Raw genomic sequence first — 225,830 nt, forward strand, 5'->3', positions numbered from 1 at the left:
GGCTTGGGGTGCACGGGCGGGCGGGGCATGGTCTGCCCGGCGGGGATGACCCTCGTCGGCGTGATCGGCTTCTTGGGGGTGCTCACAGCAACTCCAGGACGAGGTGTATGAGCGCAGCGCTGGCGGTGCCGAGGGCGAACGCGGCAGCGAGCAGCAGGTCACGCCTCATGGCGATCACAGCGCCGATCAGAGCGGCGACGAATACCACGGCGAGCAGGACGAGGATGGTCACGACGGCTCTCCGCACTCGTGGTCACGGCCGTTGCCCAGCACGTTGGCGAACGCGGTCGGCTCGTAGCCGGTGGCGAGGTGGCCGCATCCGGTGCAGCGCCAGGCGTAGCCGTGCACGGTGTACTCCCCGAGATGGTCCTCAACGGCGTAGTCGGCACGGTGCACGGTGACGGGTGAACCGCCGCGGCTGGTGACGGTGGTGAGGACGCCGGACATTGCGGGGCCCGGCGCCGGCCGTACGGGCGGCGCCGGTTCGGGGAATGTCTCCGCCAACGGCGGGTGCATGGTGTGCGGTTGCGCGGACCAGCCGGGCGGCAGGTGGTCGGGTACGGCGGGAAGTGCTGGCGCGGTGGCGGGCGGCATGTCGGGCTCCTGGGTCATGAGGCGTCAAGCTGGCGGCGGAGACGGGTCGCGGTTGTCTGGCCGACGGCGAGTCCGGTCTTCAGCGCGCGGATGGGTGCGGGGCGACCGTGGGTACGGTGGTGTTCGGCGTCGAGTACGCGGGCGCGGTCGAGGAGCGGGTCCGTACTCGGCTTGGACTCGGGCTCAGGTACGGGTTCGCCCTCGGGGGCCGGGACGGGTTCCGGCTCGGGTACGGCGCCGGGGCGGGTACGCCGCTTGGTGAGGTCGACGGAGTACACGGGCCCCGGGCGCGGCAGCCGGACGTCCACCCGGGTACGGGGCTGCGCGGCGGCGAGTACGGGCAGCGGCGCCGCGACGTCGGCGTGTACCTCGGGCATGGGCGCGAGGTCGAGTACGAGTCCGTCCGCAGGTCGGGGCGCGGGTACAGGCTGAGGTACGTCCTCGGGTACGGGGTCGGGTACGGCGGCGAGTACGGGCCGTGCGGGCGCCTCGGGTACAGCGGGTACGGGCGCCGCGTTGCCCGCGTGGAGGGCGATCCGCACCCGGGTCTCGGTGACGGGTACGCCGTACTCCGTGCACAGCGAGGCGAGTTCGGCGGGCGTACTCGCGGGGTGCGCGGCCTGTACCTGATGGATCGCGGCGATCGGGTCGAGGCGCCGGAGTACGTCCCCGGTCACGCCGAGCGGGGTACGCGGGTACGGGGCGGGTACAGGCTCCGGTGCCCACGGGATCGCGACGGGTACGGTCCGCAACTCGGCGGCGGAGCGGCGTGCGGCCAGCTCGCGCATCAGCTGGTGCCGCCGTTCGCCGTCGACCGCGGCGTGGGTGCGGGTGACGGCGTCGGCGAGCCGGTGCCGCCCCCACGGGCCGAGGTGCCTGCGGGAGGCGAGGCGTACAACGCGCACGGTGGCCCGGTCGCGGGCGATCTGCGCGGCGGACCGGTCCCGTTGGGCGAGCCCGAGGGAGGCGAGGAACCGTTCGCGCAGATCGCGGCCGATCACGGCGGGCAGCCCGTGGGACAGGGCGCCGGGTCGGACGAGTCGGATCTCCAGGCCCATGGCGAGGTGCCACAGCAGCCCGGCCATGACGGGCCCGATGACGGCGCGGACGGTGCCGCCCGCGATGCCGGACAGGGCGTAGGCGGGGATGATCTGCACGCTGGTGATGACCCAGACGAGGGCGCCGGGCACGCCGGCGGATCCGGCGCGGTCGGCGGTGGCGGTGGCGGTTTTGTTGGCGCGGCCGAGGAGTCCGCACGCGAGGAGGGCGATCTCCCCGGCGGCGAACATGATCACGCGTTCTTGCTCGTGCATGCCGAGGTACTTCGCGGCGAATCGCCACGAGGTGTCAGCGCCGTACGCGGTGCACGCGGCGGCGCCGACGGCGGCGATCACGACTGAGGAGGAGGGGCGGGCCGCGGAGCGTACGGCGCGCCAGGTGCACCAGGCCGCGAGCGCGAGCAGCCCCAGCACGGCCACGGCCGCGAGCGCGGCGGGCCAGGGATGCTGCTGCGCCCAGCGGGCGAGGTGCTCAGTCATCGTCGTGTGCTCCTGCGCGGGGTGGGGTGACGGTGGGTGTGCCAGCACAGCCCGGCTGCTGCGCCGACGATGAGTGCGTGGGTGCCGAGTCCGGCCGCGATCGCGAGGATGGTGAGGGCGGTGAGCACCCACCGGGCGAGGGGTGAGGCGATCTCGCGGCGGACGCGGGCGGGCAGGCGGGGCCTGTGCTGGCGGCGGGTCACGGAAGTTGCTCGGTGACCTGGCTGGTGCCGGTGACGACCAGTGGCGCCGAGGCGTCGTCACCGATGGGGTAGGGCCGGCCGTCCGTGTCGCTGCGGAGTCTGACGACGTACTCGGTGTGGGTGCTGCGGGGCGTGGGGGTGGTGTCCTCGACGGTGCCGGTGAGGATGCGTGTGACGCGGCCGTCCGCGTTCCGCTCGGTGACGCGGATGCGGTGGCCGGCGGCGGGGGTGTAGGGCATGGAGTCCTCCGGGTGTTGGGGCCGGGCCGCGTGCTGGGGGCATCGCGGCCCGGCCGGTCGGTGTCAGACGTCGGGGGTGCCGTCGGCGGGGACGGGGGTGATCGTCTGGGTGATGCCGTAGCGCGCGCGGGCGGCGTCGGCGGAGGGGTATGCCGTGTGGCCGAGGCGGAAGCGGGTGTCCTCGCTGAACGGCTCGTCGAAGGTGATGAGGCCCTGGCAGGTTGCGGACGTGCCGTCACGGGTGGTGCGGGTGACGTTGACGCGGTCGCCGGAGCGTGGCGTGTATGCGCCGGGCCCGGTCACTGGGTGGCTCCGCAGCCGTTGCCGCAGAGGAGCAGGTACCGGCCGTGGAGCCAGCTCTGTGTCCAGCAGTGGCCGTTTGGGCTGAGTGGGCATTCCGGCGCGGACGAGGCCGGAGGCGCAAGTGTGCTGGCGTGGACTATGCCGTCGGCGTTCTTGCGGCGGCCGAACATCACGCGCTCTTCTCGCCGAGGGCGACGCGGACGCGGGCGAGCAGCTGCGCCCCGGCGATCGGCTCGCGCGGGTTGCCGAGGAAGGCGAGCGTGTCCCGCACGTCCTCGTGGACGGCGGCGCAGTGCCCGCCGTGGGTCACGGACGCCTCGAAGAAGACCATCCGCTCGGCGTCGAAGGGAGCCTCGTCGTCCTGACCGTCGAGGGCCTCCTCGATGCGGCGCAGCAGCGTGACGATGCGGTCGCCGGCGGGGTGCTCGATGGCGTAGATGTCGACGCCGTACCAGGGGTGGGTGACCCGGACGACGGTGAGGGCCTGGCCGAGGGTGCGGTGGGCTGTGTGCCATTCCTCGACGGTGCTGCCGGAGGTGGTGGCCGTGTGGAGGGCCTGGGCGGTGTCGCCCTGGCTGGGTGTGGTGCGGGCGGATCCGTGGCGGTCGTAGACGGTGATCGCGGTGGCGGCAGCAATCGCGCGGGTGAGCGCGGTGATCTGCGCGGCGGGACCGTGCGCCGGGGGTCCCGCTGACGTGGACTGATCGGTACGCTCCATGGCGGACCTGCTCTCTTTCGTCACTGCTCGGGACAGGTCCACCCCCGACTCCGGAGTTCCAGCTCCGCATGGAGCCGGGGGTTTTCCCGTTAGCGAGTACGACCGTAGCGAACCTCCTAGCCATATGGCTAGGAGGTTGGAGAGAATGAGGTCTCGTGGCCGACGATGAAGGAGGGCCGGACATGGTGTCCTTCCGCGAGCTGGCGCGCAGACTGGGCCTCAGTCATCAGCGCGTTTCCCAACTGCACCGCGAGGACCCGGACTTCCCACCCGTCGTGAAGATCGGCAGGTCGAATGCGGTGGACTACCGCGTAGCGCGCCCGTACTTCGAGGCGCGCGAACCACAACAGGGACGACGGACCGACCTGGAGCAGAAGCGAGAGGAGGCCCCACCCGAGGAGGAATAGCCCGTAGGCGGCTGCCTCGCCTCGACGGCTCAACGGACCCGCAGACTTCACCAGAAGGCGGGACTTCAACTGATCTCGCGCCTCGGACCCATGGCTCGCCCTACCCTCAACCCACCAACCGAAGGGGGACGTATGCCCAAGACTCGCGAGTTCGATCTCTACACCGTGCTGGCGGTCACTCACCAGTTACCGATCGAGCTGGAGCCCTTCGTCGAGATCTACGCGTGGCTGACGGGGCAGCCGTCGAGCCCGCTCCAGGCGGCGCACGCCCGCGACGCGTGCGTGGCGTGGCTGTTGGAGCAGCATCCCCGACTCGGCGAAGTGCCGGAGCTGCCGCAGGCCGTCGCGGAGGGTACGGATGCCGCCATGGACACGTGGGCGGCCATGCAGAAGGCGCGGCTCGGGGTCACCACCTTGCCGGTCGCGCCGATGCCGCCCGGCCGATACGCCGCGCCGGGCATGACTGAGGTCGCCGCCGATCTCGCGGGGGCCGAGAAGGTGTGGGTCGTCCCCGACGCGTAATCGCGCAGCACGAACGCCTCGCCATGCCCGCCCGTAGCCCTGGAGGTTCCGATGGTGTACTACGACAACGATGGGAGCCGCGTTCGCTCGCCCCGCATACGGCGCAGGCCATCGGAGGCCACGGAGGTGGGCGAGGCTGACGCCGCGTACATTCGCGAGGTCGCGGAGGCGCTCCCGAACTTCACGCCCGTAGAGGTGTGGGCGGAGATCCACCACAGTCGCCGCCACGGCGGCATCTCCGTGGAGATGGTGCGCAAGGTCCTCGGCAGGTAGCTCGAACGCCCCGCCCAAGAACGGCGGGGCGCCGTCGTGGCCGGACTACGCGTTGTCGTCAGCGATTCCGTCGAGGCGCCGATCGAGCGCGGCGAGATCAGGCTGCCCAAGGATCTCGCCCAGCTCGGCGGTACGCATCTCCGGCTCGAACGCCGCGCGCACCTCAGCCGGGGCGACGCCGAGGCCATGCGCGAGCTGCTGCACCTGCTCGTCGGTGAGGCCCTCGGTGAGAGCGATGGCCGCCCAGACACGCAGCATGTCCCGTGGGCGCGGCGCCTCGTCGGTGGTGGCGTCGAGGTCCCAGCCCATCGTGCGGGCGTGATCGACCAGCCAGCCGTAGAAGTGGCTGTCCTCGATGCGCTTCATGGCCCCTCCGGTTCAGCGTGCTGCGATGGCTGCTGCGATGGCTACCCACCCCTTATGCCACGCCTGATCTGTCAGCGGCCCGGCTCCGGGGTCGCGTTGGAGCCATGCGGCGTGTCCGGCGCGGTGGGCGGCGCGTACGAGGAGTGGTGCGTCGGGCCCTGTCTCGTGCCAGCGGTTGGCGCACCGGTCAGCGGCGTAGTGGGTGGCCGCCGAAAGTGCGAGTCCTGCGGCGGCGCTCCGCCAGCCGATCCCCAGACCGAGGGTCCGGTTGGCGGCGGCGAGCGCGGCGGCCTGGGTTGCGGTGTAGGTGACGGTGTGGCGGACGCACGCGGCCCGCCCTTCGGGACCCGGCTTGCCCTTGGCGACAGCGTCTTTGTCCTGCTGAACCCAGTAGTCACCAACCTCGTGGGCTGCGGTGAGTGCGGCATAGGCGGCGGCGAATCGAGCGGCTGTGCTGGTCACGGTGCCTCCTTCAGCGAGAGGTCTTGAGCATGCCCCGCCTGGCAGCCGGACACTGTGCAGCCGTTGCACACAGGGGTGTGGGCCGCGTCACCTACCGCTTGGGGATCTTCCACTCGACAGGCTCACCACCGTCAGGCTCGTACACCGCCCGATCAGCCCGCTGCCCCTTCGGCACGGGGAACATGATCCCGCCCTTGGCGCAGTCCCCTGGCTTCACTGCGGCGTCCATGGGGAACTCCGGCCGCGGAAAGTCCCCACCAGAAGAGCCCGTCACCTCGACGCGGCTCCCGTCAGCGAAGGCGAGGAACCAGGGGAACTGACTGACGCGCACATCGTCGCCCGCCTTGATGCAGACCTTCACCTCCAGCCGCGCCCACTCCTCACCGCTGTCGGCCCCGTAGATCCCCGGCACAGGCTGGCGGTAGGTGAGCGCCGTGATAGCCCCGTCGGCGGCTGCGGGGTCGCTCCGGTCCGCGCTCCAGCGCAGGACCTTGCCGAGCGGGAGCGGCCCCTCGTCAGCTGGATTGGGCTTGGGCTTCTTCTTCGGCACGGACTTGCTCTTGGCGGGCTCGGACTCCGGCTTCCCGTCGTCAGCGCTGGCGCAGGCTGCGGTCATCAGCAGCGGAACGACGGCGAGCATGACTATGTGTCGGCGCATAGGTCCCCCTTGGGTGCTGTGGGGGGCGAGGGCAGTGTGACTCACGGGGCCCCGTCCACGCCACGGTTCGGAACGGCGAGCACGCGTTCCCGTGGCACACTGCGGCCGATCACTGCCGGGAGGGGAGGGCCGCGTGCCGGACGAGCCCACCCTCGGCGAAGTCGCCAGACGCCTCGAAGACGTGCGCACCGACCTTCGCGACGACATCCGCGAGGTCGGCTCCCGCATCGACGGCATGGTCTCCGTGGAAGCGATGGGCTACGAACTGCGGGCCCGTGACGAGACGATCCGGCGCCTCACGGAGCGGGTCACGGAGATCGAGCAGGCCCGCGCGGAGGAGGCACGGCGTCACGATGCGGACCTGCGTACGGCGGAGGATCGACGGCGGGCTGACAAGCGGCTGTTGGTCACCGCGCTCCTCGCTCCGGTTTTGCTGTTGCTGTTGCAGGTGTACGTGTTCTCGAAGGGAGCGGGCGCCTGATGAGCACGCACGCCAGCCCGAAGAAGCACCGCCGCCGAGCCGACATCGTCTTCGGGGTGGGAGCGGTGGTTGCGGTCGCGTTGCTGGCGTGGGTGGTCATCACCATGCAGCAACTCGCCGGAGACCTCCGGGACTCCAACCAGGCGCGGGACGCGCTCGCCACTCAGGTCGAGCAGCTGGGCGAGACGCCCGTCGCAGGTCCACCGGGGAGCCGCGGGGACGGTGGGGGCATCGGCCCGCGTGGTCCGCGCGGCAAGGACGGCAACGAGGGCAAGAGCGGCGACGAGGGCGAGAGCGGGCGTGAGGGTGGGCGCGGAGACGACGGGCCGCCCGGCTCAACTGGTCCGCCGGGCGGCCCCGGTTCGGACGGCAGCAACGGCTCCGACGGAGAGGCCGGAGCTGACGGCGCCGGCGGCGAGGCGGGACCAGCTGGCCCGCCTGGACCGGAGGGCCAACCGGGGCCCGCGGGTCCGGCGGGTGAGCGTGGGGAGAAGGGCGAGACGGGTGAGCGGGGGCCGACTGGTGGAGCGTGTCCGGAGGGGTATTCGTGGGGTGCGGTTGCGGGTGATCCGGATGCTGTGGTGTGTCGTCGTGATGGGGCCCCGTCGCCGGAGAAGCGGAGGTCGCGGTCGGAGGAGGCGGCGGTGATCGACCGCAAGCGGTGGTGACGCGGCTGCGCTCACGGCAGTGTCCAGGAGAGGCCGTCGGGGGTGTCGAGCCACAGGGTGTGGGTGCAGCCCTGCACGGTGAGACCGTAGCGCTCGACGCCCGGCTGTCCGGCTCGGGACCAGTCACGCAGGAGAGCGAGCCGCTCGTCCCACAGGGCGCGTGGGCCGCCCTGGTCGATACGTGCGTCCTCGCCCCGGTGGGAGAGGCGGGCCCGCGCCCCGGAGGCGGCGTCGGTGATGGCGTGGACGGTGGTGCCGTTCTCATCGGTCAGGGTGAGATCCGTGGCACTGGGGTGGAGCATCGCGCCGAGGAACCGCGGCATGGGCCCGGTTACGTCCCACGGGACGTGGGCGCTGGTGACGGTGCCGACCGCGCGCATCAGCGTGGTGACGTCGTGCTGTTCCGAGGGAACCGACTCGGACGTGGTGCGAGCGGTCATGAACGAGGCCATCTCCGGCAGGAAGTGTCCCTGTGCGGCGCCGTGTTCGTCGAGGCGCAGTACGGCCAGGCCGTAGCCGAGGTTGGCGACGATGGTTCCGCCTGGCGCGAGCTGGTCGAGCCACGCGGCCGGGATGCGAGGTAGACCGCAGGTGGCGATGAGGGCGCCGTAGGGGGCGAGTGGTGTGTGGGCACCGGTTCCGTCGCCCGTGATGAGGGTGGGGGTGTAGCCGGCGGAGTGCAGGCGCTGACGGGCGGCGGCGGTCAGGCCAGGATCGATGTCGAGGCTGACTACCTGCTCGTCGCCGTACCGCTCGCACAACAGCGCGGCGTTGTAGCCAGCCCCTGTGCCGATCTCCAGCACGCGGGTGCCGTCAGCGTCGGGGAGGGCTTCGAGCATGGCGGCCATGACGCGTGGCTGACTGGAGGAGCTGGTGGCCGTGCCGCTCGCGTCTCGCTGGGTGATGAGCGAGACGTCGCGGTAGACGGTCTCCAGGTATTCGGGCTCCCCGGTCTGGTAGGCGCGTACACCGTCGGCGGTGCGGAGGGAGAAGGCGGGGACGAACTCCTCGCGGGGTGCGGTGACGAAGGCGTGCTTCCAGGCCGGATTGTGCAGTACGCCTTCCGCGACCAGGTGGTCGGTGAGGCGGCGGCGGAGGTCCTCGGCGCTAGGTTCTGCGGTGATGGTCACGGGCTCTCCAGTACGTCGGCGATGGCGCGGGTGATCGGGGCGCGCAGCTCGTCGATCCACCCGTACTGTCCGTTGGGGTTGACGTCGCACAGGTGCCAGGCCCCGTCATAGCTAACGAGGAAGTCCATGGCGGCGTAGCGGAGTTCGAAGGAACCCATGAGGGCGCGGACTCCGTGCGCTACCGTCTCGGGTACTTCGCACACCTTGTAGGTGCAGGCGTCGTAGTCCCGGCGGAAGTCCTCGCGGGCGGCTGCGGAGTGGGTGTGGATCTCGGCGGCGAACATCTGGTCGGTGACGACCGTGAGACGTACCTCGTAAGCCTTGTCGATCCACTCGGAGAAGTGGTGCGCCGTCGCGGCCACCCCGTCGGTGATCTCCGCCGCGCGGACCTTCGAGGTCCAAGAGGCATACGAGGTGCCCTCGTGGGTGGTGGGCCCGCCGCCTCCAATGGCCTTGTAAGCGGCGACACCGCCGAGCAGCGAAGCGACGAATCCCCGCGCGGCGCAAGGATCGTTGGTAACCATGGTGCGCGGGACCCGTAGGCCGCAACGCGCCGCCTCGGCCAGCGCGCGAGGCCCGGACGTGGCGGCTGCGTTGGCGTGCGGGTGATTGACCCACGTGCAGGAGAGCGCGGAGAGCACGCCGCCGAACCCGGCCTTGGCCTCAGCCTGCGCCCACCGCTCAACGTCGGGCGGCATCCCGATGGGCATCTCGTGCGGAGAGGGGCGTCGCCAGTACACGGCGGTCACCTCCTCCAAGTTGAGGTCCCGGTGCTGACCGCGCCACTCGCCCGTCCACCCGGTAGCGCCGTCGAGGCGCGCGGTGAACAACGAGCTGGCGGGCAGGCTCCCAGGGTCGACGCGGACCAGGGACGTCCCCCGGGAGTTCAGCTCGTGCACCACCAGGTCGGCGACGGGGTCGAGTTGGCGGGTCAGCACCAGGACGGTCATCTCACGATCTCCTCACGACGGCGGGGGCGGTCAGTCCTTGTCGGTGCCGCCGTCGTCGTCCCACGTCTGGTTGTCCTCCTTGGTCTGGGTGACCGTCTGGACCGTGCTGCCCATGGATGGGCTGTCGACGAAGGTCTCGCCGGTCTCGATCACGATGGTGAGCTGCTGCTCGGGGCAGTAGGCCAGCTCGCCCGGCCAGATACGCGTGGCCGGGGGCTCGACGGGGAGGGCCCGGGTGAGACCGAACGGCATGAGGTGCTGTGTCGGGTGCTGTGTGGGGACTTCGAGCGTGGCGAACATGTGTTGCTCCTTCTCGTGGGAGTCGACACGACGGGGGCGAACCTCGAAGGCTCGCCGCCGTCGGTAAGGAGTAGTCAACTCGCCGTCACTGCCGAGCGGTACGGTGATGGAAGGTCCTTGCGGTTTCACGGGTTTCACCGGCAGGTGCTCATGACCGAACGCACGACCAACCACCAACTCCGCGCCCTCGTCGACGAGTCCGGACTCACCTACGCCGCGCTGGCCAAGGAGGTCCGTACGGTGGCCGCGGAGTGCGGCGTCGCGCTCCGGACGAACAAGTCCGGCGTCGCCCACTGGGTCGCGGGTATGCCGCCGGCCGCGACCACTCAGCGCTTCCTCACGGTCGCCCTGTCCAGACGTCTCGGCCGCCTCCTCACCGCCGTCGATCTCGGACTGGCAGCCGGAGAAGACGAGGAGAATGACACCATCGGACTGACCCTGGGCGCCGACCCGTTGGCGTCCCTGCTGCTCATGTGGAGGTGCGAGTTGGACAGGCGCCACTTCCTGAGCCGCTCCGCTTACTCGGTGGCCGCCGCTGCTCTGCCCCTGCACCACGTGAGCGAGATCGCTGACCGTACCCGGCACGCCGCCCGCACTGGTCGCACCGTCGGCATGGCCGAGGTCGAAGCGGTCCGCGACATGATCGGCGCGTTCAGCGAGATCGACGAACGGCACGGCGGCCGGCACGGGCGCAGCGCGCTGGTGCAATACCTGCGCGACGACGTCGCCCCGCTGTGCCGGGGGCGGCACGCCACCGACGAGGTGCGCCGGCAGATGCTCTCGGCCGCGTCTCGCGGGGTGCATCTGCTCGGCTGGAAGTCGTACGACGCGGGGCAGCAGGGGCTGGCTCAGCGCTACTACCTCCAGTCCTTCGGGCTCGCCGCCGAGTCGAACGTTCCCGGCCACGACGGTTTCGTGATGCGCACGATGGCCATGCAGGGCCTCAAGCTGCACCGCCCGGAGCACTGTCGCGACCTGGCGGAGGCCGGCCAGGACCGGGCGAAGGGCCGCGTGGACGTCCAGGTCGAGGCGCTGTTCCGGGTGGTGTACGCCCACACCCTCGCCAAGTCGGGGCAGCGGCAGGCTGCTCGGCGAGAAGCTGACCAGGCCCGTGCGCTTCTCGTCGGGTCGCCCGGGGACGAGTTGCCGTTCTGGGCGCTGACGTGGGGACCGTCGGCGCCTTCGGTGTACTCACGTATGGCGAAGGTCTTCGAGTCGCTCGGCGAGCACCATGCCGCGGCCGAGCAGTACCGGCTGGCGGCCGAGGCGCGGCCAGGGTCATACGCGCGGATTGTGGCGCTGGATCTCGTGGCCAGTGCTGAGGCGCAGCTTCGGCAGGGCGGGATCGAGGAGGCGTGCGCGACGTGGCACAGGGCTCTGGATCATATGGGTGGGGTGCGGTCGGCGCGGACGCGGAAGGCGGTCGGCCGGATGCGTCGAGACCTGGCCCGCTTCCGGGGGCGTGGGGTGCGGTGCGCGGTCGAGCTGGAGGAGCGGGCGCGTACGGCGTTGTCGGCGTAGTGCCTACGGGCTGTCGCCGTCCCAGTGCCACCGAGTGAGGTCGCCGTCCCACGCGGAGTACCAGGCGCGTCCTCCGGGTCCGTGGGCGCCGATCTCGGTGATGAGTGCCGCGCCCTCGCGGACCTCGGCGGGGCTGAGGCCGGTCACGTCGCACAGGAGCCCGTCGAGCGGGCCCCCGACCAGTTCGACGTACGTGTGGCCGTCGCGGGCGTAGGGGTGGGGATCGTCATGGTCCGCTCCGTAGACCCGGCGTCGCAGCTCCTCCATGGCATCAGCGTGCCAGCAGGGTCTGACAGCGGGATCGGTACGACGAATCTGCCTACCTGTGGACAACCGCCGCCGCACCCGCTCGGCTCGCGTCTACGGTCCCGGCATGGATGAGAGCGCGCAGGTACGCGGTGTGGACTGGTCCCGGTGGGCGGTGGTGATCGCCCTCGCGCAGATGCTGATGGACGCGGCGGGACTGCTGCGCGGGTGAGGGGTCAAGCGCCCTCGTCGTCCGGCCGGGGTGTCCAGTCGGCCGCGCCTCCGCCCCTCCAGTCGAACAGGTCGGGGTCGTCGAGGGCGGCGGTGGCAGGATCAAGGCCGACGGGTTCCAGCATCTCCAGCACGTCGTACACGTTGAACGCGCGCCCGAGGATGCGCCCGTCCACCCGGACGCGTCTGCCGCCCTCCGTGTCGGGCGGGTACACGGTCACCTTCGCCATGGTTCCACCGTGCGCCGGTCGAGCGCCGCCCGCATCCTGATCATGTGGCCCTGCACCCGCCCGTCACTGTCGCCCTGGCCCGTCGTGTGGACCAGCTCCCACCAGGGCAGATGTGGAGCGTCGAGCCGAAGCTCGATGGGTGGCGCTGCGTACTGTTCCGCACGGAGGACGGCGTACTCCTCCAGGCCCGCTCGGGCAGGCTGATCACGGACCGGCTGCCGGATCTGGCGGAACCAGCGCTCGCGCTGCCGCCCGGGGTGGTACTCGATGGGGAGGCCATCGCCTACCGCAACGGGCAGATCAGCCTCGGCGCGATGCAGTCGCGGGCGCTCGCGTCACCTCGCCGCGCCGCCGCCCTCGCGCTCGCCTCTCCTGCCACGTACGCGGCTTTCGATCTTCTCCAGGATGCGAGCGGGCGTGACCTTCGGCGGGAGCCGTACACCACGCGCAGGTCCGCCCTCCTGGAGGTGCTGGCCGATGTCGGGCCGCCGATCGAGCCTGTACCTGCGACGACTGATCCGGCGACGGCGCGAGACTGGTGGGAGGCCGGGCCGGCGGGGATCGAAGGGCTCATGCTCAAAAATCCGCGCGGCGGATACTTTGGTGCCCGAAGGTACTGGCTCAAGATCAAACACTAGGCGTCGTCGGCCCGCGCAGCCCGCATCAGGTCCTGCGACGCGGCGAAGTACCCGTGCTCCGAAACCAGCCCCGACTCGTACAGCGCAGCGTCCTTCTCAGCCGCAGCCTGCCGCGCAGCTTCCCGAAGTGCGGGCCGCTCGGAGTCGTCACCGTCGAAAGTGTCGAGCGCGGCGAAGCGGGCGAACGACTCGCGTTGGAGGCGGATCAGCTCAGCATGTTTTACAGGGTCGATCAGGGAGGCCATGCCGCGAGGATACGACTGAGCACTGACAATCCCAGGTCACAGCATCGCCACCGCTGCTACACGCCTGCTCGGTAGAAGACCTTCCCCTGATGCCGCTGCACCCCGAGCGCCTCGTAGAAGCGCAGCGCCGACGGGTTGTCATCGTCAGCAGTCCACTCGATACGTGAACACCCGGCGGCAGCGGCCTCTTCTTTCAGCCGCTCCATGAATGCCGCTGCCACACCCCGCCGCCGCGCGCCTTCGCGGACGTACAACTCCTTCAGGTACAGGCTCGTGTCCGCCCCGGCAGCGGGCCAGAGCCTCGTGTACGAGGCCATGCCGAGGACGGTCCCGTCGTCACCGCGGGCAAGGAGAACCGTCGCAGCAGGCCGATCGCTGAACAGCGCCGCCCGCACCTGCTCGGCATCGGCTGGCGCATAGTCGCCGCCGTAGTACGCCTCGATCTGCCCGAGCAGTTGGGAGATCACTTCGGTGTCGGCCTCGGTCGCCCGGTCAATCTTCATCCGCTATCCCTCTCCCGCAGGCAGTGCCAGCACGTCGCGCAGCACCCGCCCCTCCGGGAGCGACCGCGCCTCCGGGACCCTAGCCGCTACGTCCTGAGCCCGGTAGATGATCAGCGGACTCCGGTGCTCCTCGGGCAGGGCGAGGACGGTGTCCGCTGCCTGCTGCGCCGCAGCTGCTGCGTCTCCGTCGAGCGCCTCGCACATGGCCTGGTCGAGACCGATCAAAGCCCGGTCAGTGTGGTCGTCCACCGGGTACAGGGCGAGCGCCTGGGCGTGCTGCTCGCGGGCGGCGACCGTTCGTCCCAAGTGAGTCCAGGCGTTGCCGGAGTGGAAGCGCAGTTGCGATTCGGAATACCCGAACGCGGAGGGCGCCCTGTCCGTCTCATCGAGCCGGGACAACGCGGTCTGTCCGCGGCTGAGCGCGGAGGTGACATCATCCTCGCGGCCGAGCCGGGCGTGGGAGCGTGCTTCCAGGGGCGCGGCGAGCGCGGGCCCGACGCAGGGCAGCCCGCCCGCCAGGTGCTGCGCGCGGACGGCCAGTTCGATGGCGCCGTGCAGGTCATGGCTGTAGTAGAGCTGGTACGCCTCCTGCGCGTAGAGCCACGACATGATGGTGCGGTCCTCGGCGGCGGCGGCCACCGTGCGAGCAGTCCGCCACCAGGACCGGGCACCGTCGTCACCCAGTTTGAGCAGGGTCAACGCCATCAGCCCGGAGAGACCAGCAGCGGCGACGAGGAGACGCCGGCGGACGGGCGCAGGGTGGCGCCGAGCAAGGACGCGTTGCAGATCGCTGAACTCGCCTACCAGCTCGCCAAGTTGGTCGTGCTCGGCACGGTATCGGGTGGCTCTTCCCTGACGGGCGACGGTCCACTCCCAGTCCTCGACCGACGCGTCCGTCATGGGCCCGGCGGCGATGGCATCGAGCAGGCCCGACTGGAGCGCCGCAGCCTGAGCCGTGAGGGGAGCTGTGGGCGGTGCCTCTGCGAGCATCTTCAACTCCCCACCCCCGCCAAGGGCATCATCGAGCGCTGCGGCGATGGCCGCTGTGGGCTGGCGTCGCTCGTGTTCGAGGTCGGAGACATACGACTTGCCACACGAAGCGAGGTGGGCCACATCGCGAAGTGATCGTGTACCTCGCAGCCGCCGCAGGGCCTGACCGAAGGTCTCATCGCTCACCGTTCCCCCTGTCCGCGCTGTCCGCACCGCTGCGGACAGCGGCGGACACGCTGCGTCTGTGCCTGCACGAGCACAGTGGAAACGCTACTCCCACGGACCAGACACGCTCAGGTACAGGGAGAAACCCGTGAAATCGCAAGCCGCCTCCGCACCTGCGCTACGGCCGCCCCCCGGTCCTGACGCGCACGCACTGCCCGCCGGAGAGTGCTGGGATGCGGTCAGGGTGCCCAGCTATCTCGCGGCCCGCGCGATTGACTTGCTCGGGGTCCAGTGCGGCAGCGTGATCAGTGACCCCTATGGCAGCCGGTACTACTGGCTCATCCCTGCGAACAGCGGGGCCGAGTGGGCCAGTTTCCCCGCCGTCTCTCAGGTGCAACGCCTGTCCGTCGCGTGCTGGGTGACCGTCCCTCCGTGTGCGCACCGCGCGCCTCCGGGTCCGTACTGGGTGGTGCCGTTCCGGGAGGACGGGTATCTCACCGATCCGTATCGGCTGCACGCAGCCCTCGCCCGTACCACCGCCGACGAGTTGGGACCGCGTGAGGGGTCGTCGTCGTGACCCGTGACCTCGCCGACATTCTGACCACTGCCCTGGAGACACAGACACCGGCGCAAGCAGCCCGCTCCGAGACAGTGCGCCGAGCCTGGGCGGGCGCCTGCTGGGTGGACCGACTCGGCGCCCTCGGCGCCCTCGGTCTCGGAGACCCACCGCCCCCGCCCGATCAGCAGTTGGGTGCCGTCCTCCGAGCTACGGCTCGCTATCGGGCGGAGGCCGAGTCGTGGCCGACTACCTGAGAGCCATCCCCGACCCCATGCAGGGCCGTCCCGCCGACGGGCCGCCCGGACCGTGTGAGGACTGCGGGGCCGAGACCGGCGTCACGAGGGTGCCGGCCGTCGACGGCGCCGGGCCTGTGGACGCCTGCCCGCACCACATCACGAAGTACCTGTGGCGCTCCCACGATGTCGGGTGGCTCGCTCGCCGCCGCGCTGCTGTCGACGGCGAGCCCGTTGAGCACGCGCGCGCTGTCCTCCTCGGCACCGCCCACCAACACCCCGCCGCATCGGATGCCTGACGGCGCCGCCCTGTCCCTGCTCGACCGCGTTCGTGGTGGCCGTGACCGGCCCGGCCACACCGGACCGGAACCACAGGAAGGACGTGAGGGGCCATGAATCACTGCGGCGTACGGATGGTCTGCGTCGAGGGCGGAGGGTTCCGCAGCTACGCGTGCGTCAGATGCGACCACACAGAGATGGTCCCGCCCATCCCCGATCCCCCCCGCCGGCACCGAGGAGACCGACGACGAGGAGAGCTGACCCCGTACCGCCTCGGCCGTCTGCGCCCCCGATGTGGGCGGCCGGGGTCACGCGTCGGGCATCAGGTCTGCCGGTGGTATGCCGAGAGCACGTGCGATGTACAGGAGACGGTCCAACGGGGGCGAAGTGATGCCGAGTTCGATGCGGACCACCGTGCGCCGCTCGGCACCGATGGCCTCGGCCAAACCCTCCTGGGTGAGGTTCGCCCACAGGCGGGCGTCGCGTACACGGCGGCCGATGTCGAGGCGCTGCTGGCGGAGCCAGTCGGGCGGCTCGGGATCGGCGGGCTGGTGCACCCACCCACGCTCGGGTGATCATGATCGTATGTCTGTGCCGTCACGTGTGACAATTTTGGATCAAACAAGAGGCCCGTTCGATTTTCATTCGAACGAGTGATTCAGGTGGTAAGCGATTGCTGGCATATGCCCTCGCAGGGCACAGTGATCCAACTGGCGCGCCCCGGCGCGCGTGAGACGACACCTGGTGCGCCCAGCCCTCGCCACCGGACGAACTGTCTGCGCCCCACCCGCCTACGCGGGCTGGGGCAGACGGCAGAGCAGCCCGCCGTATAACCGCCTGGGGAGGCGTTTGCGGCGGGCGGGCGCCGCCCCGCACCCTTCGGCCCAAGGTGGGCCGGGGCGCGGGGCGGTCGCCGTGAGGGGGTTATGAGGGAGTGAGGGGGCGGTCAGGGAGTCTCGGACTGGAAGATGTGGAAAGGCTGGGGAAGGTGGGGGAAGAACAACGTGACAGGTCAGGACTGGATGTGAGGACCGGGCCCCCGCCACGTCTACAAGCGCCGCCAGTTCGAGAACATCTGGCTGCGGACGAAGCGGAAGGACGCCGACGGCAAGGTCAAGTCCGGTACGGGCGGTGTGTGTTACGTCTACTTCCCGGCTAAGCCGGCACGAGGTCAGCACCGCGTTCTGCGGAAGTACGGGCTGTGCTGACCCGGGGGACCACGTAGTCGGAGTAGGTGGTGTCCACGACCTGATGGCAGCGCTGGAGCCCGTCAAGCGTCAGATGGTCGTACTGCTCGACCGTGACCTTGATCGAGCGGTGTCCCAGCCGGCGGGAGACCTCGTGGAGGGCGACACCGTTCGTCAGGGCCGCGAAACTGCGGCGCTGGAGCATGACCGGCCTGGTCGAGGACGCCCGGCTTCTGACCAGCGAGCTCGTCACCAACGCGCTGGAACACGGCGACGGAAGCAGCGACATCGTCGTCCGCTTCGTCATCGCCGTCGTGGCCCGCGGAGGGGTCAGCGGGCGCCGACTGTCTTGAGGACCTTCATCGCGCCGCTCAGCAGGCTTGCCCAGACTTCGGGTGAGACGCGGGCAGGCGGATAGAACCCCTGGAGGCGCTGGTGGGCGACGGTCTGGGGCTCGGTGTACTTGAGGGGTCCGTCGGCCCCGTGGCGACGGCCGAGTCCGGAGTCGCCCAATGCCGCCCATCGGTGCGTCGGTGCTTCCCCACGCGGCGGCGAACGCTTCGTTGAAGTTGACGTTGACGGTGCCGGCGTGGATACGGCTGGCGACGGCCCGGCCGCCCAGCGCCCCGTCGCCGGACGTCTGGGGCGCTCACTGCCCTGCGTGCTCCCCTTGCGCGCTCGGGTCCGTCGCCGTCGGTGTCGCGCCGGTGCGGCGGGTGGTCAGCCAGGTGCGGTAGTGGCGCAGGGCGCGGCGCTGTCGGACCTGTTCGCACAGCAGGGCGCGTGCCGGGTGGGTGCCGGGCCTCGGTGCCTGGCTGTGGGCGATGCGGCGCATCTGGTGGCGGACCTGGGCCATGCTCGCGGCCGAGGCGAGCGCCTTGTCGGACCAGGTCACCGGCCGCATGCGCGCCTCGGCCTCGTGCCCGCGCCGCCAGCGTTCCGGCAGGTCCGGGGTGACGGTCAGCGCTGTGCCCATGCCGACGAGTGCGACGCCGCCGTCGAGCACCGCCTCGGCGGTCTCGCGGCGGGTGATGCCGCCGGTGAGCATCAGGGGGACGGGGCTGGTGCGGGCCAGGTCCTGGGCCAGGTCCAGGAAGTACGCCTCGCGGGCCTGTGTACGGTCGTCCTGGCGGGTCTCTGCGGGGCGGCCGGTCATCGCCGGGCTCTCGTAGCTGCCGCCGGACAGCTCGACCAGGTCAACGCCGAGCGGTTCGAGCATTCCGATCACCCGCCGCGCGTCGTCGGCGTCGAAACCGCCGCGCTGGAAGTCGGCGGAGTTGAGCTTCACGCCGACCCCGCAGGACGGTGAGACGGCGCCGCGTACGGCGCGGACGACATCCAGCAGCATCCGGGCCCGGTTCTCCAGGGATCCACCCCATGCGTCGGTGCGTGTGTTGACCAGCGGGGAGAGGAACTGCGACAGCAGGTAGCCGTGCGCGGCGTGGATCTCCACCCCGTCGAACCCCGCCTCCTCGGCGCGGCGGGCCGTGACCGCGAAGCGGGTGACGGTCGCGTCGATCTGATCGGGGGTCATGGCGGCGGGGCGGCCGAACCGCCCGCTGTGCCGGCCCAGGTCGACGCCCACCTCGGACGGGCCCCAAACGACGCCGGGCATCCCGGACTGCACCTGGCGGCCGGGATGGTTGATCTGCATCCATACGGACCCGCCGCCGGACTTGCCGGCCTCGGCCCACTCGGCGAACGGCTTCAGCAGCGCCGCCTCGTCGAGCACGACACCGGCGGGGCCGGTCAGCGCCTCGGCGTGCACCATGACGTTGCCGGTGATCAGCAGTCCGGTGCCGCCCTCGGCCCAGCGCTGGTACAGCTCCCGCAGGTGCCGACCTGGCACCTGGCCGTCCTCGGCCAGGTGCTCCTCCATGGCCGCCTTCGCGATCCGGTTGGCCAGCACGTGCCCGGAGCGCAAGGACAACGGCGAGAACAGCTCGCTGGTCATTCGTATCCCTCTCTGTCCCGCTCAGCCCGGCTTGGCTCAGCTCTGCGCGACCGCCCGGAGCGGCCGACTAGTATGTGTGCGCTGCTCACATTAACCGGAGAATGTAAGCAGTGCACACATGGAAGGATGTGACCTGTGCCTCAAGCGACCGCGTACCACCACGGCGACCTGCGCGCCGCCTGTCTGCGCGCCGCGCGCGAGCTGCTGGAGGAGGACGGCAGTGCCGCGCTGTCGATGCGGGCCGTCGCGCGGCGCGCGGGTGTATCGCCGACCGCCCCGTACCGGCACTTCCCGGAGCGCGAAGCGCTCGTCTCCGCCGTCGCCGCCGAGGGCTACCGCGAACTTGCCGAGCACCTGCTCGCCGCCCACCCCTCACCCGCGACCCCGAACGAGCTGGCGGCGGTCGCCGTCGCCTACGTCCGCTTCGCGCTCGACCACCCGGCTCTGTTCCGGGCGATGTTCGCCGAGCCCTGCGACCCCGGCAACGAGGAGCGGGCCGCCGCGACCGAGGCCATCGCCGCGTACGTCCGCGACCTCGTCCGCCGCGCCTTCCCCGGCGCCGACCCGGACGCGCTGTGGACCGCGGTCTGGGCCCTCGTCCATGGCCTGGCGTTCCTGCACCTCGACGGGAAACTCGATGCCTCCGCTCACGAGGCGGTTGCCGACCAGGTCCGCACTGCGGTCCTCGCCATGCTCGCTGCCGCCCCGGTGTCCTGACGGGCGACCCTCCGCCGAGGAGACGGACCGTTCGCTCCGCTCAATGTCGACACCGCACACTTCTATCTCTGGCGTGAGCAGTTCATGCATTCGCTTCTCGGGCTTCTGGGGCAAGAAGCATCTTGCGCGCCACGCCGATGGCGTGAAGAAGCGTCGGCAGCGCTGGATCTCTCTGCCCGCGTGTCTCGCACCACGCGCCCAGTGCCCCGTCCCGGCCGGCCGCGAAGCCAACACTTCCATCAACTGTGGCGGCGGGCTTTCCACCAACTGTGGCGGCGGGGCTTGAGGCTCCGAACGGGGCCTTTCACCTGCGTTCATGGGCGACCGGCTGTCAACGCGGCTATTGACTTCCGTCCCGTCTGAACGGCCGTGAACGGCCGTGAACGGCCGTGAATGAGACGGAGACTGAGACGGAAGCGTGCCCCGCCTTCAGGGCCCGAGCTGGTTCTGCTGAGGGGGAAGCAGGCCGGCCCCGTTGAGTCAGCGAGGGTCGCCGCGTAACTGGGGGCCTCCTCAGCCATGCTCCGGCGCCTCGGGAAGTAGACGAGCGGGCCGGCCGGGCTGCCGACGGTTGGTAGACGGTGTCCGGTGGCGCGTGCGGACCGGTGTTCCGTGGCGGGATCCGCCGGTTGAGTACGGGCCGTGGCAGTTCGGCGTACGGGCTGTTCGGAGGTGGCAGCGTCGGGGCGTGTGGGCCCGGCTGCTGGCCTTGTTGCAAGCGAGGGCGGATGCGTCCGGATTGATCTTCTGGGAAGTCAGTGTCGACTCGACGGTCTGCCGTGCGCATCAGCATGCGGCGGGTGCCCGTCGGAACGGTGCTCCGTAGAAGGAACCGCCGGGTGGTGTGCGCGAAGAACCCGAGGACCACGGGCTGGGCAGGTCGCGAGGCGGGTTCACGACGAAGATGAGGCGGGTTCACGACGAAGATCCATCTGGCGTGTGAGCAAGCACAGAAGCCGTTGTCCATGCTGATTCCGCAGGGCAGCGCGGTGACAGCCCTCCGTTCGCACCGGTCCTGGACGCGATCGGGGTGCCCCGGCACGGTGTGGGCAGTCAAGGCGCCGGCCACTGCGGGTGCGGGGAGACAGGGCGCACTCCTCGCGCGCATCGCGCTTACCCGCGCAGACGCGGCATCAGGTGCACGATTCCCGAGCGGGCCGATCAGGTCCGCAACCCCAGGCGCCGGGGCGGTGGCGGTGGCCGTCCACCCGCTTTCGACCGTCAGGACTGCAAAGCGCGGCACGCAGTCGAATGCGGGATCAGCCGTCTCAAGCAGCATCGGGCCGTGGCGACCGGGTTCGACACACTCGCAGTGCGGTTTCAGGCGACGGTCCAAGTCACAGCGGTACACCAGTGGCTGTGACCCCCGCCTGCTCTCCTGCGGTTGTCCTGACAGGCGGGCCGATCGGTACGGCGAAGGGCGCTTGTCCTGGCATGGATGCCGGACGGAGCATCTCGGGTTGCAGCTTCCGTAGCGGTATGTGGTCCGGTGTACTCACGTCCCGCCCCATTGAGGAAGGCCCCCACCCATGTCTTCGCCCTTCATCGCACCGCGTCAGGTCAAGATCGGTGACGCGGCGGCCTTCGTCGGCACCACACCGCGGGCGATCCGTCACTACCACGAGATCGGCCTGCTCCCCGAGCCCGTGCGGGGCGGCGACGACCGCCGCCGCTACGGCTACGAGGACATGATTCGGCTGCTGTGGGTCCGCAGGATGGCCGACGCCGGGATCGCGCTGGACGACGTCCGTGACGCCTTCGCCGACACGGCCTCGGCCGACAGCGACAGCGACGACGGCATCGCGGGCACCCTGGAACGGCTGGAGGAAACCCTTCTCGTCCGGGAGGCAGAACTGCGGCGGCAGCGGACTGCCGTGCAGCGCATGCGTACCGAGGGAAGCAGGACGGGTCTGCTCTCCGACTTCGTCACCAGCCGCCTCAAGGGCCTGCCCGAGGGCTCCCTGCGCCAGGCGGACCTGGACAGCCTGCTGGTCACCGAGCGGATCTTCGGCCCGCTCGGAGCGGCCGTCCAGGCCAGCCGCTTCATCGCCCTGGCCACCCACCCGGATCTGCGGAAAGAGTCTGACCGTGTTGATGCCGTCGAGGAGGCACTCGACGACACGATCGCTGTCGATGACCCCCGCGTGGCCCAAGTGGCTGCCGAACGGCACGCCTTCGAAAAGGCGCTGCACGCCGTCATCGAGGACTCCGGCCTGGCGGAGAGCGACGACGCACTCTTCGACTCCTGGGACACCTTGCACCCCGCTACCGCCGACGAGGGCGAGGGCGAGGCCGGCCAAAGCTCTGGCAGGGGACAGGAGACCATGAGCGCATTCGAAGCTTTCGGGAAGATGCCCTACGACTTCTCCCCGGCCCGCCTGCGCTGCATGGAACTGGCCGTAGAACTCGCCGCCCACGAGTCAACCGCTTCCTAGAACACGGCCTGGCCGGCAAGCACCACAGCGACAAGAGCGACAAGGGTGACAAGGTGACAAGAGCGACAAGAAGAAGCCGGTGGCGCTGTCCGCGGAGTCCGGCAGCGGCGAGCGGGTCGTCCACGCGCTCGACGACAGCGGGATGTGGCTGGTCTCGGCCGCGGGCAAGGTGACCCGCACCTTCGAGGTCACACCGAGCACGGTCAGCCCGGAACGCGGTTCCCACGCCGTCACCTCACGCTCCAGCTCGGTCGCGGGCTCCGGCGGGGTGCCGATCTAGCAGGTGGTGCGGTTCACGTCCGTGGAGGGCGTCACGACCGGCTTCAGCGCGGCGGTGCACGGCCCCACCCCGAAGCCCGACCCGCAGACGAAGACCGGCGGCATCCGCGAGTCCCGTGCGGACGGGACGGCCCTGTGGGAGATGGCCACCGTCAACGTGAAGGCCGTCGTCCCCTGACGGGCGCCGGGCGGATGCTGCCGGGCCTCTGTACGAAACACTCGGCCCGGGCCGCAGCGGGGGCGGGAGTGTCCGGAGTGGGTGGACCTCCGGCTACCGGCCGGTGGCCTTCGGCTTCGGAGCGTCGTGGCACGTTCCCAGATCGAGCCATCCGAGCTGCAGCCGGTGCCATCCCCCCGTCGTGTAGCCACCGCTCTCCTGGTCGAAAACCGCTGCCGATATGCCGTCCCCGTCCTGACGACCGACGTAGTGGCCCTCTGTACCGTCCCCGGTCGACTGGAAGATCTGGAGTTCCGCGCGGCCGTCGTGATCCACGTCCGTGGCCCGCACCCCTGACACGAACGACCCGTACGGCATGCGGATGGTGCCGGTCCTGGCACTGCTCAAGTCGGTCGCGAGCGGTCCGTAGTGCACCTCGTGTGTGATCATGTTGTCCGCCGGTGAGTCTCCGGTGTCGTGCTGGCTGTAGAACAGGGCCAGATCGATGTACCCGTCACCGTCGAAGTCCCCGAAGGTCCCGCGCGTCTCCATGTCGTCGGACCACACGCCGCGGAACTTCTGCCAGCGTCCGCGCGCCTTTTCGACCCGGACGGTGTCGCCGCCTCCGAAGGTCACCAAGGGGTCGCCCTCACGGGTCCTGTCGTAGATCTCGTCCTGATGTCCGTCGGCGTCCACGTCGGCGCGCAGGGTGGTGTTGTTCAGCGCGCATATCTCCATCGGCGCGTGACTGCCGGGCTTGGGCCCCACGACCCACAGCTGCCAACCGACCACGCCGATCACGGCGAGGGCAGCCCTCGCGATCGCGGTATACCGCCGTCGCCGTCCGCGCCGCCGCGACAGCGAGGACGGCACGTTCCGGGACCCGGACCCGGACCCGGACCCGGCCCCGGAAGGAGAGTCGTTCCCGGACTCGGACGGCCGTGGAGTCGCATCGGCGGAGGGAGTCATGGCGGCACACTAGGTCGGCGCGCGGCGGTACAGACCGAACCCGGGGGTCCGTAACGGAGTTGAGGCGGAAGGGCGATCCACCCGAAGCCTCAGAAGCTGACTCTGTCGGGGACCTTGGTGGTCTGGCCAGTCTCCGGCGGACCGCCAAGACCTCGGCCGGTGATTCCGTACTGGTCCAGGTAGTTCTGCAACTTAAAGCTCGCGCACTGGAGATCGCCCAGGCGCGAACCTTCGTCGAGGAACTGCCCGAAGGACTCGACGCGTCGATCGGCCAAGGTGGCCAGAACATCTCCGGTGGTCAGCGTCAACGGCTATGCGTCGCCCGAGCATTGGTCGCGCGACCGGACGTCTACCTCTTCGACGACTGCTTCTCCGCCTTGGACCACGGGACCGACAGAGCGTTGCGCGCGGCCCTGGCCGAGAGCCTGAGCGGTGCCACCGTCGTGATCGTCGCCCAGCGCGTCACCACCATCCGCGACGCCGACCGTGCGGCCGGGCGAGACCGTCGCCCTCGTGGGCCCCACCGGTGCGGGCAAGACGACTCTCGTCAACCTGCTCCTGCGGTTCTACGAGATCACAGGCGGACGTATCACCCTCGACCACGCCGACATCTCCCGACTGGCGCGGGCTGAACTGCGTGGCCACATCGGAATGGTGCTCCAGGATGTCTGGCTGTTCGAGGGGTCTCTGGCCGACAACATCGGCTACGGGAACAGGAACGCCGACCGGAACGGGATCGTCAGGGCGGCGCGCGAGGCCCACGCCGACCGGTTCATCCGCACTTTGCCCGAGGGCTACGGCACCGTCCCCGACGACGGTGGAGCCAACCCCAGTGCCGGCGAGAGGCAACTCGTCACCCTCGCGCGGGCCTTCCTCGCCAGGCCCGCGATCCTCGTACTCGACGAAGCCACCAGCTCGGTCGACACCCGTACGGAACTGCTCGTCCAGCGTGCCATGACCTCACTGCGCGCCGGCCGGACCAGCTGCGTCGTCGCCCACCGCCTTTCCATGATCCGGGAGGCCGACGCCATCCTGGTCATGGACTCAGGACGCATCGTCGAACAGGGCAGCCACGAGCGGCTGATCGCCGCGGGCGGTGCCTACGCCCGGTTGCACGGGGCCCGGTTCGCCGACGCGGGCGACGACTCCGTGGCGTCATGAACGCTCTCAGGCCGCACCGGCGAGACCGCCCCTGTGCCGCCGGTCGGACTCGGCGGGCCGCCGGTCGGACTCGGCGGGCGGAACGACGGAGGCCCGTATCAGGCGTCGGCTTCGAGCCGTTGCCGCAGGGTGGCGGCGAAGTCCTGGGCCATCTCCAAGCGTGCGCGCAGCGTCTCGCACCGGGCATCGGCGATCTTGCGGTAGGAGTCGAGCCGTTCACGCAGCCGCTCGCGCTCCTCACTCGTCGGCGAGAGGTCCGCGTCGGCGATCCTGTCTGTGATCTCCAGCAGATCGCGCATCTCGTCCAGGGAGAAGTCCAGTGGCTTCATCCGGCGGATCACCATCAGCCGCTCGACATCCGCCTCCGTGTACAGCCGGAAACCACCTTTGCTGCGGGCCGAGGGAATGACGAGGCCCACTTCTTCGTAGTGACGGATGGTGCGCAGCGACAAACCGGTCCGCTCAGCGACCTCGCCGATCTGCATCTGCCGCTCGCTCATCGCCCTGTCTTCTCCTTCTGGTGTCCAGCTGTTTTCACATCTACGAAGCAATCAAGGGTACGTGAGATCAATCACAGGCTTACGAGGGGTGTTCACCTGCATTTCGCAAGCCCCGACTCGTACTCTGCCCTCACGTCAGGGTAGAGTCTCTGTGTGTTCGCCACCGCTGTGCAGCACACGGTAGAGGCGATCAGGCTGTAGCCGCGCCCCGATCGGGCTCCTGCGGCACCCGATGACTTCCGGGCAATGATGCCCGACCGGCAACCGACGGTTGCCGCCCTGTCCGGCAAGGCCCCCGCCGAGGCGGCCGGGCTGCCGGGGGATTCCCCAGCACTGTGGAATCGGTACGACGCGTGTGCGTCCAGCGGTATGGACGCGTGCGCCTGAGCAGAAACGGTTGCATGTCCTCTCCGCTGTCCGCTGCGCCCAAGCTGCGTGCCCGCTTCTCCAAGAACGCGGTCAAGCCCGACTGGCTCGCGTCTCCGAAGATTTTCCGTACTGAGGTGCTGGCCGGCCTGGTCGTCGCGCTGGCGCTGATCCCCGAGGCGATCTCGTTCTCGATCATCGCCGGTGTCGATCCCAGCGTCGGTCTGTTCGCCTCGTTCACCATGGCCGTCGTCATCTCGATCGTCGGCGGGCGCAAGGCGATGATCTCCGCGGCGACGGGCGCGATAGCGCTGGTCATCGCGCCCCTCAACCATGAGTACGGCCTCGGCTACATGATCGCCGCTGTCGTCCTCGGTGGCCTCATCCAGGTCGCCCTCGGCGCCCTCGGCGTGGCGAAGCTGATGCGATTCGTGCCGCGGTCGGTGATGGTCGGCTTCGTCAACGCCCTTGCCATCCTGATCTTCATGGCCCAGGTGCCGGAGATGCGGGACGTGCCCTGGCCCGTCTACCCGCTGATCGTCGGCGGCCTGGTGCTGATGGTGCTTTTTCCGAAGATCACCAAGATCATCCCGGCGCCGCTCGTTTCCATCGTCATCCTCACCGTGATCACAGTCGCCGCGGGCATCGCGGTCCCGACCGTCGGCGACAAGGGCGAACTGCCGTCCTCACTGCCGCTGCCCGGGATCCCCGACGTTCCACTGACCCTGGACACGCTGACGACGATCGCGCCTTATGCCTTCGCGTTCGCGCTGGTCGGGCTGATGGAGTCGCTGATGACGGCCAAGCTGGTCGACGACATCACCGACACCCACTCGGGCAAGACCCGCGAGTCGATCGGCCAGGGCATCGCCAACATCGTCACCGGCTTCTTCGGCGGCATGGGCGGCTGCGCCATGATCGGCCAGACCATGATCAACGTGAAGACCTCCGGGGCCCGCACCCGGCTCTCCACTTTCCTCGCCGGATCCTTCCTGATGGTGCTGTGCATCGTCTTCGGCCCGATCGTCTCGGACATCCCGATGGCCGCTCTGGTCGCCGTGATGATCCTGGTCTCCGTCGGCACCTTCGACTGGCACTCCATCCAGCCCAGGACGCTCAAGCGGATGCCCTTGGGTGAGACCGTAGTGATGGTCGTCACCGTCGCCTGCGTCGTGACCACCCACAACCTCGCCATCGGTGTCGTCGCCGGCTCCCTCGTCGCGATGGTCATCTTCGCCAAGCGGGTCGCCCATCTCGCCAAGGTCTCCGGGGTCGTCGACCCCGACGGCAAGCAGGTCGTCTACGCGGTCACCGGCGAGCTGTTCTTCGCCTCCAGCAACGATCTGGTCTACCAGTTCAACTACAAGGACGACCCGGACGACGTCGTCATCGACCTGTCCGCCGCGCACATCTGGGACGCCTCGTCCGTGGCCGCGCTCGATGCGGTCGAGACCAAGTACAGCGACCGCGGCAAGAAGGTCACCATCATCGGCCTGAACGAGCCCAGTGCCGAGATGCACGACAAGCTCGCCGGACAGCTCACCGGCGGTCACTGAGGAGACCGGCCGCCCGACCGCGCCGGACCACGGAACGCGGACGGGCGGCCTCTGAGTCCTCATGTCCCTCAGGGCGACGGGGCGCTCCGGGACGGAGCGCCGTCGTCCACGGTCTCCCGCTCGGTCCCTCCAACGGCGGCCCCGGGCCGCGCCCGCGTCGGGCTTCGTCACAGTCGTTGGTGATGCGCGTGTGTGCAGGTCGTGCACCAGGCCAACGGCAGTGGGGACGTTGCCTCCTGCGCCGGGGGACGCGGGGGTGCGCTCATGGTCCTCACCCCTCCTCCGTGCCGTAGACATCGGCGAGTGCCTTGAGCACGAGAGCGCGCGCGGTGTCGGCGGGCGTGATGTCGGTCAGTACGTAGTACGCGAGGCCCTCAGCCAGCGCGACCAGGCGGACAGCAGTGGCGTGGGGATCCGGGGCCACGGCGCGTCCGGCCTCCTGGTCGCGTGCGATCAGCCGGGCGAGGGTGCTGTGCAGCTGGGCGTACTGCGCGCGCAGGCGCGTCGCTACGGCCTCGTCGGCGAGTGCGAGGGCGGCGAAGGACTGCCGGACGCGTAGATGCGTGCGTGTCGCGTGGTTGTAGGGGACGAGTTCGGTCAGCACGGTGCGCAGTACTGTGCGGGGCGGGGCCGTCTCCAGGTCCTGACCGACCTTGTCGCGAATGCGGGCGCTGCTGAGCGTGTTGGCCCGGTCGAAGGCGACGGCGACCAGCTCGTCCTTGCTGGGGAAGTAGTGCTGGACGCGGCCGACCGAAACACCCGCCTGGGCCGCGACCGTGGGTAGCGAGATCGCATGCAGCCCGCGCTCGGCGACGACCGCCAGCACGGCGTCGGCGATCCCCTGCCGCCGTTCCTCGTGGTGGGCCCCTACGCCCCGGGTGCGACGGCCCATCGTCCCGTCACCTCCTTGTTTTCTGCTTTTCGATAAGGCCTTACCGGTTTGATCCTATGCCGTGGTGCGGGTACTCTGCCGTCCGAGCAAAGCAATAAGGGCTTACCGATTTGCGCGGGGTGGTGCAGGCATGGCCCACGACGTCGCTGTCCGCCGTGCTGTTCCTTCACAGGGGACGCGGCTCGTGCTCGCCTGCACGGCGCAGCTCATGGTCGTGCTCGACGTCTCGGTGGTGAACGTCGCGCTGCCCTCGATGGAGGCGGCGCTCGGGCTGGGTGAGTCAGGCACACAGTGGGTGGTCAGCGGCTACCTGCTGGCTTTCGGCGGTCTGCTGCTGCTCGGTGGCCGGCTCGCCGACGTCTACGGGCACAAGCGGGCGTTCCTCGCGGGGCTCGCGCTGTTCTCCGCTGTCAGTCTCGCGGGAGGGCTGGCGACGAATCCGGGCACGCTGATCGCCGCCCGGGTGGGGCAGGGGCTGGGCGCCGCCGTGCTCGCCCCGGCCACCCTCACCCTGCTCACCACGGCCTTTCCCGAGGGGCAGCGGCGCACCCGCGCTCTGGCCACCTGGACCGCCGTCAGCGTCGGTGGTGCCGCGGCGGGCAACCTGATCAGCGGCCTGCTCACCGCCTATGCCTCCTGGCGCTGGACCCTGCTGATCAACGTGCCGATCGGCGCCGTGACCGCCATTCTGGCCGCACGGATCCCTGCATCGTCCGCCGCGGGACGAGGACGCGAACGCCCCCGCCTCGACATCCCGGGGGCCGTGGCGGCCACGCTGGGACTCCTCGCGTTCATTCACGGCCTGGGACTCGCGCAGAGCCACGGCTGGCTCGCCCCGGATACGCTCGTGGCGCTGGCCCTGGGCGGCGTCCTGCTCGCCGCCTTCGTCCTCATCGAGGCACGCCTGGCCCGCGTCCCCCTGGTGCCGCTGCGGCTGCTCCGCATGCGCACCATCGTGGTGGGCAACGTGGTCATGCTGCTGGCCGGCGCCTGCTTCCAGGCGCCCATGTGGTACTTCCTCACCTTCTACATGCAGCGCGTGCTGCACTACGACACGGTGCAGACGGGCTTGAGCTTCCTCCCCCACACGCTGGTCACCATCGCCGTCGGCTGGCGGCTGACCCCGTGGCTGATGCGGCACACCGACGCCCGCACACTGGTGATCGCGGGGGCGTTGCTCGGCGCGGCGGGGTTCTGGTGGCAGAGCCGCATCTCGGCGGACACCGGCTACCTCACCGGAATCCTCGGCCCGGCCCTCGTCTTCTCCACCGGCGGCGGCCTCCTGAACACCCCGCTGACCACTGTCGTCACCTCCGGAGTGGAAGCCGACGACGCCGGTGCCGCCTCCGGGCTCATGAACACCGCCAAGCAGGTCGGCGGCTCCCTGGGCCTGGCCGCCCTGGTCGCCCTTACCGCAACCTCCGACCACACGCCCCGAGCCCTCGCCGCCGCCTACGCCGACGCGTTCTGGATCAGCGCGCTGTTCCTCGCCGCCGTCGCCGTCACGGCCCTCGCCCTGCCCCCGCAGCGACACTCCGCCCCCTCCTCCTCGCCGGCCACGACAGCAGAGTGACGCCGGCCCCTCGCGCAGGCCAGTCCGGACGGCTTGGACGCGGGCCCTGATAGATGACCTGTCGCCCTGCCCGACACCAGGTCTCTTGGTCCGTTCGACAGGAACATCCCAGGGATTCTGCGCCGTCACACCGTAGAGCCGGAAGGCGTTCCGGTCACCACAGCACCGGAAGGCGTTCCGGCGTGCGTTTGATCCAGCCCGAGCGCCAGCTGATCTCTTCCGCGGGGATGGCCAAGCGCAGTTCCGGCATGCGTTCCAGGACTGCGGAGAGTGCGATGGACGCGTGCGTGCGGGCGAGAAAGGTGGCGGAGCAGTAGTGGCGCCCCGCGCCGAAAGTGAGGTGTGCTTTCGGGTGGCGTTTCAGGTCCAGCTTTTGAGGAGCCTGGAATGCGGCGGGGTCGTAGTTGGCGCCTTCGACGAGGACCAGAACGAGATCACCTTTCGCGATGCTCTGTCCACCCAGCTCGGTGTCCCTGGTGGCGATGCGCGGAAGCCCGTCACCGATGGCGAGGCTGTAGCGGAGCAGTTCCTCCACCGCCGGCTCCATGGCCTCCGGGTGAGCACGTAGCCATTCCATCTGGTCACGGTTGAGCATGAGCAACAGCAGGGCCAGCAGCAGAAATGCCGAAGCGCTCAGTCCTCCCGCGACGAAGAGATTGTTCAGGATCAACACCATCTCTTCGTCGAGCGCGGCCGTCGTCCCTTTCCCGGCACGCAGGCGGGCCAGCGCGCCCAGGAGCCCAGGCGCTTCGACGGCGTCGGGCGCCAGCAGCCGCGCACGCGTACGCTCCATGCTCTTCCGCCAGTTGACCTGCGCACCTTCGAACGAGCGCGGCACGGTCATGATGCTGATGTCGAACCCGCTCATCAGCAGGCTGCCGTGGTCTTCGGACAGACCCAGGATCGCGGACATCACGGAGCCGGTGTAGGGCTGGGTGAAGCGTGCCCTGACATCCACGGGTGGGCCCTCGGCCAGCAACGCGTCCAGCAGTTCATCGGCCCTTCGGCGGAAATCGCCGGTGACCTCTTTGACCGCGTGCGGTGAAAGCGCCTGCATCACCGTCTCGCGCAGACCTACGTCCACCATGTCCTTCACGCTGCTGCGGTTCGAAGCGGGGAAGAGCGGCGCGTACTGCAGGCGCGAGCCCGGATTCGCCAGGGCCGACATGCTGAAGGTGTCGTCCTGCAGCACACGCGTGGCCAGTTCGTGCGTGGAGACCAACCACGCCGGGTCACCGCTCAATGTGCGGACGCGGGCGACGGGCTTGTGCTCGCGCAGCCACGTACACACCTCGGGGACGACATCACCGCGCCGGTCGAGAGGCCATTCCACATCCACTTCCCATGGTGAATTTTCCTGTTCGGATGGTGAACTCTCCCGTTCCGATGGTGAATTGTTCTGGGAAACCGGGCGGGCGGACGACTGCCCGGCCACCGGACAGGCCACCCGTCGCGTGACATTCATGTCACCCGGGTTCACCGCACCGCCGCCGGACTGTGCTCGCGTATTCATGGCATACCTCTGTGCAGGGAAAAGAAGGGAGTGAGAGCGGCAGTGCGAACCGGCACTCGCCTTACGGCATCGGTGAACGGCCGTCCACGCCACCGGAGTCGGGGCTCGGTGTGCGGGGGAGGGGCGAGGGGGTTCTCGCCCACAGGAACAGGCTTCGCTCGGCCGCTGCCTGGCCGCGCGACGGGACTTCCGTACGGGCCTCCACACGCTCGACGTCCAGACCGGCCAGTTGGGCGTACCGGTGGACGTCCTCGCGCAGGCAGCGCATGGGACGGTACGTCCGGTCCAGGAACCGCACCTCCTCGCCGCCCTGGGACTCCGGAACCGCGAACAGAAGGGTGCCTCCCGGCACGGTGAGGGCCCCGAGCCGCCGCAGCCCCTCAACGAAGGGGAGTTCGGGCAGGTCGACGAAGCAGAACAGACACACAACGGCGTCGTACACACCGAGGCCGGCGGGGACATCGCCGAAGAGGTCGGCCAGGACGAAGCGCGCCCGGGGGACCTGCCGCCGGGCATGGGCCAGCATGACCTCGGAGACGTCGATGCCCGTGACCTCCAGGCCCATCGCGCACAGCTGCTCCGCAGTGGGGCGGCCCGTCGCACACCCCACATCCAGGACGCGTGAGCCGGGAGCGAGGCGACGGGACAGGTCTTCGACGGCGTCGGTCTGGGCCTGTTTCCGCTCGGCGAAAGCGCGCTCGAACTCCATGCCGAGAGCGTCGAAGACGCGCGCCACATGGGCGCCCTCCGGCGAGATCCCCGCCGCTCCGGAAGCCTCTTCGGCCCCCGCTCGATGGTGCCCGGGCGCCGATCCCGCCGGGCGACGGGCCGACGGCTCGCTGTGGGTCATCGTCACTCCTTGTCCCTGTCCATTTGTACGTATACACGTCGCCCTATGCCCGCTGCGGGGGCACGGATGCCGTCAACACCTCGAAAACGTGACGTTGAGTAGTCGGCGGCCACATCGCGCGCCGCCCGCCGCGCGTCCCATGCCCCGGCTCACCGCCCCTCTCGCCGCCCGGACCCGCCGCTGGACGAGGGCGAGCGCACCACCCCGGCGCGGAGGCGCCGCCGGGGAGCGTCAACCCCCGCCGGAGCGCGGGCATTTCGCCGCCGCTCGACGGGCGCGGATGCATACGGGGGCGTGGGGGGTGCACATATGGATCGGTGTGGCAATACAACTATTTTTAGGTCCGTTTGACTTGCTTTCACAAGGAAAACGATGCGGTGTGAGTATCCGGGTGATCAGGTCACCGTTCCCAACAGGCAGAGGGCAGCGCGCTGTTCTGCCCCTCCGTGGCGACGAAACGAAGGTGAAGCGCGTGTCCGTTTCTGCAAAGAAGTACGTCAACGACGGCCAGACCTGGGAGGATTACTGGCGCAAAGTGCAGGAGGGGCGAGTCGGTGCGCCTCCGTGGAACTGGGACCCGGAACAGGCCGCCCACTGCTACCTGTCCCAACGCGGTGAACACTGCGACCCCGCGCTGCCGTTGGTGGATGTCGGCTGCGGCGACGGGTTCTTGACCCACTACCTGGCCCGCACCCACGGACAGGTGGTGGGTACGGAGATCTCCGCCGCAGCTTTGCAGCAAGCACAGGCAACGCATGCAGCCGCCAACATCTCCTACGAGCCCTTGGACATCACGGACACCGAAGCGGCCCGCGCTCTGCATGACCGCCTCGGCGACGCCAACGTCCACCTGCGCGGGGTGCTGCACGCCATCGAGGCCCCCGACCGCCGGCGGGCCGTCTCGGCGCTCGCCGTGCTCGCCGGGGAGCGCGGCACCGTCTTCGACATCGAGATCTCGCCCGCGCTGGACGCAGCTCAGGCCAGTGCCGCCGCCTCCTTCGGGGCGCTCCCCGAACGGATGCAGCAGGTGGGAAGCAGCGGGCTGCGCGCGCAGCGCATCAGCCTGGAGGATCTGGTCGGCCTCTATCAGGAGGCGGGCTGCGCCGTGCGCGCCTGCGGGGAGACCTCCGGCAGGTCGTCGATGCGGCTGCCGGACGGTTCGTGCTTCGTCTACCCGATGGTCTATGTCCTGGTGACCGCGGGGGAAATGTGACCAGTGCCGTCGTCGTCGGTGCCGGGATCGCCGGCGCCTGTGCGACCTACCATCTGGCCCGCCTCGGTGTCCGGGTGCGCTGCCTGGACCTCGGTCCTGAGTGCGGCGCAGAGAACACCTCCGCCGGCAGCTTCGCCCGGCTCAGCGCCTACCAGCAGCCCACCGAGGCACGCTTCCGCCTGGTCGCCGCCGGCATCGCCGAGCACCGGAGACTGGCCGACACGCTCGGTCCCGCGCACTGGTGGCACCCCGGCGGCAGCCTGGCCTGGGGGCTGCCAGGTCTCGCCGAGCACATCGGACGACTGCGCGCGTGGGGCTACCCGGTGCGCTGGACCCACGCCGCGCACGTGGAAAGCCGGCTCGACCCCGGAGTCCGCTTCACCGGTCCCCGTACCCCGGTCGCGCTGCTGCCCGACGAGGGCTGGGTGGATGCCCAGGCCCTGATCGGCGCGTTGCTCAGCGAGGCTCGCGAGGTGGGTGGGGCCACCGTTGAGGTCGCCGAAGCCGTGGCGATCGTGCTGCGCGGCAGCCGGATCGCGGGTGTGCGGTGTGCGGACGGCCGGGAGTTGGCGGCGGACGCGGTCGTCAACGCGGCCGGGCACGGCGCCGCAGCCCTGGCCGAGAGCGCCGGCGCCCCGCTGGCACCGGCGCTGGCCGACCGCAGCAGCCTGGTGGCTGATCTGTTCACCCGCGCCGAGCCGCCCCGGCACGTGCTGCGCGGCCCCGCCCTCCATGTACGGGCGGCGGGGCAGGGGCTGTTGAGGGTGCGTTCCGAGCAGGTCGACGCGTGTCTGGCGGCCGGCGCCCCGGTGGACGCACTGGTCGAGGAGCTGCTCGCGCGTGCCCGCCGGATGCTTCCCCGTACGGCCGAAGCAGCGGTCGCCGAGGCGCGCGTGGCCACCGCTGTCTTCCCCCGCCGTGGTCACCCCTGCGCCGGTGCGGTGCCGGCCGTGCCCGGCTACCACGAACTCGTCACCAACAGCGGCATCACCCTGGGTCCGCTGCTCGGCCGCCTGGTCGCCGAGGAACTGGCCACCGGACAGGCCGACCCCCTGCTGCGCGACTGCCGCCCGCAGGACGCGCGTGCCCGGACGTACATGGGGCGCCGGGAAACGGAATCCCGCACCGCCCTTCCCACTCCGGCCGTCCCGGTGGCGGCCGTCCCGCAAGGAGAAGACGGATGAAGGCGTCGACGGACCTGGTGTCCAAGACCACCGGCGACGCGGACACTCCGCACGCCCCTGCGGACGGGAGCGAGCACCCCGAAGGACGATTGCGGGATCTGACCGCTCGCCTGCTCACCCGTGAACCGGAGGAGATCCGGCTGCTGCGTACCGGAGGACTGGCCCACCAAGCCGGTTCCTACGGCCAGTACTTCACCACCTGGGACCTGGCCAACGGCATCCTGCGTGACTACTCCATGAACCTCTACCAGTGGACCCGCGTCGCCGCCGATCCCCGTGTACCGGTGTGCACCGTGCAGGACATGCTGCGTACGGTCGATCCGATCTACAGCAGCTATCTCGGCTACAGCGGGTTCGAGACGCTGGCAAGGAGCGCGGAGCGGGTGCTGGGGACCCAGTTCGAGCAGCGCGGCCCGCTGGTGGCGGAGCTGGCTGAACTGTCCGGGTATGTGAACCGCCTCACCGCCTGGTCGCACCATGCCTTCCCCTGGCACGTCGGCGAACGCTACCGCTACCCGGAAGGAGGGCGGCGGGCCCAGCCGTGCGCCTACGTTCCGTCACAGGCGGCCGGGCCCGGCCCGGCCCGTGAGGGCGCCGGGGAACACCGGGTCCCGATCACGCTGGAGTGGCAACCGCTGGGGCTGACCGCCCGCGCCTACGTGGCGTCCGATCTGAACCCCCGGCTCGCGAGGGAGTTCCTGGACGCGCTTCCGTTCACCGTGCTCCAGGACCACGCGGTGGTCACCGGCGAGTCCATGTACGCCTGGACCCCGCTGGTCAGCCTCGCTCCGACGCCGGTCATCGAACGCATCTGTGACGCACCGCCGGGACGGCTGCGCTACTCCCAGGCGACGGGCAACAAACTCGTGGTCCAGTACGGCAGTACGAGCGAGACCCTGTCGGTTCCCGTACTGGGCAATGTCGAACCCGAGGACGCCGCCGTGCTGCGGAAGGTGGGTCCGGCAGTGTGGGAGAGCACCTTCCGCAGCAAGGAGCCGGTCTGGTTGACCGTACGCTCCCGCTGACGGCTCGCGGACAGAGCCTGGTCACGCCCCTTCCGTGCCGACCGCGGCCGATGCCCCGCCAGCCGAGGCGTCCCGGACGGCCGGCACGGAGGGGCGTACCAGCGCGCGCACAGCTCGCCGATCCGTCTTGCCCCGGGGCGTGAGCAGCGGCCTTTGTACGAGCCGCACACTCGCCGGTGTGTGGAAGGTACTCAGCCGTGTTCGTACCCACGACCGCAGGGCCTCGGCGTCCACCGGACTGCCGGGCGAGGCGACCACGGCCGCGTGCACCGCCTCACCTCCGGCTGCTTCGGGCACCCCGACCACTGCCGTCCACGTGACGTCCGGGTGTTCCGCCAGCGCCTCTTCGACCTCACGGGCGTGGACGTTGTAACCGCCCACGATGATCACGTCGTCCCCCCGCCCCATCAGGTGCAGCCGCCCGGTTCCGTCCACCCTGCCCAGGTCTCCTGTACGCAGCCACCCGTCCCGGAACACCGGCGAACTCCCGTCCGGGCCCCGGTCCGAACCCTCGTCCGCGCTCCCTTCCGAACTCCCCTCCGCCCTGCCGATGTACCCCGTCATCGCGGCGGGCGTGCGCACCCACACCTCGCCCGTACCGCCGGTCTCCACCGGCGCACCGTCCTCCGGCGTGCGGACCGCCACCCGGACCCCGGGGAGCGGAGTACCCACCGAGCCGAGCAGTTCCCCGGAGTGCTCGTCGCAGCCGAGCGAGGTCAGGAAGCCGGCCTCCCGGGAGCCGTACACGCCCAGGAGCCGGGGCCCGAACGCCGCCAGTGCCTCGCGCAGCAGGCGAGTCGTGGCGGGAGCGCTGCCGTACTGGATCTGCCGCAGCTCCGGGAAGAGGCCGCCACCGGCAGGACAGGCGGCCGTCAACCGCGCCAGCATCGTGGGGTAGGCCAACAGGTAGGTGATGCGCTCTTGTTCGACCGCCGCCAGCACCTCCTCGGGGCCGCCACCCTCCATAAGCACGGTGGTGCCGCCGGCGGCCAGGTTCCACAGGATGTTCTCAGCGGAAACGGAGTTCATCGAGCCGTGGTGCAGGAACCTGCGCGGGCCCGGATGCCGCAGGGACCGCTCCATGCGCAGCCACTCGGCGAGGTTGGAGAAGGTGTGGCAGGCGGCCTTGGCCTCTCCGCCCGTACCGCTGGTGTACATGACCATTGCCCTGTCACATTCCCCGGCCACCGGTTCCACGGGAGCTGCCGACTGTCCGGCGACGAGCGGCAGCAAGTCCTCGCCCAGACCGGCACGACCGAGGGTGAGCACGCGCGGCACCTCGACGTGCCGCAGCGTGTCCTCGGCGACCTCCTCGTAGCGCGGATCCACGACGAGGGCCGCCGGCCCGAGAGTACGTACGACGGCCGCGCGGACCTCGCCTCCGGCGTTGGGCTCCAGCACGGCCACGCAACAGCCGATCAGATGCGCGGCGACGCGGTACAGCACAGCCTCGGGGGTGTTCCCGACAAGAAGGACAACGGCGTCCCCGCCTCGCACACCGCGTTCCGCCAGTCCCCGGGCCGCACGGTGAACCTCCTCCAGCGCCTCACCATGGGTGAGTCGGCGTTTCCCCTGCACGAGTGCGACGGCCCGGGGATCGCCGCTCATCCCCGAGACGATCGCCTGAACAAAACGGTTCACAGCCCCTCCTCGCTCTCCGAGCCGAGGAACTGCCCATCGCGCAGGGCGACATGCGCGTGCGCTCCCGCTGTCCAACCATCGAGCCACCCCACCCACCCGAACGCCGCACACCCGCCGTCGTGCCGGACGCCTGGCCCGGGAAGGTGTTCTCTGTGCGGTCGGTGTGGTGCTGTGCGGGGGCTGTGGTTGCGGGAAGCGGCAGCCGACGTCAGGGTGGCCCGCCCTGTGACCGGGCAGACGTCGGAGAGTTCATCAGGAATCCGGTGCCGCCTCGCTGACCAGGGCCTGGTCAGCGAGGCGTGAGCGGTGCGGGCAGCGGGTCGGCGGGTGTTTCCGTCGGGTGCTTCGTCTTGCCCGCACCCCTCAGCCATGTGACCGAGAAGAGGCCGGCTGCGGCCATGACGACGGCGGCGCCGACGGCTGCGAAGCTCATCCCGTGCGTGAAGGCGTCACGCGCGGCAGCCAGTACGGCAGCCGCGGTCTCGTCCGGCAGTTGGGCAGCGGCGGCCGTCGCGCCGCCGAGTGTTTCGCGCACGGCTTCGGCCTGCGGAACGCCGGAGGGCAGCGCGTCGGTCATGTCCCGGCTGTAGACCGCGGCCCCGATGGATCCGAGGATCGCCATGCCCAATGCTCCGCCGAGCTCCTGGCCCGACTCCAGCACGGCAGCGGCCGATCCCGCGCGCTCCGGCGGGGCAGCGCCGAGGGCGAGTTCGTTGGCGAGGGTCATGGCGGCGACCAGGCCGCCCGCGTACAGGGAGGCGCCGGCGAGGGTGAACCAGAGTGCCGAGTCGGGGCGTACCTGGGTCAGCCAGAGAAACCCGCAGGCGGAGAGGAGGAAGCCACCGCCCATGACGTACGCGCGGTCCACGCGCTGTGCGAGCGCGGCTCCGGCCGGCGCCATGACGGCCACTCCTGCGGCCGGTACCAGGCTCCACAGCGCGGCGCTGAACGGGCTCAGGCCGAGGACGGACTGCAGATACTGGGTGAGGAAGACGGCCATCCCCACCGTGGCGAACATCGCGAGGAGATTGGCGAACACCGGGCCGCCGAAAGTGCGCCGGCCGAGCAGGCCGAGGTCGACCATCGGATGTGCGAGGCGCTTTTGCCGGCGTACGAAGACGAAGGCGAGCACGAGCCCTACGCCAATGGCGAGGGCGGGCAGCGGCTCGTACCCGTGCCGGGCCCATTCCTTGATGCCGTAGATGACCAGGAGCACAGCACCGAGTGACAGCATCGCGCTCGGCAGGTCGAAGCGCTCGCGCTTCGCCGACCTGAACTCGGGCACCAGGAACGGCACCAGCACGAGCAGCAGCACCATCGCGGGCAGGTTGATCAGGAAGACAGCGCCCCACCAGAAGTGCTCCAGCAGCAGACCGCTGACCACGGGCCCCAGCGAAATGCCCGTCGTCATGACGGTCGTCCACAGGGTCACCGCCTTGCCACGCTGTTTCCCGTCGTGGAAGAGGTTGCGTATCAGGGCGAGCGTCGAGGGCATCAAGGCGGCGCCGCCGAGTCCCAGCAACGCGCGTACGGCGATGAGCAGTTCGGCCGTGTGCGCATACGCGGCGGCGACCGAGGCCGTCCCGAAAAGCACCGCGCCCGCGAGCACCAGTGCCCGCCGACCGATCCGGTCGCCGAGCGCACCCATCGTGATGAGCAGCCCGGCGAGCACGAAGCCGTACATGTCGAGGATCCACAACTGCTGCGTCGCGCTGGGTTCCAGGTCCTGGCTGACGTAGGGGATCGCGAAGTACAGGACCGAGACGTCCATCGAGACCAGGAGCAGGGGCAGCATCAGGACGCCGAGGGCGGTCCATTCCTTGCGCCCCGCGCGGGGGGCGGGTGTGTTCTCCATGGACGGCAGCGAACAAGTAGCGTGGCGTACACGGCAAACAGCCAACTAGTGCAGCCCGTCGTTGCTCCGCTGTGAGCAGCCTGTATGCCGGGTCAGCGCACTAGTACGGTGCGGTCATGGCCATGGAACCGCCCTACCTCCGCATCGCCGGCGACATCCGCCGGCGCATCACCTCGGCCGAGCTTGCGCCCGGCGACCGCATCCCTTCCACCCGGCGCATCACGCAGGAGTGGGGCGTCGCCATGGCGACCGCGACGAAGGCGCTCGCCACTCTGAATCAGGAGGGTCTGGTGCGGCCTGTGCCAGGCGTCGGCACCGTCGTCGCCGAGTCACCACGAGAACGGCCTCCGGCTCCCAGCCATGGACTCACCCGGGAGCGCGTCGTCCGCGCCGCGATCGCTCTCGCCGACACCGAAGGGCTCGCCGCACTCTCCATGCGCCGCGTGGCAACCGACTTCGGTCTCCACCATGGCGCTCTACCGTCATGTCCCGAGCAAGGGCGAGCTGGTACGGCTGATGTCGGAGGCCGTGTTCGACGGAGAGCCGCCGGGGCCGCGGCCGTCCGGCTGGCGCGCGCGACTGGAGCGGGAGGCACGGTGGTTGTGGGGCCAGTACCAGCGCCATCCCTGGCTGGCACGAGCCATGGCTTCCCTGACCCGGCCGATGGCCTCGCCCCACGCGCTGCGCTACATCGAGCGGGTCCTCAGCGCCCTGAACGGCACGGGGCTGACACCGCCGCAGGTCATCCACGTCCACCTCGCTCTTCTCGGGTACGCCCAGGGCGTCGCGGCGGCCGTCGAGCTGGAGACGCAGGCGCGGCAGGACACCGGCATGACCCCCGAGGAATGGATGGCCTCCAACGAACAGCGGATGGAGACGATCCAGACCACCGGGTCCTATCCGAACCTGTCCACTCTCTTCGACCAGGAGGAGTTCGACCTCGAACTCGACACGCTCTTCGAATTCGGGCTCGCGCGGATGCTGGACGGAGTCGAAGCGCTCATCGAGCCGAAGCGCTCATCGAGCGGCCCGGAGGCCAAGCCTCGTCAGCGGTCGGCTCGTCAGTAGTCGACGCGGTCGGGCTTGGCCAGCCAGGTGTCGAACGGCGCCGTACGGTTCGGCAGGTCCAGCTGCTCGACGGACACCGGCCACATCGACTCGGGCTTCTTCTCGAACAGGTCGTAGAACTTACGGTCGTCGAAGCCGGCCACCGCGGCATCGTGCCGGTCGGCGGAGTAGACGACCCGGTCGACCCGCGCCCACAGGGCGGCGGACAGGCACATCGGGCACGGCTCGCACGAGGTGATCAGGACGTAGCCCTCCAGCGAGAAGGTGTCCAGTTTCTTGCAGGCGGCGCGCATCGCGCTCACCTCGGCGTGCGCCACCGGGTCCAGGGTCGCGGTGACCTGGTTGTTCCCGACCGCGACCACTTCGTCATCGCCGGCGACCAGCGCGCCGAACGGTCCGCCGCCGTTCTTCACGCTGTCGGTGGCCAATCCGATGGCCTCTTCCATCCAGGCGCGCTCGAATTCCCTGACGTTCGTTTCTTGGGCGTGCGAGGTCACGGTCGACTCCTCATTCGGGACGGTGGGGGTGGAGACGGTGGGGGTCTCCCGGATGCCTGGTGTGTGACGCCGTTCCAGGGCGCGACAAGTGGGCGCCGCGGGTGCCGCGTAGGGACCGGCGTCGCCGCGGCATCCCGCGGTCGGTCAGGGCGTCAGGCGCCGCAGATGTGCTCCGGGGCGACCGGGGTGTGGGTCAGGTTCAAACCCGTCGCCTTGCGGATGGCGTTCACGACCGCAGGGGTGGCGGAAATGGTGGGCGGTTCGCCGACACCGCGCACTCCGTACGGTGAGTTGGGGTCGCCCCTCTCGATCACGTCCACCGTCATCGGGGGCGTATCCAGAATGGTCGGGATCAGATAGTCGGTGAATGACGGATTGCGGATCCGGCCGTCCTTGACCTGGATTTCCTCCATCACGGCGAGGCCGAGTCCCTGTGCGGAGCCACCGTGGATCTGCCCGACGACGGCGTCCGGGTTGATCGCCTTGCCGACATCCTGTGCGCAGTCCAACTGCACGACCTTGACCAGGCCCAATTCGGTGTCCACGTCCACCACGGCACGGTGCGCCGAGAAAGCGTGCTGGACGTGTACGCGCTGGCTCTGCCCCGTCACCGGGTCCATCGCGTAGGTCCGGAGGTGGTGGTATTCCCTGGTTTCCTCGATCACGTCGTCGCCGAGCACTTCGACGAGGTCGGTGACGAAACCGGTGGCCGTGGAAACAACTTTGCCGCCGGAAAGCGAGAAGTCCTCGGGATTCTCGCCGTAACGCCGGCCGACCCTGGCGAAGACCGCCTCGCGGACGGCTTCACAGGCGTTCTTGACGGCGCCCCCGGTGATGTACGTCTGCCGGGAGGCGGAACTCGACCCCGCGTCACCGACGTTGGTGTCGTTCGGATGGATGTTCACCCGCTCCACACCGAGTTCGGTGCGGGCGATCTGCTGCTGCACGGTGACCAGGCCCTGCCCGACCTCGGCCGCCGCGGTGTGCACCATCGCCACTGGTTCGCCGCCGATGACCTGCAACCGCACGCGCGCCGTTGAGTAGTCGTCGGCGCCCTCGGCGTAGGAGACATTCTTGATGATCACGCTGTAGCCGACGCCCCGGACGACGCCTTCGCCGTGCGTGGTGTTGGACAAGCCACCCGGCAGCCCGCGGATGTCCACGGGCCCTGTCGGGTTCTCCGGCGGCAGCGGGAGCCTTTCGAGGCGTTCCAGCAGCTCGGCGACCGGCGCGGGGGAGTCGAGCACCTGCCCGGTGTGCATGGTCGAGCCCTCGCTGATGGCGTTCAGCTGACGCAGCCGCACCGGGTCCATGCCCAACGCCTCGGCGAGCTTGTCCATTTGGGACTCGTAGGCGTACGCGGGCTGCACGGCGCCCAGGCCACGCATCGCGCCGCACGGCGGGTTGTTGGTGTACAGGCCCCAGCCCTCGATCCGCACGTTGGGTACCTCGTAGGGGCCGGTGCCCAACGCCGTGGCATTGCTGACCACGACCGGGGTCTTGGAGGCGTACGCACCTCCGTCGAAGTACATCTTCGCCCTGACATAGACCAGCTCGCCGTCCCTGGTCGCGCCGTGCTCGTAGTACATCTTCGCCGGGTGCCGGTGCACATGGCCGTAGAACGACTCTTCCCTGCTGTAGACCATCTTCACCGGCTTGCCGGTATGCAGCGCCAGCATGCAGGAGTGGATCTGCATGGACAGGTCCTCGCGGCCACCGAAGGCGCCGCCGACACCGGACATGGTGAAGCGCACCTTCTCGACCGGGAGTCCGAGCGCCCGCGCCGTCTGCTTCTGGTCCACGTGCAGCCACTGGGTGGCGATGAACAGGTCGACCCCGCCGTCCTCGGCGGGAATGGCCACACCGGACTCCGGCCCGAGGAACGCCTGGTCCTGCATGCCCAGGGTGTACACGTCGGAGACGACGACATCGGCCTCGGCCTCCGGGTCGCCCCTGGTGATCGGCTGGTAGCGCACCACGTTGCCCTCCGGGTGCAGCTTGGGCAACGTGTCGTCGTGCGCGGCCCGTTCCGGGTCGGTGACCGGCTCCAGCACCTCGTAGTCGACGACGATCTTCTCCAGCGCGCGCCGGGCCGTCTCCGGGTGGTCGGCGGCCACGAGGGCAACGGGCTCGCCCTCGTAGCGCACGATGCCCTCGGCGAGTACCGGCGTATCGGCGACCTTGAGACCGTAGATGTTCTCGCCGGGAACGTCCTCGTGGGTCAGCACCGCGTACACGCCCGGATGCTTGAGCGCGGGGCCGATGTCGATCGAGTTGATCCGGGCATAGGGGTGCGGGCTGCGCAGCGTCGCGCCCCAGAGCATGTCCTCAGCCCACAGATCCGAGGAGTAGGCGTACTCCCCACGTACCTTGAGCGTTCCGTCGGGCCGCAGCGGGCTGTCGCCGATCCCACCGGTGATCGACTCGCTGAGGTCCTGCGGAGTGCGGGCGGGAAAAGTCCGGTTGGCCATGAGAGAGCCTCCACCTTGGTGACGAGACGGTTGCCGAGCGCGTGGTCACCGGTCCGATCGGTGAGCGTCCGCACCCCGGGGGTCATACGGCGCCTGGCCGGGCGACCTCCGCGTCGGGCTGGGCGACCTCGACGTTGTGCCGGGCGACCTCAACATGACGGCCGGAAGACGTCGGTCACGGCTGTCTCCTTCGCTCGGCTGGACGTCAGGGGGATCGAGCAGAGTGGTCGACTCCGTTGCCGCATGCCTTGGCCCGTCGCCACGTGTGAGAGGAGTACACAGCCAACCGAGCGGAGTCAGCCAGGAGTGGAAGGCATGAAAGAGTCAGCAGGTTGGGACCGGCTCTTCGTAGATTCCTACAAGGCTCGGTCAGGCCCGTGGCCATGGCCAACTCTTAGCCCGGGCTTTCCGCTTCTTCCCGTCCTTCCGCTCCTTTCGTTCTTTCCGCTCCTTCCGCCTACTCCCGCTTCTCCCGCCTCCTTCCTTTCCTTTCCGTCACGTTGGGCACAACGTTGTGTGCCGGATGGCCGACGGCGTGCCGGGTCAGCGGGAGGGCGTACCGCTGGGCAACCGGGACAGCGACTCAACTCCGCGGGTGAGAAGGCGGGTTGCGGCACGCGGTAGATGGCCGTTGGCCGATCGCCGATGCGGGCGCGTACGCCGTGGGACCCGAGTACCGCGCGGATCGCCTCGTCACACCAGTACGGTGCGGGGTCGGCGAGGTTGTGGGCGCCCGGTGGCCAGGCAGCGGTGGCCAGTCGGCGGTGGCCAGGGAGCCGTCCGTCAGGTTCTCGACAGCCGTCAGGCTCAACAGGACATCGCGCCCCGGCAACAGCGGCGCGACGGCGGGACGCGGACCAGTTCGCCGAGACCCGTCCCAGCACCTCCGGCGCCCCCTCGGCGTGGGCCGAACCGGACGTTCACGGCAACGGAATCCGGCCCGACTTCCGTGGGGTAGGGGAAGGGAGGTTACGGGTGGCGCCCTGTGAGGCCCACCAACTGGTCCAGGAGCGGGGCATCGGCGGGTACTTCGACGGTGGGTCCCCACAGGCCCTCGACGGGAGCTTTCGGGACGAACTCGACGACGTGGTCGAAGCAGGCTCGAAGCGTTTCGTGGGGGAGGGCGAAGGGCTGATCGGTGGCCCTGGCCATGTCCCAGCCGTGCACCACCATCTCGGTCAGCGCGATCTTGCCCCACAGTTCGTTCGCCAGTTCAACGCCGGGGCCGTCCGTCCTGCCGACCCATGCCCCCGGCTCACTCCAGGCGTCGCCGAGCACCCGCACGCTCGTGGCCACCCTCTCCCGCCACTGGTCGCCGGGGCCCATGGTGGCTGCGGATTCAGCGGCGGGAACGGATTCGGTGACGGGTGCGGGAACGGATTCAGCGGAGGCCGTGGACTCTGTGCCTCCGCCTCCGCCTTCCCCTTCGCCGGAATCCCCGCGGGCGATCGCGGCGAGTCCCCGAGCGGCCTCCTCGAAATGGGCTATGAGGTCACGAACGGTGTATTCGCTGCAGGGAGTGGGTTTGGTGAGCTGTTCGTCGCCCACGCTCGCCAGCAGGCCGATCATCTGGCGACAGGCAGGCTTCAGGTCGATCACGAGTTCTCCTCGTTCGCGCGGTTCGCTCATCCAGAACAGACGACCGGCGGACCCAAAACTCATCGGTCCACCCCCGCGCGAGCCCGGCCCTTCGGCCGGCAACCGCTGAAGCGGCACGGCCCCACGACTCGTGAGCCACACGCTTCGGGCGCGAGGAAGCGCTCGCTCAAAGCCCCGCAGCCGGGCGCCTTGAGGGCGAAGACAGTAACGAAGACAGCAGGGGCGCGCGGGGCCGCTACTTGCCCTGACCTGCCTTCTTCTTCAGCCGCCGCCGCTGCCGCGGCGTGACCTCGTTCCGGCCGGACTGCCGCAGGTAGGCGTCCTTGCGCTGATCGTTGTCCACGTTCGTCCCCTGAATCTCGTCGACGGTGAAAACGGCTCTTCCGCAGCCATCAGGTGTAGGGCAAGCAGGAGATGCCCCATCAGCTGGTCGTCCATCGCGCGATGGGCCATCGGGCGGGCGGGTATCAGGTGATGCTGCTGGTGCTGCCGACGAAGAGAACCTGGGCGAGTTGCGCGTCCAAGGACTGCCGGATCTTGTCGATCAGGCTGCCCTGGGTAGCCTCGCCGACGATTTCCACGACGCAGCGTGCCTCGTGCGCGGCCTTCCTCTTGTTGGCGCCCGCGCGCTGGGCGAGGCGGTCGAGGAACTCGTCGGGATCCATGCGGATGCCGGTGTCAGGCTGGTCCGGGGCGGTGGCGACCCGCCGCAGGTGCTCGCCGATCTCGGGTGGCAGCTGGGCCGCCAAGTTGTCGGCCAGAGAGGCGGGGATGCGCTCGGCCAGGGTCTCCAGAGTGGCGCGGGTGGCGCCCTCGGCGGCGCCGCGGCTGTCCAGGCGAGCTCGTGCCTGTACCTGTCCGATGAAGGTGTCGTGGTCCATGGTTCCTCGTCCGATCCTTCGGGGCTTCCTCGTCCCGTCCTCGGGACTTTGAACGTTCATGTGTCGGGGTCGGTGGCGCTGATGTCGCCCGGCGCGGAACCGAGGCGGCCCGCGGCCATCACTTCCCGCACCGTCTGCGCCATCGCGGAACCTCCTGATGATCGAGCGGGTGGCAGCTGTCGATCCGGTGCCAGCTTCGTTCCGGTGCCCGCTGCCGAGTGAGTCGGTGACAGCGGCGACGGGACTCAGCGCTGCCGTCGACTTGCCGCCGACCGCCGACCGCCGACCGCCGACCGCCGGTCGTCGCCGCACGCCGATGACGACCTGTTCAAGTCTTCTTCGCGGCGACCAGCGCCGCATCCTGAAGGGGCCTGGAGAGGGCTGAGGGACCTGGAGGGACCTGGAGGGAAACGGTCCGCTGGGCCCGGCAGTGCCGGCACAGACCCGTGGGCCGGCTCTCCTCCTCGCCGGTGCCGGGCGGCTCGGTGTGGGGCGGGGGGCCAGGGCCGTGGTGGGGCCGGGGCAGCGGAAGGCGCCATGGCGTACAGCCAGACGGGTGGGAGCCAGTGGCCCCAGCGTTACGGAGGTCGGCCGGGGGTGCGGGGGGTAATTCCGCGGAGCCCGCAGAGTGCATCGCGGCCATCGGGCCGGGTGACAGCGGCGCAGTGCTGGGGCCGTCCGGTCCGCCTGATCCGTACGGTCCGCCTGGGCCTACCCCTGCTCCCGGTCGAGGTCGTTCAGCTGGGCCAGGAACCAGTCGCCGGCCACCGTGGCAACCTCCTCCAACGCGCCCGGTTCCTCGAACAGGTGCGAGGCGCCCGGCACCACGTGCAGCCGGTGGGAGTCAGGCAGTTTCCGGGCGGCTTCCTGATTGAGACCGATCACCATCTCGTCGTTGCCGCCGACGATGAGCAGCACGGGAGCCTCAACCCGTTCCAGCGCTTCGTCCGCCAGATCCGGCCGTCCGCCACGGGAGACCACAGCGAACACCCGCTCGGGCCGCTCGGCTGCTGCCACCAGCGCAGCGGCGGCCCCCGTGCTGGCCCCGAACAGGCCCACCGGAAGGCCCCTCGTCTCGGGATGGTCCGCCAGCCAGTCGATGGCGCTCACCAGGCGTTGGGCCAGCAAGCCGATGTCGAAACGGTGCCGGCCCGTGGCGGCGTCCTCGCGCTCCTCGGGTTCGCTGAGCAGGTCCAGCAGCAGGGTGCCCAGTTCCTTCTCGTGCAGCGCTTCGGCTACCGCCCGGTTACGGGGGCTGTACCGGGAACTGCCGCTACCGTGCGCGAACAACACCACCGCCGGTACAGGACCGGGCACCACCAGATCGCCCGCCAGCGTCGCATGGTCTGTGTGCATCACCATCTCGGAGATCATCGGCCTCATCTCCCACGGATCCGTGGAGTGGGTTCGCCAACGGGTACCCGCCGCGATCGCGCGTACGCGCCGAAGATCCCACAGCGGAACGGGCCCGGCGACCCGAGCCAGCCCGTTCCGCTCGGCAGGCCCGACGAGGGGAGTCGGGGCTCACGACGACCCTTGTACCGACCACCCTTCCCTGCGGCTGGCGGCTGGCGGCTGGCGGCTGGCGGGCGGCTCCTGGCTCGCGGCCCGTACGCCCCCTCCCGAACGAACTCGCGGCTCACGGCGGCCCCACGCCGGATCGCTTCCGCCCCGGTGCCCGCACGTTGTGCACACCGTGCACAGCGCGTGGTTGCTGCGGCTGCGGTCCTGTGCTGGACGCGTGCCCATGTACGCGACGACGCGGGGCGGCGGGCCGGTGGCGGCAACCCGGGGCGGGTTCGGTGGCGACACCCGGCGGCACCCCGGCGGTAGGCCGGAACGCGGGACAGCGGTAGGCCGGAACGCGGGGCGGGGACGGCCAGCTCGGCGGGGGGGGGGTGTGTCAGGTCCGCGGGGCGTCAGTGGGGCGCGGCGGGGTGGACGACGGGGGCCGGGCGTCGGGTGTCTCTTGCCTCTCCAGCAGCGGTAGCCACACCTCGTCCACGATCTCGACGATCGCCTCGTCCGACACGGAGCGCCTCGTCACCAGCATGTCGTGGCGCAACAGGTCGAACGGCAGGTTCACCACGCGGGACGAGCGCGGTACGTCGGGCAGTTCACCGCGTTCGACCGCGCGCGCGACGACGATCTCGAAGGCGGTCGGCTGGCCCGGCGGCAGGAGGGATTCGCGCAGCTCGCTGAAGCTGGTACCGGTGGCCCGAAAGTAGTCGGCCAGTTGCACGCTCATCATCGTGATCATGTGCGTACGGCCTGCGTAGGCGTTGCGCAGGAAGCCGATCGCGTCGCCGCGCAGGCTGCCGGTCTCAGGCACCGTGATCGGCTGCCAGAACTTGGTGAGCGTGGCCATCAACAGGTCCTCGCGCCGTGGCCAACGCCGATAGAGCACCGGGCGACTCGTGCGGGCGCGGGCGGCGATCGCCTCGTAGGTGAAGCCGGGGTACCCGTGCTCGACCAGCACGTTCCACGCGGCATCGAGTATCGCGTTCTCCAGCGCGGGGCCACGCCGACGGGTCGCGCCGCCCCCGCCGTTCGCGCCGCCCCCGCCACCGCCACCGGCACGACGGCCCGCAGCCTGCGGCCCGTCCGTTCCGGTCTTCCCGTCCGGCCCGTCCCCCGTCCTGTCGGGCCCGTCCGGCCCGGTCTCACCGGCCGTTTCGCGCTCATCCGCTGGCCGTCCGTGCTTGCGATCCATTTGTGTATCTTATCGCGACGGCTTACGGTGTCCGCTATTAGATACGCCACCGTATCTAAGTGCTGGCGTCCGCTGCCCTCTCGCCGGCCGGGCCAAAGTGCGCGCGCACCGCCGTCGTTGAGATGCCGGCGGGCAACCTCCAGCCCGTCCTCGCCCCTCCCACCGCGCGCCAGCAGCCAAAGACCGGCACGAAACCCGAAGACCGCGAACCGCCAAGCGCGGACTGCTAACCGCCAACCGCGAACCGCGAACCGAAGAAACCGCAACTCGCCAACCGAAGAAACCGAAACCCGACAACCGAAGAGCCTCACAGGAGTAGTCACTGATGTTCGATGTCGTCATCGTCGGCGGTGGACCCACCGGCCTCTTTCTCGCCACCGAGCTGCGTCTCGCCGGGGCCCGGCCTCTGGTGCTGGAACAACGGTCGGAACCCGACCTGGCAGACAAGGCGCACGGCCTCGTCGGGCAGGTCGTACGGCTGCTGGACCACCGTGGTCTCTTCGAACGCTGCGGGGGCCGGGGAGCGCCCGAACCCGCGCCCGGGGTCTTCTACGGCGGGATGCCGATGCCGCTGCACGCGCTCGGCCAGGAGAACCCGATGTACCTTCTGCCGGTCAACCAGCGCGACCTGGAACGCGTACTCAGCGAGCGGGCTGCCGAACTCGGCGCGGAGGTCCGGCGCGGCTGGGACGTGCTGTCCTTCGCCCAGACCGCCGACGGGGACGGTGACGGCCGGGTCGAGGTCGTGGCACGCGACCCGGACGGCAACGAGACGGTGTTCACGACCCGGTATCTCGTCGGCTGCGACGGCGGTCGCAGCCTGGTACGCAAGCAGGCGGGAATCGCCTTCCCCGGCACCAGCGACGACCATGTCGTCGACCGGTCGGCACTGATCGGGCCGAGTGACCGCTTCCGCTTCAAGCCCGGCGGGCGCGTCGTGATCGACGGTGTCGGTGAGATACCGGCGATGTTCCACCGCACCGACGGTGGCGTTTTCACGCTCCTCGCACACGACCCGGAACGGCCGCTGATCAACACGGCTGAATGGGAAGAGAATCCGGCGGGCAGCCACCCCGGACCGGGTACGCCGATGACGCTGGCCGAGATGGAGGACAGCGTCGAACGGGTTCTCGGAGTGCGCCTTCCTCTGACCCCGCCGCCCGAGGGTGCGCCCACGCTGCTCCGCCGCCTGTCAGGCCGCAACTTCCGGGCCGCTGACCGCTATCGCGAGGGCCGGGTCTTCATCGCGGGCGACGCCGCACACGTGAGCCACGGGCCGACCCTGAACACGGCGCTGCAGGACGCGGCCAACCTCGCCTGGAAACTCGCCGCGGCCGTGCAGGGATGGGCCTCGGAAGAACTCCTGGAAAGCTACGGGACCGAACGCCGCGCTGCCGGCGAGCGCGTACTCATGCATACGCGGGCCGGGTCAGCGCTGCTGGCGCCGGGCGACGATGTCACGGCCCTGCGCCGGCTCTTCGCGGAGTTCCTGGGCCACACGGAGAACGTGCGCATGGTCGCCGCCACGATGGCGGGCGCCGATGTGCGCTACGACATGGGCGAGGAGCACCCTGCCGCGCCCACCGGTTGGTTCGTGCCGCCCCTGAACGTCACCACCGACGACGGACAGCCCCGGCGCCTCGCCGAACTCCTGCACGACGCACGCCCGTTGCTCCTCGACCTCACCGGCGGCAACGACGTCGCCGCCACAGCGGAGCCCTGGACCGACCGGGTGCACCACGTACGCGCCAACGCCGACGCAGCCCCGGCACCCGCGCTCCTCATCCGGCCCGACGGCTACGTCGCCTGGGCGGGCGCCGACCCCGACAGCCTGAAAGCAGCCCTCACCCGCTGGTTCACCCCCAGCTGAGCCCTCCGCCCCGACGGAAGACACCGACGGAAGACACCGACGGAAGGCAACCGCCACCGGCTTGCCCACCTCGCCCGCCTCGCCCTTGACCCATGAGCAAGGGGCTCGCGGGCGAGGTGGGCACGGGCTTTCTCCGGAGTCTCGCGGGCAGGCAGCGGGCCGCTACAGGTTGGGCTGGTCGGCTGCCGTGACGGTGCCGGTTCGCTGGGGGGCGGGGGTGGTTCGGGAGGTGCGGGACGTCCATAGGGCTGCCGCGCACAGAACGGCCGCCAGGACGGGGACCGCTGTCGCGATCAGGAGGCCGCGGCCGGACACGGCGAAGGCAAGGAGGATGCCCGCGGCGCTCGGGCCGACGATCGACCCGAGCCGGCCGAATGCCGCGGCCCAGCCGATGCCCGTCGTGCGGGTCGCGGCGGGATAGAGCGAGACGGCGAGGGCGAGTTGGCCGATCATGCCGGCGGTGATGCCGGCTCCCGCCACACCGAGCACGAGCAGCAGTGCGCTCTTGCCCAGGTCCGCCGTGGCGGCGGTGAGGCATGCGGCTGCGCCGATCGTCGGCAGGATCACCAAGGCGGGTGCGATGCCGATACGGCCTGCCAGCGTCATCAGCACCACGCCTCCGACGACGCCACCGATGCTGGACCAGGCCGTACCCAACGGTGCCTCTGTGGGGGAGAAACCGAAGTCGCCGAGGGCCGTCGGCAGCCACGCCTGCAGCGTGTAGGTGGCGAGGAAGACCAGGAAGGAGAACAGCCAGATCAACACCGTACTGACGCGCGTCCCCGCGGCGAGCAACTGGCTGACGCGGGAGTCCGCCGGCTCGGCAGTGCCCTGTCCGGACGGTGCGGCGGTGGGGACGACCCGCACCATCAGGAGGGCGACGACCAGTGGCAGGCCCCCTGCCAGCCAGAACATACCGTCCACGCCGAGCCGTTGGATCAGTTCGCCGCCGACGAACCCGCCGACCGTCGCACCCGATGCGAGGCCCAACGTGACCAGGACCGACACCAGTTCGCGGCGGCGCTCGGCGCTGTGCGCCGCGGCCAGCGACACCGCGGCGGGCAGTACGGCGCCGAGGCCGAGCCCGCTGATGAACCGGGCCGCTGTGAGGGCGGAAGGCGATTCCCATGGCACGACCACCGCCGTCAGCAGCGTACTCGCGGCGAACAGCAGCACTCCGCTGAGCAGCACCCGCCGCTGTCCGAAGCGTGCGCACAGGCTGCCCGAGGCGAGATAGCCCACCACTACGCCCGCGTTGGTCAGCGCCAGCGGGACGGTGAAGGCCGCGGGATCCATTCCCCATTCCTTGGCCACACTGGGCACAGCGATTCCCAGGGCCGAGGTGTCGAACCCGTCGAGCAGGACGGCCGCGAACGACAACGCGACCACACCCCAGCGCACCCCGTGGGACGGAGCGGCGGTGTCTTTGCCTTCTGCCGCGTATTCGGTCACGAGGCCGCGCACCTGTTCACGAGCGTGATGCCTTTCACGAGCACAGCCCTTTCCCTCGCACGGCGCCCTTCATGGGAATTACGCCTTTCACGCGAATCATGGGAATTGCGCCTTTCACGCGAAAACCGTGGACTCGGCTGCGGCGAAAAGGGAGGACCCGGGTTCGGCGAAGGCGGTGGCCGAGGCGACATGGTCGGTGTCCTGCATCTCCACGACCACGGGGGAGGATCCGGCATCCTCGACCGCCTTGGCGAGCGAGCGCCCCTGGTCGGCGAAGAAGTTTCCGTCCTGACCCTTCTTGTTGGGCTCCGGTACGCCGTAGGAGATGACGACCCGCTGGGGACACCGGGTCACCCGGCGCGCGGGGCTCATCCCGGCGGCGTCAGGGCCGAGATCGGCCGGGGTGCTCATGCACACCACCCCGGCCACGGGCACCTTTGGCGCTGTCGGCCAGTCCGTCATGGTCACCATGGCGGCGAGATGGCCCCCGGCCGAATGCCCCGCGACCACGACCCGTTCCGGATCGCCGCCGTAGCGTGCCGCCACGTCCTGGGACCATGTGACGGCCAGCGCCGCGTCATGGACGGCGTCGGCGATGGTGTGCCGCGGTTCCAGCCGGTATCCGCAGGAGATGAACACCGCACCGGCGCGCACCCACGGCAACGCGAGATGGTCGTAGAAGGCCGGGTGCCCCTCTCGCCACCGTCCGCCGTGGAAATACACGATGACCGGACTTCCCTGCGCCTTCTCGGGAAAGTAGACGTTGGCGAGATGGCTGGGATCGGGGCCGTATTTCTCGTCCGCGTGAGGAATGAGCGCACGCACCTCGTCCCGGCGCGCCAGGGCCGCCTCGTAGAACCCCTTCCAGTCCGGGTGGTAGTCCTCCGGGTGCCGACAGGTGAAGAACTCGTCGGAGGCGATCGGACGCGCGGCGTGATGCGGCACTGTTCAGGGGTTCCTTCCGAGAAATGTCCTATGGGGAGCGGCAGCGGGTTGGCGAGTTGGGTGGGGCAATCCTGATCCCGGGAGCCATGCGTGACCAATACTGATTGCCCCGCCCGCTATACCCGTTCCGGTATAAGGGCTGGCAGTGCGCCTCTCTTGGCGGGCTACGCGATCGGGTGCGCAGCGGAAGAAGCCCCGCTTCCTTGCCTGCCGGGCCGTCAACCACCGGCCGGGTGCGCCAGATCGGAGCGCCGTCGTTGTCAGACCCGTGCGGCAGGCTTGGTCCATGCGAACGCTCTTCAACGGTGAAGTGAACGTGGATTACGGGCAGCTCTACGTGTGCGGTGACGAGGCCGGCCACACCCTCGACGACTCGTTCGCCGGGCAGCGGGCCGGGCTGTGCGGCGGCGCGGCGCCGGGCCAGCTGTTTCTGCTGACCGGAATGCACACCGGCTCCGTACCGTTCACCGTCGAACTGCACGAGACCGAGCCGCCCTTGGAGGCGGACGCCTGGGAGGACATCGTCGAGGTGTCGTTCCGGCCCGTTTCGGACGAGGCGGCGCTCGTGGAGTGGGGCGGTGGCCTGTACCCGCTTCCGCTCCCCGGGACCTCGTATCGGGTCCGGTACCACTGCCGGGGCATGGACGAGGCGCACAACGCGATACGGGAGGCGGGCGAACCCGTGCTGGACGCGTATCTGCTGCGCCTCTGGCCGGGCCCGCACGCGCCGGACCGCGTGGTCAAGGAGACGAGCCGGTCCGCCGCCTACTGGCACGGGTTCGCGCGCGAGCAGCCCCCGGGCCCCACCCCGGACGAGCGGGCTGCGGCCGAGCGTCAGGCCGCTGAGGAGGCGGAGCGCGCCGCGCTGCGACGGGAGCAGGACGCATGGGGCGGACGCCTGCCCAGCGACCGGCTGCGGGGCGCCGGGAAGAAGTTGAGGGGGTTCAAGGTCCATCCGAAGGGTCTCGTGGGCCTTGATGCGGCACTCGTGCACGCGATCGACGCCGCGGGCCCCGAAGAGCAGCGCGCGCTCGCCCGCTGGGCGGCGCACCGCGCCTGCGCGAGAGCGGGGCTCAGCGGGATCGAGTGGGTGGCGCGGGGTCTCGCGGAGCTGGACGGCGGCGAGCCGTACTCGCCGCCGCTGGATGACCCGCGAGGCTTGCGGGACGCCGCGTTCTGCGACGACCGCGTGCGAAGGTCCGACGACGGAACCCCCGACCTGCCCCAGGTCGCCGCCTTCGCCGCACTCTTCGACGCCGCCGCCCCCGACCCCCTCCAGGCAGCACTGGACGCGCTCCTCGCCGCCGCGGTCACCCACGACAGCGACTGGCCCCGCCTCTTCGCTGAGGCCCGCCACGCCTTCCCCGCGGTGGCCGTCACCCCGGAGACGGCCACCGGTCCAGGGGCGAGGGGAGAGGAGGACGGCAACTAGCGCCGGCGCGCCTTCACCAGCCGTAGCTGCTCCCACGGCCACCGGACCCCTTGCCCTTCCCCTGTCCGAAGACGCGTCTGCCGCCTCCCCTCACAGGGGAAGCAGTAGTCGGTCCGCAGCTGATCGGGGAATGTCCGGCAATACACTCTGTGCGTACCAAATGCGCGCAATTCCGGCCATGGAGTCGAGATGACTGAACAGACACCGTCGCAGGCAGAAGGCGAACGGGAAGAGGACGCCGCCGCCGTCCCGGAGGGGGAGGGGAGCGAGTCCGGGCAGCGCGGAACCGTTGCCGAATCCCCTCGTACGACGCCCTCGCAGGCGGAGGGCGAGCGCGACGACGCCGACACCGATACGTGAGGGTCGGTGCTGTCGGTGCTGTCGGCGGGCCTGGTCCGGGGGCTATTCGTTGGGGCTGGACGCGCTGACCTGGCCGAGCGCGGAGTCCGGGTCGCGTTCGATGGCGAGGTCGCCCAGGGAGAGGATGCCGATGGGCTCGTCGTTCTCGACCACCGGCAGTCGGCGTACGGCCTTGCGCCGCACCAGCGTAAGAGCGCGGTCGACGTCGTCGTCGGGGCCGACGGCCAGCAGCTCTTCGCTGCAGGCATCGCCGACGGGGCGGTCGGTGACGGCTCCGCCGTCGGCGAGGATCCGCACGACCAGGTCCCTGTCGGTCACCAGCCCCTTCAACTGCCCGTCCTCGACCACGAGTACGGCACCGACGTCGTCGCTGCGCATCCGCTGCGCGACATCGACCACAGGAGTCTCGGGAGCGACCGTCACCGGTGCCGGGGTCATCAGGTCACGTACCTGCTGGGGCATCGTCCGTACTCCTTGGTCTCAGAGCGTCTGAAGCCGCGTAGGGGCAGCGGCAGCACCCCGTACACGCCGGTCCCTCCAACCTGAGCGCTCCCGCCCACCCCGGCCACTCAGGAGAGCCAACCGGTGAGCCGGCGGCCCTGCGGCACGGTGGTCACGTGATCCCCGCGGCCCTTGGTTGCGGCGCGCCCGCCGGGCCCGGTACATCGACGGCGAACAGGACGAGCGAGGCGTCCCCACGCGCGGCTGGCGCTCCCCTGTCACCGACCCGGTGCTTGTCCGGACGGTGAAGGCGGCGCGGGCGCGGGCGACGGTGCGGGGGATGGTCAGGTGGCGGTCGTTCGGGGCGTGTCGAGGGGGGAGTGGGGGCGGTTCAGGATGCCGTCGACGATCCTCATCAGCCGGTCCCCCGTCTGATCGATGCTTCCGTTGTGCGTGCTGACCTGCGCGCCTTCGAGTACGAAGGTGATCTCGGCCGCGGCCTGTTCGGGGTCGGGCAGCCCGGCGTCGGTGCACATGCCGACGAGCCTGCGGGTCTGGTGTGCCTTGTGCTTCTCGATCACCTGCCGGGCGGGATGGGAGCGGTCGGGCAGCTCGGCGAGGGAGTTGATGAACGGGCAGCCCCGGTGTGAGATCGCCGGCAATCCCTCGGCGATGAAGCGGGCCAGCCCCATGATCTGTTCCCTGGGCCGGTCGGGGTGTTCGGTCTCGACCCGGTCGAAGGCCGCCTGGTAGTCGGCGGCGACGATCCGGAGCCACTCCGCGACCAGCGCGTCCTTGGTTTCGAAGTGCCGGTAGATCGCCATTTTGGTGGTCTCGGCCCTCTCGGCGATCGCCTGGACGCTCACCCGCCGGATCCCCTCGCTCTGGAAGAGCTGTTCCGCGGCGTCGAGGACGCGCTCACGGGGCGGCAGTTTCGCCACCCTGCTCGGCCTTCTGGCGGTCGATGTCATGACTGCTCCGTGACGTCCGGTCGGTTGCGGGGTCCTGGTTCCCTGGTACGGTACCAGTCCGTTCCGCTCGATACCGATGGGTATCGTTTGGGACGCAACGGTATCGTTTTCGGATCAGGAGTGAACAGTGCGCATTTCCGAGTACGTGAGCTACGACGCTGTCGGGCTCGCGGAACTGGTGGCCAAGGGCGAGGTGACGCCCGCTGAACTGGAAGCGGCGGCACGCGAGGCGGTGCGGGCGGTCGATCCGCAGATCAACGCCGTCGTGGAGACATGGGAGAGCGACGACGAGCCCCGCCCGGGCAGCTCGCCGCTGGCCGGGGTCCCTTTCCTGATCAAGGACATCGCGGTCTCCATGGCAGGGAGGCGGATGGAGCTGGGCAGCCGGCTCGCGGCCGGCAATGTCGCCGCCGCCGACTCCTTCCTGATGCGGCGCTTCCGCCGCGCGGGTCTCGTGACGTTCGGGCGTACCGCGACACCGGAGATGGCCTACAGCACCACGACGGAACCGTTGCTGTACGGGGCGACCCGCAACCCGTGGGACCTGGAGCGCAGCGCCGGCGGATCCAGCGGGGGTGCGGGCGCCGCTGTCGCTGCCGGAGTGGTCCCGATCGCGCACGGCACCGACGCCGCCGGCTCGCTGCGCATTCCCGCCGCCGCCAACGGCCTCTTCGGACTGAAGCCCACCCGTGGCCGGATCTCCATGGGGCCCGACTTCGGTGAGATCTTCAGCGGCCTCGCCGTGCAGGGCAGCGTCAGCCGCACCGTGCGCGACAGCGCGGTACTGCTCGATCAGATCAGCGGTCCCGAACCGGGTGACCCCTACTTCGCACCGGAGCCGTCCCGGCCGTACGCGGAGGAGGTCGGGCGCCACCCGGGCTCGCTGCGGATCGGTGTCCTCGCTCAGGGGTGGGGCGGACGCCGTACCACCGCACCCGTGGCGGACGCTCTCTCCCGTACGGTGCGGCTGCTCGAATCCCTCGGCCACCAGGTGGAGGAGGTGGAGGTCGGCCTCGGGGCCGACTGGGAGGAGTTCGTGCTGGCCAACGCCCGTCTGTTGGCGGCGAATCTCACGGCCTTGGTCGACGGGCTCGCTGCGGCCTCAGGCCGGCCCGTGGACTCCTCGACCCTTGAGCCGGTGACCTTGACCGGCTACCACTACGGACAGCGGGTCAGCGGCGCTCAGTTCGCCACCGCTATGGACCTCCGGAACCGGGTCGCTCGAAGCCTGGCACGGTACTTCGACGCCCACGACCTGCTGCTCACCCCGACCCTGCCGGAGCTGCCCGTTCCGTTGGGCACCTACGAGGAGGGCGCGGCGGAGCTGGACGGCCTTGGCTGGGTGGGCCGCCTCACCGACCGTTCGCCGTTCACCCTGGCGTTCAACGTGGCGGGCACACCCGCCATGTCGGTGCCCCTGACCGCCGACGCCGGGACGGGGCTCCCGATCGGCATGCAGTTCGCCGCCGGATACGGGCTCGAAGACCGCCTCTTCCGCCTCGCGGGCCAACTCGAACAGGCAAGCCCGTGGTCCGGCCGCACCCCCGCGGTGTGGGCGGGGGACAACGCGGGGCACTGAGGAGCGCGCTCCCTCGGCCGCCTGGTATCCCGTGACGTCGCGAGGGGGCGGGCGGCTTTACGAGAGGGACCGGAACCGGCCGAGCGCGTCGGCTTCGGTCTGCTGGGCCCGCTCGGCATGCGGTGACCCGGTGTCACGTACTGCCGTCCGGTGTACGGGCTCGGCGGGATCGCGCAGTTCCGGCGGCGGCAGCCGGTGTGTGTGGAAAGGTGCCGAGAGGCCGGCGGGATCGGGAGGGCCGGAAGGGCCGAGTGCCGGTGTCGTGGAGCGGGCCGTGGGACGGGCGGGCGCCGGGGCGGGGGCGACAGGTGTTGCCGTACGGGCGCGGGCCCGTGGCCGAACGGCAGGGAATGGCCCCGCGGTTCGTGTGGCGCGATGTCCCTGGAGCATCCAACTCTGGACGCGCGTGGCGGAGGGTGGCCGCTGTCCGCCTCCACCGCGTGCGGCGGCGGTGAGGCGCAGGGTCGCCAGCAGAGCGACGGCTCCGAGGGCGGCGCCGGCCCAGCTCAGCCGGGTCACCGCGCTGGTCAGCGGCATCCAGGTGGTCATCAGCCCGACGGCGACGGCCGGGACTCCGGACCCCAGGTAGAAGAGGAGGTAGAGCGCTGAGCCGATGCCGGCGCGCTGGCCGGGCGGTGTCCGCGCGTCCACCGCGCGGGCGGCGCCGCTGAAGGCGAGACCGTGGCCGGTGCCGGCGAGCAGCGCCGAACCGAGCGTGGCCGGGAGGGAGGTGGCGCCGGTGGCGGCGAGCAGCAGCAGGCTCGCGATGAGCGCGGCGACCCCGAGGCACTGGGCCGTGCGCGCGGTGCGGCGCGCGCTGACGAGTTGCGCCAGCATCGACCAGACCAGGACCGCTCCCAGCACGCCTCCGGACACGGCCGGGTTGTCGCCGTGCGGCGCCCGCCCGAGGAGAGCGGGTACGAGGGCGAGATAGATGCCCACGACGGCCCAGGCGAGGAACCCGTTGAGCCCCGCGACGAGGAAGAGCGTCCGGACAGCGGAGGGGATGTGCGGCCGGGCGGGGCGCCACCGTTGCCGCGCCGCCTCCGCGCCTGTGCCTGCGCCTGTACGCGAGGCCGACCCCGTACGCGTGGGCGAACCCGTGGCTGACCCCGTACCCGTGGCCGTCGGCGCAGGTGCGGGCACGGTCCTGTGCAGCCGTATCCACACCCATGCCAGCAGGACCAGGTGCAGCAGATAGGGGGTGACGAGCGGCCCGGGGGCGTATCGGGCGAGCAGGCCGGAGACGGCAGGCCCGGCTGCTGTGCCCGCGGCGAAGGCCAGGCTGGCGAGAAGCGGTCCGCCGACGCGGGCCGACGCGCCGCGGTGCCGGGTGATGAGGGCTTGGGCGGCCCCCGTCGCGGCTCCCAGCGCCAGTGCTTGGCCGACGCGTCCGGCGAAGAGCCAGGCGGGGCTGGTCGCGAGAGCGAAGCAGCAGGAGCCGACGGCGGCGAGCAGCACGCTCAGCCGCAGCACGGGCCGGTGGCCCACGACATCGGCCGCCGGGCCGCACAGCAGCAGCGCCGGGCCGCTGACCAGCGCGAACGTCGCGAAGAGCAGCGTCATGACCAGATCGTCGTAGCCGAAGAGACGCTGGTAGTCGGGGTAGAGCGGGCTGGGCAGATAGGCGCCCGCTGTCAGTACCACCACGAGGAGTCCGGCGGTCCGCACCGCACGGCGGCCGGCGCGGCCCTCCGCGGGGGTGCGCCGACGGGACCGTACGGCCGGAGGGAACGAGACGGTGGGGGTCGAGTACGCGCTTCGTACCGAGTGAGCCCTTCGCCCCAAGTACGCGCTTCGCCCCGAAGAAACACGTTGATCTGTCACGTGTGTCAGTGTGCGCGCAAAAAAACGCGAGGGGAATCAAACAATTCTGGAGCTGACCGTTCAAACTATTTGCATGATTGACTCCCGGCTTCGCATACTCCAGATGGTCGCCGAGCACGGCACGGTGACCGCCGCCGCGCAGGCGCTGCACTACACGCCGTCCGCCGTCTCCTACCAGTTGCGCCAGCTCGCCGCCGAGGCAGGCGTGGAACTGGTGGCGCACCAGGGGCGGGGGATCCGGCTGACGAACGCGGCCCACATCCTGTTGCGCCACGCGGAACGGGTCCAGGAGCAGTGGGAGCTCACCCGCGCCGAACTGGCCGCTCTCGGGAGCGAGCCCACGGGGCAGGTCACGTTGTGCGGCTTCTCGACCGCCGCCAGCCGTCTGCTGCCGCCCGCCGCCGCGGGGCTGCGCGACGCACACCCCCACCTGACGGTGCGGATCATCGAAGCCGAGCCCGACCGCTGCTTCGACCTGCTGCTCTCGGAGGAGGCCGACCTCGCGCTGCTGGTCGTCACGGCGGACTCGCCGCCCATGACGGACCGCCGCTTCGACCAACAGCCGCTGCTGGACGACCCGTTGGACCTGGTCGTGCCGCAGGGGCACCCCCTGTCCTGGCGGCGCAGGGTCACGCTCGCCGATGCCGCGGGGGAGCCGTGGATCGTGGGCCACCCGGGCACGACGTATCACCAGCTGGTCCTCGCGGCCTGCATGAGCGCGGGCTTCACGCCCCATATCGCCCACCACGCGGACGAGTGGGCCACCGGCACGGCGCTGGTGGCCCACGGCTTCGGGGTGATCCTCGTCCCGCGCCTGGCGCAACTGGGCCAGGAGTCACCCGTGACCCGCATCCCCCTGCGGGGTGAGCCGGCGCCGGCCCGCCGCATCATGTCCGTCACCCGCCTCGGCGCCCGGGAGATCCCCACCCTCACCCAGGCCGTCGACACCATCACCGCGACCGCCGCCCGCCTGCTTCCGAAGCCTGACGGCGGCTGACCGGGGCGCGGTCGCCCGGCACCTCGATGTCGCCGGGGACGGTCGTCGGACGCTGCGATGCCGCCGGAGGCGGACGCCGGGCCTCCTCCGCGTTCGGCCCTATCCCAGGCGCAGGGCGAACAGCATGCCCGGCCAGTCGGGCCTGCCCTCTCGTCGGACGGTGAACGGTCCGACCTCCTCGAAGCCCTGGCCCGCGTACCAGTCCTTCAGGCGGCCGTCGTCGCCTGCGAAGCAGTCGACGCGGAGCAGGCCGAGACCGCGTCGACGCGCCTCGGCGCGCGCCTCGCCGAGGAGCGCACCGCCGATGTTCCGGCCCTGGTAACGGCGGGAGGTGGCCAGGTAGTTGATGAACAGTTCGGGCTCGTCCGCCGGCTGGATGTACGGGCCGGGGGAGCGCGAGAGTGAGATGCCCCCGGCGATGTCGCCGCCGTTCCCGACCGCGACGCGGAGTTCGCCACGGGCGATGCGTCCGTCGATGGAATCGACGAGGGCCGGGGTCGCCGACCAGTGCGCCGTACCCCACTGGGCCGTGCGGCCCTGGGAGACCAGCCAGTCCATGATGCCGTCCATCATGGCGAGGACGGGTCCCGCGTCCGAGGCCACGGCCGGCCGGATGTACGGGGTCTCATCGGAATCGTTCGCCATCTGAGCACTTTAGATCAGTGCAGGGGCCATGTGGCCTCCATGGCGCCGCCGTTGTCCGCATCCCGGAAGTCTTGTTCCGTGATCGGTGCTCCTCTAGGGTCAGGGCCTTCTTGGCGGAAGATCGAAGAGCGGCCGGAGGGTGTGCGGTGACGGACGACGAGGCGGTACGGCGATCACACGCGGCGGCGGACGGGCGGCCGTTGGTCACGGCAGACCGGACGGGTTCCGCGCCGGAGGGCCAGGATCCGCCCTCATCGGAGGGCCAGGACCCGCCCTCGTCGGCAGCTCAAGGGTCGGCATCCTCAGCGGGTCGGGAGGGGACGGGTTCGGCGGGCCGGGAGGACTTCGGTCGTCGCAGGTTTCTCGCCGGGGCCGGGGCCACGGGTGCCGCCGGCCTGTTCGGGGGCGCTGCCATGGCCACACCCGCGCAGGCCGTGACCCGGGACCGGGAGGACTCGGACAAGGGGCCGGGCAGGGAGTCCGGCCAGGAGTCCGACAGGGAGTCCGGTCGGGAGTCCGGCAAGGGGTCGGGCAAGAAGCCCGGGCCCGAAGCGTTCGACGGCGAGGCGCTGTTGCTCGTACCGGACAGGGTGCTGCTCCCCAAAGGTGTCGTGAAGGGCCACGCCGTCCTCGTCAAGAAGGGCGTCTTCCGTGACATCGGCCCAGCCGCCAAGCTCACAGCGGCCCACCCGCACCTCAAGCCCGTCCGCCTTGAGCACCACCTGCTGATGCCGGGTTTCGTGGACGCGCACCACCATCTGACGCAGAGCTTCGGCAAGGCGCAGGCGTTCGGGCAGCCCTCGGAGATCTTCAAGTCGGTCTGGGAGCCGCTTGAACACGCGCTCGACGAGGACAGCGCCTACCTCGCGGCGAAGCTGGCGGCGCTGGAGTCGCTGCGCGGCGGCTTCACCACCGTCGCCGACGCCGGTACCCGCGCGCCCGTCGACGTCGAGGTCGTGGCCAAGGGCGCCGAGGACGCGGGTGTCAGATGCGTACTGAGCAAGGTCGTTTCCGACGGCAAAGGCGGCAGGGAACACCTCGAACGCTGGAACGGGCACCCGCTCATCCACCCCTCCCTGGCCGTCCCCGTCCCCGAGGACGCCACGGCCGGCGTCCTCCGACGCACCGCGCGGATGTGCGAAGAGGCGGGCGCCGTCTTCCAGACCCACGTCAATGAGCACCTCGCCGCCGTGGAGCGCTCCCTCAAGTCCGTCGGCAGGCGCCCCCTCGCCTACCTGCACCATGTCGGCGCCCTCGGCCCGCACACCCTCGGGGCCCACGCCACCTTGCTCGCCCCGCACGAACTGAAGCTGCTCGCCGACACGGGCGCTGCCGTCAGCTACAACCCGGTCGCCAGCGCGTGGAAGGGCAACGCCGTCGCACAGGCCACCATGATGGCGGCCCTCGGTGTCCGCTTCGGCACCGGCACCGACGGCACTCGCGGCGACGGCTTCCGCATGATCGACGCGGCCGAGTCGGCGCAGCGCCTCACCTCGGGCATCGACACCGGCGACTCCGTCTGCGGCGCCGGACGGCTGTGGCTCGACCACGCCACGGCCGGCAGCGCCGACGCCGTGGGACTGGGCCGTACCACCGGCAAGATCGCCGTCGGCAAGGCGGCGGACTTCCTCCTCGTCGACCTCGACGTCCCCGAACTCACCCCCTCCTGGGACCTGGAGTGGGAACTGGTCCGCCTCGCCAACCGCGACCAGATCACCGCCGTCGTGGTCGCAGGCCGCCTGCGCCTGTGGCACGGCTGGCCCCCGCACTGGGACGGCAAGGCGCTGGTGCGGCGGGCCGGCGAGGTGGGGCGAGAGGTCGTACGCCGCGCCGACATCGACCGCGTCGACCCGACGCCGGGGAGGTAGCGGGGCTGCGTGCCCAACTACCGGGAAACGCGAGGGATTTGGGCCCACGGGGTTACAGGGCTACGGGGTCACAGGGATACGGGGTCACAGGACTGCGGGCTGCGGGCTGCGGGCTATGGGGCTACGGGGCTACGGGGCCACCGAGGGGACGCGAGCCCCCTGGCGGCTACGGCATCGGCTCGACGTGGAAGATCTGGCCGCCCTTGCCTACGCAACGGCCCATCACCGCCTCGGTGCCGGCGCCCTTCGCCGAGTCCTTGATGCCCGCGCAGCCCTGCCCCTGGACGCGGAGCACGTACAGGCCCTTCTCGCGCGGGCCGGAGGGTTCCAGCAGGAACCGGCTCCCGGCCGTGCAGTCGTCCCACGGCTCCAGCAGCCCGGCGCCCGGCCCGTCGGAGAGCGCCTTCAAGCAGCCCTTGCCGTAGTCGGGGTGGTGCCACTGGATGCGGTAGGCGCCGTCGTCCAGCGGCTCCAACATGGTTCCCTGCGGCGCCACTTCGTCGCACGGGCGCTGTACGGCCACCAGCGGGGTGTGGCGCCGGTCCGCGACGCGCCCGTCGGTCAGGCACATCGTGGGCGCGGTGACGGGTCTGATGCGTATCCAGCCGGCGGGTAGGCCGTTGTCGCCGTCACGGGTACCGGGTGCGGAGGAGGTGACGCCGGAGGCCACTTTGATCTTCTGCGACGGTGGGTCGTCCGAACCGAAGCCCCAGAGCGCCCCGGCTGCCACACCGGCGGCGAGAACCAGCGCCACCGACACGGCCACAGCGCGCGGCGGCCAGAAGCCACGGGGCCCGGCGCCGCGAGCCCCGGCGCCGCGAGCCCGTAGGCCGCGCGGTCCAACGGCGCGGGCCCGTGCACCGCGGGCCCACGCACTGTGAGGCTCGGTTTCGCGGGTGCGGCGGGTGCGGCGGGTGCGGCGGGTGCGGCGGGTGGTCGGGGACGCTGCCGTGTCCGGCGGCTCGGCATCGCTGTCCGCCTCGCTCTCCGCCTCACCGTTCCCACCCGTGTCCCCGTCCGCACCCGCGTCCGCAACGGCGACGCCCTCGCTACTGGACGAGGCGGCCCGTTCCCTGGCCCGCAGCCACACGGCGAGCCGGGCGTCGTCGTCGCAGGCGCGAACGAAGGCCGTCAGCAGTTCGGGCCCCGGCGCCGTCTTACCGCCGAGTACGTCGGCGAGGGTGCTGCGTGCCAGTACGTCGCCGCGTTCGGCGGCCCGTTCCTCCAGCTTCCGGTAGGTGAGGCCCGACCGAGCCTTGAGGAGGCGCATGGACCGGATGAACTCGTCCGCGTTCCGGGCGCGTTGGGGTGCCGCATCGTCCTGTCTCCGCATGCCGGTCATCCTTGGCAGGGCCCGGCCCACCGGCAATACGCATTTACGCCGCAGCCCGGACACGGAGCCCGGACGAGGCCCTGACCAGGCCGGACAGCATCGGTCTGTCCGGGACAACCATCCCCTGTTGACCGGAACAGGCCGTACTCCCAAGGCTCATGGCGATCCGGTCCGATTCGTCCGGCCCTTCCGACCCGTCCGGTCCTTCCGACCGTCCGGACCTTCCGGCCATCCGGTCAGAGCCACCCGATCCGCTGATCCGATCCGATCCACTGAGCCGATCCGGTCCGATCCGGTTCATCCGGTCCGGTTCGCGCCGCCGGTCCGACACGGGGCCGACCGACGGTGTCGGACTTAGCCACCCAACGAGCACCCAACGGACGCCCAACGAACAGGAGTTGTCATCAGTAATCGTGTGACTTACGTGACGGGGTCCGCAGTACTGGCGCCTCCGGCTGGGTCTACAGCGAGAACCTCACCGACGGCGGCAGCGAGTACGGGTGCTGAGTCCCCGCTGAGACGTGTGCCCCGGCCGGGGGACTGGGGCACACCTGTCCGAGTCCGTCCTGTCGGAGTCCGCGCCCAGCGGAACGGGCGCCGCCGGAAGCCCATGGCGCGGGCAGAGCCAGGCCGGGGCTGACCGGGCAGCAGGGTCCGTAGGCACTACACCTTGCCGGGCGGCCCCGCAGGTTCCGTCTCCTGCCCGGCCGTTGGCGCAGGGCCCTGGCCCGGTCGGCGGGGCAGGAGGCAGGTCGCCGCCCCTGCGAGCGCTGTCACCGCGGTGGCGACCGTCGAGGTCATCGCCATCGCGTACGGGAACGGCGGGCCGCTGCCGTGGTCCCGGCCGCGGAGGAGGGCGAAGAAGACGACGCCCATCACGGCGATGCCGGCGCCGGCGCCGATCTGCTGCACCGAGGTGAGGACACCGGAGGCCGAGCCGGCGTCACTCACCGGTACCCGCGCCGGCGCGAACTGGAGCAGCGGCGCGACGACCAGCCCCATGCCGGCGCCCGCCGGCAGGAAGACGAGGGCCGTGTGCCAGGCCGCAGCCCGTACTCGGAGCCCTGCACCATCAGGGCGAGTCCCGCGAAGCCCGCCGCCATCATGGCGGCGCCCGCGGTCAGCGTGCGCCGCCCGAAGCGCGGCACGAGCAGTGCCGAGGCCACGGTCGCCCCGACCGGGACGCCGACCGTCCATGGCAGTACGGCAGCAGCAGCTCCATGAAGACCGCAAGCAGCATCACCAGGATGGCCGGCCAGCGGTGCGGATGCCCGTGCCCCTGCTCCTGCCCTTGCCCGTCCTCGTGCGTGACGTCTTCCTCGATCGTCCGCCGATTGTTGTCCCGCATGGTCGGTGCGGCGTCCCTTCCTTGAGTGCGTTCAGGAAGGGAGGCGGGCCGGCACGGGTGCCGAGGCGACCGGCTGTTCAACGAGAAGTCCTCTCACCGCGTTCCGGACGGCGAACGCCTGTGTGTTCCGAGTCCTGCCCGGTCGCACTCGTAGGAGGTAATCCGGGCTGATCCCGGCCCTTCGCGGGCGGGCCGTGGCCAGGATGCGGGCCATGTCGCGAAGTTTTCTTTCCGTAGTGCTCCGCCGCGCGCTGTTCGTGTTCCTGGCCGCGCCGGTGCTGTTCTCCACAGTCGGAACCGCGCATGCGCAGCAGCTGGGTTCCTCCTGCGCGCCCGCTGAGTGCGGGCGTTCGGTCGTCGTGGCCCCGCTGTCGCAGGCGCCACCCAGCCAGGGCACGTGCACCAGTCCGGAGAAGGTCGTCTGCACGATCCGGAGTGAGACGCCCGAGGAGCGCGAGGAGTCCCGCGCGATCCGGATGCGTTACCACGAGCTGATCGGCGACATGGACCGGACCCAGTGCGCCATGCGCCGGGAGGGACATTCGGACAAGGCGATCGCCCGGCGGCTGGTGCAGATGCGCAACGACGCCAAGGACGTCACCCGGGCCGGGATGTCCCCTGAGCAGGTCAGGCGGTTGGAGGAGCGCAACGTCGCCAAGTACGGCAACCCGCTGGGTCCGACGGCGGACCAGCTCCACGCCAAGTACGGCTCCTGGGAGGCGGTCAGCGCCGCTGCTCTCCGTACCAGCGACGCCGTGGACAGCGAACTCGGCCTGGAATACCGTCCGTGCCCCTGCGACGTGGCGCCGTAGTCGTAGCCATGGGCCGCAGAGGCGAGCCGCAGACGTGATCCGCCCGGGTGCGGCCGGGCTTTCCGCCGGTCCCGGTCAGGTGCGCAGGGCCCGTAGATGGGCCGTGCGCACCTCGGCCGTCTGGCCCTGGACGACGAGGAACAGGCCCTCGCGAGCGAGGCGTTGGGCCGGGTGGGAGAGGCCGAAGGCACGGCCGCCGCCCGCGACGACGGCGGCGGTGGTGGCGGCGCGCATCAGGTCGTAGGCGCGGGTCTTTACGGCCAGCCTGTCGTCGAGGCGTTCGGCCGGCGGGACCTCGTCGACCAGTGCGTAGGCGTCGCGGCGCGCGGCGTCGAGGCGGGCGCGCAGGTCGTCGGCCGTCCCCTTCGCCTCGCCGTCGTCCGACGTGTCGAGAAGGGCGAGGGCCGCGCGGGCGACGCCGAAGACGGCGGGGTTGGTGTTGGTGTTCTTGGGGCGGTCGTCCGTCGCCCAGCGCTCGTGCGGCAGGTGGAGGGCCACCGCGTCGTCGGGCAGTACCAGGCCGTCGAGCAGGAGGCCGACCGTACGTGCCCCTGTGAGCGCGGCGAGTTGGAGCGGGGGCGTGGGAGTGAGACCCGGCTGCTCGACGGCGTCGGCGACGGCGAAGACCACCTCGCCGTCCTCCGTCGCGCCGCCCAGTACGAACAGGTCGTTGAGGCCCCAGCCGGTGTACCAGGGCACCCGTCCGTCGAAGCGCCAGCCGCCCGGCACCCGGGTCGCCCGCACGGGCAGCCTCGGGTAGGCACGCAGGTGCGAGAAGGCGACCCCGGCGAGCACCGTGCCGTCGCTCAGCTGCCTGAGCCAGCGTTCGCGTGCGGCTTCCCTGCCCGCGACCAGCGTGCGTACCGGGGTGTGGTGCTGGGCCTGCACGAAGAACGTCGAGCAGCAGGCGCCCGCCAGTACCTCGGCGATCTCCCGCCCGACCGGTGCCGGAGCCTCCGAACCCCCGTATGCGGCAGGGGCGTTGGCTCCGAGCACGCCCGACGCCTTGACGGCGGCGATCGCCTCGGGCGTGACGCCCTCGCGGTCGTGCGCCTCGGCGGCGGGGGAGAGTACGTCGTCGGCCAGCCGGTGGGCCGCTTCGACGAGGGGGTGGTCGAGCGTGGCGGTCATGCTGCGGGGCTCCTTGGAGAGGGAACGGGGCTCGCCCGGAGCGAGCATCAGGCGGCCGGCCCGGGCGAAGACGGCGACGGCATGGAAGGTCCAGGATCTCCGTATCGTCCAGGCCCGCGTCCGTCCGCAACGCCGCCACGTCATGTCATAGCGCCCCCACGGCATAGCGCCCCCGCCTCATATCCGCCCACGTCATGACGCTGCTATGCCGCCGCGCCCCTACGTCCCTACGCCCAACGTCGTCATGCCGCCGTGCGGCGGCCCCCGGCGCCGCGCCGCCGCGCCGCAACGCCGAGACGGTGGGCGGCCGTTGACGCGCGGGGGCCGCACGCTGCGGTGATTTCTGGCCGTCGCGGCGTGCGTTCGGCAGCGCCGGGCGTCTCGTTCTCGCCGGACAGGTAGGTCCTCGCTCCGGCCGAACTCGCGGGTGGCGCCCGGGTGTTGGGCGAGTCGTTCCAGCCCCGCACGTACCGGGGCGTGCGGGGCTGGAGCGACGCGGGGACTGGGCGACGCGGGGTTACTCGGTGATGAAGACCGCCGACTGCACGTCGTTGGGCCCGTCGAACCGGTCCATGTCCGCATGCGCGAGCTTGTCGACCAGGCCGTCGTTCGCGCCGTTGTTTCTGGCCAGTGCCACCAGGTCGTCCCGGCTGGCGGGGTAGTCGGCGCCCTCCAACGCCTTCTGCAGGTCAATCGGGCTGATGCTTGCCATGACGCCTCCTGTGGGCACACGCGGATTCTGGGTCGGACGCCTGCCCGGTACCCCCTCCGGGAGCGCCGATGCGCGCGCCGGCTGTCCGGCCTGCGGCGGTACGTGGCGGTACGTGGCGGTGCGTGTCCGTGGGCCTCGGGCGTGGCTCTGTGTGCCAGGGGGGTCAGCGGGGTACCCGGGCGGCCGAACCCCCGATGACTGACATGTCGGGGCGCCGGGGGAGAGGCGGCGGGCGCTCGTCGGCCCGTCCTGTCCCGTCCCGGCGGGACAACGGTGCCTCTGCGGGCCCACGGCCACGGCCACGGCCGCGGGTCGGCGCCGGGCGACCCGTCGCCCGTGACGTGCCACCACACGGTGCGCGGGCGCCAACCCCGGCGCGAGGGGCCGCCCTGTGCGGTGCCGGGCACTCAGGAGAGGAGCAGCGCCTTGCGATTCGACAACCGCCGGCAAGCCGGCCAGGAACTCGCCGTCCGGCTTCTTGAGTGGGCGGGCAGCGGCGATCTCACCGGCGCGCTCGTGCTCGCGCTGCCCCGAGGGGGCGTTCCCGTCGGTGCGGAGGTCGCCCGGGCACTCCACGTGCCGCTGGATGTACTCACGGTCCGTAAGATCGGCGTTCCGGGTTCCCCGGAGGTCGGTATCGGCGCGCTCGTCGATGAGGACCCGCCCCTGTTCGACACCGGGCACATGGCAGCCCTCCACCTGGACGAGCACACATTCGGGCCGACGGTGGAGCGTGAGCGTACGGAGCTGCGCAGGCGGGAGGACGCCTACCGCGAGGGGCGGCCGGCACCCCATGCCCACGGGCGTTCCGTTCTGCTGGTCGACGACGGACTGGCCACGGGCATGACCGCTCGCGCAGCCGTCCGCCACGTGCTCCGCCAGGACCCCGTACGGCTCGTGCTCGCCGTTCCCGTCGGCGATCCCGACGTGGTCGAAGGGCTGCGGGAGGAGGGCGCCGACGTCGTCTGCCTGCACCAGCCGCAGGCCCTGATGTCGGTGGGCCAGTGGTACGACGACTTCGCGCAGGTCTCCGACCAGGAGGTACTGGAGGCACTGCGGGAACTCCATCCGGCGACCTGACACGGGAGCCGCCGGGAGTCGGCGGGAGTCGGCGCCGGACACCCTGCCTGCCGGACACCCTGTCTGGCGGCTTGGCCTGCCTGCCCGGCCGTCCCCTCGCCCGCCCGCTCGGCCTCCCCTCCCCTCCCCTGCCCTCCTCTCTCGCTCCCCGGGCCCGCCCGGCCCGACCGCTATCCGGTCGGAGACCAGGCGGGCCGGGGGGCCACGGCGGTCCGGACGTGGGCCTCGTCCGCGCGTGACCGGCCCACCAGTTCACCGGCTCACCAGTTCACTGGCCCACCGGCCCTACTGGCGCCACTGGCCCCACCGGCCCACCGGCCCAGCCGCGCACGGCGCGCCGTCAGCCTGTGGCGACGTGCCGTTCGTCGGGGACGCAGTGGGTCATGGTGAGGCCCGAGACGTCACGTGGCGGGTTGTTCCCGAGGTTCGCGAGACGCTTGCGGTCCTCGTCCGTGAGGACCTGGTTGGGCAGCGGCTCCAGATGGGCGACGTCGCGCGGGCCGATGCCGAGGCCCTCACCGACCCGCAGGCCGAGGTCGTTCTCGACCAGCAGGAAGTGCCACACCATCCGCTCCCGCACCGCCCGGTCGGTCTGGGAGATGAGGTCGACGAAATTCTTCACCAGGTCGTCGCGTTCCCAGTCCTCCATGAGGCAGTAGCGCTGGCCCGCCTGGAGGTAGTCGTTGGTACGGGGGATGCGTTTGCGGGTGAGCCGGCCCAGGAGTTCGGGGCCCTGCTCGTCGTGGGTCGGGTACTCGCCCTCGCGCACACCTCCGGTGACCGAGGGTTCGTAGTTGACCTCGGGACTCTCCGCGCGCTGGTCCTGCTCATACGCCATCAGACCGTCGCGCTGGTTGGTGTGCACGGTGGCGTTCTTGGCGCGGTTGACGGGCAGTTGGAGGTAGTTGGGGCCGACGCGGTAGCGCTGGGTGTCGCTGTAGGAGAAGGTCCGTCCGACCAGCATTTTGTCGTCGGAGAAGTCCAGGCCGTCGACGAGGACGCCGGTGCCGAAGGAGATCTGCTCGTTCTCGGCGAAGTAGTTGTCGACCGTACGGTCCAGGACCATGCGGCCCACCGGCCTGGGCGGGAACTCCTGTTCCGGCCAGGTCTTCGTGTCGTCCAGCGGGTCGAAGTCCAGCTCGGGGTGCTCGTGGTCGTCCATCATCTGGACGAGCAGCTCCCACTCGGGGTGGTCGCCGCGCCGGATCGCCTCGTAGAGGTCCTTGGTCGCGTGGCCCAGCTCCCCGGCCTGGACGGCGGCGGCGTCCTCCTCGGTCATGCTGCGCACGCCCTGCTTGGGCACCCAGTGGTACTTGACCAGGACGGTCCTGCCCTCCTCGTTCACCCATTTGTAGGTGTTGACGCCGAAGCCCTGCATGTGGCGGTAGTCGGCGGGGATTCCGCGCGGGCTGAAGAGGTTGACGAGCATGTGCATCGACTCGGGGGTCTGCGACATGAAGTCGAAGATCCGGGCCGGCTTCTGCTCGTGCGACACCGGATCGGGCTTGAGTGCGTGGATGACGTCGGGGAACTTGATGGCGTCCCGGATGAAGAACACCGCCAGGTTGTTGCCGACCAGGTCCCAGTTGCCGTCCTCGGTGTAGAACTTCACCGCGAAACCGCGCGGGTCACGTGCCGCCTCCGAGGAGTCCCGGCCGCCGATGACGGTGGAGAAGCGTACGGCCACCTCCGTACGCTTGCCGCGTTCCTGGAACAGCTTGGCGCGCGTATGGCGGGCGATGGGCTCGTCGCCCCACGTGCCGTAGCTCTCGAAGAAGCCGTACGAGGTCACACCGCGGGCGTGGACCACGCGCTCGGGGATGCGCTCCCGGTCGAAGTGACTGATCTTCTCCAGGAATTGGTAGTTCTCCAGCGTGGCCGGCCCGCGTGCGCCGACCGTCCGCTGGTTCTGGTTGTCGTAGACCTGATGGCCCTGCCGGTTGGTGAGCACCGGGCGGTCGTCGCCGGGCTCGGGTCCCTGTTTCGCCACGTCTGTCACTGGTCTCGGTTTCCTTCAGCCTCGATGCCGCTCGTTCCGGCCCACAGAGGGCTCGGAACGGACAGGGGTACCCATTTCGGCGCCGGTAGTGCAGCCACTCACCGGTTCGGTTCAGTCACCTCAGCCGGGCCCCACTGCGCCGAACGGGAAACGGGACGGGCCCGGCGGGCCTCGCGCACGGGGTCGCGGGGACGGGGGCTGCGGGGTCGCGGGGCCGCCGGGTCAGGGGCCGCGGCGCCACCGGGGTGACCGTGTGACGCGAGGCGAGTGGAGACCACTTTGTGCAGCTCGGTGCCGGTGTGCTCGACGCTACCGCGTGCGACAAGTGTGGCGCTGCCGCAGGTCATTGGGCGCTTGCGGCGGGGCGGACGACGATTTCGTTGACGTCGACCTGCGAAGGCTGGGAGATGGCGTAGGCAATGGCCTCCGCGATGGCGGAGGCGGGCAGTGCCACGGCGCGGTAGGTCTTCATGGCCTCCCTGGCAGCAGGGTCGGAGATGCTGTCGGCGAGTTCCGACTCGGTCACGCCGGGAGAGACGAGGGTGACCCGGATGTTCCCTGTGGACTCCTGGCGCAGTCCTTCGGAGATCGCGCGTACGGCGAATTTGGTCGCGCAGTAGACGGCGGCTGTGGGAGAGACCTCGTATGCGCCGACGGAGGCGATGTTCACGAAGTGCCCGCCGCCCTGAGCGCGCATCGCGGGCAGGGCAGCGGCGATACCGTGCAGGACCCCCCGCACGTTGACGTCAATCATCCGGTCCCACTCGTCGGTCTTGAGCGCTTCCAGCGGCGAGAGCGGCATCACTCCGGCGTTGTTGACCACCACATCGACTCGGCCGTAGCGCTCGCGGGTGGCGGACATGAAGGCCCGGACATCGGCGGCATCCGTGACGTCCAGCCGCTGGAACGCCGCAGTGCCGCCTGCGCCGGTGATCTCCTTGGTCAGCACTTCGAGATGATCGGTGCGCCGCGCTCCCAGGAGCAGGCGGTGGCCATCGGTGGCAAGCCGGCGGGCGGTCGCCTCTCCGATCCCGCTGCTCGCTCCGGTGACCGCCACGACCTTGGCTGCGTCTGTCATGCCTGCTTTTCCTCTCGGTGGAGCACGAGGTGCTCGTGGTAGAGCACACCGCAGCGGATGTCGCCCGTCGCGGTGAACCCGGAGTCGTCGACGTAATCGATGTGGCTGCCAGTCACCGTGTAGCGACCCGTGTACGCGCTGCGCCGGTTGCCGCGGGCCTCGTCGTACCGTCCGTCCGCCCGCAACTCCTGGCGGATGTGACCGTCCGCGGTGACCCACATGCCGACCACGCCGGCATGGCCCTTCTCCGTATCCCCTGTCATGCGGACTCCCCTCGTCCATAGGTGCGGTTCTGTCCTGCCCGACCGAGTCTGGACAGGTTGCCGACAGCCGACCAGGATGTGTGCTGCCTGGGTGCACCGCACCCAGGCAGCACACCGGCCCCGCGGCCGAGCCCTGCGCCCGAGCCCTGCGCCTGGACCCTGTCGGCCGGCGCGTATGGCCGCGAGGTAGCGCTCGCGGACCGGACCGGACCGGACCGGGACCGGACCGCGTCCTCGGCCGGGCCGGTCCAGCTGCGCACCTCCTCGGCCGGGTCGCTGAGGATCGTCACGACCAGCCGGGACGTTCGGGCGCAGCCCTCGTCGCCGGCCGGCATCTCGTCGAACAGCGGCCCCGCGAATGCCTCCACCAGTGCGCTGACCGGTGGGTCGGAGGCCCCACGTATGCTTCAGCAACCATGAGAAGAGGTCGGCCATGAAGCTGCTCGTGTACGGCGCCGGAGTACTCGGCAGCCTGTTCGCCGCCCGCATGCATGAGGCCGGTCACGACGTCTCGCTCCTCGCCAGAGGTGGGCGCCTGACCGCTCTGCGCCGGCACGGGGTGCAGCTCGCCGAGGGAGACAGTCCAGATGTCAGGCGGGTACCTGTACCGGTGGTCGAGCATCCGGACGGCGGGTACGACCTGATCACCGTCTTCGTCCGCACCCACCAGGTGGACGCGGTGCTGGAGTCACTCGCCGGCCTCGAAGGCGACGTGCTCTTCCTCCACAACTGGGCGGCCGGCGCGCAGCCGTTGGGCGCGGTGATCGGCCACGGGCGGGTGCTGCTCGGCTTCCCCACGGCCGCCGGCACGATGGACGGCGATGTGGTCCGCTATCGCAGGACCAACTTCATGACACGCCGGGTCGCGATGCCGATCGGCGAGCCCGACGGCCGTACGACTCCGCGGCTGGAACGGATCGTGGAGACGTTTCGTGCCGCCGGGATCAATGCCAAGGCCGAACCGCGCATGGATGCCTGGCTCAAGACGCACGCCGCGTTCGAGGTCCCGCTCGGGCAGGCGGTGCATGCGGCGGGCGGCCCGGTGGAGCTGGCCGCCGACCCCGGCGCGGTCCGCGGCATGCTCCACCTCGTGCGGCAGAACCTCGCGGCCATGGCGACGCCACCGGTACCTCGCGCGTTCGCCGCGTTGCGGACCCTGCCGCAAGGTCTGCTGGTGACCGTGCTCCGGCGCTTCCTGAAGAGCCCGACGGCCGCGCACAGCGGACTCAACCACCCCTCGCCTGCCACGGCGGCCGAACTCGGGCGGCTGGCCGAACAGCTCCGTGCCCCTGCGGGAGCCTGCTGAGCCGCCACCGTCCCGGTGGCGATGGAACGTCCGGCCTTCGGAGTTGGCGTGGTTGTCTCCCCTCTTGCGGCTACGTCTCTTGCGGCCACGTCCTTCAGCGCGGCGCTACAGGGCGAACGCTGGTTGATGCGGCCCTAGTAACGTCGTGTCGTATGACCGACTCCGAGATCGAGATCACCGCTGACCTGGTCCATTACCTGCTGCGGGAGCAGCATCCGGACCTGGCACGGCTGGCCTTGAGCGAGGTGGCGGGTGGGTGGGGCAACCACATGTGGCGCCTTGGGGACGAGTTGGCCGTGCGCATGCCGCGTACAGAAGGTGCCCCGGACCTTCTGCGCAAGGAGTGCCGGTGGCTGCCCGTCCTGGCCCCGCGCCTGCCGCTTCCGGTTCCCAGCCCCGTACGGATCGGCGAACCGTCCGCGCGCTTCCCGAGGCCCTGGACCATCATGACGTGGGTGCACGGGGAGCCACTGGACCACACCTCGATCAGCCGGGGCGACCACGCGGCCGACACTCTGGCGGGCTTCCTCAGAGCGCTCCACGTGGAGGCGCCCGCCGATGCGCCTACCAGTTCGGACCGCGGCGGTCATCCCAAGCAGTACACGGACGGCTTCGACCACTTCTTCCACGCCGTCGTCCCCGGCGGCATCGCCGCCGAGGTCCGGGCCGTCTGGGACGACGCCGTCGCGGCCCCCGGGTGGGAGGGCCCGCCGGTATGGGTGCACGGTGACCTTCAACCCGCGAATGTCCTTGTCTCGGGCGGGACGCTCTCAGGCGTGATCGACTTCGGTGACATGTGCGCCGGTGACCCGGCGTGGGACCTCGCGGGCGCATGGGTGATCCTTCCCGCGGGCGCCGCCGCACGCTTCTTCGACGTATACGCGCAGGTGGACGGGGCGACGATCCGGCGTGCCCGCGGGCTGGCCGTCCTGAAGAGCCTGTTCCTCATGCTGATGGGCCAGAACGGCGACCGGGGCCTTCCCGGCGGCAAGCCGGCATGGGGCCCGGCGGGCCGGGCAGCGCTCGATCGTGTCCAGAGAGGTGGTTCGACGTAGGCACGGAGCGGCGCATCTCGTCCGGCCGCGGGGCTCCCGGCACCCCCCGCCGACCCGCGAAGTCCCGGCACGCGCACCGCCGTTGGGCCTCCGCCGCGTACTCGTACCTCGCCGCGTGCTCGTACTCTGCCGTGTGCTCGTACTCCGTCGAGCGCCGCTCCGCGTGCCGCTTCACGCACGAGGCGTCCCCGACTCCGGACCGGGCGGTGCCCCGGCCGTCCTGGTCATGGTGTGCGGCGCGAGGGACGGCATGCGGACCGGGCACATGGCGGAGCCGGGCACACGCGCGGTCAGTCGGGCGGCACATGGCTGAAGCGGCTCACGGTGTGCAGGTCCGTCTCGATCGCGGCGGCGGTGGCGCGGAGCCGCGGGAGCAGCTCGGTGCGGCAGGCCGCGGGGGAGCGGCGGCTGGTGTGCATCGCCACGTTCAGCGCGGCGACGGTACGGCCTGAACGGTCGTGTACGGGTACGGCCAGCGAGCGCAGCCCCTCCTCCAACTCCTCGTCGACCAGAGCATGTTGCTCCTCCGCGACGCGCACGAGAAGCGCGTCGAGGCGAGCGGGGTCCGTGAGCGTGTGCGGGGTCAGGGGGCGCGGGGCGACGCGGGCCAGCATGCCGCTGCGCTCCTCGGCCGGACGGTCGGCGAGCAGGACGCGTCCCATCGAGGTGGCGTAGGCGGGGAAACGGGTGCCGAGGGTGATGTTGACGCTCATGACGCGTTCGGTGGCGATACGGGCTGTGTAGCGGATGTCGTCCCCGTCCAGGACGGCGAGAGAGGCCGAGTCGTGTACGTGGCCCACCAGTTGGGCCATGTGTGGAACGGCGATCTCGGGCAGCGAGGTGCGGGAGAGCGGCGGGTGGCCGAGCCCCAGCACGCGCGGGGTGAGCCGGAAGAGCCGTCCGTGCGCGGTGACATGGCCGAGGTGCTCCAGCGTCAGCAGGGCCCGACGGGCTGTGGCACGCGGGAGACCGGTTGCCTCGGCGACGGCGCTGAGGGTGCGCTCGGCGTGCCCCTCGCCGAAGGCGCCCAGGACGGCCAGTCCACGTGCCAGCGACTCCACGAAGCCGGCGCCGAGCGCGTGCTTCGAGGCCGTGGTCCAGCGGGCCAGTCCGTCCGGCGGGTGGCCTCGCCGCTCCGTCGCCCCCGCTGTTGCCGTTGCCCCCGCCGTTGCCCTCGGCATCCCCGCCCAACCCGTCGCCGTTTCCGCCGCGCTGTGCTGCCGGACCGCGTCCTCCATTGCGGCCACCGTCTTCCGCAGCGGGCGCATGACGGCCCTGCGCAGTCCTTCGGCGCTGTGCCGGCTGGTGTGGCTGACGACGCTCACCGCGCAGACCGTGTGTCCGTCGGGGCCGTGTACCGGTGCGGCGAGCGCGACCAGGCCGGGTTCGATCCGCTGGTCGTCCAGCGCCCACCCCCGCTCGGCGGCGTGCGCCGTACGCTCCTCGAAGTCGCTCGCGCCCAGGTCACCGCCGGTGTCGATGCCGCCTGGCGGTGGCGGCGGAGGCACGGCAGGGAAGCCGCGGTCGTCGGGGTCGGCGGCCCTGCGTGCGCGCCATCGGGCCCAGTCGGATTCCGTCCAGGTGGTGGCGAACAGCGGCCCCGGCGCTGTCCGTTCGGCGGGCAGCAGGTCGCCTATGCGGAAGGTGAGGGACATCGCGCGCCTGCGGGTGGTCTGGTGCACGAAGCGGATGCCGTCACCGTCGGGGACGGCCAGGGACACCGACTCGTCCAGCTCCTCCGCCAGCCGTTGCGCCAACGGGCGCAGCACGTCCGGGAGTTCGAGCGCGGCGAGGTAGGCGTTGCCCAGCTCAGCCAGCCGGGGGGCGAGCCGCGCCTCGTTGCCGTGCAGGCGTACGTACTCCATGCACGCGAGCGTCCCGGCGATCCGGTCGACGGTGGAGCGTGCGAGCCCGGTGGTGCGGGCGAGTTCGCTGAGGCTCATCCGGCCGCCCGCGTCACTGAGCGCCCGCAGCACGGCGATCCCCCGCACCAGAGGCCCGACGATCCCGGTGGACGTGGACGTGGACGTGGACGTGGACGTGGACGTGGACGTGGACGTGGACGTGGACGTGGACGTGGACGTGCACTTGGACGTGCACTTGGGCTCGGATGCGGACATGGGCCCGTCCTCGGAAGTGGGCCCGTCCTCGGCCTCGGGCCCGGCCTCGGCCTCGGGCGAAGTGGCCCCGGTAGGTGGGCCGGTGGTCGGCAACGGGCCCTCCCGAGGCGTTGACAGGTGTGCCGGGCCGGCACAGAATCTGCGCGGATCGGGAGCGAACTCTAGTTCACCTGGCGAACACCGAGGAAGGGGAGCCGGCTTCCATGGACAAGGTCGAGGAGTCAGCGGTCCGCGCGGTCGGTGACATTCCGGACGGCGCCACGCTCGCGGTGGGCGGCTTCGGGCTGAGCGGAGTGCCGAACGTGCTGATCGACGCCGTGCACGCGAGCGGAGCACGGGGCCTCGGCGTGGTCTCCAACAACTGCGGCGTCGACGGCGGCGGCCTCGGCGTCCTGCTGGCGGCAGGGCGTATCGCCCGGGTCACCTGTTCGTACATCGGAGAGAACAAGGAGTTCGCGCGGCAGTACCTCGGTGGGGAACTGGAGGTCGAACTCGTGCCGCAGGGCACGCTCGCCGAGCGGCTGCGCTCCGGTGGCTGCGGCATCCCCGCCTTCTTCACCCCGGCCGGTGTCGGCAGCCAGGTCGCCGACGGCGGGCTGCCCTGGCGCTACGCCCCCGACGGCACGGTCGCGGTGGCCTCGCCGGCCAAGGAGGTCCGTACGTTCGCCGGCCGTGACCACGTACTGGAACACGGCATCGGCACGGACTTCGCGCTCGTCCGCGCCGCACGCGGTGACCGGCACGGCAACCTCGTCCTGAACAAGGCGGCACGTAACTTCAACCCGCTCGCGGCGATGGCGGGCCGGGTGACCATCGCCGAGGTCGAGGAACTGGTGCCGCCCGGCGCAATCGACCCTGACGCGGTGCACGTGCCGGGCGCTTTCGTGCAGCGTGTCGTGCCGCTCACCCCCGCGCAGGCGGCGGCCAAGCGCGTCGAGAAGCTGACGGTCCGAGAGGCGGGGCCGCGCTGATGGCCTGGACACGCGACGAGATGGCGGCCCGGGTGGCGGCCGAGCTGACCGACGGCAGTTACGTCAACCTCGGCATCGGACTGCCCACCAGGGTCCCCGGATTCCTGCCGCCCGGCGTGGACGTGGTGCTGCACTCGGAGAACGGCGTCCTCGGCGTCGGACCGTATCCGTACGAGGGCGAGGGCGACCCGGACCTGATCAACGCGGGCAAGGAGACGGTCACGGTGCTGCCGGGTGCCGCGTACTTCGATTCAGCGCTCTCCTTCGGCATGATCCGCGGCGGGCACATCGACGTCGCGGTGCTGGGCGCCATGCAGGTCTCCGCGCGGGGCGACCTGGCCAACTGGGCCGTGCCCGGAAAGATGGTCAAGGGTATGGGAGGTGCGATGGACCTCGTGCACGGCGCCCGCCGGGTCATCGCACTGACCGGCCACACCACGGGGGACGGCGCCCCGAAGCTCGTCGAGGCGTGCACGCTTCCGCTCACCGGCACCCGTTGCGTGCACCGCGTCATCACCGACCTGGGTGTGCTCGACGTGACGGCCGACGGGTTCAGGCTCGTCGAGACGGCCCCCGGCGTGACCCGCGACGACGTACGGGAGAAGACAGGAGCCGCCCTCTCGTGAACACAGCCGCCTCCTGAACGTCCACCGCGTGGACGCCGTACGCACCCCGGTCTTGGAGAGGTGAGGGATTCGATGACACTCGCACACGACGCGGATCCGGCACACGACGCGGATCCGGCACACGACGCGGATCCGGCACACGACGCGGATCCGGCACACGACGCGGATCCGGCACAGGACGCGGCTCCGCCGCAGGACGCGGCTCCGCCGCAGGGCGGGACTCCCAAACAGGACGCGACGCCCACACAGGAACGGATCTCCGAGGAGATCGCCGCCGGACACGCGGCGGCCGAAGCGGCGGCCCCGGACGGCGTACAACGGCACCATCCGCCGCGCGACTTCGCCCCGTACCGCAGCAGCGCACTGCGCCATCCCCGCCATCAGCTCGTACCGGTGAGCGGGGACCCGGAGGCCATGGAGCTGAGCGGTCCGGTCTTCGGGGCCACCGATGTGACCGCGCTGGACGCGGACTTGACCCGGCAGCACGCGGGCGAGCCGCTGGGCGAGCGGATCACCGTCACGGGCCGGGTCCTGGAGCGCACCGGGCGGCCCGTACGCGGCCAGCTCGTCGAGATCTGGCAGGCCAACGCCTCCGGCAGGTACGCACACCAGCGTGACCAGCACCCGGCGCCGCTCGACCCGCACTTCACCGGCGTGGGCCGCTGCCTCACCGACGACGAGGGGCGCTACACCTTCACCACCGTCAGGCCCGGCGCCTATCCGTGGCGCAACCACGTCAACGCCTGGCGGCCGGCGCACATCCACTTCTCGCTGTTCGGCACCGCGTTCGCGCAGCGCCTGGTGACCCAGATGTACTTCCCCGGCGACCCGCTGTTCCCTTACGACCCGATCCTTCAGTCCGTCACCGACCAGCGGGCACGCGACCGGCTCGTCGCCGCGTACGACCACGCGCTGTCCACACCGGAGTGGGCCCTCGGCTACCGCTGGGACATCGTGCTCGACGGCCCGTCAGCGACGCCGACCGACCCGGAGGAGGAACGGTGAAGCCGCCGCCAGATGACCAGCCCACAGACCGTGCGCCGAACCGTATGCCGGGCCATGCGCCGGGCCATACGCGGCACCGTGCGAATCAGCCGCGGATCCCGGCGCAGGGGCGGGAGTTGCCGCCCACGCCCTCGCAGACCGTCGGCCCCTTCTACGGGTACGCCCTCCCGTTCCCCGGCGGCGGGCAGGTCGCGCCCGTGGGACACCCCGGCGCCATCACCCTGCACGGAACGGTGCGCGACGGTGCGGGGGAACCCGTCCCCGACGCGCTGCTGGAGTTCTGGCAGGGCCCGGGACGCCCAGGGTCGCTCCGCAGGGACCCGGTGACCGGGGGCTTCGCCGGGCGCAACGGCGTCGACTTCACCGGCTTCGGGCGCGTGCCCACCGACGCGGACGGAGGCTGGGTGCTGCGTACGCTGCCGCCGCCGCCCGAGCGGGGATACGTGTCGGTGTGCGTCTTCGCGCGCGGGCTGACGCACCACCTGTTCACGCGCGTGTACGTTGGCGCGCCGCCGCCGGACGACCCGTTGCTCGCCGCGCTTCCCGAGGAGCGGCGACGCACGCTGCTCGCCGTGCCCGTGGAACCGGGCCTGTATCACTTCGACATCCATTTCCAGGGTGGGAAGGAGACGGTCTTCCTTGTCTTCGATGGAACCGATGAGTCCGATGAGTCCGAATCACCCGATGGGTCCGATGGGCCCGAGCAATCCGACGGGCTCGACGGACTCGACGGCCTCCACGGGTCCGACGGCTGAGACGAATTCGATGGATTCGATGAACTCGATGGATCCGACGAGTCACACGCCTTCCACGACCACCGCCCATGATGCCGGGGCCCACCGGCCGACGGACGTGGGACTGCTCGCGCCGGTACGCGCGGGCAGCGAAGCGGAGGCGCACACGGACGACCGGGCGGTACTCCAGGCGCTCCTGGACGCTGAGGCCGCGCTCGCCCGCGCGCTGGACCCGGCGGCGGGCGAGACCGTCACCGAGGTCGCCGGCGCCGGCCACTTCGACGCGCGGGACCTCGCGCTGCGCGCCCGTACAGGCGGCAATCCGGTGATCCCGCTGGTGGCCGACCTCACCGCCCTGGTAGCCGAACGGGCCCCGCAGCACGCCGAGTTCGTCCACCGGGGCGCCACCAGCCAGGACATCCTGGACAGTGCGCTGATGCTCGTCTCGGCGCGGGTGCTCGACACGGTCGCAGCCGACCTGGAGCGCACCGCGGACACCCTCGGCGCGCTCGCCGCGGCGCACCGGGACACGCCCATGCCCGGCCGCACCCTCACCCAGCACGCCGTACCCACCACCTTCGGCCTCAAGGCGGCCGGCTGGCGTGCCCTCGTCCTGGACGCACACGCCGCGCTCGCCCGGGTGCGGTCCGGGCTGCCGGCCCAACTCGGCGGCGCGGCGGGCACCTTGGCCGCCTATGGGGACGGCGGGCCCGCGCTGGTCGCCGCCTTCGCGCGGCAGCTCGGCCTCGCCGAACCCGAGCTGCCCTGGCACGTACTGCGCACCCCGGTCGCCGACCTGGGAACGGCGCTGGCACACGCGACGGGGGCGCTGGGAAAGCTCGCGGCGGACGTGCTGGTGCTCTCCCGTACCGAGATCGGCGAGGTGGCGGAGGGCGCAGTCGGCGGCTCCTCCGCCATGCCGCACAAGCGCAACCCCGCGCAGGCGGCCCTCATCGCCTCCGCCGCCCGTCAACTGCCCGCGCTCGCCTCGATGTTGCTGGGTTCCCTGGCGGCGGAGGACGAACGCCCCGCCGGTGCCTGGCACGCCGAATGGCAGCCGCTGCGTGAGGCGCTGCGCCTGACGGGTGGCGCCGCTTCGGCGGCTGCCCGGCTCTGCGGCGGGCTGGTGGTACACCCCGGGCGGATGCGCGCGAACCTCGATCTGACGGGCGGGCTGGTGCTGAGCGACCGCCTTCTCGCGGCCCTGGAGCCCGAGTTGGGGCGCGCTGCGGCCCGTGACCTGGTCACCGGGGCTTCGCTGCGTGCCGCGCGGAACGGCACCGACCTGTTCGGCGACCCGGAGGTGAGGTCGCGGCTGCCCCCTGACGTGCTCGCCGCACTCGCCGACCCGGCGCACCACCTCGGCGCCGCACCCGCCCTCGTGGACCGCGCCCTGCGCCGCACCTACGGAGCGTGGCCGACCCGGCGTGACCAGGACACCCGCCGCCCGCACGGGCCCCACGCGAACACCGGGGACGCCCCATGACCGCCGCGCACCACCCCCGCCGGGTGACCTCGCTGGCGCTGCTGTGCACCTCGGCCCGCTTCGGCGAACCCCAACCGTGGTGGGAGCGGGCCGTGCTCGAAGCGCCGCGTACACATCTGGAACCCGGCGGCGCGGCGGGCGCCGTACCGGGAGCGCCCACGGGCGCGGAAGGGGAGAGCTGATGCGTACCACCGTGGGCATCATCGGCGGCGGACCCGCCGGTCTGCTGCTGGCCAGACTGCTGCACCGGGAGGGTGTCGACAGCGTGGTGCTGGAGCGCCGCACGCGGTCCTACGCCGAGCAGCGGCAGCGCGCCGGAATCCTGGAACAGGCCACCGTGGACGCGCTGCGTGCGGCCGGTGCGGGGGAGCGGATGGACCGCGAGGGCATCCCGCACGACGGCATCGAACTGCGCTTCGACCGCCGCGCGCACCGCCTCGACTTCCCGGCCCTCACCGGTGGGCGCAGGGTGCGGGTCTATGCGCAGACGGAGGTGGTCACCGACCTCATCGCGCTCCAGCTCGCGGAGGGCGGCCCGCTGCTGTTCGAGGCCGAGGCGACCGGGATCGCCGGTGCGGCCGGCGGCAGCCCGGTGGTCCACTTCCGGCACGAGGGCCGCGAACAGGAGTTGACCTGCGATTACGTCGTGGGCTGCGACGGCTTCCACGGGGTGTCCCGTGACGTGATGCCCGCAGCTGAGCGCACCACCTACGCGCGTACGTATCCGTACTCCTGGCTCGGCATCCTCGCCGAAGCCCCGCCGGTGTACGACGAGTTGATCTACGCGCACTCCTCGCGAGGCTTCGCGCTCGCCAGCATGCGCTCCCCGACGGTCAGCCGGCTCTACCTCCAGGTGCCGAACGGCACGGACCCGGACGACTGGCCCGACGAGCGGATCTGGGACGAGCTGGACACCCGGTTCGCACTCGACGCCGACCCCGGCTGGAAGCTGGCGCGCGGCCCCGTGACATCCAAGTCGGTGCTGCCGATGCGCAGCCACGTCATCGAACCGATGCGGTACGGGAACGTGTTCCTGGCGGGGGACGCCGCGCACATCGTGCCCCCGACAGGCGCCAAGGGGCTCAACCTGGCAGCGGCCGACGTGATCGTCCTCGCCCGCGCCCTGGCCCACCGGCAGCGGACGGGTTCCGACACGCTGCTGAACGGCTACTCGGACACGTGTCTGCGGCGCGTCTGGCGTGCCGAGCACTTCTCGTACTTCATGACGACGACACTGCACAGCGCACCCGGCCAGGACCCGTTCGAGACCCGCCTCCAGCTCTCGCAGCTGGACCGCGTGGCCAGTTCACCGCACGCGGCGGCCGAACTCGCCGAGAACTACACGGGGTTGCCGCTCCCCGCACGGTGACGTGGGCGTCGCGGTGGGACTGGTGAGCGGGCGGGCCGGCGAGCGGGCACGCGTCGAAGTGTCCGTGCAGAACTTCCAGTTGCTGCCCTACCTGGTGGAGGGCACCCGCCGCGTGGCGATGATCCAGGAACGCCTGGCCCACCGGATCGCGGGACTGGCCGCCGTACGCGTACTCGACTGCCCCTTCGCCGCTGTGCCGGTGCAGGAGGCGATGTGGTGGCACCCCGTGTACACCCAGGACGCGGCCCACATCTGGCTCAGAGAAACGGTCGCACGCGTAGGAGCCCGGGTCGGCGCCCCCGCTGGCGCGGCGGCACCAGACCGGTGACGCACCACGCGCACCCGCCCCGCATCGCGCGCACGGCGGGCGCCGTACGCGCCTCGCGCTCCACGGAACAGGCACGGCACGGGCACGGAACAGGCAGGGCACAGGCACGGCACAGGCACGGGCGGTCCCGGCCGGATCGCCCGCTCCATGCCCGCGCTGCCGTGCCTGAAGGACAAGGCGCTGCGCGCCTCGGCAGCGGAGCGCCGACCGCGGGAGTGCCGCCCTGCCCCTGCCTCCGCCGCCCTGCCGCCGCCCCCTAGATTGGCTCGATGGGCTTCTTCGACAGACTGACCGGCACCAGGCGCCCCGGCGGCGAGGTCGCACCGCGGCCCGCCGAGGACATACGGGAGCTGCTGCTCGGCCTCAACGGTCCTGACGTCCCCTACGTCGTGCGCGACGGCGCCCCGGAAGGCGTCGACCTCGTCGCCGAGTGGCGGCTGTTGGAGCCCGCCTGGCAGACCTTCTTCGCCCGCGCCCAGCTGAGCCGCCGTATCCGGATCCGGATGAACTTCGCCCTGCCGGGCCACGAGGTCCGCGCTCTGGACGAGCACTGGAAGGTCAAGTGGGCCGGAGGCGTACCGATATCGACAGAATACGGGCGCGGCCCTGTGAAAACGACGTCCCGGCAGTGGACGATCGGGCGGGGCAACGGGGGTGGTCCTGAGGTGGTGGAGACGTTCCGCTTCGACAGCTCCGAGCTGAAGGAGCCCCTGCGGGACACGGTTCTCGGGGCGGGCTGGACCTGGCGCGGCCTGGTACTCCGCAACCCCTGAGCCGCCCCGGGCCCCGGCCGGACCGCCCGCCCCCTTCCGCACCGGCTTGCACGCATCCGGGCCCGCCTCGCATCCGGGCTCGCCCTGCCGCAACGCGGACCGCGTCAGTGCGGTCGCCGCAGTCCCGCGACGAGGAGTGCGACCAGTCGCCGTGCGTCGTAGCGCGAGTTGTTGCCGCCGGCGCAGAGACCGCCGACGCCACGCATCAGTTCGTAGGCGTCCTGACCCGGGCTGATCTCGCCCGAGGCGACCGCGGCGTCGAGCAGTTGGGCGCACACGGGCTCAAGCCGCTCAAGGAAGTAGGAGTGCAGCGGGTCGAAGCACGGGTCGTCGGACTGGAGCACGACGGCGAGCCCCTGCTTGGTGACCACGAAATCCACGAAGAGGTCGATCCACTCGGCCAGGGCCGCGTGTGGGGTCTTCCCGGTGTCCAGCAGTGCGGGACCGGCTTCCGCGAGGGCTTCGACCTGGTGCCGGTACACGGCGACGATGAGATCTGCCCGGGTCGGGAAGTGGCGGTAGATCGTGGCCGTCCCGACACCGGCCTCGGCCGCGATCTGACGGATCGGCGCTTCCACGCCTGACGCGACGAAGACGGTGGCAGCCGCGCCGAGCAGGTTCTCCTCGTTGCGCCGCGCATCCGCCCGCTTCGTCCGGGCCGCGCCTCCTGCGGCCCCCTCGCTGTCGCTCACCGCGCCCTTCCCTTCCTTTCCATTGGCCCCCGCCTCCGTTCGGTAAACGGGACACTGTCCCGTATAGTCCTAACGGGACAGTGTCCCGCTTGTTGATGATGGCAGAGCCGGGACCTCGCGGACAAACCGCGCACGTCCCGTCGTCCGGATCTGTGACGCCCATGCGGCGCCGCGGGTCCCCAGGAAGGAAGGTCTTTCCCATGGCCGCAGCAGACATGGCTCGCACGGAGATACCCCTCACCGAGGCCACCCCCGTCGTCTCCGTGAAGCCGGTGGCGCTGGAAGCCCCGGGACGCGGCGAGGACCTGCGGGTACGGATCTCCGCGCCGACGACAGGGAGCGAGCTGCCGGTTGTCCTCTTCTCGCACGGCTTCGGCTCCTCACTGGACGGCTACGGCCCGCTGGCCGACTTCTGGGCCGCTCATGGCTTCGTGGTCATCCAGCCCACCCACCTGGACTCCAGGACCGTGGCACTTCCCCAGGGCGACCCCCGCGCTCAGCGGCTCTGGCGGTTCCGCGTCGAGGACATGAAGCGCGTTCTCGACCGGCTCGACCTGCTGGAAGCCGCCGTACCCGGTCTCGCCGGCCGCCTCGACCGCACGCGCATCGCCGCGGCCGGACACTCCTTCGGCGGTCAGACGGCGGGCAACCTGCTGGGCCTGCGCGTTCTCGACCCGGTGAGCGGGGTCGCCGACGACCTGTCCGACCCGCGGGTCACGGCGGGCGTGCTGCTTGCCACGGCCGGCAGGGGCGGAGCCGACCTGACCCCCTTCGCGGCCGAGAACCTCCCGTGGCTGAAGGGCACCGACTTCGCGCACCTGACCACGCCGGCCCTCGTGGTCGCGGGAGACAAGGACGAACTGCCGATGTCCGTCAGGGGCCCTGAGTGGCTCACCGACCCGTACCACCTGAGCCCGGGGCGCAAGAGCCTGCTCACGCTGTTCGGGGGCGAGCACTCCCTCGGCGGAATCCCCGGCTACGAAGCCCGGGAGACCACGGACGAGAACCCCGAGCGCGTCGCCCTGATCCAGCGGGTCACCTGGGCCTACCTCCGCCAGGCACTCGGCATGGAGGACGCCGGCTGGACGGCCGCCCGGAAGTGGCTGTCGGAGGGCACCAACCCGCTCGGGCGGCTCGAATCCAAGTGACGCCCCGGTGACGCTCCGAGGAGCGCGCCGACTCCCCGGGACCGGCGGGGCGCCCGCCGCTCCCGCCGTTCCCGGCCGACCTGCCCCGTGCCCGGCCTGCCCCTCCCGTGGCCGGCGTGCCTTGTCCGGCGGGCGCGGGGTGAGTCGCCGCAGCATCATGGACGTGGGTCTCGTAAGGGCCGGTGTCACGAACCCGCCGCGTGGGGGCCCGGGGACCCACGAGCCGGGAGGCGACGATGCAACGCTTCGGCGAACCGAGTGGGGGACCCGGCCGGAGCGGCGACGCCGAGAACGCGGTTCCCGCACGTGTCGCTCTGGCCGTCAACGGCATGGGCAGCTTCATCTGGGACGTCAAGGGCGGGGTGATGCACTACGACGACGCCGGCCTGTCGGTCATGGGGTTCCGCCCGGGGGAGTTCGACGGCCGTCTCCGTACGCTCGGCGAGCGGATGGTGGAGGAGGAGCTGCCCGCGATCCGGGCCCGGGTCGACCGCGCGCTGCGGGAGCGGTCGGGGTTCAGCCTCTACTTCCGCGTACGGCACGGCGACGGCTCGCTGCGCTGGACCCACACGCAGGGCAACGTCGTCTGCGACGACGAAGGGAGCCCCGACCGGGTCATCGGGATCATCAGGGAGGCCGGCGACGAGCTGCGCGCCGCCAACCAGACCCGGGAGCTGTACCAGGCCAGGAGCGATGTCCGCCGGCAGGCCGACCTTGTGGGCTGCCTCAACGACGCGCTGGCTCCCACCGTCACCGTGAACGACGTCGCCGAGGCGCTCACCAGTACCTCGCTGCTGCTCCAGCTCGGCGCAGCCAGCATCGTCCTGGGGATGGTGGAGAGCGGCCGGGTCGTGGTGGTGGGCTCCAACGGGCTGCCGCGGGAGTGGGTCGAAAGCGCCCATCTGGCCAGGCTCGGTGCGCCGCTGCCGCTCAGCGAGGCGGTACGCACCCGGGAGCCGGTCTTCCTCACGGACCGCGACGACTTCGCCGAGCGGTACCCGGTGCTGGAGCCGTATCTGGACGAGGTGCCGGACGCCACCGCCGCCGCGTACCTGCCACTGATCGCCCACGACGCCCCCATCGGCGCCCTCGGGCTCTCCTACAACGGCAAGACCCGGTTCAGCCGCGAGGAACGCACCGTGCTGACCGCCCTGAGCGGCACCGTCGCGCAGTCGCTCCAGCGTGCGCTGCTCTACGACGAGGAGCACGAACTGGCCGCCGGGCTGCAGACGGCGATGCTCCCCGGACATATGCCGTACGTCCCGGACCTGGACCTCGCCACCCGCTACCGGCCGGCGCGCTCCCGCGGAGAGATCGGCGGCGACTGGTACGACGCCGTGACGCTGCCCGACGGCCGGATCGCCGCGGTCGTCGGCGATGTGCAGGGCCACGACGTGACGGCCGCCGCCGTCATGGGCCAACTGCGCATCGCGCTACGCGCTTACGCGGCCGAGGGGCACCCGCCGGCGAGCATCATGACCCGCACCTCGGCGTTCCTCGCCGACCTGGACACCGACCGCTTCGCCACCTGTCTGCTGGTGCTGCTCGACGCGCGTACAGGACACGCCGTGACCGTGCGCGCCGGTCATCTGGAACCCGTACTGCGCCGGCCCGACGGAAGCGGTACCTGGCTCGACACCCCCGGCGGGCTGCCGCTGGGCCTCGCCGCACCTTCGGCGCACCCCGCCTACCCCGAGTCCGAGACGACGCTGGAGCCGGGAGCGACGCTGCTGCTGTGCACGGACGGCCTCATCGAGACACGTGCGGCCGACATCGACGAGGGCCGCGCCCGGCTCCTGGACGCGCTCAGCACAGGCCCCGGACACCCGGACCCTCTGGCCGACCACCTGCTGAACGCGATGGGCGACTACACGGGCCAGGAGGACGACGTCGCCCTCCTGCTCCTGTGCCGGGTACCCGGCAGGACCACGGCGCCGTCCCATGTCTCCGCCACCATCGACCGCGCCGACCCCCGGGCCCTCCATGCCGCGCGCCGCACCCTGCGCAGGGCCCTGGAGGACTGGTCGATGGAGACCGTCGCCGAAACCGCTGAACTGCTCGCCAGCGAACTGGCCACCAACGCCCTGCTGCACACCGAGGGCAGCGTCACCTTCACCGCCGGGCTCGTGGGCCACCACGACGGGCGCGTCCTGCGCCTCTCGGTGACCGACGCCTCCTCCTCCGCCCCCCGAAGGCGTGCCGCGACGGAGCAGTCGGCGTCGGGGCGCGGGCTCATGCTCATCGAGGAACTCGCCAGCAACTGGGGAGTCGAGCCCCGAGGCAACGGCAAACGCGTCTGGTGCGAAATCCCCGCCGAAGCCTGAGCGCCCGGGCGGACGGCACTTTGGCCGGTTGTCGCGCACGCCTCTTTCCGCCTATGCATCGTTTTGTAGCCAAAGTCCGTCGAAATCATTCGTTCCGCCTCTACGGCCCGGCTACGTTCAGTGCCCCACCGGGCACAGTCGGTGGATCCCCCGGAACCCTCGGCAACAGGAGGTCAGTATGTCCGCACCTGTCGTGAACTTATTGGGCGGTCTCGACCCGCGCGCCCGTTTCGCGTACCCGGAAGCACCGGAGCCCGAGGAGACGTGGAACCTCCGGGGCGGCGGCACCGCCTGGGTCTACCGGGTGCCGGGCCGGCCGGCGATCGAGCGTCCGGTGATCCTCTCCGACGGCTTCTCCAGCCTGCCCAGCACGAAGAACGAGCTGTACTACGGCCTGGAGGGGGAGGGCTCGCCGAAGTACAAGTTCATCTCGGCTCTCCACGGGCGCGGCCACGACCTGGTGCTGCTGGGCTACGAGGACCGCACGAAGTCGATCCTCGACAACGCCGAGGTGGCCATCGAGTGCATCAAGACCGCCCTGTACAAGCAGGTCGGCGAGGCGCCGCTGACGGTGGGCGGGTTCAGCATGGGCGGGCTGATCACCCGGTACGCGCTGGCCAAGCTGGAGCGGCAGAAGATGATGCACAGGACGGAGCTGTACGTCTCCTACGACACCCCGCACCGGGGCGCCTGGCTGCCCATCGGCATCCAGAAGCTGATCCCGTATCTGCTGGGCGACTCGCGGATGCTGGGCCTGGTGAGCAGTCCGGCGGCGAAGCAGATGATGCGCTGGCACACGAGCACGCTGGAAGGCGAGCCCGACATGCACAAGGACCGCAAGGACTTCCTGGAGGAGCTGGCCAGGCTCGGTGACTGGCCGATGATCCCCAAGCTGATCGGCGTCGCCAACGGCGACGGCCAGGGCATCGGCAACGCCATCAAGCCCGGCGAACTCGCCCTGTCGGCCGAGGGCGACCTCTCCGGTACGAGGCTCTACACGCAGCCCCCGGGCAAGGGCGCGCTGGTGGCGGAGCTGGCCAAGACCGGCGCCGACCCGGTCAGCATCCGCACCGACACCGTTCCCGAGATCGACGGCGCTCCCGGCGGCACCCTCAACAACTTCGACATGGTGGCGCAGCTGCTCAACGCGCTCGGCGCACCGGCGACCGCGCACCACCTGTCGACGTGCTTCGTCCCGTCGGGAAGCGCGGTCGACCTGGTCGACTTCGACCTGTCGACGCCCGAGGCCGACCCGTTCGCCGACCTCAGCACGCTGCCGGTGGAGCAGAGCGGCCTGCACGAGTACCTGTGCGCACCCACGAGCGCGGCGCACACGTCGATGACGCCCGAACTGGGTTCGTGGATCGTAGGTCAACTCCCCGGCTGAGCAGGGCCGTTGACCTATCGGTGGTGAGCACCGGCCCCGGCGGCCGGTGCTCACTCCTGGTGGGCTCTGGTGCGGAGCCCCCAGGTGCTGCCGGGGCAGCCGCTGGGGAGCGGCGGGAAGACGTGTCCCTTGACGTCGGTGCTCCAGTGGTGGCCCTGTCCGCAGTCGCACTCGTAGATCCCGCTGGTCGGGACGGTCTCTCCAGGCTTATAGCGCTCGTTTTCATCCATAAGCCACATATAACGCCCCGAGCCCTGAGGCGCGACCGCCGGAGCACACAGGGCAGGCGGAGCGGGTGGCGGGCAATGGCGTAATGCCCGTTTAGCGTGTCGATCTTTCCGGAACCTCTCCACCGCGCAGCCCCCGCGGGGCGTGCGCAGGTGTGTGCGCAGAGCGCCGTTCCGGCTTGAGGAGACACGTTATGCAGGGCTTTTCCCGGGAGCCGGGCACCCACGGCCCTCTGGAGGAAGAGATCCCCACGGCGGGCAAGCGCAAGGTCGGCCGCTGGGGGGCGGTGATCGCCGTCGGCGGCTTCCTCTTCGGTTACGACACCGGGGTCGTCTCCGGTGCGCTGCTCTACATCAGGCGGGACTTCGACCTCAACTCCTTCCAGCAGGGCGCCGTGGTGAGCGTCATGCTCATCGGGGCGATGTTCGGCGCACTGGGAGCCGGCCGCGTCGCCGACCGTATCGGCCGCAAGAAGACCCTCGCCCTGGAGGGGGTCGTCTTCATCTTCGGTACGGCCATCGCCGTGGCCGCCACGGGATTCGGCATGTTGGTCGCCGGACGGGTCGTGCTCGGGCTCGCGGTCGGCGCGGCCTCGGCGACCGTGCCCATCTACCTCTCGGAGATCTCGCCGTCCCAGATCAGGGGCCGGGTCCTCAGCGCGAACCAGCTGATGATCACGGTCGGCATCCTCGCCTCGTACCTGGTCGACCTCGCCTTCGCCGGGAGCGGGAACTGGCGTGCCATGATCGGCGCCGGCTTCGTCCCCTCGGTCTTCCTCTGCCTCGGCACGCTGTTCCTGGTGCCCGAATCCCCGCTGTGGCTCATGCGGAACGGCGAGAAGGAGAAGGCGCGGAAGGTGATCGCCATGGTCAGCGACGAGGAGCACGCCGACCGGCTGCTGGAGAGATTCCGGCAGTACCAGGAGCAGCAGAAGCGGTCGGGCGGCGGGGAGGGCGGATCGCAGCAGTCGCAGCGGCAGGGCTGGCGTGTGCTGCTCACCGCCAGGGCCCGTCCTGCGCTGGCCGTCGGCCTTGTGCTGGCGGCCGTTCAGCAGTTCGGCGGCATCAACACGATCATCTACTACTCTCCGACGATCATCGAGCAGACCGGTCTGAACGCCTCGAACTCGATCTTCTACTCGGTCTTCATCGGCGCCATCAACCTGCTCATGACACTGGTGGCCCTCCGCCTCATCGACAGGGTGGGCCGCAGACGGCTGCTGATCATCTCGCTGGCCGGAATGCTGGTCACGCTCGCCCTGCTCGGGCTCAGCTTCGTGGCGGACTGGAACTCGGAGCTGTCGCTCGTGTTCATGGTGCTCTACATCGCCGTGTACGCCGGTGGCCTGGGCTCCGTCTTCTGGGTGCTGGTCGGCGAGATCTTCCCGCCGTCGGCGCGCGCACCCGGTTCGAGCGCCTCGACGACCGTCAACTGGCTGTCGAACTTCGTGGTCGGCCAGGCGTTCCTGCCCGTGGCCGATGCGCTCGGCCAGGGGGAGACCTTCTGGATCTTCGCGGTCATCTGCGCGGTCGGGCTGGTCTTCGTCGGCCGCTTCGTGCCCGAGACCCAGGGCAGGGACTTCGCGGAGGTCGACGCATCGCTCCAGGCCCGCTTCGGACACAAGCCGTCCTTCGGGAAGGGGAACGGAAACGGGAACACCGGGAGCGGCGGCGGCACCGGGAACGGCAGCGGGAGCGGTACCGGTGGCGGCGGCAAGGCGGAGGGGAGCGGTAACGGTCGGAGCGGCGGCAGCGGCAGGGGCGGCGAGGGCGGCGACGGCGAGGGCGGCGACGGCGGACACGGGCCCGTGACGCGGGACTGAGCGTGGACGTCCGCCCCCCGTCGCGCCCGCCCCCCGTCGCAGCGCTCCTGCGCGAGGGGCTGCGCAGGGCACGGCACGCGTGGGCGGACGTCCGGCGGCGCGTGGCGAGCAGCATGTGGCCCGTCCTGCAGCAGACCATCGCCGCCGCCCTGTCCTGGTGGCTCGCGGGACACGTCATCGAGCACCACCAGCCGATCTTCGCGCCGATCACCACGATCGTCGCCCTGAACACCACTCGTGGCGGACGCGGCACCAACGCCGTACGGTTCGTCCTCGGCGTCGTCGCGGGAGTCCTCGCCGCCCAGCTGACGGTCCTCGTTCTCGGACCTGGCTACGCCACCCTGGCGGTCGCCGTCTTCCTCGCCATCCTCGCGGCGCTCGTCGTCGGGGGCGAACGCATCACCATGGCGCAGGCCGGCGTGAGCGCCGTCATCGCCGTGGCCACCGGCAGCAAGGCGGGGATCGACCGGGTGTATGACGCCGTGCTCGGCGGGGCCGTCGCGCTCGTCTTCAGCCAGCTCCTCTTCCCCGCACACCCGCTGTCCGTGCTGCGCCGCGCCGAGACCGCCATTCTCGGCGCCCTGGCCCACGCGCTGACCCTGACGGCCGAGGTCATGGAGCGTGAGAGCGAGCGGGGCGCCGACTGGACGTGGGAGCACCTGCGCGCCGCCTACCTGCGGCTGGCCGATCTCGGCGAGGCGCGCGACAACGCGGACACCGCCGCACGCCGCTCACCCCTGTGGTGGGGCCAGCGGCAGCCCATCGAACGCGAGAGCGCGTACGCGGCCCGGCTGGACCTGCTCGGAAACAGCTGCCTCACCCTCACCCGTACGGCCACGGGGCTGCCCGCCGGACAGCGCGCCGTGCTGTCGCCCGAGGTACGGGAGCTGGCCGAGACGCTGCGTTCCCTCACCGTGTCCTCCGACGACCGCACCGCCCGGCAACGTGCGGCCGAACGGGCCCTCGCCGTCGGCCGACGCGTGACCGGCCCGGACACCGGCCACGGCTCAGGTTCCCGGTCCGACTCCGGCTCCGGCCCCCGCTCCGACTCCGACTCCGACTCCGACTCCGGTCACGCTCCGGAGCAGGAAGCGGGACTTCTTGTGGCCCGCGCGGGTGTACGGATGGTGGTCCTGGACCTCCTCGTCTTCGTCGGCGCCGACCTCGGGGAGCACGGTGGCGCCGGCAGTGGTGCCGTCACCGGCTTCGGCGGGGCCACGGGCGGGCCGCTCGGCGGGGTGACGCACGTACGCGTCAGCGCCCCGCCCGAGCTGCGCCGGCCTTTCGGCCTTCCCTTCCGCCTCTCGTTCCGCCATCCGTTCCACCGGCGCAGGGACTGAAGTGGCGGACGGCCTGGGCTCACCGCGCGCCCCGTTCCCGTACCAACTGCTCGATGGCGGCGAGGCGTTGCTCCAGCCGGTCGATGTCGCCCCGTGTCGCCTGCTGAGCCGAGGGCAGCGGGACGATGAGGAGCCGTCCGTCGGGCTCCAGGCTGCCGCGCTCCACGGTGCGAACGGTGCCGCCCGTCTGGACCCGTACCGCCTGGGAGACCTCGCCCGAACGCAGCCCGAGCCGCCGCAGTGCGCTCCGTACGAGCTTTCCGTCCCGTACGACGGTGGTCGATGAGCCCTCCAGCAGCCGGGCGGCGTGCTCGTCGGAGGCCAGCCACCTGTTCAGCAGCGCGTTGACGGCGACGAGGGTGGTGGCGCCGATGATGCCGCCCAGAAGGCTGTAGTCGGCGCCGATGACGGCGTTCTGGACGACGTTGGACAGCAGGAAGATCACGACGAAGTCGAACGTGTTCATGTTCGCGAGCCCTCGCTTCCCGGTGAAGCGGAAGAGCGCGACGATGACCACGTAGACCAGTACGGTCCGCAGGATCTTGTCCGCGACCGGGATCTCCAGCGTCACCATGTCCTGCCACATGCCGGGCCACCTCTCCGTGACGGTCGTCGGGGTCGGCCTCCAGTGTTGGCGCGACCCGCTGCCCTCCCTCCGCCCCGCGCCCGAATTGCGGCGCGGTTCGCTGGAGGGGACGCTCGAACGGACCCCCACGGAGCTGTCACGGGTCCGGCGGGACCGGTCGAGAGGTGGCGTGCATGAAGGCGATCACGGTGGTGCCCGGTGATCCGGGCCAGGTGCGGGTCGGCGAGGTGCCCGACCCGGCGGAGGACGAGGGTGCGCTGCTGGTCGAGGGGCGGCTGCTCGGGATCTGCGGTACGGACGTCGACATCGTCCAGCAGGGCTACGGCAGCCTGCCGCCGGGGCGTGACCGGCTGGTGGTCGGGCACGAGTCGCTGGGCGTGGTGGTCGACGCACCCGTGGCCGGTGGATTCGCCGTCGGCGACCTCGTCGCGGGCATCGTGCGGCGGCCTGACCCGGTGCCGTGCGAACCCTGCTCGCACGGCGAGTGGGACTTCTGCCGCAACGGGCGGTACACCGAACGCGGCATCAAGGAGCGGGACGGCTACGGCTCACAGTACTGGCGTATCGAGCCCGACTACGCGATCCGCCTCGACCCCGGTGTGGGGGACCACGGTGTGCTGCTGGAGCCCACGTCCGTGCTGGCCAAGGCGTGGGAGCAGACCGACCGCATCTTCGCCCGCGCCTCATGGCGGCCCCGGACGGCCCTGGTGACCGGGGCGGGCCCGATCGGACTGCTGGCAGCGCTGCTGGGCGTACAGCGCGGCCTGGACGTCCACGTCCTGGACATCAACGACAAGGGGCCCAAGTCGCAGCTGGTCGGCGACCTCGGCGCCACCTTCCACACCGGTGACGTCAAGGACACGGGGATCAGCCCTGACGTCGTCATCGAGTGCACGGGACACGGCCCCCTGGTCTTCGAGCTGGTGGACATCGTCACTCCCAACTCCGTCATCTGCCTGACGGGCATGTCGGCGGGCTCCTCGCCCGTGCCCCTCGGCACGGATGAACTGAACGAGAAGATGGTCCTGGACAACACGGTCATGTTCGGCACGGTCAACGCCGCACGCCGCCACTACGAACAGGCCGCCACGGCCCTGTCCAGCGCCGACGGCGGCTGGCTCGACGGCCTCATCACGCGGCGCGTTCCGATGGACGAGTACCCCGACGCGCTCCACAAGACCGAGGACGACATCAAGGTCGTCGTCGACCTCCGCGGGTGAGCGCGGCCCCGGGAGCGGAACGGCCCGCGCGGGGGAGGTCAGCCGGGTCGGCTGCGGACTCCCGGCTCCTGGCTCCCGGCGACGGGCTATGGCTCCTGGCTACGGCCCCTGGCCATGGCTACGGGCTACGGCTCCGGCAGGGGAACGGTGAGGCCGGTCTTGACCGGTTCGAGCACCGGCAGGGTCTCGTAGCGGCGCACGTTCTCGTCGTTCATGAACAGCCCGTCCGACAGCGCGCGGCATGCCGCGAGGCTCTCGGTGACCAGCACGACGACGTAGTCCCACGGTCCGGCCAGGTCGTAGCACTGCTGCACATGCGGCTCGGCCAGCATGCGGGTGCGGAACGCGGCGTGGTGCTCGGAGGATTCGCGTTCGAGGGTCACCAGGACCACGGCCAGCGTGGCGGCGCCGAGCGCCGTCGGGTCGAGCACGGCGACCTCGCGCGCGATCACACCGGCGGCGCGGTAGCCCCGGATGCGGCGCTGGACCGCGCTGGGTGACAGGCCCACGTGGTCACCCAGTTCCCGCAGCGTGCGCCCGGCGTCCTCCTGGAGGAGCCGCAGCAGTTGGTGGTCGAGGGAGTCGGGGACGAAGGGCGACGGCTTGGGCACGCAACAATTTTGCGTGGCGGCGGCAAAACTTTCAATCGCGATCACCGCCCTCCGCTCTACGGTGAGCTGACCTGCGCATCCGCCCCTGTCGGAAGGCTCACACATGCACGGCACGAACCTCGGCCACGGTAGGAACCCCGATCACGGCATGGACCCGGACCACGGCACGGATCCGGACCACGGCACGGATCCGGGCCACGGCATGGACCTCGATCTCGACCGGATCGCGGAAGCTTCGCGGCTGATCGACCCGGTGTTCCTCAACTCGCCGCAGTACGCCGACGAACAGCTCTGCGCCGCGCTCGGCAAACGGGTCCTGGTCAAGATCGAAACGCTGAATCCGCTGCGTAGCTTCAAGGGCCGGGGCATGGACCTGCTGGCCCGCGAGTTCGACCGTGGCACCCGCCTGGTGTGCGAGTCGACCGGGAACTTCGGCCAGGCCGTCGGCTACGCGGCTGCCCGGCACGGCCTGAGCGCCGAGGTGTTCGTACCCGAGGGAATCAGCCCCGTGAAGCTGACCAGGATGGCCTCCCTCGGCGCACACGTGCACGAGATCGGCGGCGGCCGTGCCGAGGAGGCCGCCCGCGAGTACGCCGCCGCGCACAAGGACAGCGTCTTCATCGAGGACGGCAGGCACCCGCGTATCGCGGAGGGCGCGGGAACCATCGGCGTCGAACTGCTCACCGCGGGCCCGATCGACACGGTGGTGCTGCCGGTCGGTGACGGCGCGCTGATCACCGGCGTAGCCCGCTGGTTCAAGGAGCACGCTCCGCACACCCGCGTCGTCGGCGTCTGCGCCAAGGGTGCGCCGAGCATGGTGGACAGCTGGCGGTCCGACCGGGTGCTCCCGACCGAAGGCGCCGACACCTTCGCCGAGGGCATCGCGATCAGCTCACCGATCCCCGAATCCGTCGACCGTATGCGCCTGTTGGTGGACGACATGGTGGTCGTGGACGACGCGGACATGCTGGCGGCGATGCGGACCGCGCTGACGACCCTCGGGGTGCTGCCTGAACCCGCGGGCGCCGCCGGACTGGCCGCCATCGCCACCCACGACCTGCCGGGCGAGGTGCTGGCGACCGTCGTCACCGGGGCCAACGTGTCACCCGGCCTCTTCGGCGACGTACTGGTTTCCGGCTAGGGCTCCAGCGGGGGAACGGGGCATGATGCCTGGTCAGCCCCGGTCTCGGCACATGAGTGGTCACCGGCGACGAGCGGTCGGCGTCCAGGGGCCGGGCCCGGGGCGGGGCGAGTCAGCATGACAAACTGATCAACATGACTGGCGAGTACAAAAGCGATCCCGCACCGGCTTCCGGGGCGGACGCGCACGGTTTCGCTCCAGGTGCCCACGAGGTGCCCGGACCGGATCTGACCTCGCTGCGCCCCGGCGCGCAGCGCATGAGCGACTATCGGAAGCTGGGTCTGTGGCGGGACGGAACCGTCCTGGACGACCTGCGGCGGTGGCGTGACGAGACGCCCGACCGTACGGCGATATCGGCCCGGGCCACCGGCCATGACGCGGGGGACCACCATGTGACCTACCGCGAATACGCCCGGCACGTCGAGCGGTTCGCGGCAGCCCTGCACGCGCTGGGTGTCCGCCCCGGCCAGGTGGTGGCGGTGCAGCTGCCGAACTGGTGGCAGGTCAACGTGCTCGCGCTGGCCTGCGCCAGAGTGGGAGCGGTCTTCGCGCCCGTCATGATGACCATCCGTTCCCGCGAACTGGAACGGATACTGGACCGGCTCCGCGTCGGCGTCCTGGTGACGACGGACGTCTGGGAAGGCTACGAACACGCGGCGGCTGTCGCCGCCATGGCGCCCCGGCTGCCCGCTCTGCGGCACCGGGCCGTGCTCGGCGCCCGCGTCGCCGGCGACGAGACAGACTTCGCCCGGTACTTCCAGGACACGCCCTGGGAGACGACGCACCCGATGCCGCTGGACGAGGCCGAGGAAGACCCCGACCGCGTCGCCTACGTGATGTTCACGTCCGGCACGTCGGGCGAGCCCAAGGGCATCCTGCACAGCTTCAATACGATCCACTCCTCGCTCGTCTTCAACACGGCGGAGGCCGGCTTCCCCGGCCAGGACCTGTGCGACTCCGAGGACACGTTCTTCACGCCGCACTCCCTGAACCACATCGTGGGGCTGGGCGCGAACATCCTCCTGCCGCTCCTTGTGGGCGGCACGTCCGCGATGCTGGACACCTGGGAACCGGGCAACGCGCTGGCGTGGATGGAGGAGACGAGGACCACGCTGATGGGCGGCGCTCCCGTATTCATCTCCGAACTCCTCGCCGCCTCAGCGGAAAGCGGCCGGAGCCTGCCCACCCTGCGCTTCGTACGCTGCGGCGCCGCTCCCGTCCCGCACCGGCTTTCCGCCGAGGTCCGCGCGGGCTTCGGGGTGCCGCTGCACACGGGCTGGGGCATGACCGAGATCATGATGGGCACCCTCACCGGCCCCGAAGACCCCGAGGGATGGGCGGCGCACAGCGACGGAAGGCCCGTACCCGGCATCGAGATCGACCTGCGCGCCGAGGGGGAGATCGACAGCGAGAACCCTGGCCGGCTCCACGTACGCGGCGCCGGTCTCTGCCTGGCCACCCTGGGCAGGGACAGCGGTGAACTCGTCGTCATGGAGGGGCAGAACGGGGGCTGGTACGACACCGGGGACTACGCGGTTCCGGACGGGCGCGGCGGCATTCACCTGGCAGGGCGGGTGTCCGACCGGATCGGCGGCGTGTTCATGATCCCCGCGCTCGATGTCGAGGACACCCTGCGCACGCACCCCGCCGTGCGGGACATCGCCCTCGTCGGCTATCCGGACGGTACGCCGGGCGGCGAACTGGCCTGCGCCGTGGTCGTGCGGGCGGACGGGACGCCGCCGCCCACCCTCGAAGACCTCCGGGCACACCTCATCGCGGAGGGCATGACGGAGTGGTACCAGCCCAGCCGCATCGAAACCGTGCCGGACCTGCCCCGCACGGCGACAGGCAAGGTGCGCAAGGAACTGCTCCGGCGCTGGCTGCGCGGTGAGGCGCAGCTCGAAAACTAGGACCTGCCGCCGAAGTCGACCGTCCGTCGCACGGCTCCCGCGAAACCGTTCCCGTCCGCGCGGGCCCGGTGTCACACCCGTGGGTGCTCGGTGTTCCGGAGCCTGCGGCGGAGGGTCGCGGCGAAGTCCTCGGCGGCGAGGAGCTGTGCGCGCAGCGTCTCGCAGCGTGCGTCGGCGACCTTGCGGTAGGAGTCGAGGCGCCCGCGCAGGTGCTCGCGCCCGGCTCCCGTCGCGCTGCCCTCGCCGACCTGCATCTGCCGCTCAGCCATCTTCGCGCCTGCTCCTTCTGTGTTCCGCCGCTGTGTTCCGCCGCTGTGTTCGCCGCGTCCGGACGTCTGGACGCCTCCTCCGTCGCGGCGCTGGACGCCGTCGGGACCAAGTATGCCGAGCGCGGCAAGAAGGTCACCCTCGTCGGCCTGAACGGGCCCAGCGCGCAGATGCACGACAAACTCGCCGGTCAGCTCACCGGCGGCCACTGAAACCGCTGCGCGGCCCCGCGTCTCCGGGTGCCACCCGCCGACCCCCGTGCCCTCCTCGGGTTCGAACGGAGGGCCGGTTAAGGTGACGTCAGTTCTCCGGCAGGGCGGCGTAAGGGAAGTGGCGAGGAATGGCTGGCGGCCCGATGCGCTTCCCGTGGCTGCGCTCCCACCCCGCGAGGGTGACCGTGCTGGCCTTCGCGGCGGCGGCGCTGCTGGGCGCCGCGCTGCTGGCGCTGCCCTGGGCCACACCGGGCGGGTCCGCGACCGGTCTGGTCACCGCGCTGTTCACGGCGGTCTCCGCCGTGTGTGTGACCGGGCTCGTGACCGTCGACACGGGTACCTACTGGTCGGCCTTCGGTGAGGGCGTCATCCTCGGTCTGATCCAGATCGGCGGCTTCGGCATCATGACGCTGGCGTCGCTGCTGGCCCTGCTGATGTCCGGAAGGCTGCGGCTGCGCATGCAGTTGACCGCGCAGGTCGAGACGAAGACGCTCGGCATCGGCGAGGTCCGGCGCGTTCTGCTGGGGGTCGCGGGTACCACGCTGATCGTGGAGCTGACCGTGGCGGCCCTGTTGGCCCTGCGCTTCCGCTTCGGGCACGGCATGCCCATCGGGGAGGCCGTGCACCAGGCGGTCTTCCACGCCGTCTCCGCGTTCAACAACGCGGGATTCGGGCTCCGCGCCGACAGCTTGACGCGCTACGTGCACGACCCGTGGGTGCAACTGCCCATCGCAGCCGCCGTGATCCTCGGCGGGCTGGGCTTCCCGGTCCTGCTGGAACTGCTCCGCCACCGCACCCGCTCCCGCGGACCGCGGCGCTGGTCGCTGCACACCAAGCTCACGCTGCTCACCACCGTCGGACTCCTGCTGACCGGCACGGTGCTGACCTGCCTGCTGGAGTGGCGGAACGGCGCGACCCTGGGCCCGCTGGACACGGGCCACAAGCTGCTGAACGGGTTCTTCCACTCCGCCATGAGCCGTACGGCGGGCTTCAACGCGCTCGACATCGGACAGATGGAGCCAGCCACGCTGCTCAGCACCTGCGCCCTGATGTTCGTCGGCGGCGGAAGCGCCGGCACGGCGGGCGGCATCAAGGTCACGACCTTCGCCGTGCTCGCCGCCGCGATCGTCGCCGAGGTGCGCGGCGAGCCGTCCTCACGGGCGCTGGGCAGGACGCTCGCACCGCATGTACTGCGACAGGCGCTGACCGTGGTCCTGCTGGGCGTCGGCCTGGTGACAGCGGCGACGCTCGCACTGCTGACGCTGGTCAAGGCACCGATGGAGTACGTGCTGTTCGAGGCGGTCTCCGCCTTCGGCACCGTCGGGTTGTCGGCCGGCATCACCCCCGACCTGGGCACCCCCGGCGAACTCATCGTCATCGTGCTCATGTTCGTCGGCAGGCTCGGGCCCGTGACCCTGGTGTCGGCCCTCGCCCTGCGCCAGCGGACCCGCCGCTACGAACTGCCCGAGGAACGACCGATCATCGGCTGACGAGACACACGGTGACCCCCATGAGCAACTACCTGCACTCCCTCAACCGGCGACGCCTCCGCAAACGGTCCGGCGACCAGGCCGGCCAGGCCGACCAGCGCGGGTCCCGCAGCCCCCACGACCAGCGGATCGCGGTCATCGGCCTGGGCCGGTTCGGCGGCTCCCTGGCGACCGAACTGATGCGCCGCGACTGGGACGTGCTCGGCCTGGACGAGAGCGCCCGCCTCGTCCAGCGGTACGCCGACGCCCTCACCCACGCCGCCGTGGCCGACTGCACCGACCCGGAGGCGCTCCGCCAACTCGGGGTGCACGAACTGTCCAGCGCGGTCGTCGGCATCGGCACCGACATGGAGGCGAGCATCCTGGTCACCTCCAACCTGCTGGAGGCCGGGGTTCCCAACATCTGGGCCAAGGCCGTCAGCAGGCAGCACGGCAAGATCCTGGAGCGCCTGGGCGCACACCATGTCGTGCTGCCCGAACATGAGATGGGTGAGCGCGTCGCTCACCTCGTGACCGGCAGGATGCTGGACTTCATCGAGTTCGACGACGACTACGCGCTGGTCAAGACCGTCGTACCGGAGAGCGCCACCGGCGTGCCGCTGGGCGAGAGCCGTGTCCGCACCCGGCACGGCGTCACGGTCGTCGGCATCAAACGGCCGGGCCACGCCTTCACCTACGCGACGGCCGAGACCGTGGTCGAAAAGGGCGATGTCGTCGTGGTCACAGGCCGCACCCGAGCGGTCGAGGCGTTCGCCAACCTCGCCTGACCCCGCCTCCCGCACGCCACTCCCGCGGGGGCGGCTCAGCGGAGGTGTACCGGCAGCGACTCGATGCCGTAGACGATCGACAGCTTGCGGAAGGCCAGGTCCTGGGGCGGCGTCGCCAGGCGCATCGCGGGGAAGCGGCGGGTCAGGGCGGGATAGGCGGTGCGCAGTTCCATGCGGGCCAGTTCGGCGCCGATGCAGCGGTGGATCCCGTAGCCGAAGGCCAGGTGCCCCGGTGCGCCGCGGTGCGGGTCGAAGTGCCCGCCGTCCGCGGTGTAAGCGGGGTCGCGGTTGGCGCTGCTGAGGGAGCACAGGACCATGTCGCCCCGGGGGATGACCTGTCCGGCTATTTCGAAGTCCTCGCGGGCGAAGCGGGGGAAGGCCAGCTGTACGGCGGTGAGATAGCGCAGCACCTCGTCGACGAAGGGCGCCGCCATCGCGTCGTCGGTCCGCACGCTCTCGAAGACGTCCGGGTTCCGCAGCAGCACGAGGGAGCCGAGCGCGAGGGTGCTGGCGGTCGTCTCGAACCCGCCGGTCAGGACGCCGTCGGCGAGCCCCGCGAGTTCCTCGTCGTCGACGTCGTCGCCGTGCTCGCGCACGATCATGCCCAGCAGGCCGTCGCCCGGCTCCGCACGCTGCTTCCTGACGATGTCCCGGAAGTAGGTGAGCGATTCCGACATGGCGCCGAAAGGGGCGTTCGTCCCGGCGAAGAGGTCGAAGCGGTCCATGGCCAGCTGCTGGAAACCGTGGCGGTCCTCGTAGGGCACGCCGAGGAGTTCGCAGATCGTCAGGGAGGGGATGGGCAGCGCGAACTCCCGCACCAGATCGACCGGTCCCTCCTGGCCCTCCATCGCGTCGAGGCGCTCCTCGACGATGTCCTCGATACGGGGAACGAGCCGCCGCAGCCGGCGCATGGTGAACTCGGGGGTGAGGATGCGGCGCAGCCTGGTGTGCGCCGGGGGATCGCTGAACCCGAGCCCGCCGGGACTCTGTTCGGCCGTGATCCCGGCCTTCGCCGCGAGATGGGCGAAGTCGGTACTGAAGGCTTCGGCAGCGCCCAGCACCGCCTTCGCCTCCTCGTAACCGGTGACCACCCAGGCGTTCACGCCGAACGGCAGCCGCACCTTGGAGACCGGTGCCTTCGCCTGAGTTCTGTCCAGCCTGTCCACGGGGTCGAGTCCGTCCCTGCGCAGCAGCATCAGCAGGTCGGCGGGGAGGAGCTTGACCGTGGAGGACCCGATCCCACGCTGTTGAATCCTGGACAGGTAGGTGCGCCCGAGCCGGGCGGTGATACGGGAACGGATCGTCGTCCTCAACGTGCACTCCGGAAGTTGCGTGCGCCTTCCGCCCACGGCTCTGTGCGTCGAGCCGGGGCGGAAGGCGCGTGTGGATTGTCTGGCGCGTGCCACCACCGTTTGCGACGAGTGGGGTCGCGTCCCGGTTGCAGGCACCGGGCTCACGCTGGAGGCACACGATTACGGTTGGGCACAGTGTGGCTGTTCGCCGTTCTCCGATGCCAGCACGGGCCGAGTACGGGGGCACCCGTCCGCGCTGACGTGCGCCTACTGCGCTGGCCGAGCGCCTGCCACGCCGCTCTGCCGCGCCCACCGAGCGCCTGCCGACGACCCGTACGAGATCGCGCGGGCGGAACAACCGGCTCCAGCGACCCGACGCCTGCACCCGGCTCGGCGTCCCCGTCGGGTCAACGGCAAGGCCCCCATGTGCCCGGGCGACTTGGGGGTCACTGTCCGGCGAAGGCCACCGAAGCCCACCGAAGGCCGCTGATCCGGGGGGATTTGACGTGATCAGTGGCGTGGGGTGGGTCACACTTGCCCACCGTGCTTGAGCTGTGCGCGCCAATCCGACAGGGTTTCGATCGAGTTCCGCAGTGGATCTCTCCCGCACTCTCACACGGAGGCTTTCCGGCATGGCACACCACGTGGCCCGTTCCCAGAAACGCCGGATATCGCTGGCAGTCGGCGCCGCCCTCGCCGTCGCCGGCGGGGCGACGCTGCTGACGCTTCCCGCGGGCGCTGCCCCCGCCGAAGGAACGGTGTACGCGGCCGGTGCGAAGGGCGCCGTCAAGGGCAGCTACGTCGTGATGCTCAAGGAGAGCCCTGGTCGGCACGCCTCGGCCGTGGGCGTCGATCTCGCCAAGGAGTACGGCGGCAAGGTCAGACGCACCTACGGGTCCGCCGTCAACGGCTTCTCCGCCACCGGGCTTTCCGCGGCCGAGGCACGCCGTCTGGCGGCCGACGGAAAGGTGGACAAGGTCGTCCAGAACCAGCGCTTCCGTGCCACCGGGACCCAGAAGAACCCGCCCTCCTGGGGCCTGGACCGTATCGACCAGGCCGGTACGAAGGGCGACAAGAAGTACACGTACCCGGACGGAGGCGGTGCGGGCGTCACCGCGTACGTCCTCGACACCGGGGTCCGCATCGGCCACAAGGACTTCGGCGGACGCGCCTCCTACGGCTACGACGCCGTCGACGACGACAGCACGGCGCAGGACGGCAACGGGCACGGCACCCATGTCGCGGGCACCGTCGCCGGAGCGAAGTACGGCGTGGCCAAAAAGGCGAAGATCGTCGCGGTCCGTGTGCTCGACAACGACTCCTGGGGCACCACCGAGCAGATCGTCGGCGGCGTCGACTGGGTCACCAAGAACCACAAGGGCCCCTCGGTCGCCAACATGAGCCTCGGCGGCGAGCAGAACATCGCGATGGACGAGGCGGTGAAGCGGTCCATCGCCGCCGGTGTGACCTACGCGATCTCGGCGGGCAACGACACCCAGGACGCCACCAAGGCGAGCCCCGCGCGGGTGCCCGAGGCGATCACGGTCGCGGCGAGCGACGTGGCCGACAACCAGGCGGCGTTCTCCAACTTCGGCAAGCGCGTGGACCTGTACGGACCGGGCGTGGACATCGTCTCCGCGAGCAACAAGAGCGACACGGCCACCACCACCATGTCCGGTACGTCCATGGCGGCCCCGCATGTCACGGGCGCAGCGGCGCTGTACGTCGCCGCGCACAAGAAGGCGACACCGCGGCAGGTCTCGGCGGCACTGGTGAAGGGCGCGACCTCGGGCGCCATCGCTGACGCGACCGGAGGTACGCCGAACGAACTGCTCCGGGTCCCGAAGTGACACCGGGCCGTGCCACCCGCTCCCGCTACCGGCGCTCACCGCGCGCCCGGCACACCTCACGCTCTGAGGCTCTCTTCCGCTTCTGAGGGCCCCTTCCGCTTCCGAGGCTCCCGTCGGCCCCACCGAGAGATTTGTTCCGTCCAGGGTTAATTTGGTGGGGCCGGTCATGTCAGAGCGTAAGGAGGTCGCCATGGGTGACGAGAGCGCCATGGACAAGATCAAGGGCAAGGCCAAGGAAATGATGGGCAAGGCCAAGGGCGACCAGCGGCAGGAGTCCGAGGGCCGGACGGACCAGGCGAAGGGCAAGGCCAAGGGGTCCATGGAAGGAGCCAAGGACCGCGCCGAAGGGATGAAGGACTCCCTCCGCAAGCCCGACGACCAATAGCCCGCGGTCCGGTGGCCCGGCCCCCCCGCTCGCTGCCTCGCCCGCCCGCGACGCCGGCCCGCGTCTTTCGCCCCGCGGCGTTCGCCCGCTTCTCCGTTCCCAGCGTCACGCGCCACGGGGAGCGGGCCCAACCTGCCGCCGGGGCACGGGAGTTGACCCCGAGCGCGGGCCGGTGTGCGGGCCGGTGCGCGGCCCGTGAGTGGCCCGTGCGGGCTCAGTCGCGGAACGAGCCGTCGGCGCGGCGTGCGTGCCGGGAGAGTACGTGGCCGCACTGGGGGCAGTGGCGCCGTACGGCGCGCTTGGCCAGGTAGGCGATGCCGAGTGTGCACAGGTACAGCACACCGACCACGATCGCCTGCGCCAGCGTGCCCAGGCCGGACTTGGTGCAGGTCGAACAGTCGCGGCAGCCGCTTGCCATGGGGGTCTCCTCGTTTCGTGCGTTCCGCGTTCGTACGCGGACGTTCGCGTTCGTACACGGGGCAGGACGCCAACGGCGGGGGAGAGGATGACAGCTGACGCCCGGGGATACGGGCCCGGGACGCGGCTGTGACGGGGCGGAGACAGACCCGGCCGGTGAGCGCCGCACTGCCCGGGAGGGCGCCGGACGGGTGAACCGCGGTCGGCGGACGAGTCGTTGGCCGGCCACCAGGTACGCATCCGACATGACCAGAGAGACCACCGAGCGGACCACCGAGTGCCTCAACCGGAACCGCTTCGCGCGCGGCGCCCTCGCCGTGGCCCTCGCCACGGGGATGCTGGCCCTCGCGGTGCCCGCCGTCGCCGCGCCCTGCGAACCCGCCAGGCCCTGCCCGACGGGCCGCTATTGGGAGCCGAACAACAAGGCGTGCGTGCCCATGTCGCCGCCCGTGCACCGGTACTGACACGGGGCGGGCCCTGGAAGTGCGGCGCCGCGGTCCCGCCGCCGGAACGGGCCGCCGCTTCGTCGGCTGAACGGGCCGCCCCGCCCCCGCCACCTGGGGAGAGGGGGAGGGGCGGCCCGGGTCAGAAGGGCGCTGCGCCGTTTCCGATGATCCGCGCTGACCCCTCCTTGCTGCCCCAGCCGACCAGGGCCTCGCTCTCCCCGCCGTTCGGCAGCCGCACCATGACCGTGTGCTCGACGAGTCCTTCGAGGTCCTGTCCGGCCTGGGCCTCCAAGGTGCCGCCCCACTCCTCCTGCTCGCCACTGCGGTCGACGGTCAGGTCGGCCATCATCTCGGTCTCGACGCCCTCGAAGACCATCAGTGCCGGTCCTTCGTAGTTCCGCATTCTCTACCTCCGTCACGACGGTCACGCCGCCGGACGGCGCGCATGATCTCCAGCCCCCAGCCTGCGCGGGCAGCGGCGCCCGCGCATCCCGTACACGCCCGTCGCGTGACATGTGGTCAGTCCGGACGCACTTCGTTCCTGTCGCCGGCCCACAGCGTGTGGAACGTGCCCTCGCGGTCGGTGCGCTCATACGTGTGGGCGCCGAAGTAGTCGCGCTGGCCCTGGGTGAGCGCGGCGGGAAGGCGGTCGGCGCGCAGCCCGTCGTAGTAGGCCAGGGCGCCGGACATACCGGGGGCCGGCACACCGTGCCGCACCGCCGCCGTCACCGTCGCGCGCCAGCCGTCCTGCGCCTCGCCCAGCTCCCTCGCGAACTCCGGGTCGGCCAGCAGCGTGGGCAGGCCGGGGTTGCCGGCGAAGGCCGAGCGGATGCGGTCGAGGAAGGCGGCCCGGATGATGCAGCCCGCGCGCCAGATGGCGGCGACCGAGGACAGGTCGATGTCCCAGTCGTACTCCTCACTGCCCGCGCGGATCATGTCCCAGCCCTGCGCGTAGGAGATGACCTTCGACGCGTACAGCGACTGTTCGACCTGGTCGGCGAAGCGGGCGGCCTCCTCGGGCGACATGGCCCCCGAGCGCGCTTCCCCGTCCCCCGGACCCGGCAGCGAAGCGGCTGCTGACCGCAGCTCCGTATGACCCGACAGGGAGCGCGCGAAGACGGCCTCGGCGATTCCCGGTACGGGCAGCCCCAGGCCGAGCGCCGTCTGTACGGTCCAGCGCCCTGTGCCCTTCTGCTCGGCACGGTCGGCGACGATGTCCACGAAGGGTTTGCCGGTGTCCGCGTCCTTATGGGTGAGGACCTCGGCGGTGATCTCGATCAGATACGAATCCAGGCGGCCCTGGTTCCAGCTTCGGAAGATCCTGGCGATCTCCTCGGGGGAGAACCCGGCGGCCCGCCGGAGCAGGTCGTACGCCTCCGCGATGAGCTGCATGTCGGCGTACTCGATGCCGTTGTGCACCATCTTCACGAAGTGCCCCGCGCCGTCGGGCCCCACGTGGGTGGTGCAGGGGGAGCCGTCGGGCGCGCGTGCCGCGATCCGCTCCAGCATCGGGCCCAGCGACGCGTACGACTCGGCCGAGCCACCCGGCATGATGCTCGGCCCCAGCAGCGCGCCCTCCTCTCCGCCGGAGACGCCGGTACCGACGAAGTGGATGCCGCGCTCCCGCAGTGCCGCCTCGCGGCGGCGGGTGTCCTCGAAGTGCGCGTTGCCCCCGTCGATGATCACGTCACCCGGCTCGGCCAGCTCGGCGAACTCCTCGATCACCGCGTCCGTCGGCGCTCCCGCCTTCACCATGACCATCAGGCACCTGGGCCGCTCCAGCGCGGCGACGAACTCCTCCGCCGAGGCGGCGGGCACGAAGGTCCCCTCCTCGCCGAACTGGTCCACCAGCTCCTGGGTCCGCGCGTACGTACGGTTGTGCACCGCCACGGTGTAGCCGTTGCGCGCGAAGTTACGGGCGAGGTTCCGCCCCATGACGGCCAATCCGGTGACACCGATCTGAGCCGAAGCGTTCATGGTTACCCTTCCGTGCTGCCTGCCTGCTGTGTGCCTGCTGACTGCCTGTTTACTGCCTGCCTGCGTGCTGCCTTCGCGTACGGGCCCTGATGCCCGCCCCTCCTGATGATCTCGCGGCGCGGAGTTCCCGGCGCGTCGCCCCCCCCGGCGACGCCCTCGCGCTCGGCTCGTGCGCCGCACCCGGGGTCCGATCCCGGCCCGCTCGTCCACCATCTCGGGGAAGTTCGGGCAGGCCGCCAGTTCGTCGTGGGGCGCCGGGGGCAGAGCGCTACTTGGCGTCGGCGTAGCACTCCACGACGGCCGTGGTGAACGCGAAGCGCACGGGAGTGCGGCCGAAGGCGGCCTCTCCGGCCTGGTCGGCGGCGGTGCGTATCGCCTCGGCCACCTTTTCCGCCTCTGCCGCGGGGCAGTGCACGATGACCTCGTCGTGCTGGAAGAACACCAACTCGGCCTCCAGCCCCCGCAGTCGCTGCCGCAGTGCGGCCAGCATCAGGACGGCCCAGTCGGCCGCGCTGCCCTGGACCACGAAGTTCCGTGTGAAGCGGCCCCGCGCGCGGGCAGCGGCGCCGGCGTTTCCCTGGCTTCCCCGCTTCTCCTCGTCGTCGTTCGCCTCGCCGGGAACGTCCGGCCCCCCGTCGCCTTCACGGTCCTCGCCCCCGGCGGGTGGGCAGGTGCGGCCCAGGTGTGTGCGTACCAGGCGGCCTTCTTCCCCCGCGCGTGCCGCGTCGTCCACATACGCGACGGCCGCGGGGAAGCGTCTTCGCAGCGCGGCCAGGTTCTTGAGCCCTTCACCGCTGGTCTGGCCGTAAATGGCGCCCAGCAGCGCCAGCTTGGCCTGGGCGCGGTCGCCGGAGAAGGCGCGCTCCGACAGCGCCGTGTACAGGTCGCCTCCGCTGCCCGCGACCGTCATCAGGCCGGGGTCGCGGGAGACGGCGGCGAGCACACGCGGCTCCATCTGGTCGGCGTCGGCCACCACGAGCCGCCAGCCGGGATCGGCGACGACGGCGCGGCGTACGACCTTCGGGATCTGGAGGGCCCCGCCTCCGTTGGTCGTCCACCGCCCGGAGGCAGCGCCGCCCGGGACGTACTCGGCACGGAAGCGGCCGTTCCGCACCCACGTGCGCAGCCAGGTCCAGCCGTGCGCCGTGTACAGCCTGTAGAGCTTCTTGTACTGGAGCAGCGGTTCGACCGCCGGGTGGTCCACCTTCTCCAGCTCCCACGCGCGCGTGGAGGAGAGGCGGACCCCTGCGCGTGCGAAGGCGTGCAGCACCTCGGCCGGAAGGTCGGGGCGCACCCGCGAGCCGGGCCCGAAGGCGTGCGACACCTCCTCCTCCAGCTCCACCAGGCGCCGGGGCAGCCCGCTGCCCGCGTACCGCTCGCCCAGCAGCTCCACCAGCAGCTCGCGGTGGGTGTCAGCGCTCCACGGCACGCCTGCCCCCGTCATCTCGGCCGCCACCAGCGTGCCCGCCGACTCGCCTGCCAGCAGCAGCCGCATCCGCTCGGGGTGCTCGGCGCGCTCCGTGCGCGCCAGTTGGGCGGCGTACACCTCCAGCAGGGCCTCCAGCGGGTCCACGCCGTCAGGCAACGGCACGGGCCCCGCCTCGAACAGCGAAGGCTGCGGATCGCCGTCGCGCGGTGTGAGCGCACGGTCCTCCGGTTCGGGCAGGCCCCGCAGCCGGGCCCATGCGGCGGGCAGCGAGCGCGGCTGGCCCGCAGCGCCCTCGTGCCCGAGCAGCAGCGCCTCGGACGCCTCGATGTCGTAGCACCGCTCCACCCACAGCCCGGCCGCGAGCAGCTCCGGGTGCACGGCGGCTGTCGAGCGCCACACCCAGCGCGTCACCCCGGGCCGCGCCCTCACGGCAGCGGCAGCCGACTCCTCGGTGCGTACGGGGCCTGCGGCCCGGCCGCGCGCGTCCACGGGGCAGACCCGCACCCGCCCGTCGTCGAGCGAGGCCAGCGCCCATCTGCCGCCCGTGACGGGTCCGGCCACCACCTCATCCATGCCCGCGAGTCTGCCACCGGCCTCTGACAGTCCGGCCGGCGTACGGAACCCTGGCCGCGCCGCCCGTATGCCGTGCGGGCACGTCGTTCACGCGGCCGTGCCCACCGCGTGCCGCTCCTCGTCCTCCAGGGTGCGCCAGTGCCGGTCAGGGAGGCCGACGAGCCCGTACAGCCACCGCACGGGGGTGCGCCGCGGCAACAGCGCGAGCCAGGCGCCGACCGCGAAGAGGCCGAGCCCTGGGCCCCAGCCGAGCGCCCGTACCAGCACGCTCGCCAGCACGGCGCCGAGCAGCGGCAGCCCGTACACCCCGGCGGCTGCGACGGTCACCGCCAGCATTCGCGGGACCCGGCGTGCGGCATCGGCGCCCGGCAGGGCCCAGCCCTCCACCAGCCAGCCGACCTCGGCGAGCAGCAGGGTGCCGAGCACCGCGGCGCCGAGGACGAGCAGCGCGAGGAAGGTTCCGGAGGTGAGGAATTCCAGCGCGTTGTTGATCACGCTGTCGCGGGGCCAGCCGGCCAGTTCGGGCCGCCCTGTGCTGAGGAACCGCCGGTACCCGGAGCCGTCCCAGCCGTGCACCAGGGTGCCGAACAGCAGGAAGTGGGCGCCGACGGCGAGCAGGAACGCCCAGTAGGCCATGCCCATCAGGCACAGGGCCTGCGCCAGCAGGAAGCCGATGAGGGCGCCGACGACCACACCGCCCGCGTACAGCAGTACGAAGCCGGCCCACACACCGTCGTGCGCGTCAGCGGCGTGCATGGTCGCCCACGACGGGTTCTGCCACAGCAGGAACAGGCCCGTCGGCGCCATCAGCACCCCGGCGAACAGCGCGGTCAGGCACAGGTACGGGTTGGCCGCCCTGCTGCCCGCGCGCCACTTGAGCAGCCCGCCCGGCGCTGTACCCGTGAAGCGGCGCCAGTGCTGCAACTGCCGCGCGGCCGAAACGGCGAACGTGGCGCCGGTGCCGAACGCCCAGAACAGCACGGCCTGGAGAGGTATCACGTCGCGGCCCCCTCGGCAGCCGCACCGGGTCCCGCGCCCAGCGTCAGCCCGTCGACGGTGATGACGTCCGAGGTCACCAGGGCCTGTTCGGCCTCCACCTGTGTCATGAAGACGAACGGCGGCACGACGGGCGGAACGGGCAGCGACTCGGGCGTGAAGGTCAGACAGAGCAGCCCTTCAAGGCAGCCGCTGAACTTCGTGAGGTAGAGCGTCACTTGACCGCTGAGGTGGAGCGAGTCGGCCCCGAGGGACATGTTCTCGCCCCGGTCACGGGTGCGCAGCCTGTAGTCGGTGAGAGAGGCCGCCTTCATCCGCAGGACCATCACCTTCAACGGCCCCCTGCTGGTCGCCACTTCACGCACCCCCGCGAGAGTGAACCCCTCGGGTGCGAACAGCGTGGTCGTGACGGTGGGCGGGGTGTCCGGCACCTCTACGGGTGCGCCGGGCGCCGCTGCTGGGCCGCCGGGCGCCAACGCCTGAGCGTGGGGCACCTCCACAGGAGCGCCCGGCCCCGCTGATGGCGCGGTGCCGCGCGGTTGCGCGTGCGGCTGTGCGTGTGACGGGGTGCCGGCGCCGCCCAGCGCGGCCAGCAGGACCACGGGGAGCGCCACGGCGAGGGTCCGCTGCCCCGGTGGACCGCCACCTGGCTCGCCGCCCGCGTTCCCCGCACCACCTGGGCTGCCCGAGCCCTGGCTCCCGCCCGAGTCCAGGCTCCCGCCCTGGCCGGGGGGCAGCGGCCGGTCGGGAGTCGCCTCCCGACCGGGGGCGGCCTCGGCGGCCTCGCCCCGGCGGCCCTCCTCGCTCTCCCGGTCCTCCGCCCGCTCCAGAGGCGTCCAGCCGAACCCGAGCGCGCTGCCCGCGATGCCCAGCAGCATGCCGACCAGGAAGCCGCCCAGGTTGGTCGCGGCGAACGAAAGCACCGACAGGAGCAGTGCGTTGATGCTCACGTAGTGGCGCGTATGGGGTGCCAGCCACAGGAAGAGGCCCGCCACGGTGAGCGCCAGTCCGATGCCGATCGCCGCGAGGCCGCCGAGGCCCAGGCTGACGAGCACGGTCAGGGGCGAGAGCGGTACGGCGACGAGTTCCAGACCGCCGAGTATCAGCAGCAGCCCTCCCCAGAAGGGCCGTCTGCGCCGCCAGTCGCGCAGCGCGCGGCGCAGCTCGGGCTGGGGCAGCCGCCGGTCGAGCCACGCGCCGGGCCCGGTCAGCTCGCCGGGCCCGCGTGGCCGCGCCGGCCCGTTCAGAAGCACTGTTTTCCGCCCAGGCTCACATTGAGCTTGAGCCCCCTGAGACGGAAGTTGCCGCCCGTGGCCGACCACGCCTTGGACTTCACTCCGGCGACGGAGATGTCACCGGCCTGGAGCCCGAACTTGCCGCGCTCGCCCTTGACCCCCGGCACGGCGTCGAGCCGGGAGGCGTCGCGCCCGATCTCGGCCGTACCGAAGCGCGCGTCGCCGACGAGGTCCTCGGTGTCGATGACCAGGTTGCTCGCGGTGACCTTGCCCGCGTCCCCGCCCGCCTGGAGCTTGAAGACAACGGTGCCCAGGGGCGTGGGCACGCGCGCCGACTGGCAGATGCTGTCCAGCTCGGCACGGTCAAGGCCGAGCAGTGCCACGGGGTGTCCCTTGCCGTCGACGGAGCGGTCGACGTTGACGTGTGAGGCGAGCCCCTTGCTGGACAGCTTGCCCGAGGAGACCTGGAAGCTGGTGCCCGAGACCGCGAAGGAGGCGGCCAGTGCGCCTTCGGCCATCACGGAGGCCAGTGCGCCGACCGCCAGCACGGCGGGCAGTGCCACGACGGCCGACTTCTTCCACGCGGTTCTGCCCTCGGGCAGCGGCCTGCGCGTACGGCGCGCACGGGCTCTGCCCGGGTTGCTGCTGCCTGTTCCTTTTCTGCTCCCGTTCATGACTTACTCCTCGATCGCCGTGGATGCAGTGCGAAGGTGCGAGGGGTACGAGAGGTGCGAGAAGTGCGGAACGTGCGGTTCTATGGGGAAGCCCGAGCACCTGGGTGAGGGGCTGTCATACTGCGTTCATCCCATGGCACTTGGAGACTAGGGTCGGTTTTGAATAATAGTCAACAGCGCGGTCCGCGCTCCGTCCCCGCACCCCGTGGCACCGAGCGGTCCCAGGCACGCCGGGCCGAACTCCTCGCGACCGGCCGCAAGCTGTTCGCCGACACCTCGTACGACGCCCTGTCCATGGACGACATCGCACGCAACGCCGGTGTCGCGAAGGGGCTGATCTACTACTACTTCACCAACAAGCGCGGCTACTACATGGCGATCATCGAGGACGCGGTCGCCGAGCTCGTCCTGCGTGCCGCCGGTGGCGTGGAGCTGCCGCGCACGGAGCGTGTCCAGCGCACCATCGACGGTTACCTGCGCTACGCGCAGCACCACCAGGCCGCCTACCGCACCATCGTCACCGGGGGAGTGGGCCACGACGCGCAGGTCCTCGCCATCAGGGACAGGGTGCGCGAGCAGCTGCTGAGCACGATCGCCGAGGGTGCCTGGGGCCGCACCGACATCCCGCCGCTGGCACGTACGGCCCTGGTGGGCTGGCTCTCGTCCGTCGAGGGCGTCACGCTGGACTGGATCGCGCACCAGGAGCTGCCCCGGGAGACGGTGTGCGACCTGGTGATCCGTACGCTGAGGCGGACCCTGGCCGTCATCGAGGAGTTCGAGCCGGCCTTCCCCGCGCCGTCCGTCGAGGACGGAGAGCGGGCGGAGGGCCAGGACGGCTGAGGGGCGTACGTACCGGCCCCCGGCCGGTCCCCCCGGGGCCGACATAGGTGGCCGCACGGTGGACACTCGTATCCAGAACCCTTCCCAACAGGGCTGAAAGGGAAGTCATGGATATCTCTGGCATCATCAGCGCGATCGTCATCGGCATCATCATCGGAGCGCTGGGCCGGCTCGTACTGCCCGGCAGGCAACGGGTCGGCATCCTGTGGACGCTCGTGGTCGGTATCGTCGCGGCGCTGGTCGGCACCGCCATCGCGGGCGCCGTGGGCGTCGCGGACACCAAGGGCGTCGACTGGCTCGAACTGCTCATCCAGGTCGCGCTGGCCGCCGTGGGGGTCGGCGTGCTCGACCGGGCGAAGGCACGCAGGTAGGGGCGCACCCGGGGGCGCCGTCGTGTGCGCGGCCCCGTGGCATGTTCGCCACGGGGCCGCGCCGGCAAGGGCCGCCCTTGGGGTGACGGCCCTCCCTTCTCGATGGCTTCGGACAGCGGGCCTCGCCGTTCCTGAGCGGCGGCTGCCTACTTGATGGCCTTGATCAGTTCCCCGTTCGCCGTGTCACCGCTCAGCTCCCAGAAGAAGGAGCCGCCGAGGCCCTGTTGGGCCGCCCAGTCGCCCTTGGCCGCGATGGTCTCGGGTGTGTCGTAGCTCCACCACTGGTTGCCGCAGTGCGCGTAGGCCGTGCCGCCGACCTTGCCCGTGGCGGGGCAGCGGTTCTTGAGGTCCTTGTAGTCCTCGATGCCCTGCTCGTACTTGCCGGGAGCCGGGCCCGTCGCCGTGCCGCCGGGCTCCGCCTGCGAGACGCCGTTCCAGCCGCGCCCGTAGAAGCCGAGACCGTAGAGCAGCTTGCCGGCCGGTATGCCGAGTCCCTTGAGCTTGGTGATCGTGGCCTCGGTGTTGAAGCCGTCCCTCGGGATGCCGTCGTACGAGGTGAGGGGGGAGTGCGGGGCCGTCGGGCCCTGGGCGTCCCACGCCCCGAAGTAGTCGTAGGTCATGGGCAGATACCAGTCGACGTACTGCGCGGCCGACTTGTAGTCCGCCTTGTCGATCTTGCCGCCGTCCGAGGCGTCGGCGGTGATCGCGGCGGTGACGAGCTTGCCGCTGAACTTCGCGCGCAGTGCCTTCATCAGGTTCGGGAAGGCGGCGGGGCCGCTCGCGTCGCAGGTGAGCCCGCAGGCGTTGGGGTACTCCCAGTCGATGTCGATACCGTCGAAGAGGCCCTTCCAGCGCGCGTCGTTGACGAGGTTGTAGCAGGACTCGGCGAACGCCTCGGGGTTCTTGGCCGCCTGGGTGAAGCCGCCCGACCAGGTCCAGCCGCCGAAGGACCAGAGGATCTTCAGGTCGGGGTGCTTCTTCTTCAGCTTCAGCAGCTGGTTGAAGTTGCCGCGCAGCGGCTGGTCCCAGGTGTCGGCCTGGCCGTCGACGCTCTGGTCGGCCGTGTACGCCTTCTCGTAGTCCGCGTAGCCGTCACCGATGGTGCACTTGCCGCCGGCGACGTTGCCGAACGCGTAGTTGATGTGCGTCAGCTTGTCGGCCGAGCCGGAGGTCTCGATGTTCTTGGCGTGGTAATTGCGCTGGTAGACGCCCCAGTTGGTGAAGTATCCGACCGTCTTGCCCGCGGCGGCCGAGGGCTTCGCCGCTGTGTCCGGGTACTCCTTCTCTCCGGCCGAGGCCGTGACCGACAGCAGGGTCGCGGCGAGCACCACGGCGCAGGCGGCGCCGACGGCGGCGAAGAGGCGGCGGCGCCGGGGCTGGAGGTGCCGTGCGCCGGGGTCGCGTGATCTGTCCGGTCCGAGCATGGTTCTCCTCGCATGTGGGGGAGCGGGGGGTGCTGCGGCCGTGGCACGTGTCCGCGCCTGGCCGGAGCGGAGCTGGCATGAACACGATCCTTACGTGTACCGGAATGTAGAAGGACTAGACCAGTGCGTCAATGGTTCGGACCAATTTCCCTGTGTGTGGCTCGAATCGGGCTCGGCTCACACGCGTACGCCGGTGACGGGCGACCCCCGATCGGGCATACTCCAATTCGCCACAGCCGCTGGTCAGCCGCCTCCGTAACCCGGAGGTGCAGTATCACGGCGGGGGCAGCGAAACCCTCCTGGCCCGCACGCGGGCCAGCTCCCCACGGCGACGCCGCCACACCCAGGCGCGTGTCCGCCGCAGCCTGACCTAAGGAGAGCGCGCCATGACGGAGCACGGTCCGCAGCCGGTGGAACGTGAACTGCCCACCCAGGAAGCCCGCGACCTGCTGACCCTCGTACGCGACCTGGCGCAGCGTGAGATCAGCCCCGTCGCGGCCGAGGGCGAGAGCACCGGCACGTTTCCCCGTGAGACGTTCAGGCTGCTGTCAGGCTCCGGACTGCTCGGTCTGCCCTACGACGAGGAGTACGGCGGCGGGGGGCAGCCCTACGAGGTCTACCTCCAGGTGCTGGAGGAACTCGCCGCCGCGCGGCTCACGGTCGGCCTCGGAGTCAGCGTGCACTCCCTCGCGTGCCATGGGCTCGCGCACTTCGGCAGCAAGGAACAGCGCGCCGAACTGCTTCCCGACATGCTCGGGGGCGGACTCCTGGGCGCCTACTGCCTCTCCGAGCCGGCGTCGGGCTCCGACGCCGCCTCGCTGCGCACCCGCGCCGTCCGTGACGGCGACGCGTGGGTGCTGGCGGGCACCAAGGCGTGGATCACGCACGGCGGCATCGCGGACTTCTACACCGTCCTCGCCCGCACCGGCGGTGAAGGCGCGCGCGGGATCACCGCGTTCCTCGTTCCCGGGGACGCCGAGGGGCTCAGCCCGGCGCCGCCCGAGAACAAGATGGGCCTGAAGGGTTCGCCCACCTCACAGCTCCACTTCGACGGCGTACGTGTGCCCGATTCCCGGCGCATCGGCGAGGAGGGCCAGGGCTTCGCCGTCGCCCTCTCCTCCCTGGACTCCGGGCGCCTCGGCATCGCCGCATGCGCCATCGGCATCGCGCAGGCGGCATTGGACGAGGCGCTCGCCTATGTCGCGGGGCGCGAGCAATTCGGCCGCCCCATCGGGGACTTCCAGGGCCTGCGCTTCATGCTCGCCGACATGGGCACCCAGATCGAGGCCGGGCGCGCGCTGTATCTGACGGCGGCACGCAAGCACGACGCGGGCAAGCCGTTCTCGCGGGAGGCGGCGATGGCCAAGCTGTTCTGTACGGACGCCGCGATGCGCGTCACCACCGACGCCGTCCAACTCCTCGGCGGATACGGCTACACCGCGGACTTCGCCGTCGAGCGCTATATGCGTGAGGCCAAGGTGCTCCAGATCGTGGAGGGCACCAACCAGATCCAGCGCATGGTCATCGCGCGCCACCTCGCGGGCCCCGAGAGCGCCCGCTGAACGGGCCGCACCGCGGCGGCCAAGTGACGCCGGAGGCGGCCGGGTTCAGGAGGGGAGCGGCTCCCCTCCTGCCTGGGCCACGTCCTCGTGCAGGTGCACGATGCGCCAGTGCCCCGTACCCGAGCGCCTCAACACCGCCGTGTTGCGTACCAGTTCCGGGCTGAACCTGCCGGGGCCGAACTCCACACGCAGCCAGTACCGCAGCACCGCCGTGTCCCCGAAGACCTCCGCCACCGGGTCGTACGCGGTCACGCCCGTCTCGGCCGGGGCGCCGCCCGGTACGGGAGCGGGGCGCGCGGCCCGTACGCGCTCCAGATCGGCCCTGCCGCGCAGCAGCCCAGGAACGGCCGAGTCCCAGATGGTGGCCTCCGGATCGAGGCACGCGTCGATGGCCTCGCGGTCACCCGTCTCGTAGGCCGCGTACATCCCCGTGAGCAGCGACCACACGACCCCGGCTTCGCCCGCGGGCTGCGGTGTGTGCGCGGCGGGGGTGTGCGGTTCCGGGATGTGCGGTTCCGGGGTGTGCGGTGTGTGCGTGGGCATGCGGTCGCGGGGCTCCTTCTTGTGGTGGGGCGGGCCGCTCACGTTAGCCAGCGGGCCCCGGTGCGCCGCGCACCGTGTGCGCTCTCCGGCCGTGCTCGGCGCACCTGGGCCGCGCCCGGCGGCTGGGTAGCGTCTCGACGATCCCCAGACGGAGCCGGGAGGCGGCATGACATACAGGGTTGCCATGGACATCGGTGGCACCTTCACCGACGTGGTCGCGTACGACGAGGAGCGGGGCACTTTCGCCGCGGCGAAGGCGGCGACCACGCCTGCCGACCTCGCCGAGGGCGTCTTCGCCGCGCTCGGCAGAGCCGTGGAATCACCGGGCGACATCTCGTTCTTCGTGCACGGCACCACCCAGGGGCTCAACGCGCTGCTGGAGCGCAAGGGCGCGCGCGTGCTCCTGCTGGCCTCGGCCGGGATGCGCGACGTCTACCACATCGCGCGCGGCAACCGCGACCGCATGTTCGACCTCAAGTACCGCAAGCCGACGCCCCTGGTGGACCGCTCCGCCACGGCCGAGGCGGGCGGGCGGCTCGACTCGCGCGGCACCGAGACCGAGCCACTGGACGAGCGGGCCGTACGCGCGGCTGCCGCCCGCGCGCGCGACGAGGGGTTCGACGCCGTAGCCGTCTGCCTGCTGTTCGCCTACGCCAACCCGGCGCACGAACTGCGCGCGGGCGAGATCCTCCGCGAAGAGTTGGGGGACGACGTCCTCGTGGTCCTCTCCCACCAGGTGGCCCGGGAATGGCGCGAGTACGAGCGGACCTCCTCCGCCGTGCTGGAGGCGTACACGGGCCCTGTCGTGCGGGGCTACCTCAACCGGATCGAGGACCGCTTCGCCGCACGCGGACTGACCGTCCCCGTGCAGGTCATGCAGTCGTCGGGCGGCATCGTCAACGCCTCCTTCGCCCGTGTCCACCCCCTCCAGACGCTGCTGTCGGGGCCCGTCGGCGGCACCATGGGAGGAACCGCGGCCGGCGCACTGCTCGGCCGCCCCAACGCCATCTGCGTCGACATGGGCGGCACCTCCTTCGATGTCTCCCTCGTCCTCGACGGCCGCCCCGATGTCTCGTCGGAGGGCGCGGCCGACGGCTTCCCCGTGCTGATGCCGCTGGTCAACCTGCACACGATCGGTGCGGGCGGCGGCTCGCTCGCCTATGCGGAGGCGGGCGGACTGCGCGTGGGACCCGAGTCGGCCGGCGCCGTACCCGGGCCCGCCTGTTACGGGCGCGGCGGCACCCGTGCCACCGTCACGGACGCCAACGTCGTACTGGGACGTGTCGACCCCGACTGGTTCGCCGGCGGACACATGACCCTCGACACCGGCGCCGCGCATACGGCTGTCGCTTCCCTGGCGAATGAACTGGGCCTGGAAACAGGGGAGTTGGCGAGCGGTATCTGTGACGTGGCGAACGCCAAGATGGCCCAGGCGATCCGCACCCTCACCGTCGAACACGGCCGTGAACCGCGCGAGTTCGTGCTGCTCGCCTTCGGCGGCGCGGGACCCGTGCACGCCGCGGCACTCGCGCGCGAGCTGGGCATCGACGAGGTCGTCGTACCGCGCTTCCCGGGGGCCTTCTCCGCGTGGGGCATGCTCGGTACCGAGGTGAGGCGCGACCTCGTCCGGCAGTTCTTCACCCCCGGCGACGCACTCGACGGCGCCGCCATGTCCGGGGCACTCGGTTCGCTGGAGACCGAGGCACGCCACGCACTCGCCGAACAGGGGGTGCCCGCCGAGCGGCGGCGCGTCGAACACGCCGTCGACATGCGGTACGAGGGCCAGGACTACACGCTGACCGTGCCGCTCTCCGGCGCCGGCGAACCCGCGGACGAGGGGTTCGGCGCCGAGGCGGCCCGGCGCTTCGCCGCGCTCCACGCGCGCCGCTACGGCCATGCCACCCCCGAGGCGCCCGTCGAGTTCGTCACCCTGCGCACCACGGCGTTCGGCGGCCTGCCGGGGATGACGCCCGAGCCCTACGCGCCCGAACCGGCACCCGGCGGGGCCGCCGCGGCGACCGTCAAGCGCGTCACCTTCGACGGCACAGCGCACGACACCCCCGTCCTGCGCCGCGAACACCTCGCGCCCGGCACCCATGTGCCCGGACCGGCCGTCGTGGTCGAGGCCACCTCCACCACCGTGATCCCGCCGGACTCGGCCGCCACGGTCGACCCGAACGGCTTCCTCGTTCTCAAGATCGGAGCTGCCGCGTGACCGCCGAAGCCCGTACCGCCGATGCCCGTACCGCCGAAGCGCGCACCACCCGAACCCGTACGGCCGGAGCGCGTACCGCCCAGGTCCACCCCATCGACCCCGTGACCACGGAGATCATCCGCTGCGCGCTGCTCCAGGCCGCGGAGGACATGAACACCACGCTCATCAGGTCCGCTTACACGCCCACCATCTACGAGGCCAAGGACTGCGCCGTCGCGCTCCTGGACCGGGACCACCATGTGCTCGGCCAGTCCTCGGGGCTGCCGATCTTCCTCGGGAACCTGGAGGAGTGCACCCGCGCGACCGAGCGCATGTACGGCGCCGAGGTCTGGCGCCCCGGTGACGTGTGGCTCCTCAACGACTCGTACATCGGCGGCACCCACCTCAACGACGTCACCGTCTACGCGCCGATCTTCAGCGGGGAGGGGGGCAGCGAGGAGCTGATCGGGTTCGCCGCCTCGCGGGCCCACTGGATCGACATGGGTTCCAAGGACCCCGGCGGCTCGATGGACTCCACCACCATCTACCAGGAGGGCCTGCGCATGGGCCCGTTGAAGGTCTACGAGGCGGGTGAGCCCTGCGAGCTGACCCACCAGCTCATCGCCACCAACGTGCGTTTCCCGCAGCCGACACTCGGTGACATGCGGGCCCAGGTCGCCTGCGCGCGTACGGGAGCACGCCGGCTCACCGAGATCGTGGAGCGGTGGGGCACCGGCACGGTGCTCGCGGCCCGTGACGCGATCTTCGCGCAGACCGAACGTCTGGAGCGCGAGCAGATCGCCGCCATCCCCGACGGCACCTACGAGGCCACGGGTCATCTCGACAACGACGGCATCGACCTCGGCACCCCGCTGCGGGTCACCGTGCGGGTCGAGATCGCGGGCGAGCGTATGACCGTCGACGTCACCGACTGCGCCGAGCAGGCGACGGGGCCCGTCAACTGCGGCGCGGCGCAGACCGTCGCCGCCTGCCGCGTCGGCTACAAGCTGCTGGTGAGCGGCGAAGTGCCCCTCAACGGCGGCTCGTTCAGGCCGCTGGAGGTGCTGACCAGGCCCGGAACCATGCTCGCGGCCGTCGAACCTGCGGCCTGCCAGTACTACTACTCGCACCTGGGCCTCGTCATCGACCTCGTCGTACGCGCCCTCGCGCCCGCCGTGCCCGAGCGCGCCGCGGCGGCCAGCTACGGCGACTCGATGATCGTCCAGCTGACCGGCACCGACCCGCGTACGGGCAAGCTGTTCGTCTCGCAGGAGGCGACGGTCGGCGGCTGGGGTGCGTGGGACGCGCAGGACGGCGAGTCCTGCCTGATCAACAACGTCAACGGCTCCCTGCGCGACATGCCCGTCGAGGTGCTGGAGACGCTCTTCCCCGTACGTGTCGAGGAGTACACGGTCCGCACGGACTCCGGCGGCGCGGGACGCACCCGGGGCGGGAACGGTGTCGTACGGCAGTACCGCTTCGCAGCCGACCAGAAGCTCTCGCTGTGGTGGGAGCGTTCGGTCACTCCCGCGTGGGGCCTGTTCGGCGGCGAGGACGGCACCCCGCCCCGCGTCACCCTCAACCCCGGTACGCCGGACGAACGTTCGCTGCTGAAGGCCAACGCGCTCGCCGTGCGCGCGGGCGACGTCCTGCGCTGCGAGTCGGGCGGCGGAGGCGGTTACGGTCCGGCCGCCGAACGGGCGGCGGACGCCGTACGCGAGGACGTACGCCAGGGACTGCTGACACCCGGAGCAGCGGTGAGCGCCTACGGCTCCGGCGAGCGGGAGACCTCCGGAGGCTGATCCGGCACAACTCCCCGGCGCGGAGGCCCCGTCCACCCGCCTGTGAGGGCACGCGTCTCACCCGCCGGTGAGGCCCGCGTCGCGGCACAGCAGTGCCGCCTGGACCCTGTTGCCGACGTCCAGGGCCGTGAGGATGCGGCTGACGTGGGCCTTGACGGTGCTCTCGCGCATGCCCAGGCGCTGGGCGATGTCGGCGTTGGGCACGCCTTCGGCGAGCAGGCCCAGTACGTCCCGCTCGCGCGGCGTGAGCCGGTCGACGCGGGCCCGTGCCGTGCTGGAGGCAGGGCGTGTCTCCCGGTGGAAGCGGTCGATCACCCTGCGGGCGGCCGAGGGATGGAGCATCGCGGAGCCGGACGCGACCACGTGCACGGCGCGGAGAATCTCGGGCGGGTCGGCGTCCTTGAGCAGGAACCCGTCGGCTCCGGCCGCGAGCGCGTCGTACACGTACTCGTCCAGATCGAAGGTGGTCAAGGTGATCACGTGCGGCGGCCTGGGGAGCGCGCGCAGTCTCGCGGTCGCCGCGATGCCGTCCAGCCGGGGCATCCGCACATCCACCAGCGCCACATCGACCTGGCGTTCAGCGGCACGTTCGACGGCCTCCAGCCCGTCGGCTGCCTGCGCGACGACCTCGACGTCGGTATCGCCTTCGAGGAGGTCGGTGAGTCCGAGGCGGACGAGGGCGTCATCGTCGACGATCATGGCGCGGATCAACGGAGTTCCCCGTTCATGGAGTTGAGAGAATTCAGGGAGTCGGGGGAGTCGAGGGAATTCATGGGGTTGCGGGAGCCCGGGGAGTCCAGGGAGCCCTTCTGGAGGTCGGCCGGCTGGGGGATGCGGGCGGCCACCCGCCACGTTCCGTCCTCACGCGCCCCCGTCTCCAGGTGTCCGCCCAGCGCCTCGACGCGTTCGGCCAGGCCGACGAGACCGAAGCCGGGCGGTACGCCGGTCGGTACGGCCGAACGCGGGTGCCCCGGGCCGGAGTTGGTGACCTCGACGAAGGTCGCGGGCGGCCCGTACGTCACGCTGACCCCCGCCGGGGAGCCGCCCGCGTGCTTGCGCGCGTTGGTCAGCGCCTCCTGCACCAGGCGGTACACCGCGAGCTGGTGCGCGGCCGGCACCCGCGCGGGGTCGCCCTCGACGGCCGCCTCGACCTGCTGTCCCGCCGCACGTGCCTCGGCCAGGAGCCCGTCGATCTCGCGCAGCGCGGGCGCCGTGGAGCGGCACTCCGGATCGCGGAGCGCGCCCAGTACGTCGCGCAGGTCGCCGAGCGCCTCGGTCGAGGCCGTACGCAGCAGCGCCACACGCTCGGCCACCGCCTCGGGCAGCCCGTCCCCGCGAGTGGTCAGTACGCCGGTGTGCAGCGCGATCAGGCTCAGACGGTGTGCGAGTACGTCGTGCATCTCGCCGGCGATGGCGGCACGTTCGGCCAGCCGCGCCGCCTGTTCGCGCAGCTCCCGTTCGACGCGCAGGTGCTCCACGCGGGCCGCGAGCGCCTCCACCAGCCGGCGCCTGTTGCCCGCCCACAGCCCGAGCACGACCGCGAGGACCAGCGGCAGCGCGGGCCCGTAGGCACGGGTCATCCAGAGGCCGGCCTCCGGAGTCAGCAGGATGTTCACGCCCAGTGCGGCGACCACGCAGCACAGCGCCTCACGGACGCGGTGCCGGGTCGCGAGGCCGAACACCCCCACCAGCAGCGGCAGGAGCAGCGCCCACCCCGCGGCGGCGACCACGGTGACCACCGCGACGGCACGCGGCCATCTGCGCCGCCCCGCCAGCGCGAGACCGGCGGCGAGCGCGGCGACGACGGGCGGATCACCGAGGCCGCCCCCGCCGGCCCCGACGCTCGCCTCCTGTGCGGAAACGGCCGTCACCACCGCCACCAGCGCGGCGTCCGCACCCACGGTGCGGAGCCACCTGTGCCGTTCCGTAGACCGGAACCACCAGTTCCATCGGGTCACCAGAAGGCCGCCGCATACGCTCACCCGCCCACCGTAGGCAGCCGCAGCGCGCCTCCACTTCCTCCGTTCGGAGGGGACGGGCCCCGACCTTCGTAGGGGGTGACCGTCGCAGGAAGGCGGATTCTGGAGCCGCTCGGCCTTCCTAGTTTCGGGTCCATGGACGACCGTGAGACCCCAGCCGCCCCTGCCCCGGCAAGGCGCGGCCCCGAAACCCTGATGTTCCTGGCCGAAGCCCTACGGGACATCCGCACCACCGGCGCCGTCGCACCCAGCGGACGCCGCCTGGCCCACCTGCTCACCGAACCGCTGCGGGGGCGGCAGGACAGCGCGCTGCGGGTGCTGGAGGCGGGAGCCGGAACCGGCTCGGTCACCCGTTCCCTCATTCCGCTTCTGGGCCCCGACAGCCATCTGGACATAGCGGAGGCCAACCCCCGCTTCGCCGCGCGCCTCTCCCGCCTCGTGAGCGCACACCCCGGTCAGGCCGCCGACGGGCCGGCGCCCTGCGGGGTCCGGGTGCACCCGGAGCGCGTCGAGCGGCTGGAACCCGGACAGGGTTACGACGTCATCGTCTCCGGGCTGCCCTTCGCGAACTTCGCCCCCGCGGACGTTGAGACGATCATGGACCGCTATCTGGAACTGCTGCGTCCCGGCGGCACACTGACCTACTTCTCCTACCTCGGCACCGCGGCGGTCCGCCGCCTGCTGCCCCGCGCGCGCTGCGCCAGGCACCGTGAGGTGGAGGCGCTCATGGACGGATACCGGCGCCGCTGCGGCGCCACCTCCAGGACCGTCCTCGCCAACCTCCCGCCCGCGAGGGTCTGGAGCCTGCCGAGCCCTCTGCGTCCCCCGGGCCGCTTCCTACCGGACCCCTTCGCCGAGCAGCACGCGGGCGTCGCCGGGGAGTACGCCGCCGCTCGGGATGCGGCCGAGCGGGACGCGGGGGAGCAGGGTGCGGGCGCCGGACGAGGTGTCGTCCGGCGCGGACGGGATGCGGCCGGGCGCGGGGCGCGCCGGGATGGGGCAGGGGCCGGGGCTGGGGCTGGGGCGACCGGGACCGGGGCCGGGCCCGGCGCGGGGGCAGGGACCGTGACCGGGTCCGGCACAGGGGCCGGGGCAGGGGTGTCACGGTGAGTACGCCGGCGCAGTTCCTCGGCGTGGTGCCGCCGCTCGCCGCGTACGCCGTACTGGGTGCCGCGGTCCTGGCCGAGTCCGTCCTGCTGGTCGGGGCCTTCGTGCCCACGCTCACCGCCCTCGTGACGGCGGGCGCGCTCTGCCGCACGGGCACCCTGTCACTGCCCGTTGTCCTGGCGGTCTGTGTGGCCGCCGTCGTGACCGGGGACGGGCTGGGTCACCGCGCAGGACGCAGGCTGGGCCCGCGGCTGCGGACCGGACGGCTCGGGCGCCGGGTGCCCGAGGCCGCCTGGCTGCGGGCCGCCTCGGCGATGAGCGCACACGGTGGCAGGGCCGTGCTGGTCTGCCGCTTCCTTCCCGTCCTGCGTACCGTCGCCCCGTGCCTGGCAGGTGTCGCAGGGCCCTCCTTCCGCCGTATCGCCCCCTACAGCGCCGTCGGCGCCGTCCTCTGGGCGGGTGCCGAGACAGGAGCCGGCTACGCAGCCGCCCACCTCACCGCTTACGGCCGGGCCGCGCCTCTCCTGGCCGGAGCCGTCGCGCTCGTGGCCGCCGGCGCGATCGGCGTGCGGAGAGCGCTGCCCCGGGCGGGGTCAGGGCGTCGGTTCAGCCCTGTTCGGCGCCGAGCAGCACCCGGCACGCCAGATGCAGCGCCAGGCGCTGACGCGGGTCGTCCGGGTCGAAGCCCAGCGACCGGATCCGTTCCAGCCGTGCCGCCACGGTGTTGCGGTGCACCCCGAGCACCCCGGCAGCGGCCGTGGGCGCCGCTCCGGCGTCGAGCACGACGGCCAGCGTGCGCAGGAGGCTGCCGTCCTTGTCGGCGGCGAGCAGCGGTGCCAGCACCACGCGCGCGGGGCCCCTCAACTCCTCGTCGGGGACGGCGGACAGCAGCCGGGCAGCGCCCATACGGTCGGCACGTACGACGGTTCCGGGACCCGAGGCAGCCGCGAAGCCCGCCGCGGCGTCGGCCTCGGCGAGCGCCTGGCCCAACTGCGCCATCCCCGTGACGGGGCCCGCCACACCTCCCGCGCCCGGCAGCCTCGCCCCGAGCGCGTCCAGCGCCCTCCCGAGCCGCTCCGCACCCCAGTCCTTCGCCCTCTCTTCTCCGGTGTCCCCGTGTCCGGAACCTCCGTGTCCGGTGTCCCCATATCCGGTGTCCCCGTGCCCCGCGCGGTGTGCGTCCGGCACCGTCTCCCAGGTGGCCCAGGCAGTCGCCGTATCGCCCGTGTGTTCCCCGCGTTCCCCGTACGCCACCAGCGGTACGCGCATTCCCGTGCGGGCCCACAGCGCGCGCAGCGCCGCACCCGCGCCCGGTTCCGGCCGGCCGCCCACCGGGCGCAGTACGTACACGACGAACGGCCCCCGTACCGGCAGCCCCAGCGCCGCCACCTCGGCCAACAGGCCCTCCGGAGCTGTACTCCCGCCGGTCCCGCCGGTCCCGCCAGAGCTACCGGTCCCGTCGGTGTGGCAGGGCCCGGCGCCCGTGCCGTCGCCGGTTCCGTACCGTGCCGTGCCGTGCGAATCCTGTGAGGGACCGCTCCCTTCCCCGAACCCCGCCTGCGCCGCGAGGAGTTGACGCAGCAGCAGCGCCGACCTGCTGCCCGTGCGTTCGTCGGCGAGGCGGCGCGAGGCCGCCCACGCGGTCAGTGGTGCGACGGCCAGCCGCAGGACCTCCTCGACCGTTCCGCTCCAGCCCTCGGTACGCGCGCGTGTACGGGCGACCAGCACGCCCAGCACCTCGCCCGCGGGGCCCGGCACCTCCAGCCGCACAGGGCACCCGGCGCGTCCGCCGCCCTCCTCCTCAAGTGCCGTGCGCCGGCCCGCCAGCAGGTCTCCGGCCGTGCTCGTGAGCGCGACGGAGGTCGCGGGCAGCACCTCGTGCAGCGCGCCCAGTACCCGTCCCGCGTGCGCGCCGGCCGCGGCGACACGGCGGGCAGCCGCGGCCAGCAGTGCCGTACGGCCCGCGTCGGGCTGCGCCACGGCCGACGCGATCCGTACGGCGGCGTCCAGCGCGTCCCCGCCCTCGTCGATCAGCAGCAGCGGCAGCCCGAAGCGGTCGGCCAGCGCGCCGGCCGACACCGGCTGCGCGGCGGAGTCCGCCACCACCACACACGCAGCCGCGTGCTCCCACGCCGTACGCAGCGCCATCTCCACCGCCCAGCCGGTCTCCGCCACCTGGCCCGTGAGTACGACGGCGGTGTGCGGCCTGAGCGAGTCCAGCGCCTCCAGCCGGTCCACGATCCGTACGGAACGCACCTCGGCCGTGCGCCCCGCTGCCCCGTACATCCGCACGCCGGGCAGCGGTCCGCGCTCGACGAGTTCGGCAACCGTGAGCGCGGGGCCGCCGGGCGAGGGCGCTGGGCTCCCGTTCATCACGGCTCCTCCTGTGCGACGGGGGAGAGCGGGCCGAGGCCGCCGCCGCGTGCGAGGCGCCGCCCCTCCGGTGTGCGCCAGGCGGGCGCCGCCGGGATCACGACGACCTCCACCTCGATGCCGGGTCGTGCGCGTTCGACATCGAGCACCCTGCCGTCTGCGGGGGACACCATCAGGATCTGGTCAGGTACGGCGGCGACGGGGGCGCCGTCGGCCAGTGCGAGCAGCACCTCGTTGTGCGCCTCCAGGCGTACGCGCCGCTCCAGGCCCTCCGTCTCGGCCACGACCACGCTCGTCGGGCGGGAGGGCAGCGCCTCCGGCTGCTCCTGCGGTTCGGCGCCCCCGCCCGGGTGTTCGACGCCCACGATCCTGCCCCGGCACAGCCGCCGCGCTCCCCAAGGTTCGAACAGCGCGTCCGTGCCCCGGGCGTGCGTGGCCGGGACGTGCGTGCCCTCCGCTTTCGCGCCCCCGGCGGTCCTGCTCGCGGTGTTCTTGCCCGCGGTGTTCTTGCCCCCGGTGGTCCTGCTCCTGATGTTCCCGCTCCCGGTGTTCCTGCTCCCGATGTTGCTGCCTCCGGCGTCTCCGAGCTGGGTGTGCGTGCCGCGGGCGCCTGCCGCGAGCGCGCGGGTGACGGTTCCGGGGACGGCGGAGGCGGCGAGCGCGGTGCCGTCCATGGCGTAGCAGGCGGCGACGGCCCAGCCGCCCGCCGCCAGTACCAGCGGGCGCACCAGCTCCTCGATACGGCTGCCCGCCGCCTCGATCACCACCACGTCACCGGCCGGTGTCGCCAGCGCCAGCGGCGCCGCCTCCACCCCGGCCAGCGTGAACGTGGTCTGTTCCAGCAGTGGCAGCACCCGCCCGCACCCGTCGCCGTCCACCAGCGGCAACCCGGACCCCGCGGCGCAGACGAAGGACAGCAGCGCGTTCTCCGCCGCCATGTTCAGCGGAACGAGCGCCTCGGCACGCCGCCCCAGCCGCCGCTCCAACGCCCGCACGGCGCGCACCGGTTCCGCACCCAACGGCAGCCGCTCGGCCAGCGCCGTCGAGGAGCCCACCAGCGAGACCGCCACACACAGGCGCCCGGCTCCCGCCCCTTCGACCGGAATCAGCGGCACCGGGCCCCGGTCCCGGACGGCGGCGCGCGCCAGGTCGAGCACCGTGCGGAACGACGAGGGCTCGGCACCAGCGGCCAGCACCAGCGCGCCGGACGCGAGGTGTTCCAGCTCCTCGGGACCGATGCGCGCGGGGGTCATGAGGCCGTACCCGCGGGGTCGCCCGTGGCGCTGACGCGGACGCGGTGCACACCGCGCGGGAGGTAGGAGACGGGGGAGTGGGTGACCCGGTCGACGCGCACGCTGTCCGGATCGGCCCCCGCTGCGACGGCCCTGGTGAGTGCCTGCCCGCACAGCTGGTCGCGCAGGCGCGCGAACTCCGCGTCCCCTGCGGCCACGACGACACGCTCCAGCTCCACACGGGTCGTGCCGCGCGCCGCGCCGTAGGCCGTCGCCCTCAGCGCTCCCCGCGCCACCGCCTCCGGTGCGCCCGCCGCACGGGCCGCGCCTCCCGCGTACAACAGGGCCCCGCCGGGCGCCCGTTCGGTGACCCCGGCGACCAGCCAGGCGACACGCGCCGGCAAGTCGCCGTCACCCTCACCCTCACCCTCGCCCCCGATGGCCTCTTCCCCGCCGCTCCAGCTCTCGCCGCCGTTCCCGTTCCAGCTCTCGCCGCCGCGCTTGCCCTGGCCGTTGCCCTCGCCGCCGCGGTCGCTCTCGCCGTTGCCGTCGCGCCCGGGTACCGCCCGTTTCGGCAGCGTGTCCATGCGGGGCAGCCCGTGTTCCATCCATACGCCGCCTGGCCCGAGGCCCGCCTCACCGGGTTCCGGTTCGCCGTCCGTGAGCGCCGCGCAGCGCACCTCGTACGCGCCCGCGTCCACGACGACGGCCCGGTCGGCGCCCGCCGGCGCAGCCGCGCCGCGCAGGGCGCAGGCCGCCGTCGAGGCGGAGGCGATCACCGGGTAACGGCGGAAGTACTCGCCGGAGACCAGCCCTCCGTCGTTGCGTGCCCAGGCGACGGGGGCGCTGAGACCGTGTGCGTGCAGCGCGTGTCCGACCTCGCGGGTGAGCGTCTCGGCCCAGTCCCACAGCGCCGCGTTCATGACGGTCGCGTTCTCCCGTTCCCGCAGTCCGGAGCCGCCGATCTCGTGCGAGAGGCTGATACGGGCGCCGGGCACGGTCGCGGCCAGTATCTCGGCCGCCGTGAGTTCCGGTGCGGCCCTGGCGGCGGCTCCGGCGGCGCAGAGCGCGAACGCGTTCCTGCCCGCAGCCGCCGCCCGTTCCGCGAACTCCCGTACGGCGTCCCGGTCGAGGGGCGCCAGCTGCCTGCCCGTCATCGAACTGCCGCCGTCCGCCACGCCACTCAACCCGCCGACGGCGCGCGCCGTCGCATCCGGCCAGCCGGTGAGCGGGGCCAGCGCGGGATGGGAACCGGGCGAGATCCGCAGCACGGCGACGGGCCCGAGCGGTGCGGGCACCCGCGCGAAGTCCGTGGTGAGGCACACCGCTTCCACACCGTTGCCCTCCAGGCATCCGGGCGCGGCGGCGCCGAGTGCCTGGAGCACGGCCGTGACGCTCGCACCCGCGCCCGCCCGGCTCGGGACGGCCGCCTCGGCCGTGACCCGGCCGTTCCGCTCCACCAGGACGGCCACGCTGGTGGCCCGTCCGATGTCGATACCCAGTCTCACCCGTACGATCCTGTCACTCGTCTCCCAGCACCCCCCTTCCGGCCGGACAGGCCCCGCCCGGCCGGCCCTCCGGCAGAGCTCCCGGCGGGGCACCCCCTGGCAGGGCCCCGGCAAGGCAGGCCCTTCCCGGTCAGGCCCCCGCACGGGCGTGGGCATCACGGCCGGGCGTGAGGATTACGGCCGGGCGTGGGGCATCACGGGCCACGGCTGCTCCGGGGCCACGGCTGCTCCGGGCCGCGCCGGGCCGCGCCGGCCGCGCTACTCCAGGCCGCGCCCTTCCGTCTCCGGCAGCGGTGCGGCCACCAGCAGCGCCACCAGCAGGAAGGCGGTGATGAACAGCACCGTCGGGGTGAAGCCCGTCGCCCGCGCGAGCAGGAACCCCACCACGGAGGGCGCCAGCGAGGTGGCGAGGAGCTGGGCCGAGGTGGCCCACGAGTAGCCGGTCGCGCGCAGCGCCGTGGGGTAGAACTCGCCGTTCCAGGTGTTCCACACGCCCCACGCGCCGAGGCTGAAGAAGGACAGCGCGAAGTTCGCGACGTAGAGCTGGACCATGTTCGCCGAGCAGGCGAAGGCGATCCCGCTCACCGCCGCAGCGGCGACGTAGGGGAGGAAGACCTTCTTGCGCCCGTAACGCCCCGTCAGCAGCGAGGCCGACACATAGCCCGGGATCATGCACAGCGCGCTCAGGCACACGAAACCGAGGCTCGCCGACATGCTCAGACCCTTGTCCTGGAGCAGGGTCGGCAGCCAGGTCTGCAGGCCCCAATAGCCCCAGTTGAACGTGAAGTTGACGACGAGCATCGGCACCGTGATGCGCGCCAGCGGCCCCCGCAGCAGCTCGGCCGGCCGCCCCGCCTTCTCCTGAACGCCCCCGGTGGCGAAGACCGTTCCCTCCGGTACGTCGGCGCCCAGGCCGCGCAGCACGGCTGCGGCGCGCGCGTGCTGCCCGCGCCCCGCCAGCCAGTAGGGCGACTCCGGTACCCAGGCGCGGATCGCGAAAGCCCACAGCCCGGCCACCGCGCTCGCGATCACCACGGCGTGCCAGCCGATGCCGCCGAGCAGCTGTGTCGCGCCGACCGCTGCGAGCGTGCCGATGGGCCAGCCGATCGAGAGGTAGACCGCGGCACGCCCTCGCGTCCGTGTCGGCAGGAGTTCGAGGAAGTAGGGGAACGTCACTGTGTAGATCCCGGCCAGGGCGAGCCCGGAGAGCACCCGGATGGCCAGCAGCGTCGCGAAGTTGGGCGAGAACGCGCTGGCGAGCGCGATCACCCCGTAGGCGGACAGGCTCCACAGGCACACGGCCCGCCGTCCGATGCGGTCCGAGACAGGCCCCCACACCAGGCAGCCGGGGATCATGCCGAGCGCGACCGCCGAGAGGACCCAGCCGACCCTGCCGCTGTCGATGCCGAACTCGCCGCCCAGGTCGCCGGCGACATAGACCAGCGCGAGCTGCTCCCACGACTCGATGACGAAGGCCATGAACAGGGCCACACCGATCAGGAGATGGCCACGCGTGAACGGCATACGGTCGAAGTACGTGCCGACAGCCGGAAGCCGGGGCTCCTCCGTTGTGGCTCCGGACTCTGCTGACGTTGCGCTCACCGGGCGCCTCCAGGCTCGTTACGTTCCCCACCGACGGCCACCCGCCAGCCGGACACCCGCCGCGAGGGCCACCCGCCGCGGACGGACACCTGCCGCGGACGGACACCGCGACATCCGCCGTGACGGACACCGCCGCGACGGACCCCCGCCGGGGCGGGCGGCGATGGCGGCACAGTAGACACCGGCCGGCCCACCCCGCTGTGCGCGGAGCACACCGTGCGCACACACCCCGGTGCCCTGCGCCCGTTCCCGCGCCGCGTGCCCCGCAGTCGAGGAGCCCGCCCGCCGATCGACGGCCGATCGACGGCCGCCCGCCCGACCACCTGCCCGACCACCCGGCCGGAGGCGCGTGTTCCGGTCACCGCGCGTTCCTGCCGCGTACCGGCGAGGGCCACTTCCCCCACACCCGTGCGTCTGAGACTCTCCCGAAGGTCCCCTCCCCGCCCGCCGCGCACCAAGGGCGCCGGGGCCGCGCACACACCTGGACAAGCCCGCTCCCACTCACCGGAGGCGCCCCATGACCGCAGCCCGTTTCTCCCGCCGCGGCGGAATCCGTACGGCAGCGGCGGCGGCCCTGGCCATGCCGCTCGCGGCACGGGGCGTGACCGCGCACGCGGCACCCTCGGGGGAGGGGGCACCTTCGGCCGAGGCGGCGTCAGCGGGTGCGGGGGAGGGCGGCGCCCTGCGGACGATGACGTTCAACCTGCGTTACGCCTCGGACACCCCGCCCCACAGCTGGCCCGAACGCCGCCCCGTCACCCGTGCCCTGCTGCGCCGTGAGGAGCCGCATCTGATCGGTACGCAGGAGGGGTTGTACGCGCAGCTCAAGGACATCGCGGCGGACCTGGGCAGACCCCGCTACGACTGGATCGGGACGGGCCGCGCGGGCGGCAGCCGGGACGAGTTCATGGCGGTCTTCTACGACACGCGGCGACTGCTCCCGCTCGAATACGATCACTTCTGGCTCTCCGACCAGCCCCGCCTGATCGGCTCCGCGACGTGGGGCAACACCGTCATCCGGATGGTCACCTGGGTACGCTTCCGCGACCTGCGTACGGGCCGCGAGCTGTACCACCTCAACACCCACTTCGACCACCAGAGCCAGCCGTCCAGGGAGCGTTCGGCCGCACTCGTCGCCGACCGCCTCGGCGGGCTGGACCCGGCACTCCCGCGCCTGATCACCGGCGACTTCAACGTCCCGGCCCACGGCAACCCCGTCTACGACACGCTGGTCGGCGAGGGCAAGCTGACCGACACCTGGGACACGGCCGAGTCCCGCAGCAAGCTGTACGCCACCTTCCACGGCTACAAGCCGCTCGTGCCCGACGGCGAACGCATCGACTGGATCCTCGCCTCGCCGAAGGTCCGCGTCCGGCGAGCCGAGATCAACACCTACGCGCGCGACGGCCAGTTCCCCAGCGACCACCTCCCCGTACAGGCGTTGGTCGACCTGTGAGCGCGGCGCGGGCCACGGCCGGGTGCGCGCAGGGCCCCGGAGCGCGGGTCACGCGCCCGCGGCCTCGCGTACCTCGTCCACCACCTTCGAGCTGAGCGCCGCACGCACCAGTCCGCCCGCGAGGCGTGCCAGATCGTCCTCGGCGACGAGCTTCGCCAGCCGCTCGGCCGACTCCGGCAGCCCGAGCTTCGCCGCGCCCTGGAGCGCCTTGCGGTCGAGGCAGGGGCGGTACTCGGGCCACACGGCCTGCGCCTCGCGCAGAAAGATCGACACCCCGACGGGCCCGATCCCGGGCACCTCGCGCAGCGCCTTCTCCGGATCCTCGGTCTTGCGGAGCTTGCGCAGGTCCCCGCCGTACGTGTCGATCAGCAGCTCGGCGCCGTCGCCGAGCATGGTGGCGGTGCGCTCGTCGTAGCGCCGGTAGCCGCCTTCTCCCAGCGCGTCCACCCGCTGCTGCCACGTCGCGTCCGCCATCCGGCGCGGGTCCCGCATCCCCGCTTCGGACAGCGCCCTGGCCGCGGCCACGGCGATGTCGGACCTGATCCGCGCACTGAGCAGCAGCGCGAGCACCAGGGTCCGGTAGAGCGGAGAGGGCGTGTCCCGCAGGGTGATGCCGGCCTCCTCCGCGTACGTCTGCCCGTGCCGCTCCAGCAGCTCCCGTACGACGGCCCTGTCCTTCTTCGTGCCCGCTGAGCTGGTTGTACTGGTCATGAACGCCTCCTCGGTGCGGCGGGTTCCCCGCGTGCGGGGGATCAACGCGTTCAGCCTTTCCTCACCGCACAGCCCCCGGAAACCGCCCCGCCCCGCTCACGGACCGCCGGCACGCGAGGCCCCCGCTCACCGGCCCGCGCGCACAGGCCCTGCCTCTCAGACCCCGCGCCCACCGTCCGCCACGTCCGGCAGGGACCCCGCCACGTCCGGCACGGGCACCGGCACCGAGCCCTCCGTCAGGGACCTGGCCCCCGCGACCCCCACGAGGGAGGCCGCCACCGCCGTCCGTACCGGTACGCGGGGTGCCGCCCCCTCGGTGACGGTGCGCCAGAACGCCTCGACCACGCGCGCCGTGCCCTCCTCCATCCGGCTCACGGCGTTGCCCCCGACCCGAACCGGGGGCGGCGTCCGCACCTCGTCACGGAGTGAACCCCCGTGCGCCCACGGCTCGTTGCGCAGCCGTACGGACCACGAGTCCTCGCCCGGGGCGCGCAGCGACTCGGCCAGCCCTTGGCTGCCGCGTACCGACAGCCACGACCAGTGGCTGTCCGGCTCACCCTGCAAGAAGGTCTGCCGGGTGACCGCCAGCGCGCCGGTGGACAGCCGCGTGACCAGCACGACCGCCATCGGCCGCGCAGCCGTCCCCACCGGGTGCGCCGTCACCTCGACGGGCCGGGCGCCTGTGACATCCAGTACGGGCGTGAGGGTGTGCGTGCAGTACGCGGTGGGGGAGACACGGCCGCGCCAGTGGGCCGGATCACCGGCCAGCGCCGCGATTCCGGCGGGCGCGAGACCGTGCACGTAATCGCATTCGATCAGCTCGACGTCGCCGACGGCGCCCTCGGCCACCAGGCCGCCGATCAGCCGCACATGCGGGTGCTCGACGTAGTTCTCGGCGAAGGAGTACGAGGCGGGGGACCGGTCGGCCGCCTCGATCAGCGCCCTGCCCTCGTCCTCGGTCACGCACGCGGCGCACTCGCTGAGCACATGGACGCCCCGCTCCAGGAAGCGCAGCGCCGGCTCGGCGTGCGCGTCGAAGTCATGGGCCAGTACGACGGCCTCCACGTCGGCCTCGGCCAGTTCCTCCCAGCCCCGCGCGGCACGCGCCGAGGGGAACTCGCCGGCCGCCTCCGCGAGCAGCCCGGGATCCGGATCGCACACGGCCGCCACCTCGAAGCCGACCCGCCTGCACCAGCGCGCCAGCACCAGCCCGCGCCGCAGCCCCACCACCATCACCCGTGCCATGCGCCCACCTCACCGCGAACAGCCGTACGGGGCAAACGAATTGCCGGGCCCTGGCTCCCTCCAGAGAGCTGACGTACCGTCAAGAAACTCCGCCGCCGGGCCCGCACCCCGGGCGAAGCCGCTCACCAGCGACAGGCCCCACGCCGAAACCGGGAGGCAGACAGTGGCCGACGACCGCCCGATCGCACTCGACGAGTACCCCGTACACCAGGTTCCGCTCTCCATGCGCCATGTCGCCACCGGCGACCGCAACGCCTACGACCGGTGCATCTTCCAGGTCTTCGACCACGCGGGCACCGCTCTCCTCCTCACCGGGCTCGGCGTCTACCCCAACACCGGTGTCATCGACGCGTACGCCACCCTCAGCGGCGGCGGTACGCTCCTGGCCGTACGCGCCTCCGACGCGCTCGGCGACGACCGCACCCGGCTCGCCGTCGGCCCCCTCCACATCACCGTCGAGGAGCCACTGCGCCGCTTCCGCCTCCACTGCGCGGCGGCGCCGGACGACCCCCAGGGGCTCTCCTTCGACCTCGTATGGAGCGCCGCCTTCCCCGCGCTGTGGGAGCCGCACCACACCCAGCGCAGGGGCGGGCGCCTCACCCTCGAAGCGTGCCGCTTCGTCCAGGCGGGCACCGTCACCGGCACCCTGACGGTCCGGGGCATCACGACCACCCTCGCGCCGGGGGAGTGGACGGGAACCCGCGACCGCAGTTGGGGCACCCGTCCCATACCCGGCGAGGACGGCGGCAGGGCGGCGGACGAACATCCCACCGAGGGGTTCCACTGGCTCTGGTGCCCCGTCCGCTTCGAGGACCGCTTCCTGATGGTGCTCCTCCAGGAGGACGCCGACGGCCACCGCACGCTCAACGACGCCGTAGAGGTGCGCGAGGGCCACCCCGACCGCCAACTCGGCTGGCCCCAGGCCGACATCGCCTACACCCCGGGCACCCGGCACCCCGAGAGCGCCGTCATCCACCTGGCAGGCGCCGCACGCAAGCCGCTCGAACTGCACGCCCGCACCCTCGTCTCCTCCCCGCTCGCGCTCGGCGCCGGATACCCGCCGGCCGACGACTGGCAGCACGGCACCTGGCAGGGGAGGGGGTGGAGCGACCGCAGGACCTACGATCTCGCCGACCCCGCCGCGCACCCACGCGCCGCCTACGGCGTCACCGACCACTCGGCCCGCTTCACCCTCGAAGGGCAGACCGGATACGGGGTGTTCGAGCACGGCAGCTTCGGCCGCCACGAGCCCAGCGGCTTCACCGGATACGGCTCCGTCGCACCCGGCGGGGAGGCGCGCTCATGACCCCGGCCCACATCGGCAGGCCCGCGCGGCACACCCAGGCGGCGCCCCGGCCCGGTGACCCCCGGCCCCGCACGACCACGCGCGACCCGGGTGAACTGGCCGCCCGTCTCGACGCGTGGCTCGCCACGCGCCTGCCCGGAGCCCGCGCCCTGGACCCCGTCGTGCCGGACAGCAACGGCATGTCCAGCGAGACCGTACTGTTCGGCCTCGACCACCCCCACGCACCCGTCACAGGCTGCGCCCTGCGCCTCGCGGCCGACCCCGCCGCCTACACGGTCTTCCCCCGCTACGACATGGCACGGCAGTACCGCACCATGCGCCTGGTCGCCGAACACACCGACGTACCCGTGCCGCGCACGCTGTGGCTGGAGGAGGACGAGGGCCCGCTGGGCGCACCGTTCTTCGTCATGGAACGCGTCGAGGGCAGAGTGCCGCCCGACGTCATGCCGTACACGTACGAGGGCAACTGGCTGTATGCCGCCACCGAGGCGGAACGCGCCGGCCTCCAGGCCGCCACCGTCTCCGTGCTGGCCCGCCTCCACGACCAAGTGCCGGTCGAGGAAGCCGGGTTCCTCGCGGCGCCCGGCGCCGGATCGCCGCTGCGCCATCACGTGGAGGCCCAGCGGGCCTACTACCACTGGGTCGTCGCGGGGCGTGCGCGCTCACCCGTCATCGAGCGCGGGTTCGCCTGGCTGGAGGCCAACTGGCCGCAGGAAGAAGGCGAAACGGTCCTCAGCTGGGGCGACGCGCGTATCGGCAACATCGTCTACGACGGATTCGCACCCGCAGCCGTCCTGGACTGGGAGATGGCCGCGCTCGGCCCGCGCGAACTCGATCTGGCCTGGACGGTCTATCTCCACCGGTTCTTCCAGGACCTCACCGAGTCCGCGGGGCTGCCGGGGATTCCCGGCCTTCTGCGCCGCTCAGAGACCGAGCGGCGCTACGCGGAACTCACCGGACACACGCCGCGCGCCATGGACTTCCACACTCTCTACGCGGCGCTGCGCCACGCCGTCGTCATGCTCCGTATCGCCTACCGCCGCGTCCACTTCGGGGAGGCGGCGACACCGGTGGATCCGGACGACCTGATCATGCACCGCCACACCCTCGAAGCCATGCTCGACGGCGACTACTGGCGGGCGGTGGACGACGACTGACGCACAGTCACTCCGCGGCGGTTCCTACCGCCGCTGTGCCCCCACCCGCTCCTGAGCCGGGTCCTGCGCCTGCTGCGGCTGGGCACCGGGCCCGCTCGCGTGCGAGAAAGGCTGCGTCCTCCAGTCCAGTCCCTTGGGCAGCGACAGCAGTTCGCTCACGACGCGTTCCCTGGCCGCGCCCTCACCCTCGACCGTCGCCGTCTCGCTCACGGCACGCCCCGACCCCTTGCACACCGTCAGACCGAACGGGTCCCACGGTGAGGCGCAGAGCGCGTGCTCGGGGAGGCTCTCTTCCAGCGGGAGCAGCGCGATCGGCTGTGCGCAGTCCGGGCAGTTGACCCGGTAGCTCTCATAGGTCTCGTCATCGAGAGCGGACATCTCGAACTCGTCCGTATCGCTCTCCATGGATGCCGCTGCCGCGTCCTTGCGAACAGCGTGGACCGACTTCATCGTGCGCATGCAAATCCCCCTTGGGTGGACCGGCCGGGTCGGGCTCCGACCACAGCAAGCACTTCCCGTCGTGTCCCGCGCGTAATCTCCGTGCCCCGATGGACACGGGTGCATGTGTGTGGCCTTGGTCACATGGTCCGGTGCATTGTGTCACCCGGCGCGATACGGCGCCCCCGAGTAAAGGGACGCCCGCGCCGGAGACGCCTGGTGTGCTGGAGACCACCGGGCACAGTACGGTGATCCGCTGTGGAGGAACTCGACCGTCAGATCGTGGAACTGCTCGTCAAAGACGGGCGGATGAGCTACACCGACCTGGGCAAGGCTACCGGCCTGTCCACCTCGGCCGTGCACCAGCGTGTGCGCCGCCTCGAACAGCGCGGCGTCATCCGGGGGTACGCGGCCCTCGTCGACGCCGAGGCGGTCGGGTTGCCGCTCACCGCGTTCATCTCGGTCAAGCCCTTCGACCCGAGCGCCCCCGACGACATCGCCGACCGGCTCGCCGACGTCCCCGAGATCGAGGCATGCCACAGCGTCGCCGGCGACGAGAACTACATCCTCAAGGTGCGCGTCGCCACCCCCATCGAGCTGGAGCACCTGCTCACCCGTATCCGCACCCTCGCCGGTGTCTCCACCCGCACCACCGTCGTCCTCTCCACGCCCTACGAGGCACGCCCGCCCCGCGTGGTCTGACGCCGCGGACCCCGCACGGACACCGCACAGGCCCGCACAGTGCCCGTGCGGGGCCGCCACCCCGCGCGGCACGCGGAGTGAGGGGAGCGGGAGACTGTCCCCATGAGCGACAGCACAGCCTCCAGGCCCCGCACTCTTCTGCTGCGCGGCGGGGAGGTCCACAGCCCCGCCGACCCGTTCGCGACCGCGATGGTCGTGGAGGGCGACAGCATCGCCTGGATCGGCACGGAGGGCGCGGCGGACTCCTTCGCCGACGGCGTCGACGAGACGGTCCATCTGGAGGGCGCGCTCGTCACGCCCGCCTTCACCGACGCGCACGTCCACACCACGGCGACCGGTCTCGCGCTCACGGGCCTCGACCTGTCGGGCACCCCGACGCTCACCGAGGCGCTCGCCCGCATCAGCGCACACGCCGAGGCACGCCCCGACGACCGGGTCCTGCTCGGCACCGGCTGGGACGCGAGCGCCTGGCCCGAGCAGCGCCACCCCTCACGCGCCGAACTCGACGCGGCCACGAACGGCAGGCCGCTGTACCTGACCCGCGTCGACGTGCACTCCGCGCTCGCCACCACGGCGCTGCTCGACCTCGTACCTGGCATCACGGCCAGGGAGGGCTACGCGCCCGACGCACCCCTCACCGGCGACGCGCACCACGCCGTACGCGAGGCGGCGCACGCCACCCTCACGGCCCGCCAGCGCACCGAGGCCCAGCGCGCCGCACTCGCGCACGCCGCGTCCCTCGGCATCGGCGCCGTGCACGAGTGCGCGGGGCCCGACATCTCCGGCGAGGACGACCTGCTCGCCCTCCTCGCGCTCGCGGCCGAGGGGAGCGGCCCGCGCGTGTACGGATACTGGGCCGAACTCGTCACCTCAGCAAAGGAAGCCGCCCGGATCAGCGAGCTGGGTGCACTCGGCGCTGCCGGTGACCTCTTCGCCGACGGTTCCCTCGGCTCCCACACCGCGCACCTGTGCGCCCCGTACGCCGACGCACCGGGCGCGAAGGGCAGCGCCCAACTGGACGCCGCTGCCGTCGCCGCGCACGTCACCGCCTGTACCGAGGCGGGCATCCAGGCCGGGTTCCACGCCATCGGGGACGCGGCGATCGAGGCCGTCACCGCCGGAGTCCGCCGCGCCGCAGACACCGTGGGCCTCGCGCGCGTGCGCGCGGCACGCCACCGCGTCGAGCACGCGGAGATGCTCACCGGACGCACCCTCGACGACTTCGCCGAACTCGCCCTCACCGCCTCCGTCCAGCCCGCCTTCGACGCGGCCTGGGGCGGCGAGCACGGCATGTACGCCCGCCGCCTCGGCGCCGAACGCGCCCGTACGCTCAACCCGTACGCGGCCCTGCTGCGGGCCGGTGTCCCTCTCGCGCTGGGCTCCGACAGCCCCGTCACACCCCTGGGTCCTTGGGAGACGATCCGCGCCGCCGCCTTCCACCACACCCCCGAGCACCGCGTCTCCGTACGCGGCGCCTTCACCGCGCACACCCGGGGCGGCTGGCGTGCCATCGGCCGGGACGACGCCGGGGTGCTCGCCCCCGGAGCACCCGCCGACTACGCGCTCTGGCGTACGGGCCCCCTCATCGTCCAGACCCCCGACACCCGTGTCGCCAACTGGTCGACCGACCCCCGCTCCGGCACCCCTGGCCTGCCCGATCTGACCCCCGGATCCCAAGTCCCGGTCTGCCTGCGGACGGTGGTGTCCGGACACACGGTCTACGCACGGCCGGACGAGTGACGTAGCCAAGCGGAATAGGGCCGAACGAGAGCCGCTCGGCCTGTCGTGGCAGCCCGGCACCCTCGGCACTGACCTGGTGATTTGCCGAAACACCCCAGGCCAGCAGGCTGTTGACAGAAAACGCACGTGGGCGGGTAGGTTCGGCCGGGTCCACCACAGGACGTCCGACCAGAGGAACCTCCGCGCAGTCGTCGAACGCCGCTGGGCCACGGGGTGGTGCACCGCACCGGCGCACCACACTGCAAGCCAGGTCCAGCGCCCGAGGCACGGGGGCGGAAGGTTTCGGCTGGCCGGCGGGTGTGACCCGGGACGGGGCCCGGACGCTCAGTAGACAACGGCTTTCGGTCGACCCGCAGCCAGCGGGTCCCAGGTCGGCCCGAAGGGCACCGGGCCCCGATCCGCAGAAGACGCTGGGCCGCGCCCCCACGCGCACACCACCCGCGCCCCTCCCGCCCGAGCCGCTCGGGCACCCCTCCGGCCACGGCCGACACCGGCCTTCTCCGGCCCCGGCCAACACCGGCCAATACGGTCGCTACCCGTGCCAGCCGGCGCTTCCTTCGTTTTCCACAGCTTTACGATCCCCCGCCCCGCCGCGCCCCCGGCGCGTTGTACGGTCAGCTCACCACCGCACGACCTGCAAGGAAGGCCGCGACCTTGGCTTCGGGCCCCGACACTGCCTCCGCTTCCTCACCGAGCGGCCCCATGGCCGACGGACAGGAGGCGGCCCCAGCCGCGCCCCGCCGCGCACCGGACGACGAGTCCGGCGCACCGGCGGAGGCCCGTAAGGGCCCCACCGCGCCTCCACGCCCCGGGCGGATGCGCCGCCTCCTCGCCCTGGGGCGCCGCGAGGCACCCCGTACGGCGCTCGCCGCGCTCGCCGGTGTCGCGCTGGCGCTGGCCTTCCCGCCCACCGGGCTGTGGCCACTGTCGCTGGTGGCGGTGGCCGCGTTCAGCCTCCTCACCCGGGGCCGTTCGGCCCGCCAGGGCGCCTGGCTCGGCCTCGCCTTCGGCTGGCCGTTCTTCATCGTGCTGCTGAAGTGGCTGCACGTGGTCGGCTGGGACGTCGTCGTCGGGCTCGCCTTCCTGCAAGGGCTGTTCCTGGCGCTGCTCGGCGCCGTGCTCGCCGTCACCTCACGCCTTCCTGTATGGCCCCTGTGGGGTGCCTGCCTGTGGGTGTGCGAGGAGTTCCTGCGCGACCGGCTCCCCTTCGGCGGCTTCCCCTGGGGCCGCCTCGCCTTCGCGAACACCGGCTCGCCCTTCACTCCGCTCGCCGCGCTCGGCGGTGCCCCGCTCGTCACCTTCGCCGTGGCGCTCACGGGCACCCTTCTGGCGGCGACGGCGCTGATGGCATGGCGGCTGCGCGCCGAGGCCGCCCGTACGGCGCGTACGTACGGCACCGGGCTCGCGGCTCTCCTCGCCGCCGCCGCGGTCATGGCCGCCGGGTACGCGGTACCCGTGCCGACCAAGGCCGCCGACAACGTCCGTATCGCGGTGGTGCAGGGCAACGTCCAGCAGCCGGGCATGGACTTCCTCGGCCGCCCCATGAAGATCCTCAACAACCACGTCAAGGCCACGCTCGATCTGGCCGAGCGGGTCAAGCAGGGCAAGGAGCAGAAGCCCGACCTGGTCATCTGGCCGGAGAACGCCTCCGACCTGGACCCGTTCAAGTGGCCCGAGGCCGGCGACCGTATCGACAAGGCGGTCAAGGCCATCGGCGTTCCCGTCCTCGTGGGCGCGCTCGTCGACCACCCCACCAAGAAGGGGTACGTCGAGAACCAGGGCATCGTCTGGGACCCGAAGAAGGGCGCGGGAGCCACCTACACCAAGCAGCACCCGGTGCCGTTCGGTGAGTACGTGCCCTTCCGCGACCAGCTCAGCAAGGTCATCACGCGCCTCCAGCGCGTGCCCCGCGACTTCTACCCGGGCGACCACACCGGCGTCCTCCAGACGGGCCCCGCGCGGCTGGGCGACGTGATCTGCTTCGAGGTCGCCTACGACGAGATCCCGCGCGACACCGTCAACGACGGAGCACGCGCCCTCGTCGTCCAGACGAACAACGCCACGTACGGCAACACGGGCCAGCCCGAGCAGCAGCTCGTGATGTCCAAGCTCCGCGCCGTCGAGCACGGCCGCGCCGTGGTCACCGCCGCACCCAGCGGCATCAGCGCCGTGGTCGCGCCGGACGGCACGATCCAGCAGCGCACCGAGGAGTTCACCCAGGACGTGATCACCAGCGACCTCCCGCTGCGCGACGAGATCACCCTCGCCGACCGCGTCGGGGCCGCACCGGAATGGGTGATCGCTATCGTGGGCGTGCTGTCCTGCGCCGCGGCCTGGATCCTGGGCCGCAGGCGCCGGGACGGCCGGCCGGCACAGCCCGCACCGGGCACGCAGGACGCGCCGAACCCGCAGAATGCGGGAAAGAAGCAGGTTGCGGGCGAGCAGGAGCAGACCCGCGGCACAGGGCAGACCCGCACCACCACGCGGCAGCAAGAGCGACAGGCACGACCGGAAGGGCACGAGCAGTGACGGACGGCGGACAGAGGCGGTACGGCCCGCTCGGCACGGCCCTGGTCATCATCCCGACGTACAACGAGGCCGACAACATCAAGCCGGTCGTCTCCCGGGTGCGCACCGCCGTCCCCGAGGCGCACATCCTGATCGCGGACGACAACAGCCCCGACGGCACGGGCAAGGTCGCCGACGAGCTGGCCGCCGACGACGACCATGTCCAGGTCCTCCACAGGAAGGGCAAGGAGGGTCTCGGAGCCGCCTATCTCGCGGGTTTCCGCTGGGGCATCGACAACGGCTACGGCGTACTCGTCGAGATGGACGCCGACGGCTCCCACCCGCCCGAGGAGCTGCCCCGGCTGCTCACCGCGCTCGGCGGCGCCGACCTCGTCATCGGATCGCGCTGGGTGCCGGGCGGCAGGATCGTCAACTGGCCCAAGTCCCGTGAGTTCCTCTCGCGGGGCGCCAGCACCTACTCCAGGGTGCTGCTGGACGTCTCGGTGCGTGACGTCACCGCCGGGTTCCGCGCCTTCCGCAAGGAGACGCTGGAGGGCATCGACATGGACACCATCGCCTCGCAGGGCTACTGCTTCCAGGTCGACCTCACCCGCCGCACCGTGCACGCCGGGTACCACGTGGTCGAGGTCCCCATCACCTTCGTCGAGCGCGAGCGCGGCGCCTCCAAGATGAACCGCGACATCATGGCCGAGGCACTGTGGCGGATCGCGGCCTGGGGCGTCGAGGACAGGGTCAAGAAGGTCCGCGGCCGTCACCGGGACTGAGCCAGGCACACTGGAAGCATGACGACGCGCGCACCTTTTCCGTACGAGCAGCCGGACGAGCACTCGGGCCAGGGCCAGGGAGGCGGTACTCCCCAGCGCCCACGCCCCCGCCGCTCCAAGGCCCGCACCTTCGGGCCGCTGGCGGTCGCGGCCTGGGTCGTACTGGAAATCTGGCTGCTGATCCTGCTCGCCGATGTGGCGGGCGGTCTGACGGTGCTGGTGCTGCTCGTGGCGGGCTTCGTGATCGGCTCCGCCATCATCAAGCGCGCGGGGCGCCGGGCCTGGCGCAACCTCGCCGAGACCGTCCAGCGCGCGCAGGACCAGGCCAGGGCCGGCGGTGAGCCGGACATGGAGGCGCTGAGCGGGCGCAGCGGCGGCAACGGCATGGCGATGCTCGGCGGCCTGCTGCTGATGATCCCGGGACTGATCTCGGACCTGGCCGGTCTGTTCTGCCTCTTCCCGCCGACGGCGAAGGCGCTGCGCCGCGTCACGAAGCGCTCGCTGGAGCGCCGCGCCGAGTCCGCCACACCCGGCACCCTCGGTGACGCCTACCAGCAGGCACGCGGCGCCGAGGAGCAGGTCCGTATGCACCGCCCCGACGGCAAGGTCGTCCAGGGCGAGGTCATCCGCGAGGACGAGCCGCCCCGGAGCTGAAGCGCGGGGGCACGCGGACATCCACGGCCCCCGCATACGCTCGCCCCGTCGCCCGCGCCCGGCACCGGGGACGGCGGGCCACCGAGGGGAACAGGGCCATACACAGCAGCGAGAGGGCCTCAGACCACGGGAAGTGGTCTCAGGCCCTCTCGCTGTACTGCGTCTACCGCTCGGTCAGGCGGACTTGCGCTTGTTGTTGCCTGAGCTGTCGTCTCGCGGGTGGATCGCGATGTTCATCGTTCCGGAGCGCAGAACGGCGAGCCGCTCGGCGAGGACTTCCTCAAGCTCCTCGCGGGTGCGCCGCTCCATCAGCATGTCCCAGTGCGTACGTGCGGGCTTGCCCTTTTTCTCCTCCGGACCCTCGCCGTCCACCAGGAGTGCCTGTGCGCCGCACACCTTGCACTCCCACTCGGATGGAATCTCGGCCTCTACCGAGAACGGCATCTCAAAACGATGGCCGTTCTGGCATGCGTACTCCACGGCCTGGCGCGGTGCCAGGTCGATGCCGCGGTCGGTCTCGTAGCTGGTCACCACGAGTCGCGTGCCGCGAAGAGCTCGCTCACTCATGAATTCGTGCCTCCCGGGCTGGTCGCCCACAGGACAGGTGTCGCTGTCGTCGTCATCCGGTCAACGTCCGGTCGGCGGTGAAGATTCCCGTATTCGGGACGCGCCCACCTGTCGCCCACCGCCACCCGTATCGGAGGCGCTGCGCGTCGCTGCCTTCCTTCGTGCCGCCGCTTCGTTGAATCTGCGGTACCCCCCGGTGACCGGTTTGTCACAACTGACAGGAGAAGTCACCCACTGTTCGCCTTTCGAAGGCGTGCAGTAACGGTCCACCCGGTGAGCCAAACGCGTACACTACCGGCCCGGCGCGCCAGGGTCTAAATCCGGCCCGGCGGCACGTTGCCGACAGCCGCCGCCGCGCGGCCGACGGGTACCCGCAAAAGCAGCAGGAAACCCAGTGCGAAGAACAGCACCAGGGACAGGATCGCGTTTCTGTAGTCGCCCGTGAGCTGGTAGGTCAGCCCGAACAGCAGCGGCCCCAGCCAACTCGTTCCCCGGTCGCTCACCTCGTACAGCGCGAAGTACTCCGCCTCCTTGCCCGCGGGGACCAGGTGCGAGAACAGCGAGCGGGAGAGCGCCTGGCTGCCGCCCAGCACCAGCCCGATGCCGACGGCCAGCGCGTAGAACCACCCGGGCTGCCCGTACGGCAGGAAGTATCCCGCGCCCACCGTCGCCGTCCACGCCACCAGCGAGCCGAGGATCGTGCGCTTGGCGCCGTACGTCTGAGCCAGCCGTCCCATGAGCAGCGCGCCCGCGACGGCCAGCACCTGCACCAGCAGGATCGCGCCGATCAGGGTCGTCTGGTCCAGGCCGAGGCCCTCGGAGCCGTAGACGGACGCCTGGGTGATCACCGTCTGGACGCCGTCGTTGTAGAGGAGGTACGCCACGAGGAACAGCAGCGTCAGCGGGTAGCGCCGCAGTTCACGCAGCGTGGTGCCGAGCTGGCGGAAGCCTTCGCCGAACGAGCCGTGCGCACCGCCGCCGTGCGCTGCCACGGGCCGGTCGCGCAGGCGCAGCAGCGGGATGACGGTGAAGACCGCCCACCACAGCCCGGCCGACGCCAGGCAGATCCGCACGGCGGTCGACTCCTCGACGCCCAGCGCGTCATGGCCCAGGAACAGCCCCAGGTTCACCAGCAGTACCAGCGCACCCGACGCGTAGCCGAACGCCCAGCCCCGCGAGGAGACCGCGTCGCGCTCGTTCGGCGGGGCTATCTGCGGCAGGAACGCGTTGTAGAGGACGGCGGCCACCGCGAAGCAGACGTTCGCCACCACCAGCAGTGCGCCGCCGAGCAGATATCTGTCGCCCTCCAGGAAGAACATCGCCGAGGTCGCGGCTGCGCCCGTGTAAGCCGCCGCGCCCAGCATCGGCTTCTTGCGGCCCGTCCTGTCGGCGACGGCAGCGGCGAGCGGCATCACCAGTACGGAGAGCAGCACGGATGCCGACACGGCGTACGGGAAGAAGGAGCCCGCGCGTACCGGGATGCCCAGCGGGTGCACGAAACCGTCCGCGTCGGCAGCCGCCTTGGTGACCTGCGTGAGATAGGGCCCGAGGAACACCGTCAGGACGCTGGTGGAGAAGACAGAGTTCGCCCAGTCGTAGAAGTACCAGCCGCGCTGCTCGCGCCGCCGCTCCCGTACGGCGCCGGGGTCCTCGACCGCGCCGCCGGGCTCAGCGCCCGCGGCAGCCGCCTCCCGTGTGCCCGCGCCCATCCCCGTGCCTCCCCGTTCGTGCCCGATCCCCGTACGTACGTGCCTCTGACGCCCGTCGAACGATCTTCGAAAAGCGTTCCGGGGAGACTACAGTCCCCGTTCACGCCCGTGCCCCGCGCGGGAAAGCCGCTTGCCCGCGCGGAGCCATGCCGGGTGCGCGCCGGCTGTCCGCCGTCGCCCCGCCCCCTCAAGTCCCGCACCCAAGGAGCCCGTTCACCATGCCAGCCCCCTCCGACCGGCCCTCCGGGGCCGGGTCCCGCACCGAGGCAGCGACCGGAGTCGAGGCCGGAACCGTCCTGCCGTACCGGATCGTGACCGTCGCCGGACGCCGCGTCGCCTGTCTGGACTCGGGCGGGAGCGGGCCCGTACTGCTCGCTTTGCACGGGCACTTCGGGCGGGGCCGGATCTTCGAGCCGCTCTGCCGCGCCCTCGCAGGCCGCTACCGCGTGATCGCCCCCGACCAGCGCGCGCACGGGCTCTCCGACCCCGCGGAAGACCTCTCGCCCGAGGCGTACGCGGACGAGGCCGCCGCGCTGCTGGACGCGCTCGGCATCCCGCACGCCGCCGTGCTCGGGCACTCCATGGGCGGCGCCGTCGCCTTCGTTCTGGCGGCGCGGGCTCCCGAGCGGGTGGACGCGCTGCTCGTCGCCGACATGACGGTGCTCAACCAGGAGCCGGAGACCGTACCCGTTCTGGACTGTTCCGGCTGGCCCCGCCGCGCTCCCGGCCTCGCGGCGCTGCGCTCAGCGGTCGAGGCGCTGGGCATACCGGACGCGGGCTACTTCCTGGAGAGCGCCCACGAGTGCGAGGACGGCCGGGGGTGGGGGTTCCGCTTCGACACGGACGCCATGCTGCGTTCGCAGCGTGCCTTCGAGGGCGATCTGTCGGCGCACTGGCGTGCCTCGCGGCAGCCCGCGCTGCTGCTGCGCGCCGAGCACAGCTTCATCCTCACTGCGGAAACGGCCCGCAGGATGGCCGCCGAGCGCCCGGGTACGGAGCTGGAGGAGCTGCCCGGATGCGGTCACTGGCTCTACGCCGACGACCCCGAAGGCTTCGCCGAGGCCATCGGCTCCTACCTGGACCGCACGCTCAACTGACGTGCCCGCGACGGGGATACCGGTGCAGGGACGAGGACGCCGCGTGAGCCGTGTCAGGCGCTCAGCCCTCCGGCCACGCACCGCGCGCTTCGAGCACCTCGCGGAGCATCTCCAGGTCGTCCGTCATGATGCCGTCGACGCCGAGGTCCAGCAGCGCCTCGGCGCGGTGCCGCTCGTTGACCGTCCACACGTGCACGGGAAGTCCCCGCGCGTGCGCGGCCCGTACGAAGGCGCGGTCGACCACCCGTATCCAGCCCTGGCGTTCGGGCACCTGCGCGCAGCCGGCGCCCTGCCGCAGCCGCCAGGGCATGCGGTAGGAGCGCATGCGCAGCGCGACGACCCCGCTGGTGCCCAGAGAGGTGAGCAGCCGGGGCCCGGCGAGTGTGCGGGCCCTGGTCACCCGGCGCTCGTCGAAGGAGCCCACGCACACCCGCTCCCAGGCGTCCTCGGTCGCCAGCAGGTCCAGCAGCGGCGCGAGCGCCGCCTCGGCCTTGATGTCCACGTTCCAGCGGACGCGGGGGAAGGCGCGCAGCAACTCCTCGAACAGCGGCACAGGTTCGCGCCCACCGACCCGGGCCCTGCTGATCTCCGACCACGGCAGCCCGGCGAGGGCGCCGCTCCCGTCGGTGACCCGGTCCAGCGTCGCGTCGTGGAACGCGACGAGGCGGCCGTCGGCCGTGGCGTGCACGTCGGTCTCCATGTAGCGGTAGCCGAGCCCCGCGGCGCGCGCGAACGCCGCGTGGGTGTTCTCGGTGCCCCCGGCAGCGCCGCCCCGGTGCGCGAAGGCCAGCGGGCCATGGTGCGCGAGGAACGGATGGGAGGGGCGGGGAGAGGGCCACGCGGCGTTTCGTGCGTTCGTCACCGCCGCAGTATCGCGCGCCAGTTCCTCGGCGGTCTCGCGGACCCCGTCCCCTCTGCCACCACGGGGGACGGCTCTGTCACCACGGGGGACGGCGCTTCCTCGCCCCGGGCGCGCGGGATCGCGCACAGCCGCAGGAAGAACTGCGCGAGTGGCCCGATCGCCAGCGCGTACAGCACGGTGCCCACGCCCGCCGAGCCGCCCAGCAGCATCCCGCTTGCCAGCACGGCCAGTTCGATGCCCGTACGCACCAGGCGCAGGGAGCGCCCCGTCACCCGGTGCAGCCCCGTCATCAGGCCGTCGCGGGGCCCGGGTCCGAAGCGTGCGGCGATGTAGAGCCCGGTCGCCAGCCCGTTCAGCACGACGGCGCCGACCAGCAGCGGGATCCGTACGGCCAGGGCGCGCGGCTCGGGCAGCAGCCACAGGGTGGCGTCCATCGACAGGCCGACCAGGACGACGTTCGAGACCGTTCCCAGTCCGGGCCGCTGCCGCATCGGCCACCACGCGAGCAGTACGAGGGCGCCCACCAGGATCGACACCGTGCCGATCGACAGGCCGATGTGCTTCGAGAGGCCCTGGTGGAAGACGTCCCAGGGGTCAAGACCCAGGGTCGCCCGCACCATCACCCCCGCACTGGCGCCGTACAGCAGCAGCCCGACATAGAGCTGCGTCACGCGGCGGGTGAGACGCCTACCAGATCCCCTCAAGGCGGACAAAGAACTCCCTCTTCTCGTGTCAATCGACGTCACGTGGCACTCTGTGGCAGAGAAGCAGGCCACTTCTACGGCCAATTCAGGAAGGGTGGACTGGATCAGATGGCGCACTGGAACTCGGCGGTAGGGGCCCCGCAACTCGCGCGGCTCCTGGACTCCCAGCACACGGCCCACGGTGCGCGCGCCTCCCGCGCGGCGGCGCGGCCCCAGGCGAGGCGCGTCCCCGCCTACCGCTCGCTCGCCGACGGGCTCCGCCTCCTGGTACTGGAGGGTCGCATCCCCGTGGCCACCCGGCTGCCGGCCGAGCGTGAGCTGGCCACGGCGCTCTCCGTCAGCCGCACCACGGTCGCCGCCGCCTTCGAGGCCCTGCGTGCCGACGGCTTCCTCGAATCCCGCCGCGGCGCGGGCAGTTGGACCGCCGTGCCTGCGGGCAATCCGCTGCCCACCCGCGGCCTCGACCCGCTGCCGCCCGACTCCGAGGGCACCGTCATCGACCTGGGCTGCGCCGCGCTGCCCGCTCCCGAGCCGCATCTGTCCCAGGCATTCCAGGGAGCGCTCGAACAGCTCCCGCCGTACGCGCACACCCACGGCGACTTCCCCGCCGGGCTCCCGGTCCTCCGCCAGGCGCTCGCTGACCGCTACACCGCACGCGGCGTCCCGACCATGCCGCAGCAGATCATGGTCACCACCGGCGCCATGGGCGGTGTCGCCGCGCTCGCCCGGCTGCTCACCCCGCACGGCGAGCGCATCGCCGTCGAACACCCCTCGTACGCCAACGTCCTCCAGCTCCTGCGGGAGGCCGGGGCGCGGCTCGTGCCCGTACCCATGGCCGACGGCATCTCCGGCTGGGACCTGCCCGCATGGCACCGCACCCTGCGCGAGGCCGTGCCCCGGCTCGCCTACGTCGTCGCCGACTTCCACAACCCCACGGGAGCGCTGGCCGGGGCCGAGCAGCGCCGCGAACTGGTCGCGGCTGCCCGCGCTTCCGGCACCGTCCTGATCGCGGACGAGACGATGGCCGACCTCCCCCTGGGCCCGCCCGGAGCCACGGGCCCGACGCCCGACGAGAGCGAACTGCCGCCTCCGGTCTCCTCGTTCGACCCCGGCGGGTCGACCGTCATCACCGTCGGCTCCGTCAGCAAGTCCATCTGGGCGGGCCTGCGCATCGGCTGGATCCGCGCGGCGCCCGATGTCATCCGCTCGCTGACTGCGGCACGCGCCTACGCCGACCTCGGCAGCCCCGTCCTCGAACAGCTCGCCGTCACCGAGCTGATGACGGGTGACGGCTGGGAGCGCGCCGTCACCCTGCGCAGGGCACGCGCCCGCGACAACCGTGACGCGCTCACCTCGGCGCTCCGCCGCCACCTGCCCGACTGGGAGTTCGCCGTACCGCACGGCGGCCTCACGCTGTGGACCCGTACGGGAGGGCTGTCGGGTTCGCGGATCGCGGAGGCGGGCGAACGGCTCGGCGTGCGCGTGCCCTCAGGCCCCCGGTTCGGTGTCGACGGTGCCTTCGAGGGCTACGTCAGGCTGCCGTTCACGATCGCCGAGCCGCTCGCCCGCGAGGCCGCCTCCCGGCTGGCCGCAGCCGCCGACCTCGTACGCTCCGGCGCCCACACCGCGTCCGACGTGCCCCGCTCCTCGGTGGCCTGACGTCCGTAGGCGGCGGCCCGGTCCGGCCTCGGCCTGAAGGTCCTAGTGCGCCGGGGCCCCCGCGTGCCCCGACGGCGCCGTGCGTACCGGCAGCAGCGCGGCGACGGCCGCGCGCTCGGCCTCGCCGGCCGACTCGTCGTACGGGTCAGGCGTCGCGGGCACCTGGAGCCGCAGTACGGGCCCGGCGCCCAGCCGCGCGAACCCCCTGCCGGGCGGCGCGTCAGGCGCCGGGCCCGTCTGCGGCGCCCCGCCCAGCACGGCCTGCACCTGTTCCGGTGAGGCGGAGCCCAGCACCACCCGGGCGCGGGTGTGGGTGAGCACGGCCTCGCCCAGGTCCTCGGCGCCCTCGAACTGTTCGGCCACCACCACATGCACCCCGGCGGCACGCCCGTGCCGCAGCGGCACCCGCAGCAGTTCCTGCGGATCGGTCTGCCCCTCGGCCCGCGCCAGGTGGCTCAGCACCGCCGGCCGGTCCACCAGCAGCCACAGCGGACGCCGTACGTCGTCGGGCGCGTGTTCCCCGTGCTGTCTGGCCTGGCTCGCCGTCAGCAGCCGCCGCTCCGTCTCCCGTACCACCCACTCCAGCGAGGCCAGCGCGCCCGGGAGCGACGACTCGATCCCCAGGACCCCGAACCTGGCCGCCAGACACGCGAATTCGCCGCCCCCGTCGCCGTCCACCACCAGCACCTCGCCCCTGCGCACGGCCTGGAGCGCGACGGAACGCAGCAGCGTGCTGGTGCCGGCGCCGGGGATGCCCATCACCAGCAGATGCGGCTCGGTCGACCGCGCCCCCGTACGCCACACCACCGGCGGCACGTCCTGCGGTCCCTCCTCTCCGGCGACCGCGACGGGCATCGTGCGGTGCACCGCGTCGCCGTCGGTGAACCCGAGCACCGTCTCGCCCGGCGCTGTCACGAACGGCTGCGCGTGGATACCGGTCGGCAGCGGGTCGAGCACCCGCATCTCCAGCAGGTTGCGCTCCTCGTCCCACCAGAACCTGTACTCGCGGCCACGGCCCGACTTCGCGGCCAGCAACTGCTCGATCCGCATCCTCTCCCCGGCCTCACCGTCGCGGAAGTAGGCGGGGTAGCGCATCAGCAGACTGCTGAGCCGTCCCGCGCGGAACGCGAAGTCCTCGAACGCGCGCTCCCATTCGCCGTCATGCGCGAAGATCGGCTCGGGGCTCGGGTCCTCCGGCATCACGAAGTACGGCACCAGCGCCTCGTAGAGCGCCTGGAGTCTCTCCCACTCCTCGTCCCCGGGCTCCGGGTCCTCCTCGCTGCCGTCCCTCGCGTCCTGCCGCCCGTACCAGCCCGCGGCTCCCAGCAGTGCCGTCCCGGCGAGTACGGGACCGTACGGCAGCAGCCACACCACGACACCCGAGGCGGCCAGCAGGAACAGGGCGGGGACACGCCGTTCCCGGGGAGTCCGGCGCCACCAGGCGCTTCCCCTCGCGGCCAGCAGGCGCGAGCCCCGGCCCAGCACGATCAGCGGGTGCAGTATGTCGAGGACACCGTCGGCTCCCGTGCGTACGGCGTCCAGGCCGCCCCGCCACGACAGTGCCCACCGGCTCACGCCCGGCTCCTCCTCATCGGTCCGTTACAGCTTGATCCCGCCGAGCAGACTGGCGAGGCTCTCGCCGCCCGCCCTGATCCCGGGCGCGATGGCGGTCCCGGCCAGGTAGAAGCCGAAGAGCGCGCACACGAGGGCGTGCGACACCTTGAGTCCGTCCTTGCGGAAGAAGAGAAAGACCACCACGCCCAGCAGCACAACGCCCGAGATCGAGAGAATCACCAGTTACTCCTGATGTAGGGGACGGTCACCATGAGTTTCACCAGCTTCACAGATGGTGCGGATGGTATGAAACTGGCAAATGGGTGGATTTCCCCATCGGGCCCCGTGTCGGCGAGCCGATCGGCACGAGCGCCCCCTCAATTCCTCGCGGTGCGGGGAGCTGAGGGGGCGCGGGGCGCGGGGCGCGGGCTGCCGGGATGAGGGGCGAGGGCTTACGGGCCCGGGATCAGGAAGCAGTGATCCGGGTCAGGGCTCAGAGGTCAGTGATCCGGGGACTGGGATCTGGGGTCTGGGGACTGGGGCTGGGATCAGGGGCGCGGGGTCACCATTCGTGTTTGCCGTGGCGGAGCGGTTCCGTGGGCTCGGCCGAGCTGGCGGGTGACACGGGCGAGGAGCCCGGTGTGGACGAGGGGATGTCCGGGCCGGGGGAGCCGGGATCGCCCGGGGAGGGTTCAGCCCCTGAGGCGAGCTGGTCCAGCCTGGCCGTGAGGACCGAGATGACCTGGGGCCGGTGCGCGTGCGCCTGTTCGTACTCCAGCAGGCGTTCTACGTCGGCGCTCTCCAGGGGCCTGATCCGGTGCTCCACGCTCCCCGCTGGCAACTCGTCGTAGTCGGGAAGCGGCAGGGGGTTGGGCTGCTGTGCTGACATGGGTTCCGGCCTCCTCGGATTTCCGGACTCCGGTCTCCGGTCCTTCGCTCTTCCTCTCCAGGGTGCGGCGCCTCGGAGCGCGCCGCAGCACGGGTACGGGTTGCCGTGGGCGCTCCCGCGTACACATGGCAGGGTCAGCCGGCTCCGGCGCCCTCCACGGCCCGCGCGAAGACCGAGGGCGGGACGCCGACGGCTGCGGTGAAGTCGCGCACGAGGTGTGCCTGGTCGCTGTAGCCCAGTTCGGCCGCGAGCCGGGCCCAGTCCGTCCCGGGGTGCGCGGTGGCACGCTCCATGGCCTCGTGCACGCGGTAGCGCAGGATGACCCACTTCGGGCTGACGCCTACGTAGGTCGCGAAGAGCCGCTGGAGCGAGCGCACCGAAATGCCCTCCTGCGCCGCCAGGCGCTCGACGCGCAGCACGCCGCGGTCCGTGCGGATACGGTGCGCGAGCGCCATGGCCCGTTCGGCCGCGGGGTCCTCGCGGGGTGCGAGGGAGAGGAAGAACGCGTCGAGCGCGGCCACACGTGCGTCCTCGTCCCGCGCGGACAGCACCCGCGCCGCGGCTTGCCCCGTGCCGGGGAACGTCCGCTCCAGCGGGAGCAGTTCACCGGTCAGCGCGGTGAGGGGGCGCGGCGGGGTGAGGAAGGGGCGGAAGCCACCGGGCCGGAACTGTGTGCCGCACACGCGTCCCGTTCCCTCCAGCTTCGTGGAGTACAGGCTGGTGCCCACCCCCGAGACCAGCCCGTTCGCGGGCGCCACGCCCTCGGGCCCTCGCCGTTCGAAGACGACGTTCACGCAGGGGTGCGGCACCACATGGGAGAGGTACGGCTCGGGCAGGTCCCATTCGATCAGCCAGTAGTGCTCGATCCAGCGGCGCAGCTCACCGGCCGCGAGCCTGCGCCGGAACCGGACGCGCGCCAGCAGCGCGGGCGCCGCCACGATGCCCCGCGTGTCGTCCCGCGGCCCGTCCGCTCCCGGGCCGGGAGTGCCGCCGCGCGTTTCCGCACCGGGGCGGCCCTCGTCCGGGTCACGGCCGGCCGCTTCCGTACCACTCTGACCTGCCATGACGGCGATTCTATGGCGTGCGGCCCCGACCGCCGAGGGAGCCGTCGCGCGGCCGGGCCGGTCGGGGCGCCGCTGCGGTGGGGACGCGAGCGGCACCGGTGCTCAGGGGCCCATGCCGTGCATGGCGTGCATGGCGTCCATGGCGCCCATGGGGTGCACGACGCTTGCGGCGCGCGGGGAGGTGCCGGGGCCCTGGGCGACCCCAACACGACGGGGCCGCCGGGCTGTCGTGTTTTTTCAAGCCCTGGCGCCCACCCCCGGCATAGCCTCGGAGCATGGAGAACCCACGCACGAAGGACATCGCTCCACTGCTCGACAGGGCAGCCCGCGCCACAGGGCAGGTCGTACGGGGTGTCACCGATGCCGATCTGGCGCGTCCGACGCCCTGTGCCGAGTACGACGTGCGCGGCCTGCTGAACCATCTCTTCCATGTAGCCGTCGAGTTCCAGAAACTGGCGGCCAAAGGCACGGCCGACTTCAGTGCCACCCCTGACTACGTGGAGGGTGACTGGCGCGTCCGCTTCGGTGACGAGACCGGCAGGCTCGTCGAGGCGTGGTCGGCCCCTGACGCGCTGGAGGGCGTCTCGCAGGGCATGGGGATGCCCCAGCGCACCGTCGCGCACATGGTGATGGGCGACCTGGCCATTCACGGCTGGGACCTCTCCCGTGCCACAGGTCAGGACTACGCGCCCGATGAGGCCGTACTGGCCGAACTTGTGCCCGCCTTCGCGGAACTGGCGCCGCTCGCACGCAAGATGGGCCAGTTCGGCGAGGAGGTCCCCGTCCCCGCCGATGCCACGTCCCTGGAGCGGCTGCTGGCTGGTACGGGCCGTGACCCCGGCTGGCTCCCGCGCTGATCCCGCCGGTTCCGGCGCTGATCCCGTCGGTCCCGCGCTTCTGTCCGGCTGGCTCCGGCGCTGATGTCCGGTCGGCTCCGGCGGTGATCCCGCCGGGTCCCAGGCCGGTGCCGCCCGTTCCCGCGCTGGTCCCCGTGCCGTCCCTTCGCGGCTCTCCCCGCCCTCCCGCCCCTCCCATCAGGGGGTCTTACGCGCCCACCGTGCGCGCCGGGGCGCGGGCGCCGTGCCTCGTCCTGCGCTCTCAGAGCCGCCCCGGCGCGTTTCCGGGGCGGGGTGATGCGGGCAACTGAACGGGGACGACGGATGAGGGGGGCACGACCGTGATCGTCTGGCTGAACGGCGCCTTCGGCGCAGGCAAGACCACTGCGGCGTACGAACTCCTGGACCTGCTTCCGGGCAGCACGCTCTACGATCCCGAGATCATCGGCGCGGGACTGCGCTGGATGCTGCCGAAGGAACGCCTGGCGCGGATCGACGACTTCCAGGAACTGCGCTCCTGGCGGCGGCTCGTGGTGGACACGGCCGCCGCACTGCTGACGGAGGTCCCAGGACCGCTGATCACTCCCATGACACTGCTGCGCCGCGAGTACCGCGACGAGATCTTCGGCGCGCTCGCGGCCCGCCGCGTTCCCGTACGCCACCTGCTGCTGCACGCCGACGAACCCGTACTACGGCACCGGATGGACGCGCGGGCCACGGCGGAGGGTGGCTCCAGCCGCGCCTGGGGCCCGGGGCAGCTGCGGTCCTACCAGGCGGCGTTGCCCTGGATCACCGCAGAGGCGCACACCGTCGACACCTCACATCTCACCCCGCGCCAGACGGCCGAACAGGTCGCCGAAGCGATCAGCGCGGGTGAGGGGGCCATGGACATCGTGCAGACACCGGAGCCGACGGCCGAGACCGTCGCCGCCGGGGTGCTGCTCTTCGACGAGCACGACAGAGTGCTGCTGGTCGATCCCACCTACAAACCCGGCTGGGAGTTCCCCGGCGGTGTCGTGGAGCCGGGCGAGGCGCCCGCTCTCGCGGGGGCGCGCGAGGTCGCCGAGGAACTGGGGCTGCGGCTGCACGCCGAACCCCCGCTGCTCGTCGTGGACTGGGAGCCTCCGCGCCCGCCGGCCTTCGGCGGGCTGCGGCTGCTCTTCGACGGGGGGCGGCTGGGGAACGAGGACGTCTCCATGCTGCTGCTGCCCGGCGCCGAACTGCGTGGCTGGCAGTTCGTCACCGAGGAGGAAGCGGCCGAACTCCTTCCGCCCCCGCGTCTTGACCGGCTCCGATGTGCCCTGCGCGCACGCAGGGTGGGGCATCCGCTCTATATGGAGGGCGGCGTTCCGGTGGGCACGCGCAACGGTTCGTAAGCCGGTCCCGAGCCGGTCCCGAGCCGGGGCCCCGGTCCGGTCGCCCGGGCCATGCGCGTTCCGCAGGCCCGGGCGTATCCGCGTTCGCTCCCGTGTCCGCCTCCGGTTCCGGCTTTCGCCGGCATCGGCTGACTCAGGCATCCAGCGCCGGCTGACTCAGGCGTCCGCCTTCTGCGCGTACGTCCGGAGGAACAGCGCTTCGGCGACCGCCATGCGCTCCAACTCGCGCGGATCCACGCTCTCGTTGACGGCGTGGATCTGCGCCTCGGGCTCGCTCAGGCCGATGAGCAGCATCTCGGCCTGAGGGTAGAGCGAGGCGAGGGTGTTGCACAGGGGGATCGAACCGCCCAGGCCGACCGTCTGCATCTCCTGTCCGTCGTACGCCTCGCGCAGGGCAGCGCCCATCGCCGTGTACGCCGGGCTGGTGGTGTCGGCCCTGAACGGCTGGCCCTGGCCGACGACTTCGACGGCCACCCGCGCGTTCCACGGAACGTGCGCCTCCAGGTGCGCGATCAGCAGCTCTGTCGCCCTGGCCGTGTCCGTGCCCGGGGGTACGCGCAGGGAGACCGCCGCACGGGCCGATGCCTGTACCGAGGCGGTCGCGCCGACGACGGGCGGGGAGTCGATGCCGAGCACCGTGACGGCGGCGCGCGCCCACAGGCGGTCGGCGACGGTGCCGCCGCCGATCAGGTCCACGCCGTCCAAGACCTTCGCGTCGCGCCGGAAGTCATCCTCCGGGTACTGCAGCCCCTCCCAGTGCGCGTCCGGCTCCAGCCCCTCGATGACGGTGTTGCCCTCCGCGTCCCGCAGCGAGTCGAGCACGCGCACCAGCGCGGCCAGCGCGTCGGGAGCCGCACCGCCGAACTGCCCCGAGTGCAGGTTCCCTTCGAGGGTGTCGACCCGCACCCGCAGCAACGCCATGCCGCGCAGCGACGCGGTCACCGTAGGCAGGCCGCACTGGAAGTTGCCGGTGTCGCCGATCACGATGGTGTCGGCAGCGAGCAGCTCCGGGTGCGCCTCCGCGTACCGTTCCAGGCCGCCGGTGCCCTGCTCCTCGGAGCCCTCGACGATCACCTTGACCGAGACCGGGAGCCCGCCGTTCGCCTTCACGGCGCGCAGCGCGAGCAGGTGCATCACAAAGCCGCCCTTGCAGTCGGCAGCGCCGCGCCCGTACCAGCGGCCGTCCGGCCCCTCCGTCAGCTCGAACGGCGGGGTGTGCCAGGCGTCCTCGTTCAGCGGCGGCTGCACGTCGTAGTGCGCGTAGAGCAGCACGGTCGGCGCGCCCTCGGGGCCCGGGAGGTACCCGTAGACGGACTGGGTGCCGTCCGGCGTCTCCAGCGCGGCCACGTCCTCGAATCCCTCGGCGCGCAGGGCGTCCGCGACCCAGGCCGCCGCGCCCTCGCACTCGCTCTTCGGGAACTGCGCGGGGTCGGCGACCGAGCGGAACGCCACCAGTTCGGCCAGCTCGCCGCGGGCGCGCGGCATGAGCGAGGACACCGTGGTGGCAATACCGGACGGGCCGGGCGTAGCGGACGAACCAGTCTTGGCCGTCGGGTGGGACGGAGGCTGCTGCATGGGAACGCTCCTTGTGGGCGCGACGTTGGCACACGTGTACGGAGACATGTGTATCGCACATAGGCGGCCCCGTAGGATGCGGTGGACCATTCCGGAGCCGAGGCCGATCGGGAGCAGAAGTACATCGTGAGCAGCGAGAACGCAGCCGGGAACGGGGGTGTCGGCTCCGGTGGGGACACCGGAGCCGACGGAGCCGACGAGGTCGAAGGATCCGGGGAGGTCGAAGGATCCGAAGAAATCGGGGAGCAGAACCCGGTCTGGGACGTCGTCGTGGTCGGCGCGGGGCCTGGCGGCGCTTCGGCTGCCTACGCCGCCGCGGTCGCCGGGCGCAGAGTGCTGCTTCTGGAGAAGTCCGAGCTGCCCCGCTACAAGACCTGCGGCGGCGGCATCATCGGTCCGTCACGGGACTCCCTGCCACCGGGCTTCGAGTTGCCGCTGCGCGACCGCGTGCACGCGGTGACCTTCTCGCTGAACGGGAAGCTCACCCGCACCAGGCGCTCCCGCAACATGCTGTTCGGCCTGATCAACCGCCCCGAGTTCGACAACAGCCTCGTCGAGTACGCCGTCAAGGCGGGCGCCGAGGTGCGTACGGGCGTCACCGTCTCACGTGTCGAGCAGCACGGCCCCGCCGTGCCCGACCGCCGTACGGTCGCCGTCGTCCTCGCGGGTGAGGAACAGCCCGTGCTCGCCCGCGCCGTTGTCGGCGCCGACGGCAGCGCGAGCCGCATAGGCGCGCACGTCGGGGTGAAGATGGACCAGGTCGACCTCGGTCTGGAGGCGGAGATCCCGGTTCCGCCGAGCGTCGCCGAGGACTGGGCGGGCCGTGTACTCGTCGACTGGGGCCCCCTGCCAGGCAGTTACGGCTGGGTCTTCCCCAAGGGCGACACCCTCACCGTCGGCGTGATCTCGGCCCGGGGCGAGGGCGCGGCGACCAAGCGTTACCTCGACGACTTCATCGCGCGGCTCGGCCTCGCGGGCTTCGAGCCCCGTATCTCCTCAGGTCACCTGACCCGCTGCCGCACCGACGACTCCCCGCTCTCGCGCGGGCGCGTGCTGGTCTGCGGCGACGCCGCCGGGCTGCTGGAACCCTGGACGCGGGAGGGCATCTCCTTCGCCCTGCGCTCGGGCCGCCTCGCGGGGGAGTGGGCCGTACGGATCGCCGAGTCGCACGACGCGGTCGACGCGCGGCGCCAGGCACTCAACTACGCCTTCGCCGTCAAGGCAGGACTCGGCGTCGAGATGGGCATCGGGCGCAGGCTGCTGCGGATCTTCTCGCGGCGCCCCGGCCTCTTCCACGCCGCACTCACCGGCTTCCGCCCCGCCTGGAACGTGTTCGCACGCTTCACGCGCGGTGCGACCTCCCTCTCCGAGGTCGTCCGCGTCCACCCGGTCGCACGGCGCGCACTCGACACCCTCGACAAGCGCGAGGCCGAACGGGACGCGGAACGGGATGCCGCGGAGAGTACGGAGGGGGCGGACGGCGCGGATGGCGTGGACGGCGCCAAGACCGGAGCCGAGCGCCGCGCCGGGTCCAGGGACGGCGACACCGGTTCTGCCGACCCGTCCTCGTAGCCGCCGCTGATCCGCCTGTGAGTTGGCTGGTCCGCCTGTGCGTTGGGCGGCGTGCCTGCCTGTGCGTTGGCCTGCCCGCCCGTGCGTTGGGTGGCCTGCCCCCGGGCGTTGGCCTGCCCGTGCGCCGGGCGGTCCGCGCGCCGGTGACGCGGCAAGTCGGTCGGTGTGAGCGGGCGACGCATCAGTCGGTATAGGTGATGCGGAACACGGGGTGCCGGGGCGCGGCGGCGAGGAACTCCTCGTCCGTCGAGTCCGGCCTCACGCCCTTGAAGAACGTGCCGACCTCCCACTTCCACTTCTTCAGATAGGCCCGCAGGATCTCCGGGCGCTCCTTCTCCGGCACCTCGACCGCGGTGAAGCCGCGCCCGCGCTTGCCATGGAACAGCTCGCCCCCGCCCGCCACGCGCATGTTCCGCGTCCACTGGACGTGGCCGCGCGCCGAGACGAGGTAGACGGCGCCGCCGTGCGGGAGCGGGTTGACGGGCGTGCGCCGCCATTCGCCGCTCTTGCGTCCCCTGACCGCGAGCACACGTGAGCCGGACATGCTGATCCCACGCCGGGAGAGCCAGGCAACGGTGCGGTTGAGCACGTTGTTGGTGAACCAGCCAGGCCGCATCACGTGCTGCGCCGGGGGTGTAGGCGGGGTGGACGGTGCGGGAGTGGCCGACATGGTGACCTCCGATGGGTGGATAGGTGGGTGGGTGGGTGGATGGGTGAGGTGGGTGAGGTGGAGCGGGGCGGGGTGGGGTTAGGTAACGGTGGGTGCGCATGCGCTGCGGCATGCCGCCGTGTGCGGTGGTCCGGGTCGCGTGCGGTGGTCCGGAAGGTGTGCGGTGGTCCGCAACGTGCGCGGTGATGCGGGCCGAGTGCGGTGGTCCGCAACGTGTGCGGTGATCCAGGCCAAGTGCGGTGGTCCGGAACGTGTGCAGTGGCCCAGGCCGAGTGCAGTGGTGCGGACGGTGTGCGGTGATGCGGGCCGAGTGCAGTGATCCGCAACGTGTGCAGTGGTGCGAGTGGTGCGCGGTGCTCTTGATTGTGAGCAGTGCTCTCGCTCGCTCTCAGGAAGTGTTGCACTGGCGCCGCTGCATAGCAAGAGCACTGCTCTCGAAATGAGAGCAGTGCTCTCTGATCGGGGCGCTGCTCCCCTGATCGGGCACTGCTCACTTCGTTGGCCGCTGCTCACGCGGGTGCGAGACCACTGCCCACAAGGGCGCCCACTGCTCACGAGGCCGAGCACCGCTCACCTCGCCGGCCACTGCTCATCTCGCCGGCCACCGCTCTCCTCACCGGCCACTGCTCACCTCGCCGGCCACCGCTCTCCGCGCTGGTCAGTGTGCTGCAGGAGAGCGGCGAACTGTTCTGAGATCACCGCTCTCAAACCAGGCCACTGCTCTCGTTGTTGGTCAGTGCTCTGAAATGCTGGCACACTGCTCTCCATGACCAGCAAGATCCAGGGGGCGAGGGAACGCGCCCGCAGCGAGATCATCTCGGCGATCAAGTCCGAGGCCCGGCGGCAGCTCGCGGCCGAGGGTGCGGCGCGCCTCTCGTTGCGCGCGGTGGCCCGCGAGTTGGGCATGGTCTCCTCGGCGCTCTACCGCTACTTCCCCAGCCGCGACGACCTCCTCACGGCTCTGATCACCGACGCCTACGACATGGTCGGCGGCGCGGCCGAGGAGGCGCTCGCCGCTGCCGAGTCCGTCGCCGACTCACACCTCGCGCGCTGGCAGGCCGTGTGCCGTGCGGTACGGGCATGGGCGCTGGCGCATCCGCACGAGTACGCGTTGATCTACGGTTCGCCGGTGCCGGGGTACGCGGCGCCCCCGTCGACGACGGCTCCGGCGTCGCGGGTCGGCCTCGCGCTCATCGCCGTGGCCCGCGACGCGTACGCCACCGGCGCACTTCAGGAGCCCGCACGGGGCTGGGCGGCGCCCGAGGCCGCGCAGCGGGACGCCGCACAGCTGATGGAGAGGCTCGGCGTGCGGTTGCCCGCGCCGGTCGCCGCTGAACTGATCGCTGCCTGGGCGCAGTTGTTCGGGCTGGTGAGCTTCGAGCTGTTCGGCCAGTTCAGCAACGTCGTCAGTGCGCGTGACGCCTTCTTCGAGCACGCGGCCACCCGTCTTGCCGACCAGGTGGGGCTGGGTGCCGGGTCGGGTGTACTGCGCCGGGAGTAGCCGTGATCACCGCGCTCGGCTGACGCCGCGGCCGACGGGCAGGGCTAGCGTGGGCGGCGTGACAAGTACGCGGCACCCCTCTCCCGGCCCCCCGGGCCGTCCCCCCTGGGGGCCGCCCGGCAGGCGCTGGCTCGCGCGTCCGCCCGCGCAGCGCGCGCTTCCGTGGGTGTCCTCCCTGGTCGTCCTCGTCTTCCAGCACGTGGGTTCGGGGTTTGCCTCGCATGGTCAGCTGGGCGACCGGCTTCCGCTCGACGGTTACGCGCGGGCGCTGCTGACGGCGGGGCCGCTGCTGCTGCTCGTACGGCAGCGTTATCCGCGTACGGCCGTCTTCGGTACCGCGGTGATTGCGCTGGGGTACTTGGTGGCCGGGTATCCGTACGGTCCTGTGCTGGTCAGTGTCGCGGTCGCCGGGTTCTCGGCCATCGCCGCCGGGCACAGACACGTGACCTGGGGCGGGCTCGGTGGCATGTGGGCGGGGCATCTGCTGCTCGTCCACGTGCTGTACCGGTGGTTGCCGCCCGAGGGGGACGGGCCGAGCGAGTGGGGCCAGGACCTGGTCATGCTCGCGTGGATGGTGGCCGTGTGCAGTGCGGCCGAACTCGCCCGGGTACGCAGGGCGGAGCGGGCCAGATGGTTGCGCGAGGCCGAGGAGGCGGAGCAGCGCCGGGCCGACGAGGAGCGGCTACGGATCGCGCGCGAACTGCACGACGTGCTCGCGCACTCCATCTCCGTCATCAATGTGCAGGCGGGCGTCGGTCTCGCGCTCCTCGACTCCGACCGCGACCAGGCCCGTACCGCGCTCACGACCATCAAGGCGGCGAGCAAGGAGGCGCTGGGCGAGGTACGGCAGGTGCTCGACACCCTGCGCGCACCCGGCGACGCGCCACGCACACCCGCGCCGGGGCTCGACCGCCTCCCCGAACTGACCGAACAGGCCGCGGCTGCGGGGCTTCAGGTGACGGCGGCGACCGAGGGCAAGGCGGCACCGCTGCCTCCCGGCGTCGACCTCGCGGCCTTCCGCATCATCCAGGAAGCGCTCACCAACGTCGTACGGCACTCCGGCTCGCGCACGGCGCGGGTACGGGTGGTGCACGGCGCCGGCGGTCTGGAGCTGTACGTCGACGACGAGGGCCCCGCGACCGGCGACGGGCCCAGCGGCGGAGGCAACGGGCTCGTAGGGATGCGCGAGCGCGCCGCGGCGTTCGGCGGCAGCGTCGAGGCGGGCCCGCGCGGCGACGGCGGCTTCCGTGTGCGCGCCACCATCCCCCTACGCCCCATCGCCGGTCCCGGACCCGGCTCCGATCCCGCTCCCGGCCCCGGCTCTGGCCCTGGCCTCAACTCCGGCTCGGGACCCGTCCCCAACTCCGGTTCGGAGTCCGGCTCATGTCTGGGTTCCGGCCTCAACTCGGGTTCGGATCCTGGTCCGGGCTCCGACTCCGGCGCCGGTCCAAAACCCACCCCCGGGCCGTCGCTACAGTGACCGCCGCCGTTGTGGCCGCGTCAGGGCCGCTGAAGGAGACACTGTGATCCGCGTACTGCTCGCCGACGACCAGGTACTCGTGCGCGCGGGGTTCCGCGCGCTGCTCGACGCGCAGCCCGACATCGAGGTCACGGGTGAGGCCGCTGACGGGGAGCAGGCGGTCACGCTGGTGCGTGAACTCGCCCCCGATCTCGTGCTCATGGACATCCGGATGCCCGTGGTCGACGGCCTCGACGCCACGCGGCGCATCACCTCCGACGCCGCACTCGAAGGGGTGAGGGTGGTCATGCTGACCACCTTCGAGCTCGATGAGTACGTCTTCGAGGCGATCCGTTCCGGTGCGTCCGGGTTCCTGGTCAAGGACACCGAACCCGATGAACTGGTCCGCGCCGTACGGGCCGTTGTCGACGGGGACGCGCTGCTCTCGCCTGGCGTGACCCGGCGGCTCATCGAGGAGTTCGCCGCCCGCTCCAAGGAACCCACCGGGCTTGCGGGGCTCAGCGAACTGACCGAGCGGGAGCGGGAGGTGATGGCGCTCGTCGGGATCGGGCTCTCCAACGAGGAGATCGCCCGGCGGCTCGTCGTCTCCCCGCTCACCGCGAAGACCCATGTGAGCCGGACGATGGTCAAGCTCGGCGCACGCGACCGTGCCCAACTGGTCGTCCTCGCCTACGAGTCGGGCCTGGTCCGCCCCGGTTGGCTCGGCTAGGACTTGCCCGGTCGGCCCGGTCGGCCCGGTCGGCCCGGTCGGCCCGGTCGGCCCGGTCGGCCCGGTCGGCCCGGTCGGCCCGGTCGGCCCGGTCGGCCCGGTCGGCCCGGTCGCTCGTGCTCCTGCCCGCTGGCTCGGGTCCATGTCCGGGTCCATGTCCGGGTCCGGGGCCGGGGCCGGGTCCCGGTCGGGGCCCGCGGGCGTAGGGCGGACGTGCCGCGTGGGAGCGGCGGACGGGCGCCGTCTCCGCGGTGGTGTGCACGGGACTACCTGTCGTGCTTGCGGCGTACGTAGAGCTGTTTGCGTACGCGGGCCACGGTGGTGCCGTCGGCCATGGTGACGGTGGACTCGAACCAGGGGAGGGCCTTGGAACCGTCGGCGGTCGCGGAGCGGATCTCCGCGATCCTGTCCTCGTCGAGGTGGAACTCCGTGAAGACGTCGCCCCTGCCCGGAGCGACGTATTCGATCTCCCCGGCCTTGTCCCAGACGATGTAGTCGCGGCCGAGGCGGTTGACGAGCAGTAGCACCCAGAAGGGGTCGCTCATGGAGTAGAGCGAGCCGCCGAACTGGGTGCCGAAGTAGTTGCGGTTGAAGCGGCCGAGGCGAAGGCGGACGCGTGCGCTGCTCCAGTCCTCGGCGATGTGGAGGACCCGGATGCCGGCGAAGCGGTACGGCGGCCACCAGGCCATGGCGCGGAGCAGCCCCTTGGGCGTGCGGAGCGTTGTTGCCATGGCCCGGAAGCTACCATGTTTATTACCCGTGGGTAACCTACTCGCGGAGAAAGCGTTCCAGCACGGACGTCAGCTCGGCCGGTGCGTCCTCCTGTGCCAAGTGACCGGCGCCGGGGAGCACATGGAGCAGCGCTCCGGGGATCATGTCCGCCAGCTGGTGCGCGCGGTCCACGGGGATCCAGCGGTCGTCGTCGCCCCAGCAGACGAGGACGGGCATCGCCAGCTCCCCGTAGCGTCCCTCGATCTCGTCGGTCCACCGCTGGTCGTTCTGCGCGATCTGGCGGTAGAAGGCGGGCTGTCCGTGCTTTCCCAGCCAGGGTTCGGCCAGCCGGTCGACCACGCCCTCGCGCAGTCCGGGACCGCCGACGGAGGACACGTACTCGCGTACGAGCGCGCGGTGCAGGTCGGCGGGCAGCTCGCTGAAGACGTCGGCGTTCCCGCCCAGCAGCCGGTAGGTGGGCGAGCCCCAGGGGGCCAGGGCGACGACGTCCACGAGTGCGAGCCTGTCGTATGCGGCGCCGTGCAGCAGATGCGCCCGCAGCGCCACGGCGCCACCGAAGTCGTGCGCCAGGACCGCCGGCCGCTCCAGGCCCCAGTGCTCCAGCAACTCGGCGAACAGCCGGCCCTGCGCAGCCAGCGAGACGTCCTGCCCCTCGTACTTCGCCGAGGCGCCGTAACCGGGCATGTCCCATACGTGGACGTGGTGTTCGGCGGCGAGGGCGCGCGCGACACCGCGCCAGGTGTAGGAGGACCAGGGCGTGCCGTGCAGCAGGACGACGGGCGGCTGCCCGGGGTCACCGAGCGTGGCCCAGTGCACGGTTCCGTGAGTGCTTTCGTAGGTGCGGTCCAGGGTCCATACGTCGTTCATGCGTCCACTCTGCGGAGGGAGTGCCCGCCGTACCACTGGCTGGAGTGACAGCAAACGATGGATTCTGGCCAGGGGCGAGTGGGGGAGGCATGGGCGAGGCTCCCCGTGTGCGGTGTGCGGTGTGCGGTGTGCGGTGTGCGGTGTGCGGTGTGCGGTGTGCGGTGTGCGGTGTGCGGTGGGGGACGGTGGAGGTTCCTACGACTCCAGCTCGGCCTTCAGCCTGCCGAGCGCCTCTCGCCAGAACGCCTTGTGGTGCTCGACGGCCTCCGTGTCAGGCAGCTTGCCGTGCGAGAGGGAGATCTGGGTCCTGGTCTCGGACTTGGGGGTGAGGAAGACCGAGATCCTGCCGCCCGCGCCGTCCTCGCCCCAGTCGGCCGACAGGGTCCTGCCGGGGCGTCCGCTCCGTACGGTGAACCCGGCGCCGGGCAGCCAGCGTTCCCGTATGTCCGACGAGGTGAAGGCTTCGCTCACGCGCTCGGCCGACGCGCCGACGGTCTTGCTCGCCGTGGACTTGAAGTCGCCGTCGGACTGCTGTCCTGGCGCGCGCATACCGCGCTCGCGCTGGTAGCCGACGGCGATGGACTGCGCGTGCCAGCCGTTGACGCCGTGTTCCTCGCGCAGGTGGGTGGCGATCTGCGTATGGCTCCGCCGCCCGGCACCCCAGGCGTCGAGCAGCGCGAACCAGCCGTCCCAGTCACGCGAGGTCGCAGCGCGCAGCGCCTCGTCCGACACTTTCCTGATGTCTTCGGACCCCGTGTTCATGGCTCCGACCGTATACGGGACCCGCGGCGCGCTGACGGGCTGAGGGCGCCCCGCCGAGGGGGAGGGCGGCGCTCACGGCCGGCCTCCCCCTGGGGGATCAGCCCTTTTCGGGGAGTACGGCGTGCCGGGACGCCCAGGCGGTGAGGGAGGCGAAGGCGGCGAGTACGGCGACCGTCAGCATCGCGGTCGTCAGCGAGAACCAGTCGGCGAGGAAGCCGATGGCGACCGGGCCGAGCAGGATGCCGCCGTAGCCGAACGTGGAGGCCGCGGCGACACCGCCGGGACCGGCGAGGTCTCCCGCTCTGCCGATGGCGATGGGGAAGACGTTCGCCAGGCCGAGCCCCGTGAGCACGAAGCCGGCCAGCGCCAGCCATACCGAGGGCGCGAGGGAGCCCAGCAGCATCCCGGCGCAGCCGAGCGCGCCGCCGGCGATGAGGACCCGGCCTGGTCCGAGCCGTTCGACCAGTGTCGTGCCGGACAACCGGCCGATGGTCATCGCGCCGGCGAACACCGAGTATCCGGCGGCGGCCACACCCGCGCTCGCGCCGAGGTCGTCGGTCAGGTGCAGCGCGCTCCAGTCGGCCAGCGCGCCTTCCCCGTACGCGGTGCACAGGGCGATCAGGCCGAGCACGGCGACCAGTTGGCGTGCCCTGCCCGTGGGTACGGCCTCGCCCTCCCGGTGCCCTGTGCGCGGGGCAGGGCGCAGGTCGTAGCGGAGCAGCGGCCTGGCTGCGAGCGCGGCGACCGCCAGCCCCGCGAGCGTGAGCAGCAGCAGGTGGCGGGTGGGGGAGAGGTGCCCGGCGAGGAGGCCGCCCAGCCCGGCGCCGAGCATGCCGCCGAGGCTGAACGCGGCGTGGAAGCCGGGCATCACGGGGCGGCGCAGCGCGGCGATGAGGTCGACGGCCGCGCTGTTGAGTGCGACGCTCATCCCTCCGTACGCGGCGCCGAAGACCAGCAGGACGAGTCCCAGCGCGAGCGCGGAGTGGGTGAGCGGCGGCAGTGCGACGCTCAGCGGCAGCAGGAATCCCGAGGCGAGGACGACAGGTTGGTTGCCGAAGCGGGCGCACAGGCGCCCGGTCAGCATCATCGTGGCGACGGCTCCGGCCGAGACCCCGAGGAGTGCGAGGCCGAGCGCGCTGGCCGAGGCTCCGGTCTGTTCCTTGACGGCGGGGATACGGACGACCCATCCGGCGAAGATGAAGCCGTCGAGCGCGAAGAACGTGGTGAGTGCGGCGCGGAAACGGCGCAGGTCCGGGGGAGGGGGAGCGGCTGGTGTCCGGCTGCCGCGCCCCTTCGCGCCGGCGAGCGCCGACCGTATTTTGTTTAGTGTCGGCACAAAGAGAGAATAGGGCCGTGACCCAGACACGTACAACAAGGCTGGAGAGAGGGCGTTCGGCGCTCGGTCCCGCACTGGAGCTCGTGCACACGGGGCAGGCGCCCACCCGCGCCGTGCTCACCGCCGAGCTGGGCGTGACCCGTGCGACCGCGGGAGCGGTGGCCGCCGAACTGGAGACCCTCGGACTCATCACCGTCGACGCCCACCCCACGGCGCCCGTCGGTACCCAGGGACGTCCCTCGCACCGGCTCGCCGTCAACCCCTCGGGACCCGTGGTGCTGGCAGCGCAGGTGCACGCGGACGGTTACCGCGCCGCGCTCGTCGGGCTCGGCGGGCGCATCGTCGCCACGGCACCAGGATGCGGCACCGTGGACGCCGACCCGGCGCAGGTGATCAGCGAAGTGGTGGGCGCCGGCGCCGAGTTGCTGCGGGGAACGGGGCGCCGCTGCGTCGGCGCCGGGCTCGCCGTGCCCTCGGCCGTGGCCGAGCCGGAGGGAACGGCGCTCAACCCGCTGCACCTCGCGTGGGAGGCGGGCGCACCCGTGCTCGACACCTTCCGCGACTGCCTCGCGGGCGCCGGTGTACCCGGCCCCTCGGGTGCCCCGCCCGTCACCGGGTTCGCGGCCAACGACCTCAACGCCGCGGCCCTCGCCGAGCACCGCCACGGTGCCGGACGCGGGGCACGCCACCTCCTCGTCGTCGGTACGGGGCACCACGGTGTGGGCGGCGCGCTGGTGCTCGACGGGCGCCTGCACACCGGGAGTTCGGGGCTCGCCATGGAGGTGGGCCACCTGACGATCGAACCGGGGGGCCGCCCGTGCCACTGCGGCAGCCGCGGCTGCCTCGACGTCGAGACCGACCCCTCGGCGCTGCTCGCGGCGGCGGGGCGCGAACCCGGCCCCGAAGCCTCGCTCCTGCGGCAGGCCGAGGACCTCATCCGCGACGAGTACGGCACGGACCCCGCCGTGCGCGAGGCCACCGGGCTCCTCATCGACCGACTCGGCCTCGGCCTCGCCGGGCTCGTCAACATCCTCAACCCCGACCGCGTCGTCCTGGCCGGGCTCCACCGCGCCCTGGTGGAGGCCGACGGCGAACGGCTGCGCGGCGTCGTGGCCGACCGCAGCCTGTGGGGGCGCAGCGGCAGCGTGCCCGTACTCCCCAGCACCCTCTCCCACAGCTCGCTGGTCGGCGCCGCCGAACTCGCCTGGCAGCCGGTGCTCGACGACCCTCTCGGGACACTCGGCGGCTGACGGGTGAGTGGCCCGCCGCGGCGGGCCACTGGGATGATGGAGGCATGCATATCAGAGTGGGTGGCCGCGACGAACTCGCGGTTCTCCAGGAAATCGAGCGGGCGGCGGGACGCTGGTTCCGGGACGTGGGGATGGAGGAGATAGCGGAGGACGACCCGCCGTCTCTGGAGACACTGCGCGGTTACGAGCGGACCGGCGGTCTGTGGGTCGTCACTCCGGGCACGGAGGACGGCGGGGACACCCGGGACACTCGGGACGCCGGAGGTGCGGGGGAAGCCGAGGGTGCCGGGGCTGCGGGGGAAGCCCGAGTGGGGGCGGCGGGGGAGCCCGTCGCGTACGCCCTCGTGGAAGCGGTCGACGACTGTCTGCACATCGAGCAGATCTCGGTGCACCCCGACAGCGCCCGGCGCGGCATCGGCCGGGCCCTCATCGAGCACCTCGCCGCACGGGCGCGCACCGTGGGGGCGCCGGGGCTGACCCTCACCACGTTCGCCGAGGTGCCGTGGAACGCGCCGTACTACGAGCGCCTCGGCTTCCGCGGCCTCGCCGACCACGAACTCACCCCGGGGCTGCGGGAGATCAGGCGAGCGGAGAAGGAGCACGGCCTCGACCGGTGGCCCCGCGTGTGCATGCGCCGCGACGTGTGAGCGCGCGGGCCGGGGCCCGCGGTTTCCTCGTCAAGGACATCGAACCCGCCGACCTCCCGCACGCCGTCCGTACCGCCGCACGCGGTGACGCGCTGCTGTCGCCCTCCCTCACGCGCGAGCTGGTCGGCGAGGCGTCTCCCGCACCCTCGATGCCACGGGCGCCGCCGTCGTCGCCTGTGAGCCGGCCTCGTGGTGGCCCGCAACTGAGCACGCGGGCGGTACGGACGAAGCCCCCGCGCGGACACGCGCAAGGACCTCAGCAGGACCGCGCGGAACCCCCCTCGACACCTCACCGGCACCTCACCGGCACCCCGGCCGGGACCCCGCGGAGCAGCGCCAGGACGCCCGCGTACTCCCTCCGGGGTAGCCGTAGTGCCGCTGGCCGTACGACGACCGGGGCACCCCCTGGCGGCCACTCTCGGTAGTGACACAGCGCACCGCTACCGAGGAGATGAGAACCGTGGAAACACTGGCGCAATGGCACAACGGCGGGGGCCCCGGACCCTGGGTCCTGTTCTTTCCGCTCATCTGGGCCGCCGTCATCGGCGGCGGGATCTATGTGCTGCGCCGCACCGTGTGGCGAGGCCGGGGCGCAGGCCCCGGAGGGCGCGGGCCGCGCGGGCCCTGGGGGCCGCCGCAGGCGGGTAGCCGGCCGGGGCAGGGCCCGCCGCAGGGCGCGGAGACGCCGCTCGGTCTCCTGGACCGCCGCTTCGCGAAGGGCGAGATCGACGAGGACGAGTACTGGCGGCGCTACTCCGTGCTGAACGAGAGCGTGCGGGAACGTTATGACGGCACCGGCGACTCAGCGGACGGCGCCCGATGAGCGGCACGTCCGCAGCCCGTGTCACCGCTGCCGTGAAGGTCTACGGCAGCGGTGACACGGAGGTACGCGCACTGGACGGTGTCACCCTCGGCTTCACGGCGGGGCGGTTCACCGCGATCATGGGCCCCTCCGGGTCCGGCAAGTCGACCCTGATGCACTGTGCGGCGGGGCTCGACACCCTCACCTCTGGCGAGGCCCACATCGGCGGAACCGAACTGGGCTCGCTGGGCGACAAGAAGCTCACGCTGCTGCGCCGCGAGCGGGTCGGGTTCGTCTTCCAGGCGTTCAACCTGCTGCCGACCCTCACCGTCGCGGAGAACATCACCCTCCCGCAGGACCTCGCCGGGGGCAGCCCCGACCGGGAGTGGACCGACGCGCTCATCGACGTCGTCGGGCTCCGCGACCGGCTGCACCACAGGCCGGCCGAACTCTCCGGCGGCCAGCAGCAACGCGTCGCCGTGGCCCGCGCTTTCGCCGGCCGGCCCGAGGTCGTCTTCGCTGACGAGCCCACAGGCAACCTCGACTCGCGTTCGGGAGAAGAGGTGCTCGGGCTGCTCGGCCGCGCGGTACGGCAGATGGGCCGTACGGTCGTGATGGTCACCCACGACCCGGTCGCGGCAGCACACGCCGACGAGGTGGTCTTCCTCGCCGACGGACGCCTCGCCGGGCGCATGGAGGAGCCCACAGCGGAGCGCGTACTGGACCGGCTCAAGTCCTACGACCGTGCGGGGGCCGTCACATGAGTGCCGACGGCAGCGCCCGCACGGCGCTGCGGATCAGCTTCGCCTCGCTGCGCACCCACAAGCGCCGCTTCGCCGGGACGTTCTCCGCCGTACTGCTCGGCGTCTCCTTCCTCGCGGGCACGCTCGTCATGGGCGACACGCTCCGCGCGAGCTTCGACTCGATGTTCGGCAACGCGACCAGCGGCACCGACGCCGTCGTGCGCAGCGAGAGCGCCATCACCACCTCCGACGACGCCATGGGCACCCGCAGCCCGCTGCGGGTGGACAAGAGCCTCAAGGCCGTACGGGCAACCGAGGGCGTCGCAGCCACCGAGCCCAGCGTCGAGGGCTCGGGCCAGCTCGTCGGCTCGGACGGTGAGCCCGTGGGAGGCGAGGGCCCGCCCACCACGGCGGGCAACTGGATCGCCGACTCCCGCCTCAACCCGTACGAGTTGGCCGAGGGCCACGCGCCCCGCGCGCACGGTGAAGTCGTCATCAACAGGGGCGCGGCCGAGACCGGGAAGCTCAAGGTCGGCGACACCATCACCCTGCGTACGCCGGACCCGCTCAAGGTGCGGATCGTCGGACTCGCCACCTTCGGCGGCGAGGACGGCATGGCGGAGACCACGTTCACCGGCATGACCCGCGCCGACGCGGAGAAGTACCTCATGCCCGAGACCGGCATGGCCGCCTCCCTGCGTGTACGCGCCGACGACGGCGTCAGCCAGCAACAGCTCGCCGACCGGCTGGAGCCCGCGCTGCCCGGCGGCGTCGAGGCCATCACGGGTGACCAGGCGGCGGACGAGAACCTGGAGAACCTCTCGGGACAGTTCCTGACCCTCTTCACCAGCCTGCTGCTGGTGTTCTCCGGGGTCGCGCTGCTCGTCGCGATCTTCTCGATCCACAACACCTTCGCGATCGTCGTGGCCCAGCGCACCCGTGAGAACGCCCTCCTGCGCGCACTGGGCGCCTCACGGCGGCAGGTGCTCGGGACGACGCTCACCGAGGCGACCGTCGTCGGCGCCGTCGCCTCGGCCGTGGGACTCGGCGTGGGAATCGGTATCGCGGCGGGGCTCCAGGCGCTCTTCCCGGCGATCGGGTTCCCGTTCCCCGAGGGCTCGTTGGTGATCAGCTCCCTGTCCATGCTGCTGCCGCTCGCCGTCGGCGTCGTGGTGTGCCTCGCCTCCGCGCTGCTGCCCGCCGTACGCGCGGGACGAACGGCACCGCTGGCGGCGCTGCGTGAGACGGCGGCCGAGACCACCCGCGTCTCGCGGGCCCGCGCCCTCACCGGCGTACTGCTGGGTGCGGGGGGCATCGCGCTCGCCGCCGTGGGCGCCGCATCCGGCACCAGGTCGGTGCCGCTGACCGCCACGGGAGCCGTCGCCGTACTCGCGGCGTTCATCGTGCTGGGGCCTGTAGCCTCCTCGTTCGCCGTACGGGTGCTGGGTGCGCCCGTGGCAACGGCACGGGGGCTCACCGGCGTACTCGCCCGGCGCAACGCGCTGCGCAGCCCCAAGCGCACGGCCGCCACCGCGACAGCTCTGATGATCGGCGTCGCCGTGGTCTCGCTCTTCACGGTCTTCGCCTCCTCGCTGAAGGCCACCATGGACGAGACCGTGGCCCGTAACTTCGCGGGCGACGTCGCCGTCAGCACACCGGGCTTCGGCGGGGGCGGCAGCGGCCTGAGTCCGCGTCTCGGCCCCGCCGTGCAGAAGCTGCCCGAGGTCGAGACGTCGCTCGGGCTCGGCCAGGGCGTGGCCCGGATCGACGGCACGGGCCAGGAGCTGACCGTCACCGATCCCGCGAAGCTCCCCCGCGTGATGAACCTGGGCAAGGTCGACGGCTCCCTCGCACGCCTCGGCGGCGACGGCATCGCCGTCTCCGGGACCAGGGCGCAGGAGCACGGCTGGAAGCCGGGCTCGACGGCCAGGCTCGCCTTCACCGACGGCAAGGAGAAGACGTTCACCGTCCGCGCCGTCTTCGAGACGGGCGAGCTGACAGGCGACTACGTCGTCACCCACGAGGCATGGGACCCGCACCGCTCCCAGAACGCCGACCGCCTGCTGTCCGTCGCCTTCAAGGAGGGCGTCTCCCAGGAGAAGGGGGAGGCGGCCGTCGCCGCGGTCGCCGAGCGCTACGGCAAGCCCGATGTGCAGACCCGCGAGGAGTACGCGCAGTCAGCCGCAGGTGGCATCGACATGATGCTCACGCTCGTCTACGCGCTGCTGGCCCTCGCCGTGCTCATCGCGCTGCTCGGCATCGCCAACACGCTCACCCTCGCCCTCCACGAGCGCACCCGCGAACTCGGCCTGCTGCGCTCCGTCGGGCAGACCAGGGCGCAGCTGCGGGCGATGGTCCGCTGGGAGTCCGTGCTCATCGCCGCCTTCGGTACGGCGGGCGGTCTTGGCCTGGGCGGCTTCCTCGGCTGGGCGCTGGTCAGGGCGACCGACAGCAGGGGGATGAGCGTCCTCAACCTGCCGCCGCTCCAGCTCACCGTCGTCGCCCTCGTGGGCGTCGCCGCCGGGCTCGCGGCAGGCTGGCGACCCGCACGCAGGGCAGCGAGGCTGGACCTGCTGCGGGCGATCGCCACCGAATGACACCACGGCGCGCGCCGGCCTGCCGGCAGCGCGCGCCGTGGCCTCGCCCAGCCGTTGCCCGTGGTCAGACGGCCGACGAAGCATGAGGCTGCCGCTCCTGGGGAGCGGCAGCCGTCGTCTCTCCGGCCGTGCACGGCGCGCTCACCTCGGGTGCGGGCGCCGTGCGGTGGCGTGGAGCCGAGAAGACGGCGGGCAGCGAGAACCAGACGGTCTTGCCCGAACCGTCGTGCTGCGCCCGCATCCCCCAGCTGTCGCTGACGGCCGCGACCAGCGCGAGGCCGCGTCCGCTCGTCGCCATCCTGTCCTCGGGCCGCGAACGCACGCTGGGCAGCCGGGGATCGTGATCGTGCACCGAGACCGTCAATCTGTCCCAGACGAAGGCGAGCTCGACCGTGCAGTGCTTGTCACCGCAGCCCTCGGGGCTGTTGGCGTGCCGGTGCACATTGGCCAGCAGTTCCGTGACACCGAGCGCCGCGGCGTCGATGAGGGGGTCGAGGCGCCAGTACCGCAGCTGCGCCGAGATGATTCTGCGAACCTGTCCGATCCGCGAGGGCAGCGCCTGGAACTCCACGGCGCAGTGCCTTCCCGGCATGGTGTTGATGCTCGTGCTGCTCGGTGGACTGATCACGGCTGTGACTCCCTGACGAGGGCCTGCCCGGAGGGCGGGGAGCGGATCACATGTGACGTACGCGACAGTTCCAGCATGAGAGCGGTCGAGCGGCGCGGCAAACGCGGGACGGGCCCGGATTCACCGCCCGAGTACGCCCCGTTCGGCGGCTGCCTTGGCACGGGCCGTGCGGATCGCGGACAGGAGCCCCTCACGGTGTCCGAGCGCGAACCGCAGCAGATAGCGGTTGTCCCCGAGCCTGGCCAGTGCCTGGCCCCCCGGGCCGTATCCACTGACGCGGACCCGGTCCACCGGCGCGCTGTCGATCTCACTGCCGTAACTGGTCATCAGGACCAGCTGGCCGTCCCGTACCAGCACATGACCGGCCCGGGTGAGTGAGCGAAGCATCCGGCGTATCCGGACCCCCTTCGCGTCGAACTCCGGCTCCGTCACCACAACCGCCTCCCACCGGATCGTCCCAGCAGGGGTACCCCCGAGCCGTCCCCATACACCCCGGAAGGGCCGTACCCCTGGCCTGAGCATGCCCGTGTCCGCGCCCGTCTACCAGTGCGCCTCTATGATCGGCTTCGTGAGCACCACCGAACCCGCCTCTCCCGCCACTGCACTCCCGACCGCTGACGTGGACCGCAGTGATCCCGCCTACCGGAGCTGGCTGAAGGAGGCGGTGCGCAAGGTCAGGGCCGAGAGCGGTCGCAGCGCCGACACGCATCTGCTCGCCTTCCCCCTCCCCGAGGAGTGGGGCGTCGATCTCTATCTCAAGGACGAGTCGACCCACTCGACCGGCAGCCTCAAGCACCGGCTGGCGCGCTCGCTCTTCCTGTACGCGCTGTGCAACGGCTGGATAAGGCCCGGCAGGCCCGTCATCGAGGCGTCCAGCGGATCGACGGCCGTCAGCGAGGCGTACTTCGCCCAGCTGATCGGTGTGCCCTTCATCGCGGTGATGCCCCGCACGACGAGCCCCGAGAAGACCCGGCTGATCGAGTTCCACGGCGGGCGGTGCCACTTCGTGGACGAGCCGGGCACGGTGTACGAGGTCTCGGCGGCGCTCGCTGAGGAGAGCGGCGGCCACTTCATGGACCAGTTCACCTACGCGGAACGGGCCACGGACTGGCGCGGCAACAACAACATCGCCGAGTCCGTCTATCAGCAGCTGCGCGGGGAGCGCCATCCCGAGCCGTCCTGGATCGTCGCCACAGCGGGCACGGGCGGCACCTCGGCGACGTTCGCGCGCTACATCCACTACATGCAGTTCGACACCCGCGTGTGCGTGCCCGACCCGGAGAACTCCTGCTTCTTCGACGGCTGGACCAGCGGGGACCCGCACGCCACCAGCGAGACGGCCTCCCGTATCGAGGGCATCGGCAGGCCCCGGATGGAGCCGAGCTTCGTGACCGGCGCGATCGACCGGATGATGAAGGTCCCGGACGCCGCCAGCGTCGCCGCCGTGCGCGCGCTGGAAGGGGCCATCGGCAAGAAGGCAGGCGGCTCCACCGGCACAGGACTGTGGAGCGCCTTCAAGATCGTCGCCGAGATGCTGGCACACGGCGAGACCGGCAGCGTCGTCACCCTGCTGTGCGACCCGGGCGACCGCTACCTCGACAAGTACTACGCGGACAGCTGGCTCGCCGAACAGGGCCTGGACATCACGCCGTACGCGCGCACCATCGAGCGGTTCCTCGCGACGGGGGAGTGGCCCGGCCCGGTGGGGGAGCGGCCCTAGGGTCCTGGAACCGGGAGGACGGAACTCCACCCTCTGTTCCACCCGTGGGTCCAGGCGCCGTGCCCCGGATCGCAGCAGCCTTGGGCGCATGACAACGACAGAGTGGATCACCGACATCGCCCTGGTTCTCGTCGTCTTCCGGCAGCTGCGGGAAGGGCGAATCGACCTCAAGACCTTTCTGATCCCGTTGGGGATCGTGGGGTACGTGGCTTACTCGTACCTGGACGGCATCCCCACAGCGGGGAACGACCTGGTGCTGATCGCGGCGCTGGTGGGCGTGGGAGCCGTGCTCGGTGTCGCCGGGGGGATCTACACCCGGATCCGGGCAGTCGGCGAGCACCTCCTGATCAAGGCCGGTGCGGTGTCGGCCATCCTGTGGGTGCTGGGCGTGGGGGCGCGGATGGCGTTCCAGCTGTGGACCGAGCACGGCGGCGCCGACGACGTGGCCCGGTTCAGCGTGACGCACCACATCACCAGCAGCCAGGCATGGGTGGCGGCGTTCGTGCTGATGGCGCTCACCGAAGTGGTCACGAGGCTGGCCACGATCTTCGTACGGAGCCGGACCCGGACGGTGAGCCGCCCCGTCCCCGCCGTCGACCGTGCGGCCTGACCATGGGGTATGTTCTGCCGGTGCCCGCTGCAGAAAGCTCTCCGCGCTCCGCGCGTGCCGGGACGAAGGGCGCCGGTCCGCGGCCCGTTCCCGGGCAGGACCCGCGCGTGCAGTGGGTACTGACCCTCGCGGTCATCGCCGTCGGCGTCCTGACGATCCGGCCACTGGACGTCAGCGGCCGTGGGCTGGCCGTCGCCCTCCTCCTTGTGATCAACTCCGCGGCGCTGCTGGCCCGGGGCCTGCCCGTGCACAAGGTTCCCCAGCCTCTCGCCATCGCCTGGCTGGCACTCGGCGTGCTCGCCGCGGCGGCCCTCATCGGCGTCAGCCGCAGCGGGACGGGCTACCTGTTCGCCTTCTACCTCGCCGGTCACACCGGATACCGCCTCGGCACCCGGCCGGCGCTCGTCATCGCGGGGCTGTGCAGTCTGCTCTGCGGCGGCGTGCTGTTCTTCCACCTCGGGCCTGGTCACCACATGCTGCCCGCGGTGGTCGGCTTCGTCGCCGGCGCCCCGGTCCTGATCGGGATCGTCAACCGGAGTCAGGACAGGGCCGTACGGTCGGCGCTCGCGGCGGCCGAGTCGGCCGAGCGCGCCGCCCGGGCCGAGGCCCGCAGCGCCGTGCTGGCCGAGCGCGGCCGGATAGCGCGGGACGTGCACGACGTACTGGCGCACTCGCTGGCCGGGATCAACATGCAGCTGGAGCTTGCCGACGCGCTGCTCGACACCGGTGACCTGGAAAAGGTCAGGGAGGTCAACGACAAGGCGCACGGCCTGGTCAAGGAGAGCCTGAAACAGGCGCAGTGGACCGTGCACGAGCTGCGCGAGGACGCGCTGCCGCTGCGGGAGAGCCTGAGCGCGATGCTCGAATCGTCGGGCCACCGCGACGCGCTCACCGTCACCGGAACCGTCCGTGACGTGCCGGTCCATGTGACCCGGAATCTGTTGCGGATCGCCCAGGAGGCGCTGACCAACGCGGCTCGGTACGCTCCCGGGGGCGAGGTGCGCGTGGAACTGGAGTTCGCTGCCGCGTCGACCACACTGCGGGTCAGCAACGGCCCCGCCGCCCGTACGGCGAAGGCGGGTGCGGGCAGCGGGATGGGGCTGATCGGAATGCGCGAACGCGTCGCCCTGCTGGACGGAACCGTCACGGCGGGACCGGTCACCGAGGGACAGGACCAGGGCGGCTGGCGGGTGGAGGCGGTGATCCCGGGATGAGCGAGCAGACCGGAGAGGCCCAGAGGTTGAGGGTGGTCGTCGCCGACGATCAGGCCGCGGTCCGTGAGCCGCTCGCCATGGTGCTCGGGCTGTCAGAGGACATCGACGTCGTCGCCACCGCCGCCGACGGAAGCGAGGTGCTGGCGGCCACCTCGGCCGGGCCGGTCGACGTGGTGCTGATGGACCTGAGAATGCCCGTGCTGGACGGGATCGAGGCAACCCGCCGGCTGGGCGAGGAACACCCGGAGGTTGCGGTGGTCGTACTGACCACCTTCGCCGACGAGGACTCGATCCTGCGCGCGCTGAGCGCGGGCGCGCACGGCTATCTGACGAAGAACGCGGGGCGCCGGGACATCGTCCGGGCGATCAGGGCCGCTGCCGCCGGGCAGTCCGTGCTCGACCGCGAGGTCCAGGACCGGCTGCTCGCCACCGTCAGGACCCGGGCGCCGGTGCCGGGACAGTCCCTGCCCGGGGATCTCACACCCCGCGAACGCGAGGTGCTCACGCTGATCGGCCAGGGCCTGCCCAACCGGGGCATCGCCGAGAAGCTCTTCATCAGCGAGGCCACGGTCAAGACCCACATCAACAACCTGTTCGCCAAGGCGGACATCCGCGACCGTGCCGACGCCGTCCGCCGCGCCATCGAGGCCGGCCTGGCCTGAATTCCGGTACGGGCCGGCCGCGACGGCGGCCGGGCCCGTACCGGGCGGCCTGCTACCCGGACAGGCCCGGGACCAGCCGGCCCATGCCGCCGTACCAGGAGACCTCAGCGTGCGAGGGGCGCTCGGACTCGGGGACCGTCGGGCGCCAGTCGGAGACGACCTGGATGCCCGGCTCGATGAGTTCGAAGCCGGCGAACAGTTCGGCGAAGGCGGCACGGTCGCGCAGGGTGAGCGGTACGCCCTGGGCGCGGTAGGCGGCCTGGACACCGAGTGCGGTCTCGGGGGAGATCTCAGCCGTCGCGTGCGAGAGCACGATCACGCTGCCGGGAACGAGGATGTCGCGCAACTGCGCGACGAGCCCGCCCGGGTCCTCCTCGTCCGCTATGAAGTGCAGGATGGCGACCGCGAGTACGGCCACCGGCTTCTCGAAGTCGATCAGCGCCTTCGTCTCGGGGTGCTCGACGATCGCGCGGGGGTCCCGGATGTCGGTCTCGATGACGGTCGTACGCGCGTCCGTGGACAGCAGCGCCCGGCCGTGTGCCAGGACGATGGGATCGTTGTCGACGTAGACGACGCGCGATTCGGGGTCATGGCGCTGGGCGACCTGGTGGACGTTGTGCGCTGTCGGCAGGCCCGAACCGATGTCGAGGAACTGGCGGATGCCCGTCTCCTCGACGATGTGGCGCACGGCGCGGCCCAGGAAGGCGCGGTTCTCGCGGGCCGCGGTGCGCAGCGTCGGGAACGCCGTCATCGCCGCCTCGGCGGCCTCCTGGTCGGCGGGGTAGTTGTCCTTGCCCCCGAGGAGATAGTCGTACATGCGCGCCGAGTGCGCCTCGTCGGTCCGCAGTCCGGCACCGCTGGACTCGTAGAGCCCGGCGGCCTCCCCGCTGTTGTGCGCCATACTTCCTCCGCTTGTGACCGCAACTCCGCTATGTGACACGGCAGATGACCCGCCCCGCACGGGACGAAGCCTAACCGGACATGCGTGTGAGCGAACGGCCGAGGAGCGGGCGAGGACAGGAGATCCACCCAACCGTGACCTGCGCGCCGGCTGAGGCCGTAGCCATCCGCGCGGCGCATGCCGTATCCCGTCGGAGAGGCCCTAACGGCCGCTCTCCTGGACCCGTGCGGCGAGCCGCTTCTCCAGGCCGCGCATGGCGCCGCTGAACGAGCCGCCCATCCCGGCCCTGCCCAGCCGCATCAGCACGCGCAGCGCCACGGGGCCGTCCACCGCCATCGTCCAGCGCACCCGCGTGCCGCCCGAAGGCGAGACGGCCAGCGTCCAGTCCTCCAACAGGGCCCGTACGCCGGGCACGTTGGTCTCGTCGACCCGGTACGCGTACCGCTCCGACGGCTGCGCCGCCATGATCGTCTCCTCGAAGAACCGGCCGCCCTTCAGCGCGACCCGCCGCCCCTCGCCCTCCCGCGTGGACGTCACGGCGGTCACGGCCTCGAACCACGTGGGCCAGGTCTCCAACTCCTCCGCCAGCGCGGTGTACACCGTCTCGCGGCGCACACCGAGGTCGGCGGTGAAGGACAGCCGGAGCGGAGCGGTATCGGCGAACTCCAGCTCGACCGGCCGCAGTTGACGTGCCATGGGACGACCCTCCAGAACAGACGTACGGGCGTACGGGCGGGCACACCCTAGCTCCGTGTCCTCCGGATGTCCGTAGCGGAGTCCCGCTCACCGGGCGGTGGGCTCCGACCTCGTCCGGCTCAGATCTCGTCCGGTTCCGGTTCCGGCTCGCCCGCGACCACCAGCTCGGGAAGCAGTTCCCCGATCTCCTCCCGCGCCCCCGCGGGCAGCCCCCCGTCCGTCACGAGCGTGTCCACCTGTTCCAGCGAGGCGAACGAACTCAGCCCGACGGTTCCCCACTTGGTGTGGTCGGCGACCACGATCACGCGCCGTGCCGAGCCCACGAAGCAGCGATTGGTCTCCGCCTCGGCGAGGTTGGGCGTCGAGAGGCCGGCCTCGGCGGATATGCCGTGCACACCCAGGAAGAGCACATCGAAGTGGAGCGAGCGGATCGCCGCGTCAGCCACCGAGCCGACCAGGGAGTCCGAGGGCGTACGTACCCCGCCCGTCAGCACCACCGTGGCCGCGCCAGGGCGTCCCGCCTGCGGGCCGCCCGGCGAACGCTGCGCCGAGTGGAAGACGTCCGCCACCCGTACCGAGTTGGTGACCACGGTCAGATTCGGCACATCGAGCAGATGCTGGGCCAGCGCATAGGTCGTCGTGCCCCCTGACAGGGCGATGGCGCTTCCCGGCTGGGCCATCGCTGCCGCGGCGCGCGCGATGTCGTCCTTCGCGCTCAGCTCCAGCGCCGACTTGGCCTCGAACCCCGGCTCGTGGGTGCTGGCCTCGGCCACCGGCACCGCGCCCCCGTGCACCTTCTCCAGCGCTCCCTGACGGGCCAGCGCGTCCAGATCCCGGCGTACGGTCATGTCCGAGACGTTCAGCTTCCGCGTCAGCTCGTTCACACGGGCACCGCCCCGGCGCCGTACCTCCTCCAGGATCAGCGCACGCCGCTGCTCGGCGAGGAGGTTCTGGTTGTCGCTCACTGCCCGTCTCCGTTCTCCCCGCATCGTGGGGGGCCGCTGGTGGGGATCGCTGGTGGGGGCGCCGGCCGGGCCCATCCTCGCACGCGCACAACGGGCGCGCGCATGTCACGATTCGGCAGCACGCACGCCACGTTCACCCCCAGGGGGCTGCACACGGAGGCCGTCGGCGAGGATGCTGGGAACGATCGCTGACACAGTTCGGGGGACCTCGGGGGAAGCACCGTGCCGTCAGACCACTCACACTCGCGCGCCCGTAAGCACGCCACCACACAGCCCGCACCGGCCACCTCAGCCGCGACCGCCACCTCGGCGGCACCCGCGGCGCCACAGAAGAAGAGCCGCGACGCACCGCACGGTGACGGCCTCTCGCTGGAACTGCTCGTCCACGGTGTCGGGGGCAGCACCCCGCAGGAGATGCTCGGCGATCCGCGTACCGAGCGCGTCACCGGGGACACCACGGCTGCCGTACACCGCCGCACCGAGGACAAGGACGCCGAACGCCGTCCTGAGGAGTACGCCGACAAGCCCGTGCCCGAGGCGTACTGCTGGTCCAACCTCACCTCGGGGAACGGCGCCCGCGCGCTCTGGCTGATCCTGCTGCCCTTCATGGTGGTCAACCTCGCGCACTGGATGCGCCCCGCCTCCCACAACCGCCACACCGCCGTACGCGTGCACGGTCTGCTCGTACGGCTCGTCGCGCTCAGCCTCACCGTGCTGCTGATCAGCGCCGTCTGCGAGGTCGCGCTCGACCTGATCGCCTGGCAGTGCGCGGGCGGCTCGGCGTGCGCCGACGGGCGCTCCTGGCTCGCCTTCATGGCGGCGGGACCCGAGGGTACGGGCGGCTGGTGGAGCCAGCCGGGGCGCAGGCTGGCGCTGGCCGCGCTGCTGCCGGCCGCCGCGACGACGCTCCTGTGGTGGCTCTCGCACCGCACCTGGAGCGCCTACGAGTCGCAGCCGCCGCTGGAGAAGGCCGTCAACGAGGACGACCCCGCGGCCGACGGGCGCCCGCCGCTGTCCCTGCCGGGCTTCTGGTACGGCAGGCGGCACGTCGCGCGGCTGCGCGCCGCGCACACGGCCGCCGGGTTCCTCACCGTCGCCGCCGCGCTCGCCGCCACCTCGACCCGCCACGACCGCGGCCCCGGCGGCAGCCCCGTGCTCGACCTTTTCGGCTGGGGCCTGATGGTCCTGATCGTCGCCTGCGCCGTGTGCGTCGTTCACGTCGTGTGCCGCAGGGCCCGCAAAGAGAGCACGCCCGACCGGCACGTGGACACGCTGACCGTGCGGGCGCTGCCGGGCGCCGCGATCGCGCTGACCGTCCTCGCGGCCGTGCACGGCTCCTGGAACCGCCCCGACTGGAAGTCGGCAGGCTCGCTGCCGGGGGACGAGACATTCGGTGTGCTCGCGGTGCTTCAGGGCACGCTCGTCGTCGCGCTCGGCGTGGTCGGGCTGCTGCTCTACCGCACCCGTCCCGTGCCCCGCACCGCGCTGACCGGGCTCGCACCCGCCGCCGTCGCCATGCTGGCCTGCGCGCTCGGCGGGGTGCTCTCGGGCGGGGTCGCGCAGCGCGTCGGCGACTGGCTCGACGGGCCCGGCACCTCGGGAGTGGGCAAGGAAGCGCAGATCGCGGGCCCGCCCACCGTCCTCACCTGGCAGGCATCGATCATCCCGCTGCTGCTGGTGGGCGTGCTGCTCCTGGCGTGCTGGTTCGGCTTCCGCGTCTGGCGTACGAGCAGGAAGCTGACCGACGACGTCCAGGCCGGCTACCCCGGGGCGCTGCCGGACGAGGGGCGCACCCGCCGTATCGCGGGGGCCGTCGCGCGTGCCGGGCTCACCGACCAGGCGCCCTGGCTGGTCGCGACCGTCGCCGCCGTGACGCTCGTGCTGGGCGGCGTCGCCGTGCTCGGCACCACGCTCACGGGAAAGGTGCCCAGCGAGGCGGCTGCCGGGGCGCCCGACATCGTCGCCGGCTTCGCCGGGACGGTGCAGGCGCTGGGCTCCTGGATGGTCGGCTTCGGCTTCCTGCTCTTCCTCACCTGGGGCCGCCGCGCGTACCGCGACCCCTCGGCACGGCGCACCATCGGGATCCTGTGGGACGTCGGCACGTTCTGGCCGCGCTCGGCGCACCCCTTCGCACCGCCCTGCTACGCCGAGCGCGCGGTGCCCGACCTGGCCTGGCGGATGGCCATGTGGACCGACAAGGAACCCGACAGGCGGCTGGTCATCTCCGGCCACTCGCAGGGCAGCGCGCTGGCCGCAGCCGCCGTGTGGCAGCTCGACCCGCGCACCCGCCGCCAGGTCGCGCTGCTCACCTACGGTTCACCGCTGGAGAGGCTCTACGGGCGCTGGTTCCCCGCCTACTTCGGGCCCAGCCGGCTCTCCGCGCTCCACGGCGATCTGGAGTGCTGGCGCAACCTGTGGCGGCTCACCGACCCCATCGGCGGGCCCGTACGGCTCTCCTGCGCGCACGACCCCGAGCACGGCCCCGATGTCGACAGGGGACCGCTGCTGGATCCGCTCGCCTACGGGCGTACGCGCGAACAGCCGCTGCCTGAACCGATCCTGGCGCACAGCGACTACCAGGCCGACCCCGTCTTCGACAGCGAACGCGACGGCCTGCTGGCCCGGTTGAAGGCCGCACGCGAGGGACTGGCGGGCGTGCCGCACCAGCCGCCGCACCAGCACTCGGACGACCCTGACCACTCGGCGCACCCCGACCACCCGGAGCCCGAGCGCGCCGCGCCGGAGAAGCGGGAGGGCGCGCGCGCTCACCCGGAGCGGGGCAGGTCCTCCGGGTAGAGCAGCGTGAGGTCGTCGGTGCTCGGGTCGGGGAACTGCGCGACCCGGCCCGCGTGCCGCTCGACCATTGCCTCGAACGTCTGCCGCGCCGTACGCCCGTTGCCGAACGAGGGGCCCTTTGGCAGCTCCGCGAAGTAGCCGAGCAGCGCCTCACGGGCCCCGCCGGCGAGGCGGTACTGCTGCTCGTCCGCCTGCTGTTCCACGATGCGCAGCAGCTCGCCAGGCGCGTAGTCCCCGAAGGTGATGACGCGCGAGAAACGGGACGCGACACCGGGGTTGACCGCCAGGAAGCGCTCCATCTCCGCCGTGTAGCCCGCGACGATCACCACGACCTCGTCGCGGTGGTCCTCCATCAGCTTCACCAGCGTGTCGATGGCCTCCCTGCCGAAGTCCCTGCCGGAGTCCTCGGGCGAGAGCGCGTACGCCTCGTCGATGAACAGCACGCCGCCACGGGCCCGTTCGAACGCCTCCTGGGTACGGATCGCCGTCGAGCCGATGTGCTCGCCCACCAGGTCGACCCGTGAGACCTCGACCAGGTGGCCGCGCTCCAGTACGCCCAGGGAGCGCAGGATCTCGCCGTAGAGCCGCGCGACCGTGGTCTTGCCCGTACCGGGGGAGCCGGTGAAGACCAGGTGCCGCCGCGCCGAGGCGGCCTTGAGCCCGGCGCGCTGGCGTCTGCGGCCCACCTCGATCATGTCGGTCAGCGCGCGCACCTCGCGCTTGACGCTGTCCAGGCCGACCAGCGCGTCCAGTTCGCCCAGCACCTCCTTGGGCGGGCGCTGCGGCTCCGCCTCCGGCTCGGCCTGCTGCGCCTCCTGGCCGCGCGTCGCCGTGGTCGCCGTGCCCCCGGCCGTCACGGGCGCCGTCTGCCCCGTCCGCTGCTGGGGCACGGGCGCGGTCAGCAGTCCGGTGTTCCCCTCGCCCGCAGCGGGTGCCCCGCTCGTCACCGGCGCCGCGCTGACCGGTGCGGCGCTCTCGTCGCTGGTGCAGTCCTCGACGGACGGGCCCTCCTCGGAGAACTCGTAGCCGCCCCGCGCGCAGCGCTCCGTGCGGCAGCGGCGCAGCGTCGTACGGCAGCCGTCGATGACGTGGAAGCCGTAGCCCCGTGAGCCGGTCACCCGGCAGTTGTGGAACGTGCCGCGCCCCTCGGCCGACACGTAGAAGCCCGCCTCGGTGGCCGAACTGACCGTGCAGCGCTCGACGGTGGGGTCGGCGCCCTTGGTGACGATGACGCCCGTGGCGGCACTGTCTATGGTGCAGCCGTTGAGCACCCCGCCTGTGCCGTGGTCACGGAACCACGCGCCGGTGCCCGCCTTGCTGATGCGGCAGTCGTCGAGCTGGACGACGGCGCCGTCGCTCACGGAAACGGCCGTACCGCGCACCTGGGACAGGTCGCTGTCCAGCACGTCGGCGCGCGAGCCGCGGTCGAGGACGAACAGCGCGTCGGGGACGGTGTGCACCCGGCAGGTGTCCAGTACGGCCGTCGCGCCGTCGCTGATCCACACGGCCGGATAGTCGCCCGTACTGTCGTGGATCTCGCAGCTGTTGGCGTCGACGCGGGTACCCGGGTCCCACACCGACAGGCCGTTGCGCCCGAAGCGCCGCACCTTGGAGCGGGTCAGCGTGAGCACCGAACGGGAGCGCAGGTCGACAGCGTTCTCCGGGATGTCGTGGATGTCGCAGTCCGCGAGCGTGAGCACCGCGTCCGTGTCGAGGGTGACGCCGTCGGCCGAGGTGCGGTGCACAAGGCAGTCGGTGAAGTGGCCGCTGGCGCGGGCCGCGACGCGCACGCCGCTGCCCTTGATCTCGTACACCTCGCAGCCGACCGCCTCGGCCGTGGTGCCCTCGCCCTGGAGCGAGATGCCTGCGCCCGAGGCATGGTGCACCCGGCAGTGCGAGAGCCGGGGGCGCGCGCCGTCCCGTACGGCGATGCCCGACTGGCCGGCCGCCACGACCTCGCACTCCTCGTACACGCCGCCCGCCGCGCCGGAGATGCTGAGGCCGAGCCCGGCGGGGTTGTCGACGGTGCAGCGCCGCACCGTGGGCCGCGCACCGGCGCGGACCTCGATCCCGGCGGCTGAACGCGTCATCACCCGCAGCCCGGCCAGCTCGGGCGCCGCGTCCTCGACCAGTACGGCCGGCACGGCCGAGTCCTGGCCCTCGATCTGGAGGTCCTGTACCAGCGCCGCGGCACGCACGGCCAGCGCGACCCCGTCGGGCGGCGCGATCCGCACCGACCCGGCCGCGGCGCGCTCGGGACCGCGCAGGGTCACGGGCCGCTCGATGACCAGGTTCTCCCGGTAGGTTCCGGGGGCAACTGTGAGCACGTCCCCGTCGCCCGCCACCTCCAGTGCCGCCGACAACGAGGCGTACTCCCCCGTCCTGCGGCGCCACCGCGACGTGCCGCTGTGCGTGACCTGGACCGAGCCCTGTGCCATGGAGTGCTGTGCCCCAACCTCGTGCGTACGGAGATGCGTTGTGCTGCCTAGCGCGCCGTCTGTGCTGGCCGCACCCACCGTAGCGTGCGCTGGGGACACGGATTGACGGGTCCGCCGGGTCGGCGCGCGACGGATCCGCGGCGACGGCAGGGAACGCGCGCTCGCCGAGTCGGTCGAACGTGTGCGCCCGGGGCCGGTGGGAGGCGCTGCCCCCGGGGCCCGTTGTACGCGTGAGCCCCGGGACCCTCGCGCAGGGGAGCCCGCGCCGCACAGTGAGCCTGCGCCCGTGGCACGGGCCCACGAGGGGCCGGTCGAACGTGTCGGCCCGGGAGCCCCGTTGCCAGGTGCCGGTTGCCGGGCCCCGTTGCCTGGCCGTGCCGGGCCCCGTGGTTGCCGGGCTCCGGGGCCGGGGCTCAGTTGTTGGTGCCCGTGCGTCCCCAGTCGGGGCCGATACGGCCCCACTCCTCGTCCCAGCGCGCGTAACGGCGGCGCATGACCAGACGGACCGTCAGCCGCCGCCCCAGCTCGACACCGCCCACGACGACGGATCCGGCGGCGAGCCCCGCCAGCATCGAGTACGAGGAGGCGCCCCGGGTGCTCATCGGGCGGCTCGTCAGATGGCCCTCGCCGTCCGTCCAGATCTGGATGCGGCTGCCGGGCCGCACCGCGTGCCGTACGGGGACGGTGCCGGTGTGCGGGCTCCCGTCGGGCCCCGTCCAGTGGGCCGTCACCCTCGTGCGCTCCTCGCGCGGCGTGGCCGTGTCGGGTTCCGCGTTGAGCGGGGGCCGCAGCGCGATGTGCTGCGCCGTCGCCCAGAGGTGGTGCCGTTCGCGCTGCTGCTCATGGGCCGTTCTCAGGAGCGCGGCATGCGAGATCTCGGCGCTGAGCAGGCCGACGACCGGGGCTCCTACGACGATCAGCAGCGCGGCACACAGAGCGAGCCACGCCTCGCGGCGGTCACTGCGGCGGCACAGCGGGTTACCGCGCCAACGCCACAGTCCAACGATTGTCCGCACCGCTTGCTCACCCCCTACTTCCCCGTCCGTGCGTACCTCATCGGGAGCGGTACATGCACGAGGAAGGGCGATGAGCGCGGAATCACCGGAAATGTGACCGGCGTGGCCGCGTGGTCAGGTGGCCTGCGTGGTCAGGGCAGCCGATGCTTCCCTTTCCGGACTCGGTCGGTCCCCCTCGTGGTGGCCCCGAGTTTACTGAGTGATCCTCGCCCGCGGCCCCCGGGGCGGGGAACTCCTGGTACTTCGCGCCAACCTCCGGTGCTTCGGCGGTGAATGGGGCGCGAAACGATCCTCGTACGCCTCCCGCGCGCACCTGTGCGGGCCGTGTACCCCCGGGGGGAACCGGCTGAGACGCGCGGATATTGCTGTCCGTGAGGAAAGCGGCGCTTTCGTCACGCTCGGTTGATAATTCCGAGCCGTGACGGGAGGTGTTACCCGGTCAACGGTCAGGCATTCCGAAACCTGGGACATCTTTTGAGCGATTGCCCGCCGCTCCCTTCACTCACTAGTTTTTGGCCGCAGCGTGTGAATTGAACTGTCGGACACGAGGATTGGCGGTTACAGATGACGACTGCGGCAGAACGGAATGCGGGCGGCGAGGGGCGGGCCGAAGAAGGCGAGCAGCCGCAGCTCAGCCTTACGACGGCAGCGGCACGTAATCTCGCCACCACCACGAAAACACCGCCGCAGATGCAGGGAATCACCTCGCGGTGGCTGCTGAAGGTTCTTCCGTGGGTGCAGGTTTCCGGCGGAACGTTCCGGGTGAACAGGCGGCTCAGCCATACGCTCGGCGACGGCCGTGTCGAATTCGTCTCCACCGGCTCGGACGTCCGGGTGATCCCGCTGGAGCTGTCCGAACTGCCGCTGCTGCGCGGATACGACGACAGGGATGTGCTGGAGGCACTCGCGGACCGCTGCGAACAGCGCGACTTCGGCCCTGGCGAGGTCCTCGTGGAGGCCGGAACGCCGGCCGACAGGCTCGTACTGATCGCGCACGGCAAGCTCCGCAGGACGGTGCGCGGCCGGTACGACGAGGAGACGACGCTCGGCGTGCTGGCCGACGGCGACTTCACGGGCGACGACCGGCTCACCGGGACCCCGGCCCTGTGGGACCACACCCTCACCTCGCTGACCAGCGGCACCGTTCTCACGCTCGACAGGGGTGCCTTCGAGGCCGTCCTCGCGCAGTCCGGCTCGCTCCGCTCCCATCTGGAGTCGGCGCGCGCCGCCGTCCCGGGCCGGCGCACCGAGAACGGCGAGTCCGCCATCGCGCTGGCCTCGGGCCACGCGGGGGAACCCGAGCTGCCGGGCACGTTCGTCGACTACGACCTGAGCCCGCGCGAGTACGAACTGAGCGTCGCGCAGACCGTTCTGCGCGTGCACACCCGCGTCGCCGACCTCTACAACCACCCCATGAACCAGCTGGAGGAGCAGCTCAGGCTCACCATCGAGGCGCTGCGCGAGCGCCAGGAGCACGAGCTGGTCAACAACAGCGAGATCGGCCTGCTGCACAACGCCGACATGAAGCACCGCGTCCACACCCGCTCGGGCCCGCCCACCCCCGACGACCTGGACGAGCTGCTGGCCACCGTCTGGAAGGACCCCAGCGTCATCCTGGCCCACCCCAAGGCGATCTCCGCGATCGGCAGGGAGTGCAGCAGCAGGGGCATCTACCCGCAGGCCATCCAGTACGAGGGCCACTCGGTGCCCGCCTGGCGCGGGGTGCCGATCCTGCCCTGCAACAAGATTCCCGTCAGCGCGCACGGCAGCACGTCCGTCCTCGCCATGCGGACGGGGGAGAAGGAGAGGGGAGTGGTCGGACTGCACCAGACGGGAATTCCCGACGAATACAGCCCGAGCCTTTCCGTGCGCTTCATGGGTATCAACGAAAAGGCCGTCATGTCCTATCTGGTCAGTGCTTACTATTCCGCCGCCGTCATGGTTCCCGACGCGCTCGGCATTCTGGAGGACGTCGAAATCGGCCACTGAGAAACGGTCATTGACGACGGCCGTCAGGAATGGCAACTGAGAACGGCAAATGAGGGAGCGCGAAGCCGCGCACCTCAACGCCGTCAGGAAATGCGGCACCGCCGGAGAACGGAACCGCCCGAAAAGCGGAGAAACGGATCGGCGGAACACGGCCGCGCCGACACGCAGTTGAGCAGACACCCAGAGACAGGAACCGATGACGACGCACCCCGAAACGACCACGCCCGCACCCCTGAGCCTGGGGACGGCGGCGGCACGCAAGCTGGCCTCCACCACCAAGACGCCCCCGCAGATGCAGGGCATCTCGCCGCGGTGGCTGCTGCGCGTGCTGCCGTGGATCGAGACCACCGGCGGCACCTACCGCGTCAACAGGCGCCTGACCCACACCCTCGGAGACGGCAGGGTCGAGTTCGTCTCCACAGGCGCCGACATCAGCGTCATCCCGGACGAACTCCGTGAGATCCCCCTGCTGCGCGACCTGGAGGACCGGGCGGCGCTGCGCATGCTCGCTGAGAACTTCACCCAGCGCGAGTACGCACCGGGCGACGTGCTCACCCTCCGGGGCGAGCCCGTCGACGAGCTGCTGCTCATCGCACACGGCCGGCTCACCAAGCTCGCCGCCGGGCTGTACGACGACGAGATCACGCTCGGCGTCCTCGCCGACGGCGACCACGTCGGGGACCAGGTCCTCACACCCGAGCCCGGCACCTGGGACCACACCCTGCGCGCCACCACGCGCTGCACCGTCCTCGCGCTGCCCGCCGACCGGTTCCGCGAGGTGGCGGGACGCGCGCCTGCGCTGCGCGCGCACCTCGACCAGTTCCTCTCCCGTGCCGTGCCCCGCCAGAACAGGCGCGGCGAGGCGGACATCGCGCTGGCCTCGGGCCACTCGGGCGAACACCTGCTCACCGGCACGTTCGTCGACTACGACCTGAGCCCGCGCGAGTACGAACTGAGCGTCGCGCAGACCGTCCTGCGGGTGCACAGCAGGGTCGCCGACATCTACAACAACCCGATGAACCAGGTGCAGGAACAGCTGCGCCTCACCGTCGAGGCGCTGCGCGAGCGCCAGGAGCACGAGCTGGTCAACAACCGGGAGTTCGGGCTCCTGCACAACGCCGACCTCAGCCAGCGCCTCCACGCGCGTACCGGACCGCCCACCCCCGACGACCTGGACGAGCTGATCTCGCGCCGCCGCAAGACGCGTTATCTGCTCGCCCACCCGCGCACCATCGCCGCCATCGGGCGCGAGTGCAGCAAGCGCGGCGTCTACCCCGAGCGGACCACGGTCGAGGGCGGCCAGGCACACGCCTGGCGCGGCATTCCGCTGCTGCCCTGCGACAAGATCCCCGTACGGGAGGACGGCACCAGCTCCGTGCTGGCCATGCGTACCGGGCAGGAGGACCAGGGGGTTGTCGGGCTGCACCAGACCGGCATCCCCGATGAGATCGAGCCCGCGCTGAACGTCCGGTTCATGGGCATCGACGACAAGGCCCTCATCTCGTACCTGGTCAGCGCCTACTACTCGGCGGCCGTCCTGGTGCCCGACGCGCTCGGCATCCTGGAGGACGTCGAGGTGTGAGCCACCCGGAGGTCACCGGCCCGGCCAGCGCCAGTCGGTGACCTCCGGCAGGTCCGTGCCGTGCTCGCGCACCCGCGCATGGTGCCGCTCGCGCATGTCGGCCGCCGCCTGCCGTGCGCGCACCGCCCGCGCTCCCAGCCCCGGCGTACGGTCCACCACATCCATGACCAGGTGGTAGCGGTCCATCCCGTTGCGTACCACCATGTCGAACGGCGTTGTGGTCGAGCCCATCTCGCGGTAGCCGCGTACGGCCATGCGGTCATGGGCCGTACGACGGTAGGTCAGCCTGTGTACCAGCCAGGGATAGCCGTGGTAGGCGAAGATGACCGGCCGGTCCCGGGTGAAGACCGCGTCGAACTCTCCGTCCGGCATGCCGTGCGGGTGCTGGGACGGTGGCATCAGCCGCGTCAGGTCCACCACGTTCACCACCCGTACCGCCAACCCCGGAAGCCACTCGCGCAGCAGTGAGGCGGCGGCCAGCGTCTCCAGCGTCGGCACGTCGCCCGCGCACGCGAGCACCACATCGGGCTCCTCGCCCTCGCGCTCCGTACCGGCCCACTCCCACACGCCCAGACCGCGCGCGCAGTGCGCCCAGGCCGCTTCCAGGTCCAGCCAGTCGAAGCACGGGTGCTTGCCCGCCACCACCACGTTCACCGTGTCCCGCGTGCGCAGCACATGGTCGGCCACACACAGCAGGGTGTTGGTGTCAGGCGGCAGATAAGCGCGCACCACGTCGGGGCTCTTGCTCAGCACATGGTCGACGAAGCCGGGGTCCTGGTGCGAGAAACCGTTGTGGTCCTGGCGCCACGCGTGCGAGGTCAGCAGGTAGTTGAGCCCGGCGACGGGCCTGCGCCACGGCACCTCGCGCGCGCTGTGCACCCACTTCACATGCTGGGCCGCCATGCTGGCAACGATGTTCGCGAAGCCCTCGTACGACGCGAACAGGCCGTTCCTGCCCGTCAGTACGTAGCCCTCCAGCCAGCCCTGGCACATGTGTTCCGACAGCACCTCAAGGACTCGTCCGTGCGGGCTCAGATGCTCGTCCGTCGGCTCGTACTCGCCCTGCCAGCCGCGGCCCGTCGCTTCGTAGACCCCGTTCAGGTGGTTCGAGTCCGTCTCGTCGGGGCCGAAGAGGCGGAAGTCCCGGCGCTCCTCGGTCGCCGTCAGCAGCTCGGCCAGCAGTCCGCCCAGCACCCGGGTCGGCTCGTGCGAGCCGCCGCCCGGGCGGTCCACCTGGACACCGTGCGGCTTCAGTGACGGCAGCGGAAGCTGCCGCAGCAGCCGGCCGCCGTTCGCCTCCGGCACCGAACCCAGCCGCAGATCGCCGTCCGGCACGCACTCCACCACGTGGGGGAGTGGCCTGCCGCCCTCGTCGAACAGCTCGCGCGGACCGTACGAGCGCAGCCAGTGCTCCAACTGCCGTAGCTGCTCCGGGTCGTCGTGCACCCCGGGCAGCGGCACCTGATGTGCGCGCCAAGTGCCCTCGACAGGTGCGCCGTCCAGTTCCCTCGGGCCCGTCCAGCCCTTGGGCGTCCGCAGCACCACCATCGGCCAGCGCGGTCGTGCCGAGTGCGGGGTGCCCTCGGCCGGACCGCCGGTGCCGGTGCCGGCGGAGCGGGCCGCGTGCTGGATGGACCTGATGTGGCCGAGCGCCGTGTCGAAGGTGGCGGCCATCGCCCGGTGCACCTCCGGGTGCGGGGTGTCGGGCGCCGCCGTGACGAACAGCGGTTCGTAGCCGTATCCGTGCAGCAGCGCGCCCAGCTCCTCCTCGGGGAGCCGGGCGAGCACGGTCGGGTTGGCGATCTTGTACCCGTTCAGGTGCAGCACGGGCAGCACGGCGCCGTCGTGCACCGGGTCGAGGAACTTGTCCGAGTGCCAGGAGGCCGCCAGCGGGCCCGTCTCCGCCTCGCCGTCCCCGATGACGGCGCAGACCAGCAGATCCGGATTGTCGAAAGCGGCCCCGTACGCGTGCGCCAGCGAATAGCCCAGCTCGCCGCCCTCCTGGAGGGAACCGGGTACCTCGGGAGCCGTATGGCTGGGGATGCCGCCCGGCTGGGAGAAGTCGCGGAAGAGCCGCAGCATCCCCTCCGCGTCGCGCGGCGCGTCCGGGTTCAGCTCGCCGAACGTACCCTCCAGCCAGGCGCCCGAGAGCACGGCCGCGGCTCCGTGCCCCGGCCCCCACACGCCCAGGGCACGCTGCCCGCGCTCCCTGACCAGCCGGTTGAGATGGGTGTAGACCAGGCCGAGCCCGGGACAGGTGCCCCAGTGACCCAGCAGTCTCGGCTTGATGTGTTCGGCGCGCAGCGGCTCGGCGAGCAGCGGGTTGTCGCGCAGGTAGAGCTGGCAGGCGGAGAGGTAGTTGAGGGCACGCCAGTGCGCGTCCAGCGTCTCCGCCTCGTGGTCCGTGAGGGGCTGGTGATCCGGCATGCGGGATGGGTACCAGGGCGGGGCCCGCCTGACACCCCCTGTCCGGCGACCGTACGCGGTGCGCGCCGGGCGGGCCGGTTGTGGCACGGGCGTTGTCTGCCGCCCCTTCCGGCTGCACGATGACGGTGTGCGCAATCCATGGCTGGCGCTCGAAGCGGGAGCTGACCCGGCCGAGCGGGCCGGGCAGGTACGACGCGCCCACGAGGAGTTCCTGACCGGAGGCGCCATCGGCTCCTCCGTACGGGCCGTCGTCGCCGACTCCTGGCGCCGCTGCGCCGGAGCGCACCTCGCGCCCGAGAGCCTCGCCCGCGTCGACCTGGACGACGACGGGCTCGCCGCACACCGCGAGGCACATCCGCTCGCCCGGGTGATGCCCGTCTTCAGGGAACTGCTCGGCACCATCGCCGAGGACGGCGCCCACCTGCTCTCCGTCTGCGACGCGGGCGGCACCATGCTGTGGATCGAGGGCCACCCGCAGGTGCTGCGGCGGGCCGAAGGCATGAACTTCGTGCCCGGTGCCCGCTGGTCCGAGCGGGTCAGCGGCACCAACGCGCCCGGCACGGCGCTCGCACTCGACCACGCCGTGCAGATCTTCGCCGCCGAGCACTACTGCCGGCCCGTACAGCCCTGGACCTGCGCAGCCGCGCCCGTGCACGACCCGCACACCCGGCGCGTCATCGGCGCCGTCGACATCACAGGCGGCGACCACCTCGCGGCGCCGCAGAGCCTCGCCCTCGTCCAGGCGACGGCCCGCGCGGCCGAGGCCCGCCTCGCCGAACTCGGCACCTGTGCGCCGGCGCCCGTGGCGCCAGGGACCGGTTACGTGCTCGATGTGCTCGGCCGCGACGAGGCACTGCTGCACACCCCGTACACCCGCGCGACGGGCCGCCCCGTGCGCCTCGGGCGCCGCCACAGCGAGATCCTGCTGCTGCTCGCCGTGCACCCCGACGGGCTCGCGGGGGAGCGGCTCGGCCGTGAGCTGTACGGCGAGCGCGACGTCAACCCCGTCACCCTGCGGGCCGAACTCTCCCGGCTGCGGCACCTGTTGGGCCCTCTCCTGGAGTCCAGGCCCTACCGGCTGCGCCAGAGCATGCGCACCGACTACGACGCCGTCGGCGAGGCGCTCGCCGCCGGTTCGCCCGACGCCGCGCTCGCGGCCTACACGGGCCCGCCGCTGCCCGGCTCCGACGCACCCGGTGTGCTCAGGCTGCGGCGCCCGCTGGAGAACCGGCTGCGCCGCCGCCTGCTCGCACACGCCGAACCCGCGCTGCTGGAGAGCTGGGTGTGCACCACGTGGGGCGAGGACGACCTGGAGGTGTGGGAGGCACTGCACGGCGTCCGTCCAGGACCCGCCACCGCGGCCCGCGTCCGCGAACTGCGCGGCGCGTACGGCATCGCCGCCGGCGCCCCCTTCGGCGGCAGGGCGGGCGGCCCGGCCGGCGCAACGTATCCGCAACGTAGCGCGCGTTAGCGTCCCGGCACCGCGCCCGCCGACGAGCCGACGGGTCCTCTCAAGGGAGGCACAGCATGAGCCGTTACGCCGCACCGGGTACCGAAGGCGCCCTGATGACGTACCAGCCGCGCTACGACCACTGGATCGGCGGCACCTACGTCGCACCCAAGCAGGGCGGCTACTTCGAGAACCCCACCCCCGTCAACGGACAGCCCTTCACCGAGGTCGCACGCGGCACCGCCGAGGACGTCGAACGCGCCGTCGACGCGGCGCACGAGGCGGCCGGTGCCTGGGGCCGTACGTCACCGGCCGAGCGCGCGCAGATCCTCAACAAGATCGCCGACCGGATGGAGGCGAACCTGGAGGAGCTGGCGGTCGCGGAGACCTGGGAGAACGGCAAGCCCATCCGCGAGTGCCTGGCGGCCGACCTCCCGCTGGCCATCGACCACTTCCGGTACTTCGCCGGTGTCATCCGCGCGCAGGAGGGCTCGCTCTCCCAGATCGACGAGGACACCGTCGCCTACCACCTGCACGAGCCGCTGGGCGTCGTCGCGCAGATCATCCCGTGGAACTTCCCGCTGCTGATGGCCGTCTGGAAGCTGGCGCCCGCGCTGGCGGCCGGCAACTGCGTCGTCCTCAAGCCGGCCGAGCAGACACCGGTCTCCATCCACTACTGGATGAGCCTGATCGCCGACCTGCTGCCGCCAGGGGTCATCAACATCGTCAACGGCTTCGGCGCCGAGGCGGGCAAGCCGCTCGCCAGCAACCCGCGCGTCGCCAAGATCGCCTTCACGGGCGAGACCACGACGGGGCGGCTGATCATGCAGTACGCCTCGGAGAACCTCAAGCCCGTCACCCTGGAACTCGGCGGCAAGAGCCCCAACATCTTCTTCGAGGACGTCTCCGACGACGGGGACGACTTCTACGACAAGGCACTTGAGGGCTTCACGATGTTCGCGCTCAACCAGGGCGAGGTCTGCACCTGCCCCTCGCGCGCCCTCATCCAGCGCAGCCACTACCGCAGCTTCCTCGACGCGGGGATCGAGCGCACCGAGGCCATCGTGCAGGGCCACCCGCTCGACACCGACACCATGGTCGGAGCGCAGGCGTCCAACGACCAGCTGGAGAAGGTCCTCTCCTACCTCGACATCGGCCGGCAGGAGGGAGCACGGGTCCTCTCCGGCGGTACGCGTGCCGAACTGGGCGGCGAACTGGAGGGCGGTTACTACGTACGGCCCACCATCCTGGAGGGCGGCAACCAGATGCGCGTCTTCCAGGAGGAGATCTTCGGCCCCGTCGTCTCCGTCACCGGCTTCACCGACTTCGACGACGCCATGGAGATCGCCAACGACACCCTCTACGGGCTCGGCGCCGGCGTGTGGACCAGGAACGGCACCCGCGCCTACCGCGCGGGCCGCGCCATCCAGGCGGGACGCGTGTGGACCAACTGCTTCCACGCCTACCCCGCGCACGCCGCCTTCGGCGGCTACAAGCAGTCGGGCATCGGCCGCGAGACGCACAAGATGATGCTCGACCACTACCAGCAGACCAAGAACCTGCTGGTGTCGTACTCGGCACAGAAGCTGGGCCTGTTCTAGCCGACCGCACACATACGCCGGGCCGTCCTCATGGACGGCTCGGCGTCCGTGTGCGCCGCCGGCCGCTTGACCGCCGGCCGCTGACCGTACGTCGCGGGTCCGGCGTGACCGTCCCGCAGGACAACCGGCCGCCCGCTGCGGCGGGAGAGGGAGGAAGCATGGGGCAGGAACAACGAGCCCTCAGACGGTCGCGCGCCTGGCGCACCGCCGCCGGTGTCGGCGCGCTGGCACTGGCTCTCGGCGTCACGGCAACCGTTCCGGCCGGCGCTGCCGGGGGAGGCGGCGCCCCGGCGGGGGCACGGAGCGAGAACCGTTCCCTGCGGCTCGCCGCCGGTTATCTGGCCATCGACCTCGACAGCGCCGGAACGGTGGTCGGTCTCCAGGACTCCCGTACCGGCACCGGTCATCTCGCCACCGGCAAGTCGGCCTCCCTGGTGAGCCTCGTCATCGACGGACGGCAGGTTCGGCCCACCCGGGTGGAGCGCCACGGCGCGCTGCTGACCTTCAGCAACAGGCGGGCCGGCTTCGCCATCGACGTGAAGGCGGTCGACCACGGGGCCTACACCACCCTGGAGGCCGTACGGGTCGAGGGGCCGGCCGGAGGCGACGTCCAGACGCTGCTGTGGGGCCCGTTGGCCACGGACATCACCCGGACCGTCGGCGAGTCGGTAGGAGTGGTGCGCGACGACGGCTTCGCGATCGGCCTGCGCCCGCTGACCGACCGTACCGAGGGCGCGTGGCCGCAGGAGTACCAGGACTACGGCTGGGAGCGTGAGGTCGCCGACAACCCGTCCAGGCTGCAGGTCGCCCCGCACGAGGAGTGGAGCGCCGCCGGCCGCACACCGTGGGGCTCGGTCCTGCGCGCCTTCACCTACGACTACACGAAGAAGCGCTCACGCTCGAACCTCAACGGCTACCGCATCCCGGTCGGCCCCCTGCACGGCCCCGAGGGACGGATCACCGGCTCCAAGGTCGCCCTCTTCGGCGCCTCGCCCGAGCTGACCCCCACCGTGCTCTCCGGCATCGCCAGGGGCGAGCACCTGCCCTACCCCACCCAGAACGGCCAGTGGCAGAAGACCGCCCAGGCCAGCAGCCGGTCCTTCCTCGTCCTCAGCGACCTCAGGACCGGCAACATCCCGGACGCCGCCCGCCTCGCGAAGGCGGCCGGAATCGGCTACCTCTACTCGCTGCCCAACTCCTACGGCCCCTGGAAGTCCACAGGACACTACGAGTTCGACGCGAGCCTCGGAGGCGACGACGCGGGCGCTGCGCATGCGGTCGCCCTCGCCAGGGCCAACGGGGTCCGCCTCGGCGTGCACACGCTGTCCGACTTCATCGCCACCGACGACCCCTACGTCGTCCCGGCCCCGGCCGACGACCGGCTCGCCCTCGGCGGCAGCGCCCGGCTCACCCGCCCGCTCGCACGCGGCGACACCACGCTGTACCTCGACTCGGGCGGGCTGCTCGCAGACGGCGTGCACAACCGGGTACTGCGCGTCGGCGACGAGTTCCTCGCGTACGCCTCGGCGCGAAAGACCGGAGACGTCTGGCAGGTCACGGGCCTGCGCCGGGCCCAGTGGGGTTCCGCCGCCGCACCGCACGCCGCCGGTGACCGGACCGCACGGGTCATAGCCAACGGCTACGGCGGCGCCGTCGGCGGAAACGGCATCATCGACGACATCGCCGGCCGGCTGTCCACCGTCTGGAACCGCACCGGCATCATGGCCAACTCCTTCGACGGCGTGGAGTCGGCTTCGGAGTCGGGCTGGGGCTCCTACGGGCAGGCCCGTCTGGTCAACGGCACCTACGCGCGGACGAGGACGAAGGACGGCTTCATCACCGAGACCAGCCGTATGTCCTCCAACACCTGGGACGCGCTGACCCGGGCGAGCTGGGGCGAGGTGGGCGTCACCAGCATGGACCAGGTCTTCCTCAACAACGCGTTCTACAAGGACAACTTCCTTCCGGGGATGCTCGGTTGGATCAGCCTCAAGGCAGCCGACAGCCTGCTGGACGTCGAGGGCAAGATGGCGCGGGGCGCGGGACTCAACGCCGGATCCGGCTTCCAGGCTTCGGTACGCGACCTCGCCGCGGGAGGCGACAAGAGCCTCGGCGTGCTGGACGCCGTCAAGCAGTGGGACGCCGCGCGCAACGTCGGCGCCTTCACCGAGGCGCAGAAGGCCCGCTTCCGCGACCCGTCGACCAACTGGCACCTCACCGCCGTCACCCCCGGCAAGGAGTGGTCGCTCCAGGAACTGGACGCGCGGGGCGAGCCGGTCGGCGCCGCACAGCGGGTGCGGACACCCACACCGGAACTCAGCACCGCTCCTCTGCCGCCCGCACACGCACACGACCTGTACGAAACCAGGGTCACCACCAACACCCCGGCGACCGTGCGCTACGAGGTGATCTCCGGCGCCCTGCCCGAGGGCCTGCGGCTGAACAAGGACACCGGTGGCATCACAGGCAAGCCGCAGCGCCCCACTGCGGCCCGGTTCACCGTCCTGGCCCGGCACACGGACGGCCTGCCGGACGCGCGCGCGAACTACACGATCACCGTGCGCCGTTGAGGCCGTCAGCGCGGCTCAGTTCCGGCGCCGCAGCTCTGCCGAGAGGTGGTGCTGCAACGGCTCGCCGAGCGCGGCGAGGTCGTGGACGAAGGTGAGGGTGCCGTCGTCGGTCAGACCGTAGCGGCGGCGGGTGCCCTCGACCTTCTTGGCCGTCGGTGTGAGGGCCACCTCGTGCGTGGCGAGGTCGACCGTGCAGCCGGCGGTGCCGGTCGCGTGGCCGACCGCGATCTCCGCGATACCGGTGGGCTGAGTGATCAGCGCCTCGACCCGCCCGTCCGGCTGGAGCCGCCACCATCCGCTCTCCCGGGCCGAAGGACGCAGCGGCACTCCCTCGGCGTCCAGCAGCCAGGCGCGTGCCTCGTAGTGGAGGAAGGGGCGGCCGTCGTGACGGAAGGTGACTTCCTGCGCGTAGCTGAAGTCCTCGGCCAGCGTCGGGTATTCACCGCGCCCCCGGCCGTGCCAGGTGCCCAGGAGAGCGATCACGGGCGCGAGCAGCGCATGCGGAGCGGGGGACTCCTCCGCCCCGTGCGCGTCGGGATACGGGTACTCAGCTGCGGGGTCGGACACGGTGTGCGCTCCTGGGTTCGGGGACCGGGGTACGTACGTCGGATGCCGGTGCCTGACGGCACCGGGGCACCAGCCTCGCACCTGGCCAACGCCGGTGGCATGCGCGTACCGTCGGGAGACCCAGAACCTCCCGGCCGGTCACGCGGCCAACACGCTCGTACGGTGCTGAAGGCGAGGGAGCCCTGATGGAACGTGTCGCGCTCACCCCGGAGGCCGAGGACCTGCTGCGCCTCCTGACGGACAAGCACGGACCGCTGATGTTCCACCAGTCGGGCGGCTGCTGCGACGGCAGCAGCCCGATGTGTTACCAGCGCGGCGAGTTCCGTACGGGCGACTCGGACGTGCTGCTGGCCGAACTGGAGGTCGAGGGGGTCAAGGACCCCGTCGGCTTCTGGATGTCCGCGAGCCAGTTCGCCTACTGGAGCCACACCCATCTGACCGTCGACGTCGTCAAGGGCAGGGGAAGCGGCTTCTCGCTGGACGCGCCGGAGGGTGTGCGCTTCCTGATCCGCTCGCGGCTCATGGAGGAGTGACCCGCGGCTCTTGGAGGAGTGAGGGGCGTCAGTCCGCCGCCACGGGACCCGGCCCGTCCTCCAGCACCTCGAAACCGTCCCCCACGCGTACCGTGCCCGTCGTCTCCGGCACCAGCAGCTGGCCGAAGACCAGGTCGTCGCCGAACCTGCGGTGCCGGGCCAGGGTGCGCAGGGGCTCCTTGCCGCGCTCGGCCGTCGCCTGATCGGTGGTCGTCACGACACAGCGGCCACAGGGCTTGGCCACCCGGAAGGCCACCTCGCCGACCCGCACCCTGCGCCAGCCGTCCTCCGCCCACGGGCGGGTGCCCTCCACCACGAGGCTGGGGCGGAACCTGTTCATCGGCAGCGGCCCCTCATCGGCGTGATCGCCCTGCGCGACAAGGGAGTTGAGCGCGTCCAGCGAGGTCGAGGAGACCAGCAGGAACGGCATGGCATCGGCGAACGAGACCGTCTCACCCGGCCGTGCGTACTTCGCCGCGAGGGGGCGCCGGCGCTCCGGCGCGTCCAGGTGCACCAGCCGTGCCTCGGTGCCCAGGTAGGTGGAGAACCACAGGGCCGCCTCGTCGGAGGCGGGAACCGTCTCCACCTCGCTCTTCCAGAACCGCACAACGACCGTGCCGCCGGCCGGGTCCGGTGTCTTGACCTCCAGGGACTCCATACCGGGGGCCGACAGCCGTACGCCGCCGTCGGGCAGCGGCTCGGCGGCTGCCAGCGCGAGGCGGGGCTTGTCCCGCTGCGTCAGCTTGCCGCCGTCCTCACGTGTCACGAGCCATCGCCGGTCACCCGCAGCTCCCCACGGTCGCACCGCCGCCTCCCCGACGGCGGTGCCCGCGAGCGACTTGACCGGATAGACGAACAGCGAGGCCAGTGAAGGTGTCGTCATGCCGCCAATCCTGTCACCGCGCCCCGTCAGTATCCGCGGCCCGGGTACTGGTTGTTGTACTGCTCGTCGTACGGGCCCGGCATCTGGCGCGGCGGCGCGGGGCGGGGTGCGACGGGGCGCATCGCCTGCGTCGGCTGGTGCTGCACCTGCTGCGGATACGGCTGGCCCTGCTGCGGGGCCTGCTGTCCCTGCTGCCCGGGGTGCTGGTACTGCTGCTGTCCCTGCTGCCCGGGATGCGGGTACTGCTGCTGCCCCTGGTCCTGATAGCCGCGTGCCGGCGCGGGCTGCGGAATGTGCGGCGCGGGCGTGTGCTGCAACGGTGCCTGGCCCTGCGGCAGCGCACTCGGCCCCGGCGGCAGCGCGGCGGGCGACTGGTGCATGGCGGGCGCGTGCGTGTGCTGCAGCGGTGCCGGCTGCGGCATCTGCGGCTGCGGCGGGTTGGGCGCCGGGTAGCCGTACGACGGCGCGGGCGCCTGCTGCTGGTGCATCGGCGCCGGAGGCTGCGACTGGTAGGAGGGCGGCGCCTGGTACGACGGCGTCTGGCGCGGGTCGGGCGCCGGCGGCAGCGCGGCGGGCAACGCGGGAAGACCGCCTCCCGTACTCCCCGAGTCGTACATGGACGGCACCCGGATGGGGGCGATCTGCGGCGTCCCGCGCTCGGCGACGAGCAGGTCGTAGATCGGCGTCTCGGGATAGGACGGTGCAGCGTAGTAGCCGCCGCCGTAAGAGCTGCGGGGGGAGGTCATGCTCATAAGTTAAGCCCAAAATTAGCATCGACACTAGAGAGGTACAGAAGGAACGCCCGTCCCACCGGCATCAGTGCAGGCAGGAGCTGGTTTTCGCCCCGCGGACAGCAGGTGCGGCAACGGTGTGCGCGGGGTGTGCGAACGGGGCGAATACCACCCCATGCCGACCATGGTGACGCCCGGTCAGGCATGCGGACATGGCTTGTTCCCGCCTGTCCCGGTTGCGGGCGCGCGAGAGGGGAAGCTGACAGAAGCATAAGCCCACCGATTACCCGGAAGAACGGGCCTGTGCCCGGCGTGTGTTCGGTGGCCTGGGTGCCTAACTCCGGGTCGCGCCAACCGCCTTCGCGCGCCCGCTACGCGCCGCCCGCAGCGCGTGCGGAGCACCGCGGCGCACGGTGCGGCGCTCCCCGGCGAAGCCCGATGGAGTCCGGGGGAATCCGGGGTGCAGGGGGGCATAGGACGGGGCGAGTCGGTGCAATAGGTTGGAGGCGCACCGTACGAGGTGGGAGGCGCAGCACAGGCGCCGAACCGAGCCCGAGGGGGAGTGGCATGACCATGCGCAAGGGAGCCAACGTCCCGGTGTCCGCAGCGGCGGTCCGGATCGAACTCGGCTGGCGATCGGGCCCCGGCGTTCCGGACGTCGACGCTTCCGCGCTGCTCCTGTCCGAAGAGGGCAAGGTGCGCTCCGACGCCGACTTCGTCTTCTACAACCAGCCCCAGCACGCCTCCACAGCCGTACGGCACGAGGGCAAGAACGCGCAGGGCGCCTCCAGCAGCGATGCGCTGACCGTCGACCTCGGCGCTGTGGAGCCCGCCGTCGAACGGATCGTCGTCGCCGCCTCGGCCGACGGCGGCACCTTCGGTCAGGTACCCGGCCTGTACATCCGGCTGGTCGAGGGGACAGCGCCGGGCGGCACCGAGATCGCGCGTTACGAGGCGACCGACGCGGGCGGTGAGACCGCCTTCCTGCTGGGCGAGCTGTACCGCAGGCAGGGCTCGTGGAAGTTCCGCGCCGTCGGGCAGGGTTACGACACCGGACTTTCGGGCCTCGCCACCGACTTCGGCATCAGCGTCGACGAGCCCGCGCCCGCCGCCGCTGCTCAGACCCCTGCGGCCCCGTCCGCGCCCCCGGCCACCGCGAAGCCGGAGCCCGCACAGGCCGCGGCTGCGCCGTCCCAGCCCGTGCGGCTGAGCAAGGTGACGCTCACCAAGGAGGCACCCTCCGTCTCGCTCACCAAACAGGGCGGCACGTCAGGGGCGTTGCGTGTCAACCTCAACTGGACCACCCAGGGCCAGCCGGCCAAGGGCGGCTGGGCGAGCAGGCTCAGCAAGGCCATGGGCTCACTCACCGGTCCCGACCTCGACCTGTGCGCGCTCTACGAACTCACCGACGGGCGCAAGGGCGTCGTCCAGGCGCTCGGCAACTCCTTCGGTTCGCTGGAGCGCCCGCCCTACATCCACCTCGACGGCGACGACCGTACGGGCGCCGTCGAGACCGGCGAGAACCTCACCGTCAACCTCGACCACATCAAGGACGTACGGCGCGTCCTCATCTTCGTGACCATCTATGAGGGCGCACGCAGCTTCGCCGGACTGCACGCCTCGGTCACCCTCCAGCCCCAGCACGGCGCCCCCGTCGACTTCTCGCTGGACGAGTGCACCATCCCCTCGACGGTGTGCGCGCTCGCGCTCCTCACCAACGAGGGCGGCGACCTGATGGTCAGGCGCGAGGCCCGCTATCTCGTCCCGAAGCGCGGCGTCAGCCCGCAGCGCACCGTCGACCAGGAGTACGGCTGGGGCATGCAGTGGACACCGGGCCGCAAGTGACGCGGGCGCCGCACGGGAACACACGTCCCGTGCGGCGTCAGGAGTAGGTGCGGCCCTTCCACGCCGCGCCCCTGCCCCTGTGGTGCTGGACGGCCGAGTCCACGGTCATCGCCAGGTACAGCGCCGCCGTGACCGGCAGCAGCGGGGCCAGCCACAGCGGCTGGCCGTAGTAGCGCAGCATCGGTACGTACGTCAGCGTCATCACCAGCCAGGCCGCGCCACCGGCGGGCGATCCGGCGCAGGCCCACACCGGCGGCACGAGATAGACCAGCGCCAGTCCCAGCACCGTGCCGGCCAGCACCAGCGGGTTGTCGCGCAGTTGCGCGTACGCGCTGCGCGAGACCATCCGCCACAGAGGCCGCAGCCCCGTGTACGGACGCACGCTCGTCACACCCTCGGCCAGGCCGAGCCAGATCCGGCCGCCCGAGCGCTTCACGGCCCGGCCCAGCGTCACATCGTCGATCACCGCGCCCCTGATGCTGTCCGGCAGTCCCGCCCGTACGGCTGCCCCTGTCCGCAGGAGTACACAGCCACCGGCGGCTGCCGCCGTGCGCGCCGAGGGCCTGTTGACCCAGCGGAACGGATACAGCTGGGCGAAGAAGTAGACGAAGGCGGGCACGATCATCCGCTCCCAGCCCGTCGCGACCCGCAGCCGCGCCATCTGCGAGACCAGGTCGAGGCGCGAGGTGAGCGCGGCGCCCACCAGCCGCCGCAGCGAGTCCGGCGCATGCGCGATGTCGGCGTCCGTCAGCAGCAGGAAGTCCGCCTCCGCACCGCCCGTACCGGCCGCGCGCGCCTGCGCGATGCCGTGCCGTACGGCCCACAGCTTGCCCGTCCACCCCGGCTCGGGTTCGCCGGGTGAGAGCACCGTCAACTCCGGCCCGTACGGCCCCAGTTCGGCAAGCTTCCGGGCCAGCTCGCCGGTGCCGTCCGTCGAACCGTCGTCCACGAGCAGGATCTCGGCCCGGCCCGGATAGTCCTGCGCCAGCAGCGACGGCAGGCTCAGCGGCAGCACCTCGGCCTCGTCCCGCGCGGGCACGATCACCGCCACCGAAGGCCACACCTCCGGCTCGTCCAGCGGATCCGGCTCGCGCGGCAGACGTACGTCCGTACGCCAGAAGAAACCCTGCCCCCACAGCAGCCACACCCAGGCGGCCAGCGAGGCGAGCGGAACGGCGGTGGTCCACGTCAGCGCGCTCATCGGCCGCAGTCTGCCGCACCACGCGCACACCACAAGAGCGCGCCGCGCGCCGGGGCCGCCGCCCACGCTGCGCCGCCCCACACGGAACGGGGCCCGTATGCCCGATCGATTACAGTGGCTCTCCGTGAAGATCGCTCTGCTGGACTCCGGAATCGGTCTGCTCCCCGCCGCGGCTGCGGTACGCCGCGCCCGGCCGGACGCCGACCTCGTACTCTCCTGCGACCCCGCGGGGCTGCCCTGGGGGCCACGTACCCCGGACGACATCACAGCCCGCGCGCTGGACTGTGCGCGTGCCGCCGCCGCGCACGGCCCCGTCGCGCTCATCGTCGCCTGCAACACCGCCTCCGTGCACGCGTTGCCCGCGCTCCGTGCGGAGCTGGAGCCCGGGCTGCCTGTCATCGGCACCGTTCCCGCGGTCAAGCCGGCCGCCTCCGCCTCCGAGGGACCGCTCGCCGTCTGGGCCACCCCCGCGACCACCGGCAGCCCCTACCAGCGGCGCCTGATCGAGGAGTTCGGGAACGGCGCCGACATCGCCGAGGTGCCCTGTCACGGGCTCGCCGACGCGGTCGAGAGCGGCGACGAGCGGCGTATCGACGAGGCCGTCGCCGCCGCCGCCGCGCTCACTCCCGGCGACGTCGCCACCGTCGTACTCGGCTGCACCCACTACGAGCTGGTCGGCGAGCGCATCCGCGAGGCCGTGCGCGGCGCCCGCGCCGCCGGCCCCGCCCTGTACGGCTCGGCCGACGCCGTCTGCGCCCAGGCACTGCGCCGCGCGGGCACCACTCCCGAGCCGGACGCCGAGCACACCGGCGGTCTCACCGTGCTGCACAGCGGCAGGCCGGCTGAGCTTCCCGAGGAGGCGTTCGTCTACGCCGAGGGCCGCCTGCTCGCCGAGGCCGCCTCAGCGGCGGCACGCCGCTGACCCCGGGAGCCGTACAACCGAGCCCCCGCCGCTGACCTGGCCTGATGTCGCCGGTCAGCGGGGCGTCCACGCGACGGGCTGCCTCCAGAGGCGGTGCCCGGTACCCTTCCAGACATGAGGGACCATCCCCGTAGTGGCGCGTCACCGCGCGACGGTGACGCCGCTCTCCCCGCTTACGCCCCGCCGCACGCCGACGCCGCCCCGGCCCAGGACGCGGCGCCGCCCCCGCCCACCGAGGTGTGGACGGGCCGTGCCTCCAGCCGTCTCCAGTGGGTGCTCGCCGCCTTCGGCGCCGCCTGCCTGGCGCTCGGTATCGAGCTGGCCGTGGGCGCGGCCTGGTCCGGCGGGCCCGCGCCGCTGGTCATGTCCGTCGTCGGCTGCGTCGCCGCAGGGCTGCTCATCCTCTTCGGCACCCTCGCCTTCGTGAAGGTCAACGTGAAGGTGGAAGGCGACCACCTGGAGGTCCGCTGCGGCCACGCCGGGTTGCCCCGCCGCCGTATCGCGCTGTGCGACGTGGTCGAGGCCGACCATGAGCCGACCGTCACGCCCCGGCACTGGGGCGGCTGGGGCTACCGCTGGCGCCCCGAGAAGGGCACGGCCGTCATCGTGCGCAGCGGCGAGGGCCTTGTGCTGCGCCTCGGCGACGGCCGCGTCTTCACGGTCACGGTCGATGACGCCGAGGCCGCCGTGCGTCACATCCGCGCCCGCCTGACCGGCTCGGGCACGTACGCGGCCAACTGACCCGCCCGCCCGGTGACTTGTTTCCCCGGGGGAGCCGCCCCCGAGGGGCGGGCGGAGGGTGTAGCTGACTGCACCTCCGGCACACGAGTCAGCACGCTCGCCCTTCCGGCCAGGCATTTCTAGCGTTCTCAGGGCCACATCCGGTGACTGAGAGGACGCACGCATGCCAGGGCGGCGTACGACGACCACGGCTTACCCGACGGAGCGGACCGAGCCGACGGAGCCGGCGCTCCCGGCGAGCGCGCTGCGCCTGGACGGGGTGAGCCGTCGGTACCGGGGAGGGAAGTGCGCTCTCGACCGGGTCGGCCTGACGTTGCCGCACGGGCGCTTCGTCGCCGTCATGGGCCGCTCCGGGTCGGGCAAGTCCACGATGCTCGCCTGCGCCGCCGGGCTGGACCGGCCCACCGAAGGGACCGTGACCCTCGCGGGCACCGACCTGTCCGTGCTCGACGAACCGGCGCGCACCCGGCTGCGCCGCGACCGTGTCGGCTTCGTCTTCCAGGACCTGAACCTCGTCCCCTCGCTGAGCGTGCTGGAGAACGTGGCACTGCCGCTGCTCCTCGCGCAGGACGCCGGGCGCGCGAGGAAGGCCGGGGACGCGAGGAAGGCGGGGGACGCGAGGAAGGCGGGGCGCGCCCGGAAGGCCGGGGGCCCGGTCCTGACCGGGGGCGTCAGCGGTACGGCGGCGTTCGAGCGTGCGCACGCGGCGCTCGGCCAGGTCGGGTTGTCCGACCGTGCCGGTGAGCCGCCCGCGCGGCTCTCGGGTGGCCAGCGTCAGCGCGTGGCGGTCGCACGTGCCCTGGTCACGGCGCCCGAGGTGATCCTCGCCGACGAGCCGACCGGCGCTCTCGACCCCGTCACCGCACATGAGGTGCTCCGGCTTCTGCGCCACGTCGCCGACACGGCGGGGCACGCCGTCCTCATCGTCACCCACGACCCGGTGGCGGCCTCCTGGGCCGACGAGACGCTGTTCCTCACCCGGGGCCGTGTCACCGCCTGCGTGGAGCGGCCCTCGGCCGCCGAGGTGCGCCGGGAGCTGGCCCTGTGACGACCTCCGTACAGCTGCTCGCGGCACGCTCGGCCCGGTACCACCGTGCCGCCTGGTCCGCCGTCCTCGCGGGGCTCGCGCTGACCTCGCTGCTGCTCGGAGCGCTCGCCATGGCCCTCGTCTCGACGGGGCTCGGCCACCCCCGGGTCGAGGCGCGGGCCGCCGCTCACGTGGTGGTGGCGGGCGACCAGAGCACCCGGTTCACGGCCACGCCCTGGGGCAGCAAGCCCCGCACCGCGCATGCCGCGCTCACCGAACGGGTGCGCGTGCCGCGCGCCGCGCTCCGGGTGGTACGGGGCGTCGCGGGCGTACGGGCCGCCGTGCCCGACGACACGTTCCCTGTCGGCGCGCACAAGGGCACTCAGCTCACCGGGCGCTCCTGGGACGCCGCGGCGCTGGCCCCGTACAAGCTGCGCGAGGGCAGGGCGCCCCGGCACGCGGGCGAGGTCGTCGTGGGCGCGGCACTGGACATACGCCCGGGCCGGCCGCTCGCCGGCCGGCGGGTCGTGGGTGTCGCCGAAGGGACGGGCACGGTCTGGTTCACCGCTGCCGAGGCTCGCGGCCTCGCGGGCCACCCCCGTTCCGTCGACGCCATCGGTGTCCTCGCCGAACCCGGCGTCCCCGCCGCGACGCTGCACGGCCGCATCCGGCACGCGCTCGACGGCGCGGGGCTCCGCGACACCAGCGCCTCGCGGCGCGCCACGGGCGACCCGGCCGCGCTGCGGGTGCTCACGGGGGACGGGCGCGGCGCCGCCGAAGACCTGACGGCCGCGCCCGCGCGCACCACGCTGCTGGAGCTGATGGGCTCGGTCTCCGCCGCTGTCGTCCTTGTCGCGCTGCTCGTCGTCGGCTCCCTGACGGCCCAGGCACTGCACCAGCGCGAGCCGGAGCTGCGGCTGCTGCGCGGTGTGGGCGCCACACCGCGTCAACTGCGCGCCGCCGTCGGCCGCGAGGTGACGCGCACGGCCGTACGCGCCGCGCTGTACGGGTCCGTGGCCGCCGTGCCCGCCTTCCTCGCGCTGTGGGCCTGGCTACGCGCCCGTGGCGCCGTCCCGGAAGCGCTCGAACTGCCCACACCGGTTTGGCTGTTCACGGTGCCTGTCGTCACGGGTGCCCTCGTCGTGGGCGCGGCCAGGCTCGCGGCGCTGCTCGCCTGTTTCCGTACGGCAGGGGAGCGGCCGGCGCACGCGTCCGCGACGGCGGGAAGGACGGCGGGAAGGGGCCGCCGGGCGGCGGGGCTCGTCCTGCTGGCGGCCGGAACCGGTTCCGCGGGTACGGCAGCGGCCCAGCGCGGGGACGCCGCCGCGGCTGCGGCGGGCGCAGCCGCGCTCACGCTCGTCCTCGGCTGCGCGCTCCTGGGGCCCTGGATCGCGGCCGGGGCCATGCGGCTCCTGGCGGCGCCGCTGCGGCGGCTGTGCGGCGCCGGCGGGTGGCTGGCCGCTGCCAACGGCACCGCGTACTCGCGGCGTCTCGGTGCGGCGATCACGCCCGTCGTCCTGGTCACCGCCTTCGTCACCGTGCAGCTCTCGGCGGGCGCCACACTCAGCGCGCACGCCGGGGACCAGGCGGCGCGCGCACAGCGGGCCACTCTGACGGTCACGGCGCCCGGTGGGCTGACCGACGCAGTGCTCGACCGCGTCCGCGCTGTGCCCGGTGTCACGGCGGCGGCCGGGGTGCGCGACGGCACCGTTGTCCTCGCGCGCAAGGAGGCGGGCGAGCCCCGCCTCGAACGGTTGCCGGTGCGCGGGGTCACGCGTGAAGGGCTCACCCGGGCCCTCGACCCCGCCGTACGCCAGGGCAGCCTCGCCAGGCTGCGCCCCGGCACCGTCGCGGTCGGCGCCGATCGCGCCAGGGCACAGGGCCTCGCCCCGGGCTCGACCGCACGGCTCCGCTTCGGGGACGGCGCCGAACGCCCGCTGAAGGTCGTCGCCGTCTACGAACGCTCCCTCGCACTCGGCGACTTCCTCCTGGACCGGCACCAACTGGCCCGCCACAGCGACAGGTTGGCAACCGGCCACGCCCTCGTCGCCACCGCGCACGGAACGCCGGGGCACGGGGCCACGGCGCGGATACGGGCCGTGCTGCGTGAGGTGGCGCCCGGCGCCCGGCTCACCCCGGCCCGTCCCCTCGGCACGCCCCGCGCCGAGGGCGAGGCGGCCGGCCAGGCGCTCACGGTCGCGGCCGTCGTCGCCATCGGTGGGCTCGCCGCGCTCACCGTCCTCAGTACGCTGCGCCTCGTCATGGCGGGCCGCCGCGGCGAGTTCGCGCTGCTGCACGGGGTCGGGGCCGCGCGTGGCCAGCTCCGGCGCATGCTCGGCGCCGAGGCCGCCGTCATCGCCCTCAGCGGGCTCGCCCTGGGCGCAGCCGCAGCGGCCCTGCCCCTGCTCGCCCTCAGCTACGCGAGCGCCCATGCCCTCCCGCGTCTGCCGCCGGCGCAGGCGCCGGCGATCGTCACCGGGGTGGTGCTGATCACGGCGGCCGGCACGCTGCTCCCGGCGCGTACCGCGCTACGGACGCCACGGGCCGCCGCGTGAGGGGCCGTACGGCTCACGCGTGCAGGTAGGCGAGCACGGCCAGTACCCGGCGGTGGCCGCTGTCGCTGGGTGGCAGGCCGAGCTTCGCGAAGACGTTTCCGATGTGCTTGTGCACTGAACGCTCCGTGACGACAAGGGCGTTGGCGATGGTCGCGTTGTCCTGGCCTTCGGCCATCAGCCGCAGCACCTGAGCCTCACGGGGCGTCAGCGTGTCCAGCGGGCCGCCGTCGCGGCCCCGCGACATCAGCTCCGTGACCACCTCGGGGTCCAGCGCCGTGCCTCCGGCGGCGACGCGGTCCAGGGCCTCCAGGAACTCCTCGACCCGGCCCACCCGGTCCTTGAGCAGGTAGCCCACACCCTGCGCGCCGCCCCGCAGCAGCTCGGCCGCGTAGGTCTCCTCCACGTACTGCGAGAGCACCAGCACAGGCAGGCCGGGCAGTTCCTCGCGTGCCCCGAGCGCGGCGCGCAGCCCCTCGTCGCGGAAGCCGGGCGGCAGCCGTACGTCCAGCACGGCCACGTCGGGGCGCCGCTCCAGCAGCAGCGGCAGCACCTCGGGCCCGGTGGCGGCGACCCCCGCCACCTCGTGCCCTGCCGAGGTCAGCAGGAGGACCAGGCCCTCGCGCAGCAGGGCATTGTCCTCAGCGATCACCACGCGCACGGCAGTTCCACTTCCATCTCGGTAGGGCCCCCTTCGGGGCTGTTCAGGTGCACGGTGCCATCCAGCGCCGCCACCCTGCGGCGCACGCCCAGCAGCCCCGTGCCCCGGGTCTCGTCGGCGCCGCCCGCGCCCTCGTCACGCACCCGTACCCGCAACAGGCCGGGGGAGCGGTCCAGTTCGACGGAGGCCCGTGCGGCGCCGCTGTGCTTGGCCGCGTTGGTCAGTGCCTCGGCGACGACGAAGTACGCCGCTGCCTCCACGGCCGCCGGGGCCCGCGGCCCCTCCTCCGGACCCTCTGCCTGGCCGCGCGCCGTGACCGTCACCTCCAGCCCGCTGCCGGCCGCCAGCGCGCGTACGGCGCCGGCGAGACCGCGGTCGGTCAGCACGGGCGGATGGATGCCGCGCACCACGTGCCGCAGCCCGGCGAGCGCCTCCTCCGCCTGGTCCTGCGCGTCGTCCAGCAGCCCGCGTGCCCTGTCCGGGTCGGTGTCGTACGCGCGCCGCGCCAGCCCGATCCGCATCGAGAGTGCCACCAGGTGGGCCTGTGTCCCGTCGTGCAGGTCCCGTTCGATGCGCCGCAGTTCGGCGCCGTGCGCGGCGACGGCGCCGGCGCGGGTGGCCGCGAGCTGCTCGACCCGCTCGGCGAGGCGGGCGCTGGGGGAGGGGAGCAGCAGCGCGCGTGAGAGTGCGGCCTCCAGCGAGGCGAGCGTGGTGAGGAACGGCAGGGCCACCGGGGGACGGCGCAGCAGCCCGCACCAGACGGCGTCCACCAGCAGCGCGGGCGGCCACGCGATCAGGCTCAGGTAGCACAGAACGAGCCCGTAGAGGAGCTGCGCGCCCATCCACCGCAGGTCGCGGTGTGTTCCAGGATCGGTGCCCGCTGTCCGTACGCGCTCCATGAGCGTGCCCTGGTCGAGGGGCAGATAGCGCTCGGGCACGGGCACCCCCGACCACGCGGCGGTCCTGCGGCGCCCGAAGGAGGCGAGGGTGCGCAGTGCGCGTACGGCCTCGGGCAGCATTCCGGCGCCGATCACGAAGGCGGTGGCCGTGGCCGCGAGCAGCATCAGGCCGATCATGAGGTAGCAGACGAGGCTCAGCCCGGCTCCGGTCAGCAGATGGAGCGAGGCAAGCCCCGCGTTCCGGAGCGCTTTACGCATAGTGATGAGGTTAGGCCAGTGCGCGCGGAACGGCGGTGTAGCCGGCTACACCCTCGCCCCGGGTGCCGGCACACTCGGCATCGCGCCCGGTCAGAGGCAGAGTGAGGGCACGTCACCACGGCGTTCCCGTACGGGCACCGGTCGGCCGGTGTCCGCGGGGGTATCGGCCGAACGGCGGCCCGGACGGCGGCCCGAACGGTGTCCGGCACCCTCCCCCGACATGCCACGGAGGCATCCCGTGAAGTCCCTGCTCCGAACGGTCCTGGTCCTCTGCGTCTTCGCCAACGTCCTCATGAACTTCGCCGTGCCCGACGGCGTCACACAGGTCGTGCTGAGCGCCTTCGCCGGGCTCTGCGCCCTGGCCTGCGGCGCCGGCCTGTGGTTCCTGCGCGACAGGCGCCCCGAGGCCGAGCGGCGCAGCGTGTGATCGTCCCGCGGGGCGCGGGGACGTAGGGTCGGACGCATGGCTACACCCGACTTCATCCGTGACCTGCGGGTCTCCGCCGGTCACCAACTGCTGTACCTCCCCGGCGTCAGCGCCGTCGTCTTCGACGACCAGGGACGTGTGCTGCTCGGCAGACGTGCCGACACCGGCAAGTGGTCGGTCATCGGGGGCATCCCCGAGCCCGGCGAACAGCCCGCCGACTGCGCGGTGCGGGAGGTCTACGAGGAGACCAACGTGCACGTCGTGCCGGAGCGCGTGGTCATGGTGCACGGCCTGGAGAAGCCCGTCACCTACCCCAACGGCGACATCTGCCAGTACATGGACATCTGCTTCCGCTGCACCGCGACGGCCGAGCAGGCCCTGCGGGCCCGCGTCAACGACGACGAGTCGCTGGAGGTGGCCTGGTTCCGCCTCGACGAGCTGCCGCAGCTCAAGGAGTTCGCCGTCTTCCGCATCAAGCAGGCGGCCCAGGCGGAGGGGCCCGCCTGGTTCACCTCCTCGGCGCCGTCTCCCGCGTAGCTCGCGTCCGGGTTCCGGGTTCCGGGGTCTGGGGGTACGCGGGCGCGGTGGGCCGTTGCGGTGGATCCGGGCCAGGCCCAGGCAGGACCCGGGCCGGGCATCGGCCGCTCACAGCTTCCGGTAGGCGTACGCCTCCTCGGCCGCGGCGGCGACCGTCTCCAGGTCGGCGCCGCCCGCCGCCGTCACCACGGCGGCGACGGCGCCCTCGACCAGTGGCGCGTCCACCAGCCGTGCCGGCTCGGGGAGTTCGTCACCCTCGGCGAGGAGGGACTTCACCGTCAGCACGGCGCTGCCCAGGTCCACGAGGAGAGCGACCCCCGCGCCGCTGTCCATCCGGTGCGCGGCCTCGGTGATCAGCTCGGCACTGGTGCCGAGACCGCCGCCGGGCAGCCCGCCCGCACCGGTCACGGGCGCCTCCGGCACCCCGGCCAGCCCAAGGGCGAGCGCGGCGACCGAGTCGGCGACCTCCTTGCTGTGCGAGACCAGCACGATCCCCACCCGCTTGTCCTGCGCCATCCCTCACGCACCCCCGTTCGCCGTACGGCCGGCCTCGCCGCTCTCCGCGCCCGTACCGTTCTCCGCTTCCGTGCCGCTCACGCCCAGCGCCGCGGTCTGCGCGAGTGCCGCGAGCAGCAGCGCCGAGGACGTCGCGCCCGGGTCCTGATGGCCGATACTGCGCTCGCCCAGATAGCTGGCGCGGCCCTTGCGCGCCTGGAGCGGTGTGGTCGCCTCGGCGCCCCGCTCGGCCGCCGTGCTCGCCGCCGCGAGGCCGTGGCCTTCCGACAGCGCACCGACGGCCGGCAGCAGTGCGTCGAGCATCGTCTTGTCGCCCTCCGAAGCGCCGGCGAGCTGCGCCACGGCATCGACTCCCGTACGCAGCGCGCCGGCCAGCTCCTTCTCGCTCACCTGCCCGGCGTCCCCGAGCGCCTTGCCCGTGCGCCGCAGCAGCGTGCCGTAGAGCGGGCCCGAGGCCCCTCCGACGGTCGAGACCAGCGTTCTGCCGGCCAGCATGAGCACGGCACCGGGCGTCCCTGGCGGCTCTGAGCCGAGCGCGTCCCGTACGGCGAAGAAGCCGCGCCGCATGTTGCCGCCGTGGTCGGCGTCGCCGATGGGGGAGTCCAGCTCGGTGAGCTGGTCCGCCTCCCGGTCCACGGCCTCGGCGGCGGCCGTCAGCCAGCGTACGAAGAACGCGGCATCCAGCTCGCGCCCCTCGTCGTCCGTCAACTCCTCGCTCAACACAGCTCCTTACTCGGTTCCTGACCACTCACGCGCCGGTCGTTCCCCGCGCGGGTCACCCCTGCGCGGATCACCGAAGCGCCGTCCCTCATGCGCCGCCCACTCACGCGCTGTCCACTTATGCGCCGTCCACTCGTGCCGCAGGTCCCTCATACGCCCCAGCACAGGCCCGGTGTGCGTACAGGTGCGTCCCACAGCCGCAGCAGCTCCTCGTCCACCCGGCACAGCGTCACCGAGGCTCCCGCCATGTCGAGCGAGGTCACATAGTTCCCGACGAGCGTACGGGCGACCGGGACCCGCCGCTCGCCGAGCACTCTGTGCACCTCGGCGCAGAAGCCGTACAGCTCCAGCAGGGGCGTGCCGCCCATACCGTTCACGAGCGCCAGTACGGGGCCGTCGGGGTGCAGGTCCTTCAGCACCGCGTCCACGGCGAAGTCGGCGATCTCCCCCGACGTCATCATCGCCCGCCGCTCCCGTCCCGGCTCGCCATGGATGCCGATGCCCAACTCCAGCTCGCCCGCCGGAAGATCGAAGGTCGGGGTGCCCTTCGACGGCGTCGTGCACGCGCTCAGGGCCACGCCGAAGCTGCGCGAGGAGTCCGCCACCTGCCGTGCCACGGCCTCGACCCGCTCCAGCCCCGCGCCCTTGGCCGCGAGCGCTCCCGCGATCTTCTCCACGAACAGCGTCGCGCCCGTGCCGCGCCGTCCCGCCGTGAACGTGCTGTCCGTGACCGCCACATCGTCCTGGACCAGGACCTTGGCGACCCGTACACCCTCGTCCTCGGCCAGCTCGGCCGCCATGTCGAAGTTCAGCACGTCCCCCGTGTAGTTCTTGACCACGAACAGGACGCCCTCGCCGCTGTCCACGGCAGCCGCGGCGCTGACCATCTGGTCGGGTACGGGCGAGGTGAAGATCTCTCCGGGGCACGCGGCGTCCAGCATCCCGGGGCCGACGAATCCCCCGTGCAGGGGCTCGTGCCCCGATCCACCGCCCGAGACGAGTGCGACCTTCCCGGCGACCGGCGCGTCCCGCCGCACCACCAGCCGCTTCTCCACGTCCACGGTCAGCTCGGGGTGTGCCAGTGCCATGCCGCGCAGCGCGTCGGGCACAACGGACTCGGGAACGTTGATCAACATCTTCATGTGAACCTCCGGGCGAGGCTAACAGCAGAGGCCGCTAGCTGTAACCGTGCTGGTCAGGGATGGTTTTTACCAGGTCAGGGTGGGTGTGGTCAGTTCTGGCCCTGGCGGGTCATGCCGGTCGCCGGCGGCGGACCGCGGTACTGAAGCCGGCCCGGTGCCGACAGCCATGAGGTCGCATCAGGTCTCCTGGGGGCGGGGTCGGTCGGTTGCTGCCGGGGTGTGCGAACCCGAGGCCAGTATCGAGGGGGCGGCGGGCCGCGGGTGCGGACCCGGCGGAGTATTTCGGCGCGTCAGGGGGCGGCTCGGAGCCCCGGCGTGCCCGGCAAGCCCGTGATCCCGTGCGCGCCCCCTCACCTGTACGCCGCGCACCCTACTGCCGCCCGTCACCGGTTCTGCGGCGGGCCCCACGGCCCGCCCACCTGTGGTGAGCCGCGCTTTTTCGACGGTGCGCTCGTGCCGGGAGCGGTGCGCTCGTGCCGGGGCGGTGCGGTCCTGACGGGGGAGCGGAGCTTGCCGAGTCGGGAGGTCCGATGCCGTTCAACGCTCCGTGGCCCGCCGGGAGTTGACGGGCCGGGCCACCACGGTCACCGCTGGGGCGGATGCCCGGTACTCGCGGATTTCCCAACGGAGCCACCTGGCCGAATTCACCGTAAGAAAAAGGAAAGCTCTCCCATAAGCCTGTGGCTCTCAGGAGAAGGCAGCATCACGTCCACCTGGAAGGGGACCCGGGACCGTATCTGTTCATCCGATCGTGGTATTCCTGCCGTTACTGCGCATGGCGGGCCCCCGACGGGTCATCGAACCAGTAATCGCCTTTCCCGCCCGGCAAGGAAGTGGCCATGAATCCGCAGTACGACAAGCTCGTCGAGAACTACGGTGAAGTGGACGACGTCATTCTCTTCTACAGGGAAAATGTGGAGTTCCCGTCCCTGCTGCGGGCGCTGGGTGAGGTGGCGGGCAAGCGCGTACTCGACGTGGGCTGCGGCGACGGCGTCTACGCGCGGATGGTGCAGCGGATGGGCGCTTCCCGCGTAGTGGGTGTCGATGTCTCCTCCGCGATGGTGGACCTCGCCCGCTCCGAGGGGAAGGAGGCGATCGAGTACCTCGTGCACGACGTCGCCACCCTGCCGGTTCTGGGCTCCTTCGATGTCGCCCTCGCCGCCAACGTCCTGCACTACGCGCCGGATCGCCAGGTGCTCGCGCGCATGTGCCGCCGGGTGTTCGCCAATCTCGCCCCCGGTGGACGGCTGCTCGCTTTCGTGGGCAACCCGGACTGCGACAAGGCGGCTGCCGCGGCGAACGGATTCGTCGTCACCCCTCCCGACGACCCTCGCGAGGGAGACCCCATGACGGTGGCGGTTCCCACCGACCCGCCAACGGTGGTGCAGGTGCGCTATTGGCCTCGGGAGACCGTCGCGCGGGTGCTGAGAGCGTCCGGGTTCGCCGAGGTCACATGGGAGCCGCTGACCAGCTCGCCCGCCGCCCGGGAACTGGACCATGTCCAACGCTGCGTCGAGGTCCCCATCCATCTGCTTCTGACCGCCCGCAGATGAATTCACTCTGCCTTTCCGGCTCATGATGTCGGGCCGGCCCTCCCGTTGAGCGGCCGGTTGAGGGAGTACGGCAAGGCAGGGGTCATCCCGGATTCGGGCCGGTTTCCGTGTGAAGGGCGAAAAACAGCGGCCCCACCAAGTCTTCACCGCACTTTCCGCCCCTCTCTTCCCCGCATTTCTCGCCCCTCGTCGACGGGAACTTGACACAGCCGTGAACGTTCACCAGATCCCTCCTCACCTGGCCCGCGCAGCCGCGCCCGCCGCACCCAGCGGCGGCCGGTCGGCGGGCCCGCGGGTACCGGCCGGGCCTCACGCAGCGCCGGGCCCCGCCTTCCCCGCCCCCTCCCGCCGCGGGAAGGGCGGCGAGCCCCGGTGAGCGGGCAACCGGCGGAGCCGTCGGACCGGCGCTCCCAGGACGCGCTCCGGGCCGCCCTGCGGGACTGGCGTCAGGCCATCGGCGCTGAGCACATCCACACCGACCGCTCGTCGCTCGAACGCTTCGGCACCGCCACGTATCCCACCCACAGGGAGATCGCCGCGGTGATCCTCCCCGCCGACCAGGAGCAGCTGCGCGACTGCCTGCGCATCGCCTCCCGGCACCGCGTCCCGCTGTATCCGGTGAGCACAGGGAAGAACTGGGGCTACGGGTCGGCGACCCCGCCGGCCGGCGACTGCGTGCTGATGCCGCTGTCCCGGCTGAACCGCATTCTCGACTACGACGACGAACTCGCCCATGTCACGGTCGAGCCAGGGGTGACCCAGCGTCAGCTGCACGCCTTCCTCGCGGAGAAAGGTGGCCGCCACCTGGCCGGGTTCACCGGCAGCACGCCCGATTCCAGCCTCGTCGGGAACGTACTGGAACGCGGGCTGGGGCACGGCCGCTACGGTGACCGCTGCGCGCACGTCTGTGCCTTCGAGGCGGTGCTCGCCACCGGTGAGACGCTGCGTACCGGCTTCTCCCGTTACCCGGGTGCGGTGACCGGGCCGCTGCACCGCTGGGGCGTCGGGCCGTGGCTTGACGGGCTCTTCACACAGTCCAACCTCGGTGTGGTGACCCGGATGACGCTCTGGCTGACTCCGGTGCCCGGACACTTCGACACCTTCCGCTTCACTCTCGGCGACGACAGGTCCACGCTCGACAGGGTGCTGGACGCGGTGCGCCGGCTGCGCATGGCCGGGGTGCTGGACGCCGGATTCGTCATCGCCAACGACGTGCGGGCCATCGCGGCCCGGCAGCGCTACCCGTGGGGTGAAGCGGGCGATCGCACCCCGCTCTCCCCTGACCTGCGCCGACGGCTCCGCCATCGCTGGGGGGTGGGCGCGTGGAACGGCGACGGGGTGCTGCACGCCGTCGACGACCGGCACGGAGCCGAACTGCGCCGCATCGTCACCGAGGCACTCGGACCGCATGTGGAGCGGCTCTCCTTCGAGGGGGACAGCGACCTCGGCGGGGAGGGCGGATCGGCGGCGGCGGCGTACTGCGCGCCTTCCGAAACCGGTCTGGCGATGGCCTATTGGCGCCTGCGGGACACCCCCGGGCACGCCGCGCTGCCGCGCCTGCCTCCCGGCGGCGCCGACCTGGACAGGGACGGCTGCGGGCTGATCTGGGTCTGCCCGGTGGTACCGCTGAACGGACGCCATGTCGCCGCCGCCGTCGACGCCGTCGAGCGCGTCACCCAGGCCCACGGCTTCGAGGCGAACATCGGCCTGAACTCGGTCTCCGAACGGGCCGTGGTCGCCACCACCGCCCTCGCCTACGACCGGTCGGTGCCGGGCGAGGACGCGCGGGCCATGCGCTGCGACGACGAGTTGGAAAGACAGCTCAACGAACTCGGATACCCGCCCTACCGGATGAGCACCCGCTCGATGGAGGCGCCACCCCTCGGCGACGACGACCTGCCCGCCGTGCTGGGCCGGTTGAAGCACGCCATGGACCCGGCCGGAGTCCTCGCGCCGGGACGCTACGAATTCCGCCGGGCGCCACGCCCCGGTTCCGCGTGCTCCGACTCCACCTGAACGTTCCCCTCCCGTAACTCCGATCCGGAGATGTGCCGTGCTCACAGAAAACTCCGCGCTGCCGCTCTCGCCGGCCCAGGAGATCGTCTGGTTCCATGAACAGCTCTTCCCCGCAGGCCACGTCTACCACTTCACGGCCGTCCTCGACCTCCACGGGACGCTGGACGTCCCGGCCCTGCGGACAGCCCTGGAGCGACTGCTGCGCCGCCACCGCGGGCTGCGGCTGGCGCTGGTGCCGGGGGACGGCTCCGCGCCCCGGCAGCGCGCGTACGACGAGTGCCGGCCGCGGTACCGCTTCGTCGACCTTTCCGGCGGCCCGGGTGCCGACCTTTCCGGCGGCCCGGGGAAGGAAGACTTCGACGGGATCGTGCGGGAACAGGCGACGACCCCGTTCGACCTGTACGAGGCGCCGCTGGTGCGCTGGACGCTGGTGCGGCTGGGGCCCGCACACCACCGGCTGGTCCACGTCGAACACCACCTGGTCCACGACGGGCGTTCCTTCGCCGTCCTGCTGCGCGACCTGTTCGCTCTCTACCGGGAGCTCGCCCACGACCTCCCGGCCGATCTCCCTCCCGCAGCCGACTACGTGGACTTCGTCGAGCTGACCGACAAGGAGGAAGCGCGGAAGGGCCGTCAGGACGGCGTGGAGTACTGGACGAGGAAGCTCAGCGGCGCTTCCACCCGGCTCTCCCTGCCCGGCCTGGCCAGTGCCAGGCGCCCCCGCCGCTCCGGCCAGGAGCTGCACGGTGCCCAGGCCCGCCACCCGATCGACGCGGCGACCGCCGCCCGCCTGCGGGAAGTCAGCAGGGAACAGGGGCAGACCCCGTTCCTCACCCTGCTGGGGCTGTTCGGTGAGTTGCTCCGCCGGCACACGGCCGCCGAGGAACTGGTCGTGGGCACCGCGGTCGACGCCCGGCCGCCCCGCTTCCAGGAGGCCGTCGGCATGTTCGTGAACACGCTGGCCGTCCGGTTGGGTACGGACCCTGCCCGCCCGGCGGTCGAGGTGATCGACGACATCGCGGAGTACGTGGTGCGCGGCCTGGTGTACGCGGACGCGCCCGTCCAGGAGGTCACCCGGGGGCTGCACCGTTACTCGGCCGATCTGCGCAACCCCCTGTTCCACGCCATGTTCAGCGCGCACGACGCGCCGCTGCCGGAACTGGAGGTGCCAGGGCTCGACGTATCGCTGCTTGAGGGGTTCAACCCCGGAGTCTCCCGGTTCGACCTCGACGTGGTGCTGATGCCGGACGACCGGCGGCGGATCGGGCCGCGCGACGGCGGCGGGGGGATGACGCTGGTGTGGGACTACGACGACGCCCTCTTCGACCGCTCCGCCGTGGACACCCTGCACGACCGGCTACTGGCACTGCTGCGCGACTATCTGGACCATCCCCGTACCCCGCTCGATGAATTGACGGCCCACCAGGCCGGATCGGCACCCGCGGCGCCGGCCCCGGCCGATGCGGCGCGGGCCGGCAAGGACGCACCGCGTACGGTCGATCCGGTGCGGGCCGGAGCGGCCACCCATCCGCGGAATCCCGCGCTGATCAGCGGAGTACGCACGCTCGACTACGCCGAGTTGGACGCGCTGGTGGAACAGCTGGCGCACCGGTTCACCGAGTGCGGCGTGCGCCCGGGGCATCTCGTGGCCTGTCTGTTGCCCCGCGGTACCGACTGGGTGGTGGCGCTCCTCGCCTGTCTGCGGCTCGGCGCCGTCGTCTGCCCGCTTTCCCCGGTCGACCCGGTCGACCGGCTGGCGGCCACCGTGCGCGCCCTGCGCCCCGCGGTCACGCTCGTCCAGCCGGACTCGGAGCCCCCGGCCGGCCTGCCCGTCACCGTCATCGAGGACGGCGCGGTGGTAGGTGCCCTGCCCGGGGTTCCGGGCGAAGCCCGTACCGTCCCGGACGCCGCCTGTGTCCTGCACACCTCGGGCTCCACCGGCCGCCCCAAGCCGATCGTGGTCGGCCGTGAGGCGCTGGCCCACCACATGGCGGCGGTGACGGAGGTGTTCGCGCTGTCGGCCGAGGACCGTGCACTGGGCTTCGCCCAGCCGTGGTTCGACGTCTCGCTGGAGGAGATCCTGCCGACGCTGCACGCGGGGGGCGCCGTCGTGCTGCCGCGCCAGCAGATCCCGGCGGCGCCGGAACTGGTGAGCCTGGCCGCCGCGCGGGGCGTCACCGTCGCCAACCTCCCCACCAGCTACTTCCTCGTCATTCGCCAGGAGTTGATGGACGCGTTCCGGCACCGCAGGTGGCCGTTGCGGCTGCTGGTCCTCGGCGGGGAGCGGCTCGCGGCCACACCCGTGTGCGAGCTGGCCGAGGTGCTCGACGGCACCGTACTCAACGCCTACGGCGTGGCCGAGGCCACGATCACCTCCACCGTGCACCGGGTGGGAACCGCCGACGGCGAGCGTCCGCACGGCGAAGTACCGCTGGGCCTGCCGCTGCCGGGGATCGGCGTGCACATCGTGGACGACCGGCTCCGTCCGCTGGACCGGGGCATGGTCGGGCAGATCGCCGTCTCCGGTGCCGGTCTGGCCGCCGGCTACCTCGACGTACCTGAGCAGCAGGCAGCACGGTTCCGGGAGCTGCGCGCCACGGACGGGACATCGGTTCCGGTCTACCTCACCGGCGATCTGGGCTATCTGGACGCCGACGGGGAACTGGGGTTCCTCGGGCGCCGGGACAATCAGATCAAACTCCGCGGCCACCGCGTCGAGTTGGAGGAGGTGGAGGCGCACGCCCGCGCCGTACTCGGCGACGTGCCCTGTGCCGTGGTGCACGACACCGAGGGCCCGTACGCGCCACGGCTGGTGGGGTTCGCGAGGGGGCCGGGCGAGTCGCTGCCGCACGTGTCCCGGGGGCTGGCAGGGCGGCTGCCCGCACAGCTGATCCCGGCGCTCTGGGTGGCGCTGGACGAACTGCCCACCCTGCCAGGGGGGAAGCCGGACCGGACCACGTTGACCCGGTGGGCGCGGGAAGCCACCCACGCCCCCGCTGACCCGGCCGACCCCGCGGGCGGCCGTCCGGCCGACGAGGGCCATCCGACCCTCGCCCTGCTGAAGGAGGGCTGGCAACTCGTGCTGGGCCACGACGACTTCGGCGAGAGGTCCCATTTCTTCCGTGTCGGTGGCCACTCCCTCCTCGTCGTCCACCTGGCGGGCTGGCTGGAGTCGCGGCTCGGGGCCCGGCCCCCGATGCAGCTGGTACTCCAGCACCCGGTCCTCACCGAACTGGCCGACGAGCTGACCCGCTGGCTGGCAGCTCAGCCCTCCGCCACGCCCCAGAGGCGCTGAACCACAGGTGGAGAACGCAGAGATGGACTCCGGTGTCACCGCCCACTTCGCGACCGCGCACCGCGCACAGCTCGCCTCGTTCCGTTCCTTCGTCAGCACGGAACTGGAGCCCCTGTGGCGGGAGTTGGGGGAGCCCACAGCCGAAAACCTCCCTCCGGACATCAAGCGCCACGTACGGCGCCGCTCGGCCGAACTCGGCTTCTACGCGCCCGAGTACCCCGGTCGGCTGGGCGGGGGTGACCAGCCGATGACCGTGGCGGCGCTGCTGCGTCATGCCGCAGGCCGCTCCACCTGCCCGCTGGCACACGCGGCCATGGCCGGTTCCGAAGGGCCGACCTGGCTGCTGACGCACGGAACCCCGGAGCAGCAGGACCAATACCTCGCCCCGCTGATCCGGGCTCAGGCCATGCGCAGTACGGCCATCACCGAACCCGGGACCGGCTCGGACATGTTCCGCCTCGCCACCACGGCGCGGCGCGTCGGCGAGGGCTGGCTCCTCAACGGGCACAAGATCTTCCTCGGCAACCTCGACCGCGTGGACCACATCCTGGTCTTCGCCCAGAACGAGGAGGCCGGTGCTGATCGCAGCGTGGTCTTCATCGTGGCGGCCGGCACCGAGGGCCTCCAGGTGCGGCAGAGCTTCCAGGGCATGTCAGGAGAGCCGCTGTTCGAGCTGCGGTTGACCGAGGTGCGCCTGCCGGAGGGCGCGGTGCTCGGCGGTCCGGGCCACGCGCACCTGGCCATGGCTCAGGCGATGACGACCCAGCCGATCGCCCGCGTCCTCGCGGCGGCTGAATGCAACGGCCTCGCCGAGCAGGCCCTCATGCTGGCGCTGGCACACGCCAAGGAGAGATCGGCCTTCGGACAGCTCATCGGCTCGTTCCAGCATGTCCAGGAACTCCTGGTCGAGGCCAGGACCGAGGTGGAACAGTCCAAACTGCTCACCCTCACCTGCGCCCGGCGCCATGCCGACGAAGGCGAGATCCCCCACGAACACGCGTCGATGGCGAAGAACGTCGCGGCCCGGACGTTCAGCCGCACGGTCGACCGGGCGCTGCAAGTGCTCGGCGGCCGGGGGTGGATGAAGGGGCACCCGCTGGAGTACCTGTACCGCTACGCGCGGATGATGCCCCTCGTCGGCGGCACCACCGAGATCCACAAAGTGATCATCGCGCACGCGCTGGGGCTCGGCAGCGGCCAGGCGCGGCCGTCGTCGGCCGTGCCGGAGGACCCGTGGGGCATTCCCGGCCAGGCGACATGACACGGCGGCGGCCTGCGCACCGCCCGGACGATCCGGCCCGCCCTCCGCCCCGCCGTCCCTCGACCGCCTCCCGATTCCGCTTGGAGGAGAGCCCGTGAACGCACGAACCGTACGGACAGCAGACGACCCGCAGGCCGCACCGCTCAGCACGGCCTGCGGCCCCCCGCTCCCGCCGCCCCCGGCACCCGGCGAGTCCCCCCTCGACTGGTACAGCTCCTGGGCACGGGCGAGTCCGGACGCACCGGCGGTCGACTGGGGCGCTGCAGCGTGGACGTACGGCCAACTCGACGCGGCGAGCGAGCAGTTGAGCCAGGCCCTGCACGACCGCGTGCGCCCGGGGGGCGTGGTGGGAGCCTGCCTCGACCGTTCACCCGCGCTGGTGGCCCTCGCCGTGGCCACCGCCCGGCTGGGCGCCGTGTACCTGCCGTTGGGGGCCGACCCGCCGCCGGCCCGCGTCGCGGCGCTCGCCGCACGGCTGCCCTTCGCCGCGCTGGTGACCCCGCGCGGCTCGCCCGCACCGCTGCCGGGCGGCACCGGCCGCCGGGTGGCCCTGCCGCCACCCGCCTTTCCGGAACTGGAGGTACGGCTCTTCCACGACGGTGAAGGGGCGCAACGGACCAGGACCGCCTGCGCCGGGGCGTACTACGCGGTACTCACCTCCGGCTCGACGGGCCGGCCGCACGCGGTGGGCGTCGGACACGCGTCGCTGGGCGCCTTGCTGCGCTGGGCGGGAGCGGAGTACGCCATCGGTCCGGGGACCCGTATGGGGTTGTTCGTGCGGCCCGGGTTCGACCCGCACCTGCTGGAGCTGTGGTCGGCGCTGGCACACGGCGCGGCGCTCTGCGTACCGCCGCGGGACGCGGTGCCGGAGTCCGTTTCGGAGCTGTTCGACTGGTGGCGCACCGCCAGGGTCACCCACACGATCGTGCCGACGCCCCTCGCCGAACTGGTCTTCAGCGCCCGCTGGCCGCGGGGACTGGCTATGCGGCACCTGTTCACCGGCGGCGACCGGCTGTCGGCCTGGCCGCCGAGGGACGTCACCGCGACGGTCCACAACCACTACGGGCCCGCCGAGGGGACCGTTCTCTCGGTCAGCCATCCCCTGCTGCGGCGGGCCGATCAGGCCGGTGGGCAGGCTCCGCCGATCGGCAGCCCGATCGGCGGCGTTGTGGTCGGCGTCATCGGGCCCGACGGCCGTCTGGTGCCCCGGGGGCAGCCCGGCGAACTGGTTCTGGGCGGCACCGGCCTCTCCCTCGGGTATCTCGGGCAGCCCGAGCTCACAGCAGAGCGCTTCACCGCGCCCCCTCCCGGCATGGGAGACGGAACCCGCGCGGCCCACCGGGTCGATCGGGTCTACCGCACCGGGGACAGGGTGCGCATGCGCGAAGACGGGGTCCTGGATTTCCTGGGGCGGCTGGACCTTCAGGTGAAGGCCAGCGGCGTCCGGGTGGAGCCTGCCGAGGTGGAGGCGGCGCTGGAGCGGGCGCCGGGAGTGCGGAGGGCCGTCGTGGTCGCGCCGCCGGGCGGGGGCGGGCAGCGACTGGTCGCCTTCGTCTGCCCGGCCCCGGGTGCCGCGCCGCCGGCCGAGTCGGAACTGCTCCAGCTCTGCCGCGACCTGGTGCCCGAACCGGCGGTTCCGGCACGGGTGCGGTTCATCGACGAGCTGCCTCACACCCCCAACGGGAAGGTCGACCGAGCGGCGCTCTCCCGCGACGCCACGACCCGCGACGCCACGACCGGCGCGGCACCGCCGCACATGGCGCCGTCGCATGCCGACCAGCAGGATCAGCAGGACAAGGGGGAGGAGGGGGACGAGGGGGACACCCTGCGGTTTCTGGCGGACACCTGCGTCAGGCTGCTGGGCGTCACCGCGGTCCGGCCAACGGACAACTTCCTTGCCCTGGGGGGCAATTCCCTCACCGCGATGCGGCTGGTTTCCGCCGTCGAGTCGGTCTACCGCCTGAACCTGCGGGTCACTCAGGTGCTACGCCAGCCCGACCTGGCTTCCCTTGCCCGGTACATCGAGCAGGAGAGCGAGCGGGCGGGCTGACACGGCGATGGCCTCGCTCATGCGGCGATGGCCCCGCCCATGGCCACGCTCCTCGGTGCTGCCGGGCCGGGTGCGCCGGGCGCCGTACATGACCTACGGTCGGCCCAACTGACGGACCAGCCCAACTGACGGACCAGCCCGGCCGACCGACCAGCCCGGCCGACCGGTTGGCCGAGCTGGTCCCGCACTCCGTCACGCACCGCCGGCCCGCCCCGGCTCGGGCGGGGCGACCCTGTCGCAGGTCACGTCGGCGTCATCGACCGTGCCGTGCAGGAGATACGCGTCGACTCGGCGGTTGACGCACGGGTTCACCAGCTGGGTGGCGATGTGCTGGCCCTCGCCCTGCACCGTGATCACCCGTGATCCCTCGAAGCGGCGGTGGAGTTCGGTGGCGCCTTCGAGCGGGGTGGCCGCGTCGCCCTCGTTCTGGACGATGAGTACGGGTGGCAGGCCCTCGCGCGTTCGTACGTCGACCGGTCCGCCGTGCTTCTCCGGCCAGCTCGCGCACGGCAGGCTCATCCGCTGGCTGAACCATGCCACGAGCGGGGCGCGCTCGTGCAGGCGTTCCGCGTCCCTGTCCCAGCGTGCGAGGTCCTTGGGCCAGGGCGCGTCGTTGCAGTTGACCGCGGTGTACGCGGCTGTGCCGTTCTCCTCCATGGTCGGCCGGGCCGCCTCGACGAGCGACTGGGGCCTTCCCGCCTCGTACTCGCTCCACGCCGTGGCGCGGGGAACCCAGGCGCTGTTGGAGTACATGGTCATCATGAACAGCTCGGTCAGCTCGTACGGCCCGACCCTGCCGCCGAGGGGCTCACGCCGGGACTCGGCCAGCAGCTTCTCCCAGCGCTCACGCACCCCGGCCGCCGTGCTGCCGAGGTGGAACGTGTCGTCGTGCCGCGCGATCCACTCCAGCCATTCGCCGAACCTGCGCTCGAAGGCGCGCACTTGGGTGCGGTGGTTCTCGTACCACACGTTGGACGGGTTGACGACGGAGTCGAGCGCCATGCGGCGCACGTGGCGGGGGAAGAGCGTGCCGTAGACGGCGCCGAGATAGGTGCCGTAGGACATGCCCAGGTAGCTGAGCTTCTTCTCGCCGAGCGCCGCACGGATCACGTCCATGTCGCGCGCGGTGTCCGGCGTGTTCACGTGGGGCAGATGGGCACCGCTGCGCGCGCGGCAGCCCCGCGCG

Annotated in this window: 208 protein-coding genes and 9 pseudogenes (1 of these 217 running past the window's edge); 109 read left to right on the forward strand and 108 right to left on the reverse strand. The window is 71.8% G+C overall.

From position 1 onward, the window contains the following. Positions 1-82: 82 nt before the first annotated feature. From NMN56_RS04410 to NMN56_RS04440, 7 genes are all read right to left on the reverse strand, one after another. Positions 83-232, reverse strand: coding sequence for a hypothetical protein (locus NMN56_RS04410; RefSeq protein ID WP_274039044.1), 150 nt, complete (start codon positions 230-232; stop codon positions 83-85). Continuing rightward, positions 229-612 carry a hypothetical protein gene (locus NMN56_RS04415; protein WP_274039045.1) on the reverse strand — a complete coding sequence of 128 codons (384 nt, stop codon included), beginning with the start codon at positions 610-612 and terminating at the stop codon, positions 229-231. Before NMN56_RS04415 ends, NMN56_RS04410 begins: the two co-directional genes overlap by 4 nt. Further along, entirely contained in the window at positions 609-2,132 is a 1,524-nt protein-coding gene (locus NMN56_RS04420) for a hypothetical protein (protein ID WP_274039046.1), read from the reverse strand. Before NMN56_RS04420 ends, NMN56_RS04415 begins: the two co-directional genes overlap by 4 nt. Further along, positions 2,129-2,335 (reverse strand): hypothetical protein, encoded by a 207-nt coding sequence (locus NMN56_RS04425; protein WP_274039047.1) that lies wholly within the window; start codon positions 2,333-2,335, stop codon positions 2,129-2,131. Before NMN56_RS04425 ends, NMN56_RS04420 begins: the two co-directional genes overlap by 4 nt. After that, positions 2,332-2,574: a hypothetical protein gene (locus tag NMN56_RS04430; protein WP_274039048.1), complete on the reverse strand. Its 243-nt coding sequence runs from the start codon at positions 2,572-2,574 to the stop codon at positions 2,332-2,334. Before NMN56_RS04430 ends, NMN56_RS04425 begins: the two co-directional genes overlap by 4 nt. 63 nt (positions 2,575-2,637) lie before the next feature. Further along, on the reverse strand, positions 2,638-2,877 hold the full coding sequence (locus tag NMN56_RS04435) for a hypothetical protein (protein ID WP_274039049.1): 240 nt from the start codon (positions 2,875-2,877) through the stop codon (positions 2,638-2,640). Positions 2,878-3,046: 169 nt separating this feature from the next. Then, complete coding sequence (locus NMN56_RS04440; RefSeq protein WP_274039050.1) at positions 3,047-3,595, reverse strand: hypothetical protein; 549 nt, start codon at positions 3,593-3,595, stop codon at positions 3,047-3,049. Positions 3,596-3,750: 155 nt separating this feature from the next. Between NMN56_RS04440 and NMN56_RS04445 the strand changes: the two genes are divergently transcribed. The 3 genes from NMN56_RS04445 to NMN56_RS04455 all read left to right on the forward strand — a co-directional run bounded on the left by NMN56_RS04445 (position 3,751) and on the right by NMN56_RS04455 (position 4,797). Next, a complete protein-coding gene (locus tag NMN56_RS04445; RefSeq protein WP_274039051.1) occupies positions 3,751-4,002 on the forward strand; it encodes a hypothetical protein in 252 nt (83 codons plus the stop codon). A gap of 132 nt (positions 4,003-4,134) precedes the next feature. Beyond that, positions 4,135-4,524, forward strand: coding sequence for a DUF7736 domain-containing protein (locus tag NMN56_RS04450; RefSeq protein ID WP_274039052.1), 390 nt, complete (start codon positions 4,135-4,137; stop codon positions 4,522-4,524). 51 nt (positions 4,525-4,575) lie between these two features. Then, positions 4,576-4,797: a hypothetical protein gene (locus NMN56_RS04455; RefSeq protein ID WP_280842595.1), complete on the forward strand. Its 222-nt coding sequence runs from the start codon at positions 4,576-4,578 to the stop codon at positions 4,795-4,797. Between the two features lie 45 nt (positions 4,798-4,842). Here the strand turns inward: NMN56_RS04455 and NMN56_RS04460 are convergent, their stop codons facing one another. The 3 genes from NMN56_RS04460 to NMN56_RS04470 all read right to left on the reverse strand — a co-directional run bounded on the left by NMN56_RS04460 (position 4,843) and on the right by NMN56_RS04470 (position 6,283). Continuing rightward, complete coding sequence (locus NMN56_RS04460) at positions 4,843-5,163, reverse strand: hypothetical protein (RefSeq protein ID WP_274039054.1); 321 nt, start codon at positions 5,161-5,163, stop codon at positions 4,843-4,845. 12 nt (positions 5,164-5,175) lie between these two features. Further along, on the reverse strand, positions 5,176-5,625 hold the full coding sequence (locus NMN56_RS04465) for a hypothetical protein (RefSeq protein ID WP_274039055.1): 450 nt from the start codon (positions 5,623-5,625) through the stop codon (positions 5,176-5,178). A gap of 91 nt (positions 5,626-5,716) precedes the next feature. Then, complete coding sequence (locus NMN56_RS04470; RefSeq protein ID WP_274039056.1) at positions 5,717-6,283, reverse strand: hypothetical protein; 567 nt, start codon at positions 6,281-6,283, stop codon at positions 5,717-5,719. A 133-nt stretch (positions 6,284-6,416) separates the two neighbouring features. On the opposite strand from NMN56_RS04470, the gene NMN56_RS04475 reads away from it, so the two are divergent. Beyond that, positions 6,417-6,764, forward strand: a complete 348-nt coding sequence (locus tag NMN56_RS04475) for a hypothetical protein (RefSeq protein WP_274039057.1) — start codon at positions 6,417-6,419, stop codon at positions 6,762-6,764. Next, positions 6,764-7,432: a collagen-like protein gene (locus tag NMN56_RS04480; RefSeq protein WP_274039058.1), complete on the forward strand. Its 669-nt coding sequence runs from the start codon at positions 6,764-6,766 to the stop codon at positions 7,430-7,432. Before NMN56_RS04475 ends, NMN56_RS04480 begins: the two co-directional genes overlap by 1 nt. An 11-nt stretch (positions 7,433-7,443) precedes the next feature. On the opposite strand, the gene NMN56_RS04485 is transcribed toward NMN56_RS04480, so the two are convergent. From NMN56_RS04485 to tgmA, 3 genes are read right to left on the reverse strand one after another with little or no spacing between them, the layout of a single operon-like run. Next, complete coding sequence (locus tag NMN56_RS04485) at positions 7,444-8,562, reverse strand: methyltransferase domain-containing protein (protein WP_274039059.1); 1,119 nt, start codon at positions 8,560-8,562, stop codon at positions 7,444-7,446. Continuing rightward, positions 8,559-9,512: an ATP-grasp ribosomal peptide maturase gene (tgmB, locus tag NMN56_RS04490; protein ID WP_274039060.1), complete on the reverse strand. Its 954-nt coding sequence runs from the start codon at positions 9,510-9,512 to the stop codon at positions 8,559-8,561. The genes NMN56_RS04485 and tgmB overlap by 4 nt, the downstream gene beginning before the upstream one ends. A gap of 30 nt (positions 9,513-9,542) precedes the next feature. Then, positions 9,543-9,812 (reverse strand): putative ATP-grasp-modified RiPP, encoded by a 270-nt coding sequence (gene tgmA, locus NMN56_RS04495; protein ID WP_274039061.1) that lies wholly within the window; start codon positions 9,810-9,812, stop codon positions 9,543-9,545. 150 nt (positions 9,813-9,962) lie between these two features. Here tgmA and NMN56_RS04500 point away from each other — a divergent pair, with 150 nt between their 5' ends. Further along, positions 9,963-11,333: a tetratricopeptide repeat protein gene (locus NMN56_RS04500; RefSeq protein ID WP_274039062.1), complete on the forward strand. Its 1,371-nt coding sequence runs from the start codon at positions 9,963-9,965 to the stop codon at positions 11,331-11,333. Between the two features lie 3 nt (positions 11,334-11,336). On the opposite strand, the gene NMN56_RS04505 is transcribed toward NMN56_RS04500, so the two are convergent. Both NMN56_RS04505 and NMN56_RS04510 read right to left on the reverse strand, forming a co-directional pair. Next, entirely contained in the window at positions 11,337-11,600 is a 264-nt protein-coding gene (locus NMN56_RS04505; protein WP_274039063.1) for a hypothetical protein, read from the reverse strand. A gap of 215 nt (positions 11,601-11,815) precedes the next feature. Continuing rightward, a complete protein-coding gene (locus tag NMN56_RS04510; protein WP_274039064.1) occupies positions 11,816-12,040 on the reverse strand; it encodes a hypothetical protein in 225 nt (74 codons plus the stop codon). Between the two features lie 44 nt (positions 12,041-12,084). Here NMN56_RS04510 and NMN56_RS04515 point away from each other — a divergent pair, with 44 nt between their 5' ends. Further along, the gene (locus NMN56_RS04515) at positions 12,085-12,678 is read left to right on the forward strand and encodes an ATP-dependent DNA ligase (protein WP_274039065.1); all 594 of its coding nucleotides are present in this window, start codon (positions 12,085-12,087) and stop codon (positions 12,676-12,678) included. Here NMN56_RS04515 and NMN56_RS04520 read toward each other — a convergent pair. From NMN56_RS04520 to NMN56_RS04530, 3 genes are read right to left on the reverse strand one after another with little or no spacing between them, the layout of a single operon-like run. Next, a complete protein-coding gene (locus tag NMN56_RS04520; RefSeq protein ID WP_274039066.1) occupies positions 12,675-12,923 on the reverse strand; it encodes a hypothetical protein in 249 nt (82 codons plus the stop codon). The genes NMN56_RS04515 and NMN56_RS04520 overlap by 4 nt on opposite strands. Before the next feature lie 56 nt (positions 12,924-12,979). After that, positions 12,980-13,426 (reverse strand): GNAT family N-acetyltransferase, encoded by a 447-nt coding sequence (locus tag NMN56_RS04525; RefSeq protein ID WP_274039067.1) that lies wholly within the window; start codon positions 13,424-13,426, stop codon positions 12,980-12,982. 3 nt (positions 13,427-13,429) lie between these two features. Continuing rightward, a complete protein-coding gene (locus NMN56_RS04530; protein ID WP_347178574.1) occupies positions 13,430-14,629 on the reverse strand; it encodes an NsdA family TPR-like regulatory protein in 1,200 nt (399 codons plus the stop codon). A 100-nt stretch (positions 14,630-14,729) separates the two neighbouring features. On the opposite strand from NMN56_RS04530, the gene NMN56_RS04535 reads away from it, so the two are divergent. Together NMN56_RS04535 and NMN56_RS04540 are read left to right on the forward strand one after the other, a co-directional pair. Then, positions 14,730-15,158 (forward strand): hypothetical protein, encoded by a 429-nt coding sequence (locus NMN56_RS04535; protein WP_274039069.1) that lies wholly within the window; start codon positions 14,730-14,732, stop codon positions 15,156-15,158. Between the two features lie 220 nt (positions 15,159-15,378). After that, entirely contained in the window at positions 15,379-15,672 is a 294-nt protein-coding gene (locus NMN56_RS04540) for a hypothetical protein (protein WP_274039070.1), read from the forward strand. Between the two features lie 288 nt (positions 15,673-15,960). Here NMN56_RS04540 and NMN56_RS04545 read toward each other — a convergent pair whose 3' ends face one another. Further along, on the reverse strand, positions 15,961-16,209 hold the full coding sequence (locus tag NMN56_RS04545; protein ID WP_274039071.1) for a helix-turn-helix transcriptional regulator: 249 nt from the start codon (positions 16,207-16,209) through the stop codon (positions 15,961-15,963). A 483-nt stretch (positions 16,210-16,692) separates the two neighbouring features. Here NMN56_RS04545 and NMN56_RS04550 point away from each other — a divergent pair. After that, positions 16,693-16,860 (forward strand): annotated as a pseudogene (locus NMN56_RS04550) (peptidase C39 family protein); the annotation flags it as partial. Here NMN56_RS04550 and NMN56_RS04555 read toward each other — a convergent pair. Beyond that, positions 16,808-17,044, reverse strand: coding sequence for a hypothetical protein (locus tag NMN56_RS04555; protein ID WP_274039072.1), 237 nt, complete (start codon positions 17,042-17,044; stop codon positions 16,808-16,810). The pseudogene NMN56_RS04550 and the gene NMN56_RS04555 sit on opposite strands and share 53 nt — an antisense overlap. Here NMN56_RS04555 and NMN56_RS04560 point away from each other — a divergent pair. After that, positions 17,043-17,192 carry a hypothetical protein gene (locus NMN56_RS04560; RefSeq protein WP_274039073.1) on the forward strand — a complete coding sequence of 50 codons (150 nt, stop codon included), beginning with the start codon at positions 17,043-17,045 and terminating at the stop codon, positions 17,190-17,192. The two genes, NMN56_RS04555 and NMN56_RS04560, sit on opposite strands and share 2 nt — an antisense overlap. On the opposite strand, the pseudogene NMN56_RS04565 reads toward NMN56_RS04560, so the two are convergent. Beyond that, positions 17,170-17,455 (reverse strand): annotated as a pseudogene (locus NMN56_RS04565) (aldehyde dehydrogenase family protein); the annotation flags it as partial. The gene NMN56_RS04560 and the pseudogene NMN56_RS04565 sit on opposite strands and share 23 nt — an antisense overlap. A 33-nt stretch (positions 17,456-17,488) precedes the next feature. Then, the gene (locus NMN56_RS04570; RefSeq protein WP_274039074.1) at positions 17,489-18,793 is read right to left on the reverse strand and encodes an NADH:flavin oxidoreductase/NADH oxidase family protein; all 1,305 of its coding nucleotides are present in this window, start codon (positions 18,791-18,793) and stop codon (positions 17,489-17,491) included. 135 nt (positions 18,794-18,928) lie between these two features. Here NMN56_RS04570 and NMN56_RS04575 point away from each other — a divergent pair, with 135 nt between their 5' ends. The 5 genes from NMN56_RS04575 (at position 18,929) to NMN56_RS43210 (ending at position 22,402) form a co-directional block, all read left to right on the forward strand. After that, positions 18,929-19,510 (forward strand): TetR/AcrR family transcriptional regulator, encoded by a 582-nt coding sequence (locus NMN56_RS04575; protein ID WP_274039075.1) that lies wholly within the window; start codon positions 18,929-18,931, stop codon positions 19,508-19,510. A 475-nt stretch (positions 19,511-19,985) separates the two neighbouring features. Continuing rightward, complete coding sequence (locus NMN56_RS04580; RefSeq protein WP_274039076.1) at positions 19,986-20,336, forward strand: transposase; 351 nt, start codon at positions 19,986-19,988, stop codon at positions 20,334-20,336. A 703-nt stretch (positions 20,337-21,039) separates the two neighbouring features. Beyond that, entirely contained in the window at positions 21,040-21,945 is a 906-nt protein-coding gene (locus NMN56_RS04585; RefSeq protein WP_274039077.1) for a MerR family transcriptional regulator, read from the forward strand. Between the two features lie 79 nt (positions 21,946-22,024). Then, positions 22,025-22,225 carry a hypothetical protein gene (locus tag NMN56_RS43205; protein WP_430542467.1) on the forward strand — a complete coding sequence of 67 codons (201 nt, stop codon included), beginning with the start codon at positions 22,025-22,027 and terminating at the stop codon, positions 22,223-22,225. A gap of 3 nt (positions 22,226-22,228) precedes the next feature. Continuing rightward, positions 22,229-22,402 carry a hypothetical protein gene (locus tag NMN56_RS43210; protein WP_430542468.1) on the forward strand — a complete coding sequence of 58 codons (174 nt, stop codon included), beginning with the start codon at positions 22,229-22,231 and terminating at the stop codon, positions 22,400-22,402. A gap of 93 nt (positions 22,403-22,495) precedes the next feature. Here the strand turns inward: NMN56_RS43210 and NMN56_RS04595 are convergent, their stop codons facing one another. Both NMN56_RS04595 and NMN56_RS04600 read right to left on the reverse strand, forming a co-directional pair. Continuing rightward, positions 22,496-23,182: a hypothetical protein gene (locus NMN56_RS04595; RefSeq protein ID WP_280842596.1), complete on the reverse strand. Its 687-nt coding sequence runs from the start codon at positions 23,180-23,182 to the stop codon at positions 22,496-22,498. A gap of 257 nt (positions 23,183-23,439) precedes the next feature. Beyond that, positions 23,440-23,658 (reverse strand): hypothetical protein, encoded by a 219-nt coding sequence (locus NMN56_RS04600; protein WP_274039385.1) that lies wholly within the window; start codon positions 23,656-23,658, stop codon positions 23,440-23,442. Between NMN56_RS04600 and NMN56_RS04605 the strand changes: the two are divergent. Together NMN56_RS04605 and NMN56_RS04610 are read left to right on the forward strand one after the other, a co-directional pair. After that, positions 23,554-23,838, forward strand: a pseudogene (locus NMN56_RS04605) (ATP-binding cassette domain-containing protein); the annotation flags it as partial. The gene NMN56_RS04600 and the pseudogene NMN56_RS04605 sit on opposite strands and share 105 nt — an antisense overlap. Beyond that, positions 23,834-24,511: pseudogene (locus tag NMN56_RS04610) on the forward strand (ABC transporter ATP-binding protein); the annotation flags it as partial. The pseudogenes NMN56_RS04605 and NMN56_RS04610, both read left to right, overlap by 5 nt. Before the next feature lie 98 nt (positions 24,512-24,609). On the opposite strand, the gene NMN56_RS04615 reads toward NMN56_RS04610, so the two are convergent. Continuing rightward, complete coding sequence (locus tag NMN56_RS04615) at positions 24,610-25,011, reverse strand: MerR family transcriptional regulator (protein ID WP_274039079.1); 402 nt, start codon at positions 25,009-25,011, stop codon at positions 24,610-24,612. Between the two features lie 401 nt (positions 25,012-25,412). Here NMN56_RS04615 and NMN56_RS04620 point away from each other — a divergent pair, with 401 nt between their 5' ends. Continuing rightward, on the forward strand, positions 25,413-26,933 hold the full coding sequence (locus NMN56_RS04620) for a SulP family inorganic anion transporter (RefSeq protein WP_274039080.1): 1,521 nt from the start codon (positions 25,413-25,415) through the stop codon (positions 26,931-26,933). Between the two features lie 271 nt (positions 26,934-27,204). On the opposite strand, the gene NMN56_RS04625 is transcribed toward NMN56_RS04620, so the two are convergent. Further along, positions 27,205-27,825, reverse strand: a complete 621-nt coding sequence (locus NMN56_RS04625; RefSeq protein ID WP_274039081.1) for a TetR/AcrR family transcriptional regulator — start codon at positions 27,823-27,825, stop codon at positions 27,205-27,207. 130 nt (positions 27,826-27,955) lie between these two features. On the opposite strand from NMN56_RS04625, the gene NMN56_RS04630 reads away from it, so the two are divergent. Further along, a complete protein-coding gene (locus NMN56_RS04630) occupies positions 27,956-29,398 on the forward strand; it encodes an MFS transporter (RefSeq protein WP_274039082.1) in 1,443 nt (480 codons plus the stop codon). Between the two features lie 154 nt (positions 29,399-29,552). Here the strand turns inward: NMN56_RS04630 and NMN56_RS04635 are convergent, their stop codons facing one another. Next, positions 29,553-30,911 (reverse strand): cytochrome P450, encoded by a 1,359-nt coding sequence (locus tag NMN56_RS04635; protein ID WP_274039083.1) that lies wholly within the window; start codon positions 30,909-30,911, stop codon positions 29,553-29,555. Positions 30,912-30,972: 61 nt separating this feature from the next. Next, a complete protein-coding gene (locus NMN56_RS04640; protein ID WP_274039084.1) occupies positions 30,973-31,761 on the reverse strand; it encodes a class I SAM-dependent methyltransferase in 789 nt (262 codons plus the stop codon). Between the two features lie 472 nt (positions 31,762-32,233). On the opposite strand from NMN56_RS04640, the gene NMN56_RS04645 reads away from it, so the two are divergent. Genes NMN56_RS04645 through NMN56_RS04655 form a run of 3 tightly spaced genes read left to right on the forward strand, consistent with a single transcriptional unit; the run spans position 32,234 to position 35,183 of the window. Then, on the forward strand, positions 32,234-32,974 hold the full coding sequence (locus NMN56_RS04645) for a methyltransferase domain-containing protein (RefSeq protein ID WP_274039085.1): 741 nt from the start codon (positions 32,234-32,236) through the stop codon (positions 32,972-32,974). Continuing rightward, entirely contained in the window at positions 32,971-34,158 is a 1,188-nt protein-coding gene (locus tag NMN56_RS04650) for an NAD(P)/FAD-dependent oxidoreductase (RefSeq protein WP_274039086.1), read from the forward strand. Before NMN56_RS04645 ends, NMN56_RS04650 begins: the two co-directional genes overlap by 4 nt. Then, entirely contained in the window at positions 34,155-35,183 is a 1,029-nt protein-coding gene (locus NMN56_RS04655) for a cucumopine synthase-related protein (RefSeq protein WP_274039087.1), read from the forward strand. The genes NMN56_RS04650 and NMN56_RS04655 overlap by 4 nt, the downstream gene beginning before the upstream one ends. A gap of 21 nt (positions 35,184-35,204) precedes the next feature. Here the strand turns inward: NMN56_RS04655 and NMN56_RS04660 are convergent, their stop codons facing one another. Beyond that, positions 35,205-36,824, reverse strand: a complete 1,620-nt coding sequence (locus NMN56_RS04660) for a class I adenylate-forming enzyme family protein (RefSeq protein WP_274039088.1) — start codon at positions 36,822-36,824, stop codon at positions 35,205-35,207. Positions 36,825-37,113: 289 nt separating this feature from the next. Beyond that, positions 37,114-38,679, reverse strand: a complete 1,566-nt coding sequence (locus tag NMN56_RS04665) for an MFS transporter (protein ID WP_274039089.1) — start codon at positions 38,677-38,679, stop codon at positions 37,114-37,116. A 116-nt stretch (positions 38,680-38,795) separates the two neighbouring features. Between NMN56_RS04665 and NMN56_RS04670 the strand changes: the two are divergent. Next, positions 38,796-39,747: pseudogene (locus NMN56_RS04670) on the forward strand (TetR/AcrR family transcriptional regulator C-terminal domain-containing protein). Here the strand turns inward: NMN56_RS04670 and NMN56_RS04675 are convergent. The 6 genes from NMN56_RS04675 to NMN56_RS04700 all read right to left on the reverse strand — a co-directional run bounded on the left by NMN56_RS04675 (position 39,741) and on the right by NMN56_RS04700 (position 47,908). After that, the gene (locus NMN56_RS04675) at positions 39,741-40,193 is read right to left on the reverse strand and encodes a nucleoside deaminase (RefSeq protein ID WP_430542476.1); all 453 of its coding nucleotides are present in this window, start codon (positions 40,191-40,193) and stop codon (positions 39,741-39,743) included. The pseudogene NMN56_RS04670 and the gene NMN56_RS04675 overlap by 7 nt on opposite strands. A gap of 203 nt (positions 40,194-40,396) precedes the next feature. After that, positions 40,397-42,715, reverse strand: a complete 2,319-nt coding sequence (gene pucD, locus NMN56_RS04680) for a xanthine dehydrogenase subunit D (RefSeq protein ID WP_274039091.1) — start codon at positions 42,713-42,715, stop codon at positions 40,397-40,399. 969 nt (positions 42,716-43,684) lie between these two features. Next, positions 43,685-44,314: a TIGR03086 family metal-binding protein gene (locus NMN56_RS04685; RefSeq protein ID WP_283742477.1), complete on the reverse strand. Its 630-nt coding sequence runs from the start codon at positions 44,312-44,314 to the stop codon at positions 43,685-43,687. Between the two features lie 467 nt (positions 44,315-44,781). Further along, the gene (locus tag NMN56_RS04690) at positions 44,782-45,195 is read right to left on the reverse strand and encodes a DUF2267 domain-containing protein (RefSeq protein WP_274039364.1); all 414 of its coding nucleotides are present in this window, start codon (positions 45,193-45,195) and stop codon (positions 44,782-44,784) included. 711 nt (positions 45,196-45,906) lie between these two features. Further along, positions 45,907-46,569, reverse strand: coding sequence for a dienelactone hydrolase family protein (locus NMN56_RS04695; protein ID WP_274039093.1), 663 nt, complete (start codon positions 46,567-46,569; stop codon positions 45,907-45,909). 529 nt (positions 46,570-47,098) lie between these two features. Continuing rightward, positions 47,099-47,908 (reverse strand): TetR/AcrR family transcriptional regulator, encoded by an 810-nt coding sequence (locus tag NMN56_RS04700; protein ID WP_274039094.1) that lies wholly within the window; start codon positions 47,906-47,908, stop codon positions 47,099-47,101. A 325-nt stretch (positions 47,909-48,233) separates the two neighbouring features. Here NMN56_RS04700 and NMN56_RS04705 point away from each other — a divergent pair, with 325 nt between their 5' ends. Continuing rightward, positions 48,234-49,778 carry an FAD-dependent monooxygenase gene (locus NMN56_RS04705; protein ID WP_274039095.1) on the forward strand — a complete coding sequence of 515 codons (1,545 nt, stop codon included), beginning with the start codon at positions 48,234-48,236 and terminating at the stop codon, positions 49,776-49,778. Between the two features lie 162 nt (positions 49,779-49,940). Here the strand turns inward: NMN56_RS04705 and NMN56_RS04710 are convergent, their stop codons facing one another. Beyond that, complete coding sequence (locus NMN56_RS04710; protein ID WP_274039096.1) at positions 49,941-51,230, reverse strand: MFS transporter; 1,290 nt, start codon at positions 51,228-51,230, stop codon at positions 49,941-49,943. A 114-nt stretch (positions 51,231-51,344) separates the two neighbouring features. After that, positions 51,345-52,175 (reverse strand): alpha/beta hydrolase, encoded by an 831-nt coding sequence (locus NMN56_RS04715; protein ID WP_274039097.1) that lies wholly within the window; start codon positions 52,173-52,175, stop codon positions 51,345-51,347. Between the two features lie 286 nt (positions 52,176-52,461). Between NMN56_RS04715 and NMN56_RS04720 the strand changes: the two genes are divergently transcribed. Both NMN56_RS04720 and NMN56_RS04725 read left to right on the forward strand, forming a co-directional pair. After that, on the forward strand, positions 52,462-53,607 hold the full coding sequence (locus NMN56_RS04720; RefSeq protein WP_274039098.1) for a hypothetical protein: 1,146 nt from the start codon (positions 52,462-52,464) through the stop codon (positions 53,605-53,607). A 189-nt stretch (positions 53,608-53,796) separates the two neighbouring features. Beyond that, positions 53,797-53,967 (forward strand): hypothetical protein, encoded by a 171-nt coding sequence (locus tag NMN56_RS04725; RefSeq protein WP_274039099.1) that lies wholly within the window; start codon positions 53,797-53,799, stop codon positions 53,965-53,967. A gap of 42 nt (positions 53,968-54,009) precedes the next feature. Here NMN56_RS04725 and NMN56_RS04730 read toward each other — a convergent pair whose 3' ends face one another. Continuing rightward, on the reverse strand, positions 54,010-54,429 hold the full coding sequence (locus NMN56_RS04730; RefSeq protein WP_274039100.1) for a CBS domain-containing protein: 420 nt from the start codon (positions 54,427-54,429) through the stop codon (positions 54,010-54,012). A gap of 323 nt (positions 54,430-54,752) precedes the next feature. Then, positions 54,753-55,379, reverse strand: a complete 627-nt coding sequence (locus tag NMN56_RS04735) for a TetR/AcrR family transcriptional regulator (RefSeq protein WP_274039101.1) — start codon at positions 55,377-55,379, stop codon at positions 54,753-54,755. Between the two features lie 127 nt (positions 55,380-55,506). Between NMN56_RS04735 and NMN56_RS04740 the strand changes: the two genes are divergently transcribed. Next, positions 55,507-56,958, forward strand: a complete 1,452-nt coding sequence (locus tag NMN56_RS04740; RefSeq protein ID WP_274039102.1) for an amidase — start codon at positions 55,507-55,509, stop codon at positions 56,956-56,958. A 57-nt stretch (positions 56,959-57,015) separates the two neighbouring features. On the opposite strand, the gene NMN56_RS04745 is transcribed toward NMN56_RS04740, so the two are convergent. After that, the gene (locus NMN56_RS04745) at positions 57,016-58,608 is read right to left on the reverse strand and encodes an MFS transporter (protein ID WP_274039103.1); all 1,593 of its coding nucleotides are present in this window, start codon (positions 58,606-58,608) and stop codon (positions 57,016-57,018) included. 250 nt (positions 58,609-58,858) lie between these two features. Between NMN56_RS04745 and NMN56_RS04750 the strand changes: the two genes are divergently transcribed. Then, on the forward strand, positions 58,859-59,782 hold the full coding sequence (locus NMN56_RS04750; protein ID WP_274039366.1) for a LysR family transcriptional regulator: 924 nt from the start codon (positions 58,859-58,861) through the stop codon (positions 59,780-59,782). Positions 59,783-59,881: 99 nt separating this feature from the next. Here NMN56_RS04750 and NMN56_RS04755 read toward each other — a convergent pair whose 3' ends face one another. After that, positions 59,882-60,427 carry a GNAT family N-acetyltransferase gene (locus tag NMN56_RS04755; protein WP_274039104.1) on the reverse strand — a complete coding sequence of 182 codons (546 nt, stop codon included), beginning with the start codon at positions 60,425-60,427 and terminating at the stop codon, positions 59,882-59,884. Between the two features lie 413 nt (positions 60,428-60,840). Here NMN56_RS04755 and NMN56_RS04760 point away from each other — a divergent pair, with 413 nt between their 5' ends. After that, on the forward strand, positions 60,841-62,295 hold the full coding sequence (locus NMN56_RS04760) for an amidohydrolase family protein (protein WP_274039105.1): 1,455 nt from the start codon (positions 60,841-60,843) through the stop codon (positions 62,293-62,295). 166 nt (positions 62,296-62,461) lie between these two features. On the opposite strand, the gene NMN56_RS04765 is transcribed toward NMN56_RS04760, so the two are convergent. From NMN56_RS04765 to NMN56_RS04775, 3 genes are all read right to left on the reverse strand, one after another. Next, positions 62,462-63,628, reverse strand: a complete 1,167-nt coding sequence (locus tag NMN56_RS04765) for an RICIN domain-containing protein (protein WP_274039106.1) — start codon at positions 63,626-63,628, stop codon at positions 62,462-62,464. 663 nt (positions 63,629-64,291) lie between these two features. Further along, a complete protein-coding gene (locus NMN56_RS04770; RefSeq protein WP_274039107.1) occupies positions 64,292-64,630 on the reverse strand; it encodes an MFS transporter in 339 nt (112 codons plus the stop codon). Positions 64,631-64,748: 118 nt separating this feature from the next. Continuing rightward, positions 64,749-64,976: a hypothetical protein gene (locus NMN56_RS04775; protein ID WP_274039108.1), complete on the reverse strand. Its 228-nt coding sequence runs from the start codon at positions 64,974-64,976 to the stop codon at positions 64,749-64,751. Between the two features lie 212 nt (positions 64,977-65,188). Between NMN56_RS04775 and NMN56_RS04780 the strand changes: the two genes are divergently transcribed. Continuing rightward, positions 65,189-65,788, forward strand: coding sequence for a hypothetical protein (locus tag NMN56_RS04780; protein WP_274039109.1), 600 nt, complete (start codon positions 65,189-65,191; stop codon positions 65,786-65,788). A 75-nt stretch (positions 65,789-65,863) separates the two neighbouring features. Here the strand turns inward: NMN56_RS04780 and NMN56_RS04785 are convergent, their stop codons facing one another. Further along, positions 65,864-66,919, reverse strand: coding sequence for an acyl-CoA dehydrogenase family protein (locus NMN56_RS04785; protein ID WP_274039110.1), 1,056 nt, complete (start codon positions 66,917-66,919; stop codon positions 65,864-65,866). A gap of 517 nt (positions 66,920-67,436) precedes the next feature. After that, on the reverse strand, positions 67,437-67,631 hold the full coding sequence (locus NMN56_RS04790; RefSeq protein ID WP_274039368.1) for a DUF2795 domain-containing protein: 195 nt from the start codon (positions 67,629-67,631) through the stop codon (positions 67,437-67,439). 426 nt (positions 67,632-68,057) lie between these two features. Here NMN56_RS04790 and NMN56_RS04795 point away from each other — a divergent pair, with 426 nt between their 5' ends. Beyond that, positions 68,058-68,711 carry a phosphoribosyltransferase gene (locus NMN56_RS04795; protein ID WP_274039111.1) on the forward strand — a complete coding sequence of 218 codons (654 nt, stop codon included), beginning with the start codon at positions 68,058-68,060 and terminating at the stop codon, positions 68,709-68,711. A gap of 340 nt (positions 68,712-69,051) precedes the next feature. On the opposite strand, the gene NMN56_RS04800 is transcribed toward NMN56_RS04795, so the two are convergent. The 4 genes from NMN56_RS04800 to NMN56_RS04815 all read right to left on the reverse strand — a co-directional run bounded on the left by NMN56_RS04800 (position 69,052) and on the right by NMN56_RS04815 (position 72,419). Continuing rightward, complete coding sequence (locus tag NMN56_RS04800; RefSeq protein ID WP_274039112.1) at positions 69,052-70,710, reverse strand: catalase; 1,659 nt, start codon at positions 70,708-70,710, stop codon at positions 69,052-69,054. A 343-nt stretch (positions 70,711-71,053) separates the two neighbouring features. After that, positions 71,054-71,788, reverse strand: coding sequence for an SDR family oxidoreductase (locus NMN56_RS04805; protein ID WP_274039113.1), 735 nt, complete (start codon positions 71,786-71,788; stop codon positions 71,054-71,056). Beyond that, the gene (locus NMN56_RS04810; RefSeq protein WP_274039114.1) at positions 71,785-72,051 is read right to left on the reverse strand and encodes an Atu4866 domain-containing protein; all 267 of its coding nucleotides are present in this window, start codon (positions 72,049-72,051) and stop codon (positions 71,785-71,787) included. Before NMN56_RS04810 ends, NMN56_RS04805 begins: the two co-directional genes overlap by 4 nt. Further along, the gene (locus tag NMN56_RS04815) at positions 72,048-72,419 is read right to left on the reverse strand and encodes a hypothetical protein (RefSeq protein ID WP_274039115.1); all 372 of its coding nucleotides are present in this window, start codon (positions 72,417-72,419) and stop codon (positions 72,048-72,050) included. The genes NMN56_RS04810 and NMN56_RS04815 overlap by 4 nt, the downstream gene beginning before the upstream one ends. Positions 72,420-72,484: 65 nt before the next feature. On the opposite strand from NMN56_RS04815, the gene NMN56_RS04820 reads away from it, so the two are divergent. Continuing rightward, positions 72,485-73,357, forward strand: a complete 873-nt coding sequence (locus tag NMN56_RS04820; protein ID WP_274039116.1) for a ketopantoate reductase family protein — start codon at positions 72,485-72,487, stop codon at positions 73,355-73,357. 152 nt (positions 73,358-73,509) lie between these two features. Then, positions 73,510-74,412: an aminoglycoside phosphotransferase family protein gene (locus NMN56_RS04825; RefSeq protein WP_274039117.1), complete on the forward strand. Its 903-nt coding sequence runs from the start codon at positions 73,510-73,512 to the stop codon at positions 74,410-74,412. A gap of 290 nt (positions 74,413-74,702) precedes the next feature. Here the strand turns inward: NMN56_RS04825 and NMN56_RS04830 are convergent, their stop codons facing one another. After that, complete coding sequence (locus tag NMN56_RS04830) at positions 74,703-76,532, reverse strand: IclR family transcriptional regulator domain-containing protein (protein WP_274039118.1); 1,830 nt, start codon at positions 76,530-76,532, stop codon at positions 74,703-74,705. Between the two features lie 203 nt (positions 76,533-76,735). On the opposite strand from NMN56_RS04830, the gene NMN56_RS04835 reads away from it, so the two are divergent. The 9 genes and pseudogenes from NMN56_RS04835 (at position 76,736) to NMN56_RS04875 (ending at position 83,824) form a co-directional block, all read left to right on the forward strand. Further along, positions 76,736-77,503, forward strand: coding sequence for a CoA transferase subunit A (locus NMN56_RS04835; RefSeq protein WP_274039119.1), 768 nt, complete (start codon positions 76,736-76,738; stop codon positions 77,501-77,503). Continuing rightward, on the forward strand, positions 77,503-78,129 hold the full coding sequence (locus NMN56_RS04840; protein ID WP_274039120.1) for a CoA transferase subunit B: 627 nt from the start codon (positions 77,503-77,505) through the stop codon (positions 78,127-78,129). The genes NMN56_RS04835 and NMN56_RS04840 overlap by 1 nt, the downstream gene beginning before the upstream one ends. A 72-nt stretch (positions 78,130-78,201) precedes the next feature. Then, a complete protein-coding gene (gene pcaH, locus NMN56_RS04845; RefSeq protein ID WP_274039121.1) occupies positions 78,202-79,134 on the forward strand; it encodes a protocatechuate 3,4-dioxygenase subunit beta in 933 nt (310 codons plus the stop codon). Between the two features lie 44 nt (positions 79,135-79,178). Further along, positions 79,179-79,781, forward strand: a pseudogene (pcaG, locus tag NMN56_RS04850) (protocatechuate 3,4-dioxygenase subunit alpha); the annotation flags it as partial. Between the two features lie 136 nt (positions 79,782-79,917). Further along, positions 79,918-81,354 carry a 3-carboxy-cis,cis-muconate cycloisomerase gene (gene pcaB, locus NMN56_RS04855; protein WP_274039122.1) on the forward strand — a complete coding sequence of 479 codons (1,437 nt, stop codon included), beginning with the start codon at positions 79,918-79,920 and terminating at the stop codon, positions 81,352-81,354. Next, complete coding sequence (locus NMN56_RS43215; RefSeq protein ID WP_430542469.1) at positions 81,351-81,536, forward strand: hypothetical protein; 186 nt, start codon at positions 81,351-81,353, stop codon at positions 81,534-81,536. The genes pcaB and NMN56_RS43215 overlap by 4 nt, the downstream gene beginning before the upstream one ends. Further along, positions 81,536-82,723, forward strand: a complete 1,188-nt coding sequence (locus NMN56_RS04865; RefSeq protein WP_274039123.1) for a 4-hydroxybenzoate 3-monooxygenase — start codon at positions 81,536-81,538, stop codon at positions 82,721-82,723. The genes NMN56_RS43215 and NMN56_RS04865 overlap by 1 nt, the downstream gene beginning before the upstream one ends. A gap of 37 nt (positions 82,724-82,760) precedes the next feature. Beyond that, positions 82,761-83,051, forward strand: a pseudogene (locus tag NMN56_RS04870) (type 2 periplasmic-binding domain-containing protein); the annotation flags it as partial. Positions 83,052-83,320: 269 nt separating this feature from the next. Further along, a complete protein-coding gene (locus tag NMN56_RS04875; RefSeq protein WP_274039124.1) occupies positions 83,321-83,824 on the forward strand; it encodes a hypothetical protein in 504 nt (167 codons plus the stop codon). 104 nt (positions 83,825-83,928) lie between these two features. On the opposite strand, the gene NMN56_RS04880 is transcribed toward NMN56_RS04875, so the two are convergent. After that, entirely contained in the window at positions 83,929-84,516 is a 588-nt protein-coding gene (locus tag NMN56_RS04880) for a TetR/AcrR family transcriptional regulator (protein ID WP_274039125.1), read from the reverse strand. Positions 84,517-84,716: 200 nt separating this feature from the next. Here NMN56_RS04880 and NMN56_RS04885 point away from each other — a divergent pair, with 200 nt between their 5' ends. The 3 genes from NMN56_RS04885 (at position 84,717) to NMN56_RS04895 (ending at position 89,375) form a co-directional block, all read left to right on the forward strand. Continuing rightward, positions 84,717-85,664 carry an alpha/beta hydrolase family protein gene (locus NMN56_RS04885; protein WP_274039126.1) on the forward strand — a complete coding sequence of 316 codons (948 nt, stop codon included), beginning with the start codon at positions 84,717-84,719 and terminating at the stop codon, positions 85,662-85,664. 236 nt (positions 85,665-85,900) lie between these two features. Then, positions 85,901-87,988 (forward strand): SpoIIE family protein phosphatase, encoded by a 2,088-nt coding sequence (locus tag NMN56_RS04890; RefSeq protein WP_274039127.1) that lies wholly within the window; start codon positions 85,901-85,903, stop codon positions 87,986-87,988. A gap of 178 nt (positions 87,989-88,166) precedes the next feature. After that, complete coding sequence (locus NMN56_RS04895) at positions 88,167-89,375, forward strand: esterase/lipase family protein (protein ID WP_274039128.1); 1,209 nt, start codon at positions 88,167-88,169, stop codon at positions 89,373-89,375. Between the two features lie 50 nt (positions 89,376-89,425). Here NMN56_RS04895 and NMN56_RS04900 read toward each other — a convergent pair whose 3' ends face one another. Then, positions 89,426-89,605, reverse strand: a complete 180-nt coding sequence (locus NMN56_RS04900) for a hypothetical protein (RefSeq protein ID WP_274039129.1) — start codon at positions 89,603-89,605, stop codon at positions 89,426-89,428. A gap of 191 nt (positions 89,606-89,796) precedes the next feature. Here NMN56_RS04900 and NMN56_RS04905 point away from each other — a divergent pair, with 191 nt between their 5' ends. Both NMN56_RS04905 and NMN56_RS04910 read left to right on the forward strand, forming a co-directional pair. Further along, positions 89,797-91,425: a sugar porter family MFS transporter gene (locus NMN56_RS04905; protein ID WP_274039130.1), complete on the forward strand. Its 1,629-nt coding sequence runs from the start codon at positions 89,797-89,799 to the stop codon at positions 91,423-91,425. A gap of 2 nt (positions 91,426-91,427) precedes the next feature. Then, a complete protein-coding gene (locus NMN56_RS04910) occupies positions 91,428-92,765 on the forward strand; it encodes an FUSC family protein (protein WP_274039131.1) in 1,338 nt (445 codons plus the stop codon). A 19-nt stretch (positions 92,766-92,784) separates the two neighbouring features. On the opposite strand, the gene NMN56_RS04915 is transcribed toward NMN56_RS04910, so the two are convergent. Next, positions 92,785-93,351 (reverse strand): DUF421 domain-containing protein, encoded by a 567-nt coding sequence (locus tag NMN56_RS04915; protein WP_274039132.1) that lies wholly within the window; start codon positions 93,349-93,351, stop codon positions 92,785-92,787. Positions 93,352-93,524: 173 nt separating this feature from the next. On the opposite strand from NMN56_RS04915, the gene NMN56_RS04920 reads away from it, so the two are divergent. Next, complete coding sequence (locus NMN56_RS04920) at positions 93,525-94,571, forward strand: glucose 1-dehydrogenase (RefSeq protein WP_274039133.1); 1,047 nt, start codon at positions 93,525-93,527, stop codon at positions 94,569-94,571. A gap of 125 nt (positions 94,572-94,696) precedes the next feature. On the opposite strand, the gene NMN56_RS04925 is transcribed toward NMN56_RS04920, so the two are convergent. Beyond that, the gene (locus tag NMN56_RS04925; RefSeq protein WP_280842598.1) at positions 94,697-95,182 is read right to left on the reverse strand and encodes an Lrp/AsnC family transcriptional regulator; all 486 of its coding nucleotides are present in this window, start codon (positions 95,180-95,182) and stop codon (positions 94,697-94,699) included. Positions 95,183-95,285: 103 nt separating this feature from the next. Between NMN56_RS04925 and NMN56_RS04930 the strand changes: the two genes are divergently transcribed. Both NMN56_RS04930 and NMN56_RS04935 read left to right on the forward strand, forming a co-directional pair. Next, the gene (locus NMN56_RS04930) at positions 95,286-96,323 is read left to right on the forward strand and encodes a threonine ammonia-lyase (protein ID WP_274039136.1); all 1,038 of its coding nucleotides are present in this window, start codon (positions 95,286-95,288) and stop codon (positions 96,321-96,323) included. A gap of 134 nt (positions 96,324-96,457) precedes the next feature. Further along, positions 96,458-98,233 carry an AMP-binding protein gene (locus NMN56_RS04935; RefSeq protein WP_274039137.1) on the forward strand — a complete coding sequence of 592 codons (1,776 nt, stop codon included), beginning with the start codon at positions 96,458-96,460 and terminating at the stop codon, positions 98,231-98,233. Between the two features lie 71 nt (positions 98,234-98,304). Here NMN56_RS04935 and NMN56_RS04940 read toward each other — a convergent pair whose 3' ends face one another. Beyond that, positions 98,305-98,502, reverse strand: coding sequence for a hypothetical protein (locus NMN56_RS04940; protein ID WP_274039138.1), 198 nt, complete (start codon positions 98,500-98,502; stop codon positions 98,305-98,307). 45 nt (positions 98,503-98,547) lie between these two features. On the opposite strand from NMN56_RS04940, the gene NMN56_RS04945 reads away from it, so the two are divergent. From NMN56_RS04945 to NMN56_RS04955, 3 genes are all read left to right on the forward strand, one after another. Continuing rightward, positions 98,548-98,712, forward strand: a complete 165-nt coding sequence (locus tag NMN56_RS04945) for a hypothetical protein (protein WP_274039139.1) — start codon at positions 98,548-98,550, stop codon at positions 98,710-98,712. A 128-nt stretch (positions 98,713-98,840) separates the two neighbouring features. Next, positions 98,841-100,202, forward strand: a complete 1,362-nt coding sequence (locus NMN56_RS04950; protein WP_274039140.1) for a TrkH family potassium uptake protein — start codon at positions 98,841-98,843, stop codon at positions 100,200-100,202. 20 nt (positions 100,203-100,222) lie between these two features. Next, positions 100,223-100,969, forward strand: a complete 747-nt coding sequence (locus NMN56_RS04955) for a potassium channel family protein (RefSeq protein ID WP_274039141.1) — start codon at positions 100,223-100,225, stop codon at positions 100,967-100,969. A 35-nt stretch (positions 100,970-101,004) separates the two neighbouring features. On the opposite strand, the gene NMN56_RS04960 is transcribed toward NMN56_RS04955, so the two are convergent. Beyond that, positions 101,005-102,165: a cytochrome P450 gene (locus tag NMN56_RS04960; RefSeq protein ID WP_430542477.1), complete on the reverse strand. Its 1,161-nt coding sequence runs from the start codon at positions 102,163-102,165 to the stop codon at positions 101,005-101,007. Between the two features lie 728 nt (positions 102,166-102,893). On the opposite strand from NMN56_RS04960, the gene NMN56_RS04965 reads away from it, so the two are divergent. Together NMN56_RS04965 and NMN56_RS04970 are read left to right on the forward strand one after the other, a co-directional pair. Then, complete coding sequence (locus NMN56_RS04965; RefSeq protein ID WP_274039143.1) at positions 102,894-104,111, forward strand: S8 family peptidase; 1,218 nt, start codon at positions 102,894-102,896, stop codon at positions 104,109-104,111. A gap of 190 nt (positions 104,112-104,301) precedes the next feature. Continuing rightward, positions 104,302-104,496 carry a CsbD family protein gene (locus NMN56_RS04970; protein WP_274039369.1) on the forward strand — a complete coding sequence of 65 codons (195 nt, stop codon included), beginning with the start codon at positions 104,302-104,304 and terminating at the stop codon, positions 104,494-104,496. 214 nt (positions 104,497-104,710) lie between these two features. Here the strand turns inward: NMN56_RS04970 and NMN56_RS04975 are convergent, their stop codons facing one another. Then, positions 104,711-104,914, reverse strand: coding sequence for a hypothetical protein (locus NMN56_RS04975; RefSeq protein ID WP_274039144.1), 204 nt, complete (start codon positions 104,912-104,914; stop codon positions 104,711-104,713). A 244-nt stretch (positions 104,915-105,158) separates the two neighbouring features. Here NMN56_RS04975 and NMN56_RS04980 point away from each other — a divergent pair, with 244 nt between their 5' ends. Next, a complete protein-coding gene (locus tag NMN56_RS04980) occupies positions 105,159-105,377 on the forward strand; it encodes a hypothetical protein (RefSeq protein ID WP_274039145.1) in 219 nt (72 codons plus the stop codon). 121 nt (positions 105,378-105,498) lie between these two features. On the opposite strand, the gene NMN56_RS04985 is transcribed toward NMN56_RS04980, so the two are convergent. The 6 genes from NMN56_RS04985 to NMN56_RS05010 form a co-directional block, all read right to left on the reverse strand. Further along, positions 105,499-105,762, reverse strand: coding sequence for a hypothetical protein (locus NMN56_RS04985; protein ID WP_274039146.1), 264 nt, complete (start codon positions 105,760-105,762; stop codon positions 105,499-105,501). A gap of 116 nt (positions 105,763-105,878) precedes the next feature. Continuing rightward, positions 105,879-107,336 (reverse strand): NADP-dependent phosphogluconate dehydrogenase, encoded by a 1,458-nt coding sequence (gene gndA, locus NMN56_RS04990; RefSeq protein WP_274039147.1) that lies wholly within the window; start codon positions 107,334-107,336, stop codon positions 105,879-105,881. A gap of 268 nt (positions 107,337-107,604) precedes the next feature. Then, complete coding sequence (locus tag NMN56_RS04995; protein WP_274039148.1) at positions 107,605-109,338, reverse strand: bifunctional 3'-5' exonuclease/DNA polymerase; 1,734 nt, start codon at positions 109,336-109,338, stop codon at positions 107,605-107,607. Between the two features lie 87 nt (positions 109,339-109,425). Then, complete coding sequence (locus tag NMN56_RS05000) at positions 109,426-110,337, reverse strand: hypothetical protein (RefSeq protein ID WP_274039149.1); 912 nt, start codon at positions 110,335-110,337, stop codon at positions 109,426-109,428. After that, a complete protein-coding gene (locus NMN56_RS05005; RefSeq protein WP_274039150.1) occupies positions 110,334-111,587 on the reverse strand; it encodes a DUF6114 domain-containing protein in 1,254 nt (417 codons plus the stop codon). Before NMN56_RS05005 ends, NMN56_RS05000 begins: the two co-directional genes overlap by 4 nt. Beyond that, positions 111,578-112,243 (reverse strand): DUF6230 family protein, encoded by a 666-nt coding sequence (locus NMN56_RS05010; protein ID WP_274039151.1) that lies wholly within the window; start codon positions 112,241-112,243, stop codon positions 111,578-111,580. Before NMN56_RS05010 ends, NMN56_RS05005 begins: the two co-directional genes overlap by 10 nt. A gap of 159 nt (positions 112,244-112,402) precedes the next feature. Here NMN56_RS05010 and NMN56_RS05015 point away from each other — a divergent pair, with 159 nt between their 5' ends. Together NMN56_RS05015 and NMN56_RS05020 are read left to right on the forward strand one after the other, a co-directional pair. Continuing rightward, positions 112,403-113,083 carry a TetR/AcrR family transcriptional regulator gene (locus NMN56_RS05015; protein WP_274039152.1) on the forward strand — a complete coding sequence of 227 codons (681 nt, stop codon included), beginning with the start codon at positions 112,403-112,405 and terminating at the stop codon, positions 113,081-113,083. A gap of 107 nt (positions 113,084-113,190) precedes the next feature. Further along, positions 113,191-113,454 (forward strand): GlsB/YeaQ/YmgE family stress response membrane protein, encoded by a 264-nt coding sequence (locus tag NMN56_RS05020; RefSeq protein WP_274039153.1) that lies wholly within the window; start codon positions 113,191-113,193, stop codon positions 113,452-113,454. 146 nt (positions 113,455-113,600) lie between these two features. On the opposite strand, the gene NMN56_RS05025 is transcribed toward NMN56_RS05020, so the two are convergent. Beyond that, positions 113,601-114,878: a glycoside hydrolase family 18 protein gene (locus NMN56_RS05025; RefSeq protein ID WP_274039154.1), complete on the reverse strand. Its 1,278-nt coding sequence runs from the start codon at positions 114,876-114,878 to the stop codon at positions 113,601-113,603. A 386-nt stretch (positions 114,879-115,264) separates the two neighbouring features. Here NMN56_RS05025 and NMN56_RS05030 point away from each other — a divergent pair, with 386 nt between their 5' ends. Further along, entirely contained in the window at positions 115,265-116,440 is a 1,176-nt protein-coding gene (locus NMN56_RS05030; RefSeq protein WP_274039155.1) for an acyl-CoA dehydrogenase family protein, read from the forward strand. Between the two features lie 45 nt (positions 116,441-116,485). Here the strand turns inward: NMN56_RS05030 and NMN56_RS05035 are convergent, their stop codons facing one another. Next, a complete protein-coding gene (locus NMN56_RS05035; RefSeq protein WP_274039156.1) occupies positions 116,486-116,983 on the reverse strand; it encodes a YybH family protein in 498 nt (165 codons plus the stop codon). A gap of 166 nt (positions 116,984-117,149) precedes the next feature. Here NMN56_RS05035 and NMN56_RS05040 point away from each other — a divergent pair, with 166 nt between their 5' ends. Further along, complete coding sequence (locus tag NMN56_RS05040; protein WP_274039157.1) at positions 117,150-119,198, forward strand: hydantoinase/oxoprolinase family protein; 2,049 nt, start codon at positions 117,150-117,152, stop codon at positions 119,196-119,198. Next, positions 119,195-120,979 carry a hydantoinase B/oxoprolinase family protein gene (locus tag NMN56_RS05045; RefSeq protein ID WP_274039158.1) on the forward strand — a complete coding sequence of 595 codons (1,785 nt, stop codon included), beginning with the start codon at positions 119,195-119,197 and terminating at the stop codon, positions 120,977-120,979. Before NMN56_RS05040 ends, NMN56_RS05045 begins: the two co-directional genes overlap by 4 nt. A gap of 57 nt (positions 120,980-121,036) precedes the next feature. Here NMN56_RS05045 and NMN56_RS05050 read toward each other — a convergent pair whose 3' ends face one another. Together NMN56_RS05050 and NMN56_RS05055 are read right to left on the reverse strand one after the other, a co-directional pair. Further along, entirely contained in the window at positions 121,037-121,690 is a 654-nt protein-coding gene (locus NMN56_RS05050; RefSeq protein ID WP_274039159.1) for a response regulator, read from the reverse strand. Next, on the reverse strand, positions 121,687-122,880 hold the full coding sequence (locus tag NMN56_RS05055; RefSeq protein WP_274039160.1) for a sensor histidine kinase: 1,194 nt from the start codon (positions 122,878-122,880) through the stop codon (positions 121,687-121,689). Before NMN56_RS05055 ends, NMN56_RS05050 begins: the two co-directional genes overlap by 4 nt. 213 nt (positions 122,881-123,093) lie before the next feature. On the opposite strand from NMN56_RS05055, the gene NMN56_RS43005 reads away from it, so the two are divergent. Both NMN56_RS43005 and NMN56_RS05065 read left to right on the forward strand, forming a co-directional pair. After that, positions 123,094-124,068: a class I SAM-dependent methyltransferase gene (locus NMN56_RS43005; RefSeq protein WP_347178575.1), complete on the forward strand. Its 975-nt coding sequence runs from the start codon at positions 123,094-123,096 to the stop codon at positions 124,066-124,068. A gap of 101 nt (positions 124,069-124,169) precedes the next feature. Continuing rightward, a pseudogene (locus tag NMN56_RS05065) lies at positions 124,170-124,535 on the forward strand (DedA family protein); the annotation flags it as partial. 136 nt (positions 124,536-124,671) lie between these two features. On the opposite strand, the gene NMN56_RS05070 reads toward NMN56_RS05065, so the two are convergent. The 4 genes from NMN56_RS05070 to NMN56_RS05085 all read right to left on the reverse strand — a co-directional run bounded on the left by NMN56_RS05070 (position 124,672) and on the right by NMN56_RS05085 (position 130,780). Continuing rightward, positions 124,672-126,438 carry a PucR family transcriptional regulator gene (locus NMN56_RS05070; RefSeq protein WP_274039161.1) on the reverse strand — a complete coding sequence of 589 codons (1,767 nt, stop codon included), beginning with the start codon at positions 126,436-126,438 and terminating at the stop codon, positions 124,672-124,674. Continuing rightward, positions 126,438-127,691, reverse strand: a complete 1,254-nt coding sequence (locus NMN56_RS05075) for an S-methyl thiohydantoin desulfurase domain-containing protein (protein WP_274039162.1) — start codon at positions 127,689-127,691, stop codon at positions 126,438-126,440. Before NMN56_RS05075 ends, NMN56_RS05070 begins: the two co-directional genes overlap by 1 nt. Beyond that, positions 127,688-129,178: a hydantoinase/oxoprolinase family protein gene (locus NMN56_RS05080; RefSeq protein WP_274039163.1), complete on the reverse strand. Its 1,491-nt coding sequence runs from the start codon at positions 129,176-129,178 to the stop codon at positions 127,688-127,690. Before NMN56_RS05080 ends, NMN56_RS05075 begins: the two co-directional genes overlap by 4 nt. 258 nt (positions 129,179-129,436) lie before the next feature. Then, positions 129,437-130,780: an MFS transporter gene (locus tag NMN56_RS05085; protein WP_274039164.1), complete on the reverse strand. Its 1,344-nt coding sequence runs from the start codon at positions 130,778-130,780 to the stop codon at positions 129,437-129,439. Positions 130,781-131,297: 517 nt separating this feature from the next. Between NMN56_RS05085 and NMN56_RS05090 the strand changes: the two genes are divergently transcribed. Continuing rightward, the gene (locus NMN56_RS05090; RefSeq protein ID WP_274039165.1) at positions 131,298-132,236 is read left to right on the forward strand and encodes an endonuclease/exonuclease/phosphatase family protein; all 939 of its coding nucleotides are present in this window, start codon (positions 131,298-131,300) and stop codon (positions 132,234-132,236) included. Positions 132,237-132,284: 48 nt separating this feature from the next. Here the strand turns inward: NMN56_RS05090 and NMN56_RS05095 are convergent, their stop codons facing one another. Continuing rightward, positions 132,285-132,947, reverse strand: a complete 663-nt coding sequence (locus NMN56_RS05095) for an HhH-GDP family DNA glycosylase (RefSeq protein WP_274039166.1) — start codon at positions 132,945-132,947, stop codon at positions 132,285-132,287. 156 nt (positions 132,948-133,103) lie between these two features. Beyond that, complete coding sequence (locus NMN56_RS05100) at positions 133,104-134,192, reverse strand: Gfo/Idh/MocA family protein (protein ID WP_274039167.1); 1,089 nt, start codon at positions 134,190-134,192, stop codon at positions 133,104-133,106. Between the two features lie 163 nt (positions 134,193-134,355). Between NMN56_RS05100 and NMN56_RS05105 the strand changes: the two genes are divergently transcribed. After that, positions 134,356-135,498, forward strand: coding sequence for an Rv3169 family protein (locus NMN56_RS05105; RefSeq protein WP_274039168.1), 1,143 nt, complete (start codon positions 134,356-134,358; stop codon positions 135,496-135,498). Continuing rightward, on the forward strand, positions 135,495-136,655 hold the full coding sequence (locus NMN56_RS05110; protein ID WP_274039169.1) for a phosphotransferase family protein: 1,161 nt from the start codon (positions 135,495-135,497) through the stop codon (positions 136,653-136,655). The genes NMN56_RS05105 and NMN56_RS05110 overlap by 4 nt, the downstream gene beginning before the upstream one ends. 24 nt (positions 136,656-136,679) lie before the next feature. Here NMN56_RS05110 and NMN56_RS05115 read toward each other — a convergent pair whose 3' ends face one another. Beyond that, positions 136,680-137,105, reverse strand: a complete 426-nt coding sequence (locus NMN56_RS05115) for a hypothetical protein (RefSeq protein ID WP_430542478.1) — start codon at positions 137,103-137,105, stop codon at positions 136,680-136,682. Between the two features lie 246 nt (positions 137,106-137,351). On the opposite strand from NMN56_RS05115, the gene NMN56_RS05120 reads away from it, so the two are divergent. The 5 genes from NMN56_RS05120 to fxsA all read left to right on the forward strand — a co-directional run bounded on the left by NMN56_RS05120 (position 137,352) and on the right by fxsA (position 143,482). Further along, positions 137,352-137,795, forward strand: a complete 444-nt coding sequence (locus NMN56_RS05120; RefSeq protein ID WP_274039170.1) for an Lrp/AsnC family transcriptional regulator — start codon at positions 137,352-137,354, stop codon at positions 137,793-137,795. Between the two features lie 102 nt (positions 137,796-137,897). Continuing rightward, entirely contained in the window at positions 137,898-139,535 is a 1,638-nt protein-coding gene (locus NMN56_RS05125) for an amidohydrolase (RefSeq protein WP_274039171.1), read from the forward strand. Between the two features lie 702 nt (positions 139,536-140,237). Next, on the forward strand, positions 140,238-142,064 hold the full coding sequence (gene lnt, locus NMN56_RS05130) for an apolipoprotein N-acyltransferase (RefSeq protein ID WP_430542470.1): 1,827 nt from the start codon (positions 140,238-140,240) through the stop codon (positions 142,062-142,064). Beyond that, positions 142,061-142,828, forward strand: coding sequence for a polyprenol monophosphomannose synthase (locus NMN56_RS05135; protein WP_274039172.1), 768 nt, complete (start codon positions 142,061-142,063; stop codon positions 142,826-142,828). Before lnt ends, NMN56_RS05135 begins: the two co-directional genes overlap by 4 nt. Before the next feature lie 18 nt (positions 142,829-142,846). Then, complete coding sequence (gene fxsA / locus NMN56_RS05140; RefSeq protein ID WP_274039173.1) at positions 142,847-143,482, forward strand: FxsA family membrane protein; 636 nt, start codon at positions 142,847-142,849, stop codon at positions 143,480-143,482. A 174-nt stretch (positions 143,483-143,656) separates the two neighbouring features. Here the strand turns inward: fxsA and NMN56_RS05145 are convergent, their stop codons facing one another. Continuing rightward, positions 143,657-144,049, reverse strand: a complete 393-nt coding sequence (locus NMN56_RS05145; protein WP_274039174.1) for an RNA polymerase-binding protein RbpA — start codon at positions 144,047-144,049, stop codon at positions 143,657-143,659. A gap of 314 nt (positions 144,050-144,363) precedes the next feature. Beyond that, on the reverse strand, positions 144,364-145,758 hold the full coding sequence (locus NMN56_RS05150; RefSeq protein ID WP_274039175.1) for an MFS transporter: 1,395 nt from the start codon (positions 145,756-145,758) through the stop codon (positions 144,364-144,366). A 218-nt stretch (positions 145,759-145,976) separates the two neighbouring features. Here NMN56_RS05150 and NMN56_RS05155 point away from each other — a divergent pair, with 218 nt between their 5' ends. After that, on the forward strand, positions 145,977-146,855 hold the full coding sequence (locus NMN56_RS05155) for an alpha/beta fold hydrolase (RefSeq protein ID WP_274039176.1): 879 nt from the start codon (positions 145,977-145,979) through the stop codon (positions 146,853-146,855). Positions 146,856-146,916: 61 nt separating this feature from the next. Here the strand turns inward: NMN56_RS05155 and NMN56_RS05160 are convergent, their stop codons facing one another. Next, entirely contained in the window at positions 146,917-147,717 is an 801-nt protein-coding gene (locus NMN56_RS05160; protein WP_274039177.1) for a glycerophosphodiester phosphodiesterase family protein, read from the reverse strand. Further along, entirely contained in the window at positions 147,714-148,430 is a 717-nt protein-coding gene (gene yczE / locus NMN56_RS05165) for a membrane protein YczE (protein ID WP_274039178.1), read from the reverse strand. The genes NMN56_RS05160 and yczE overlap by 4 nt, the downstream gene beginning before the upstream one ends. A 99-nt stretch (positions 148,431-148,529) precedes the next feature. On the opposite strand from yczE, the gene yczR reads away from it, so the two are divergent. After that, positions 148,530-150,080 (forward strand): MocR-like transcription factor YczR, encoded by a 1,551-nt coding sequence (gene yczR / locus NMN56_RS05170; protein ID WP_274039179.1) that lies wholly within the window; start codon positions 148,530-148,532, stop codon positions 150,078-150,080. 42 nt (positions 150,081-150,122) lie between these two features. Here the strand turns inward: yczR and NMN56_RS05175 are convergent, their stop codons facing one another. The 4 genes from NMN56_RS05175 to NMN56_RS05190 all read right to left on the reverse strand — a co-directional run bounded on the left by NMN56_RS05175 (position 150,123) and on the right by NMN56_RS05190 (position 153,587). Further along, positions 150,123-151,655 (reverse strand): P-loop NTPase family protein, encoded by a 1,533-nt coding sequence (locus NMN56_RS05175; RefSeq protein WP_274039180.1) that lies wholly within the window; start codon positions 151,653-151,655, stop codon positions 150,123-150,125. A 24-nt stretch (positions 151,656-151,679) separates the two neighbouring features. Then, positions 151,680-151,874 (reverse strand): hypothetical protein, encoded by a 195-nt coding sequence (locus tag NMN56_RS05180; RefSeq protein ID WP_274039181.1) that lies wholly within the window; start codon positions 151,872-151,874, stop codon positions 151,680-151,682. Positions 151,875-152,196: 322 nt separating this feature from the next. After that, a complete protein-coding gene (locus NMN56_RS05185; protein ID WP_274039182.1) occupies positions 152,197-152,523 on the reverse strand; it encodes a DUF8129 domain-containing protein in 327 nt (108 codons plus the stop codon). A 134-nt stretch (positions 152,524-152,657) separates the two neighbouring features. Further along, positions 152,658-153,587, reverse strand: a complete 930-nt coding sequence (locus NMN56_RS05190; protein ID WP_274039183.1) for a DUF6597 domain-containing transcriptional factor — start codon at positions 153,585-153,587, stop codon at positions 152,658-152,660. Positions 153,588-153,862: 275 nt separating this feature from the next. Here NMN56_RS05190 and NMN56_RS05195 point away from each other — a divergent pair, with 275 nt between their 5' ends. Both NMN56_RS05195 and NMN56_RS05200 read left to right on the forward strand, forming a co-directional pair. Continuing rightward, on the forward strand, positions 153,863-154,444 hold the full coding sequence (locus NMN56_RS05195) for a TIGR03086 family metal-binding protein (protein ID WP_274039184.1): 582 nt from the start codon (positions 153,863-153,865) through the stop codon (positions 154,442-154,444). 320 nt (positions 154,445-154,764) lie between these two features. Further along, positions 154,765-155,799 carry an NUDIX hydrolase gene (locus tag NMN56_RS05200; RefSeq protein ID WP_274039185.1) on the forward strand — a complete coding sequence of 345 codons (1,035 nt, stop codon included), beginning with the start codon at positions 154,765-154,767 and terminating at the stop codon, positions 155,797-155,799. 156 nt (positions 155,800-155,955) lie between these two features. On the opposite strand, the gene NMN56_RS05205 is transcribed toward NMN56_RS05200, so the two are convergent. Further along, complete coding sequence (locus NMN56_RS05205; protein WP_274039186.1) at positions 155,956-157,374, reverse strand: dipeptidase; 1,419 nt, start codon at positions 157,372-157,374, stop codon at positions 155,956-155,958. A gap of 237 nt (positions 157,375-157,611) precedes the next feature. On the opposite strand from NMN56_RS05205, the gene NMN56_RS05210 reads away from it, so the two are divergent. Continuing rightward, on the forward strand, positions 157,612-158,946 hold the full coding sequence (locus tag NMN56_RS05210) for a geranylgeranyl reductase family protein (protein ID WP_274039372.1): 1,335 nt from the start codon (positions 157,612-157,614) through the stop codon (positions 158,944-158,946). Positions 158,947-159,127: 181 nt separating this feature from the next. Here the strand turns inward: NMN56_RS05210 and NMN56_RS05215 are convergent, their stop codons facing one another. Beyond that, positions 159,128-159,616, reverse strand: a complete 489-nt coding sequence (locus NMN56_RS05215) for a nitroreductase family deazaflavin-dependent oxidoreductase (RefSeq protein WP_274039187.1) — start codon at positions 159,614-159,616, stop codon at positions 159,128-159,130. 766 nt (positions 159,617-160,382) lie between these two features. Here NMN56_RS05215 and NMN56_RS05220 point away from each other — a divergent pair. Genes NMN56_RS05220 through NMN56_RS05230 form a run of 3 tightly spaced genes read left to right on the forward strand, consistent with a single transcriptional unit; the run spans position 160,383 to position 163,306 of the window. Then, positions 160,383-161,117, forward strand: coding sequence for a TetR/AcrR family transcriptional regulator (locus tag NMN56_RS05220; protein WP_274039188.1), 735 nt, complete (start codon positions 160,383-160,385; stop codon positions 161,115-161,117). Positions 161,118-161,175: 58 nt separating this feature from the next. Next, positions 161,176-162,597 carry a sensor histidine kinase gene (locus NMN56_RS05225; protein WP_274039189.1) on the forward strand — a complete coding sequence of 474 codons (1,422 nt, stop codon included), beginning with the start codon at positions 161,176-161,178 and terminating at the stop codon, positions 162,595-162,597. A gap of 43 nt (positions 162,598-162,640) precedes the next feature. Beyond that, entirely contained in the window at positions 162,641-163,306 is a 666-nt protein-coding gene (locus NMN56_RS05230) for a response regulator (RefSeq protein ID WP_274039190.1), read from the forward strand. A 266-nt stretch (positions 163,307-163,572) separates the two neighbouring features. Here the strand turns inward: NMN56_RS05230 and NMN56_RS05235 are convergent, their stop codons facing one another. The 4 genes from NMN56_RS05235 to NMN56_RS05250 all read right to left on the reverse strand — a co-directional run bounded on the left by NMN56_RS05235 (position 163,573) and on the right by NMN56_RS05250 (position 167,003). Continuing rightward, entirely contained in the window at positions 163,573-164,037 is a 465-nt protein-coding gene (locus NMN56_RS05235) for a DUF4442 domain-containing protein (RefSeq protein WP_274039191.1), read from the reverse strand. 37 nt (positions 164,038-164,074) lie between these two features. Further along, positions 164,075-164,905 carry an alpha/beta fold hydrolase gene (locus NMN56_RS05240; protein WP_274039192.1) on the reverse strand — a complete coding sequence of 277 codons (831 nt, stop codon included), beginning with the start codon at positions 164,903-164,905 and terminating at the stop codon, positions 164,075-164,077. Positions 164,906-165,100: 195 nt separating this feature from the next. After that, positions 165,101-165,667 carry a hypothetical protein gene (locus NMN56_RS05245; RefSeq protein ID WP_274039193.1) on the reverse strand — a complete coding sequence of 189 codons (567 nt, stop codon included), beginning with the start codon at positions 165,665-165,667 and terminating at the stop codon, positions 165,101-165,103. 97 nt (positions 165,668-165,764) lie between these two features. Next, a complete protein-coding gene (locus NMN56_RS05250; protein WP_274039194.1) occupies positions 165,765-167,003 on the reverse strand; it encodes an MFS transporter in 1,239 nt (412 codons plus the stop codon). 17 nt (positions 167,004-167,020) lie between these two features. On the opposite strand from NMN56_RS05250, the gene NMN56_RS05255 reads away from it, so the two are divergent. From NMN56_RS05255 to NMN56_RS05280, 6 genes and pseudogenes are all read left to right on the forward strand, one after another. Then, the gene (locus NMN56_RS05255; RefSeq protein WP_274039195.1) at positions 167,021-168,253 is read left to right on the forward strand and encodes an ROK family protein; all 1,233 of its coding nucleotides are present in this window, start codon (positions 167,021-167,023) and stop codon (positions 168,251-168,253) included. Between the two features lie 44 nt (positions 168,254-168,297). Then, positions 168,298-168,900, forward strand: a complete 603-nt coding sequence (locus NMN56_RS05260) for a GNAT family N-acetyltransferase (protein ID WP_274039196.1) — start codon at positions 168,298-168,300, stop codon at positions 168,898-168,900. 5 nt (positions 168,901-168,905) lie between these two features. Further along, positions 168,906-169,023, forward strand: a pseudogene (locus tag NMN56_RS05265) (DNA-binding response regulator); the annotation flags it as partial. Positions 169,024-169,360: 337 nt separating this feature from the next. Continuing rightward, positions 169,361-169,723, forward strand: coding sequence for an SHOCT domain-containing protein (locus NMN56_RS05270; RefSeq protein ID WP_274039197.1), 363 nt, complete (start codon positions 169,361-169,363; stop codon positions 169,721-169,723). Beyond that, positions 169,720-170,466, forward strand: a complete 747-nt coding sequence (locus NMN56_RS05275; protein ID WP_274039198.1) for an ABC transporter ATP-binding protein — start codon at positions 169,720-169,722, stop codon at positions 170,464-170,466. The genes NMN56_RS05270 and NMN56_RS05275 overlap by 4 nt, the downstream gene beginning before the upstream one ends. Beyond that, positions 170,463-173,042, forward strand: coding sequence for an ABC transporter permease (locus tag NMN56_RS05280; protein ID WP_274039199.1), 2,580 nt, complete (start codon positions 170,463-170,465; stop codon positions 173,040-173,042). The genes NMN56_RS05275 and NMN56_RS05280 overlap by 4 nt, the downstream gene beginning before the upstream one ends. 64 nt (positions 173,043-173,106) lie before the next feature. On the opposite strand, the gene NMN56_RS05285 is transcribed toward NMN56_RS05280, so the two are convergent. Beyond that, complete coding sequence (locus NMN56_RS05285; protein WP_274039373.1) at positions 173,107-173,643, reverse strand: ATP-binding protein; 537 nt, start codon at positions 173,641-173,643, stop codon at positions 173,107-173,109. Between the two features lie 147 nt (positions 173,644-173,790). Continuing rightward, complete coding sequence (locus NMN56_RS05290) at positions 173,791-174,102, reverse strand: hypothetical protein (RefSeq protein WP_274039374.1); 312 nt, start codon at positions 174,100-174,102, stop codon at positions 173,791-173,793. A 124-nt stretch (positions 174,103-174,226) separates the two neighbouring features. Between NMN56_RS05290 and NMN56_RS05295 the strand changes: the two genes are divergently transcribed. The 4 genes from NMN56_RS05295 to NMN56_RS05310 all read left to right on the forward strand — a co-directional run bounded on the left by NMN56_RS05295 (position 174,227) and on the right by NMN56_RS05310 (position 177,876). Beyond that, the gene (locus NMN56_RS05295; RefSeq protein WP_274039375.1) at positions 174,227-175,390 is read left to right on the forward strand and encodes a PLP-dependent cysteine synthase family protein; all 1,164 of its coding nucleotides are present in this window, start codon (positions 174,227-174,229) and stop codon (positions 175,388-175,390) included. A gap of 88 nt (positions 175,391-175,478) precedes the next feature. Then, a complete protein-coding gene (locus tag NMN56_RS05300; RefSeq protein WP_274039200.1) occupies positions 175,479-176,000 on the forward strand; it encodes a hypothetical protein in 522 nt (173 codons plus the stop codon). A gap of 2 nt (positions 176,001-176,002) precedes the next feature. Continuing rightward, positions 176,003-177,214 carry a sensor histidine kinase gene (locus NMN56_RS05305; protein WP_274039201.1) on the forward strand — a complete coding sequence of 404 codons (1,212 nt, stop codon included), beginning with the start codon at positions 176,003-176,005 and terminating at the stop codon, positions 177,212-177,214. Continuing rightward, entirely contained in the window at positions 177,211-177,876 is a 666-nt protein-coding gene (locus NMN56_RS05310) for a response regulator transcription factor (protein ID WP_274039202.1), read from the forward strand. Before NMN56_RS05305 ends, NMN56_RS05310 begins: the two co-directional genes overlap by 4 nt. Before the next feature lie 52 nt (positions 177,877-177,928). On the opposite strand, the gene NMN56_RS05315 is transcribed toward NMN56_RS05310, so the two are convergent. The 3 genes from NMN56_RS05315 to NMN56_RS05325 all read right to left on the reverse strand — a co-directional run bounded on the left by NMN56_RS05315 (position 177,929) and on the right by NMN56_RS05325 (position 180,438). After that, on the reverse strand, positions 177,929-178,777 hold the full coding sequence (locus NMN56_RS05315; protein WP_274039203.1) for an SAM-dependent methyltransferase: 849 nt from the start codon (positions 178,775-178,777) through the stop codon (positions 177,929-177,931). Between the two features lie 201 nt (positions 178,778-178,978). Continuing rightward, on the reverse strand, positions 178,979-179,473 hold the full coding sequence (locus tag NMN56_RS05320) for an SRPBCC family protein (protein ID WP_274039204.1): 495 nt from the start codon (positions 179,471-179,473) through the stop codon (positions 178,979-178,981). A gap of 119 nt (positions 179,474-179,592) precedes the next feature. Next, complete coding sequence (locus NMN56_RS05325) at positions 179,593-180,438, reverse strand: DeoR/GlpR family DNA-binding transcription regulator (protein WP_274039205.1); 846 nt, start codon at positions 180,436-180,438, stop codon at positions 179,593-179,595. A 222-nt stretch (positions 180,439-180,660) separates the two neighbouring features. On the opposite strand from NMN56_RS05325, the gene NMN56_RS05330 reads away from it, so the two are divergent. After that, positions 180,661-183,234 (forward strand): hypothetical protein, encoded by a 2,574-nt coding sequence (locus NMN56_RS05330; RefSeq protein WP_430542472.1) that lies wholly within the window; start codon positions 180,661-180,663, stop codon positions 183,232-183,234. On the opposite strand, the gene NMN56_RS05335 is transcribed toward NMN56_RS05330, so the two are convergent. Both NMN56_RS05335 and NMN56_RS05340 read right to left on the reverse strand, forming a co-directional pair. Further along, positions 183,204-185,672, reverse strand: a complete 2,469-nt coding sequence (locus NMN56_RS05335) for a right-handed parallel beta-helix repeat-containing protein (protein ID WP_274039206.1) — start codon at positions 185,670-185,672, stop codon at positions 183,204-183,206. The two genes, NMN56_RS05330 and NMN56_RS05335, sit on opposite strands and share 31 nt — an antisense overlap. 413 nt (positions 185,673-186,085) lie before the next feature. Then, positions 186,086-186,688, reverse strand: a complete 603-nt coding sequence (locus tag NMN56_RS05340; RefSeq protein WP_274039207.1) for an Rv1733c family protein — start codon at positions 186,686-186,688, stop codon at positions 186,086-186,088. Positions 186,689-187,252: 564 nt separating this feature from the next. Between NMN56_RS05340 and NMN56_RS05345 the strand changes: the two genes are divergently transcribed. Both NMN56_RS05345 and NMN56_RS05350 read left to right on the forward strand, forming a co-directional pair. Further along, positions 187,253-188,677: a family 2B encapsulin nanocompartment shell protein gene (locus tag NMN56_RS05345; protein WP_274039208.1), complete on the forward strand. Its 1,425-nt coding sequence runs from the start codon at positions 187,253-187,255 to the stop codon at positions 188,675-188,677. 196 nt (positions 188,678-188,873) lie between these two features. After that, positions 188,874-190,259 carry a family 2B encapsulin nanocompartment shell protein gene (locus NMN56_RS05350; RefSeq protein WP_274039209.1) on the forward strand — a complete coding sequence of 462 codons (1,386 nt, stop codon included), beginning with the start codon at positions 188,874-188,876 and terminating at the stop codon, positions 190,257-190,259. A gap of 12 nt (positions 190,260-190,271) precedes the next feature. On the opposite strand, the gene NMN56_RS05355 is transcribed toward NMN56_RS05350, so the two are convergent. After that, complete coding sequence (locus tag NMN56_RS05355; RefSeq protein ID WP_274039210.1) at positions 190,272-192,686, reverse strand: phosphoketolase family protein; 2,415 nt, start codon at positions 192,684-192,686, stop codon at positions 190,272-190,274. A gap of 127 nt (positions 192,687-192,813) precedes the next feature. Here NMN56_RS05355 and NMN56_RS05360 point away from each other — a divergent pair, with 127 nt between their 5' ends. The 3 genes from NMN56_RS05360 to NMN56_RS05370 all read left to right on the forward strand — a co-directional run bounded on the left by NMN56_RS05360 (position 192,814) and on the right by NMN56_RS05370 (position 198,307). Further along, the gene (locus tag NMN56_RS05360; RefSeq protein ID WP_274039211.1) at positions 192,814-194,157 is read left to right on the forward strand and encodes a helix-turn-helix domain-containing protein; all 1,344 of its coding nucleotides are present in this window, start codon (positions 192,814-192,816) and stop codon (positions 194,155-194,157) included. A gap of 56 nt (positions 194,158-194,213) precedes the next feature. Beyond that, entirely contained in the window at positions 194,214-195,737 is a 1,524-nt protein-coding gene (gene exaC / locus NMN56_RS05365) for an acetaldehyde dehydrogenase ExaC (RefSeq protein WP_274039212.1), read from the forward strand. Between the two features lie 158 nt (positions 195,738-195,895). Continuing rightward, a complete protein-coding gene (locus NMN56_RS05370; protein ID WP_274039213.1) occupies positions 195,896-198,307 on the forward strand; it encodes an Ig domain-containing protein in 2,412 nt (803 codons plus the stop codon). Positions 198,308-198,322: 15 nt separating this feature from the next. Here the strand turns inward: NMN56_RS05370 and NMN56_RS05375 are convergent, their stop codons facing one another. Beyond that, the gene (locus tag NMN56_RS05375) at positions 198,323-198,874 is read right to left on the reverse strand and encodes a heme-binding beta-barrel domain-containing protein (protein ID WP_274039214.1); all 552 of its coding nucleotides are present in this window, start codon (positions 198,872-198,874) and stop codon (positions 198,323-198,325) included. Positions 198,875-199,059: 185 nt separating this feature from the next. On the opposite strand from NMN56_RS05375, the gene NMN56_RS05380 reads away from it, so the two are divergent. Then, complete coding sequence (locus NMN56_RS05380; RefSeq protein ID WP_274039215.1) at positions 199,060-199,407, forward strand: DUF779 domain-containing protein; 348 nt, start codon at positions 199,060-199,062, stop codon at positions 199,405-199,407. Positions 199,408-199,435: 28 nt separating this feature from the next. On the opposite strand, the gene NMN56_RS05385 is transcribed toward NMN56_RS05380, so the two are convergent. After that, entirely contained in the window at positions 199,436-200,290 is an 855-nt protein-coding gene (locus NMN56_RS05385) for an MOSC domain-containing protein (RefSeq protein ID WP_274039216.1), read from the reverse strand. 26 nt (positions 200,291-200,316) lie between these two features. Continuing rightward, on the reverse strand, positions 200,317-201,036 hold the full coding sequence (locus tag NMN56_RS05390; protein WP_274039217.1) for a DUF6643 family protein: 720 nt from the start codon (positions 201,034-201,036) through the stop codon (positions 200,317-200,319). 552 nt (positions 201,037-201,588) lie between these two features. On the opposite strand from NMN56_RS05390, the gene NMN56_RS05395 reads away from it, so the two are divergent. Further along, complete coding sequence (locus tag NMN56_RS05395) at positions 201,589-202,866, forward strand: TerD family protein (RefSeq protein WP_274039218.1); 1,278 nt, start codon at positions 201,589-201,591, stop codon at positions 202,864-202,866. A gap of 37 nt (positions 202,867-202,903) precedes the next feature. Here the strand turns inward: NMN56_RS05395 and NMN56_RS05400 are convergent, their stop codons facing one another. Beyond that, a complete protein-coding gene (locus NMN56_RS05400; RefSeq protein WP_274039219.1) occupies positions 202,904-204,067 on the reverse strand; it encodes a glycosyltransferase in 1,164 nt (387 codons plus the stop codon). Positions 204,068-204,191: 124 nt separating this feature from the next. On the opposite strand from NMN56_RS05400, the gene NMN56_RS05405 reads away from it, so the two are divergent. The 4 genes from NMN56_RS05405 (at position 204,192) to NMN56_RS05420 (ending at position 209,312) form a co-directional block, all read left to right on the forward strand. After that, complete coding sequence (locus tag NMN56_RS05405) at positions 204,192-204,989, forward strand: glutamate racemase (RefSeq protein ID WP_280842600.1); 798 nt, start codon at positions 204,192-204,194, stop codon at positions 204,987-204,989. A gap of 114 nt (positions 204,990-205,103) precedes the next feature. After that, the gene (locus tag NMN56_RS05410; RefSeq protein ID WP_274039221.1) at positions 205,104-205,730 is read left to right on the forward strand and encodes a hypothetical protein; all 627 of its coding nucleotides are present in this window, start codon (positions 205,104-205,106) and stop codon (positions 205,728-205,730) included. Positions 205,731-205,893: 163 nt separating this feature from the next. Continuing rightward, positions 205,894-206,778 carry an ABC transporter ATP-binding protein gene (locus NMN56_RS05415; RefSeq protein WP_274039222.1) on the forward strand — a complete coding sequence of 295 codons (885 nt, stop codon included), beginning with the start codon at positions 205,894-205,896 and terminating at the stop codon, positions 206,776-206,778. Next, positions 206,775-209,312 carry an FtsX-like permease family protein gene (locus NMN56_RS05420; RefSeq protein ID WP_274039223.1) on the forward strand — a complete coding sequence of 846 codons (2,538 nt, stop codon included), beginning with the start codon at positions 206,775-206,777 and terminating at the stop codon, positions 209,310-209,312. The genes NMN56_RS05415 and NMN56_RS05420 overlap by 4 nt, the downstream gene beginning before the upstream one ends. Before the next feature lie 13 nt (positions 209,313-209,325). Here NMN56_RS05420 and NMN56_RS05425 read toward each other — a convergent pair whose 3' ends face one another. Continuing rightward, on the reverse strand, positions 209,326-209,970 hold the full coding sequence (locus tag NMN56_RS05425; RefSeq protein ID WP_274039224.1) for a LuxR C-terminal-related transcriptional regulator: 645 nt from the start codon (positions 209,968-209,970) through the stop codon (positions 209,326-209,328). Next, positions 209,958-211,127 carry a sensor histidine kinase gene (locus NMN56_RS05430; protein WP_274039225.1) on the reverse strand — a complete coding sequence of 390 codons (1,170 nt, stop codon included), beginning with the start codon at positions 211,125-211,127 and terminating at the stop codon, positions 209,958-209,960. The genes NMN56_RS05425 and NMN56_RS05430 overlap by 13 nt, the downstream gene beginning before the upstream one ends. A gap of 238 nt (positions 211,128-211,365) precedes the next feature. On the opposite strand from NMN56_RS05430, the gene NMN56_RS05435 reads away from it, so the two are divergent. Continuing rightward, a complete protein-coding gene (locus NMN56_RS05435) occupies positions 211,366-211,554 on the forward strand; it encodes a hypothetical protein (RefSeq protein ID WP_274039226.1) in 189 nt (62 codons plus the stop codon). A 36-nt stretch (positions 211,555-211,590) separates the two neighbouring features. Beyond that, positions 211,591-212,091 carry an NUDIX hydrolase gene (locus NMN56_RS05440; protein WP_274039227.1) on the forward strand — a complete coding sequence of 167 codons (501 nt, stop codon included), beginning with the start codon at positions 211,591-211,593 and terminating at the stop codon, positions 212,089-212,091. Between the two features lie 108 nt (positions 212,092-212,199). On the opposite strand, the gene NMN56_RS05445 is transcribed toward NMN56_RS05440, so the two are convergent. The 3 genes from NMN56_RS05445 to dhaK form a co-directional block, all read right to left on the reverse strand. Further along, on the reverse strand, positions 212,200-212,607 hold the full coding sequence (locus tag NMN56_RS05445) for a PTS-dependent dihydroxyacetone kinase phosphotransferase subunit DhaM (protein ID WP_274039228.1): 408 nt from the start codon (positions 212,605-212,607) through the stop codon (positions 212,200-212,202). 3 nt (positions 212,608-212,610) lie between these two features. Continuing rightward, positions 212,611-213,327, reverse strand: coding sequence for a dihydroxyacetone kinase subunit DhaL (dhaL, locus tag NMN56_RS05450; RefSeq protein ID WP_274039229.1), 717 nt, complete (start codon positions 213,325-213,327; stop codon positions 212,611-212,613). 149 nt (positions 213,328-213,476) lie between these two features. Beyond that, positions 213,477-214,469 carry a dihydroxyacetone kinase subunit DhaK gene (gene dhaK / locus NMN56_RS05455; protein ID WP_274039230.1) on the reverse strand — a complete coding sequence of 331 codons (993 nt, stop codon included), beginning with the start codon at positions 214,467-214,469 and terminating at the stop codon, positions 213,477-213,479. Between the two features lie 839 nt (positions 214,470-215,308). Between dhaK and NMN56_RS05460 the strand changes: the two genes are divergently transcribed. The 5 genes from NMN56_RS05460 (at position 215,309) to NMN56_RS05480 (ending at position 224,644) form a co-directional block, all read left to right on the forward strand. Further along, entirely contained in the window at positions 215,309-216,022 is a 714-nt protein-coding gene (locus NMN56_RS05460; RefSeq protein WP_274039231.1) for a class I SAM-dependent methyltransferase, read from the forward strand. A gap of 372 nt (positions 216,023-216,394) precedes the next feature. Next, positions 216,395-218,038 (forward strand): FAD-binding oxidoreductase, encoded by a 1,644-nt coding sequence (locus NMN56_RS05465; protein WP_274039232.1) that lies wholly within the window; start codon positions 216,395-216,397, stop codon positions 218,036-218,038. 37 nt (positions 218,039-218,075) lie between these two features. After that, on the forward strand, positions 218,076-221,333 hold the full coding sequence (locus tag NMN56_RS05470; RefSeq protein ID WP_274039233.1) for a non-ribosomal peptide synthetase: 3,258 nt from the start codon (positions 218,076-218,078) through the stop codon (positions 221,331-221,333). Positions 221,334-221,340: 7 nt separating this feature from the next. After that, positions 221,341-222,594 carry an acyl-CoA dehydrogenase family protein gene (locus tag NMN56_RS05475; RefSeq protein WP_274039234.1) on the forward strand — a complete coding sequence of 418 codons (1,254 nt, stop codon included), beginning with the start codon at positions 221,341-221,343 and terminating at the stop codon, positions 222,592-222,594. Positions 222,595-222,688: 94 nt separating this feature from the next. Beyond that, complete coding sequence (locus tag NMN56_RS05480) at positions 222,689-224,644, forward strand: non-ribosomal peptide synthetase (RefSeq protein WP_274039235.1); 1,956 nt, start codon at positions 222,689-222,691, stop codon at positions 224,642-224,644. Between the two features lie 192 nt (positions 224,645-224,836). Here NMN56_RS05480 and NMN56_RS05485 read toward each other — a convergent pair whose 3' ends face one another. Beyond that, on the reverse strand, positions 224,837-225,830 hold the 3' portion of the coding sequence (locus tag NMN56_RS05485; RefSeq protein WP_430542479.1) for an alpha/beta hydrolase. It continues 557 nt past the right edge of the window; the window shows 994 of its 1,551 coding nt (coding positions 558-1,551); its start codon lies beyond the right edge, outside the window; the stop codon is at positions 224,837-224,839.

This window comes from Streptomyces iconiensis (assembly GCF_028657195.3).
GTDB classification, from domain to species: domain Bacteria; phylum Actinomycetota; class Actinomycetes; order Streptomycetales; family Streptomycetaceae; genus Streptomyces; species Streptomyces iconiensis.

Coding starts and splice junctions, on each gene's coding strand:
- NMN56_RS04415 (WP_274039045.1), bottom strand. CDS start 612: ATGACCCAGGAGCCCGACATGCCGCCCGCCACCGCGCCAGCACTTCCC.
- NMN56_RS04420 (WP_274039046.1), bottom strand. CDS start 2,132: ATGACTGAGCACCTCGCCCGCTGGGCGCAGCAGCATCCCTGGCCCGCC.
- NMN56_RS04430 (WP_274039048.1), bottom strand. CDS start 2,574: ATGCCCTACACCCCCGCCGCCGGCCACCGCATCCGCGTCACCGAGCGG.
- NMN56_RS04440 (WP_274039050.1), bottom strand. CDS start 3,595: ATGGAGCGTACCGATCAGTCCACGTCAGCGGGACCCCCGGCGCACGGT.
- NMN56_RS04450 (WP_274039052.1), top strand. CDS start 4,135: ATGCCCAAGACTCGCGAGTTCGATCTCTACACCGTGCTGGCGGTCACT.
- NMN56_RS04455 (WP_280842595.1), top strand. CDS start 4,576: ATGGTGTACTACGACAACGATGGGAGCCGCGTTCGCTCGCCCCGCATA.
- NMN56_RS04460 (WP_274039054.1), bottom strand. CDS start 5,163: ATGAAGCGCATCGAGGACAGCCACTTCTACGGCTGGCTGGTCGATCAC.
- NMN56_RS04470 (WP_274039056.1), bottom strand. CDS start 6,283: ATGCGCCGACACATAGTCATGCTCGCCGTCGTTCCGCTGCTGATGACC.
- NMN56_RS04480 (WP_274039058.1), top strand. CDS start 6,764: ATGAGCACGCACGCCAGCCCGAAGAAGCACCGCCGCCGAGCCGACATC.
- tgmB (WP_274039060.1), bottom strand. CDS start 9,512: ATGACCGTCCTGGTGCTGACCCGCCAACTCGACCCCGTCGCCGACCTG.
- tgmA (WP_274039061.1), bottom strand. CDS start 9,812: ATGTTCGCCACGCTCGAAGTCCCCACACAGCACCCGACACAGCACCTC.
- NMN56_RS04500 (WP_274039062.1), top strand. CDS start 9,963: ATGACCGAACGCACGACCAACCACCAACTCCGCGCCCTCGTCGACGAG.
- NMN56_RS04505 (WP_274039063.1), bottom strand. CDS start 11,600: ATGGAGGAGCTGCGACGCCGGGTCTACGGAGCGGACCATGACGATCCC.
- NMN56_RS04510 (WP_274039064.1), bottom strand. CDS start 12,040: ATGGCGAAGGTGACCGTGTACCCGCCCGACACGGAGGGCGGCAGACGC.
- NMN56_RS04520 (WP_274039066.1), bottom strand. CDS start 12,923: ATGGCCTCCCTGATCGACCCTGTAAAACATGCTGAGCTGATCCGCCTC.
- NMN56_RS04525 (WP_274039067.1), bottom strand. CDS start 13,426: ATGAAGATTGACCGGGCGACCGAGGCCGACACCGAAGTGATCTCCCAA.
- NMN56_RS04560 (WP_274039073.1), top strand. CDS start 17,043: ATGACCGGCCTGGTCGAGGACGCCCGGCTTCTGACCAGCGAGCTCGTC.
- NMN56_RS04555 (WP_274039072.1), bottom strand. CDS start 17,044: ATGCTCCAGCGCCGCAGTTTCGCGGCCCTGACGAACGGTGTCGCCCTC.
- NMN56_RS04570 (WP_274039074.1), bottom strand. CDS start 18,793: ATGACCAGCGAGCTGTTCTCGCCGTTGTCCTTGCGCTCCGGGCACGTG.
- NMN56_RS04585 (WP_274039077.1), top strand. CDS start 21,040: ATGTCTTCGCCCTTCATCGCACCGCGTCAGGTCAAGATCGGTGACGCG.
- NMN56_RS04615 (WP_274039079.1), bottom strand. CDS start 25,011: ATGAGCGAGCGGCAGATGCAGATCGGCGAGGTCGCTGAGCGGACCGGT.
- NMN56_RS04620 (WP_274039080.1), top strand. CDS start 25,413: ATGTCCTCTCCGCTGTCCGCTGCGCCCAAGCTGCGTGCCCGCTTCTCC.
- NMN56_RS04625 (WP_274039081.1), bottom strand. CDS start 27,825: ATGGGCCGTCGCACCCGGGGCGTAGGGGCCCACCACGAGGAACGGCGG.
- NMN56_RS04630 (WP_274039082.1), top strand. CDS start 27,956: ATGGCCCACGACGTCGCTGTCCGCCGTGCTGTTCCTTCACAGGGGACG.
- NMN56_RS04635 (WP_274039083.1), bottom strand. CDS start 30,911: ATGAATACGCGAGCACAGTCCGGCGGCGGTGCGGTGAACCCGGGTGAC.
- NMN56_RS04640 (WP_274039084.1), bottom strand. CDS start 31,761: ATGACCCACAGCGAGCCGTCGGCCCGTCGCCCGGCGGGATCGGCGCCC.
- NMN56_RS04655 (WP_274039087.1), top strand. CDS start 34,155: ATGAAGGCGTCGACGGACCTGGTGTCCAAGACCACCGGCGACGCGGAC.
- NMN56_RS04665 (WP_274039089.1), bottom strand. CDS start 38,679: ATGGAGAACACACCCGCCCCCCGCGCGGGGCGCAAGGAATGGACCGCC.
- NMN56_RS04675 (WP_430542476.1), bottom strand. CDS start 40,193: ATGGAAGAGGCCATCGGATTGGCCACCGACAGCGTGAAGAACGGCGGC.
- pucD (WP_274039091.1), bottom strand. CDS start 42,715: ATGGCCAACCGGACTTTTCCCGCCCGCACTCCGCAGGACCTCAGCGAG.
- NMN56_RS04690 (WP_274039364.1), bottom strand. CDS start 45,195: ATGGACCACGACACCTTCATCGGACAGGTACAGGCACGAGCTCGCCTG.
- NMN56_RS04695 (WP_274039093.1), bottom strand. CDS start 46,569: ATGATCTCCGAGATGGTGATGCACACAGACCATGCGACGCTGGCGGGC.
- NMN56_RS04700 (WP_274039094.1), bottom strand. CDS start 47,908: ATGGATCGCAAGCACGGACGGCCAGCGGATGAGCGCGAAACGGCCGGT.
- NMN56_RS04705 (WP_274039095.1), top strand. CDS start 48,234: ATGTTCGATGTCGTCATCGTCGGCGGTGGACCCACCGGCCTCTTTCTC.
- NMN56_RS04720 (WP_274039098.1), top strand. CDS start 52,462: ATGCGAACGCTCTTCAACGGTGAAGTGAACGTGGATTACGGGCAGCTC.
- NMN56_RS04725 (WP_274039099.1), top strand. CDS start 53,797: ATGACTGAACAGACACCGTCGCAGGCAGAAGGCGAACGGGAAGAGGAC.
- NMN56_RS04730 (WP_274039100.1), bottom strand. CDS start 54,429: ATGCCCCAGCAGGTACGTGACCTGATGACCCCGGCACCGGTGACGGTC.
- NMN56_RS04735 (WP_274039101.1), bottom strand. CDS start 55,379: ATGACATCGACCGCCAGAAGGCCGAGCAGGGTGGCGAAACTGCCGCCC.
- NMN56_RS04750 (WP_274039366.1), top strand. CDS start 58,859: ATGATTGACTCCCGGCTTCGCATACTCCAGATGGTCGCCGAGCACGGC.
- NMN56_RS04755 (WP_274039104.1), bottom strand. CDS start 60,427: ATGGCGAACGATTCCGATGAGACCCCGTACATCCGGCCGGCCGTGGCC.
- NMN56_RS04760 (WP_274039105.1), top strand. CDS start 60,841: ATGGCCACACCCGCGCAGGCCGTGACCCGGGACCGGGAGGACTCGGAC.
- NMN56_RS04765 (WP_274039106.1), bottom strand. CDS start 63,628: ATGCGGAGACAGGACGATGCGGCACCCCAACGCGCCCGGAACGCGGAC.
- NMN56_RS04770 (WP_274039107.1), bottom strand. CDS start 64,630: ATGGGGCTGGTCGTCGCGCCGCTGCTCCAGTTCGCGCCGGCGCGGGTA.
- NMN56_RS04775 (WP_274039108.1), bottom strand. CDS start 64,976: ATGCGGGACAACAATCGGCGGACGATCGAGGAAGACGTCACGCACGAG.
- NMN56_RS04780 (WP_274039109.1), top strand. CDS start 65,189: ATGTCGCGAAGTTTTCTTTCCGTAGTGCTCCGCCGCGCGCTGTTCGTG.
- NMN56_RS04785 (WP_274039110.1), bottom strand. CDS start 66,919: ATGACCGCCACGCTCGACCACCCCCTCGTCGAAGCGGCCCACCGGCTG.
- NMN56_RS04790 (WP_274039368.1), bottom strand. CDS start 67,631: ATGGCAAGCATCAGCCCGATTGACCTGCAGAAGGCGTTGGAGGGCGCC.
- NMN56_RS04805 (WP_274039113.1), bottom strand. CDS start 71,788: ATGACAGACGCAGCCAAGGTCGTGGCGGTCACCGGAGCGAGCAGCGGG.
- NMN56_RS04810 (WP_274039114.1), bottom strand. CDS start 72,051: ATGACAGGGGATACGGAGAAGGGCCATGCCGGCGTGGTCGGCATGTGG.
- NMN56_RS04820 (WP_274039116.1), top strand. CDS start 72,485: ATGAAGCTGCTCGTGTACGGCGCCGGAGTACTCGGCAGCCTGTTCGCC.
- NMN56_RS04825 (WP_274039117.1), top strand. CDS start 73,510: ATGACCGACTCCGAGATCGAGATCACCGCTGACCTGGTCCATTACCTG.
- NMN56_RS04830 (WP_274039118.1), bottom strand. CDS start 76,532: ATGTCCGCATCCGAGCCCAAGTGCACGTCCAAGTGCACGTCCACGTCC.
- NMN56_RS04835 (WP_274039119.1), top strand. CDS start 76,736: ATGGACAAGGTCGAGGAGTCAGCGGTCCGCGCGGTCGGTGACATTCCG.
- NMN56_RS04840 (WP_274039120.1), top strand. CDS start 77,503: ATGGCCTGGACACGCGACGAGATGGCGGCCCGGGTGGCGGCCGAGCTG.
- pcaH (WP_274039121.1), top strand. CDS start 78,202: ATGACACTCGCACACGACGCGGATCCGGCACACGACGCGGATCCGGCA.
- pcaB (WP_274039122.1), top strand. CDS start 79,918: ATGGATCCGACGAGTCACACGCCTTCCACGACCACCGCCCATGATGCC.
- NMN56_RS43215 (WP_430542469.1), top strand. CDS start 81,351: ATGACCGCCGCGCACCACCCCCGCCGGGTGACCTCGCTGGCGCTGCTG.
- NMN56_RS04865 (WP_274039123.1), top strand. CDS start 81,536: ATGCGTACCACCGTGGGCATCATCGGCGGCGGACCCGCCGGTCTGCTG.
- NMN56_RS04875 (WP_274039124.1), top strand. CDS start 83,321: ATGGGCTTCTTCGACAGACTGACCGGCACCAGGCGCCCCGGCGGCGAG.
- NMN56_RS04885 (WP_274039126.1), top strand. CDS start 84,717: ATGGCCGCAGCAGACATGGCTCGCACGGAGATACCCCTCACCGAGGCC.
- NMN56_RS04890 (WP_274039127.1), top strand. CDS start 85,901: ATGCAACGCTTCGGCGAACCGAGTGGGGGACCCGGCCGGAGCGGCGAC.
- NMN56_RS04895 (WP_274039128.1), top strand. CDS start 88,167: ATGTCCGCACCTGTCGTGAACTTATTGGGCGGTCTCGACCCGCGCGCC.
- NMN56_RS04900 (WP_274039129.1), bottom strand. CDS start 89,605: ATGGATGAAAACGAGCGCTATAAGCCTGGAGAGACCGTCCCGACCAGC.
- NMN56_RS04905 (WP_274039130.1), top strand. CDS start 89,797: ATGCAGGGCTTTTCCCGGGAGCCGGGCACCCACGGCCCTCTGGAGGAA.
- NMN56_RS04915 (WP_274039132.1), bottom strand. CDS start 93,351: ATGTGGCAGGACATGGTGACGCTGGAGATCCCGGTCGCGGACAAGATC.
- NMN56_RS04920 (WP_274039133.1), top strand. CDS start 93,525: ATGAAGGCGATCACGGTGGTGCCCGGTGATCCGGGCCAGGTGCGGGTC.
- NMN56_RS04930 (WP_274039136.1), top strand. CDS start 95,286: ATGCACGGCACGAACCTCGGCCACGGTAGGAACCCCGATCACGGCATG.
- NMN56_RS04935 (WP_274039137.1), top strand. CDS start 96,458: ATGACTGGCGAGTACAAAAGCGATCCCGCACCGGCTTCCGGGGCGGAC.
- NMN56_RS04940 (WP_274039138.1), bottom strand. CDS start 98,502: ATGGCTGAGCGGCAGATGCAGGTCGGCGAGGGCAGCGCGACGGGAGCC.
- NMN56_RS04950 (WP_274039140.1), top strand. CDS start 98,841: ATGGCTGGCGGCCCGATGCGCTTCCCGTGGCTGCGCTCCCACCCCGCG.
- NMN56_RS04955 (WP_274039141.1), top strand. CDS start 100,223: ATGAGCAACTACCTGCACTCCCTCAACCGGCGACGCCTCCGCAAACGG.
- NMN56_RS04960 (WP_430542477.1), bottom strand. CDS start 102,165: ATGCTGCTGCGCAGGGACGGACTCGACCCCGTGGACAGGCTGGACAGA.
- NMN56_RS04965 (WP_274039143.1), top strand. CDS start 102,894: ATGGCACACCACGTGGCCCGTTCCCAGAAACGCCGGATATCGCTGGCA.
- NMN56_RS04970 (WP_274039369.1), top strand. CDS start 104,302: ATGGGTGACGAGAGCGCCATGGACAAGATCAAGGGCAAGGCCAAGGAA.
- NMN56_RS04975 (WP_274039144.1), bottom strand. CDS start 104,914: ATGGCAAGCGGCTGCCGCGACTGTTCGACCTGCACCAAGTCCGGCCTG.
- NMN56_RS04980 (WP_274039145.1), top strand. CDS start 105,159: ATGACCAGAGAGACCACCGAGCGGACCACCGAGTGCCTCAACCGGAAC.
- NMN56_RS04985 (WP_274039146.1), bottom strand. CDS start 105,762: ATGCGGAACTACGAAGGACCGGCACTGATGGTCTTCGAGGGCGTCGAG.
- gndA (WP_274039147.1), bottom strand. CDS start 107,336: ATGAACGCTTCGGCTCAGATCGGTGTCACCGGATTGGCCGTCATGGGG.
- NMN56_RS04995 (WP_274039148.1), bottom strand. CDS start 109,338: ATGGATGAGGTGGTGGCCGGACCCGTCACGGGCGGCAGATGGGCGCTG.
- NMN56_RS05010 (WP_274039151.1), bottom strand. CDS start 112,243: ATGAACGGGAGCAGAAAAGGAACAGGCAGCAGCAACCCGGGCAGAGCC.
- NMN56_RS05020 (WP_274039153.1), top strand. CDS start 113,191: ATGGATATCTCTGGCATCATCAGCGCGATCGTCATCGGCATCATCATC.
- NMN56_RS05025 (WP_274039154.1), bottom strand. CDS start 114,878: ATGCTCGGACCGGACAGATCACGCGACCCCGGCGCACGGCACCTCCAG.
- NMN56_RS05030 (WP_274039155.1), top strand. CDS start 115,265: ATGACGGAGCACGGTCCGCAGCCGGTGGAACGTGAACTGCCCACCCAG.
- NMN56_RS05035 (WP_274039156.1), bottom strand. CDS start 116,983: ATGCCCACGCACACACCGCACACCCCGGAACCGCACATCCCGGAACCG.
- NMN56_RS05040 (WP_274039157.1), top strand. CDS start 117,150: ATGACATACAGGGTTGCCATGGACATCGGTGGCACCTTCACCGACGTG.
- NMN56_RS43005 (WP_347178575.1), top strand. CDS start 123,094: ATGGACGACCGTGAGACCCCAGCCGCCCCTGCCCCGGCAAGGCGCGGC.
- NMN56_RS05070 (WP_274039161.1), bottom strand. CDS start 126,438: ATGAACGGGAGCCCAGCGCCCTCGCCCGGCGGCCCCGCGCTCACGGTT.
- NMN56_RS05075 (WP_274039162.1), bottom strand. CDS start 127,691: ATGACCCCCGCGCGCATCGGTCCCGAGGAGCTGGAACACCTCGCGTCC.
- NMN56_RS05090 (WP_274039165.1), top strand. CDS start 131,298: ATGACCGCAGCCCGTTTCTCCCGCCGCGGCGGAATCCGTACGGCAGCG.
- NMN56_RS05095 (WP_274039166.1), bottom strand. CDS start 132,947: ATGACCAGTACAACCAGCTCAGCGGGCACGAAGAAGGACAGGGCCGTC.
- NMN56_RS05100 (WP_274039167.1), bottom strand. CDS start 134,192: ATGGCACGGGTGATGGTGGTGGGGCTGCGGCGCGGGCTGGTGCTGGCG.
- NMN56_RS05110 (WP_274039169.1), top strand. CDS start 135,495: ATGACCCCGGCCCACATCGGCAGGCCCGCGCGGCACACCCAGGCGGCG.
- NMN56_RS05115 (WP_430542478.1), bottom strand. CDS start 137,105: ATGAAGTCGGTCCACGCTGTTCGCAAGGACGCGGCAGCGGCATCCATG.
- NMN56_RS05125 (WP_274039171.1), top strand. CDS start 137,898: ATGAGCGACAGCACAGCCTCCAGGCCCCGCACTCTTCTGCTGCGCGGC.
- lnt (WP_430542470.1), top strand. CDS start 140,238: ATGGCCGACGGACAGGAGGCGGCCCCAGCCGCGCCCCGCCGCGCACCG.
- fxsA (WP_274039173.1), top strand. CDS start 142,847: ATGACGACGCGCGCACCTTTTCCGTACGAGCAGCCGGACGAGCACTCG.
- NMN56_RS05145 (WP_274039174.1), bottom strand. CDS start 144,049: ATGAGTGAGCGAGCTCTTCGCGGCACGCGACTCGTGGTGACCAGCTAC.
- NMN56_RS05150 (WP_274039175.1), bottom strand. CDS start 145,758: ATGGGCGCGGGCACACGGGAGGCGGCTGCCGCGGGCGCTGAGCCCGGC.
- NMN56_RS05155 (WP_274039176.1), top strand. CDS start 145,977: ATGCCAGCCCCCTCCGACCGGCCCTCCGGGGCCGGGTCCCGCACCGAG.
- yczR (WP_274039179.1), top strand. CDS start 148,530: ATGGCGCACTGGAACTCGGCGGTAGGGGCCCCGCAACTCGCGCGGCTC.
- NMN56_RS05185 (WP_274039182.1), bottom strand. CDS start 152,523: ATGTCAGCACAGCAGCCCAACCCCCTGCCGCTTCCCGACTACGACGAG.
- NMN56_RS05190 (WP_274039183.1), bottom strand. CDS start 153,587: ATGGCAGGTCAGAGTGGTACGGAAGCGGCCGGCCGTGACCCGGACGAG.
- NMN56_RS05195 (WP_274039184.1), top strand. CDS start 153,863: ATGGAGAACCCACGCACGAAGGACATCGCTCCACTGCTCGACAGGGCA.
- NMN56_RS05205 (WP_274039186.1), bottom strand. CDS start 157,374: ATGCAGCAGCCTCCGTCCCACCCGACGGCCAAGACTGGTTCGTCCGCT.
- NMN56_RS05215 (WP_274039187.1), bottom strand. CDS start 159,616: ATGTCGGCCACTCCCGCACCGTCCACCCCGCCTACACCCCCGGCGCAG.
- NMN56_RS05220 (WP_274039188.1), top strand. CDS start 160,383: ATGACCAGCAAGATCCAGGGGGCGAGGGAACGCGCCCGCAGCGAGATC.
- NMN56_RS05235 (WP_274039191.1), bottom strand. CDS start 164,037: ATGGCAACAACGCTCCGCACGCCCAAGGGGCTGCTCCGCGCCATGGCC.
- NMN56_RS05240 (WP_274039192.1), bottom strand. CDS start 164,905: ATGAACGACGTATGGACCCTGGACCGCACCTACGAAAGCACTCACGGA.
- NMN56_RS05245 (WP_274039193.1), bottom strand. CDS start 165,667: ATGAACACGGGGTCCGAAGACATCAGGAAAGTGTCGGACGAGGCGCTG.
- NMN56_RS05260 (WP_274039196.1), top strand. CDS start 168,298: ATGCATATCAGAGTGGGTGGCCGCGACGAACTCGCGGTTCTCCAGGAA.
- NMN56_RS05275 (WP_274039198.1), top strand. CDS start 169,720: ATGAGCGGCACGTCCGCAGCCCGTGTCACCGCTGCCGTGAAGGTCTAC.
- NMN56_RS05280 (WP_274039199.1), top strand. CDS start 170,463: ATGAGTGCCGACGGCAGCGCCCGCACGGCGCTGCGGATCAGCTTCGCC.
- NMN56_RS05295 (WP_274039375.1), top strand. CDS start 174,227: ATGATCGGCTTCGTGAGCACCACCGAACCCGCCTCTCCCGCCACTGCA.
- NMN56_RS05300 (WP_274039200.1), top strand. CDS start 175,479: ATGACAACGACAGAGTGGATCACCGACATCGCCCTGGTTCTCGTCGTC.
- NMN56_RS05305 (WP_274039201.1), top strand. CDS start 176,003: ATGGGGTATGTTCTGCCGGTGCCCGCTGCAGAAAGCTCTCCGCGCTCC.
- NMN56_RS05310 (WP_274039202.1), top strand. CDS start 177,211: ATGAGCGAGCAGACCGGAGAGGCCCAGAGGTTGAGGGTGGTCGTCGCC.
- NMN56_RS05315 (WP_274039203.1), bottom strand. CDS start 178,777: ATGGCGCACAACAGCGGGGAGGCCGCCGGGCTCTACGAGTCCAGCGGT.
- NMN56_RS05320 (WP_274039204.1), bottom strand. CDS start 179,473: ATGGCACGTCAACTGCGGCCGGTCGAGCTGGAGTTCGCCGATACCGCT.
- NMN56_RS05335 (WP_274039206.1), bottom strand. CDS start 185,672: ATGGCACAGGGCTCGGTCCAGGTCACGCACAGCGGCACGTCGCGGTGG.
- NMN56_RS05345 (WP_274039208.1), top strand. CDS start 187,253: ATGACGACTGCGGCAGAACGGAATGCGGGCGGCGAGGGGCGGGCCGAA.
- NMN56_RS05350 (WP_274039209.1), top strand. CDS start 188,874: ATGACGACGCACCCCGAAACGACCACGCCCGCACCCCTGAGCCTGGGG.
- NMN56_RS05355 (WP_274039210.1), bottom strand. CDS start 192,686: ATGCCGGATCACCAGCCCCTCACGGACCACGAGGCGGAGACGCTGGAC.
- exaC (WP_274039212.1), top strand. CDS start 194,214: ATGAGCCGTTACGCCGCACCGGGTACCGAAGGCGCCCTGATGACGTAC.
- NMN56_RS05370 (WP_274039213.1), top strand. CDS start 195,896: ATGGGGCAGGAACAACGAGCCCTCAGACGGTCGCGCGCCTGGCGCACC.
- NMN56_RS05380 (WP_274039215.1), top strand. CDS start 199,060: ATGGAACGTGTCGCGCTCACCCCGGAGGCCGAGGACCTGCTGCGCCTC.
- NMN56_RS05385 (WP_274039216.1), bottom strand. CDS start 200,290: ATGACGACACCTTCACTGGCCTCGCTGTTCGTCTATCCGGTCAAGTCG.
- NMN56_RS05390 (WP_274039217.1), bottom strand. CDS start 201,036: ATGACCTCCCCCCGCAGCTCTTACGGCGGCGGCTACTACGCTGCACCG.
- NMN56_RS05395 (WP_274039218.1), top strand. CDS start 201,589: ATGACCATGCGCAAGGGAGCCAACGTCCCGGTGTCCGCAGCGGCGGTC.
- NMN56_RS05400 (WP_274039219.1), bottom strand. CDS start 204,067: ATGAGCGCGCTGACGTGGACCACCGCCGTTCCGCTCGCCTCGCTGGCC.
- NMN56_RS05410 (WP_274039221.1), top strand. CDS start 205,104: ATGAGGGACCATCCCCGTAGTGGCGCGTCACCGCGCGACGGTGACGCC.
- NMN56_RS05415 (WP_274039222.1), top strand. CDS start 205,894: ATGCCAGGGCGGCGTACGACGACCACGGCTTACCCGACGGAGCGGACC.
- NMN56_RS05430 (WP_274039225.1), bottom strand. CDS start 211,127: ATGCGTAAAGCGCTCCGGAACGCGGGGCTTGCCTCGCTCCATCTGCTG.
- NMN56_RS05440 (WP_274039227.1), top strand. CDS start 211,591: ATGGCTACACCCGACTTCATCCGTGACCTGCGGGTCTCCGCCGGTCAC.
- NMN56_RS05445 (WP_274039228.1), bottom strand. CDS start 212,607: ATGGCGCAGGACAAGCGGGTGGGGATCGTGCTGGTCTCGCACAGCAAG.
- dhaK (WP_274039230.1), bottom strand. CDS start 214,469: ATGAAGATGTTGATCAACGTTCCCGAGTCCGTTGTGCCCGACGCGCTG.
- NMN56_RS05460 (WP_274039231.1), top strand. CDS start 215,309: ATGAATCCGCAGTACGACAAGCTCGTCGAGAACTACGGTGAAGTGGAC.